Origin of the sequence: Nocardioides cavernae (assembly GCF_016907475.1) — a bacterium.
Lineage (GTDB): Bacteria > Actinomycetota > Actinomycetes > Propionibacteriales > Nocardioidaceae > Nocardioides > Nocardioides cavernae.
This window is the reverse complement of record NZ_JAFBCA010000001.1, coordinates 338,364-566,686: the sequence shown is the minus strand read 5'-3', so window position 1 is coordinate 566,686 and position 228,323 is coordinate 338,364. Positions and strand designations below refer to the sequence as shown.

The window sequence follows — 228,323 nt, the reverse complement described above, 5'->3', positions numbered from 1 at the left end:
ATGCTCGGATACCTGCGCACCACCGAGTGCCGGATGCGCTACCTCCGCGAGCAGCTCGACGACCCCGAGGCGACCGACTGCGGCCGCTGCGACAACTGCGGCGGGCTGACCATCTCGGCGTCGGTCAGCGAGGCGGCCGTCGCCGAGGCAGGTCAGCGTCTGTCCCGCCCCGGCGTGGTGCTCGAGCCGCGACGCATGTGGCCGACGGCGCTGTCCAACCTCGGTCTCGACCTCAAGGGCAAGATCTCCGCCGGCGCCGAGCCCGGCCGGACGGTCGCCCGCCTCACCGACCTCGGCCACGGCCAGGCACTGCGCGCGCTGTTCCGCGAGGACACCCCCGACGGGCCCGTGCCGCCGGGCCTCGCGCAGGCCGTCATGGACGTGATGAAGGACTGGTCGCCGGAGTGGACCTCGCGTCCCGACGTCATCGTCGTCGTCGAGTCGGCCACCCGCCCCACCCTGGTGCGCGACCTGGCCGACGGACTGTCGCGCGTGATGCAGGTCCCGGTCGTCGGCACCTGGGCGATCCGCGACGCCTCCGTCCCGCCGCGCGCCGGCCAGTCCAACTCCGCGCAGCGCGTCGCCGCCGTACGTCGTCGCGGTGGCCTCGACGCCGACGTCCCCGCCGGGGCGACCGTCCTGCTCGTCGACGACCAGGTCGCGACCGGCTGGACCCTCACCGTCGCCGCGACCGCGATCCGCGCGGCCGGCGCGTCCGCCGTGCTGCCCCTCGCCCTCGCCGCCCAGGGTTGAGCCGGCCCCCCCGCGGGGCAGCGATCACAGCCTCCGGCTGTCGCCGCCCACGTCATACGAACCCGCACCCATGGGTCCCGGTTCGTATGACGCAAGCGGCGGCGCGACCCGGCTAGCTGCCGTCCGACAGCGGTCGGCGGTGGAGGCGCGTGGTCAGCAGCCGGCGCTCGGCATCGTTCGCCGTCAGCTCGAGAGCACGCCGGTTGGCCGCCGCAGCCTCGTCGTCGCGCCCGACGGACGTGAGGAGCTCGGCGCGGGTGGCGTGGAAGAGGTGGTACTCCGCGAGCGGCTCGGCGAGCGTCTCGAGGCGGGCGAGGGCGTCGACGGGGCCGACGACCTGGGCGTGCGCGACGACGTGGTTGAGGCGTACGACCGGGGACGGGTCGTGGCGAGAGAGCTCCTCGTAGAGCAGGGAGATCTGGAGCCAGTCGGTCTCGGCCCAGCTGGCGGCGGTCGCGTGCACCGCGGCGATCGCGGCCTGGAGTTGGTAGCGCCCGGGCTGGCGGAGCGAGGCGGCGCGCTCGATGAGCCGCTCGCCCGCGGCGATGGCGTCGTGGTCCCACAGGTCCCGGTCCTGGTCGCGGAGCAGCACCAGGTCACCGTCAGCGAACCGCGCGCGGCCGCGGGCGTGCTGGATGGTGAGCAGGGCGGCGAGGCCCCACGCCTCAGCCTCGTCGGGCAGCGACGTGGCGATGACGTCGGCTAGCCAGACCGCGTCGGCGGCAAGGTCCCGGTCCTGTGCCGGACCGGTCGACGAGACGAAGCCCTCGTTGAACATGACGTAGACGACCGCCAGCACGTCGGTGAGCCGGGACGTGAGGTCCGCCTGCGGCGGGACGGTCAGGGCGATGCCCGCAGAGACGATCTTCCGCTTCGCGCGGACGATGCGCTGGGCGAGGGTCGACTCGTGGACGAGGAACGCGCGCGCGATCTGCGGGGTGGTGAGGCCGACGACCGCACGCAGGGTGAGCGCCAGCCGGGCGTCGGGAGCGAGCGCGGGGTGGCAGCAGGCGAAGAGCAGCGCGAGCCGGTCGTCGGTCCCCTCGCCGGCCTCGTCGGTGGTCGGTACGTCCGCCCGCGCGGCGAGCGCCCGCTGGCGGTCGCGGTGCCGCATGCCGTCCATCGCGTTGCGGGTCGCCGCGACCTGGAGCCAGGCGCCGGGTCGCTGCGGGGGACCGTCGCGACGCCACGACGTCAGTGCCTCGACGACCGCTCCCTGCACCGACTCCTCGGCCAGGTCGAAGTCGCCGAACCGGCGTGAGAGCCGGGCCACCAGCGGGCCGGCCTCCTCGCGCAGGGTCCGCGCGAGGAGGTCGTCCGTGGTGGTCGGCCGCCGGCTCGTCATCCCTCCATGTGGGAGTAGTCCTCGACCATCGGCCGGATCTCCACCGCCACGCCCGGCAGGTCGAGCATCGGCCAGCTCTTCACCACCGCGATCGCGGCGTCCATGTCGGCCACGTCGATGACGCTGAACCCACCGATGACCTCCTTGGCCTCGTTGAACGGGCCGTCGACGACGACCGCGCCGTCAGCGTCGTGCTTGACGGTGGTGGCGGTCTCGACGCCGAGCAGCTCGGCGCCGGAGTCGGCCATCACGCCGGCGTTCTCGCCGAACCACTCGTAGACCCGCTTGTAGATCGCATGCGCGGCCTCGGGGTCGGTCTCCCCGGCCAGGTCGGGGCGGGAGGTGTACATCAGGACGTACTTCATGGTCGTGCCTCTCTGTCTCGGCCCCGCCTCTCGGGGCTCGGTCACCACCTCGTCGCCGCCGACCCCGGGAGATCGACAGCCTGCACGAACTTTCTCGAGACCATTCTGACCCGGTGAGCACGACAGCGGCCCGCCCTCCGAGCAGGAGGACGGGCCGCGGAGACGTACGGCGTCGGGTCAGTGACCCATCATCGCGGTCGGGTCGACCGGGGCGACCTTCTTGCGCGGCAGGAAGGCGGCCGGGATGAGGCAGCAGGCGACCAGGACCGTGGCGACGATGAAGACCGTCGCGAACGCGTCGGCCATGTCGCTGGTGATCAGCGCCTCGATGTTGGCGAGCTGCTCCTGCGACATGCCGAACCTCTCGAGGACCGCGGCCACGGCACCCTGGTCCGCGCCCGCCTCGGCGAGCGCGGCACCGGCGGAGACGAACCGGGAGTCCTTGAGCTCGTTGGTCAGGATCACCGAGAAGAGCGCGGTGCCGATGGAGGCCGCCACCTGCTGGGTGATGTTGAGCAGCGTCGAGCCGCGGGCCACGTTGTGCGCGGTCAGCGTCGCGAGCGCGGCGGTCATGATCGGCATCATCGTGCCGCCCATGCCGAGACCCATGATGAAGAGCGCGCCCAGGATGTAGACGTAGGACGTGTCGGCGCCGATCTGGGTGAACATCGCCATGCCGACGGTGATCACCGTGATGCCGACGAGGACGATCTTGCCGGGGCCGATCTTGTCGGCCAGGATGCCGGCGATCGGCATCGTGATCATCGCGCCGACGCCCTGCGGGGCGAGCAGCCAGCCGGTGGCGAGCGTGCCCTCGCCGCGCACCTGGATGAAGTAGAGCGGGAACAGCAGCGAGGCGCCGAAGAACGCGATCGCGAAGAGCGTCATCGCGATGATCGCGACCGTCAGGTTGCGGTTCTGGAACAGGCGCAGCTCCACGAGCGGGTGGATGTTGCGCTTGGCCAGCGCCCAGGGCACGAACGCGGCGATCAGGACGGCACCCAGGACCATCGGGACCAGCACCTTGGGGGCCATCGCGGTGCCCTCCTCGGGGATGGAGCTCACGCCGAAGAGGAACGCGGCGAGACCCGGGGAGAGCAGCAGCATGCCCAGCCAGTCGAAGGTCTCCGACGGCTCGACGTCGTCCTTGGGCAGCACGATCCAGGCGTAGACGATCGCGGCGATGCCGATGGGCAGGTTGATCAGGAAGATCCAGTGCCACGAGGCGCTCTCGATCAGCGCGCCACCGAGGATGGGGCCGAAGATCGGGCCGAGGAGCATCGGGATGCCGAGCACGGCCATCACGCGACCGACCCGCTCGGGACCGGCGGCCCGGGTCAGGATCGTCATGCCGAGCGGCATCAGCATGCCGCCGCCGAGACCCTGCAGGACCCGGAAGAGGACCAGCATCTCGAGCGAGGTCGCCGCCGCGCAGAGCACGGAGCCGGCGGTGAAGAGCGCGACCGCGAGGAGGTAGAGGCGCTTCGTGCCGAAGCGGTCCGCGGCCCAGCCGGTCAGCGGGATCACGCTGGCCAGGGCGAGCGTGTAGGCGGTCATCGTCCAGGCGACCTCGGCGGCCGTGGCGTTGAACTCTTCCTGGAAGGTGTTGAGGGCGACGGAGACGACGGTGATGTCGAGGATCGACATGATCGCCCCCAGGACGACCACGCCGGCCACCATCAGGACGCCCTTGTCGAGCTTGTCGGAGTGCTCCGGCTGCGTGGCGCCGGGCTGGATCTGGGTGTCGGTCACCGCACAAGGCTATTGGTTGCCTCCGACAACGACCCAATCGTTTTTGCGGTGTGATGGATCACTCCGCGAAGCGCGAACAGACGAAACGGTCGCGTGCCAGACTGCGCCCGCCGGACGGAGGTCATGCCCCGTCGAGGTCCTCGATCCGGGCGGTGCTCGGCTCGCGCTCGGCCTGCAGGTCGAGGGCCACGGACTCGACCTCGCGCATCACGCGCAGGGTGTTGCGGCAGGTGAGCCGACCCAGGTCGTCGCCCGACCAGCCGCGGTCGGCGAGCGCGGAGAGCAGGGCGGGGTACGCCGACACGTCCTCCAGCCCGTCGGGCAGGGTCTCGACCCCGTCGTAGTCGCCGCCGAGACCGACGTGGTCGACGCCGGCCACCTCGCGCACGTGCTCGACGTGGGCCACCACGTCGGCCAGCGTCGCGGTGGGCTGGGGGTGGTCCTCAAGCCAGCGGTCCTCGAACGCCGCGAACCGCAGGCCGTCCGACTCGGGTACGCCGTCTGCTGCCGCGGCCGTCACCAGCTCGCGGTGGTGGTCGGCACAGGCCGCGTTCACGAACTTCGGCACGAAGGTCACCATGCACACGCCGCCGCCGCGCGCCATCGTCTCGAGCACGTCGTCGGGGGCGTTGCGGGGACTGTCGGTGACCGCACGCGCCGAGCTGTGGCTGAAGATCACCGGCGCCTCCGCGACCTCCAGCGCCGCGCGCATCGTGTCGGCCGAGACGTGGGAGAGGTCGACCATCATCCCGATCCGGTTCATCTCGCGGACCACCTCGCGTCCGAAGGCCGTGAGCCCGCCCGCCACCGGCGCGTCCGTCGCGGAGTCCGCCCACGGGGTGTTCGCGTTGTGGGTCAGCGTCAGGTATCGCACGCCCAGCTCGTACATCTGGCGAAGGGTGCCGAGTGAGCTGTTGATCGAGTGCCCGCCCTCGGCGCCCATCAGCGATGCGATCCGGTCGGTCGCCCAGGCGTCCTCGATCTCGTCGGCGGTGGTCGCCCAGGCGAGGTCGTCGTAGTACCGGCTGGTCATCATCCGCGCGGCGTCGACCTGCTCGAGCGTCGCGCTGACGGCCGCGTCGCCGGTGAGACGCGTCGGGACGTAGACCGACCAGAACTGCGCGCCCATCCCACCCGCCCGCATCCGCGGGAGGTCGGTGTGGGTCGGGGTCCCGCCTGCGCCCACGTCGAGCCGGGAGAAGTCGTACGCCACCTGCGCGCGCGCCTCCCACAGCAGGTCGTTGTGGCCGTCGATGACCGGGTGCGCAGCGAGCAGCTCGTGGACGTCCATCGCACCGAGACTATGCCGTCGCGACCGCCCGTCGCCGATGCCGGATCAGCGGACCCGACCCTTGAGCTTGAAGGTGTCGACGTAGGGCGAGAAGCCACGGGCCCTCACCGTGACCTTTACCGACACGCGCTGGCCCCGCATCGCCCGCGTGAGCCGGAGCGACCTCTCGGCGCCCTTGGCACCGCGGACGCGAGGCTTCCCGACGAACCACTGGTACGACGGGGTGGTGGCCACCGACCAGGTCCCGGGCCTGACCCGCACGGTGCGCCCGACGAGGGTGCGGCCGGACGCCTCCGGGCTCGTCAGGGGGGCCAGCCGCGTCCGGGGAGGGCTGGTCAGGCAGACCCATTCGTGGTTGCTGATGACGTCGTAGGGGACCCGGTAGGTGCGTGGCTCGTAGGAGCCGTCGACGGACTCGATGTCCACGTCCACCATCACGACCTGCTCCACGTCGCCGTCGGGGCAGGACACGGGTCCGTTGACCAGGTCCGGCTGCGGCACCCGGACGCTCGGCTGGACGAGGTTGTCGCCGTTCCACGACACCGAGGCATCGGCCTGCGTGAGCGCCGGCTTGGCGCCGCTCTCCCCGGGCAGGGGAACCTGTCGCGTCGTGCCGGGCACCACACGGATGCCCGTCATCCGGAAGCGGTTGCGCACCTCGGATCGGATCGGTTGGGTGCAGATGGAGCACAGGTTCAGGATGCTGCTGGGGTCCCACAGCATCGGCGCGGGCGGCTCGTAGCGCAGCTCCACCCCGCCGTAGGCGAGCTCGCCGGCCGGGGTGCGCAGCAGGTAGCCCGCGCTCGCGGTCCCCGTCGAGGTCATCGGCGAGCTGTCGAGGAGGAGGGCCGCTCCGTCGATCGAGACCGTCAGCTGGGTCTGGCCCGGCACCTGGCCGGCCGCCACGATCCGCGTGCCGGCGGGGTAGCGGTCGTTGGCCATCGCCTCGACCCGGACCTGGCCCCGGGTTCGCACGAGGACGGAGTCCTTCGTGGCGACGAGGTCGGGATTGGTGTGGCCTCCCGACGGCATGTCCTCCACGAGGACCGCGCTGCCCGTGGCTCGCTGTCCGGCATCGTCGCGGACGACGTAGTCGATGCGCACGATGCGTCCGACGCAGGCGGACGGGAGCCCGCTCGGCCACTGGTCGGCGAAGGTCACCGAGACCTGGCCGTCAGCGTTCCACACCACCTCCGGTGCGGGCACCAGCAGGACCGGGACCTGGAAGCAGGTGTTGGCGATGGCGGACTGGGTCACGCGTACGTCGTCGAGCACCAGGCCGCTGCCGTCGTCGTTGGCGAGGACGTTGCCCGAGGCGGTGGTCGGTGACGTGACGTTCTGTCGTGCTGCGGTGAAGACGTCCGGTCGCGGACCCGGGGCGGCGGACGCGGGTGGTGCGACCGAGAGGCCCGAGAGGACCAGTGCCGTCAGGAGCAGGGCATGGCAGAGCAGCTTCTTCACGAATCCCCCGTGGTTCCGTGCGACACGCGTCGCAGCGCGGCGCAGGCTAACAAGGGTTCAGCGACCTCGTGGGCCGAACGAGGGAACTCCGTGTCGGTGCCACGCGTTACCGTCCCTGTTGCCCGTTGTGCGAAAGGTGGCTGCATGAGCTTTGTCCCGGTCACCGGGCCCGCCAGGTTGCTGGTGGGGGAGCCGCCCCGGGAGGGCTCGGTCGAGTTCACCGACGAGCGCCGCACGATCGTGATGCCGATCCGCGGCGCGCTGCCGGTCCTCGGCAAGGTCCGCGACCAGACCGACGTGCATCCCTCGGTCGCGCTGCTCGCCGGGGCGGCGCTGATGGGCCTCCAGCTGGTCGCCTCGGGCCGCTTCGCCCCCGACCCCGAGGGGCGGCACTGGCAGGTCGCAGGCCTCGACGCCGCAGACGAGCGCCGCATCGCCGAGCTGGCGGCCTCCCGGGCCTGGGACGGCTTCGACGAGGCGACCGCCGAGGGCATGGTCCGTGGCCTGCTCGACGCGGTGGTCGACACCATGCCCCGCACCACCCCGGGGCGTTCGCGCCACCGCGGCCCGACGCCCGTCGTCCCCCCGCCGTCGGAGCCGCGCAGCCCCGACGCGTTCAGCGACCAGCTGCAGCAGCGGATCGCCCGCATCCGCGCGCGGGGGCGCGACGACCGCCCGCACCTGGTGTCCATCTCGTTCCGCGTCGAGGCCGACGAGGAGGAGCTGGTCGTCGGCGACGTACGCCTGGTGCTGCAGGTCCACGCCGTCGACAACCCCGCCCACCTCGCCGACGCCTCCGAGCTGTGGGCCGAGTCCGGACCGGAGGCCGCCCACGGCTTCGGCGAACGGGCCCGCACCCACGCCGCCATCGCCCTGCGCTCCGCGGCCGACGCCTGGCCGGTCCTCGACCGGCTGCTCGACCTGCGGGTCCCCGACGAGATCACCCTCGACTCCGACGAGATCCTCTCGCTCCTCGACGGCGGCGCCGCGGCGCTGACCGAGGCGGGCCATCCGGTCATGTGGCCGAAGTACCTCGACCGCGACGTCACCCAGCGGGTCGAGCTGGGCCGACGATCGCCCTCCGGCACCCGCGAGGAGCCCCTGCAGGACGGCCTCTTCGGGCCGCAGGCGCTCTTCGGCTTCGAGTGGCAGCTCTCGTTGCACGGCGAGGAGCTGAGCGACGACGAGATGGACGAGCTGGCCCGCACCACCAGCCCGATCATCAAGCTGCGCGACAACTGGGTCGCGGTCGACTCCGCGGTGATCAAGCGCGCCCGCAAGCGACTGATCCGCACCGTCACCCCGGTCCAGGCGCTGGCAGCGACGCTCACCGGTGTCGTCGACATCGAGGACTCCCCCTACGAGGCGGTCGTCGGGGCGAGCCTCCTCACGGTGCGCGACCGCGTGCGCGAGGCCGCGTCGGGTGAGCTCGTCGAGGTCCCGGCCGCGTTGCAGGCCGAGCTCCGCGACTACCAGCGCCGCGGGCTGTCCTGGCTGGCCGAGCTCACCGGCCTCGGCCTCGGCGCGTGCCTGGCCGACGACATGGGTCTCGGCAAGACGATCACGCTGATCGCGCTGCACCTGCACCGCGGTGGCGGCCCCACCCTGGTCGTCTGCCCGGCCTCGCTGCTCGGCAACTGGGAGGCCGAGATCCGTCGCTTCGCGCCGGGCGTCGCCGTACGCCGTCACCACGGCAGCGCGCGTGACCTCGACGGCGTCACCGGCGGCTTCGTGCTCACGACCTACGGCACGATGCGCAACGACGCCGCCCTCCTCGGCGAGGTCTCGTGGGACCTGGTCGTCGCCGACGAGGCGCAGCACATCAAGAACTCACGCTCGGCCGCCGCCCGGGCGCTGCGCACCATCCCGAGCACCGCGCGCGTCGCGCTGACCGGCACCCCGGTGGAGAACGACCTCACCGAGCTCTGGTCGATCCTCGACTGGGCCGTCCCCGGTCTGCTCGGGAGTCGCAACGCCTTCCGCAAGGTGTGGGCCGGCCCCATCGAGTCGGGCCTCGAGCCCACCAAGGCCCGGCAGTTCGCCGACCTCATCGGCCCGTTCCTGCTGCGGCGCCGCAAGTCCGACCCCGGGGTCGCTCCCGAGCTGCCGCCCAAGACCGAGACCGACCACCTGCTCGGCCTGACCCGCGAGCAGGTCGTCCTCTACGAGACGCTCGTGCGCGAGTCGATGCGCCGCATCGAGGAGGCCGACGAGGAGACCCGCCGCGGTCTGGTGCTCAAGCTGCTCACCGGCCTCAAGCAGATCTGCAACCACCCCGCCCACTTCCTCCGCCAGCCCAACCCCAAGCTCCGCGGCCGCTCGGAGAAGATCGAGCTGCTCGACGAGCTCGTCGGCACGGTCATGGCCGAGGACGGCGCCGTGCTCGTCTTCACCCAGTACGTCGCCATGGCCCGGCTCCTCGAGCGCCACCTCGCCGCCGCGGGGGTCCCGCACCAGTTCCTGCACGGCGGCACCCCAGTGCGCGAGCGCGACGCGATGGTCGCCCGCTTCCAGGCGGGCGAGACCCCGGTCTTCCTGCTCTCGCTCAAGGCCGGCGGCACCGGGCTCAACCTCACCCGCGCCGACCACGTGATCCACCTCGACCGCTGGTGGAACCCCGCCGTCGAGGACCAGGCGACCGACCGGGCCTACCGGATCGGCCAGACCCGGCCGGTGCAGGTCCACCGCTTCATCACCCAGGGGACGATCGAGGAGAAGATCGCCGAGCTGCTCGCCCGCAAGCGCTCGCTGGCCGACTCCGTGCTGTCGCGCGGCGAGACGGCGCTCACCGAGCTGTCCGACGCCGAGCTCCGCGACCTCGTGGAGCTGCGGCGATGATCATCACCCCACGACGTTCTCCTCCCCCGCTCCGCTCCGCCGGACAACGCCGCGGGGAGCCCGAATGAGCACCCCCGAGACAACGGCGACCACCCACCCACGGCTCCCTGCACGCCGGGGCGGCGGGGCCGGCACCTGGTGGAGCAAGGCAGTGCTCCGGGCTGTGGAGGAGGCCGCCTTCGGCGAGAAGGACCTCCGCGTCGGCCGGAGGCTCGCCCGGGCAGGAGCGGTCGGCGCGATCACGGTCAGCGAGGGCGGTGCGGTCGCGGCGGTGAGCGACGGTCAGGACGCCTTCACCGTCCAGGTCACCGTGCCGGTGCTCGACGCGGCCGACGTCGCGGCGTTCGTCGAGCTGGTCGCGGCCGAGTCGGGGCGGATCGGCGCGCTGCTCGCCGGTCAGCTGCCCCACTCCTTCGTCGAGGCGGTGGAGGAGGCCGGCGTCGAGCTGCTGCCCTACGGGGGCGAGCTGGGCTCGGCCTGCTCGTGCGACGCCTGGCTCGACCCGTGCCCGCACGCGCTCGCGGTGCTCACCCAGCTGGCCTGGCTCATCCAGGTCGATCCGTTCGTCCTGATCCACCTGCGCGGTCTCGCGCGCGAGCGGGTGCTGCGCGACCTCCACCGGCTGGTCCGGCAGCCCGGGGTCGGGGCGCCCCCGGACCGTGAGTCTCCGGGAGACTCGACCCCCGGCGGGCCAGACGACGTCGACGACCTGGTCGTCGCCGAGGACGCCGCCGTCCGCGCGGCCCGGCTCCTGCGTCTGGAGAGCCCGTTCGACGCCTGGTGACCGGCGCGGCACGCGGGCGGGCGCGGCTCAGGAGAGCCCGAGGGCTCCGTGGGCCATGTCGCGCAGCACGTCGTGCATCTGCGGGTCGGGCAGCCGGCCGCTGTGCGGCGTGGAGTTGAGCAGGCCGAACAGCACGTGGGCGCGGGTGCGCGAGGCCTCCGGGCTGAGGGTGGCGTCGTGGCGGCGGATCTGCGCGGCCCACTCGTCGACGTAGGCGCGCTGCAGGGCGCGGACCCGCTCGCGTGCCTCGTCGGGCAGGCTGCTCCAGTCGCGGTCCTGGACCACGATCAGCGCGCGGTGCTCGAGGGCGAACTCGATGTGCCACTCGACGAGCGCCTCGAGCGCCTCGCGCGGGTCGCCGGCGGTCGCGACCCGGGAGCGTCCCTCGGACAGGAGCGTCTCGCTGATGGTCACGAGCATCTCGGCGAGCATCGCGTCCTTGGACTGGAAGTGCTTGTAGAGCGCGGGGCCGGAGACGCCGCAGGCCGCGCCGAGCTCGGCGACCGACACGCCGTGGAACCCCCGCGAGGCGAAGAGGTCGGCCGCGATGTCGAGGATCTGCTGGCGGCGGGGAGTCACGACGCCGAGGTTAGTGCCTGCTAACCCGCCCCACGGAGACCGTGGTCCGGGGAGTGGCATGAGGCGCTCGGGCGCCTCCGAGACTGCCAGCGGAATCATTCGTGCCTCCCCGTACGTCTGGTGCTGCAGTGGGCCGCACCCCGGCAGCGGCCCACTGATCCCCCGATCCGTGCACCCGACTTTCATCGTAGATCGTAGGCGCTACACCCTTTGGAGTGAGTGGTGCCAGCACCACCATCCAGCAAAGGAACCGTCGTCAGGGCGTGTCGCGACCACGGATTCATGGGCGAAAGGTGTACGCCGCCACGCGTCGGGTGGTGCCAGCCCTACCGACACCCGGCCGGGCCGTGGTTACAGTGCGCGCATGTCCCGCATCCGCGTCGTCCTCGCCGAGGACGGCGACCTGCTCCGGGCGGGCGTGATGGCGCTGCTCGACGGCTACGACGACATCGAGGTCGTGGCGACGGCGACGAACCTGCCGGAGCTGCTCGCCGCAGTCGGGGAGCACCGCCCCGACGTGGTGCTGACCGACATCCGGATGCCTCCCGACTTCACCGACGAGGGCATCCGGGCAGCCGGCGAGCTGCGGCACACCCACCCCGGGATCGGGGTCGTGGCGCTGACGCAGTACTCCGACGTGGAGTACGCCCTGGACCTGGTGCGTGAGGGCAGCGACGGCCGCGGCTACCTCCTCAAGGAGCGGGTGGCCGACGTCGACGAGCTGGTGGCCGCCCTGCGCACGGTCGCCGCCGGTGGCTCGGTCATCGACCAGATCGTCGTCGACGCGCTCGTCGCGACCGGCACCCGCCGCCACGACTCGGTGCTCGACCGGCTGACCCCGCGCGAGCTCGAGGTGCTGGGCATGGTCGCGCGGGGGATGACGAACGCCGCGATCGCGGGCGAGCTCGTCGTCACCGACCGCGCCGTCGAGAAGCACATCAACTCGATCCTGACCAAGCTCGACCTGCCCTCCGACGCACCGGTGCACCGCCGGGTCGCGGCCACGCTGGTGTTCCTCAGCGAGGCCGGTGTCGGTGGCGGCGTCTCACCCCTCCGATGACGGGCCGACGAGGCGGGGGCGGATGGACGACGCGATGAGCACCGCCCGGTGAGGGGGATCCTGGCGGGCTGGGACAGCCTGGACCCTGCGCTGCGCTGGTTGATGCGGATCAACCTGATCGCGCTGACCACCGCCACGCTGCTGCTCGCATCGGCGTACCTCCTCGGCTTCCGGCACACCTCGGTCGAGATCGACCTCGGCGTGATGGCCGTGTCGATCGTGCTGATGCTCGTCACGCCGCCGCTGTGCCGGCGCTACGGCGCGCCGGCGGCGATCGTCGGTCTCACGCTGTCCGCGCTCATCTTCGCCGTCGGTGGCACCTGGGCCACGCCCAACCTCAGCCCGCTGACGGCGCTGCTGACGATGGTGCCGCTGCTGGTGGGCTTCGCCTACCTGGGGCGGCGGTGGATCCAGGTGCTCAGTGTCGTCGCGGTGGCCGGCAGCGCGGGTGTGGCCGCCCTCGCCGAGTGGCGCCGCACGGAGGCGGTCAGCGAGGAGTGGTGGATCAACGCCGTGGTGATCGCCGCGTCCCTGCCTGCCGGGGTGGCGGTCGTGGTGCTCCTGGTGCGCAGCGCCTACGCCCGCCTCCAGGGCCAGTCGGACGAGCTCGTCGAGTCACGGCGCCGGGTCGTGGAGGTGGCCGACGCCGCCCGGCGGAGCCTGGAGCGCGACCTGCACGACGGGGCGCAGCAGCGGCTGCTGGCCTCGAGCGTGACCATCGAGCGGGCCCGCAAGGAGCTGAGGGCCGGGCGGCACGACTCGGCGGCCGCCCTGCTCGACCAGCTGGCCGCCGACAACCGCGAGATCGTCACCGAGCTGCGCGAGCTGGCCCGCGGCATCTACCCGCCGCTGCTCACCGAGCGCGGCCTCGTCGCCGCCCTGCAGTCGACGGCCCGACGCTCGGCGGTGCCGGTGACCCTGGACGTCGCCGACGTCGAGCGGACGGACCCGCAGGTCGAGGCCGCCGCGTACTTCTGCATCCTCGAGGCGCTGACCAACGCAGCCAAGCACTCCGGGGCCGCCGAGGTGCACGTCACCCTGCGCGGCCGCCCGCACCTGTCCTTCACGGTCTGTGACGACGGCCGCGGGTTCGACCGCGGCGCGGTGGACGCTGGAGGACTCCTGGGGATGGAGGCGCGGGTCGCCGCGGCCGGGGGCAGGCTCACCCTCGACACCGGACCGGGACGCGGGACGGTCGTGCGCGGGGAGTTCGCGCCGTAGTCGTCGATGGACACCACAGGTTAACGATCGCTAACCTGACCGGGTGTCCGAGCACCAGACCCCGACGGCAGGGGCGACCCCCACCATGCGCGAGCTCGTCGACGACCTGCGTTCCCGGCTGGCCCGGGTCCGCCAGGGCGGGTCGGAGAGCGCGCGGAAGAAGCACACCGACCGCGGCAAGCTGCTGGTCCGCGACCGCGTGGACCGGTTGCTCGACCCGGGCAGCCCGTTCCTCGAGCTCGCGCCGCTGGCGGCGTACGGCATGTACGGCAACGACGCGGAGGACGAGCACGCCGTGCCGTCGGCGAGCATCGTCACCGGCATCGGGCTGATCCACGGCCGCCCGGTCATGGTGATCGCCAACGACGCGACGGTGAAGGGCGGCACCTACTACCCGATGACGGTCAAGAAGCACCTGCGGGCGCAGACCGTCGCCGCGGAGAGCAGGCTGCCCTGCATCGCGCTGGTCGACTCCGGCGGAGCGTTTCTACCGATGCAGGACGAGGTGTTCCCCGACCGCGAGCACTTCGGCCGGATCTTCTTCAACCAGGCCAACCTGTCCGCGCAGGGTGTGCCGCAGCTCGCCGCGGTGATGGGCTCGTGCACCGCGGGTGGCGCCTACGTGCCGGCGATGTCGGACGAGACGGTCATCGTGCGCAACCAGGGCACGATCTTCCTCGGCGGCCCGCCGCTGGTGAAGGCCGCGACCGGTGAGGTCGTCAGCGCCGAGGACCTCGGCGGCGGCGACGTGCACGCCCGCACGTCCGGGGTGGTCGACCACCTCGCGGAGGACGACGCCCACGCGCTCGCGATCCTGCGCAGCATCATCGACACCCTCCCGCCGCCGGAGCCCTCGCGCATCGACCACGAGTCGGTGGAGGAGCCGCACGAGCCGCCGGAGTCGCTCTACGACGTCGTGCCCACCGACACCCGCACGCCGTACGACGTGCGCGAGGTGATCCGGCGGATCGTCGACGGGAGCCGCTTCCACGAGTTCAAGAAGCTCTACGGCGACACGCTGGTGTGCGGTTTCGCCCGCATCCACGGCCACGAGGTCGGGATCGTGGCCAACAACGGCATCCTGTTCAGCGAGTCGGCCCTCAAGGGCGCGCACTTCGTCGAGCTGTGCAACCAGCGCAGGATCCCGCTGGTGTTCCTGCAGAACATCACCGGCTTCATGGTCGGTCGCGAGTACGAGAACAAGGGCATCGCCCGCGACGGCGCGAAGCTCGTCACCGCGGTCGCGTGCAGCGTCGTGCCGAAGTTCACCGTGGTCATCGGCGGCTCGTTCGGCGCAGGCAACTACGGCATGAACGGCCGCGCCTACGACCCGCGGTTCCTCTGGATGTGGCCCAACGCGCGGATCTCGGTGATGGGCGGCGAGCAGGCCGCCGGCGTGCTCGCCACCGTGCGCCGCGACGGCCTCGAGAAGTCCGGCCAGGAGTGGTCGGCCGAGGACGAGGAGGCCTTCAAGGCGCCCATCCGCGACCAGTACGAGTCCCAGGGCTCGCCCTACTACTCGACCGCGCGGCTCTGGGACGACGGTGTGATCGACCCCGCCGACACCCGCCGCATCCTCGGCATGGCGCTCTCGGTGACCTCCACGGTGCCAGTGCCCGAGCCCTCCTACGGCGTCTTCAGGATGTGAGGCGCGCAGTGACGAGCGAGGAACGAGCGCGTCGCGTGGGCGCGACCAGGTCGAGCAAGCCCTGCGACCGAGGCACGAGGGCGCAACGGGCGCGTCGAAACCCCTGATGGGAATGAACTGATGAAGACACTCCTGATCGCCAACCGCGGCGAGATCGCGATCCGCGTCATGCGTACGGCGAAGCGCCTGGGCTGGCAGACGGTCGCGATCCACACCGACCTCGACGCGGACGCGCCGCACGTCCGGGCGGCCGACCGGGCGCTCCGGGTCGAGTCCTACCTGGACATCGACGCCGTGGTCGCCGCGGCCCGCGAGGCGGGCGCAGGCCATGTGCACCCGGGCTACGGCTTCCTGTCCGAGCGGTCGCCGTTCGCCCGCGCGCTCGCGGACGCCGGCATCGTCCTGGTCGGGCCGAGCGCCGACGTGATGGACGCGATGGGCCGCAAGGACGCTGCCCGGGAGCTCGCGGTCGCGGCCGGGGTTCCCGTCGTGCCGTCGTACGGACTCGACGAGGACCCCGACACCTTCGCCTACCCGGTGCTGGTCAAGGCCGCCGCGGGTGGCGGTGGCAAGGGCATGCGTGTGGTGCGCAGCGCAGCGGACCTGCCGGAGGCGAAGGCGGCAGCAGCGCGTGAGGCGGCGAGCGCCTTCGGCGACGACACCCTGCTCATCGAGAAGTACGTCGAGTCGGGGCGCCACATCGAGGTGCAGGTCATGGGCGACACCCACGGCGCGGTACTGCACTTCTTCGAGCGCGACTGCTCGACGCAGCGGCGCCACCAGAAGGTGCTCGAGGAGGCGCCCGCGCCGACCCTCTCGGCCGAGCAGCAGAGGGCCATCACGACCGCGGGTGTCGACCTGGCCAGGTCGGTCGGCTACACCAACGCCGGCACCGTGGAGTTCCTGCTCGACAACGCGACCGGCGACTTCTACTTCCTCGAGATGAACACCCGCCTCCAGGTCGAGCACCCCGTCACCGAGGAGGTCGTCCGGGTCCGCCACGAGCGTGTCGACCTCGTCGAGCTCCAGCTCCGCGTCGCCACCGGTGAGCCGCTCGGCATCGACCAGGACGACATCACCCTCGACGGCCATGCGATCGAGGCCCGGGTCTACGCCGAGGACTCCTTCAACGGCTTCCTGCCGCAGGCCGGAACCGCCTCGGACGTGACCTGGCCGGGCGAGATGTACGCGGATGGAGTCGAGGCGTCGCACGACTACGACACGGGTGCCGTCATCGGCCGGCTGCGGGTGGACCACGCCCTGGAGTCCGGACAGGTGGTCTCCACCTCGTTCGACCCGATGCTCGGCAAGGTGATCGCCTGGGGCGCCGACCGGGAGGACGCACGACGCCGGCTCGTCGAGGGCCTGGAGGGAGTCGCGGTCCTCGGCCTCACGACCAACACCGGCTTCCTGGTGGCGCTCGCCGGCAGCGACGAGTTCCGCGACGCCACGATCGACACGGCGTGGCTGGACCACCACGAGGTGCCTGCACCGGACGGGGAGATCGCCCGCCTGCTGGGCGCTCACACCCTCGCGCCCCGTCGGGCCGCGTCGGCCGACCCGTGGCGACACGACGGCTGGCGGTCGGCGGCCGACCCGGCGCCCGTGGTCGTCGACCTCGGCGGGCCCGTGACGGTGACAGACGCGGTGTCGTCGGTGTCGGTCAACCACTCCGTGGCCGGACCGATCACCTGGGTCCATGCCGACATCGACGGGCAGGGTCAGAGCGCCACGGTGCGCGACACGTCGGCGTCGGTCGAGGTCATCCACCGGGGCCAGCGCTTCGTGTTCGACCGCCACGACCCCTTCGCCGACCACGGGCCGGAGGCCGGCGACGGCACGCTGCTCGCGCCGATGCCCGGCACGGTCCTCGCGGTCAACGTCGCCGAGGGCCAGGCCGTGGCCGAGGGTGAGACGCTGGGGGTGATGGAGGCGATGAAGATGGAGCTCGCGCTCAAGGCGCCCTTCGCCGGCACGGTCACCACCGTCGGCGCGGCCACCGGCGACCTCGTCAAGCTCGGCGCGGTGCTGTTCACGGTGGAGGAGTCGGCATGAACGACCTGCCCATGACCGTCCGCGCCGACGGCCTTCCCGAGCGGGTGACGATCTACGAGGTCGGTCCGCGCGACGGCCTGCAGAACGAGCAGGCGATCGTCCCGGTGGCGGTCAAGGCCGAGTTCGTACGACGTCTCGTGGCGGCGGGCCTCCCGATCGTCGAGGCGACCAGCTTCGTGCACCCGCGCTGGGTGCCGCAGCTCGCCGACGCCGGGGAGCTGATGACCGAGCTCGGCGACGAGGGCCGCGACCTCCCGGTGCTGGTGCCCAACGAGCGCGGCCTCGACCGGGCCCTCGAGCTGGGCCTGCGGCACGTGGCGATCTTCGGCAGCGCGACGGAGACCTTCGCCGGCAAGAACCTCAACCGCACCTTCGACGAGCAGTTCACGATGTTCGCGCCGACCGTGGCCCGGGCCCGGGATGCCGGACTCGACGTGCGGGCCTACGTGTCGATGTGCTTCGGCGACCCCTGGGAGGGCGCCGTCCCGATCGAGCAGGTCGTCACCGCCGGCACGCGGCTGCTCGACCTCGGTGCGAGCCAGCTCAGCCTCGGCGACACCATCGGCGTCGCGACCGCGGGCCACGTGAAGGCCCTCGTCGCTGCGTTCGCCGACGCGGGTGTCGGCACCGACCGGCTCGCCATGCACTTCCACGACACCTATGGCCAGGCGCTCGCCAACACCTTCTCGGCGCTGCAGGTGGGCATCACCACCTTCGACGCCAGCGCCGGCGGCCTCGGCGGCTGCCCCTACGCGAAGTCGGCCACCGGCAACCTCGCCACCGAGGACCTGGTGTGGATGCTGACCGGTCTCGGGATCGAGCACGGGGTCGACCTCGACGCCATGGTGGCCACCAGCACGTGGATGGCCGCCCAGCTCGGCCGCCCGAGCCCCAGCGCCGTCGTACGCGCCCTCGGGACCCCCGGGTAGTCCAGTGACGAACGGTCGCCCCGGGTGGTCGTGGGAAGCCAGTTGCCACTGGACCACCCCGACTCGGGCACAATCAGCGGCATGAGCCGCGTCGTCCACCTGCACATCGGCGCCCCGAAGACCGGCACCACCTACATGCAGGACCGGTTGCGGCTCAACACCGCCGCGCTGGGCCGCCACGGGGTCACCGTCCCGGCGACACGCTCGGGACGCTCGGACATGTTCCACTTCCGGGCCGCGCTCGACCTGCTCGACCAGGACTGGGGCGGCCGGCCCGGGCACGCCAAGGGTGCCTGGGACGCGATGGTCCGGAGGGTCGACCGCGCGCAGGACAACGTGGTGATCAGCCACGAGATCCTCGCCGGCGCCCAGCCCGACAAGATCGCCAAGGCGCTCAACGACCTCGCCGGCAACGAGGTGCACATCGTCTACTCCGCGCGCGACCTCGGCCGCCAGCTGCCCGCGGCGTGGCAGGAGTCGATCAAGCAGGGCCGCAAGTGGCCCTTCCGTCGCTTCCTCGACCGCTACGAGTCCGGCACGTCGTTCTTCTTCCGGCGCGCGTTCGACCTGCCTGCCGTGCTGGGCGCCTGGGGCGCGAAGCTCCCGCCCGAGCGGATCCACGTGGTCACCGTGCCGCACGACCGGGGGCCCAACGGCGACGAGCTGTGGCTGCGCTTCTGCCGCGCGTTCCGGATCGACCCGGCGTGGGCGCCGCTCGACTCCGAGCGCGACAACCGGTCGCTGGGGATCGCCGAGACCTCGCTGCTGCGCAAGCTCAACCGGCGCCTCGAGCTGGGGGTGTGGCGCGACCCGGTGTACGACGCCCTGATCCGCGAGCTGCTCGCCCAGGAGGTGCTGGTCGCCCGCGACGCCGTACCCGTCCGGCTCCCGTCCCACCGGTTCGACTTCGCCGAGCAGGAGGGCGAGGTGTGGATCGACTGGATCAAGCGCAGCGGCGTCGACGTGGTCGGTGACGTCGACGACCTCCGCCCGCGCCGGCCCGCCGACGACGAGAAGTGGAAGGACCCGGACCGGGTGCGCGCCAAGCTCGAGCTCGGTGCCGCCCTCGACGCGTTGTGCGAGATGACGCAGGAGGCCGCCAGCCGGGCCTCGACCGACACGGTCGCCGGCCGGCTCCGCGGCACCGCGCGTCGGCTGCGGGACCGGTGACCGCCCCCCGACCGGCGGCATCGGTGCACGGCTGGGTCGCCCACCTCCGGGCGGGCGGTACGACGCCGTGGCTGGAGTGGACCGACCCCGCTGCCGGCAACGATCCGACCGGTCGCGCGCTGCCCGGGGCCCAGCAGCTCGAGCTCCTGCGCCGGATCAACCTGGCCCGCGAGTCGAGTGCGCGGCCCCGCGGCGACCACGACCGCGAGCGCACTCGACTCGCGGACCGGGTGCTCGCCGCGCCCGCCGCCGGTCGCGGCAAGGCCGACCTGCCGCTGGTCGGCGCCGCGGCCGCCGGTTTCGGGGCGCGGCCCGTCGACCCCGCCTCGGTCGACGCCCACGAGCTGCTCCGGGTGGCGAGCACGCTGCTCGCCGACGACCTCGTCGCGCTCGGACCCGACCCGGTCCGCCGGGGGATGCCGAGGCCGTGGCGGCGACGCTTCCGGCTCGTCGGCGACCCCGTCGTCGCCACCGCCGTCCGCGAGCACCTGCTCGGCCGCGGCCGTCCCGAGGGCGGCCCGCGGCCCTTCGTCGTGGCGGTCGGTGGCCCGCTCGACGACCTGCTCGCCCACACCTGGACGCAGCGCTGCTTCGAGCACGGCAGCAGGCCGTGGGGCGACTGGCTGCGCTTCTGGCGCGAGCGCGACCAGCTGCCGGCCCGCGTGGACCTCGACGACTCCGTACGCCGCTGGGGAGGGCGCCGGCCGTTCGTCCGGATCGTCACCGACCTCGACCGCCTGCCCGAGCACCTCGGCGTCCGCCGGCTCCCGTCGGTGCAGGTGCCCGGCGCCGACCAGGCCGAGCTGGCCCGACGGATCTCGGCCGTCGTCGGCATCCGGGTCCCCGTGGCCGAGCGGCCCGCGCTGATGCGGACGCTGCAGACCCGGATGCCCGACAGCGGCGTCCCGCCCGCCGTCGTACCCGCAGCCGAGCACGAGTGGGTCGCGTCGTCCGCGGCCCGCATGGCGCGGCGACTGACCCGCGCTGGCTACCCTGTCGTCGGCGACCTCGCCGACCTCGCGCCGCGCGCCGCGGCGGCCCGGCCCGGCCCGTCCCGGCCGGCCGGGCAGGCGGGGGTGGACGGCCAGCAGGTGCTCGACCTGGCGATCCGGATGATCGTCGACCCGGCCTGGCGCACGGGCCGGGAGAGGAGCACGGAGAGGAGGGTGGAGCGGTGAGCAGGCGAGTGCTGCTGCACGTGGGCTGCCCGAAGACGGGCACGTCCTACCTCCAGGACGTCCTCTTCCGCAACCAGCCGGTGCTGCGCGAGCACGACATCCTCTACCCCGCCGACCGGTTCGACGCCCATTTCCTCGCCGCGCTCGACCTGATGACGCTGCCGTGGGGCGGCATCGAGACCGAGGCCGTCGGCGCCTGGGACCGGCTCGCCGCCGAGGTCCGGGAGTGGCACGGCACCGCGATCGTGAGCCACGAGATCTTCGCGCGGGCCACGCCGACGCAGGTCGAGCGCGCGCTCGCCTCCCTCGGTGACGCCGAGGTGCACCTCGTGCTGTCGGTCCGCGACCTGGTGCGCCAGATCCCCGCGGAGTGGCAGGAGAACGTCAAGCACCGCAGCCACATCACGTACGCCAAGTTCCTCCGCACCATCCGCGACCCGGCCCGCGACTCCCGCATCGGCTCGTGGTTCTGGGCGGTGCAGGAGATCCCCGACATCCTCGAGCGGTGGGGCTCCTCGCTGCCGCCCGAGCGCGTGCACCTGGTGACGCTGCCCCCGCCGGGCGCGGACCGCGGCGAGCTGTGGCGCCGGTTCTCCGGGACCTTCGGCCTCGACGGGCTGCCCCTCGACCTGACCGCCGAGCGCGAGAACCCGTCCCTCGGCGTCCCGGAGACCTCGCTCCTGCGCACCATCAACGAGCGGGTGACCTCGATCATCGCGCCCCCCGACTACCGACCCCTGGTGCGCGAGACGCTGGCCCACCAGACGCTGTCACGCAGCGTGGCGTCGGCGCGGCTCGGCCTCGCGCCCGAGGACCACGCCTGGGCACGCGAGCTGTCGGAGCGCTGGATCGAGGTGCTCGCCGAGCGCGGGTACGACGTCGCCGGCTCGCTCGACGACCTGCTCGGCCCCGACGCCGGCACCTTCGCCGACCCGGACTCCGCGACGGCGGACGAGCTGCTGCCGCCCGCCCTCGACGCGATCAGCGCGCTGCTCGTGGAGGCCGCGCGGCTGCGGGCGGTGGAGGAGCGGCTCCACGGTGAGGTGCGCGAGGCCCGCGAGGAGCTCGACCGGGCGCGCGCGACCCCGGCCTACCGCGCCCGGCGCAAGGTGGTCACCACCCTCGAGAACAGCCCCGCCGGCAGGGGCTCGCTCGACGCCTACAGGCGGCTGCGCGGGCGCAAGGACTGACCCTCCGATGGAGCGGTCACCCGCCGACGTGACGCGTCGACGGCAGGGCTACCGCCGACGCGGCAGCATCTCGCGGTCGGCGTAGCGACCGACGCGCCAGGTCGCGTAGCCATCGGCACCCATGCCGACCACGCCGCCGACCACGGGGATCTTCCGGCCGAGAGTGGTCGCCAGCCGCTTGCCGGCGACCCGCGCGACGATGTCGGTCGCGACGACGGCCGAGATGACGCGGTCGATGGTCGGGTCGTGGACCGGGGCCGTGGCGATCGCCATGGGCGTGCTGGGCAGCTTGCGCTTCTTGACCAGCTCGTGGACCTGCTCCTCGCCCAGCAGGAGGGAGAGGATGGCGTTGCGGACCCGCGGGTCGGCGAGGTCGTGACCGCGGAGGTGGGCGATGCCGGCGACCATCCGGCACTGGATGATGGCGAGCCCGGTGACGTTGGCGGGGATGGTCACCGCCATGGTGATCATGCCGCCGACGTTGGTGGCGAAGCCCTGTGCGCCGGCGATCCGGACGTTGTTCTCGATCACCTCGTGGATCGCGCGCTCCACGTTGCCGCGCTGCTCGCGCAGCTGCTTGTCGGCCGCCTGCGCGGCCGGGGCGAGCGGGCCGACGCCGTCGATCGCACGGTTGAGCGCCTCGCGCACGAAGCCCCCGGTCAGGGTGGGTGCGATCTCGGTGATCCGGGGGGTGAGCTGCCGCTCGACGGTCTCCTTCAGGCCCATGCCACCGATCGTACGGCCGCCCGCGCGAGATCCCCCGCCCGTCGCTCCGAGCCGGCGCCGGACAGGAGACGTGGTCCCCGGACGGTTGGGTTGTTCGCTAGCGTGCGAAGGGTGCCCATCGCCCCCGCTCCGACGCCCTGGGCCTTCCCGGCGTGCTCGTCGTGGGACCCCGACGACGACCTCGTCGCGCTGGGCGCCGACCTGGAGCCGGGCACGCTGGTCACGGCCTATGGGCTGGGCCTCTTCCCGATGCCGGTGACCCTCGACGGCGAGGAGCACCTCGGCTGGTTCTCCCCCGTGGAGCGGGGCGTGCTGCCGCTCGACGGGCTGCGCGTGTCCCGGTCGCTGCGCCGCTCTTCGCGCGAGTACGAGATCCGCATCGACACCGTCTTCGACGAGGTCGTCGCCGCGTGCGGCAGCCCGGACCGGGCCGACGGCTGGATCACGCCGGAGTTCCGGCACGCCTACGGCCGCCTGCACCGCCTCGGGTGGGCCCACTCCGTCGAGGCCTGGCGCGACGACCGGCTCGCGGGCGGGCTCTACGGGGTCAGCGTCGGCGGGCTCTTCGCGGGGGAGTCGATGTTCCACCGCGAGCGGGACGCCTCGAAGGTCGCGCTGCTGGCGCTCGTCGACCTGCTGCACGACCGGTACGCCGACCGGAGGCTGCTGGACGTGCAGTGGCAGACCCCCCACCTCGAGTCGCTGGGCGTCGTACGACGTCCGCGCGCGGACTACCTCGAGTCGCTCAGGCGGAGCCTCGACGTTCCGCTGCCGGATCCCTTCCGGGTGGACGATCAGTGACTGGTCACGGGAGGGTAGGCGCGATCGCGACGTGATCCCGACGGGGGACGCGTCCCACCAGAGGGGGATCCCATGACCATCCGTGCTCGCCTGACCCTGACCAGCGCCGTGCTCCTGGTCGGCACCGTCACCTCGGCCTGCGGAGGAAGCGGCGGTGCCCCGAGCGACGCGAGCAAGGACGGCTTCTGCGAGGCGGCCAACAGCCTGATGTCCGACCTGATGCCCGAGGACCTGAGCACCGCCGAGCTGCCCAGCGACAAGGACATGGCCCAGGCGGTCAAGGACTGGGGGTCGCGGATGGAGGAGGTCGGCACGCCCGAGGACATCTCCGACGACGCTCGCAAGGGCTTCGAGTCGGTCGTCGACCAGGCCAAGGAGATCGACGCCTCGGACTTCTCGATGGACAACCTCCAGGACCTCGAGATGGGCGGCGCCGACGCCTCGGCGGAGGAGAAGAAGCAGGCCGAGGCCTTCGGCACCTACCTCACCGACACCTGCGGCAGCCCGATGGACGACATGGAGATGCCGGAGCTGCCGGAGATCCCCGAGTCGACCAACTGAGCCTCGTCGCGCCTCCTCGTCGCGGCGCCCGTCGGCGTCGTACGATGGCGGGCGGTGCTGCAGAGGGAGGACGCGCCATGGCGATCACGCGCGAGGGCAGGATCTGCTCCTTCTGTGGCGAACCCGGAGGACCGGGCACCGACCTGCGCCTGATCGGCGGCCTGGGCGCCCAGGTGTGCGAGCGGTGCGTGGACGACTTCCACGGCATCCTCCACGACGAGGCCACCTACGCCGAGGCCCGTGGTTCCTTCCCGTGGGAGCGGATGGACGACGCCGAGCTGCTGGCGACGCTGCCGCAGATCCTCGCCTCGGCCGAGCAGAACACCGCGTTCGCGCACGAGTGGGTCGACCTGCTCCGCAGCCGCAACATCTCGTGGGCCGAGATCGGCCGCGCGCTCGGCGTCTCGCGCCAGGCGGCGTGGGAGCGATTTTCCCGCCGGTCGCCAGACAAGGGCGCCACTGCGTGAAACCAGAGGCATTGTCAGGGTAGACTTGACGGACGAGGCGCTGGCCGGGCTGTCACGGGGGTGAGCCCAGCCGGCGCCTCCGCCGTTGTCCGGGCTACTTCAGCAGCCTGGACATGCGCCGGTCGGCCAGCGGCTTCCCGCCCGTCTGGCAGGTCGCGCAGTACTGCAGGCTGGAGTCGGCGAACGACACCTCGCGCACCACGTCGCCGCACACCGGGCACTTCTGGCCGGTGCGCCCGTGGACGGCGAGGTTGCTCTTCTTCTCGCCCTTCAGCTCGCTGGCGGCGAGCCCGCTCGAGCGCTGGACCGCGTCGCCCAGCGTCGTGCGCACGGCGTCGTACAGCGTCTGCAGGTCGGCCTCGTCGAGGCTGTTGGCGGGCTTGAACGGCGACATCCGCGCGGCGTGGAGGATCTCGTCGGAGTACGCGTTGCCGATGCCGGCGACGATCGACTGCATCCGCAGCACGCCCTTGATCTGCTTGCGCCCCTCGCGCTCGAGGATCTGCTGGAGCACCTCGCGCGTGAAGTCGTCGGAGAGCGGGTCGGGGCCGAGCCGGGCGATGCCCTCGACCTCCTGCGGGTCGCGGACGACGTAGATCGCGAGGCCCTTGCGGGTGCCGGCCTCGGTGACGTCGAGGCCGGGTCGGGTCTCGAGGTCGGGGTCGTCGATGACGATACGGGCGGCGAGGGGGTTCTTGGAGCTGGGCTTGGCCGGCAGCGCCGGCACCTCGTCGCGCCACCTGATCCACCCGGCCCGGGCGAGGTGGATGACGAGGTGCACCCCGCTCGCGTCGATGTCGAGGAACTTCCCGTGGCGGGTGACATCGTCGACGAGTGTCCCGTGGAGGGCGTGCAGCGGCGGGTCGAAGGTCTTGAGCGCGCTGAACGCGGCCAGGTCGATGCGGCTGATCGCCCGACCCACCAGGCGACCGCGCAGGTCCTGGGCGAGGGCTTCGACCTCGGGCAGCTCGGGCACGGATCTGAGTCTAGGCAGGAACTTGTGGGGCGGGTCACAATGGGACATGGCCCGTCAGCAGCTTCCTCGCACCGGAGCGGTCTTCCTCGACCCCCGCGGTGAGGACCGGTCGCTGCGTGTGACGTGGCACCAGGAGCAGCAGCTGGTCGTGCTGTCGTTGTGGCGCGACAACGTCTGCGCCGGCACCTTCCGGCTCGGTGCCGACGAGGTGCCCGACCTCATCGCGCTGCTGCGGCGCGGGCTCGACGACGCGTACGACGCCGCCCGCGAGCGCGTCGAGCGGCTCGACCGTCCGAGCGAAGCCGGCTGACTCGCCGACTATCCGGCAATCTAGGGCGCGGCCTAGATTGCTGAATAGGGTTTGATCGTGGACCCGATCCGGAACCCCTATGCCCCCGGCGCCGGGCAGCGCCCGCCCGAGCTCGCCGGCCGCGACGAGCAGCTCGCGGCCTTCGGCGTCGTCCTGGAGCGGGTCGCCAACGGCCGTCCCGAGCGCAGCCTCGTGCTCACCGGGCTGCGCGGCGTCGGCAAGACCGTCCTGCTCAACGCGCTGCGGGGCGCAGCCGTGCGCAAGGGCTGGGGCACCGGCAAGCTCGAGGCCCGACCCGGCCAGGGACTCCGTCGTCCGCTGAGCAGCGCGCTGCACCAGGCGGTGCGCGAGCTCGGGCACCGCGACGAGGACTCGGTCGACCACGTCCTCGGCGTCATCAAGTCGTTCGCGCACCGCGACTCCGGCGCAGGGGCCAAGCTCAAGGACCAGTGGAGCCCCGGCATCGACGCCGCCGCCGTCCGCGGTCGCGCCGACTCCGGCGACATCGAGATCGACCTCGTCGAGCTCTTCACCGACCTCGGCGGACTCGCCGCCGACGTCGGCAAGGGCATCGGCATCTTCATCGACGAGATGCAGGACCTCGGTCCGGACGACGTGTCCGCGCTGTGCGCCGCCTGCCACGAGCTCAGCCAGTCGGGCCTGCCCGTCATCGTCGTCGGTGCCGGCCTCCCGCACCTGCCCGCCGTGCTGAGCGCGAGCAAGTCCTACAGCGAGCGGCTCTTCCGCTACCAGCGCATCGACCGGCTCTCCCGCGAGGCCGCCGACCGCGCGCTGGAGGCGCCCGCCGCGGACGAGGACGCGGCCTACGACCCGGACGCGCTCGCCGCGATGTACGACGCCACCGGCGGCTACCCCTACTTCATCCAGGCCTACGGCAAGGCCGTGTGGGACCTCGCGCCACGCTCGCCGATCACCGCCGCCGACGTCGCCGTCGCCGCGCCCGAGGCCGAGTCCGAGCTCGCCGTCGGCTTCTTCGGCTCACGCTACGAGCGTGCGACGCCGGGGGAGCGGGACTACCTGATGGCGATGGCCGACGTCGCGCTGACCCAGGCCGGTGCCGGCGGCGACGAGGACTCCGTCCCCAGCTCCGACGTCGCCGCGTCCCTCGGCAAGAAGCCCCAGTCGCTCTCCCCGGCCCGCGACTCGCTGCTCAAGAAGGGTCTCGTCTACTCCGGTGAGCGGGGCCGGATCGCCTTCACCGTCCCGCACTTCGGGCGCTACCTCCGCGAGCGCGGCTGAGCGATCACACGCCCGGGGGAGTCCGGAAGGACGGCGGCAGCTCCTCGAGGAGGCGGAGCCAGAGCTCCGAGGCGGTGGGGTACGACGGCACGGCGTGGCGCAGCACGTGCACCGGCACGCCGCCCGTGATCGCCACGGTCGCCGCGTGGAGCATCTCGCCGGCCCCGGTGCCGACGAAGGTGGCACCGAGCAGCAGGCGGGTGTGGGCGTCGACGACCAGCTGGGACTCGCCGGCGACGTGGTCGCGCAGCAGGCTGGTGCCGGCGGCCGAGGCGGTCGGGACCCGGGTCACCACCACCTCGTGACCCTCGTCGCGGGCCTGGGCCTCGGTGAGCCCGACGCTGGCGACCTCGGGCTCGGCGAAGACGACCTGGGGCACCGGCGCCTCGCGGTCGGGCTCCCACGCGACCTCGCCCGCGGCGCGGGCCGCGATCCGGGCCCCGACCACCCGGGCCTGGTGCTTGCCCCAGTGGGTGAGGGGCGGGCCGCCGGTGGCGTCGCCGACGGCGTACAGCCACTCAGGCAGCCGGCCGCCGGTGACGTGGTCGGCCGTCAGGTCCACCGACGACAGGCCGAGGTCGTCGAGCCGCGGGCTCCGGCCGATGGCGAGCAGCACCTCGTCGGCCTCCAGCTCGCCGTGGGTGGTGGTCAGCGTGACGGGCCCGCCGTGGACGCGCCCGGTGCCGGTGGCCTCGGGGTCCGAACGGCGCACGGCCTCGACGGAGGTGCCGAGCAGCACGGTCACGCCGCGCTCGCGCAGCCCGGCGAGCACGGCCTCGCCGGCGAAGGGCTCGGTGCGGCTCAGCAGCCGGTGGCCGCGGACGACCAGGGTCACCGACGACCCGAGCGCGGCCATCCAGGTCGCCGCCTCGCACGCCACCACGCCTCCGCCGACGACGACCAGGCGTTCGGGCACGTCCACCACGCCGGTGGCGTCGCGCGAGTCCCACGGCAGCGCGTCGGCGTACACCTCGGGGACGTGCGCCGCGCTGCCGGTGGCGATCACCACGGCCCGCCGCGCCCGGACGACGACGTCGCCGTCGGCCGACGAGACCCGCACCGTCCGCTCGCCGGCGATCCGGGCGTCGCCGCGCAGGACCGCGAGGCCCGCACCCTTCGCCCAGTCGGCCTGGCCGGAGTCGTCGTAGTTCGAGACCCACGTGTCCCGGCGCTCGAGCAGCGCCTTGGGGGCGACGTGTGCCGTCGAGACACCCGGCAGGTCGGCCGTCACGTCGGCCACCGCGATCGGGCGCAGCAGCGCCTTGCTGGGGATGCAGGCCCAGTAGCTGCACTCGCCGCCGAGCAGCTCACGCTCGATCAGGACCGCCGTCATGCCGGTGCCCTCCACGGCGTACTGCGCCGCGTTCTCCCCGGCGGGGCCGGCACCGATGACCACGACGTCGTACTCGACTGTCTCCATGCCGGGACCCTACGGGTGCCGACGCCGACGCGGGCTCCGCTTGCCTGTTCAACTAAACTCTGGCGCGAGGGGAGTACCCCACCAACCTCCGTCGGTCACTACGGCGCCTCAGCAGGCGCCCCGGCGGGGACCGGCACCCAGCACGCGGAGCCGGCGGGAGAGACCTCAGGAACTGACACCTGAGGAGATCCATGTCGTCCATCGCGTCCCCCACCCTGTGGTTCATCACCATCGGAGTGGTGCTCGCCCTGCTCGTCGTCGACTTCATCGCCACCCGCCGTCCGCACGAGGTCTCGATGAAGGAGGCCGTCGGCTGGTCGGCGTTCTACGTCGCGCTGCCGCTGGCCTTCGGCCTCTACGTCTGGAACGTCCACGGCGGCGACCGTGGGCTGGAGTACTACACCGGCTACCTCGTCGAGAAGACGTTGAGCGTCGACAACCTGTTCGTCTTCATGCTGCTCCTCGCCGCCTTCGCGGTGCCCGAGGTGCTCAAGCAGCGCGTCCTGCTGTACGGCATCATCGGCGCGCTCCTGCTGCGCGGCATCTTCATCGCCCTCGGCGCCGCCGCCCTGTCCCGCTTCGACTGGGTGTTCCTGATCTTCGGCGCGATCCTGCTGCTCACCGGCGTCAAGCTGCTGCGTGACGCGATCCGCGGCCAGGAGCACGACGTCGACGTGGCCGAGATGCGCATCGTGAAGCTGCTGCGCCGCTTCATGCCGGTCAGCGACGAGTACGACGGCGCGAAGCTCACCGTGGTCCGGAAGGGCGTGCGGATGCTGACGCCCTTCGCGCTGGTGACCGCCGCCGTGTTCGCCACCGACATCGTCTTCGCCGTCGACTCGGTGCCGGCGGTCTACGGCATCACCGGCGACCCCTACCTCGTCTTCGTCACCAACGCGTTCGCCCTGCTCGGCCTCCGTGCGCTCTACTTCGTGCTCGAGGGCGCGCTGAGCGCGCTGGTGCACCTGAGCTACGGCCTGGCCGCGATCCTGGGCTTCATCGGGTTCAAGCTGGTGCTGCACTGGGCGCACCTGGTGTGGCCGTCGATCCCCGACGTGCCGACCCTCGCCTCGCTGTTCGTGATCGTCGGCATCCTGGCCGTCACGATCACCACGAGCCTGGTCGCCAGCCGCCGGCAGAAGGCGCGCGAGCTGGCGACCGTGGGCTGACCTCGTCGCGACAGCCAGCAGGTCGCCGCGCTCCCGGCAGGTCGTCGCGAGCCTCGCCCGCTTGGCCGGGGTACCAGACCGCTACTCGACGGCGAGCATGGTCGCGCCGAGGCCGATCATCATCGTGCCGCCGGTGGCGCTGAGGGTGTCGAGCCGGGTGGGACGGCGCGCGAACCAGGTGCGTGCCGTCCCCGCGGCGATCGCCCACGTGCTGTCGGACACGGCGGCCATGACGCCGAAGACGAGGCCGAGCAGCATCGTCTGCAGCGCCACCGGGCCGCTCGGGTCGGTGAACTGCGGGAGGAAGGCCACGAAGAACACGATGGTCTTCGGGTTGGTCGCCCCCACGGTGAAGCCGATCCGCACGGGGTGCCCGCGCCGGGCCGGCGCCTGGGTGGCCATCGCGAGCCGCGCGTCGCTGCGGTGCCGGATGGCCTGCACGCCGAGCCACACGACGTACGCCGCGCCGAGGACCTTCACCGCGGTGTACGCCGTCGCGCTCGCGGCCACGACGGCGCCGAGCCCGACCGCGACGAGGACGACCTGGGCCACCACCCCGAGGGCGTTGCCGACGACCGAGAGCAGCGCCTCGCGCCGGCCGACGGTCAGCGCGCGGCCGATGGTGAAGAGCAGGCTCGGGCCCGGCACCTGGATGAAGAGGATCGAGGCGACGAGGAAGGCGGCCCACTGGCTCGACGACGGCATGGCCACAGTGTGGGGCCGCGGCGGTGCGAGGGGAAAGTGCTTTGCCGTGGCCGCTGAGTCTCTGGGAGACTCACGGCACAGGGCGACGTCCGCCGCCCAGCCCGACGCGCCGGCCCCAGTCCGCGCACACGGCGAAGGGGAGCAGATCCTCGGGCATCCATGAGTCAGGTTCGTCGACGCCCGCTGCAGCGGCGTACTGGGGGCGCAGCGCAGTCGAAGGTGATCGACCCATGACCAGGAACAGTGACTTCAAGCAGGTCGTCCGCGCCCGCATGGCCGCGACCGGCGAGGGCTACACCGCCGCGCGTGCGGCGCTCGAGCAGGAGGCGTACGACGCCGCGCGCGCCGAGCAGGAGCGACTCGTCGGGCGGCTCTTCACCGGCGGGCGCATCGAGCGGGTGCCGGCGAAGCGCAAGGTGCGCACGGCGGTGCTGCTCGAGGTGCTCAGCCGCTTCGAGCCCGGCCGGGACTACTCCGAGCCCGAGGTCAACGAGGTGCTGCTCGGGGTGCACGAGGACTTCGCCTACCTGCGCCGCGAGCTGGTGAACTACCGCTACCTCCAGCGGGCGGACGGTCGCTACCGGACCGTCGCTCAGGCACCGGCGCGATCGGCGATCGAGCGCCAGGAGATCCCGGCGTGGGAGGCGCACTGGCTCCCCGGCTTCCTCGCGGGGGACTTCCGCCGCGACCGGTGACGCGGCAGGCTGGGCCCATGACGGCAGGCATCGATCCCGAAGCAGGCCCCTCCGGCACCGGGTGCAAGGAGTGCGACAACGCGGGTGGCTGGTGGGTGCACCTGCGCCGGTGCGCCCAGTGCGGGCACATCGGGTGCTGCGACTCCAGCCCCGCCCAGCACGCGACCGCGCACTACGAGGCGACCGGCCACCCGGTGGTGCAGAGCTTCGAGCCGGGTGAGGACTGGTTCTGGGACTACAGCCGCTCCGTGGGCGTGCCCGGCCCCCGGCTGGCCGATCCGCAGAGCCGGCCCGACGAGCAGACCGTCCCCGGCCCGGTCGACCGGGTGCCGGACGACTGGCGCGACCACGTCCACTAGGTTTTCCGTCCCCTGAGGTGCCGTGTCGCGCGTCCCGCGCGTGTCAGCATGAGCCCATGCGACGTACGCCGCGCGCCCGCCGCGACCGGACGGCCGTGGACCGGCCGCAGGTCGTGGCCCACCGGGGCAGCAGCCACGAGACGGCCGAGCACACGCTCGCTGCCTACGTGAAGGCGCTCGACGAGGGCGCCGAGGCCCTGGAGTGCGACGTCCGGCTGACCGCCGATGGACACCTCGTGTGCATGCACGACCGCAACCTGCGGCGTACGACGGCCACGCCCGGGATCGTGTCGACGATGAACCTCGCGGAGCTCGACGAGCTCGACTTCGCCTCGTGGAAGAACCCGTGGGCCGAGCTCGACGACGACGCCCCCGCCCGCGACCCGGACGCCGGCAAGGTGCTCACGCTGCGCAAGCTGCTCGAGATGGTGGCCGACTACGACCGCCACGTCGAGCTCGCCGTGGAGACCAAGCACCCCACCCGCTACGGCGGACTGGTCGAGCGGCGCCTGGTCGAGGTGCTCGGCGACTTCGGGTGGGACCGGGCCGGGTCACCGGCGCGGGTGATGAGCTTCTCCCTCAGCGCCATGAACCGGGTGCGCCGGCTCGCGCCCGAGCTCGACGTCGTGATGCTGGTCGAGAAGGCGCACCACTGGCCCGTGCTGCGCCCGGTCATCGGCGATGACTGGATCATCGGCCCCGGGGTCAAGGAGCTGCGCGAGCATCCCGGGCTCGGTCGGCACCTGGTCAAGGCCGGGCGCGAGATCCACGTGTGGACGGTCAACACCGCCGACGACCTCGACCTCTGCCTCGACCTCGGCGTCACCGCGGTCATCAGCGACCGGCCGGGCTACATGCTGGAGCTGCTGGGGAGCTGACCCGCTGTTGGCCGCCCTCCTCGGCCCGAGGGGCGGACAACTAGGGTTCGGCCATGGCCAAGAAGTCCCGCAACCGCACCCAGTCCGCACCCGCCGCCGGCGAGGTCGGCCCCCGCCAGCCCTGTCCGTGCGGCTCGGGCAAGCGCTACAAGGCCTGCCACGGTGCGGCCGGCGGCGCAGCACCCACCTTCGTCGCCCGTCCCTTCGAGGGCATGCCGAGCGAGTGCGACGTCATCGCGCTGCGTGAGCTGGTCCCGGCTGCCACGGCCCCGCTCACGCTGAAGGAGGGCGACCGGACCGTCCGCCTCACCACCCTGCTTCCCGGCGCCGCGCCGGCGATGGTGCGCGAGTCGGGTGACATCTGGCTCGGCCTGCAGGTCCAGCACTCCTACGGCAACCCGGCCCGCGACCTGGGCGCCGTCCTCGAGGCCGCGCTGGCCACCGAGGAGCCCGGCATCGTCGGCCTGATGACCGCGCCCGGCGACGGCCCCAGCATCCAGGACCTGATCAGCGACTCCAGCCTCGACATCACCGTGCACGACGGCTTCGAGTACTGGATCGACGACATCCCCGAGCGCGACGCGACCATGGAGGCGGCGCTCGAGCAGGCCAACGGCGGCGTGATGCCCACCAGCCGGCTGACGTCGGTCGAGGCGGCGTACTGGACCAACGTCGGCACCAAGGAGCACCTGCGCTGGGTCATGCCCCACCCCGAGGACGAGCTGCTCGACGCGCTCGCCCGCCTGCACGCGGCCGGCAAGGATTCCGTGGCCGAGGACTCCCGGTTCGTCGGCATGTTCCGCGCGCACGGTCTCCTCGCGCCGGTCTGGGACCTCCCGGTCGGCACGGGCGCCGAGGTGCTGGAGGAGCCCGCCGCGAGGTTCGCCGCGGACCTGGACGAGGCCCTGAAGGGCGGGGAGCTGAGCGCAGCCGAGCGGTCGGCGCGTGCAGGACTCGCCAACCGTCAGGTCACGATCCGGTAAGTCCCGGTCCACCATCTGACCACGGCTCGAACACAACGGATTCAACGGTTGTGCCCGCCCTTCTGGGCGGAGTAGATTCGTCTCTGCCCGGTCGTTGTTGTTTCCCCCGTCAACAACGACCGGGCTTTCACGTCTTCATGTGCCCGTCACCCGTGGCCTCACGCGCCAGGCCTCGAGGTGGGTGAATCCCTTGGCCGAGATGCGGCGGGCGCGCCGGAACCGCCACGGTGCCTCGCCGTCGTCCTCGCTGCCATCCTCGCCGTCCTTGCTGTCCAGCGCTTCGTGGACGCCCGCGTCGACCAGCACGCTGCCGGGTCGGGCGGCCGAGGTCAGGCGGGAGGCGGCGTTGACCGTCGAGCCGAACACGTCGCCGAGGCGTCGTACGACGGCCCCGTGGGCGATGCCGGCCCGCACCGCCGGGAAGGGGTCGTCCTCGTCGGCTCCCCGGGCGGCCAGCCCGAGCGCGACCGCCACGGCGGCGGCCGGGTCGGCGACGGTGAACAGGACCTCGTCGCCGATCGTCTTGATGACCTGCCCGCCGTGGTCGACGACGAGCGCGGTGGTCTCCTGCTCGAAGCCGTCGACCCACTGCACGAGCGCGGCGCCGTCGAGGCTGCGGCTCTGGGTGGTGTAGCCGACGATGTCGACGAAGCAGACCGACAGCTGCGACTCGGAGGCGGTGAGGGTGCTGGCGTCGTCGAGCAGGTGCTCCGCCGCGCTGGCGAGGTGCCGGCGCCAGACATAGCTCTGCAGCGCCTCGACGCGCGGGAGCACGTCGCCGGCGAGACCGGTGAGGCCGGCCAGCCCGGCTGCCGGGTCGGCCGGGTCGCCGCCGTCGGCGGCCAGCCCCGCGAGCAGGCTGGTCTGCCACTCCGCGAGCCGGGCGTAGCTGCGACCCCAGGTGCGGACGAGCGCGGCCTGCGACTCCGGCGGCAGGATCCCGATCTGGACCAGCTCGGCCGACAGGCGCAGCGCCTCCACGTCGCCCTCGACGAACGCGACGTCGTCGTCGGCACGGTGCGGGAAGCCGAGCTGGTGCCAGAGCGTGACCGCGAGGTCGAGCGGCACGCCGGCGCGCTCGGCGACCTCGACGCGGGTCAGGCTCGGCTCCTCGCCCAGCAGGAATGCGCCGAGCGCTCGAACGGTGTCGGGCCCGGCGTCCGGTTCGGCGTGGCCCACCCGGGTCAGCCTCCCTCGAGGCGCCCCGCCACGGCGGCGCGGAGCGCGGTGCCGAAGGACGGGACCTGCTCGACGAGGTCCTCGATCGTGTCACGGGTGAAGTGGACGACCTTGAGCGGTGTCAGCGCGACGACGGTGGCCGAGCGGAGCGTGCGGTTGACGATCGCGCCCTCGCCCACGACGGACCCGGGGCCGAGGGTGGCGATCTCGACGCCGCCCTTGCGGACCGACACCTCGCCCTCGGTGATGAGGTACGCCTTGTCGGCGGGGGTCTTCTCGGCGATGGGCGACCAGCCCTGCGGGAGCGTCAGCGCGCGACCCGCCGCGAGCACCCGCCGGACGTCGGCGGGGTCGAGGGCGTCCAGGATCGATTCGGTCATGCCCCCTCAACGACCCAGGGGCGGGAACGTGATGCCTCTGCCGAGGATTCGGTCAACGGGTGTGCACCGAGCGGGGCACCCCGGCCCGGGTCAGTCCTCGTGCAGCGGCTCGCGCGAGATCGGGCAGCTCATGCAGCGCGGGCCGCCACGACCCGACCCCAGCTCGGAGCCGGCGATCCGGACGACCTCGATTCCGGCGTCCTCGAGCCGGTCGTTGGTCTCGTCGTTGCGCTCGTAGGCGACCGCCACCCGCGGCGCGAGGGCCAGGGTGTTGTTGCCGTCGTCCCACTGCTCGCGCTCGGCGGTGACCGGGTCGAGGCCGGTGTCGATCTGGTGGAGCGTGTCGATCTGCATCGCCTTGGCCGCGGCGACGAGGAAGGGCTCGGAGTCGCTGACGCTCAGGGTGAGGTCGGACTCGCCCGAGCCCGGGTCGTCGAGCGTCACCGTCACCGCGCGGAGGTTGTCGGCGACGTTGGGGTACATCACGACCTTGTCGACGTCGACCATCGTGCAGACGGTGTCGAGGTGCATCGTCGCCCGCTCCTGGGCGATCGGCACCGCGAGCACGGTGTGGGCGAGGTCGGCGTGGAAGACCTGGCGGGCGAGCCGCTCGACGCCGGCGGGCGTCGTACGCTCCCCGACGCCGACGGCGATCACTCCCGGCGCCAGGAGCAGGACGTCGCCGCCCTCCACGTGCTCGTTGTGCCAGCCGTGGATCTTGCGGGTGCCGGCGAAGCGCGGGTGCTCGGTGTAGATCAGCTCCGTCAGCTGGGTTTCGCGCTTGCGCGCCGGCATCGCGAGGCTGGTGACGGCCACGCGGTCGCGCACCCACACGCTGGAGTCGCGGGTGAAGAGCAGGTTGGGCAGCGGGTCGATGAGGAAGTCGTGCGGGTCGAGCAGGCTGGTGACCAGCCCGTGCCCGCCCTTGACCTCGTCGTTGCGGATGCCCGCGGTCAGCACGTCGGTCAGCTCGGCCGGCGAGAGGTCGCGCAGTGCCTGCGCGAGGTAGCGCCGCATGGTGTCACCGAGGTGCAGCCCCGACAGCGCGCTCGTGATCGCGTGGTTGCGGGCCATCTCGCTCTCGAGCGTCTCGGTGAGCAGCTCGGTCAGGTAGAGCACCTCCACGCCACGGTTGCGCAGCGTGTCCGCGAACGCGTCGTGCTCCTCCTGCGCCCGGCTGACCCACGGGATGCCGTCGAAGAGCAGGCGGTCGTTGTTGCGGGGCGTGAGCCGCTTCAGCTCGTTGCCGGGGCGGTGGAGCATGACGGTGGCCAGGCGGCCGACCTCGCTGTCGGCTCCGTGAGGGGTGGTGACCATAGGCGGGACTCTAGCGCTCGCTCCGGGCGCCACACGTGTCCGCGAAGTTGCCCCAGAATCGACGACGGTGGGGCAACTTCTCGGACATGTGTGGAGGTGTACGCCGTCACGCGGCGTCGGCGTGGCCGGGGAAGTGGGGCCGCCAGTCGTCACTCAGCAGCGCTGGGACACCGGGCATGCCGCGCGCCAGAAGCACACGGTGCACCCGACGCAACGTGCGCAGCGGGTCCTTGTAGATGCCCGACCCGGTCACCACCAAGAGCCGCCAGTCGTCGTCGTCCATGTCCGCGCGCCGCTCGAGGTCGTCCTCCCACCGTGCGACGACCTCCACGTGCAGGCGGCCGTCGTACTCGACCGCCACCCGCACGAGCGGGTAGCAGAGGTCGTACCGGCGAACCACCTCACCCAGCTCGTCGCGGATCAGGAGGTTGACCTCGGGCTCCGGCAGTCCGGCCAGCACGAGCAGCAGGCGCAGACGCGTCTCCATGGGGGAGTCGACGCTGCGGCGTACGAGCCGCGCGGCCGCCAGCGCCTTGCGCGAGTCGCGGTGGCGGCTGGAGCGGCAGGCATCGACGAGTTGCTCGGGCGTCAGGCCACGCCAGCGCACCAACCAGTCACCGACCACGACGAGGTCGACGAGTCCCAGCTGTCCGCCGAGCTCGATGAACATGGGCACGTCGCCGGACACGCGGATCCCGCGCTCGACGACGACTCCGCTGGGGTCTCCGACATGGGCGCGGATGCCGGCGTGGTGCCGACGGAGCTTCTGGTGGGCGACGCTCACGTGCTCGTCGGCGATCGTTGGGATCGGCACGCCCTTCACGCGCGCGGCGGACACGTGGCTGGCCCACGCGTCGGCGCGCTGCAGCGCCATGGCGCCTCGTACGCGCTGGAGTGCGGTCGGCGGGGTCGCCGCCGAGACCAGGACGTTGCGGAAGAGCTGGCGGTAGCCAGGGCCTCGCATGATCTTCTGGGTGAGGCCGTGCTCGAGACCGTCGGCGCGGACGAACGGTTGCTGCGGGTCGAAAGCCATGGGTCCAGCGTCGGCGACCTGGCGCTTCGGCGTCGGTCGTCCTCCACAGCCCGCCCGGAGCGCGTACACGTGTCCGGGTTGTTGCCCTCCCGACGCGGCCCCGGGGGCAACATCTCGGACACGTGTGGCGTCGGGGGCTCGGTCAACCGCCGCACGTGCGGCGGGTCAGGACTGCCCGCGCCACTCCTCGCGGAGAAGGGCGTACTCGTAGGAGTCGGTCCACCGGCCCTTGGACCAGAAGTCGCTGAGCCGGTGCACCTCGCGGCGCATCCCGAGGCGCTCGCAGAGGGCGGCGGAGCGGTCGTTGCGGGCGTCGAGGTTGGCCACGATGCGGCGCAGCCCGTAGTGCTCGAAGCCGAGGCGGAGCACGGCCCGCGCGGCCTCGGTGGCGTAGCCGCGACCGGCGTGCTGGGGGAGGATCGTCCACCCGATCTCGCCCTCGCTGAGGCCGGTGCCCTGGAGGATGAGGACCGAGTCGCCGACGACCTCGCCGCCGTGCTCGACCACCAGCCCGACGAAGTGCCCGTCGCCCGGCTGGGTGCGCCGGCGCACCATCTCCGCGACCTCGGCTTCGTTCATGGTGCCGCTGAGCAGCATGCTGGTGTAAGCCTCGTCGGCCCAGGCCTCGGTGAGAGCGGCCTCGTCGCCGGCCCGGAACGGGCGCAGCAGCAGCCGTTCGGTGCGCAAGGGCCAGCCGGGTGCGACGGGCGTGAGGAACTCCGCGCGCGGTCCGTCGACCCAGGTCTCGCGCACCGTCGGCCCGCCGAAGCGCAGCCGGTCGTACGTCGTCATCGGCAGCAGGAGGGAGTCGAGGCCCGGCACGGCCAGCACGCCGTCGACGGCCTGGCCGAGCAGGCCGCGCCCGATCGGGTCGTGCGGGTCGCGGCACAGGACCTCGACCGCGGCCGACGCCTCGGCGACGCGCGTGGTCTTCATCCGGATCCGGATCGGCGAGACCTCCTTGAGGCAGACGTACCGCCCCGAGAGGTAGTGGCCCCACTCGTCCTCGGCGGTGGCCGGGTCGTCCGGCCAGAAGGCGGCGAACCAGTCGTGCAGCCGGTCGACCCCACCGGCGACCTCGGCGAGCTCGCCGTACGCGGCGGGCACCATCGGCGTGCCGTCGGAGAGGACGTACGACGGCAGCGGGAGGCGACCGGCCAGCATCTGCTCCATCGCCGCGGGCGTGGCCTCGACGAAGTGCTCCCGGACGTAGGCGTCGTCCTCGTCGGTCATCGGGTGGTCGCCGTTGACGGCGACGAAACGGTCCCGGACAGCCGCGACCAGAGGGCCGCTCAGCGCGTCATCTCCCACACCGTCAAGGCTGCCATGAACACGCACACGGCCGCACCCACGTAGTGCAGGACCGAGAGCCTGACCCGCTGGAGCAGCAGCCGGCCGACGATGACCGCCAGGCCGGAGACGGCCAGCAGCGCGCCCCAGGCGCCGAGGAACACGGACACCGGGTCGTCGTACTTGGCGACGAGGGAGATGGTCAGCAGCTGCGACAGGTCGCCCCACTCGGCGGCGAAGAGGACGAGGAAGGAGGTCACGACGACCTTGAAGCCGTGGGCGGCGGAGTCGGCCTTGGCGGCGAACTCGTCCTCCTGGGCGCCCTCGTCGGCGTCGGCGGTGCGCGCGGCGCGGAAGAGGATGATCGCGCCGATCACGAACATCAGCGCGGCGACCGTGTGGATCAGCTGCTCGGGCAGGAACGAGGCGGCCTTGCCGATGCCGACCGCGACGGCCGTCTGGGCCAGGAAGGCCAGCCCGACGCCGATCCAGACGAAGAGCGGCCGCATCTTGGTCGACATCACCAGGGTGGCGATGAAGGTCTTGTCGGGGAGCTCGACGACGAAGATGGCGCCGAAGGCGAGGGCCACGACGAGGGGATCGATCACCGGGTGAGTGTCGCAGTCACCAAAGGCAGCCGCTCAGTCGGCCCGGAAGGGGTCGGCGGGGTAGACGCCGAGGACCTTCACCTCGGTGGTGAAGAACGCCAGCTCCTCCAGCGCGTTGCGCACGGCGGGGTCGTCGGGGTGGCCGTCGACCTCGGCGAGGAACTGGGTGGCGGTGAAGTGCCCGCCGACCATGTAGCTCTCCAGCTTGGTCATGTTGACGCCGTTGGTCGCGAAGCCGCCGAGCGCCTTGTAGAGCGCGGCGGGGAGGTTGCGCACGTTGAAGATGAACGTCGTCACGACGGGGCCGTTGCCCGCGGGAGCCTGCTCGAAGTCGCGGGACAGCACCACGAAGCGGGTGGTGTTGTGGTCCTCGTCCTCGATCTCCTCGCGCAGCACCTGCAGGCCGTAGATCTCGGCGGCCAGCGGCGGGGCGATCGCCGCCTGCGTCGGGTCGCCGGACTCCGCGACCTCGCGGGCGGCCCCCGCGGTGTCGCCCGCCACGACGGGCGTCAGGCCGAGCTCGCGGATCACGCCGCGGCACTGGCCGAGGGCGTGGACGTGGCTGTGCACGGTGCGCAGCGACTCGATGCTCGCCTCCGGCAGCGCCATCAGGGAGAACTGGATGCGCAGGAACCGCTCGCCCACGATGTGCAGGTCGGACGTCGGCAGGAAGTGGTGGATGTCGGCCACCCGCCCGGCGATCGAGTTGTCGATCGGGATCATCGCCAGGTCGGCCTCGCCGCTCTCGACGGCCGCGAAGGCATCCTCGAACGACGCGCACGGCAGCGGCTCCCAGTCTGGGTAGGCCTGCTGGCACACCAGGTGGGAGTTGGCTCCGGGCTCTCCCTGGTAGGCGATGCGTCGGGTCACGTCGGCGAGTGTGTCACCTCCGGCCGTGTCCGACGGGCCGTGACCGCCCCCCGAACATAGGGTCAGCGCATGCTCGCTGTGGTCGCCATCGTCCTCGCTGCCGTCGCCTGCGCGCTCGCCGCGCTCGCCCTCCGTCGTACGACGACACGCACCGGCGGCGAGGGGGTCGACGCGCTCCCGGAGGACGTGCACGGCCTGCGGCAGGAGGTCGCGGCCCTCAAGGCGGAGAGCGCCGACTCGCTGCGGCACCTCTCGGTCGTGCGCTACGACGCGTTCGGCGACGTCGGGGGGCACCTCAGCTGGAGCCTGGCCGTGCTCGACGACGCGGGTCACGGGGTCGTCCTGACGTCGATCCACGGTCGGAGCGAGGCCCGCACCTACGCCAAGTCCATCTCCTCCTGGTCGTGCGAGCAGCAGCTCTCGCCCGAGGAGGACGAGGCCATCGAGCACGCCCGCCCCTGAGGGCGCGCCGCCCGATCCTCGCTGCCTCGGTGCCCGAGGAGGCTCAGACTGGGACCATGCTGCACCTACGGATGACGACCCCGTCCGACCTCACCAGTCGCGTCGTCGAGATGCTCGAGCAGTCCCCGGCGGTCAGCGGAGTGGCCCTCGTCCCGCACGCCTCGATCCAGCCCCCCGGCGACCTGGTCCTGGCCGATGTGGCCCGCGAGGGTGCCAACGAGCTGATCGACGGGCTGCGGGACCTCGGCGTGCAGCACACCGGGAGCGTGCACATCGAACCGGTGGGCACGTGGCTGTCCAGCTCGGGACTCGACGCCGAGCGCCGCACGCCGGGAAGCAGCGCCGACGCCGTGGTCTGGGCGGACGTCACCCAACGCGCCTACGAGGAGTCCGAGCTCAACTGGACCTATCTCTCGTTCATGACCCTCGCCACGTCGCTGGCCAGCATCGCCATCGTGCTCGACTCCCAGATCCTCGTCATCGGAGCGATGATCCTCGGGCCCGAGTTCATCGCCGTCGCCGCACTGGGCCTCGCGCTGGTGCGACGCAGGGGGTACCTCATGGCTCGAGCGACCCGGACGCTGGCTGTCGGGTTCCTGGTCGGGATCCTCCTCACCGCGCTGGCGGCGCTGGCCACACGTGCTCTCGGCTGGGTGGTGGAGGACGACGTCACCGGCCCGCGGCCCGGCACCGCCTTCATCTACACCCCCGACAAGTGGTCCTTCATCGTCGCCGTCATTGCCGGAGCAGCGGGTGTCCTGTCCCTCACCTCCGCCAAGGTCGGAGGCCTCTCGGGCGTCTTCGTCTCCGTCACCACCGTGCCCGCCGCCGGCAACATCGCACTCGGGCTCGCCTTCGGGGTCGCGCACGAGATATGGGGCAGCACCCTGCAGCTCGTGCTCAACCTGTCCGGCATGGCCGTCGCCGGCTGGGCGACCCTCGCCTTCCAGCAGACGGTCTGGGCGCGCGCGTCGGCGCGCCGCGCGCATCTCGCACGACGACTGCGCAAGTCGGCGCGCCCTCCCGTCGCCGAGTAGGCCCGGGCACGACAAGTGGGCATCAAGGACCGCTAAGACGGCGTCAAGACCGGCCACGGGAGCCCGGCGCAGGCTGAGGTTGGAGGCATGTCCCTCTCCAGCAGCCTGCTCGTGGTCGCGGTGGTCCTCATCGCGCTCTACGTCCTCGCGGCCCTGATCTTCCCGGAGCGCTTCGAGTGAGCGACACCGCCTCCGACCTCCTGACCATCGCGGCCCTGGTCGCGCTCCTCGCCGCGGCCTACGTCCCGCTGGGCGACTTCATGGCGCGCGTGTGGACCAGCACCCACCACCTCCGCGTCGAGCGCGCCGTCTACCGACTCACCGGTGTCGACCCCGACGCAGAGCAGGGCGCGCGGTCCTACGCCACCAGCGTGGTCGGTTTCAGCCTCGTGGGAGTCGTGGCACTGATGGCCGTCCAGCTCGGCCAGGCCGCGCTGCCGATGGACCGGGGGTTGCCGGGTGTGCCGTTCTGGATGTCGTTCAACGCGGCCGTCTCGTTCGTCACGAACACCAACTGGCAGTCCTACGCGGGCGAGTCGACGCTCGGCTTCACCACCCAGATGGCCGGCCTCGCCGTGCAGAACTTCCTGTCCGCGGCGGTCGGGATGGCCGTCGCCGTGGCCCTGATCAGGGGGTTCGTCCGCTCGCGCAGCGCGACGCTGGGCAACTTCTGGGTCGACCTGACCCGGGGAACGATCCGGGTCCTGCTGCCGCTGTCGTTCGTCGCGGCGGTCCTGCTGGTCGCCGGCGGGGTGGTGCAGAGCTTCGCCGACTCCACGATGACCACGCTCGCGGGTCACCCGCAGGTGCTCACCGGCGGCCCGGTGGCCAGCCAGGAGGCGATCAAGGAGCTCGGCAACAACGGCGGCGGCTTCTTCAACGCCAACTCCGCCCACCCCTTCGAGAACCCGACCGGGCTCACCAACTTCTTCGAGGTCTTCCTCATCCTCCTGCTCCCGGTCGCACTGACACGCACCCTCGGCACGATGCTCGGCAACCGCCGGCAGGGCGTGGCGGTCCTCAGCGTGATGGGCGTGCTCTGGTCGGTGGCGCTGGCCGTCACGACCTGGGCCGAGGTCGGCGCCCACTCGGCGGCCGCGCAGGCGGCCGGCGCTGCGATGGAGGGCAAGGAGACCCGCTTCGGCGAGTGGGCCTCGGCCCTCTTCGCGGTGGCCACGACGGGCACGTCGACGGGTGCGGTCAACGCGTCCCACGACTCGCTGACCCCGGCCGGCGGCGGCGCGGTGCTGGTCAACATGATGCTCGGCGAGATCGTGCCGGGCGGCGTCGGCGCGGGCATCTACGGGATCCTGGTGATGGCGATCCTGGCCGTGTTCGTCGCCGGCCTCATGGTCGGCCGCACGCCCGAGCTGCTGGGGAAGAAGATCAGCGCGCGGCAGATGACCTACGTCGCCCTCTACACGCTGACCACGCCGGCCCTCGTCCTCGTCGGCACCGGCGCCGCCATCGGCCGCGGCGAGGCCGCCGACGCGATGGGCAACGCGGGCGGCCACGGCTTCAGCGAGGTGCTCTACGCCTACACCTCGGCGGCCAACAACAACGGCAGCGCCTTCGGCGGCATCACGGTGACCTCGGACTTCTTCCAGGTCACCCTCGCCCTGGCGATGCTGCTCGGCCGCCTGCTGCCCATCGTGCTCGTCCTGCTGCTCGCCGGGTCGCTGGCCCGGCAGGGCACGGTGCCCGTCACCGCGGGCACGCTGCCCACCCACACACCCCTCTTCGTCGGGATGCTCGTCGGCGTCATCGTGGTGATGACCGGCCTCACCTACTTCCCGGCGCTCGCCCTCGGACCGATCGCAGAGGCACTTGCATGAGCACGCTTTTCCTCCAGGCCGGGCACCAGCTGCCCGAGGCCGTCCGCAAGCTCGACCCACGTCACCTGTGGCGCTCGCCGGTGATGTTCCTGGTGCTCCTCGGCTCGGTCGCGACGACGGTGGCCGCGGTCGCCGACCCGAGCGTCTTCACCGCCTCGATCGCCGTCTGGCTGTGGCTGACGGTGCTCTTCGGCAACCTCGCCGAGGCCGTCGCCGAGGGCCGCGGCAAGGCCCAGGCCGCCTCGTTGCGGGCCACCCGCACCGACACCGTCGCCCGCCTGCTCGCCGACGACGGCACCGAGACCCGGGTCGCGGCAACCCAGCTGAAGGTCGGTGACCGTGTCGTGATCGAGGCCGGCGAGGTGGTCCCCGGCGACGGTGACGTGGTCGAGGGCATCGCCTCGGTCGACGAGTCGGCGATCACGGGCGAGTCCGCGCCGGTGATCCGCGAGGCCGGTGGCGACCGCAGCGCGGTCACCGGTGGCACCCGTGTGCTGTCCGACCGCATCGTCGTACGCATCACCGCCGCGGCGGGTGACACGTTCCTCGACAAGATGATCGGGCTCGTCGAGGGCACCTCGCGGCGCAAGACCCCCAACGAGATCGCCCTGTCGATCCTGCTCGCCAGCCTCACCCTGGTCTTCCTCGCCGCCGTCGCGACCCTCGCCCCGATGGCGACGTACGCCGGCGCGCCGCAGGACCTCGTCGTCCTGGTCGCCCTGCTCGTCTGCCTGATCCCCACCACGATCGGCGCCCTGCTGTCGGCCATCGGCATCGCCGGGATGGACCGGCTGGTCCGGGTGAACGTGCTCGCCATGTCGGGCCGCGCAGTCGAGGCGGCCGGCGACGTCAGCACGCTCCTGCTCGACAAGACCGGCACCATCACGTACGGCAACCGGCAGGCCAGCCGGTTCGTCGCGGCGCCCGGGGTCGGCGACGAGGAGCTGCGCGACGCGGCCCGGCTCTCCAGCCTCGCCGACCAGACCCCCGAAGGAAGGTCGATCGTCGAGCTGGCCCTCACGCAGGGGGCCGACGACCGCCTCCTCCCGAGCGAGGCGACCTTCGTGGAGTTCACCGCCCAGACCCGGATGTCGGGCGTCGACCTCGCCGACGGCACCCGGATCCGCAAGGGCGCGGGCTCCGCGATCGGCGTCTGGCTCGGCGTCGAGCAACCGCGGGAGGTGCGCGAGACCGTCGACGCGATCGCCCGCGACGGAGGTACGCCGCTCGTCATCGGCCGCAAGGACGCCGGGGGCTGCGGCAGCGTGCTCGGCGTCGTCCACCTCAAGGACGTCGTCAAGGAGGGCATGGCCGAGCGGTTCGCCGAGCTGAGGTCGATGGGCATCCGCACGGTGATGATCACCGGCGACAACGCCCTCACCGCCCAGGCCATCGCCGCGGAGGCAGGGGTCGACGACTTCCTCGCCGAGGCCACGCCCGAGGACAAGATGGCCTACATCCGGCGCGAGCAGGAGGGCGGCCGGCTCGTCGCGATGACCGGCGACGGCACCAACGACGCGCCGGCACTGGCCGCTGCCGACGTCGGCGTCGCGATGAACAGCGGCACCGCCGCCGCCAAGGAGGCCGGAAACATGGTCGACCTCGACTCCGACCCGACGAAGCTCATCGACATCGTCGAGATCGGCAAGCAGCTGCTCATCACCCGCGGCGCCCTGACGACCTTCTCCATCGCCAACGACGTGGCGAAGTACTTCGCGATCATCCCGGCGATGTTCGTCGCGGCCTACCCCTCGCTGGACCGGCTCAACGTGATGGGGCTGGCCTCTCCGCAGTCCGCGATCCTGTCGGCGGTCGTCTTCAACGCCCTGGTGATCGTGGCCCTCATCCCGCTGGCCCTGCGCGGCGTGCGTTTCCGCGCTGCGTCGGCGACGTCGGTGCTGCGCCGCAACATCCTCGTCTTCGGCCTCGGCGGCATCGTCGTGCCGTTCGCCGGCATCAAGCTCATCGACCTGCTCGTCTCGACCGTCCCGGGGCTGAGCTCCTAGAAAGGGGACCGACATGACCCACCTGCTCGCCGACCTCTACCGCCAGTCCCTCGCCGGGCTCCGGCTCCTGCTCGTGATGACCGTCCTGCTCGGCGTCGGCTACCCGGCCGCCGTGTGGGCGGCCGGTCAGTCCTTCGGCGACCGCGCCGACGGGCAGCCCGTGCGGCTCGACGGCAGCGTCGTCGGGTCCCGGCTGATCGGCCAGGACTTCGACGGCGACCAGTGGTTCCACTCCCGGCCCTCTCCCAACGGCTACGACACCCTGGCCTCGGCCCCCAGCAACCTCGGGCCTAGCAGCCCCGACCTCCTGGCGGCCATCGCCGACCGGCGGGCCGAGGTCGCGGCGCGCGAGGGCGTCGACCCCGCCGACGTACCTCCCGACGCGCTCACCGGCTCCGGGTCCGGGCTCGACCCGCACATCTCACCGGCCTACGCCGAGCTGCAGGTGGCCCGCGTCGCGGCGGCCAACGGCCTCTCAGCCGGGGCGGTCGAGCGGCTGGTCGCGGAGCACACCGACGGCCGCAGCCTCGGCTTCCTCGGCGAGCCGGGCGTCGACGTCCTCGAGCTGAACCTCGCGGTCAGGACCGCCGCCTCGGGCCCGGGTGGAGACTGACGCCATGCCCCTGCCCACGGATCGCGGACGGCTGCGCGTCTACCTGGGCGCGGCGCCGGGCGTCGGCAAGACGTTCGCCATGCTCGACGAGGGGCACCGTCGTCTCGAGCGCGGCACCGACCTCGTCGTGGGGTACGTCGAGACGCACGGCCGCGCGAGGACCGAACGGGCCGTCGACGGGCTCGAGGTGGTGCCGCGACGGCTCCTCGGGCACGGCGGGGCGAGCCACGAGGAGATGGATCTCGAGGCGGTCCTGGCGCGCAGGCCCGAGGTGGTGCTGGTCGACGAGCTCGCGCACACCAACGTGCCGGGCAGCACGCACGCGAAGCGGTGGCAGGACGTCGAGGCGCTGCGCGACGCGGGCATCGAGGTCGTCACCACGGTCAACATCCAGCACCTCGAGTCGCTCAACGACGTGACCGAGGCGATCACCGGGGTCCGCCAGCGGGAGACCGTGCCCGACCACGTCGTCCGTTCCGCCGACCAGATCGAGCTGGTCGACATGAGCCCGCAGGCCCTGCGGCGGCGGATGGCGCACGGCAACGTCTACGCCGCCGACAAGATCGACGCGGCACTCTCGCGCTACTTCCGTGAGGGCAACCTCACCGCGCTGCGCGAGCTCGCGCTGCTCTGGCTGGCCGACCGGGTCGACGAGGGGCTCGAGCGCTACCGGGCGCAGCACGACATCGAGGCGACCTGGGCGACGCGCGAGCGGGTCGTCGTGCCCGTCAGCGGTGGCCCGGAGTCGGCGACCCTGATGAGGCGGGCCGCGCGGATCGCGAGCCGGCGGTCCGGCGGCGAGTGGCAGGCGTTGTACGTCACCCGGCAGGACGGGCTGCGCGGCACCTCACCCGACGGCCTGGCGACGATGGCGGCCAAGGCCGAGGAGCTCGGCGGCACCTTCCACACGGTCGTCGGCGACGACCCGGCCGACGCGATCCTCGCCTTCGCGCGTGCCGAGAACGCCAGCCAGGTCGTCATCGGCGCGAGCCGCCGCGGCCGTGTCTCGTCCGTGCTGCGGCCGGGGGTGGGGGAGCGGGTGGTCGCCGGTTCGGGCGACATCGACGTCCACATCGTCTCGCACGAGCACGCGCGCGGGCGGTCGGCGAGCGGTCGGCCCGCCACCCACGACCTCGGCCCGCGACGTCGGCTCGCGGGCTTCGTGGTCGGCCTCGTGGCGCCGACGGTGGTGAGCCTGCTGCTCTACGCGACGCAGGACCTGCACGGCCTGCCCATCGAGGCGATGTCCCTGATGATGGTCGTCGTCGCGACCGCGCTCGTGGGTGGGCTCGCGCCGGCCGTCCTGTCCGCCCTGGCGAGCGCGCTCCTGCTCAACTACCTCTTCACCCCGCCGCTCTACACGCTCACGGTCGCCGAGCCGGAGAACGTCGTCACCATCGCGATCTTCGTGGCCGTGGGCATCGCCGTCGCGTCGGTCGTCGACAACGCGGCCCGCCGCACGGCCGAGGCGCGGGCCGCGCGCGCCGAGGCAGACGCGCTGACGGTGTTGGCGCACAGCCTGCTCACCTCCGGCGACGACCTCGACGGCCTCCTCTCCTCGGCCTGCCGGCTCTTCCGGGCGGACGGCGCGGCCGTGCTCCGGCGCGAGGCGGCGGAGGAGGTCGTGGTGGCGAGCTGCGGCGCCCCGCCCGCGTCGGTCGAGGAGGCCGACATGTCCGCAGCGATCGACGAGCACAGCACGCTGGTCCTGGTCGGCGCGACCCTGCCGGCCACGCAGCGCGGCCTGCTCAACGCGTACGCCGCCTACGCCAAGGTCATGGAGGAGCGCCGCCTCGCCACCGTGGCCGAGCTCGAGCGGCTGCGGCTGACCGAGCTCGACCGCACCCGGACCGCCCTGCTGGCGGCGGTCTCCCACGACCTGCGCAACCCGCTCGCGGCGGTGAAGGTCTCCGTCGACAGCCTGCGCAGCACGGACGTGACCTGGTCGCCCGAGGACGAGGACGAGCTGCTCGCCACCATCGAGGAGTCGACCGACCGGCTCATCGCGCTGGTCACCAACCTGCTCGACATGAGCCGGATCAGCACCGGCTCGGTGCGCGTGGTGCTGCGCGACGTCGGCCTGGCCGACGCCGTCCGCACGAGCATCGCGCCGCTGCCCGGCGGCGAGCGGATCGAGGTCGACGTCGACCCCGAGCTGCTGGTGCGCGCCGATGCCGGGCTGCTCGACCGGGTGCTGGCCAACATCTGCGAGAACGCCCTGAAGTACACGCCCGTCGACGCCCGCGTGCGCATCGACGCGGCCGCGGACGGCGACGGGGTCGTCGTACGCATCGCGGACTCCGGGCCCGGCGTGGCCGACCAGGACCGGGACCGGCTGTTCGCCCCGTTCCAGCGGTTCGGCGACGTGCCGCAGCAGGACGGCGTCGGGCTCGGGCTGGCCGTGGCGCACGGGCTGACCGAGGCGATGAGTGGGACGATCGCCACCGAGGACACCCCCGGCGGTGGGCTCACGTTCGTGCTCGAGCTGCAGCGGGGCAAGGGGGCCTGATGACGTTCGTCCTGGTCGTCGACGACGACCCCGCGATGCGGCGCACGCTCTCGATCAACCTCCGGGCCCGCGACTACGAGGTCGAGACGGCGGGCGACGGCCGGTCGGCGTTGCAGGTCGTCGACGAGCGGATGCCCGACCTGGTCCTGCTCGACCTGGGGCTGCCCGACCTCGACGGGGTCGCGGTGCTCACGCAGCTGCGGTCCTTCACCCAGGTCCCGGTGATCGTGGTCTCGGCCCGCACCGAGTCCGACGACAAGGTCGAGGCGCTCGACCTCGGTGCGGACGACTTCATCACCAAGCCGTTCTCGATCGAGGAGCTGCTTGCGAGGATCCGCGCCACCTCGCGCCGGGCCGGCCGTGAGGAGCCGGACCTGGTCGTCGAGGTCGGTGACCTCCGGCTCGACGTGACCGACTCGCGTGCGACCCGCGGCGGCGAGGAGATCCACCTGACCCCGACCGAGTGGCGGATCGTCGAGGTGCTCGTCCGGCGGCGGGGCCGGCTGGTCCGCCAGGCCGAGCTGCTCACCGCCGTGTGGGGACCGGCGTACGACACCCAGACGAACTACCTCCGGGTGCACATGGCCAGCATCCGGCGCAAGCTCGAGGCCGACCCGGGTCGGCCGGTGCTGTTCGTGACCGAGCCGGGGATGGGCTACCGGTTCGCCCCCTGAGCCGCGCTTCCCATCCGCTGTAACGCCGGGTTGGTGGGGGTACCCCATGTGGTGCTCCACCGTGGGTAGCAGCAGTAACCCGGCGTTACAGCGGGCCTGCCGGCGCCGGGGGAAGGCTCCCTCAGCGCGGGACGCGGACCAGCAGCCGCCCGTGGATGCACTCCATCCGCAGCTCGCGGCCCTCGCCGATGGAGTCGCCGTCGAGCTGGCGGGGAGTGTCGGTGGCGGCCTTGATCCGGACTCGCGACCCGGTGCGCCGGTCGATGAGCTCATCGACGGTCTGGCTCTTGGCCAGCACGCGCACCGCGAGCGGGATCCACGACAGGAACTTGCGCGGGTGCAGGATCACCACGTCGAGGACGCCGTCGTCGATGGTCGCGTCCGGCAGCAGCGGCATGCCGGCCTGGAGGAAGCCGACGTTGCCGACCAGGACGGTGCGGGCCCGGTGGATGGTGGGCTCGTCGTCGTCGATCTGGATCTCGACCCGGACCGCGGGGAACATCAGCGACTTCAGCCCCGAGATGACGTAGGCGACCCAGCCGATCTTCTTCTTGATGTCCTCGTTGACGCCCTCCATGATCGCGGCGTCGAACCCCATGCCAGCCATCACCATGAAGTGGGTGTCCTCGATGCCGTCGCCACCGACCTCGACCATGTCGATGGCGCGGTCCTGGCCGTTGAGGGCGATGTCGATCGCCGAGCGGATGTAGAGCGGGATCCCGAGGTTGCGGGCCAGGAGGTTGCCGGTGCCCGCCGGGATGATGCCCACCGGGATGCCGGTGCCGGCGAGCTCGGCGCACACCTCGCGCACGGTGCCGTCACCACCGCAGACCATGACCAGGTCGGCCCCGGCGACGGCGGCGCGCTCGGCCATGCCGGTGCCGGGGTCCTCCACGGTCGTGTACTGCCACGTCGGCTCGGACCAGCCGGACTCCATGGCCATCGAGGCGACGAGCGAGCGGAACTGGCCGACGTCCTCGACCTTGATCGGGTTGAGGATGACGGCGAGCCGCTTCTCCGAGGCGTACACCTCCGGGAGCGGCTCCGTCTTGGCCGCGATCGATCGTGGGCGCGGGTCGATGAAGGCGAGGGCGAGGAAGAACACCGCCAGGCCCAGCAGTGAGCCGGCGATCACGTCGGTGGGGAAGTGCCGGCCCAGGAGCACCCGGTCCACGCAGACCAGCAGCCACCACGCGACGACGGCCGCGATGCCGAGGCGGCGCAGGCTGGTGCGACGTACGAACAGGACGAGCAGCATGACGAGGAGCGCGGCGAAGGCCGCCGTCGACGACGCGTGGCCCGACGGGAAGCTGAAGTTGGCGTGCAGGCCGAGGGTGTCCTGCCAGTCCGGCCGGTCGCGACCGAGGAAGCGCTTGAGTACCGTCGTCGCGATCGAGGTCACCGACATCACGACGACCACCAGCAGGGCCGCCCAGCGGTGCCGGCGCAGGAGCAGGACGCCCGCCAGGGCGATGGTGAGGACGGTCATCCCGATCGTCCCGAAGGCGGCCTCCACGAACCGCAGGACGTCGACCAGCACGGCGTGGTCGTCCGCCCAGTCCTCCAGCTGCCGGCCCTCCGTGTCGAAGGCGTCGAGAGGCGCCCGGTCGCGGGTCACGAAGAAGGCGAGCACCGCGAAGAGGGCCGCCGAGATGGCTGCCCCGCCGAGGGCGCGGTTGCGGGAGGCGGGAGTCACCTGCGCAGTATGCCCACACCGGAACTGGCCACCCACGCCCGGACGGATAGCCTTGCGCCTGTGATAGATCCGCGCCTCCTCCGTGACGACCCCGACCGCGTGCGCGCCGCCCAGGCGAAGCGCGGCCTGTCCGACGACGTGGTGGACCGGGCGCTGGCGGCTGACTCCGCCCGCCGGCAGGCGATCGCCGACTTCGAGGCCAAGCGGTCCGAGCAGAAGGCCAGCGGTGCGCTCGTCGCGAAGGCGCAGGGCGAGGAGAAGCAGGCCCTGCTGGCGCAGGTCAAGGAGCTGGCCGCCGGCGTGAAGGAGGCCGAGGCCGCCCGCAACGCCGCCGAGGCCGAGTGGGACGAGGCGATCAAGGCCATCCCCAACATCGCCGCCGACGAGGCGCCCGCGGGTGGCGAGGACGACTTCGTCACCCTCGAGCACGTCGGCACCCCGCGCGAGTTCGACTTCGAGCCCCGCGACCACATCGAGCTCGGCAGGATGCTCGGGGCCATCGACCTCGAGCGTGGTGCCAAGGTCAGCGGGTCGCGGTTCTACTTCCTCACCGGCGTCGGCGCTCAGCTCGAGTTCGCGCTGGTCAACCTGGCGATGGACCAGGCCCGCAACGCCGGCTTCACCCAGGTGATCGCCCCGTCGCTGGTCAAGCCGCGCGCCATGGAGGGCACCGGCTTCCTCGGCCAGGCCGCCGACGACGTCTACCGGATCGAGGGCGAGGACCTCTACCTCGTCGGCACGAGCGAGGTCGCGATGGCGGCCTACCACTCCGACGAGATCCTCGACGCCGGCACCCTGCCGCGCCGCTACGCCGCCTTCAGCCCGTGCTTCCGCAAGGAGGCCGGCAGCCACGGTAAGGACACCAAGGGCATCATCCGCGTGCACTGGTTCGACAAGGTCGAGATGTTCGTCCACACGACCGTCGAGGAGTCGTACGCCGAGCACGAGCGGTTGCTGGCGTGGGAGAAGGAGTTCCTCGACAAGCTCGAGCTCGCCTACCGCGTGATCGACACCGCCGCGGGCGACCTCGGCCTCAGCGCGCAGCGCAAGTTCGACTGCGAGGCGTGGATCCCGACGCAGGGCAAGTACCGCGAGCTCACCTCGACCTCCAACTGCACCGACTTCCAGGCGCGCCGCCTCGACATCCGCACCCGCGACGGGAAGGGCCAGACCGTGCCGGTCGCGACCCTCAACGGCACGCTCACGGCGATCCCGCGGGCCATCGTCGCGATCCTCGAGACCCACCAGAACGAGGACGGCTCGGTCACCGTGCCGCAGGCGCTCCGCCCGTACATGGGTGGCCTGGAAGTGCTGAAGCCCGTTGGCTGAGCCGTTGGTCGAGGCGGGCGCCCGGCGCCCGTCACGAGACCCCTCTCCCGACTGGCGTCCCCAGGTCGTCGCGCTGGACATCGACGGCACGCTGCTCAAGTGGGTCGACGGGCAGACCGAGCACTACGAGACCATCACCGAGCCGGTGCACGACGCCGTGCACCGGGCGCTCGACGCCGGCGCCCACGTGGTGCTGGCGAGCGGTCGCTCGCCGCACGGCATGACGACCATCGCCGACCTCCTCCACATCCCGCGCGAGGACGCCGACCGGCTCTGGGTGGTCGCGTCCAACGGGGCCGTGGTCTTCCGCTACCCGCCGATGGAGGTCGTCCACGAGGAGACCTTCGACGCCGCCCCGGCGGTCGCCGCGGTGCTGGAGCACCACCCGCGCGCGCTCGTCGCGGTCGAGGAGCGCGAGGTCGGCGGCTACCGCGTGAACCGCGTCTTCCCCGAGGGCGAGCTCTCCGGCGATCAGCTGATCACCCACGTCGACGACATCGTCGGCGAGCCGGTGAGCCGCGTCATCGTCCGCGACCCCGAGGCCACCGCCGACGACTTCATCGAGCTCGCGGCCAACCTCGGCCTGCACGGCACCGACTACGTCGTCGGGTGGACCGCCTGGCTCGACCTCTCCCCGGTGGGCGTCTCGAAGGCGTCGGGCCTCCAGCACGTCTGCGACGCGCTCGGGCTCGCCGCCGCAGACGTGCTCGCGATCGGCGACGGCCGCAACGACATCGAGATGCTCCGCTGGGCCGGGCGCGGCGTGGCGATGGGGCAGGCCGTCGAGGAGGTCATCGCCGCCGCCGACGACGTGACCGCCACCGTCCACGACGAGGGCGCCGCCGTCGAGATCTCGCGCTGGTTCCCGCAGGGCTCCTGACCGTGGACGAGGGCGTCACCTTCACCGCGGAGCTGTGGCGCTGGACGGCGCGCAAGGAGTCGGCCGACTCCGGGGCGCGGTGCTTCGTGACCCTGCCGGTCGACCTCGCGGACGAGCTGCGTGAGCGGGCGGGGGAGCCGAGGGGCTTCGGCTCGGTGCGCGTCCGCGCCCGGGTCGGCGCAACCGCCTGGGACACCAGCGTGTTCCCGGACGCCGCCTCCGGGAGCTTCGCGCTGCCGGTCAAGAAGTCGGTCCGCACGGCCGCCGGCGTGGCCGAAGGGGACATGCTGACCGTCACGGTGTCCGTCCGGGACGGAGCGTGAGCGCGCCCCGCCTCGTGGCGACCGACCTCGACGGCACGCTGCTCGACTCGGAGGGGCGGGTCTCGGTGCGCACCCGTGCGGTGCTCGACGAGCTCGACGCCGCCGGCGTACCTGTCGTCTTCACCACCGGCCGCCCGATCCGCTGGATGGAGGAGCTGTGGGAGGCGGTCGGCGGCCACGGTCTCGCGATCTGCAGCAACGGGGGGATCGTGTACGACGTCGCGCGCCGGGAGGTGCGCACCGCGCGGACCATCCCGGCCGACGTGCTCCTCGAGGTCGCGGCGCGGCTGCGCGCGGACGTGCCCGGCACCGTCTTCGCGCTGGAGAAGACCACGGGCTTCGCCAAGGAGCCCGACTTCATGCCCCGCCTGGCGGTCAACCTCGCCCCCGACGTGCCGACGGCCCCCCTCGAGGAGCTCGTCGACGACGACGTCGTCAAGCTGCTCGCCCGCCACGAGGACCACGAGCCCGAGCCCTACTGGGAGCTCGTGGCCGGACTCCTCGGCGAGCAGGTCGTCACCACCTGGTCGTCGGTCGGCACGCTCGTGGAGATCAGCGCGGCAGGCGTCACCAAGGCGTCGACGCTGGCCACCGTCGCGGCCGGGATGGGGCTCGGCCCGGACGACGTCGTGGCGTTCGGCGACATGCCCAACGACCTGCCGATGCTCGAGTGGGCCGGCACGTCCTACGCCATGGCCAACGCCCACCCCACCGTGCGCGAGCTCGCCGACCACCTCGCGCCCCACCACGACGAGGACGGGGTGGCCACGGTGCTCACCGAGCTCTTCGACCTCTCTCGCTAGGCTCCCGCCATGATCCGCGCCGTCCAGCTCGCTGCCGCCCTGCTCCTCGGGTGCCTCGGCCTCGTGATGACGGTCCAGGCCCCGGCCGCCGCCGCCGACTGCACCTGCAAGCGGAGCAGCCAGCTCGAGCAGCAGGTGAAGCGCGCCGACGCCGTCTTCATCGGGACGGTCGACAACGTGGAGGTCGCCGGCAACGACCACACCTACGACGTGACCGCCTCCCGGGCCTACCAGGGCACACCAGAGCGCTCCACCCAGGTCTTCTCGGCCGGCGGCAAGAACGCCTGCGGCCTCGGCGAGCTGGCCGTCGGCACCTCCTACCTCTTCCTCGCCACCGGCACCGAGGCGCCCTTCGAGGCCGACAGCTGCGGTGGCACCGACGTGGCCAACCCGACCAAGGTCGCCAAGGTCGAGGGCCTGCTCGGCGAGGGCACCTCCGTCGAGCCGCCCCCGCCCCCGACCGCCCAGCGCACGCTGGTCGAGGAGTCGCCGCCGGCCGGCTTCGCCCGCGCGGCGGCCCCCGGTGCGGCCGTCGCGATCATCAGCCTCCTCGGCCTCGTCGTCGTACGACGCCTCGCGCGCTGACGTGGTGGTCGCCCGCCTGCTCGCCGTCCCGGCGGTGCTGGCGGTGCTGGCCGGGGGCCTGGTGCTCGGGTCGGTGGCCCCGGCCGCGGCCTGCAGCTGCGTGAGCAACGACCCCGTCGAGCTCGCCGAGCACGCCGACTTCGCCTTCGTGGGCGTGCTGACCAGCCAGCGCTCGGACGACGACGTCGTCGCCCATCTCTTCACGGTCGTGGACGTGCTCGCCGGTGACGTACGCCGCGGCCAGGACGTCGTCACGCCCAACGCCGGCGAGGCGTCCTGCGGCGTCGAGTGGGCGACCGGGACGACCATGGTGGTGCTGGGGCGGCTCGACGAGCGCGGCCGGGTCGCCTCCGACCTGTGCAGCGGCTCGGTGCCTGTCGGCGCTGCGGCGTACGACGCCACGGTGCAGGCGCTGGGCGACCCCCGGGACCCCCTGCCCGGACGGTCGATGGTCGCCCTCGACCCGACGGACGCTCAGGAGGTGTTGTGGGCGGCCGCGCTGGTCGGTGTCGTCGGCGCGCTCGGGATGGTCGTCGTACGACGCCTCACGCGCCGCGCCGACTGACGCGTCAGAGGTACATGCCGCCGCGGCTGCCGGCCGGGTCGTCCTCGCCGCCACCGGGGGTCGGCATGTTGGGCATGCCGGTCGGCGGCTGCGGGGCGTGGCCGGCGTGGCCGGCGTGGCCGGCCGGGAGCGCGCGTCGCATCTGCTCGAGCTGGGCGCGCGAGGCCATCTGCTGGGCGTAGATCGCGGTCTGGATGCCGTGGAAGAGGCCCTCGAGCCAGCCCACGAGCTGGGCCTGCGCGATCCGCAGCTCGCCCTCCGACGGCGTGCCCTCCTCGGTGAACGGCAGCGACAGCCGCTCGAGCTCCTCGACCAGCTCGGGAGCGAGACCGGTCTCGAGCTCCTTGATCGAGGCGGCGTGGATGTCCTTGAGGCGGTTGCGGCTGGCCTCGTCGAGGGGCGCGGCCTTCACCTCCTCGAGGAGCTGGCGGATCATGCTGCCGATCCGCATCACCTTGGCCGGCTGCTCGACGAGCTCGGTGATGTGGCGCTCGCCGTCGCCGTCCTCATCGTCCTCGTCGCCCGCGGCCTGCGTCATGGCCGGCAGCGCGCTCGCCGGGATGGTGCCGATGGGCTGGCCGTCGGGACCGACGACCACGACCTGGTCCTCGACCTCCCCCTGGCCGCTGGGGCCGCCGATGGGCTCGGGCTGCTGCTGGTCGGTCATGGGCCCAACCCTATGACGTTCCCGGTGGGGGTCCTGTCGCGAGCGGTGGCTGAGCCACATTGCGAGCGGGCGGAATGTGGGTGACGCACCGCCCGCGGGCGTGTCGGCGGGGACTCGCCGTACGAGCGGTGCCTGAGGTGGGTTCCCGGCTCGCGAAGTGCCCCTCACGCACCGCTGCCGAGCCGAGCGGTGGCTGAGCCACATTCCGGGCGGCCCGAATGTGGGTGACGCACCGCCCACGGGCGTGTCGGCGAGGACGCGCCGTACGAGCGGTGCCTGAGGGGGGTTCCCGGCTCGCGAAGTGCCCCTCACGCACCGCTGCCGAGCCGAGCAGTGGCTGGGTGGGACACCGCTCGGCGAGATTCAGAAGGTCAGAGGGTGAGGACGATCTTCCCCGCGCGCCCGCCGTCGTCCATCAGCTGGTGGGCGCGGGCGACGTCCTCGAGCGGGAGGGTGGTCTCGACGGTCGGGCGGACCTGGCCGGAGGCGACGAGGGGCCAGACGTTCTCGACGACCCCGCAGCAGATCTGGGCCTTCTCGGCGAGGGGCCGCGCGCGGAGCGAGGTCGCCGTCACGGACGACCGCTTGCGCAGGAGCGCGTTGATGTCGAGCTCGCCCTTGGAGCCGCCCTGCATCCCGATGATGACGAGGCGCCCGGCGGTGGCCAGGGCGGAGACGTTGCGGCCGAGGTAGCTCGCGCCCATGTTGTCGAGGATCACGTCGGCGCCGCCTGCCTCCTTGAGGACCTCGACGAAGTCCTCGTCGCGATAGCTGATCGCCCGCGCCGCGCCGAGCGAGCGGCACAGCTCGAGGGTCTCCGGGGAACCCGCGGTCGTGTAGACCTCGGCCCCGCGGGCGGCCGCGAGCTGGATCGCCATCGTGCCGATGCCGCCACCGCCGCCGTGCACCAGGAACCGCTCGCCCTTGTCGAGGTGGGCCGTCATGAAGACGTTGGACCAGACCGTCGCCGCGACCTCGGGCAGGGAGGCGGCCTCGATGAGGGAGACGCCGGACGGGACCGGCATGACCTGCCCGACCGGCACGGCCACGCGGGCGGCGTACCCCCCACCGGCCAGCAGCGCGCAGACCTCGTCGCCGACCTTCCAGCCCTCGACGCCCTCGCCGAGCTCGGCGATCCGGCCGCTGCACTCCAGTCCGAGGATCTCGGAGGCGCCGGGCGGGGGCGGGTAGAAGCCCTGCCGCTGCAGGGTGTCGGCCCGGTTGACGGCCGTGGCGACGACGTCGAGCAGTACCTCCCCGGCAGCCGGGCGCGGGTCGTCGACCTCGCCGACGGACAGGACGTCAGGTCCACCGGACCCGGTGGTGACGGCAGCGCGCACGTGATCAGTCCTCGTAGAGGTCGCTGGAGTGGTCGACCGACGAGTCGTCGGGCACCTCATCGTCCACGTCGTCGGGGTCCTTCGCGTCGGCGGGCCGGTCCCAGCTCTCGGCGAGCTGCTGGGCGCGCGCGGCGAGCCGCTCGACCTGCTCGGGGTTCGCGTCTCCCGCGCCGACCGCGACACCGAGCAGGTAGGTGGTGATGGGCGCCGCGGTCTTCTGCACGTTCTGAGCGGCCACGCGGGCGAGGTCGAGGAGCAGGCCCTCGTCGACCTCGGTCTCGACGTCGAGCACGTCCGCGAGCTCGTCGATCCAGTCGTGGAGGTTCACAGAACCAATGTCTCGCACCCCACCCGGGTGCGGCAAGAGAGCCGACGTCAGGGGCGCAGGTCCCGCAGGTCGGCCCACGAGTCGACGTCGACGGCCTCCTCACCGGTCGCCGGCACCCCGGCGAGGTCGAGCGGTGCGAGCAGGCGGTGCAGCGCCATCCCGTGCTGCCCCTCCAGGTCGGGTCGTACGACGTCGAGGCGGGCCGCGTCGAGCACCCCGGCCAGCTGCCGCCGGCCGTCGTCGTCGACCAGGAACGCCCCGTCCCGGCCCACCGCTGCGTCGCGCAGGCGCCGCATCGTCGACGCGGTCACCCGCGGCATGTCCACCGCCAGCACGCCGACGAGGAGCGGTGCGCGCAGGAGCGCGTCGACCCCCGTGAGCAGCCCGGCCACCGGTCCGCCGCGAGGCGGGTCCTCGACCACGAAGGTCACCGGCCGCGCGGTCCGCACGGTGTCCGGTCCGACGACCACGACCTCGTCGGCGTCGAGGAACGCGTCGACGGCGTACTCCAGCAGCGTCCGGCCGGCCAGCTCGACGGACGCCTTGTCGACCCCGTCCATCCGAGCGGCCGTGCCGCCGGCGAGGACCACTCCGCAGAAGCCGCCGGCGGTCAGGTCGAGGTCCATGCCGGCATCCTCGCAGCCGCGCTCGTGCCGGACCGCGGCCGCCGGGTGGCCGCTCTACGCTGGTGGCATGGACTCCACCCCACGGCGGACCGACCGGCTGCGTGTGCGCGTCCACCAGTGGGCCAGCGGGCTCGATCCCGACGACAACCGCGCCCGCCTCGCCGAGGTGGCGCCGGGGGCCGACCTGGTCGTCCTGCCGGAGGCCTTCGCCCGCGACTTCGGCCAGGCGGGGTCCGACGTCAGCCCCTTCGCCGAGCCGGTCGACGGCCCCTTCGCCCGGGAGGTGGCGCGCGTGGCCGACGCGACCTCGTCCACCGTGGTGGCGGGGATGTTCGAGGTCGCCGACGACCCGGACCGGCCCTTCAACACCCTCGTCGCCGGCGGCCCCAGCTCCGCGACGTACCGCAAGATCCACCTCTACGACTCCTTCGGCTACCGCGAGTCCGACCGTCTGACCGGTGGCCCGGTCGAGCCGGTGGTCGTCGACGTGGCGGGCTGGCAGGTGGGGCTGATGACCTGCTACGACCTGCGGTTCCCCGAGCTCGCGCGGCGCCTGGTCGACGCCGGCGCCGAGGTCCTGGTCGTGCCGGCGGCGTGGCTGCCCGGTGACCGCAAGGTCGCGCACTGGCGCACCCTGCTCGCCGCGCGGGCCATCGAGAACACCTGCTTCGTCGTCGGTGCCGGGCAGCCCGAGCCGCGCTACGTCGGGCACTCCGCGGTGATCGGCCCGCTCGGTGACGTCCTCGCCGAGGCCGACGGCGCCGAGCAGGTCATCGACGCCGTCCTGGACCGCGCCGACCTCGACGAGGCCCGCCGCACCAATCCGTCGCTGGCCAACCGTCGGCTGTAATCTCCTCCGTCGTGCCTTCTCCCTCCTCCGACAGCCCCCGCGGGTCCTCCCGCGGCAAGCGGGCTGCCGAGCGCCCGCCCTCGCGGCTGAGGCTGAAGCGGAAGGCACATGCACCCGAGGCGGCCCCGCTGCCGGAGCCGGACGACACCGCTGCCCCGACGTCGGCCGCCCCGGCCGGTCCCGCGCTGCCCGCCACGACGCGTGCGCCGGTCACGGAGCCGATCTCCGAGCCGACTCCCGAGCCGACAGCCGAGCCCCGCGCCGCATCCGCGGCGTCCCCCCGTCCCACCGAAGAGCCCGATCAGACCGAGCAGGTCGCGCGCACCGAGCGCACCGCGCCGGACGAGACCGCCCCCGACGGCCCGCGCCGGTCGCTGCTGGCCTTCTGGGCCGGTGTCCTGCTCCTCGGCGCGGCAGCCCTGGGTTGGTCGGCCCTGAGCGGCGCGTTGAGCGACGTCCAGGCCGTGGGCGACACCGGCACCGCGCCCGCGTGGCTCGACGGAGTCGGCGCGGCCGCAGTGGTCACCGCGCTCTCCTGGTTCCTGGCGACGCGGACCGCCGGTCGGGCACTCGTCTCCGCCGGCCTCGCGCTGGTGCTGGCCGTGGCGAGCCTCCTGGTGGGCGGCCGCGTGCTCCCGACGGGCGCGGCGGTGATGACGTGCGTGGTCGGCAGCGTCTACGCCGTGATGGTGACCGTGCCGGCGGTCACCGGCTGGAAGGCGATGCGCGAGGCGCTGATCGCCGTGCTGGTCGCCGCGGTCACCGCCTTCGCTGCCGTGGGATTCGAGCCCACGGTCGCGATCGAGCGCTTCGAGATCGTCACGCTGCTCCTCGCTCTCGGCCTCGTGCTCGCGATCGTCTACCGCCTCGGCGCCGGCCTGCACGGCCTCGGGCGCCGCGGGATGATCGTCGTCGCCATCGGCCTCGGCGTCCTCTTCGCGACGCTGGCGTACGCCGAGCTGCTGCGGCGCTACGGCGCGCAGAGCTTCGTGTCGTCGGTCCTCGACTTCGCCGACTGGACCTCGGCCCGCATCGGCGCGTTCCCGCGGCCGCTCGTGGTCCTGCTCGGCATCCCGGCACTGGTGTGGGGCACCCACGTGCGCGCCCGCCGGCGCCAGGGGTGGTGGTTCTGCGCCTTCGGCGTCGCCGCCACCGTGCCGCTGGCGACGGGGCTCGTCTCGCCGGGCACCTCCTACCTCGAGGCCGGCCTGCGGGCGGCGTACTCCCTCGTCCTGGGCCTGCTCATCGGGTGGCTGGTGATCCGCGCCGACATTGCCCTGACCGGGCCGAAGGGGCGCGGCGGCCGCCGAGCCGAGGAGGCCGGACCGCACCGGCCCGAGCCGCGCCGCTTCGCCGAGCTCTGAGGCGGCTGTCGGGTCGGCGTCGCGATCAGCGGCTACGCCCGGGTAACCGCTAGCGTCGGGGCCATGGCCCGCCCCACCTCCCTCGAGATCGTCTCCGAGCTGGTCGCCAACGTCCTCACCATCGAGGTCGCCGAGGGCGACCGCGTCGAGGCCGGCGACACCGTCGTCCTGCTCGAGTCGATGAAGATGGAGATCCCGATGCTCGCCGAGCGGGCCGGCACCGTCACCGCGATCAAGGTGACCGAGGGTGACGTCGTGCAGGACGGCGACGTCCTCGTCGTGCTCGACTGACCACCCCCCGGGGCGGCGGGAGCCCTACGCTCCTGCCATGACTCGCGAGCGCGCCCGAGCGGTGCACCTGGTCGTCGCCGTCGTCGCGTGGTTCGCGCTGGTCTTCCAGCTGGCGCTCGTGGTCTCCGGCGAGGCGATCCTGGTCGACGAGGACCCGCCGGGCCTGGTGGCGCGAACCTATCGCTACTTCGCCTACTTCACGATCCAGAGCAACTTCCTGGTCGCGATCACGTCGACGGTGCTCGCCCGCAACCCGGTCGAGGACCGGTTCGGTTGGCGGGCCGCCCGGCTGGCCGGGATCGTCGGCATCACCGTCACCGCACTCGTCTACGTCACGCTGCTGCGCGGGCTGCTGGAGCTCGACGGGGCCAACTGGCTGGCCGACCTGCTGCTGCACCAGGTGGTGCCGGTGCTCGCCCTCGCCGCCTGGGCCGTCGCCGGCCCGCGCCCCAGGATCGGTCGACGGGAGACGGCGTACGCCCTCGCCTGGCCGGTGGCATGGCTGTGCTGGACGCTCGTGGTCGGCCAGGTCGACGGTTGGGTGCCGTACCCGTTCCTCGACGCCGACGAGGAGGGCTGGGGAGCGGTCGGGATCGCCTGTGCCGGGATCACTTTTCTCTTCCTCCTGCTCTTCGCGCTCTACGCGTGGCTCGACCGGAGGCTGCGCGCGGCTCCTCGCTAGCACGCCTCGCTAGTGTCGGAGGAATGGAATTCCGATACCTCGGCAACAGCGGACTGAAGATCTCCGAGATCACCTACGGCAACTGGCTCACCCACGGCTCCCAGGTCGAGAACGACGTCGCGACGAAGTGCGTGCGCGCCGCGCTCGACGAGGGGATCTCGACGTTCGACACCGCGGACGTCTACGCCAACACCGCGGCGGAGACCGTGCTGGGCGAGGCGCTCAAGGGCGAGCGGCGGGAGTCGCTGGAGATCTTCACGAAGGTCTACTGGCCGACCGGCCCGAAGGGCAAGAACGACACCGGCCTGTCCCGCAAGCACATCATGGAGTCGATCAACGGCTCGTTGCAGCGGCTGCAGACCGACTACGTCGACCTCTACCAGGCGCACCGCTACGACGTGGAGACCCCGCTCGAGGAGACGATGCAGGCCTTCGCCGACATCGTCCGACAGGGCAAGGCGCTCTACATCGGCGTCAGCGAGTGGACCGCCGACCAGATCCGCGACGGCGTCGAGCTGTCGAGGGAGCTCGGCTTCCAGCTGATCTCCAGCCAACCGCAGTACTCCATGCTCTGGCGCGTCATCGAGGACGAGGTCGTGCCGACGTCGAGGGAGCTCGGCGTCTCGCAGATCGTGTGGAGCCCGATCGCGCAGGGCGTGCTGTCCGGCAAGTACAAGCCCGGCCAGGCCCCGCCCGAGGGCTCGCGCGCCACCGACACCAAGGGCGGCGCCGACATGATCTCGCGCTTCATGCGCGACGAGGTGCTCACCGCCGTGCAGGACCTCGAGCCGATCGCCAAGGACTGCGGCCTCACGATGGCCCAGCTCGCCATCGCCTGGGTGCTGCAGAACGACAACGTGGCCGCCGCCCTCGTCGGCGCCTCCCGCCCCGAGCAGGTCGCCGACAACGTCAAGGCCGCCGGCGTGAAGCTCGACGCGGACGTGATGTCCCGCATCGACGACGTGCTCGGCTCCGTCGTCGTACGCGACCCGGCGAAGACCGCCGAGGGGACGCCGAAGACCCGCGCCGTCTGAGGGGCTCGCCCCGACCGCCGCACGTGCGGCGGATGGTGCCCCGGATCCGCCGATTCGAGGGCCAACTCTGCCGCACGTGCGCGGGTCAGGTCGTGTGCCGCGCCGGGTCAGACCGCGACCCGGGTCACCCGGTAGCGCACGAAGGCGGGCACGGCGAGAGCGGCGAGGACGGTGCCGATGATCACGAGCACGCCGCCACCGGCGGCCGCGACGGCGGCGCCGGTCACCGCAGCCGTCGCGCCGTGGAGGACGTCGGCGACGCGCGGGCCGCCGGCGACCACGACGATGAAGATCCCCTGCAGCCGCCCGCGCACGGAGTCGTCGGCCGCGGCCTGGAGCATCGACGTGCGGAAGGCGGCGGACGCCATGTCGGCGGCGCCGCCGATCGCGAGCATCAACACCGCGATGCCGAGGAAGAGGGCGGGGGCGAGCGGCGCGAGCATGGCGGCGACCCCGAAGCCGACCATCGCCACCCCCCACACGAGGATCGACACGATCACCGCCAGGCCCTGCCGCTCGACCCGCGACACCCAGCCGGACAGGACGCCACCCACCACGGCGCCGGCCGGGATCGCCGCGAAGAGCAGCGCGAAGGCGACGCCGCCCTCGTTGGGCCCGCTGAAGGCGACGTCCGCGAGCTCGGGGAACAGCGCCCGCGGCATGCCGAAGACCATGGCGATAATGTCGACGACGAACGACATCATCAGCACCGGTTGCGTGCGCAGGTAGCGGAAGCCGTCGATGACCGCCCCGATCCCCGGCGTCACGGTGACGCCCAGGATCGGCAGCGGTGGGAGGCGTACGACGGCGCCGAGGGTCGCGAAGAGCGTGATCGTGTCGAGCAGGTAGAGCCACGAGAAGCCCATGAGCGGGATGAGCGCGCCGCCCACCAGCGGTCCTGCGATGCCGCCGGCCTGCATCACGGTCATGTTGAGCGAGTTCGCGGCGGGCAGGAGCTCCTCGTCAAGGATGCGGGGCAGCAGCGCCGACCGGGTGGGCTGGTTGACCGCGAAGAACGCCTGCTGGACCGCGAACAGGGACAGCAGCAGCCACACGTCCTCGGCGCCGAGCGCCGCCTGGAGCCAGAAGCCGGCGCTCGTCGCGATGAGGCCGCACGTGGTGATCATCAGCAGGGTGCGGCGGTCGAAGACGTCGGCCAGCGCGCCGCCCCACAGCCCGAAGACCACCAGCGGGACGAGGCCGAAGATGCCGGTCAGACCGACGTACGCCGACGAGCCGGTCATCGCGTAGATCTGGGCGGGCACCGCCACGACGGTCAGCTGCGCTCCGACGACCGTCACGATGTTGGCGCGCCACAGCCGCTTGAAGTGCGGGTTGGCGAGGGGGCGGGTGTCCGCCAGCAGTCGCCTGTCCACCCGCGCAGGCTAGGTCAGGCGGGTCGCCCTCCGGGTGGGTCCGTCAGTCGGACGAAGGGTGCGGCCAGGTCAGTCAGGACGGGGCAGGGGGCAGGTACGGCGATCGGCTCAGGAGCCGCGTGACGATGACGCCGGTGACGGTCATCGCCAGCGCGATGCCGGCGAGCACGACGAGCTGGAACTGCGCTGCGACCGCGGGACTGGCGCCGCCGAACAGGGCGCCGACGAAGGCGCCGGGCAGCGTGACGAGACCGGTCGAGCGGGTCTGGTCGAGGTTCGGCAGCAGCGACTCGCGCACGGCCTCCTGTCCGATCTCGAGGTGCGCGCGGGACGGCGACGCGCCCAGTGACAGCCACGCCTCGACCTCGTCGCGGCGGTGCCGCACACCTCGCAGGAAGTTGCGCCCCGACAGCGTCGCCGCGCTCATGGCGTTGCCGATGATGATGCCGGCCACCGCCACGAGGTAGCGCGGCTCGAGGGCGACCAGCCGCAGGACGAACACCAGCGTCAGGGCGACGCACGCGCCCACCACCACGCCGATGACCGCCGCCCGGCGGCCGTGCCAGAGCTCGCTGAGCCGACCGGACGCGGTGACGGACGCCGTCGTGAGCATCAGGGCGAGGAAGGCGACCACCGTCCAGGGGACGGCCAGGATCCCGCGGAGCAGGAGGGCGACGATGCTGAGCTGGACGACCGCGCGGGCCAGCGACGTCAACGGCGTCCAGCCGAGGCCGATCCCGGACCGCCAGGCGAGCAGCACCGTCGCGAGCACGACGACCAGCAGGCCGGCGCCGAACCGGGCGTAGTCGAGGACGTCGTGCACCACGCGGCCGACGGTAGCCGCCCGGGGACCGCGTCCGGCTAGCATCGTCGGGTGGCGATGAGATCGGAGGCGACCGGCCTGGCGGCCGAGGCGGCCCTGTTCCACGCCCTGTCCGACCCGTCGCGGCTGCTGATCGTGCGGCACCTGTCGCTGGGCGAGCACCGCGTGGTCGACCTCACCGCGCACCTCGGGCTGGCACAGAGCACGGTGTCGAAGCACCTCGCCTGCCTCAAGGACTGCGGCCTGGTGGCGTCGCGTCCCGAGGGCCGGGCGTCGGTGTGGTCGTTGACCCGCCGCGAGGAGCTGCTCGAGGTGGTCGCGACCGCCGAGCGCCTGCTCGCGCTCACGGGGGTCGGCCCGGAGCACCAATACGAGGAGCGGCACCCCTGAGCCTCAGAGCAGCGACGACCAGTAGGACCAGAAGCGCTCGAGGATCAGCAGCACCACCACCAGGTAGGTGCCGAACACCAGCGGCCCCCGCCAGTCGCGCAGGCTGTCCGCGAGCCGTCCGTCCGGAGCGGCCCCGAGCGCACCCGCGGCGACGTTGCGCGCCGTGACGTACCAGAAGAGCGGGATGACGACCGCCCACACGACCATGCAGTAGGGGCACAGGGCCCCGATGCGGTAGAGGCTCTGGAAGACCAGCCAGCAGATGAACACGAAGGCCGTGGTCACCCCGGCCTGCAGCCCGAGCCAGTACCACCGCGCCAGCCGGCCGCCGGCGAGCAGCGCCGCGCCCGTCGCGACGACCACCGGGAAGGCCGCGACACCGATGATCGGGTTGGGGAAGCCGAGCAGGGCCGCCTGCGCCGACTCCATCACGTTGCCGCAGCTGAGGACCGGGTTGATGCTGCAGGTCGGCACGTAGTCGCTGTCCTCGGCGAGCCGGATCCGCTCGATGAGCAGCACGGCCGAGGCCACGAAGCCGATGAGCCCGCCCACCAGCAGTCCGATCGCGAGCGGACGCTCCTGCGGCTCGTCGACGACGGCAGGGTCGTCGACGGTGGAAGGGGTGCTCATGGCGGGCGTCTCCTGAGGGACGGGGCAGGGGCAGGGCGGGTCGGCCCCATCCTCCGGCATCACCCAACCGCTCGGGGCGACCGGGTTTGACCCGGCATCGCCGATTGGCGATGATGTGGGCGGACGACGATGGAGGTACGCGATGGGTGCGGGACACGGGCACGGCCACGCGGGCGCCCGGCACAGGTGGCGGCTCGCCGTCGCCTTCGGCCTCGTCGCCGGCTTCTTCGGCGTCGAGCTCGCGGTCGGCCTGGCGACCGGGTCGCTCGCGCTGATCTCCGATGCGGGGCACATGGCCGCGGACGTGGTCGCGCTCGGCGCCGCGCTCGTCGCCACGAAGATCGCCACCCGCCCTGACGGCACGGGTCGGCGCACCTACGGCTCCTACCGTGCCGAGGTGTTCGCCTCCGGCCTGACCGTCCTGATCATGCTGGGGGTCTCGGTCTACGTCGTCGTCGAGGCGGTACGCCGGATCGGCGACGACGTCGAGGTCTCCTCGGGCCCGCTCCTGGTGGTCGGCGCGATCGGGCTGGTCGTCAACCTGGTCTGCCTGGTCCTGCTGCGCGGCGGCGCGTCGGAGTCGATCAACGTCAAGGGCGCCTACCTCGAGGTGATGGCCGACGCGGCCGGCAGCGTCGGCGTCCTGGCGGCCGGGCTGCTCGTCCACCTCACGGGCGACGGATGGTGGGACACCGTCGTCGCCGTCGCGATCGGCGCCTTCGTGGCCGTCCGGGCACTCGTGCTCGGCCGCGAGGTGCTGGCCGTGCTCGGCCAGCACGCGCCCCACGACGTCGACCTCGAGGCCGTCGTCCGCGACCTGGAAGCGGTGTCCGGCGTGGCCGAGGTCCACGACCTGCACGCCTGGACGCTGACCTCGGGGATGAACGTCGCCACCGCGCACCTCGTGCTGCGGGTGGGTGCCGACGCGCAGGTCGTGCTGGCCGCGGCCGGCGCCGCGCTCCGTGAGGGCCACGGCATCGAGCACGCCACCCTGCAGGTCGAGGCGCTGCCGGCGCAGGAGTGCCACGCGGCCACCTGGTGAGCGTGCCGGGTGCTGCTGACACACTGGGGCCCGGCCCCCCGACCGTCGTGGCGCCAGGACGGGGTACCGGGTGACCGAGGCAGCAACGATCGAGCACCCGGTGACGCCCACGTTGGCGAAGACGGCCAACGTCCTGGCGAAGGGCGCGCTGGTCCTGCTGCTGGTCTTCGCCGTCCTCCACCCCGACCAGGCCAACCTGCGCGACAAGGCCGCCGGCATGCGCGCCGTGGGCTACCCGCTGATCTCGTTCACCGTGCCGGTCCTGTGGTGGGCGCTGTGGCGCGACCGCATCTCGTTCCCGTGGCTGCCCGACCTGCTCATCACCATCACCTGCTTCACCGACATCCTCGGCAACCGGATGGACCTCTACGACACGGTCGTGTGGTTCGACGACTGGATGCACTTCATGAACACGGGCCTCCTCGCGGCGGCGTTCATCCTGCTCACCCTGCCGCGCGACGTCGGGTTCGGGCGCGTCCTGGAGCGGGCGCTCGCCTTCGGCGCGAGCGCTGCGATCGCGTGGGAGGTCGCGGAGTACTTCGCCTTCATCAGCCGCTCGACCGAGCGCGAGTTCGCGTACGCCGACACGCTGGGCGACCTGTCGCTCGGCACCGCCGGCGCCGTCCTCGCGGCCGTCGTCCTCCACAGCGCGTGGCGGCGCGGGCACCTCGTGCACCCGCGGCCACTCACCTCCGAAGGTCGTCCGGCGGCGGCTGCGACCGTCTGAGGCATAGTCGAGCGCCCAGCTTGACCTAGGGCCCTGCGACGGGGTTCGGTGCTGCCATGTCCGCCCCCACCGGGACTTCGCGCGACGTCATCCCGCTCCGCGAGGCCGCCAAGGCCTGGTTTGCCATCTCGCTGCAGACCTTCGGCGGGCCGGCGGGCCAGATCGCCGTCATGCAGCGCACCCTCGTGGAGGAGAAGCGCTGGATCGGCCAGCAGCGATTCCTGTTCGCGCTGTCCTACTGCACGCTGCTGCCCGGGCCGGAGGCCCAGCAGCTGGCGACGTACGTCGGCTGGCTCCTCAACGGTGTCAGGGGCGCGCTCGTCGCGGGCATCCTGTTCGTCCTGCCCGGCGTCGCCGCCCTCCTCGTCCTGTCGGCGGTCTACGTCGCCTACGGCGACACCACCCTCGTCGAGTCGCTGTTCCTCGGCCTCGCCCCCGCGGTCATCGCGATCGTGGTCCAGGCGGTGGTCCGCGTGGGCCGGAAGGGGCTGGGTCATCCAGCGCTGGTCGCGCTGGCGGTGGCGTCGTTCGTCGCCCTGACCTTCTTCGGCGCCCCGTTCCCGGCCGTCGTGCTCGTCGCGGCGCTCGTGGGGTGGGTGCTCGGCCGGCACATCCCCGGCCTGACCAGGCCGCCGAGGTCAGTCGTCGACGAGGGACCGCCGCCGCTCATCAGCGACGACCAGCTCCACACCGAACGACCGTCCGGCCGCCGGGCCGCGCTCACGCTCGTCGTCGGCCTGGTCGTGTGGTTCGCCCCGGTGGCCGGCGCGGCGCTCCTGTTCGGCCGGTCGAGCACGTTCGTCGACCAGGGCCTGTTCTTCTCGAGCGCCGCGGTCGTCACCTTCGGCGGCGCCTACGCCGTCCTGGCCTACGTCGCCCAGCAGGCCGTGGAGGTCTACCACTGGCTGCTGCCGGGCGAGATGGTCCGCGGCCTCGCGCTCGCCGAGACCACCCCCGGGCCGCTGATCATGGTCGTCCAGTTCGTCGCCTTCGTCGGTGCCTACCGGGCTCCGGGCGAGCTCGACCCGTGGGTCGCCGCCGTGGTCGCCGCGCTGCTGACGACGTGGGTGACGTTCGTCCCCTGCTTCCTCTTCATTCTCCTCGGAGCGCCGTACGTCGAGCGCCTCCGCGGCAACCGCGACCTCGCCGCCGCACTGGCCGGGATCACCGCCGCGGTCGTCGGGGTCATCGCGAGCCTTGCGGTGTTCTTCACGCTGCACACGCTCTTCGGCGAGACCGCAAGGCTCACGGCCGGGCCGCTCGACGTCGAGTACCCCCTGCCCGGGTCCCTCGACCTCGCGGCACTGGCCATCACCGGGCTCGGCTTCGCCCTCGTCTTCTGGCGCGGGTGGTCGGTGCTCCGCACCCTCGGCGCCTGCGCCCTCGCCGGCGTCGTGATCGGGCTCGCGACGTCGCTCTGAGCCGGCCTACGTGTCCTCGGGCAGGCACTTCTGGGCGACGTAGGGCACGACGTCGGCGATCGAGTCGACGACCTTCGTCGGTCGGTAGGGGAAGTCCTGCACCTGGTGGCGCTCGGTGGCGCCGGTCGCCACAAGGACGGTGCGCATGCCGGCCTCGAGGCCGCTGATGATGTCGGTGTCCATCCGGTCGCCGATCATCACGGTGGTCTCGGAGTGGGCGTCGATCCGGTTGAGCGCGCTGCGCATCATCAGCGGGTTGGGCTTGCCGATGAAGTAGGGCTGGCGTCCCGTCGCGGTGCTGATCAGGGCCGCGACGGACCCGGTCGCCGGCAGCATGCCCTGGGCGCTCGGCCCGCTGGGGTCGGGGTTGGTGGCGATGAAGCGCGCGCCGGCGTTGATCAGCCGGATCGCGCGCGTGATCGCCTCGAACGAGTAGGTGCGGGTCTCGCCGAGCACGACGTAGTCGGGGTCCTGGTCGGTCATGACGTAGCCGATGTCGTGCACCGCCGCGGTCAGCCCCGTCTCGCCGACGACGTACGCCGAACCGCCCGGGCGCTGGTCGTCGAGGAACTGCGCGGTCGCGAGGGCCGACGTCCAGATCGACTCCTCCGGCACGTCGATCCCGCTGCTGCGGAGCAGGCGCACCCGCAGGTCGCGCGGGGTGAAGATCGAGTTGTTGGTGAGCACCAGGAACGGGACGCCTTGCTCGCGCAGCGCGCCGATGAACTCCTTCGCGCCGGGGATCGGGTCCTCCTCGCGCACGAGGACGCCGTCCATGTCGGTGAGCCAGGTGTGGACGGCGCGGGGTTCGGTCACAGGACCATTGTGGTGCACGCCGGCGACGTCATGGGTCCTCAGGCCCGGACCGGAGGACCCATGACGGCCGCGTCACCGTGCGGCGGGGGCGCTGGCGCGCTCGTCGACCTGCTCCTCGTGGACCGGGTGGCTGCGCTCGAGCTTGGCGCCCTCGACGTCGACGTCGGGCAGGATCCGGTCCAGCCAGCGCGGCAGCCACCACGCCTTCTCGCCGAGGAGGTGCATCGCCGCCGGGATCAGCAGCATCCGTACGACGAAGGCGTCGAGCAGCACGCCGAAGGCCAGGCCGAAGCCGATCGGCTTGATGGTCGCGTCGTGGCTGAAGATGAAGCCGGCGAACACGGAGATCATGATGATCGCCGCAGCCGTCACGACCGAGCGCCCGGCGTGCAGGCCGTGCTGCACCGCGACCCGTGCCGGGGCGCCGTGGGCGTACGCCTCACGCATCCCGGACACCAGGAACAGCTGGTAGTCCATCGCCAGGCCGAAGAGGATGCCGGTCGCGATGATCGGCAGGAAGCTGAGCACCGGTCCCGGCGCGTGGACGCCGAACAGGTCGGAGAGGAAGCCGATCTGGAAGATCGCGGTGATGCCGCCGAAGGCCGCCAGCAGCGACAGCACGAACCCGAGCGTCGCCGTGAGCGGCACCAGGATCGAGCGGAACACCAGCACCAGGATCAGCAGGGAGAGCCCGACGACCAGCGCGAGGTAGGTCGGCAGCACGTCGGAGAGCTTGTCGGAGATGTCGATCCCTGCACTGGCGTTCCCGGCCACGCCGAGGGTGGCGTCAGCTCCGGAGGCCGTCTCCGGGGTCAAGGTCCGAAGGTTCTGCACCAGCTCAGCGGTTGCCGCGCTCGACGGTGCTCCCTTGGGGATGACCTGAAAGGCCAGTGCGGACCGGTCCTTCGACGCACCGATCGGCACGACCGCCTCGACGTTCCAGACGTTGCCGATCTGCTCGCCGAGGGCGGCCTGCTCGGCGACGACGTCGTCCTTGCCGATCGCTGAGGGCAGGTCGGCGACGACCAGCAGCGGACCGTTGGACCCCTCGCCGAACTTCTTCGCCTGCACCTCGTGGGCCAGGTAGCCGGCCGAGTCCGGCGGCTGGGTCGAGCCGTCCGGGAGGCCGAGGCGCATCTGCGTGGCCGGGGCGGCCACGACGAGCAGTGCGGCGACGCCCAGCCCGAGGACGGTCCACGCCCGGGTGGAGCTCATCGGCCGGTCGCGGTCGGTGATCTCGTCGTCGTGCGCGCGCTCGCCTGTCTCCAGGCGCTCACGTTCGCGGCGCCGCAGGATGCGCATGCCGGCCAGCGACAGGATCGCGGGGGTGAGCGTGATCGCCATCAGGATGGCCACGAGCACGGCCACGCCACCGACCGTGCCCATGAGGCCGAGGAACCCGACACCCGTGACGTTGAGCGCCAGCAGCGCCACGATGACGGTGACGCCGGCGAACACGACGGCGTTGCCCGAGGTGCCGTTGGCGAGGCCGATCGACTCGTGCAGCGTGGCGCCCTGCATCAGCTGGCGACGGTGGCGGTTGATGATGAAGAGCGAGTAGTCGATGCCGACCGCGAGCCCGAGCATTACTCCGAGCACCGGCGTGACGGACACGAACTCGACCATCCCCGAGAACGACAGCGACGCCAGCGACGCGACCCCGACCCCGAGCAGGGCGGTGACGAGCGGCAGGGCGGCACCGAGCACGGTCCCGAGCATGACGAAGAGCACGATCGCGGCGACGACCACGCCGGCGATCTCACCGGGACCGAGGATGGACGGGACGGTCTGCGCGATGTCCTGCGAGGGGTGGACGGCGACCCCCTCGATGCCGGCGCCGGCGACGATGTCCTCGATCTCGGTCTTCACCTCGGCGGTGACCTCGTTGGTCGAGACGTCGAAGGTGACGTTGGCGACTGCGGCGCTGCCGTCCTCGGACACGGTGCGGAAGCCGGACGACAGCTCGGTCAGGGTGGCGCCCTGCTCGAGCTGGGGCACCTGCTCGTCGACCTTCGCGCGCTGCCGGTCGATCTCGGCCTGCCCGTCGTCGAGCTGCTGCTCCGCGGCGCGCAGCTGCGGACGTACGGCCGCGAGCGTGCCGGCCTCGCGGGCCAGCTGCCGCTGCTCGGCCAGGGCGGTGCGGCCGGCGTCAAGCTGCGCCTGCCCCGCCTTCAGCTTGGCGAGGCCGTCGTCGAGCTGCTGGCGCCCGTCGGCCACCTGCTTCGCCGACGCGTCCAGCTGCTCCTGGGTGGCGAACGGGTCGGACACGTCGGCGACGGACTCGACCTCCGCGACCCGGTCGAACAGGGCGGCCAGCTCGCGCTGCTGTGCAGTGGTCAACGCGGTGCCGTCGGTGGTCTCGGCGACGATCGAGCCGTTGCCGCCCCCGGCGCCCTCGAAGTCGCGCTCGAGCTGCTGGGAGACCCGTGTCGTGGGGGTGTCCGGAAGCGTGATGTTCGACGACAGGGCGCCGGCGAAGGACAGGTAGGTCACCACGGTGATGCCCAGGACCGCCAGCCACGCGCCGACGACGGCCCAGTGGCGGCGGGCCGCGAAGCGACCGATGCGGTAGAGGAGCTCAGCCATGGCGGCGGCGTGCCTTTCGTTGCAGTGAGGAAGTCGGTGAGGACGTCAGGAGGGTCATTCGGCGTGGCCGATGCGGAGCCGCAGCAGGACGCGGTCGAGCAGCGCGTCCCAGTCGGCGCGCGCCTCGGGTGGCACGTCCGGAGCCAGGTCGGGGTGTTGCTCCAGCCAGAGACCGGCGATGGTCACGATGCCGCTGAAGAGCAGCGCGAGGCCGATCTCCAGGTCGACCGGGTCGAGGCCCGGTGCGCGGTGGACGAGCTGCTCGCGCAGGCGCCCGCCGACGTGGTCGAAGGCGGTCCGGGAGATGCCCTGCGCCCGCTCGTCCCCGATCTCGGGGGAGCCGAGGACCCGGTGGATCGTCGCGATCGCGGTGGGTAGGTCGACGCCGCGGGTGGCCTCTGCCACCGCGTCGAGCGCGGCCCGGCCGCCGGCCCGGCCCGCGGGGAGGTCGGACGTACGCCGCTCGACCTCGCCGAGCAGGTCCACCGTGGCCTCGGCGAGGATCTGCTCGCAGACCGCCACCAGCAGCTGGTCGAGCCCGGCGACGTGGTTGAAGACCGTCCGCCTCGACACCCCCGCACGCGAGGCGACCTGCTCGACGGTGAACCCGTCGGCGCCGTGCTCGGTTGCCAGCGTCCGGGCGGCCTCGAGGATGGCGCGTCGCCGCTCCTCGCGCAGCGCGCTGCGGCCGTCGGTGCGCGGGGTCGTGGTCACCCATCCATTGTTGCACTCAGTGCAAGTAGTGTCCGCATCGGTGACGTGTGCCGTGGAAAGACAAACGGCACGGCCCCTGCGAGGGCCGTGCCGCAGTCGCGCTGGTGATGCGTGGTTCCACCGCCGCTGGGGGGACCGGATGTCGGCGGGAGGACGACGTCCGGGGACGGTGACGAGCGCGACGGAACGCGACCGTCGTGCCCAACCGGTGATGGGACGGGCATGGTCACGCCCCATGACGCGGCTCTGGCAGAAAAATTCCTGCCGAGTCGTCAGCCGGCCTCGGCGACCGTGGCCGGCTGGGTGGAGCTGCGGACGCGGTCCACCAGGTCGGCGAGCCCGAACGGCTTGCCCAGGACCTCGTCGGCGCCCGCGCCCAGGCAGGCAGCGACGTGCTCGGGTCCGGCGTGGCCGGAGGTCACCACGACCGCGCCGAGGAACCCGTCCTCGCGCAACGACGCCGTGGCCTCGAGGCCGTCCATGTCGGGCAGGCCGCGATCCATCACGACGACGTCGACAGCGCTGCGGCTGACGGTCGCTCGGGCGTCGGCCCCGGTGTCGACGGTGAGGACGTCGAAGCCGGCGCGTCCGATCGCGAGGGCCATCACCTGTGCGAGGTCGGGCTCGTCCTCGACGATCAGCACGGTGGGCACGGCCCTACGGTACAAGCGAAATACACGGCACACCCACAGAACGGTGAACTTTTCCTCATCGAGCCGCGCACACGCGGTGCGGCGGACGTCAGCCGGCGGCAGACCCGATCGCGGGCGCCGTCGCGGGCGCCGTCGCGGACGCCGTGTCGTAGAGGCGTTCGAGCATCAGGTCGGCCGACACCGTTCCGCTCTTGGAAGGCGTGCGGTCACTGGTCGCAGCATCGACCAGCACGCGCGCGATGTCGCGGACCTTGCGGTTGGTGTCCGCGGAGAAGGCCCGCAGCAGCGCCCATGCCGTGTCGGCGTCGACGCTGTAGAGCTGCACCAGCACGCCTTTCGCCTGTTCGATACCGGCGCGGTGCTCGACGAAGTCCCCGACCGCAGAGTCGACCTCGGTGTGGACGGCGTCCTGCCGCAGGTCGGTGATGTCGACGAGGTGCCCGTGCACGACCGGCGTACCGCCCTCGTCCTCGAGGTGACCCGCCGCGAGGACCACGCGCAGATCGCCCTGCGCGGTGTGGATGCGATGGAGGAAGGAGAAGGGTTCGTGGCGCTCCACCAAGGCGTCCCGCGACTCCCACGCCGCCGCGACGTCCTCCGGGTGGATGTGCCGCATCACGAGCGCCGTCGTCGGCACCACGGTGCCCGGCTCGAAGCCGTGGATCGAGAACATCGTGTCCGACCAGGTCCACTCGTCGTCGTCGGGCCGGTAGGTGTACCGACCGACGAGGGCAGCGCCGGATGCCGTGAAACCATCTCCCGTCGACCGTTGCATGGACGCATCCTGCACAACCGGGTGCCGGACGTTCAAGAGTCGTTCCTAGGGATTTCAGGCGGGGTCGGTGACGTCCGCGACCTGTGCGTCCAGATGGGTGATGACGTCGTCCGCGGCGAGCGTCGCGGCGACTCCGTGGGCGCCCGCGCCGAGAGAGACGGTCCGGCCCACGAGGCGCTCGTCGGCGACGACGGGCAGCGCGGTCCGCGACCCGAACGGCGTGATGGTGCCGCGCTCGTAGCCGGTCACCTCGCGCGCGGCGTCGGCAGCCGGCATCGACATGCGGTTGATGCCGAGGAGTGCGCGGAGCTTGGGCCACGAGATCTCGCGGTCGCCCGGCACCAGGACGAACAGGTGGTCGCCCTCCCCTCGGCGCACGACCATCGTCTTCACGATCGCCGACGGCTCGACCCCGCGCGCAGCGGCTGCCTCGGCGAGCGAGCCCACCCGGCCGTGCCGGGTGACCTCGTGCGCGATGCCCGACGCGGCCAGGGCCCGGATCGCGGGGTGGTCGTCGTCCACGCGACGAGCGTACGACGAAGCGCGCGGCCCCCGGGGCGACGATCGGGCCGGAGCGGCGCGTGCTGCGCTACCCGACCGGCAGGACCGGGAGCACCATCCGGAAGTGCGCGCCGGCCGGTCCGTCGACGAGGTCGAGCCGCCCGCCCGCGCGCTCCGTGGCGGTGCGGGCGATGGACAGGCCGAGTCCGCTGCCCGACACGCCGCCCTGGCGTGACGGGTCTCCCCGGTGGAACCGGTCGAAGATGCGTTCCCGCTCGTCGGGAGGGACCCCGGGGCCGTCGTCCAGCACGTCGAGCACCACCTCCTCCCCGATGGTCGTCACGGCGAGCTCGACGGTGGAGGCGGCGTAGGCGACCGCGTTGTCGACGAGGTTGCGCACCGCGCGCCTGATCTCCGAGGGGTTGGCGCGGACGGGGCCCGCCGAGACGCGGGCGGTGTCGATGCGCACGTGGCTGTTGCTGCGGGCGCGCTCCGCCTCCTCGAGGACGAGGGCGTCGAGGTCGACGCTGGTCACGGTGGCAAGTGCGTGCTCGTCGGCTGCCGCGAGGACGAGGAGGTCGTCGACGAGCCGTTCCATCGCCTGCGCCGGGCCGAGGACCCCGGACCGGAGCTCGTCGGCATCGACGGCGCCCGGGTCACGCAGGGCGACCTCGAGGGAGAGCCGCTGGGTCGCCAAGGGGCTCTGCAGGTCGTGGGAGACGTCGGCGACGAGCTGGCGTTGCCTGGTCACCGCTGCCTCGACCCGGGCCAGCATGCGGTTCATGGTGGCCGCGAGCCGGCCGACCTCGTCGCGCGGCCCGGTCGCGACCACCCTCCGGTCGAGCTGGCGGGGGTCGATGGCGTCCACGTCGGAGCGGATCCGGTCGAGCCGGCCCAGCGCGCGCCCGACCAGCACCCACACCACACCGCCGAGCACGAGCACGGCCAGGGGTACGCCGATCAGCAGGAGCGCGCGAAGCCGTCTGGAAGCCTCGTGCACGGCCTCGAGGCTGTTCCCCACGACGACGGTGACCTGGCCACGAGGGGAGGCGCCCGCCACGGTCCACGCCCGGTAGGTCTCGGTCTCCTGGTCGTCCGGGCCGTCGAACGTGCGCAGTCGCGCCTCGGGCGACTCCGCCGGCCCCGTGATGGGGCCGCGACCGGTGATGTTGGCGGAGGCCGCGAGCACCGTGCCGTCCGCGGCGAACACCTGGGCGACCCCGTCGTCGCCCACCTGGGTCAGGACGTCCGGAAGGCGGTCCGTCCGGACCATCTCGACCAGGTCGCGCGCCGTGGCCCGGGAGGTCAGGTCGGTGGCGGCGACCAGCTGCCGGTCGAGCGTCGTCAGGAGCACCCAGGCTCCCGCGCCCAGCACCACCGCGACCAGTGCGACCGCCGTGAACGTCGTACGGCTTCGCAGGGAGAGCGCGTCGAGCCTGCTCATCGGTCGTCGACCACCCGGTAGCCCACGAGCCGCACCGTCTGCAGGCTGGCCCTGCCGAAGGGGTGGTCGATGCGCTGGCGCAGCTGACGCGCGTAGACCTCGACGATGTTGGGGTCTCCCTCGAAGGCGAAGTCCCACACGTGGTCGAGGATCGTGGCCTTGGACACGACCTCGTCGGATCGCCGCATCAGGAACTCGAGCATGGAGAACTGGCGTGGGGTGAGGTCGATGGCGGTCCCGGCCCGCGAGACCCGGTGTCCGGCCGGGTCGAGCTCGAGGTCGCCGACTGTCAGCACCGTCGGGCGCTCGCTGCTGCCCCGGCGCACGAGCGCCCGGAGCCGCGCGAGGAGGACCGACAGCGAGAACGGCTTCGCGAGGAAGTCGTCCGCCCCGGCGTCCAGCGCCCGCACCTCCTGCTCCGGTCCGGCGCGCGCGGTGAGCATCAGGATCGGGGTCCAGTCGCCCTGCTCGCGTCGACGCGCACAGATCTCGTCACCCGACACGTGCGGCACCATGACGTCGAGCACGAGCGCGTCGTAGGCGTTCTCGCCGGCGAGCCAGGCACCCTCCCGCCCGTCGAGAGCGGTGTCGACCGCATACCCCTCCGCCTCCAGCCCCCGACGGAGGGCTGCGGCCAGCTGTTTGTCGTCCTCGACGACCAGCACGCGCACCGTGCGAGAGTCCCACACGCCACCTGTACGCCGGCTGAAGGCGGGCTGAAGAACCCGTTCAGCGCCGCTTCAGCAGTGAGGGCGCACAGTGGGAGCACGGAACGACGAACGATGGAGGAGTCGAGATGCGCAAGCGGACCTGGGCAGCGGGCATGGCGCTGGGAACAGCGGGAGCCGCCGTCGTCGGCGGCGTGGCAGTGGCCGGCAACGGTGGTGACGACGGCCCCATCAGCCGGCAGTACACCCAGGAGCAGGCCGATGCCGCCACGAAGGCCGCCCTCGAGGCCACGGGCGGGGGCACGGCCAACAGCGTCGAGACGGACGACGAGGACGGCGCCACCTATGAGGTCGAGGTGACCAGGCCCGACGGCACGACCGTCGACGTACGCCTCGACGAGAACTACGGGGTCGTCGTGATCGAGGACGACTCGGAGGAGTCCGGCTCCGAGTGAGATCGCGCCTCCGTCGTCCAGACTCGCAGCGACTGCCTCGCGAATGCCGAAATCCCGCCCGGGATCTCTCCTGGGCGGGATTCGGTCACTCCTGGGCCCTGCGCTCGTCAGGACCCGGCTGGCGGTGGCGGTGGGATTTGAACCCACGGTGGGTTTGACCCCACACATCATTTCGAGTGATGCACCTTCGGCCGCTCGGACACGCCACCGCGCCGAACGTTACTAGAGGGCACGCGTCAGTCGGAAACCGGCGACGGTGCACCAGTCGTCCACCCGTCACTGGACCAGTCGTCGAGCAGCCATGGCCAGCGGCGGCGTACGACGGTAACTTCGGCGCACGCCCGTGCTCGCGCCGAGCCGGGGCGGGAAGGAGGGACCGTGACCGCCGTCCGTCGTGTCCGGGACCTCGCCCGTGCCGCCCTGCCCCGGAGCGTGGGGGAGCGCCTCCCCGCCGCGCCGCCGCAGGAGGTCACCGAGCTGCTCCACGACAAGCGCTTCCAGCGCGCCGTCGCCGCCGCGGCCGAGGAGCAGGGACGCGACGAGGAGGAGGTCTGGTCGGAGGTCAAGGGCTACCTCCACGAGATGGCCGCCGCCCACGACGACCGGACCGCCCAGGGGTGGGCGCGTCTCGGCGACTGGTTCCTGAGGGCGTACGACGTCCTGGTGGACGAGGACGACATGCAGGAGCTGCGGCGCCTCGACCGCTCGCACAGCCTGGCGCTGGCGTTCAGCCACCGGTCCTACCTCGACGGCATGGTCATCCCCAACGCCCTGTCGTCGCGACGCTTCTCGCCGACCTACACCTTCGGCGGCGCCAACCTGAACCTGCCGGTGATCGGCACCGTGGCCAGTCGCACCGGCCTGATCTTCATCCGGCGGGCGACCCAGGAGATCCCGGTCTACCGCCTCGCGCTGCGGTCCTACATCCGGCAGATGGTCACCAACAAGCGCAACCTGGCCTGGTCGATCGAGGGCGGCCGCACCCGCACGGGCAAGCTGCGCCCGCCGGTCCACGGGATCCTGAAGTACCTCACCGACACGGTGCAGGGCGACGGTGACGGCGACCCCTTCGGCCAGGACGCCCCCGACGTGCAGGTGGTGCCGCTGTCGGTTGTCTACGACCAGCTGCACGAGGTGTCGCTGATGACCGAGGAGGCGCGCGGGGCCAACAAGACGCCGGAGGACTGGCGCTGGCTGGTGCGCTTCGCGCGGCTGCAGCGCAACCGGCTCGGCCGGGCCTACCTGACCGTCGGCGAGCCGTTCTCGCTGCGGGAGCGGATGGCGGAGCTGGCCGCCGAGGGCGTCACCGGCCACCAGGCCGTCGAGCGGGTCGCCCTCGACATCTCCCACCGGCTCAACCGGGCCACCCCGGTCACCACCACCGCGATCATCTCGCTCGCCCTCCTCGGTGCCGACCGCGCGCTGACGGTCGACGAGGTCCTCGACACCGTCGAGCCGCTCGCCGCCTACGTCGACGCGCGCCAGTGGCCCGTCGCGGGTGCCGCCGACCTCCGCGACCGCTCGACCATCCGTCGGGCGCTCGCCGACCTGACCCGCAGCGGCGTGCTGACGGCGTACGACCGGGGCACCGAGCCGGTCTGGAAGATCGGCGACGACCAGCACCTGGTCGCCGCGTTCTACCGCAACACCGTCATCCACATCCTCGTCGAGCGAGCCATCGGCGAGCTCGCGCTGCTCACCGTCAGCGAGCTCGAGCCAGGTGCGGAGCTGCCGCCCGGCGGCGAGCTGCAGGTGGGCTGGGAGGAGGCGAAGCGGATGCGCGACCTGTTGAAGTTCGAGTTCTTCTTCCCCTCCCGCGCCGGCTTCGAGGACGACCTCCGCACCGAGCTGAGGCTGCTGGTCGGCGAGGGGGTCACCGAGATGACGCCGGCCAAGGCGCGCGAGCTGCTCGTCGGTGCCCGCCCCCACCTCGCCCACCTGGTGCTGCGGCCCTTCCTCGACGCCTACCTCGTCGTCGCGGACCGGCTCGCCGACCGCGGGGACGGCCCGGTCGACGAGGCCGACCTGCTCGCCGACTCCCTGGCCGTCGGCCAGCAGTGGGCCCTGCAGCGGCGGGTGGCCAGCGAGGAGTCCATCTCGCTCGAGCTGTTCCGCACCGCCCTGGCGCTCGCCCGCCACAAGGGCCTCCTCGAGGGCGGCGAGGGCGTCGGGTCGGCGCGCGAGGCGTTCGCCGTCGAGCTGCGCGACTCCGTGCGCCGGGTCAACATCATCGGCGAGATCGCCGGTGAGACGACCCCCGTGGGTCATCCCGAGCCCCAGCGCCGCCCGGTGCCCGATCCGCGGCAGGAGCGCACGTGAGCGGGTTGTCCACCGCGGTCAGCGACGCCATCGCGGCCATCGAGGCAGGACCCCAGGGGCCGTCGGTCGGGGCGTTCTTCGACCTCGACGGCACGCTCGTCGCCGGCTACACCGCCGCCACCTTCTACGGCGACCGGCTCAAGGGGCGCGACGTCTCGCCGGCGGAGTTCCTGCGCACCGTCGTCACCGCCGTGGACGGCGAGCTCGGCGGCGACCCGACCCGCATCGCCCACGTCGCCTTCTCGGCCATGCGCGGGGAGTCGGAGGAGGCCTTCGCCGACCTCGGAGAGCGGCTCTTCCGATCCAAGATCGCCGGCACCATCCGACGCGAGTCCCGCGCGCTCGTGCTGGCGCACCAGCGGGCCGGCCACACCGTCGCCGTCGCGTCGGCGGCCACGAAGTACCAGATCGCCCCCGTCGCCCGCGACCTCGGCGTCGAGCACCTCGTGTGCACCCAGCTGGTCGTCGAGGACGGCCAGTTCACCGGCGCCACCGACGGCCCCATGCTGTGGGGGCGCCACAAGGCCAGCGGCGTCCGGGCCTTCGCCCGCGAGCACGCGGTGGACCTCGCCCAGTCCTACGGCTACGGCAACGGCTACGAGGACGTCGCCTTCCTGTCCTCCGTCGGCCACCCCACTGCGCTCAACCCGCACCGCGACCTGCGCGCCGCGGCCGCGCGCCTCGGCTGGCCCGCGCTCGACCTCAGCGACCCCGTCGGCGGCTCGCTGCTCGCAGCAGGTCGTACGGCGGTGGCGCTCGCCGGCATGAACGCGGGTGTCGGCCTCGGCCTGGCCTACGGGCTCGCGCGTGGCGACATGCACGAGGGCCGAAACGCCGCGATCCGCCTCGCCACCCACCTGCCGATGGCGCTGGCGGGCGTGTCGATGAACGTGCTCCACCAGGAGCGGCTCTGGACCCACCGCCCCGCGATCTTCGTCGCCAACCACCAGAGCTCGCTCGACATCCCGGTCCTCGGCCGGCTGCTCGAGCGGGACTTCACGATCGTCGCCAAGAAGGAGGCCCGCTGGGACCCGCGGGCGGTGGTCGGCTCGGTCGTCATCGACCCCGCGTACATCGACCGCTCCGACTCGGAGTCCGCCCGCGCGACGCTCGACGGCGTCGTCGAGCGGATCCGCTCCGGCACGTCGCTGATGATCTTCCCGGAGGGCACCCGCTCGGCGACGCCGGTGCTCGGCCCGTTCCGCAAGGGCGCCTTCCACCTCGCGGCGCAGGCCGGCGTACCCGTCGTGCCGGTCGTGCTGCGCAACACCGGCGAGCTGATGCGGCGCAGCTCGCTGGTGCTCAACCCCGGCGTCGTGGACGTGTGCGTGCTGGAGCCCGAGACCGACTGGAGCGTGGACGACATGAGCGAGCGCATCGCGGCGCTGCGCACGAAGTTCGAGGAGACCCTCGCGAGGTGGCCCCTATGAGCGACGTCAGCGACGAGGACGTCGAGCGCTGGTCCGGCGCGGCGGGGTGGGCTGCCGCGCCCGAGCTGACGTCGATGCAGACGCTGCTGTGGCGTGCGGAGCGCCACCCGGTGCAGTCCTCGACCTCGACCGTCGTGATCGACCTGGACCGGGCGCCCGACTGGGACCGTTTCGTCGCCGCCACCGAGTGGGGCACCCGGCTCGTACGCCGCCTGCGACAGCGCGTCGTCGAGCCGGTCGTGCCGACCGCCGCACCGACGTGGGCCGACGACCCGACCTTCGACCTCGCCTACCACCTGCGCCGCGAGCACGTCGCGAGCCGCGAGGAGATGCTCGTGCACGCCGCCCAGATCGCGCTGCGACCCTTCGACCGCACCCGCCCGCTCTGGGAGGGCGTGCTCTTCGAGGGGATGCCGGGCGGGGCGGCGTACGTCCTCAAGATCCACCACGCGCTCGCCGACCCCTTGGGCACGGTCCAGCTGCTGTCGATGCTCCAGTCGGGGCAGCGCGCCCACACGCCGCGCAAGCCGCTGGGCGACGAGGTCGTGGCGCCGGTGGAGCCCGACCCGGTCGACCTCGCCGTCACCGGGTTCCGCACCGGCGTCGCGTCGCTGCCCGGGACCGCGCGGGCGACCGCCCGCCGCGTCGGGCTCGCCGCGACGAGGCCGCAGGTCGTGGTGGGCTCGGCCCTGCGCTACGGCGCGTCCGTGCGGCGGCTGCTCACCCAGGCCGCACCGCCCTCGCCCGAGCTGACGCCCCGCACCGGGCGCATGTGGTCGTTCCTCACCCTCGACGCACCCCTCGAGTCGCTCCGCTCGGTCGCCAGGCTCGGAGGCGGCACCCTCGACGACGCAGCCGTGGCGCTGGTCCTCGGCGGGCTGCGGCGCTACCACGCCCGCCGCGACAGCACGGTCGCCGAGATCCCCGTCGGGGTCCGCGTCTCGCTCGACCGCGCCGACGACCTCGGCAACCGCTTCGCCGGCGCGCTGATCTCCGGTCCCCTCGCCATCGAGGACCCCGTGGACCGGGTCGCCGCCGTGCGGGGCGAGGTGCTGTCGCTGCACACCGAGCGTGCCCTCGAGGTGCTCGACGCCGCCGCGCCCCTGCTGAACCGGATGCCGTCCTTCGTGGGGGCCTCCGCGCTACGCACCGCCGAGGCGCCCGACGCCTTCGTCCTCACGCTGCCCGGGCCGCCGCGCCGGCGCTACATGGCCGGCGCCGAGGTGCAGGGGATGTACGTCCTCGGGCCGCTGCCCGGCGCCGCGCTCACCGTCTGCCTGGTGACCTGCGGCGACACCGCCTGCATCGGCGTCAACGTCGACGCGAGCGCGGTCGCCGACCTGGCCGGGCTCGCCGAGTGCCTCGCGGAGGAAGTCGCCGCCTTCGCCGGGTGACGCGTCAGTTCGTCGGGCCGATGTAGCAGAGCATCCGGTAGTCGACCCCGTCCTCGATGTTGACGAAGCCGTGCCGCTCGTAGAAGCGGCGGGTGTCGACGTCGACCTCGTCGACGTTGATGTGCATCTCGGGCGACCCCAGGTCCTGGACGAGCCGGCGGCACAGGGCGAGGACCTGCGTGCCGATGCCGCCGGAGCGGAGGGCGGGCACGACGTAGAGCTCCTCGAGCTGGGAGACGGGGCCGTCGAACCAGATGGCCGGCCGCAGGCTCACCAGGGCGAACCCCACCGCCTCGCCGTCTTCCTCGGCGAGGACGGCCACGATCTCGGGCAGCGCGAGGATCCGCGCGAACCGACCGGCCAGCACGTCGGCGTCGTCGGTCTCGGTCTCGAACTCGGTGTTGAAGTCCCACAGCAACCGGCCCAGGACGGCCGCGTCCTCGGTCGTGGCGCGGCGGACGGTGCTCACCGGAGGCCCGCCGAGCGGTGCCGGGCGAAGAAGCCGTCGAGGAGGGCGGTGGACTCGTCGGCCAGCACCCCGGCGACCACCTCGGGACGGTGGTTGAGCCGACGGTCGCGCACGACGTCCCACAGCGAGCCCACCGCGCCCAGCTTGTCGTCGTACGCCCCGAAGACGAGGCGGTCGACCCGGGCGAGCACGACGGCGCCGGCGCACATCGTGCACGGCTCGAGCGTGACGACGAGCGTGCAGCCGGAGAGCCGCCACTCGCCGCGGGCGGCCGCGGCGGCACGGAGGGCGACGACCTCCGCGTGGCCGGTGGGGTCGTGGTGGGACTCGCGGGTGTTGTGGCCCGTGCCGACGACCGCGCCCGAGGCGTCGAGGACGACGGCACCGACAGGTACGTCGTCGGCTGCCTGCGCAGCCTGCGCCTCGGTCAGGGCCAGGCGCATCGCGTCGTCCCAGGGGCCGGTCTGCGTCATGCGGAGGTGAGGCCGACCGCGTCGTCGAAGAGCTCGCCGAAGCCGAGGCGGCGGGCGATCTCGGAGAGCATCTCGTCAGGGTAGAGCTCGACGTCGTCGAGGAGCGCGCCGAGGTCGATGGCGTGGAGGCCGAGGTCGTCGAGCAGGCCGAGGTCGCCGGCCGGCACCTCGACGTCGTCGTCCTCCGGCGGCGGCAGGCCGAGGAAGTCGATCACCGACTGGGCGATCTCCCACTCGTCGGCGGCGGTGACGTCGGAGAGCAGCGCGCGCGTGCTCGCACCCGTCACGCGGACGAGCACGAAGAAGTCCTCGTCGACGGCGACCATGCCCACCGCGCCTTCGTCTCGCGCGACCTGGCGGAGCGCGTGGCTGAGGGAGTCGACGGAGTCGAAGGCGGGTGAGGCGATCTCCTGCACCTGCCACGCCCCGTCCTCGCGGAACGCAGCCAGCGCGAAGTCGACCTCGCCAGACTGCTCGGACATCCCCACACCTCCCTCGTCCAGTCCCTCGTCCAATGTCGCAGAAAGGAGGGGGACCGCCAACCCTCTCCGGCGTCTCGATCGGTGAGCTGCTTCCCCACTAGGGTGACCCCCATGCGCCTGCACGTGGTGAACCACCCGCTCGTCTCCCACAAGCTCACCGTCCTGCGTGACGAGGACACCGACTCGCCGACGTTCCGTCGGCTGACCGACGAGCTGGTGACCCTGCTGGCCTACGAGGCGACCCGCGAGGTACGCGTCGACCCTCGGCCGATCACCACGCCCGTCGGCCCGACGACCGGGGTCTACCTCGCCCAGCCGAAGCCGATGGTGGTCCCGATCCTGCGCGCCGGGCTCGGCATGCTCGACGGCATGATGCGGCTGCTGCCGACGGCCGAGGTGGGCTTCCTCGGCATGGTCCGCAACGAGGAGACCCTCGAGGCCTCGACCTACGCCGAGCGCCTCCCCGAGGACCTCTCGGGCCGCCAGTGCTACGTGCTCGACCCGATGCTCGCGACGGGCGGCACGCTCGCCGCGGCCATCCGCTTCCTCACCGACCGGGGCGCCGACGACATCACCGCGATCTGCCTGCTGGCCGCGCCCGAGGGCGTCGACAACCTCGAGAAGGCCCTCGACGGGCTCGAGGTGCCGGTCACCGTCGTGACCGCGGCGCTCGACGAGAAGCTCAACGACAAGGGCTACATCGTCCCCGGCCTCGGCGACGCCGGCGACAGGCTGTACGGCGTCGCGCACTGACGCTCGCGTCGAGTCGGCGCATCCTGACGCCGGATCGGTGTCGAGTCGGCGCATCCTGATTCGAGGACGGGCAGGACGGGCCGGCTCGACCTCTCTGGGCTGGCAGGACGCGCCGTCTCGACCTGCCCGGGTGTGACGCGCGTCGCCTGAGACAGCGGTGACGCGGGTCACCTGTTCGGTACGTTGTGCCCGGCCACACCCCCGCAGGTCAGCCCCAGACATCGAGCGTCCTCCCAGGAGGCAGCAGTGCGCATCGGCATCCCCCGTGAGTCCAGGCCCGGCGAGACGCTGGTCGCCGCGACGGCGAAGACCGCGTCCCAGCTCGCCGCGCTCGGGTACGACGTCGTGGTCGAGCAGGGCGCGGGCGCAGCGGCCGACCAGCCCGACGTCGCCTTCACCGACGCCGGCGTGCGCGTCGTACCGGCCGACGAGGTGTGGTCGAGCGACGTCGTGGTCAAGGTCAACGCCCCGACGGACGACGAGGTCGGCCGGCTACGCCCGGGCGCGACGGTCATCAGCCTGATGGCGCCCGCCCGCAGCCCGGAGCTGGTTGAGCGGCTCAGCACCGCCGGCGTGACCGCGCTGGCGATGGACGCCGTGCCGCGCATCTCGCGCGCCCAGTCGATGGACGTGCTGTCGTCGATGGCCAACGTCGCCGGCTACCGCGCGGTGATCGAGTCGGCCCACGAGTTCGGTCGTCTCTTCACCGGCCAGGTCACCGCTGCGGGCAAGGTGCCCCCGGCCCGCGTCTTCGTCGTGGGGGCCGGCGTCGCCGGGCTGGCCGCCATCGGTGCGGCCGGATCGCTGGGCGCGATCGTGCGGGCCTTCGACGTACGCCCAGAGGTCGCCGAGCAGGTCGAGTCGATGGGCGCGGAGTTCGTCACCGTCGACATGGAGCAGGAGGTCTCCTCCGACGGCTACGCCAAGGAGATGACCGCCGAGCAGGAGGCCGCCACCGCCGCGATGTACGACGAGGAGGCGCGCGCCGCCGACATCGTCATCACCACCGCGCTGATCCCCGGCCGCCCCGCCCCGCTGCTCGTCACCGCGGAGACGGTCGCGGCGATGCGTCCCGGCTCGGTCGTGGTCGACATGGCCGCCGCCAACGGCGGCAACGTCGCCGCCACCGTCAAGGACGAGCGCGTCGTCACCGCCAACGGCGTGACCGTGCTCGGCTACACCGACCTCGCCGGCCGGCTGGCCGCGCAGACCAGCCAGCTCTACGGCACCAACGTCGTCAACCTCCTCAAGCTGCTCACCCCCGGGAAGGACGGCGTCCTCACCCTCGACATGGACGACGTCGTCCAGCGCGGCATCACGGTCACGCGCAGTGTGGAAGGGGGTGGCGCGACTGCTGAGGTGATGTGGCCGCCGCCGCCCGTCCAGGTCTCGGCCGCGCCCGCAGAGTCGACCCAGGTGATGCCCGCGGCGGAGGTGCCGCACGCGCCGCCCGACCCGCGCCGCAGGCTGTACGCCGCCGGGCTGGGCGCCGTGGTCTTCCTCGCGCTCGCGACCCTCGCGCCGCCCAGCTTCCTGCCCAGCCTCACCGTGTTCGTGCTCGCGGTGGTGATCGGCTTCTACGTCATCGGCAACGTGCACCACGCGCTGCACACGCCGCTCATGAGCGTCACCAACGCGATCAGCGGGATCATCGTGGTCGGCGCGATCCTGCAGGCACCGATCGACAACCTCGCGGTCCAGGTGATCGCCGGGGTGGCCATCCTGCTCGCCAGCATCAACGTCTTCGGTGGCTTCCTCGTCACCCGGCGGATGCTCAACATGTTCCAGAAGGGCTGAGCCAGTGGTCTCGTTCGTCACGGGCGCCTACATCCTCGCGGCGCTCCTGTTCATCCTCGCGCTCGCCGGCCTGAGCAAGCACGAGACGGCCCGCCGCGGCAATGCGTTCGGCATGGCCGGCATGGCGCTCGCCGTGGTCGCGACGCTGCTGCTCGTCCTCGACTACCTCACCGACGACCTCATCGTCGACAAGACCCCGATCGTGGTCGGGCTCGTCATCATCCTGGTCGCCGGCACGGTGGGCGCCGTGATCGGCATCCGGCTGGCTCGGGGCGTCGAGATGACCGGCATGCCCGAGCTGATCGCGATGATGCACAGCTTCGTCGGCCTCGCCGCCGTGCTCGTCGGCTACAACACGTTCATCGAGGTCGCCTCCGCCCACAGCAACGTGGGCCTGGAGTCCGACGCGGTCCACAACGCCGAGGTGTTCATCGGCGTCTTCATCGGCGCGGTGACCTTCACCGGCTCGATCGTCGCCAACCTCAAGCTGAGCGCGCGGATGAGGTCCGCGCCCATCGCGCTGCCCGGGCGCCACCTGCTCAACCTGGGCATCCTCGTGGTGTCGGCCGTGCTGTTGGTGTGGTTCATGCTCACCGACGGCTGGGTCGGCATGGCGCCACTGGCGGTCATGACCGTCCTCGCGCTCGTACTCGGCTTCCACCTCGTCGCCGCCATCGGCGGCGGCGACATGCCCGTCGTCGTGTCGATGCTCAACAGCTACTCCGGCTGGGCGGCGGCCGCCGCGGGCTTCATGCTGGGCAACGACCTGCTGATCATCACCGGCGCGCTCGTCGGCTCGTCGGGTGCGATCCTCAGCTACATCATGTGCAAGGCGATGAACCGCTCGTTCGTGAGCGTCATCGCCGGCGGCTTCGGCTCCGACGGCGCCGTCTCCGGAGAGGCCCGCGACTACGGCGAGCACCGGGAGATCCAGGCCGACGACGTGGCCGACCTGCTCGCCCACGCGTCCTCGGTCGTGATCACCCCCGGCTACGGGATGGCCGTGGCGCAGGCGCAGTACCCTGTGGCGGAGATGACGAAGAAGCTGCGCGACAAGGGCGTCGACGTCCGCTTCGGCATCCACCCCGTCGCTGGCCGGCTGCCCGGCCACATGAACGTGCTGCTCGCCGAGGCCAGGGTGCCGTACGACATCGTGCTGGAGATGGACGAGGTCAACGACGACTTCCCGGACACCGACGTCGTCCTCGTGATCGGGGCCAACGACACGGTCAACCCGGCCGCGCTCGAGGAGCCCGGCTCGCCGATCGCCGGGATGCCCGTGCTCGAGGTCTGGAACGCCCGCGAGGTCATCGTCTTCAAGCGGTCGATGGCCACGGGCTACGCCGGCGTGCAGAACCCGCTGTTCTTCAAGGACAACACCCAGATGCTCTTCGGCGACGCCAAGGACAAGGTCAACGAGATCGTCGCCGCGCTTGGTTGATCATCCCCGGCGACCCCTCGACCGGCGACGGACCGGTCAGCCGAGCGTGGTGCCGGCGAGCGTGCCGATGAGGTAGGTGACCCCCATGGCGAGCAGACCGCCGGACACGTTGCGAAGGACAGCAGGCAGGCGCGGGCTGTAGCCGATGCGCGCGCTGACGAACCCGGTGAGAGCCAGCGCCGCGACGACGCTGAGGACGGTCACCAGCACCCGGACGCTGTCGGGGACGAACGCCACGATCAGCAGCGGCAGCAGCGCCCCGACCGTGAAGGCGAGCATGGACGCCCAGGCGGCGTGCCACGGGTTGGTCAGGTTGTCGGGGTCGATGCCGAACTCGATGTCGGCGTGCGCGCGGAGTGCGTCGTGCTCGGTCAGCTCGCGGGCGACCTTCTCGGCCGTCTCCGGCGACAGGCCCTTCTCGACGTACATCGCGGCGAGCTCGCGCTCCTCGGTCTTCGGCATCTGCCGCAGCTCCGCGGCCTCGAGGCCGAGGATCGACCTCTCGGAGTCGCGCTGGGTGCTGACCGAGACGTACTCGCCGGCTCCCATGCTGAGGGCGCCGGCGGTCAGGGCCGCGATGCCGGCGATCACGATCGCGCCGCTGTCGTCGGTGGCACCGGCCACACCCATCACGACGCCGGCGGTGGAGACTATGCCGTCGTTGGCGCCGAGCACCGCGGCCCGCAGCCAGTTGAGCCGCGTGCCGACGTTGTCACCCAGCTCCTCGTGGAAGTGCCGGGGATCCTCGTCGGTTCCGATCTCAAAACTCATGCACGTACTCGCTTCGCTCCGTGCACGCATGAGGCACCCGGGCACTGTGTCGAATGGCTCGCTCGCGTCGCTCACTCACGCCTTGATCGTCGCTCGCAGTGGTGCACCGCGCAACGAAGGTGAGGCTTGGCTGCGTGGCGTACGACGTCAGCCGAGCGCGTACGTCCGGACGACCTCGTGCCGCGGTCGGCGGCGGGCGCCCTCACCGAGGTACGACGCCACGAGCGCGACCTCGTCGACCTGCCAGCGGGGGCCTTCGTAGGCGTCGAGCAGCCGCACCCACGACGTGACGTTGGCCGGCCGACCGAGCCGGCCGAGGGTCAGGTGCGGGTGGAACCGCTGGCCGTCGACGCGGGCGCCCGCACGGGACATCGCGGCCCGGCACGACGCGGCGAGCCCGTCGAGGCCCGCCTCGTCGTCGACCTCCAGACCGGACCACAGGACGCGCGCCGCGTCGGGGTGCGGGAAGGCGCCGCCGCCGGTGACGCGCATCCCGAACGACGTGCGCCGTTCCGCCGCCAGTGCCAGCAGCTCGTCGAGCCCGTCGAGCGCCCGCTCCGGCACCGACCCGGCGAAGGCCAGCGTCACGTGCCACTGCTCCGTGGCGGACCAGCGGAACGACGCCGCCTCGCGCCGCGCCGACAGGAACGCCTCGAGGTCCTCCACGACCTCCTCGGGCGGCACGACCGCCACGAACATCCGCGTCATGGCTTGTCTCGACACGGCCCGACGCGACTACGTGCCTCAGTCGCGGGCCCACTCGACCTGGCCGAGCCCACGCGGCGTCCTCGTGCCTCGGACGGCACCGCTCGTCTCACAGCCCGAGGTCGCGGCCGATCAGCATCTTCATGATCTCGTTGGAGCCCGCCCAGATCTTGGTCACGCGGGCGTCGCGCCAGGCGCGGGCCACGCGGTACTCGTTCATGTAGCCGTAGCCACCGTGCACCTGCACGCAGTGGTCGAGCACGTCGTTCTGCACCTGCGAGGTCCACCACTTGGCCTTGGCGGCGTCGACGGGTGTCAGCTCCTTCTTGGTGTGCGCGACGACGCACTGGTCGACGAACGCCTGGGTGACGTCGACGCGGGTCACGAGGTCGGCGAGCAGGAACTGGGTGTTCTGGAACGAGCCGATGGCCTGGCCGAACGCCTGCCGGTCCTTGGCGTACTGGATCGTCTCCTCGAGGATCTGCTTGGCGTGGGCGAGGTTGGTGATCGCCGAGCCGAGGCGCTCCTGCGGGAGGAACTGCATCATCGAGATGAAGCCGGTGTCCAGCGGGCCGACGAGGTCGTCGTTGCTGACGCGCACGTCCTCGAAGGACAGCTCGGCGGTGTCGGAGTCGTCCTGGCCGACCTTGTCGAGCACGCGGCCGACGCTGAAGCCGTCCAGCGTGGTGTCGACGGCGAAGAGCGAGATGCCCTTGGCCTTCTTCTCCGGGCTGGTGCGGGCCGCGACGAGCACGAGGTCGGCCGAGCCGCCGTTGGTGATGAAGGTCTTGGACCCGTTGATCACCCAGTCGTCCCCGTCACGGACGGCGGTGGTCCGGAGGCTGGCGAGGTCGGAGCCGCCGCCGGGCTCGGTCATGCCGATGGCCGTGACGAGCTCGCCGGTCGCGGCCCGCGGCAGCCAGCGTGCCCGCTGCTCGTCGTTGGTGAGGTGGACGAGGTAGGGGACCGTGATGTCGGCGTGGATGCCGACACAGCTCGGGAGGGTCATGTTGACCTTGGCGAGCTCCTCGGTGAGGACGGCGTTGAACCGGTAGTCGCCGGCCTCGGAGCCGCCGTGCTCCTCCGGGATCTCGAGGCCGAGGAAGCCCTGCTTGCCGGCGGCGAGCCAGAAGTCGCGGTCGAGCCCGTGGTTGCCGGCGTACGTCTCGAGCTGGGGGGTGACCTCGCGGTCCAGGAACTGCTTGACCGAGGCGCGGAAGGCCTCGTGGTCCTCGTCGTAGATCTCACGCTTCATGCCGCTATGTTACCCGCGAGTCACCAAGCCGTGCCCATCACCCGGAAGAGGGTCCGGGACGACCGGATTCAGCGTAACGTCGCGGTCGTCGGGCTCGGGACGGGCGGTGGGAACGGTGATGGACGACGACGGGCTGTGGGTACGCCCGCGGGGACGCGCATGGGGGAACGAGGCCCAGCGCGCGGTGCTGCACGCCATCGCCGAGGACCTCGCCAAGCGCACCCACCACAAGGTGGTGGCGATCGAGGCGCTGCGCTCCGACGGCTACCTGGAGTTCGTGGCGATCGCCGGTGACGACGCCGCCCGCGACAAGATGCTCGGCCAGGCCTCGCCGCTCGCCCTCGACCACATCCGCGAGCTCGGTGTGGAGCTGGCCGGCTGGAGGCACATCCCGAGCGAGCGGCTCGACGACGAGACGCGCGCCTGGCTCGACGAGTACGGCCACAAGCCGGACGTGCCGGCCTCGGGCCTCCCCAACGGCTGGGACCCCGACGACCAGATGGTGCGCCTGCTGGAGAACGAGGACGGCGAGCTGCGCGGGCTGCTCTACCTCGACGAGCCGTGGTCCGGGCTGCGTCCCACTCCGGAGGGCGCGGCGGCGATCAACGCCGAGGCCGGGGTGTTGTTCGAGGCGGTCATCAGCATCGTCGAGCGCGAGCTCTACGGCGAGCAGGTGCGGATGGTCACCCAGGCGCGGCGCGCGATCGAGAGCGTACGACCGGGGCTGGGCGTGCAGGACCTGTCGAGGGAGCTGTCACGAGCCATGGTCGAGGCGATGGACGTCGCGACCGTCGACGTGATCGTGGCGGGCTCCGACGTGCCCGGCATCGAAGCGGACCGGCTCCACGTGACGGAGCTGATGCGCGGGCAGTGGGCGCGGCGCGGCCACGTGGTCGTCGAGCGACAGCACACGTGGAGCATGAAGGAGGAGTCGATCGAGACCCCACCCTCGCTCACGCGCCTGCTCGACACGTACGCCCTCGGGTCGGGCCTGCTGGTGCCGATCGGCGCCGGCGAGGAGTACCTCGGCACGCTGTCGATGGGTCGGGCGCCCGACGCACCGAGCTGGAACGCCTCCGAGATCAACGCCGCCACGACCGTCGCCTCCGACCTGGCCCGGCTGCTGCTGGAGGGGCGGCTGATGGAGCGTCAGCGCGCGCTCAACGTGGAGCTCCGCGACGTCAACGACTACCGCCGCGACATGGTCCTGACCCTCGCCCACGAGCTGCGCAACCCCGTCAGCGTGCTGTTCTCCCACCTCGAGCTGCTGGGCCTCGAGACGCACTCCGAGGAGTCGAGCCACTCGCTCGAGGCGCTCGACCGGGCGGCGCGGCGCATCGAGGACATGGTGGCGGACCTGATGACCCTCGCCTCGGTCAGCGATCCCGACCGGGGCGCCCCGATGGGCGAGGTCGACCTGTCCGACCTGGTGCGGGAGACGAGCGACTTCCTCGCCCCCATGGCGGCGAGGGCCGGCGTGGCGATGCGGACGGTCGTCGCGGACGACCTCGTGGTGACCGGCGAGTCGGCGGGGCTGCAGCGGATGGTCTCCAACCTCCTGTCCAACGGGGTCAAGTACACCCCCGAGGGTGGGCGGGTCGCGATGGACGTCTCGCGCCGCGCGGTGGACGGGGTCGCGGGGGTGCTGATCACCTGCACCGACACCGGCATCGGCATCTCCGCCGCCGAGGTCGACAAGGTGTTCGCTCCCTTCTTCCGTTCGAGCAGCCCCGAGGCGCGCAAGCGCCCGGGCACCGGCCTCGGACTCGCGATCATCGAGCGTGTCGTGACCGGCCACGACGGGACGGTCGAGGTTGAGTCGGTGCTCGGCGAGGGGACGACGTTCACCGTGTGGTTGCCGGTCGGCCGCCCGCGCGCGGCGCGCTGACGCGTCGTCCACCCGGCAACGGCTCGTCCACAGTGCAGGCCGCAACCTGCGGAAAACGGTCCGGTGTCCACCTTCGCCCGCCTACGATCCACGTGGCGGTGGGAGGGCGAGACGCCATGGAGCAGGTGCGGACAGGGGAGCGCAGGACGCGCGACCTCAGCTGGGGTGACGCGCGGGCGCGCGCGCTCATGCACGCCCTGGCCGGCGACGCCGCCGCCCGCACGGGCTTCCGCGTGTGTGCGATCGAGGTGGTGCGGCCCAAGGGCCTGCTCGAGTTCGTCGCGATCCACGGCGACCCGGCCAGCGCCGAGGAGCGCCTAGGCACGGCGTCGCGCCTGTCCGACATGCAGCTCGTCTTCGCCCAGGGCGAGGAGCACGGCCACTTCCTCTGGATCCCGTTCGAGAACCTCTCCGAGGAGATCCGCGAGCGCATCGACGGCGTGATCGTCGTCCCCGACCTCCCGACCGACGGCGAGCAGGGCGACTGGCACCCCATGGACATGCTCGTCGCCCGGATCGACGACGAGCGCGGCGACCTGCGCGCGCTGCTCTACCTCGACGTGCCGCACGACCTCGCACGACCCGACGGCGCGCGACTCCTCGACGTCAGCGACGAGCTCGCCACGATCCTGCGCTCGATCCTCACGGTGGTCGAGCGCGAGGAGTACGCCGACCACATGCGGGTCATCCGGGCCACCCGCCGACTCGCGCGGTCCAACCCCGCCCGCCACGACGTCAACCACCTGCTGCGTGAGGCCCGATCGACCCTGCTCGGGGCGCTGTACGTCGACGAGCTGGAGATCCGGGTCTTCATCGACGAGGACACCGGCAGCCCCGACAGCCTGGGGCTCAAGATGGCGCCCGAGGTGCGGCGAGCGCTCGACGGGGCAGCGGCGCGTGCGTGGACCCACCAGCGGGTGCTCATCATCGAGCCCGGGCACGTCTGGGGCGACCCCGAGCTCGCGGCGTACGCCGACTGGTTCACCACCGCGCTCGACAAGGCCGGATTCGAGGCGGTCGTCGTCGCTCCCGTCGGCGTAGACGACACGGTGCTCGGCATGCTGATGTGCGCGCGGCGCACGGGCTCGCGCCGCTGGACCGACGGCGAGGGCGTCGCCGCGCTGGAGCTCGGACACGACCTCGGACGCGCCATCGCCAACGCGCAGGCCACCCAGCGCGAGCGCCGCCTGCTCGAGGAGCTGCGCGAGCTCGAGGTGGCGCGGCACTGGTTCCTCCGCGAGCTGACCCACGAGATCAACAACCCGATGACGGTCATCGCCGCCAACGCCGAGTTCCTCGCGTCGAGCGAGACCATCGACGAGCGCGACCAGCGGCGTGCCCAGGCCATCCTGCGGGCCAGCGAGCGGCTGGGCGACCTGCTCCAGGGGCTGTCGATGCTGTCGCAGGTCAGCGACCCGCAGCAGCCGCCTGCCATGCAGCAGGTCGACCTGGTCCCGGTCGTCGAGGAGACGCTCGCGGCGATGACCGCCGTCGCCGAGCGCTCCGGAATCACGCTCCACCTCGTCGGCGACCTCGGCGAGGCTGTCGTCCTGGGCGACCCGCGCGAGATCGCCAGCGCGGTGTCCAACCTCGTCGACAACGCGGTGAAGTACTCCGACGCCGGCCACGAGGTGTGGATCGGCGTCGAGCACCGGCCGGACGGCGGGCTGTCCTTCGTCTGCAACGACGAGGGACTCGGCATCTCCGAGGCCGACCAGGCCAACCTCTTCGCCCCGCTGTTCCGCTCGACCAACGAGGCGGCGCTGATGCGGCCCGGCACGGGTCTCGGCCTCGGCATCGTGCGGGAGATCATGCAGCGCCACGGCGGCGGCATCGAGGTCGAGTCGACGCTCGGTCGCGGCACCCGCGTCCGCCTGAACTTCCGGCCGCTCGTGCCTCGAGCCGGCTCAGGTTCCTGACGGCGTCAGGGGCGCAGGACGTCCTTCGGGGCCGGCGCCTCCACCTCGACGTCCTCGTCGAACTCGGAGAAGGCGATGGTGCCGCCGTCCTGGGTGGCCGTGGACTCGATCCTCACGACGTGGTGGGGCGCCTCGCTCCGAACCCAGACCATCTCGTCGTGCGCACCGCCGGGTGAGGCACTGAGCTGGACCACCGTCTGCCCGTCGACGCTGCTCTCCTCGCCCACGGTGGCCGGGATGTCCTCCCGGTCGCCGCCCTTCTCGTCGAAGTCGACGACCTCGAAGGTCTTCAGCAGCTTGTCGAAGTCGCAGAGCGACGCGGCCGCCTTGCCCTCGAGCGGGAGCCACGAGGTGCTCAGGCGCTGGAGCGCGCTCCGGGGGATCGAACCGCCGCCGAGGCGGTTGAACGCGCCGGCCTCGCCCTTGACCCATGCCCGGTCGCCGAGCCGGCGGACGTCGAGGTGGCTGCCGCCGATCCGGAGGGTCCCGGTGCACCGGTCGTCCCGGTCCACGCTGAGGTCGACGAAGTACTGCTCGCCCGCCTCCCTGACCTGACCGGTCAGGCGCAGGCTCGTCACGTCCTGCATCGCCTCGCCGGCGGCAGCGACGATCGCCTCGCCGTCCTGCTTGGCGAAGTCGCTGGTGGTGAGGTCGTCGTACACGCTGCAGCCGCTGACGGCTACGGCCAGCGTGACGGCCGTTGCCACGCCCCGGATCGTTCGCATGGTGTCCCCTCGTCCTGAGCCGGACGATCACACCACGGCCCGCGGCGGGGCGCAGGCGAACGGGGAAGTCAGGCGAGCAGCTCGTCGACCCAGGCGGGCACGAGGCGGGTGGCCGGACCCTGCCGGGACTCGGCGAAGTCGGTGGCGCCGGCGCTGGGCTCGAGGTTGAGCTCGAGGGTGGCGCCGCGCGCCCAGTGCACGAACGCCGCGGCCGGGTAGACGACTCCCGACGTGCCGATCGAGACGAAGAGGTCGCACTCCTCCAGCGCCTGCTCGACGAGGTCCATGCCGTAGGGGATCTCGCCGAACCACACGATGTCGGGGCGCAGGTCGGCCACGCCGCACGAGGGGCAGGCGGGTCCGTCCGCCAGTGCGCCGTACCACTCGTGGCGCTCGCCGCAGCGCGTGCACCAGGCCGATTGCAGCCGTCCGTGGATGTGGTGCACCCGTCGGGAGCCGGCACGCTCGTGCAGGTCGTCGACGTTCTGGGTCACGACGAGCAGGTCGTCGCCGAGGGCGTCCTCGAGGCGTACGAGCGCGTGGTGCGCAGCGTTGGGCTCGACCCGCGACAGCGCCGCCCGCCGGGCGTCGTAGAACCGCTGGACGAGGCCCGGGTCGTCGGCGTACGCCTCCGGGGTGGCGACCTGCATCGGGTCGTGGCCCTCCCAGAGGCCGCCGGAGTCGCGGAACGTGGTGAGGCCGCTCTCGGCGGAGATCCCGGCACCGGTCAGGACGACGATCCGCATGCTCCAGTCCTACCCCAGTCCGGCCAGCCGACCACCCATAGGGGTGCGCGTCAGGTGGAGGTGGCGTGCCCACTCGGGTAGACAGGCCGCCATGACTGACGTGGGAGGGACGTCGGACGCTGTTGCGTTCGTCGGTGAATGGGACGGGCCCGTCGTGGCGACCTCAGTGCACGCGGGGCACGACCTGCGGCCCGAGATCGCCGAGGCGATGGTGCTCGACCGGGCGGAACGCTTCCGCGAGGAGGACCCGTTCACCGACCGGCTCGCTGCTGTGGTCCCCGACCACGTCATCACGTCGCGCTCCCGCTTCGAGGCCGACCTCAACCGGCCCCGCCGCGAGGCGGTCTACCGCAAGCCCGACGACTGCTGGGGGCTCGAGGTGTGGCGCGACGGCGAGCTGTCCGACGAGCTCTTCGAGGGCAGCCTGGCGACGTACGACGCCTTCTACGACGCCCTCGCACCGCGGCTCGACGCCTTGGCCGAGCGCGGCCCCTTCGTGCTGCTCGACGTGCACTCCTACAACCACCGGCGCGACGGCGCCGACGAGCCGCCGGCCCCGGCCTCGGAGAACCCCGAGGTCAACGTCGGCACCGGCACCGTGGAGGACGACGTCTTCGGCCCGCTCGTGGAGCGGTTCATGGGTGACCTGCGCGACGCCTCGCTGGGCTGCGGCCCGATCGACGCGCGGGAGAACGTCGCCTTCGAGGGCCGCAACCTCGCCTGGTGGGTCCACGACCGCTACCCGCGGGTGGGCTGCGTGCTGGCTCTCGAGTTCAAGAAGACCTTCATGGACGAGTGGACCGGCAAGCTGCACAACGACCGCCTCCGCTCCGCGCAGCAGGGCCTCGCCGCGGCACTGCCCGGCCTGCACATCGAGCTCGAGAAGCTGCGGTGACCGACGGCGGCCCAGTGGAGCCGGGTGTGGAGCTCAGCGCCACCGACCTGGCCGTGGACCACCGTCTGTCCCTGCTCGCCCAGAGCTTCCGCTTCCTGCTCGACATCACGCCGGTCGACGCCGACGACCTGCGCGACGACTTCCTGGAGGGTCGCGAGCCCGATCCGCCGTTCACCTACCGCGCGCTCGAGACGGACCCCGCCGTCGTACGCGCCGAGCTCGACGACATCGACCTCACGACCGTCGAGGACCCCGTCCTCGGGCAGCTGCTGCGCGCCAAGCACCGCGAGATGGAGCTCCAGCTCGACATGCTGGAGGCGCGTGGCACCGAGGACTTCCTGCCGCTGAGCGTGGAGCTGTACGGCGGGGTGTCGCCGGCGCTGCGCAAGCAGGCCGAGGCGCTGCTGTCCGGCATCACCCGCACCGAGCCGACCGACGAGCCGCTCGACGCCGAGGCGTTCCTCGAGCTGGCCGAGGCCGAGATCGCGCGCTACCACGACGAGGACCCCGACCTCGACATGCACGCTGAGATCCGCCCGGACGTCAACGGCGTCATGGTCTCGGGCGACGTGCTGCTGATCGGCCCCGAGACCAAGGTCCAGCAGGCGCGCGCCCAGGCGCTGCTCCACCACGAGGTGGGCACGCACCTCGTCACCCAGGCCAACGGCAGCCACCAGCCGATCAAGGTCCTCGGCGTCGGGCTCGCGGGCTACGACGAGACGCAGGAGGGCCTTGCCGTCCTCGCCGAGATCGCGTGCGGCGGGCTGACCGCCTTCCGCCTCCGCCAGCTCGCCAGCCGGGTCGTCACCGTCCACCGCCTCGTCGCGGGGGCGACGTTCGCCGAGGCCCACGAGGCGCTGGTCGCCGACGACTTCCCGAGCGGCAGCGCGTGGACCACCGTGATGCGGGTCTACCGGTCCGGCGGGATGACCAAGGACGCGATCTACCTGCGCGGGCTCGTCGAGCTGCTCGAGCACCTCGGCGCGGGCGGCCCGCTCGACCAGCTGTGGCTCGGCAAGTTCTCCCTGCGCGACCTGCCGCTCATCGGTGACCTCGAGTCCCGAGGCCTGCTGCGACCGCCCCGCGTCCTGCCCCGATACCTGCACGACCCGTCCGCGCACGACAACCTCGCCCGCGCGGCCGGCACCGAAGACCTCAGCACACTCTTGGAGGGACACGCATGAAGATCGGATTCGTCGTCAACGACATCGAGACGGAGAAGGCGGAGTACACCACCAACCGCCTCGCCCTGGCCGCGAAGGAGATGGGGCACGAGGCCTGGTACATGGGCATCGGCGACTTCGCCTACGAGCCCGACGGCTCGTTGAGCACCAAGGCCCGCGCCGGCCACGCCAAGACCTACCGCTCCCTCGAGCGGCACATGGCCGACGTCCAGAAGCCCGACGTCGAGCAGGCCATCGGCCTGGACGAGTTCGACGTGGTGATGCTGCGCAACGACCCCGCCGACGACGCCGAGACCGACCCGTGGCGCAACAACGCCGGCGTCGCCTTCGGCCAGCTGATCGCCTCCAGCGGTGTGCTGGTGGTCAACGACCCGACCAGCCTCGCCAACGCGCTGTCGAAGGCCTACTTCCAGCACTTCCCCGAGATCGTCCGCCCGCGCACGCTCATCTCGCGCGACGAGGACAGCATCGAGGAGTTCATCAAGGACCTCGGCGGCAAGGCGGTCCTCAAGCCGCTCCAGGGCTCGGGCGGCGCGGGCGTCTTCCTGGTCGACCGCAAGGAGGCGCCGAACCTCAAGCAGATCATCGAGGCGATCTCGCGCGACGGCTACGTGGTGGCGCAGGAGTACCTCCCCGAGGCGGCCAAGGGCGACGTCCGGATGTTCGTGATGAACGGCCAGCCGCTGGTCGTCGACGGCGAGTACGCCGCCTTCCGGCGTACGCCGTCCACGAAGGACATCCGCAGCAACATGTCCGCCGGGGGCAAGGCCGAGAAGGTCAAGATCACCGACGAGATGCTGCAGATGGTCGAGGTCGTCCGGCCCAAGCTGGTCGCCGACGGGATGTTCCTCGTGGGCCTCGACATCGTCGGCGACAAGCTGATGGAGATCAACGTCTTCAGCCCCGGCGGCCTCGGCAGCGCCCACAGCCTCTACGAGGTCAACTTCGCGCCCGCGATCATCGCCGAGCTCGAGCGCAAGGTGAACATCCGCAGGCACTACCCGGAGATCGACAACCACACCCTCGCGACCAGCTGACCCCTCCAGCACGTGCCTGAGGACGTGGTGGACGGATCCGGAGCCGGATCCCGTACGCCGCGTCCTCAGGTGTCGGCTCAGTAGTACCAGGGGTAGGGCGACCAGTCGGGCTCGCGCTTCTCGAGGAACTGGTCGCGCCCCTCCTGCGCCTCGTCGGTCATGTAGGCCAGGCGGGTGGTCTCGCCGGCGAAGAGCTGTTGGCCGACCAGGCCGTCGTCGAGCAGGTTGAAGGAGTACTTCAGCATCCGCTGGGCGGTCGGCGACTTGCCGTTGATCTTCCGGCCCCAGTCGAGGGCGACCTTCTCGAGGTCGGCGTGCTCGACGACGCGGTTGACCGCGCCCATCCGGTGCATCTCCTCGGCGTCGTACTCGTCGGCGAGGAAGAAGATCTCGCGGGCGAACTTCTGCCCGACCTGGCGGGCGAGGTACGCCGAGCCGTAGCCGCCGTCGAAGGAGCCGACGTCGGCGTCGGTCTGCTTGAAGCGGGCGTGCTCGCGGCTGGCGAGGGTGAGGTCCGCGATGACGTGCAGGCTGTGCCCGCCGCCGGCCGCCCAGCCGGGGACGACGCAGATGACGATCTTGGGCATGAAGCGGATCAGCCGCTGGCACTCGAGGATGTGGAGGCGGGCGAGCCTCGCCTTGTCGATGGGGCTCGGCTCCTCGGCCCCGGTGTCGGCGGCGCCGGCCGACGTGTCCTCGTACTGGTAGCCGGCCCTGCCGCGGATCCGCTGGTCGCCGCCCGTGCAGAAGGCCCACTTGCCGTTCTTGGCGCTCGGGCCGTTGCCGGTGAGGATCACGCAGCCGACGTCGGCCGCCGTACGCGCGTGCTCGAGCGTGCGCAGCAGCTCGTCGACCGTGTGGGGGCGGAACGCGTTGAGCACATCGGGCCGGTCGAAGGCGATCCGGACCGTTCCGTGCTCGCGGGCGCGGTGGTAGGTCAGGTCGGAGAGGTCGTCGAAGCCGGGCACCACGTCCCAGGCCTCGGGGTCGAAGATCTCGCTGACGCCCTCGATCGCACTCATGGTCCGGAGGCTATCCGTGCGGGTGTGGAAGAGGACTGCCGGCCGTGGTGTTGTGGCAGGCATGGCACTGACTGGAACCTATGTCCCGAGCAAGGCCGAGTGGGTACGCAAGCAGGTGGAGCAGTACGAGGGCAGCGGCGGCGAGAAGGCCAACACGCTGCCGGGCACGAAGTACCCGATCGTCGTCGTCACGTCCGTCGGTGCGAAGTCGGGCAACCTCCGCAAGAACCCGGTGATGCGCGTCGAGCGAGACGGCGCCTACCTCGCGGTTGCGTCCAAGGGCGGCGCGCCGGACAACCCGGAGTGGTACTACAACTTCGTCGCCCACCCCGAGGTCGAGGTGCAGGACGGCGCGGAGCCGCACCTCTACAAGGCCCGGATCCTGGACGGCGACGAGCGCGCCGACTGGTGGGAGCACGCCGTCGCCACGTGGCCGACGTACGCCTCCTACCAGGAGAAGACCGACCGGGAGATCCCGCTCTTCCTCCTCGAACGCGCCTGACCCGGCTCGGCCCTTGCGGGCCGGGTCGCCCCCGAGCTCCATGCACCGGTCCGAACCTTTGCTGTCACGCGGGCCCGGTTGGCCCCACAATGACGCCGTGACGACCACGCTGCCGACCCGTTCGGCCTTCGACGAGCCCGTCGAGAACCCGCCGGCGCGCTGGGTCGGCGCACTGGTGCTGCTCAACCTCGGCGTGATGGCCGGGTGGTTCGGACCGATCCAGGTCCTGCTCGCCCAGCAGGCGGACCGGGTCGCCGCCGCCGAGCCCGGCGGGATGAGCAAGGAGGCGCTGCTCGCGGTCGTGCTGTTCAGCGGCGCCGCGGTGTCGATGTTCGCCAACCCGGTGTGGGGCGCCTTCAGCGACCGTACGCGCTCGCGCCTGGGACGACGGGTGCCGTGGGTGCTCGGCGGGGTGGTCCTCGGCGCCGCGTCACTGCTGCTGCTGTCCGTCGCCGACAGCGCCGCGTCGATGATCATCGCCTGGAGCCTCGTGCAGCTCGCGCTCAACGCTGCGTGGGCCGGCGGGGTCGCGGCCGTGCCCGACCAGGTGCCCGTCGAGCGCCGGGGGCTGATCGGCGGCCTCGTCGCCATCGCCGGCACCGTCGGCGTGCTGGTCGGCATCAAGATCGCGGAGGTCACCGGCTCGATCGCCCAGGGCTACCTGGTGACCGCGGTCGTGATGCTGGTGCTGTCTGTGCCCTACCTCGTCGGCTCCCGCGACCTCGCGCTGCCGGCCGACCACCCGCTCGAGCCGATGGACTGGAAGCGGCTGGTCCGCTCGTTCTGGGTCTCGCCGCGCGAGCACCCCGACTTCGCGTGGGCATGGCTGACGCGCCTGCTGGTCAACCTCGGCAACTGGATCGCGCTCAACTACCTCTACTACTTCCTCACCGACGGCCTCGGGTTCGGCGACGACGACGCCACTGCGAAGCTCGGCACGCTCGTCCTGATCTACGGTGTGTGCACGGTCGCCACCACCGTCGTCGTCGGTCACTGGAGCGACCGCGTGGGGCGGCGCAAGATCTTCGTCATCTGGTCCGGGGTGCTCATCGGGGCCAGCTCGCTCGTGCTCGGCCTGTGGCAGGACTGGCCGGGTGCGCTGCTGGCGGCCGTCGTGCTGGGCGCCGGGTTCGGCGTCTACCAGGCCGTCGACTTCGCGCTCATCACCCAGGTGCTCCCCGGCGCCGGCGACCGGGCCAAGGACCTCGGCATCATCAACATCGCCTCCGCGCTGCCGCAGGTGCTCGCCCCCGCCATCGCCGGCCTCATCCTGGTCGTCGTACGCGAGCTCGGCGGCTCCGTCGCCACCCACGGCGACGGCTGGTCGCTCGGCTACGGCGTGGTCTACCTCGTCGGCTTCGTGCTCTGCGTCCTCGGCTCGGTCTTCGTGACCCGCATCCGCTCGGTCGCCTGACCGGGCACTTCAGCGTGTCTCAGCGCGAGGAAGTGCCCGCTCAGTGGCTGATGGTCATCGCGAGCCCGACGAGGTGCTCGAGGCGGGCGAGCTCGGAGTCGAGGAACTCCGGACCGCCGCGGCGGCCCAGGAGGACGAGGTCGTCACCGAAGGGTGCGGCGCACTCGACGTAGACCTCGTCGCCGGGCAGGCGGGTCGGCACGGGTACGCGGTCGCGGTCGATGTCGTACGCCGACGGGGCGGCGTCGGTGGCGTGGACGACCTTGGCGCCCACACCGTCGGTGCCCGGGGTGACGCGGGCGGCCCAGTCGACTCGGAAGGCGATGGGCAGCAGGTCGATCAGGCGGTCGCGCGCGGACGCGGGGTCCTCGGTGAGGGCCTCGACGACCTCGAGGTCGAGGAAGAGGTTGCCCCCGGCGGCGTAGCGGTTGATCCAGAGCACGCTGACGCCGTCGAGCGTGCCGCAGGCCGAGACCACGGAGTCGGGCATGGTGCCGGGCGACATCTCGAGGAGCACGTCGTCGACGGCGAAGCCGTCGCGCTTCTCGACGATCTCGATCGCGTCGATGTCGCCCCCGGCCTCACCGATCGCGCTCGCGACGCGACCCAGCGACCCGGGGACGTCCGGGAGCTCGACTCGCATCAGGTAGGGCATGCGAGGAGGCTAGCGGGGATCTGTGTCGTCGGCGTTTCGCTCGCGCGTCGGTGGAACGGCGTCGGACCGTGGGGCCGCCGCGAGACGTACGGCGAGCCCGCTCGCGCGCTGCGCACGTCGGCCTATCGCCGCCCGGATCGCCGCCTCCGATCCCACGACCCGCACCTGCGAGCGCGCGCGCGTGACGGCGGTGTAGAAGAGCTCGCGCGACAGCAGCCGGGAGTCCTCGTCGGGCAGCAGCACGGTGACGACGTCGGCCTGCGAGCCCTGCGACTTGTGGATGGTCATCGCGTGCATCGTCTCGACGTCGCCGAGCCGCGAGGGCGCGAGGTCGCGGGGGCCGTCGCTGGCCGCGATCACCGCGCGCGGGCCGGCCGGCGTCAGCACGATCACCCCGCTGTCGCCGTTGTAGACGCCGAGCTGGTGGTCGTTGGCGGTCACCAGCAGCGGCCGGCCGACGTAGGCGCGCTCGTGGAGGGGGTCGCCGGTGACGGCGGTGAGCCAGTGCTCGATGCGACGGTTCCAGTGGCGTACGCCGTAGGGGCCGTCGCGGTGCGCGCAGAGCAGGCGGTGGCGGTCGAGCGCCGCGAGGGCGCCGGTGACGTCGCCCCGCTCGGCCGCGTCACGGACACCGAGGGCAGCGTCGAGCGCGGTCGTGCGGACGCGGGACGCGGGGTCGGCCTCGTCGACCCACTCCACCTCGTCGTGACCTGCCGAGAGGACCGCCAGGGCGCCGTCGGCGTCACCCGTGCGAAGCGCCTCGGCGAGCGCGCGGATCTCCGGCCCGAAGCGGTGCGTGGACTGCAGCGCCGCGACCGGCGAGTCGGCGCGGCCCTGGAAGCCGCGGACCACGTCGCTCAGCACGGCACCGGCCTCGACCGACGACAGCTGGTGGGGGTCGCCCACCAGCACGAGCCGCGCGTCGGGGCGCACCGCCTCGAGCAGGCGGGCCATCTGGGTCAGCGACACCATCGACGACTCGTCCACGACGACCACGTCATGGGGGAGCCGGTTGCCGCGGTGGTGGCGGAAGCGGGTGGAGTTGCCCGGATCGGGTCGCAGCAGCCGGTGCAGCGTCGAGGCGGTCACCCCCGCGAGGCGGACGCGGTCGGCCTCCTCGAAGGCCTCGGCCTCCTGGTGCACCGCCTGCTGAATGCGGGCGGCGGCCTTGCCGGTCGGGGCGGCCAGCGCGATGCGCAGCCCGCCCGGGTGCTGGTCGAGCAGCCCGACGAGCAGCGAGGCGACCGCGGTGGTCTTGCCGGTGCCCGGGCCGCCGGTGAGCACGGTCGTCCACTGGCCGGCCGCGGCGAGGCACGCCGCGACCTGCTCGTCGTACGACGGACGCGGACGGCCGTCGGCGACGGCCGCCGCCTGCATGGCCGTGACCACGCGGTCCAGCGAGGCCCGCATCAGCGCGGGGTCGTGGTCGGGAGCGGTGGCGGCGCGCGACAGCAGGTCGTCGACGACCTGGGTCTCCTGCTCGTGGTAGCGGTCGAGATAGAGCAGGTCGTTGTCCCAGCGGACCAGGCCCGCCGTCACCAGGGGGCTGGCCGCCACGGCGCTCGACCAGTCGTCGGCCTCGGGCCAGGGAAGGTCGGGCGGGTCCGCGACGGTCGCCAGGTCGACGCAGACCGACCCGCCGCGCACCGCGCGCACGGCGAGGGCGACCGCGAGCAGCACCCGCTCGTCGCTCTCGCGGCCCAGCCGGCCGAGGGCGCTCGCGACGTGGACGTCGGCGCTCGTCAGCACTCCCGCGGCGTTGAAGGCGCCGAGCAGCCCGGTGGCGCCCAGCGCGAGGCGGGCGTCGGTGGCGTCGATCGGTTCGAAGAGGTCGGTCACTGGGCGACTCCGTCCAGCAGGTCGGAGAGGGCCGTCACCAGCGCGACCGGCGGCTCCCACGAGAACACCCCGCACGGCCGGCCGTCGACCATTGGCGTCGCGGGCCCGCACATGCCGCGCAGGTAGAGGTAGAGCACGCCGCCGAGGTGCAGGTGAGGGTCGTAGCCCGGCAGCCGCCAACGCAGGTAGCGGTGGAGCACGACCGTGTAGAGCAGCGCCTGGAGCGGGTAGTCGGAGTGGCCCATCGCCTCGTCGAGGACGGCCGGTCGGTAGTCCCACGCCGTCGCCGGCGCGGCGCGGTCGCCGAGCCAGTTGGTCTTGTAGTCGATGGTCAGGTAGCGGGTGCGACCCTCGACCGGCACCCGGACCACGACGTCGATCGACCCGGTGAGGTAGCCGAGCAGCCGCTGGCCGGCGAGGTCGGGGTCGCCCTCGAGGGTGACGGCGAACGCCAGGAGCGGGTCGCCGTCGGGCAGGTGCTCGCGGAGCAGGGGGGCGAGGTCGCCCAGCACGACCGACGCCGCGTCGCGCGCCGCCGCCAGGTCGCCACCGGCCAGGGGCACCTCGAAGTCGAGCTCGCGCAGCCGGTCGGGGAGGAGGATCTCGCGCAGGGTCAGGCCGCCCGCCAGCGGACCCAGCGGGGAGTCGCAGACCGCCACGAGGGCGTCGGCCAGCTCCTCGGCGTCGACCTCGACCGCCCACCAGGCGCGGTGCTCCTCGACCTGCGCGAGCAGCTCGGCGCGGAGGTCGGGCGCAGCCGGGTCGGTGTGCTCGAGGACCTCGTGGACGAGGGAGCCGAACTCGGCGCCCACGGGCAGGTCGGCCATCGGCGACGGCACCGCCGCCAGTTCGAGGTCGGGCTCGGGCGCGGTCGCGTCGTCGAGCGGCTCGAGGTCGGCGTCGTCGAGGTCGGGTGCGTCGTCGGGCTCGGACAGCACCCGGTCGGGCGCGCCGGCATGGGGCGCGCCGGCGGCGGACAGGGCGGAGTAGGAGGTGCGACGCCAGTCGGTGTCGACGTCGCGGTCGAAGGTCCGCACCGCCAGGGGCGGCAGGTCGCGCTGGATGGGTGTCGTGTCGACCGGCACGAGCGCCGCCACCTCGGGCTGCGGCCCGCCGGCCGACTTCCAGCGGCCCAGGATGTCGACGAGCTCCTCGTCACCGACGACCGGCTGCTCGTCGTGGACGCGGGCATGTCCCGGGGCACGCCCGAACAGCATGCGGTGGAGCGGCGCGGACGCGGTGTTGTTGGCGGTCGGGCAGTACCACGCGACGACCTGCGACTGCGCCCGGGTGAGGGCGACGTAGAGCAGTCGGAGCGACTCTCCGGCGTCCTCGTGGCGGCTCGCGGCGACGGCGGCGTCGCGCCACCGGCTCGGTCCTCCCACGTCGCGGCAGCGCTCGCCGTCGGTGTCGTGGAAGAGGGGGACGTCCTCGTCGCGCACCCACCGGTCCCACAGGGTCGGGAGGTAGACGACGGGGTACTCCAGACCCTTGCTGCCGTGGATCGTCACCAGCTGGACCGCGGCCGCGTCGGAGTCGAGCCGGCGGGTCCGCTCGGAGGCGACCTCGATCTTGTCGTCGGCCACCTGCGTCCGCAGCCAGCCGAGCAGCCCGACCACTCCGAAGCGCTCGCTGACGGCGACCTTGTGCAGGGCCTCGCCGACGTGGCGGAGGTCGGTGAGCGTGCGCTCGCCACCGACCCGCCCCAGCACCCGGGCGATCAGCCCGTCGAGCACGGCGCTCTCCAGCACGGCCGCGACCCCGCGGGCCGCGAAGACGTCGGCGAGGCGGCGTACGTGCTCGCTCAGCCCGTCGGTCGGGTCGGGCTCGGCCTGGAGGTCCTCCGCGGTGCGTCCGAAGAAGTCGGTCAGCGCGGCCGCGCGCACCCGGTCGGCGCGGTGGGGCTGCTCGAGCGCCTCCAGGAGCGTCAGCCACTGGGTGGCCGCAGCAGTCTTGAAGACCGACCCGCCGGCGTTGAGCACGGCAGGTACGCCGACCGCGGCCAGGGCGTCCTGCGCGGCGAGCAGGTCGGCCCTGCGGGCGGCGAGCACCGCGACGTCCTTGGGCTCGACCGGTCGCGCGTCGTCGCCCGCCCCGACGGTCGCGCCGCTCGTCAGCAGGCGCTTGACGTCGGCGGCGAGGTCGGTGAGGACGTGCTGGCGCCAGTCGCCGATGCGTGGCCGTCGGCGGCCGAGCTCCTCGTGGCGCACCACCCGCAACCGGAACGGAGGACCGGCTCCCTCGAGCCGGGACGCAGCGTGGTGGGCGCTCACCGGGTGGACGGCGATGCGCTGGTCGCCGAGGGCGGCACCCTCGACGAGCACCTGCAGGGAGTCGAGGAGCGGCTGGTCGGCGCGCCAGTTGACGCCGAGCGTCTGCCGGGTCGTGGCCTGCTCCGCCGCGTCGAGGTAGGTGACGATGTCGCCGCCGCGGAAGGCGTAGATCGCCTGCTTGGGGTCACCGATCAGGACCAGCGTGGCGACGCCGTGGAAGGCGCGCTCGAAGACCTGCCACTGCACGGGGTCGGTGTCCTGGAACTCGTCGATCAGCGCGACCTTCCACCGCTGGCGCATCCGGGCGCGGGCCGGGGCGTCGTCGTCGGCGAGCGCGTCGGCGAGCTGGCCGAGGAGGTCGTCGTAGGAGAGGACGCCGAGCCGCCGCTTGCGCCGGTCGATCTCGTCCAGCACGCCGCACGCGAAGCGCACCCGTGCGGCGGCCTGGCCGTCGGGGTCCTCGGCGAGCGCCTCCTGCGGGGCCACCCGCGCACGCGGATCGCCGACGACCGCGCGGGCGATGCCGAGGGCGTCCTCGCGGCTCCACGCGGCCTGCTGCTCGCGGGCGAAGAGGCCGAGGTAGCGGTCGTCGGTGACCTCGGTGGTCAGCTGCTCGAGGTCCTCCACCAGGACGGCGCCGGTGTCGGTGTCCCCGGCGACGCCGAGGCTGCGCAGGACGAGCTGGCAGAACTGGTGGATGGTCGCGATCGTGGCGGCGTCGAACGACGTCAGCGCGTCGGTGAGCCGTGCGAGCCGGACGGCCCGCTCCTCGTCGTCTGCGTCGAGCAGCCAGTCGTGCAGGCGGTTGGCGGGGTCGGCGGTCGCGGGGTCGGCCAGCACGGCCGCGGCGTCGTCGAGCTGGCGGCGTACGCGGTCACGCAGCTCCTGGCTGGCCGCGCGCGTGAAGGTGACGACGAGCATCTCCTCCAGGGTGGCGACGCCCTCGACGAGGTAGCGCGTCACCAACGCGGCGATCGTCCAGGTCTTGCCGGTGCCGGCGCTCGCCTCGAGCAACGTCGTCCCGGTGGGCAGCGGACCGCAGATGTCGAAGGTGTCCATGACGGGCAGGTCGACGGGGAGGTGGCTGGGCAGCTCGGTCACGTCAGATCCCCCGCACCAGCTCGGTCGCGAGCAGCGGCGACCAGACGCGCAGCGCGTAGTGGCCCAGGCGGTGCGGCGCCGGAGCGTCGCCCACTTCGTCGTCGGCCAGCAGCGGCGCGGCGAGGAGGTCGTAGGGGGCCTGCTCCCCCCAGGCGCGGACGTGCCACTGGTCGCCGTCCTCCTTGGGGAACCCGGTCTCGTTGAACCGCGGGGTCACCCACTCGGCGCTGGCCTTGACGTCGGGGTCGGCCTGTCCCTGCGCGCCGATCTTGAACTCCTCCGCGTAGGCCAGGCTGGTCTTGATCGGCAGGGGCAGCGGCTCGCGGTGGCCGCGCTCCATGATGGCGACCAGGTCGCGCAGGTGGGTGCGGGCGTCGACGTCGGGCATCGGCGACAGGAGCGCGCGCCGGCCGGACCGGCCCCAGCGCCCGATGGTGTGGGCGGTCCAGTTCTCGTCGGGGTGGCCAGCGGCGAGTGCGAGCGCGTCGAGCCACGCGGCCAGCCGGTGCTTGGCCCCCAGGCTGGAGTAGCTCACCGAGACGAGGTTGTTGCCGAAGACGTTGCCGACGGTGCCGGTCAGCCGGCGGTCACCGAGGTCGATGTCGACGTCGAGGGTGCGCGCGGGCCCGGTGCGCAGGGGGACCGCGGCCTCGACGAGGGGCTTCACGTTGGTGACGATGCTCGTGAGCATCGCCGAGCCCAGGTCGAGCGGGGGCAGCAGCCCGCGCAGCTGCTCGGCAGTCATCGCGGACTGCGGGTCGCCGCCGCTGAGCACGTCGCGCACCAGCCGGTCGCCGACGTCCCACTTCTCCAGGCCGTCGAGGGTGATCGGGATGGCGTCCTTGGTCTCGTCGACGTCGTAGGGCGTGGTGACGCGCAGCTGCTGGCGCAGGAAGCTGCGTACGGGGTGGGCGAAGAAGTCGTGGAGGTCGGCGAGCGTCACCTCCTGGACGGGCTCGGGTGGCGGCAGGGGCCTGGGCACGAGCGAGCGCGGCGCCGGCTGCGGGGCCCGCGCGGCCAGGGCGCCGGCGAGCGCGGTGCGATCGAAGGAGAACGGGCGGTCGAGCGCGCCCACCAGCGCGCCGGCGGTCAGGTTGGCCTCGTCGAAGGGCTGGAGCGGGTGGTGCACCAGCACGTCGTCGCGCACGGGCGCGCTGCTCGTGCGGTCGAGCGCGTCGAGGAGCTCGCCGAGCGGGACCGCGGGCGGCTTGTCGTCGTTGGTGTGCTCGCCGCGGCCGGCGTAGGTCACGACCAGCGTCTCGGTCGCCGCACCGATCGCGTCGAGGAGCAGCTGCCGGTCCTCGGAGCGGACGTCGCGCTCGCCGGTCATCGGCCGCCGGGCCAGGACGTCGTCGCCGTCGACGGCCTCGAGGCGGGGGAACACGCCGTCGTCGAGCCCGACGAGGCACACCACGCGGTGGGGGACCGAGCGCATCGGCACCATCGTGCACACGGTGAGGGTGCCGGTGCGGAAGTTGCTCCGCGTCGGCCGCCCGCGCAGCCGGTGGCGCAGCAGGGCGCGTACGTCGGCGTGGCGCAGGCGGGTCTCGTGGTCGCCGACGCCGGCCGAGATGCGGGCCAGCTCGCGGTCGAACTGCGCCACGCGCCACGCGTCGTCGGACCCGCTGAGGGTGAGCCCGTGCACCGCGCGGCCGAGGGCGGTCGTCCAGTCGGCGACGGAGGTGGCGGACGCGGCCGCGCGCACGAAGGTGTGGAGGCGGTCGACCATCTCCGCGAAGCTGCCGACGAGGTCGAGGTGGCCGTCGCCGACGTCGTCGAGCGGGAGCGTGCTGCCCACGAACCGGTGTCCCTCGCCGGACATCGCCGCACCGAGGAGGACGCGCTGCAGGCCCGAGAGCCAGGTGTTGGCATCGAGGTCGAGGCCGAACGCCGCCCGGTGGTCGCGGTCGTAGCCCCAGCGGATGGCCGCCTGGTCGACCCACCGCGCCATCCGCTCGAGGTGGTCGTCGGTGAAGCCGAAGCGGGCGCGCACCGGCTCGGTCGCCGCGAGGTCGAGGACGGAGGTGGCGGTCATCCGGCCGGCCGCCAGCTCCACGAGGTCGGCCGCGACGCCGAGGAGCGGGTTGGTGGCACCGGGCGACCGGTCGGCGAGGCGGACGCGGAGCCGGTGGGCCGGGTGCCCGACGTCCTCACGGGCCACGTCGGCGAGGCCGAAGCCGGCCGAGATGAGCGGCGCGTAGGTCTCGATGTCGGGGCACATCACGAGGATGTCGCGCGGCTCCAGCGTCGGGTCGTCCTCGAGGAGCCCGACCAGCACCTCGCGGAGCACGTCGACCTGTCGTGCGGTCCCGTGGCAGGCGTGGACCTGCACCGACAGGTCGGCGCCCGCGCGCACGCGGGTGGTGGCCTCGGCAGGGTCGGGCACCCGGTTGGCGCGGAGGTCGGCCTGCAGCCAGCCGAGCAGGGTGGCCGGGTCGGCGTGACCCGCGGGGTGCTGCTCGGCAGCCAGGTCGCCGAGCGTGCGGCGCAGCTCGCGGGAGTCGCGACCGAGGGAGGCGAGCAGGGGGTGTCCGACCACGTCGGCGGACCGGTCGTCGGCGCGCGCCACCGGCCCCACGGCGGCCGTCGGCGCCAGCGCCTCCCACAGCGCGGGGGACGGCTGCGGCAGCCACAGGTGGACGTCACGGTGCTCACCGAGCGCACGCAGCAGCTCGACCTCGGTCACGGGCAGGCGGGTGTGGCCGAACAGGGAGAGCCGGGCGGGCAGGTCGAGGCCGTCGCCACCGTCGCGCAGCCGGGCGACGGTGTCCGCGTGGCGCAGGTCGGGTGCGGGCGCCTCGACGCGGACGACGAGCCGTCGCCACAGCTCGGCCTGCCACCGCAGGTCGGGGTCGAGCGTGCCGCCTCCCCCGTCGGTGTCGTCGCCCGCCCGCCAGTCGCGGACGAGCTGCGGCCGCTGGACGGCGTAGGACGAGAAGAGCCCCGCCAGCCGCCGTGCCACGGCGTAGCGACGGGCGGACCGCTCGTCGGCCGGGTCACCGCCGCCGAGGTGGGTGGTGAGGTCCTCGAAGCCCGGCACGCCCATCGCCTCGTCGACCACCTCGAGCAGCGGCCACGCCAGCCGGTCGGGGCTCCAGGGGTCCTCGGCGTCGCGGTCGAGCAGCATCGACACCAGCGAGTGGGGCGTCCCGAAGTCGACGCCGGCGCACACGCCGTCACCGCCTCGGGCGCCCACGCCCAGTCGGTGCGAGAGCCGCTGGGTGAGCCACCGCTCCACGCCGCGCGCGGGCACGACGACGACCTCACGCGCGAACGGGTCGGGGAGCGGGGTGACCAGCAGGTCCGCGAGGCCGTCGGCGAGCGCGTCGGTGCGCTCGGCGGCGTGGAGGTGCAGGGTCACGGCGCCACCCTATGAGCGGCGACCGACACCCGCGCGGGCGGCGCGGCCGGCTGTGGACGGGAACCGGTCAGCGGGCGATGCGCCATGATCGGTGCGTGCGCAGCCTGGCCCTCGTCGTGGTGGCGCTGGTCGGCGCCCTGCCCCTCGTCGCCTGCGAGGACGAGCCGCCCCCGCCAGAGCGCCTGGAGATGACCTGGGTGGAGCACCCGCTGCCCGCGCACCCGGGCCCGCCCGGTCGTACGGTCGTGCGCGACGCCGTCGAGTGCGGCGAGGGGTGGTGGGTCGCCGGGGCGGTGTTCCTCGACCGGCCGACCGAGACCCGCGACACCCGTCCGGCGCTGTGGTTCTCCCCCGACCGCGAGCGGTGGGAGCCGGTGCCGATCGAGGCCGGCACCTACTGGGGCCGCCGGGCGATCCTCAACTCGATCGCCTGCTCGCGCGACCGGATCGCCGTGGTGGGGGCCCGCTCCGGCGGGGCCCACGGCAACCCGCGGGTGACGACCTTCTGGCTGGACGGCGACACGCTGGTTGACGTACGCACGGTGTTCACGCAGTACGGCGGCGTCAGCGCGACCAACGTCGGTCCGATCGCGGGCGGGCCGGCCGGCTGGCTGATCACGGGCAACCGGCTCTCGGGGCCCGGGGTGTGGGTCACCGACGACCCGCGCGAGTTCACCCTGGTCGAGGCCGAGCCCGGCCTGACCGACGACGGCGACCTGGAGTCGCTCGCGCAGGGCGCGGGCTGGACCGGTGAGGAGTGGCTCGTGGTCGGTGCGGGCGCCCGAACGGGCCGCCACCTCGACCCGGACCCGCTCGCCTGGACCTCGCCCGACGGCCTGTCGTGGACGCCGGAGGAGATGCCGGCGACCCCCGGGGCGCAGGACGCGCACCGCGTGACACGGCTCGACGACGGACGCGTGCTGGCCGTGGGCCGCAGCGACGACGCGTACGCCGCCTGGGTGCGCGACGACGACGGCTGGCAGGACCCGGCGGAGTTCGGCCGGATCGCGGACTCGTGGCGTGGGGCGCCGTACGTCGCCTCGCTGGCGACCACGCCGGTCGGGGTGCTGGCGAGCGTCAGCACCGGCGACCACTACGAGCTGTGGCACACCGTCGACGGTCGGGAGTGGCAGCGGGTCGAGGTCCCCCTCGAACCACAGACCGCCGGCGACCACACGTTGATGGTGGCCGCCGGCGGCGAGGTGCTGGTCGTCGCCGATGCGGGCGACGGAGGGCACGTGTGGGCAGGATCGCCCGTCAGCTCTTGAAGGCGTCCTTGATCTTCTCGCCGGCCTGCTTGACGTTGGCGCCGGCCTGGTCGCTCCGGCCCTCGGCCTCGAGCTTCTCGTCGTCGGTCGCCTTGCCGGTGGCTTCCTTCGCCTTGCCCTTGAGCTCGTCGGTCTTGTTGTCGAACTTGTCGTCCAGACCCATCGTCGTTCCTCCTGGTGTGTCGTCGGGGCGGACCAGGTGGTCCTGTCATCCAACCTGCCACGGGGGTGGGTGCACGCCACACCCGTGCGGGTGGACCGGGCCTCCGAGAGGAACCGGCCCACCCGGGGTCGTCAGCCGCGATCGCGGAAGGGTCAGGACGATCGCGGTGACGCGGGGAGGGAGCCGTTCGGCCCCCCGGGCTGCTTGGGCTCCGGGGGCGGGGTGTGCTCGATCTCGTCCGCCCGGAGCGCGTCCATCCGCCAGATGACGGCGCAGCCGACGATCGCGACGAGGAGGGCGGCGGTGCTGATGAGGATCACGCTGACCATGGGAGTCTCCTGACGTCCGGTGGTTCCACTGGAGAGATGCGACAAAACCTCTACATACTTGTATAAGTTATGCGCGCAGGTCTGACAAGGTCGGGCCCTGCACTTTCTGAGGAGGGCACGTGGCGGACGGGGTCGCGGAAGGGTTCAGCATCGGTGTGCTGGCGGCGCGCGCGGGCGTGACGCCGGGGGTGCTGCGCACCTGGGAGAACAGGTTCGGGTTTCCCCGCGGAGAGCGCTCGGCCTCCGGTCACCGTCGCTTCTCCGACGTCGACGTGGCGCTGGTGCGACAGGTCCTCGAGGTGCGTGACTCGGGCCTCCCGCTCCAGGTGGCGATCGACTCCGTGGTGCGGGCGCAGGAGGCGGGCGAGCAGCGGTCGGCGTTCGCCGCCGCCGCGGAAGCCGTCGCCGGCGTACGTCCGCTCCGCCTGCACCGGCGCGCGCTGATCGCCGCCTCCCACGCGGTCGAGGACGAGTGCCTGGCGCGTGGCGACCGGGCGGTGGTGCTGGGCGCCTTCCAGCTCGGTCACCGCTACGCGTCCTCGCGGCAGCGCTGGGAGGAGCTCGGCCGCACCGCGTCCTGGGCCGCGGTCGTGGCGGACTTCGACGCCGGCACCGACCTCGACGCCGACCTCGCCGCCTCCCCGGTGCGCTGCCAGCTTCCGGGTGACTCGCCGCTCAGGCGGGAGTGGGCCGTGGTCTGCCTCAGCGAGTCGTACGCCGCCCTGGTGGTCGCGTGGGAGGTGCCGGCGGCGACGGGCCCGCCGACCTACGAAGCAGTCATCAGCACCCACCGCGGTGCCACGACGGCGGCCGGCCGGGTGCTCGCCGGCGTCGTGCGCGCGGCCGGGGGTGATGTACCCCCGGTGGCGGCGCGGCTCCTCGACGTGGCCGCTCCGGTGCGGGCGACGTCCGCGGTCGACGCCGACCGCACCTGGCTGCGCGCGCTCGCCGAGCTCGACCCCCGCTGACGGAGGTCGCACGGTGGCCCTCCAGCGGCTTCATCGGCTGGGGGGCGCGTCGGCCAGCTCGCCCACCGCGACTCCCGGGGCTGCTCACCCGTCAGGGGGTGGGCGCGCGCCGCGCCGGGAGTAGCGTCGAGAGGTGGCTGACCAGGCACGTGACGAGACCCCACAGGAGCGGGCGGACCGCAACTGGAACGAGCTGCTGCAGGAGCTCCGGGTGAGCCAGACCGGCGTCCAGGTGCTCGCCGGCTTCCTGGTCACGCTCCCGTTCCAGTCGCGGTTCGAGGAGCTCGACTCCTTCCAGCGGGTCTGGTACGTCTGCCTGCTGGCACTCGCGTTGAGCACCGTCGGCGTGATGCTCGCGCCCGTGGCCATCCACCGGCGCGTGTTCCAGTCCGACGCCAAGCCGGAGCTCGTCCAGGCCGGTCACCGGCTGACCAGCGTGGCCCTCGGGATGATCGCCGTGCTGATGGGCGGGATCTTCTTCCTCGTCGTCGACATGGTCTTCGACCGCAAGGCTGCCGCCGCGGGAGCCGTGGGCGCCGTGGTCGTGCTCGCGGGCCTGCTGGTCGTGCTGCCGAGGCGGGTCGCGAGCCGCAGCTGACGGGCGCTGTTCGGTGGGTCCTCATCGCGGTTGAGACAGCGGTGTCTCATGTGAGACACTGATGTCTCAATCGAAGGAGAGTGTCATGCCGAACCGCGACGACGTGCTGGGCGCGGCCCAGCGCATGCTCAACGCCGACCCGGGGGCGTCGATGGCCGGGATCGCCGAGGCGGTCGGCATCAGCCGCGCCACGATGCACCGGCACTTCGAGTCCCGTGAGGCGCTCCTCGTCGAGCTCGGCACGCGATCGCTCGACCGGTGGGAGCAGCGCCTCGACGAGGCCGACGTCGAGGCGCTCGCGGCCGAGGGCGACGCGACTCGCCTGCGCGCGGCGCTCGAGACGCTCGTGCTCGCCTACGTCGACGACTCCGACACGTTCGGCTTCGCGCTGACCGACCACGTCATCCTCGCGAACGCGGCGCTCGAGGAGCGGACGCAGGTCCTCGCCGACCGCGAGGCGGTGCTGGTCGCCGCCGCGCAGGAGGCCGGGGTGCTGCGCCGCGACCTGCCCCTGCGCTGGTTCGGCCACATGGCGTACGGCCTCCTGGTCGCGGCCCGCGAGGCAGTCCGCATCGGCGACATCGCCCGGCGCGACGCCGGGCATCTCGTGCTGTCGTCCCTGCTCGCCGGCGTGGCCACGCCATGACCACGCACCGGCACGCGCGCCTCGACCCGCCACGGGTGGCGCTCGACCCCCGACGCTGGTGGGCACTCGCCGTCCTGGCCGCCAGCCTGCTGGTGGTCGTGATGGACATGACCATCCTCAACGTCGCCCTGCCCGAGATGGCCGCCGAGCTGCACCTCACCTCGGTCTCCCAGCTGTGGGTCGTCGACGCGTACGCCCTCGCGCTGGCCGGCCTGCTCATCCCGGTCACCGCGCTCGGCGACCGCTGGGGACGCAAGCGGATGCTGCTGACCGGCTACGCCGCCTTCGCCGTCGGCTCGATCGCCATCCTCTGGGCGGACAGCGCCGCCGCCGTCATCGCGATCCGTGCCCTGCTCGGCATCGGCGGCGCGATGGTGATGCCCTCGACACTGTCGCTGATCCGTGCCGTCTTCACCGACGCCCGCGAGCGCACCCTCGCCCTCAGCATCTGGGGCGCCACGGCCGCGCTCGGTGCGGCCGTCGGACCCGTGGTCGGCGGTGCCCTGCTGGAGCGGTTCAGCTGGCACGCCGCCTTCCTGGTCAACGTGCCGCTCATGGTGGTCGCGATCGCGGCCGCCGCATGGCTTCTGCGGGAGAACCGGTCGGCCCGCCCCGGCCGCATCGACCTCGTCGGGGTGCTTCTGTCGGCCGGCGGCATGACGGCGTTCGTCTACGCCGCCAAGCTGCTGGGCAAGCACGGCCCCGAGCTCCCCACCCTCGCGCTGCTGGCGCTGGGCGTCGGGATGCTGGCCGCCTTCGCCCGCACGGCGCTCACCTCCGACCGTCCGATGCTCGACGTCCGCCTGTTCGCCCAGCCCGTGCTCCGCGCCGGCGTCGTGGCCGCGCTGGCCAGCAGTGCCGCGATGGCCGCGGTGCTCTTCGTGGGCAGCCAGTGGCTGCAGCTCGTCGAGGGGTGGAGCCCGCTGGAGGCGGGCCTCGCGCTGCTGCCGCTCGCGGTCGGCGCGATGGTCGCGTCGCCCTTCGCGCCCGCGCTGGCAGAGCGGACCAGTCCGCGCATCGTGCTGTCCGGCGGCCTGCTCGTGCTCGCGATCGGGCTCGGGCTGCTCGCCGTCGTGCCGACGACGTACGTCTGGGTCGCGGTGGCCTTCGGCGTCGTCGGGCTCGGCACCTCGTCCCTGGGTCTCGGCTCCGCCCTCATCATGGGCGCGGCCACCGACGACCAGGCCGGCTCCGCGGCGGCGGTCGAGGAGATCACCTACGAGCTCGGCGCCGTCCTGGGCATCACCTTCTTGGGCAGCCTGGTCGGTGCGGTCTACCGAGCCGGGCTCCCTGCCGGCGCGGACGGCGCCGCGCGCGAGTCCGTCGCGGGCGCCGTCGGCGGACCGTGGTTCGCCGAGGCCGCCGACGCGTTCGTCATCGCCTTCGCCTCGGTCGGAGCGGTCGGGGCCGTGCTCGCGGGCGTGTCGGCGTACGCCGTCTGGCGGCTGGTGCCGGCCGACCTCACCCTGGACGACGCCCACCACTGACGGCTTGGCTCTCCTAACCTAATGATCTAAGGTTAAATCCTCAGATCATCAGGAGGGAGTCGCCGTGCCACGTGCAGGACTCACGAGCGCCCGGGTGGCGGAGGCCGCCGCCGACCTCGCCGACGACGTCGGGCTCGACGGGGTGACGCTGACGGCGCTCGCCAAGCACTTCGGGGTCGCGACCCCCAGCCTCTACACGCACGTGCGCAGCGGCGCCGACGTCCGCACCCGGGTGGCGCTGCTGGCCCTCGACGAGACCGCCGACCTGGTCTCCGACGCCCTGGCCGGGGTCAGCGGCCGCTCCGCGCTGGCGGCCGTCGGCGGCGTCTGGCGCGGCTACGCCCGCCGGCACCCCGGCCGCTACGCCGCCACCCGGCTGCCGCTCGACGCGTCGACCGCCGCCGCCAGCGCCGGCCCGCGCCACGCTGAGCTGTCGCGCGCGGCGCTCCGGGGCTACGCCCTGTCCGGCGACGACGAGACGCACGCCGTGCGCCTGCTCGGCGCCACCTTCCACGGCTACGCCGCGCTCGACGCGGCCGGCGCCTTCAGCCACGGCGGGCCGTCCGTGCCCGCGTCCGACGACACGTGGGAGCGCGTGATCGACGGCCTCGACACCCTGCTCCGCTCCTGGGAGACCCGATGACCGACCTGTCCCTCGACGCCCTGGCTGCCCTCGTGAAGGGGTCCCTCGAGCTCGAGCGCACCGGTCGCGGCCTGCTGCCCCACCGGCTGCCCGCGTGGGCGCGGCGCCAGTCCGACGACCCGCAGCTGCACCTCGTCGAGGCCCAGCCTGCCGGCGTACGCCTCGCGCTGCGCACCACTGCCACCCGCCTCGAGCTGGACGTGCTTCCCACCAAGCGGCGCTACATCGGGGCGCCGGCGCGGCCCGACGGCTGGTACGACGTGCTGGTCGGGGGCGAGCTCGTCGAGCGGCACCAGGCGCCCGGCGGCAACGTGCTCGACGTCGACATGATGACCGGCGCCAGCACCTTCACGGCCGGTGAGCCGACGACCCTCGTCATCGCGCTGCCGCCGGGTGGGGCTGACGTCGAGGTCTGGCTGCCCCATGACGAGCAGACCGAGCTGATCGCCCTCCGGGCGGACGCCCCGGTGGTCCCGGTCGAGGACGACCGCCGCCGCTGGGTGCACCACGGCAGCTCGGTCAGCCACGGCTCCGTCGCGGTCCACCCGACCGAGCCGTGGCCGGTCGTCGCCGCCCGGCTGGCGGGGCTCGACCTGGTCAACCTCGGCCTCGGTGGCAGCGCCCTGCTGGACCCGTTCGTCGCGCGCACCGTCCGCGACGCCCCGGCCGACGTGATCAGCCTCAAGATCGGGATCAACCTGGTCAACCAGGACCTGCTGCGTCGTCGCGCCCTCGGACCCGCCGTCCACGGCTGGCTCGACACGATCCGCGACGGCCACCCGACCACGCCGATCCGCCTCGTCTCGTCCGTCTTCTGCGGCATCCACGAGAGCGTCCCAGGACCGACCGGACCCGACATGCAGGCGCTCGCCGAGGGCCGCGTCGCCTTCGTCGCCGCCGGCGACCCGGAGGCCGTGGCCCGCGGCGCGCTGACCCTCGAGGTGGTGCGCGAGGTCCTCGCCGAGGTCGTCGACCGGCGCGACGACCCCCACCTGTCGTACGTCGACGGGCTCGAGCTCTACGGCCGGGCGGACGCCGAGCGGCTGCCGCTTCCCGACAACCTCCACCCCGACTCGGCCACCCACCGGCTCATCGGCGAGCGGTTCGCGGCGCTCGGCGACTGGTAGCCGGGGTCGCCGTCGGTGGTGGCGGCACATCGCACCGGAGGTGCCGTCGGACCTGCGATCTGCCGCCACCCCCCGAAGGGCAGCACAGGTACACGCGGTCAGGCGTCGTTGGCGCAGCGGAAGCCGATGTTGCCCGAGGAGGACTCGGCGGTGTTCGAGGAGCGCGCCGCGACGCGATAGCGGTTGCAGTAGCTGTCGTGGCAGAGGTAGGACCCGCCGCGCATGACCCGGCTGACGAGGCCGTCGGCGGTGTCGTCCGGCTCCGCCGCGAGCGGGTCGGCGACCGGGTCCTCGCCGGCGCGGTCGGCGTACTCCGTCGGGCGGAACGCGTCCTGGCACCACTCCCACACGTTGCCGACGGTGTTGTGCAGCCCGTAGCCGTTGGGCTGGAACGCGGTCGCGGGCGCGGTGGTGAGGTGGCCGTCCTCGAGCGTGTTGTGCCGGGGGAAGTCGCCCTGCCAGATGTTGCAGCGCCAGCGGCCGCCGTGGGTGAGCTCGTCGCCCCAGGGGTAGCGCGCGCGGTCGAGGCCGCCGCGGGCGGCGTGCTCCCACTCGGCCTCGGTGGGCAGACGCTTGCCGGCCCAGCGGCAGTAGGCCTGGGCGTCGCGCCAGGAGACGTGCACGACCGGATGGTTCTGCAGGTCGCCGATGTCCGACCGCGGCCCGGCCGGGTGGCGCCAGTCGGCACCACGCACGGCCAGCCACCACGGCACGCCGGCGGCCCGCTGGAGGACGTCGGCCGGTGCGGCCTGCACGGCGAGGTGGAACACCGCGGACACGCCGTCGCGCTCCGCCTCGGTCACGTGGCCCGTGGCCTTCACGAAGGTGGCGAACTGCGCGTTGGTCACCGCCTTGGTGTCGATGAGGTACGGCGACACGCGGACCGCGTGCACGGGGCCCTCCCCGTCGGTGACGTAGCCGTCACCGTGACTGTCGCCCATCCAGAACGTCGCTCCCGGGATCCGGACCTGGCCGCGGGTGCTCCGCTCGCCCGGTGGGAAGGTGGCTGCCGCCGGCTCGACCTCGGGCCGTCCGGCCGTGGGGGCGCAGCAGGAGTCGCCGTGCGTCGTGCCGGGACCGTGTGCGCCCTCCACCAGGGGGAGCAGCGGGCGGCGCTCACCGGCGTCGTTCGGCGTGGTCACGAAACCACAGTAGGTCAGTCGAGTTGAACGGGCGTAGTGGGTCGCGCCGGTCACCCACTCCTCGGACGGGTGACGACCGACGGGGCCTAAGGCATTAAGTTGACTGGAAAACACGTATTAACCTCACGTCGACAGAAGGAAACCCCCGATGCCCTCTCGGAAGCTGCTCACGGCGATCGCCGCGCCAGCCGTCCTGACCCTGGCCAGCGTCGCCCCCGCCCTCGGCGGCACGCAGGCCGGCACCGCCAGCGCCGCGCCCGCCAAGGCCGCCTCGTCGCAGGCGCCGCGCCCCAACCTCGTCTTCGTCATGGCCGACGACCTCGGCTGGGCCGACCTCAGCAGCGGCCTGCCCAACGGCGGCTACGCCAACGACTACAACGAGACCCCGCAGCTCGACCGGCTCGCGGCGGAGGGACAGAGCTTCACCGAGGCGTACGCCTCCGTGCAGTGCAGCCCCACCCGCACCGCGCTCCACACCGGCCAGTACGCCACCCGCCCGACCAACAACACGTACGCGGTGAGCGGGATCGCCGGCCTGCCCAGCGATCCCCTGCTCGGGGCGCCGCACGGTCGGCCCGAGGACGGCCGCTCGGCGGTCCCGGTCGGCTACCCGACCGTCGGCGAGACCCTGCAGGGCGCCGGCTACGCCACCGGCTACTCGGGCAAGTTCCACGTCGCCGGGTCCGCTGCCGAGATCGTCGCCAGCCACGGCTTCGACGAGAACTGGGGCGGCAGCCAGAACTCGCACGCGACCTACTACTTCGCGACGAACGACCAGTTCAACGACTCGGTCTCGCCGAGCCTCGACCAGTTCGCGGCGGACTACACCCAGGACTACGTCGACGAGAACATCGCGCCCTACAGCCACGGTGTGAGCGACGCCCAGCTCGACGCCCTCGTCGGCACCGACAAGCACGTGACCGACGCCCAGACCGATGCGGCCATCGACTTCATCGACCGCAGCAAGGACGAGCCGTTCTTCGCCTTCGTCAGCGAGTTCGCGCCGCACTTCCCGGTCAACGACGCCCAGGCCCGCTCGGACCTGCTCGCGAAGTACCGCGCGAAGGCGCCGGGCTCAGCCCCCGCGAAGCCGTCGTACGCCGCGCTCACCGAGGCCGTCGACCAGTCGGTGGCCCGCATCGTCGACTACCTCGAGACCACGCCCGACCCGCGCAACGGCGGCAAGCCGCTCGCCGACAACACCCTCGTCATCTTCACCTCCGACAACGGCGGCGAGGAGGACCCGATCGATGCGGGCGCCTACAACGGCCCGCTCCGTGAGGACAAGGGCTTCATGTACGAGGGCGGCGTGCGCGTCCCGTGGATCGTGTGGAGCGGTGGCTCCGACCTCGTCCGCGGTGGCGGGCGCACCAACGAGACGATCGTCAACAGCACCGACCTCTACACGACCCTCGCGTCCTACGCGCAGGCCGAGCTGCCCGCCGGCGTCCCGCTCGACGGCGTCGACCTGAAGCCGGCGTTCAGCAAGGGCACGACGATCAACCGCGACCACTTCCACCACGTCCCCGGCTACGTCCGGTTCGGCGGACAGGTGCAGTCGCGACCGTTCTCCAGCGTCCGCGACGGCCGCTGGAAGCTCTACTACGAGTACACCGACGGCTCCTTCGAGCTCTACGACCTCAAGGCCGACCTCGGCGAGACCACCGACCTCGCGGCCGACCGGCCCGGCCAGGTGCACCGCCTCGGCCAGAAGCTGATCGCCTGGCTCGACGAGACCGACGCGCCGCTCGCGACGCTGCGCCAGGGGCAGCCGCCCCGCGTGATCGAGGACGTCAGCGGCGAGACGTACGCCAACGGCACGATCACCCGACGTCGCGGCGAGACGATCACCGTCACCGCGGGCCAGCCGGTCCCGTTCGTGCTGCCCCGCCCGTAGCGGCCCCACCTCGACGGGCCCGGACGCGTGTGTCCGGGCCCGTCGTGCGCGTCAGCCCGCCACCGCCCCCGCGATCGCCTGTTCCAGCCGGTCGACGCCTTCGTGGAGCTCGGCCTCCGAGATGGTGAGCGGTGGTGCCATCCGGATCACCCCGCCCAGCCCGGGCAGCTGCACGATGTTGATGTGCAGCCCCAGCTCGAGCGCGGCCGCGGTGACGGCACGCCCGAGCTCGTCCGCCGGGGTCCGGCTCTCCTTGTCGGTGACCAGCTCGACGCCCTGCAGCAGCCCGCGGCCGCGGACGTCGCCGACCACCTCGTAGCGCTCGCGCAGGTCGAGGAGCCGGTCGCCGAGCTCCTTGCCGAGCACCTTGGCGCGGTGCGCGAGCCCGTCGCGCTCGACCACGTCGAGCACCGTCAGTGCCACCGCGGCCGCGAGCGGGTCGGAGGAGTGGGTGGTGAAGAAGAGGTGCCCGCGCTCGTGACAGCGCTCCTCGATCTCCGGCGAGGTCACCACCACGGCGACCGGCAGCCCCCCGCCGAGGGTCTTGGACAGGGTGATGATGTCGGGCACCACCCCGTCGCGCTCGATGGCGTACATCGTGCCGGTGCGGCCCAGTCCGGTCTGCGCCTCGTCGACGACCAGCAGCATCCCGCGCTCGCGGCACCTGTCCTGCAGGCGCGCCAGGTAGCCCTCGGGCAGCTCGAGGATCCCGCCGGAGGACAGGATCGGCTCGACGAGGCAGGCGGCGAGGCTGCCGGTGGACTGCCGGTCGAGGGTGGCGAAGCCGTAGTCCATCTCGGTCTCCCAGTCATGGCTGCCGTCCGGGCGCCGGAAGGGCGAGCGATACGCGTCGGGCGCAGGGAGGGTGAGGTTGCCGACCGGCGGCGGGCCGTAGCCGTGTCGGCCGGCGGAGAACGTCGCGCCCGCCGCTCCGGTCGTCATGCCGTGCCACGACCGGTCCAGGGCGACGACCTCGTAGCGGCCCGTCGAGAGCTTGGCCATCTTGATCGCCGCCTCGTTGGCCTCGCCGCCCGTGCTCAGCAGCTGCATGCGGCTCAACGGCTCCGGCAGGCTCGCGGCCAGACGACGCGCCAGCTCGACCACCGGACGGCTCAGCATCCCGGAGTAGAGGTGGTCCAGGGTCGAGATCGACTCGGTGACCGTGCGCACCACCTCGGGGTGCGAGTGGCCCAGGACGGCGCTCATCTGGCCGGAGGTGAAGTCGAGGATCGCGCGGTCCTGCTCGTCGTAGACGTAGCAGCCCGCCGCCCGCGCGATGATGCGTGGCGTGAACCCGCCGCCGTACCGGATCAGGTGCTGCTCGGCGTCCTGCCAGAAGGTGTCGGCTCCCATGTCGGCTCCCGTTCTCGGTGGATGCGCACAGACTCGCAAAGGACGCCTCCCCGCGCGAGACCCTAGAGTCGGCCCATGGCTCGCTACGGCGCTCAGTTCGGCCCCGACATCACCTTCCTCGGCGTCCCGGCGTGCGACCTCGACGACGAGGCGACCTACGCCGACGCGGACGTCGTGGTCGTCGGCGCCCCCTTCGACGGTGGTACGTCGCACCGGCCGGGCACGCGCTTCGGCCTGCAGGCCATCCGGATGACCGACTACCTGCCGCACGACGGCTCGCGGCCCTCGCTGGCGCTGCGCACCGACGCGCTGCAGGACCTGAAGGTCGTCGACGCCGGCGACGTCGAGCTGCCGCCCGGCGACATCGAGACCACCCTCGGCCGGCTCGAGGCGGCCGTCGAGAAGGTGACCCGTGCAGGTGCGATCCCGGTCGTGCTCGGCGGCGACCACTCGATCGCCTACCCCGACGCCAAGGGCGTGGCCAACGTGCTCGGCCACGGCCGCGTGTCGATGATCCACTTCGACGCGCACGCCGACACCGGCGACATCGAGTTCGGCTCGCTGTGGGGGCACGGCCAGCCGATGCGCCGGCTCATCGAGTCGGGAGCGTTGCGCGGCGACCGGTTCCTCCAGGTCGGGCTCCGCGGCTACTGGCCCGGTCCCGAGACCCTCGACTGGATGGCCGCGGAGCGCATGCGCTCCTACGAGATGACCGAGATCGTGCACCGCGGGCTCACGGCCTGCCTGACCGAGGCCTTCGGCATCGCGACCGACGAGTGCGAGGGGGTCTTCCTCTCCGTCGACATCGACGTCTGCGACCCCGGCCACGCGCCCGGCACCGGCACGCCGGAACCCGGAGGGTTGACCGCGCGCGAGCTGCTCGACTCCGTACGCCGCATCTGCCTCGAGCTGCCCGTCGTCGGCATCGACGTGGTGGAGGTCAGTCCGCCCTACGACCACGCCGACATCACCGCCGCCCTCGCCAACCGCGTGGTCCTCGAGGCCCTCTCGGCGATCGCCCGGAAGCGGCGCGACGAGCGCGACGGCACGACCTGGGACCCGGGCCGTCCGCTGCTCGACCGCTAGGGATGCCCGGGTCGTCCGGCCCGGGCGGGCCAGGTCCTTCGGGCCTGACGTCGACAGCAAGAGCGGAGCACGCTGGAGGCTCCGACGAGTCCGGGAGGTCCCGATGCCGATCGTCCAGTACACCCAGCACGACTGGCCACCGGGCTCCTACGCGCTCGTGTTCTTCGCCGCGGCGGCGCTCTTCCTGGTCGGCATGGGCATCTTCCTGATCGGGGCGAACCGCGAGCAGCGCGGCACCACCGCCCGCCACGCGCGGGGCGACAAGCACGGCCCCGTCCTCCACTGACGATCGACCGCTCGCCCTGACGTCGGGCGGGACGTCATGGCCGGTGGTCGTCGGAGCAGCCGCTCGCCATGACGTCCCGGCCGGACGGACGACGTCACGCGGCCGGGGCCTCGGTGGCGTAGGCGTGGCTGGCAGCCACGATGCCGAGGACGACGGCGAGCTCGGCGTCGTCGCGCGGGCCGAACACCATCACGAAGCCGGGGGAGAGGCGCGATCCCGCCCACATGTGCGGCCGGCCCCAGCCCTGGGTGACGAGGTCCGCTGCCAGGTCGGGCGGCAGGACGAGGTGCATCGACCCGTCGTGCTCCGGGTGCAGGTGGGCGAACTCGCCGACCTGCGGCACGAGCCACGCCCGCGGGTCGGGCGAGCCCTCGCTGAGGGTGAGGCCCCGCGCACCGGGCACGGAGATGCGGGACGGCCCGACCTCCACGCCGGCCAGGGTGCGAAGCTCGTCGAAGAGACGCTCCTGCAGGTGCGCGGAGGCGTTCTGGGACTCCTGCTGCTGCGGGATGGTCCAGCTCACCTCGGGGCGGTCGCCCGCCCGCTGCGGCAGCTCGCCGTCGGGCAGCGTGACCCAGCGGACGTCCGACCGGAGGCCGGCCGGTGTGGCACCGAGCTCGGTCACGTGGGTCAGGCGGTGGGAGATCCAGTCGCCGAGCTGGTGGACGGCGTCGGCCGTGAGCTGGTGGCCGCCGCGCCCGCGGTGGGCGACGGTCGGGGCACCGGACTCGGACAACAGGTAGTGCCAGGTGCGGTCCAGCAGCTCGCGCGGGATGACGTGGTCCCCCTCGCCCTGGGCGACGAAGACCGGCAGGTGGGCCAGTCGCCCGGGGTCGGTCGCGAGGCCCGCCCCGAAGGGGAGGGTGCCGTAGAGGATCGCGGCCCCGGCGAACCGGGCCGGGTCGTCGAGCACGAGGCCGCCGGCGAAGGCCGCGCCCCCGCTGAAGCCCACGAGGAGCACGGGACGTCCCACGGGCGCGACCTCGTCGAGCCACGAGCGGAACCAGTCCATCGTGCTGCGCAGCGACTCCTGGACCGGGCGCCCGATGCCGCGGTTGGCGAACCACGCGTAGCCGCCGCCCTCGGCGATCGGCGCCCGCACCGCGGCGTACGCCGGCCCGGCCGGCAGGTGCGCGGCGAGGCCGAGGATCTGGGCCTCGTCGGAGCCGCGGCCGTGCAGCAGCACGACCAGCGGCGCTGCCGGGTCGGTGGAGCCGTGCACGGCGACCACCGGACGGGCGAAGACGGTCGTGCTCATCGCACGTCCTCCTCGGCCAGCGGGACCAGCTCACCGGCGGTGCGGACCCCACCCCAGCGGCGTACGTCGCCGGGGAGGTCGAGGCGCTCGACGGGCGCAGCGTCGGCGTAGGCGCCCCACTCGGCGCGGGGCAGCATCCACATCACCTCGAACTCGTTGCCGTCCGGGTCCTTGCCGTAGACGCTCTTGGTGGCGCCGTGGCTCGACTCGCCGGTGTAGGAGTCGAGCTCGGCCAGCGTGACGCGGGCCTGCTCGAGCTCGTCGATCGTGTCGACCTGCCAGGCGAGGTGGTAGAGCCCCAGGCCGCCGCGGGGCCGCGGCGGCTGGGCGCCGACCCCGAACAGGCCGAGGTCGTGGTGGTTGCCCGAGCGGGGGAGCCGCAGGAAGGCAGCGTTCGCGCGGGGCTCGCGCGCCATCACCGACATGCCGAACGCCCGGGAGTAGAACGAGATGCTCTGCTCCAGGTCCGACACGTACAGGACGGCGTGGTTGAGGCGGACGGCGTTGACGGTCATGGGTGCGCTTCCTCTGGTGGTGCTGTGGGTTCTCGGTGGGGGATGGGGCCTGGCGGTCAGGCGACGGCGCCGAAGCCGCCGGTCCAGGAGATCTTCTCGCTGGCGGCGAGGGTGAGCTGGAGGAAGCCGAGGGCCTCGAGCTCGCGGGCGCGCTTGAGGGAGCCGGCGTCGACGGCCTGGACGCCACCGGAGGTGACGATTGCGGCGAGGGTCGACTTGGCGTCGGCGTCGTCTCCGGCGATCAGGACCGTGGTGGTCAGGGGGCCGACGGTGCCGGCGGCGAGGGTGCCCGCGAAGGTGGTGTTGAAGGCCTTGAGGACCTTGGAGTCCGGCAGGGCGGCGGCGATCTCGGCGGCGGCGGAGCCGTCGGCCGGGACGACGAGGGAGTCGAAGGTCTCGAAGTCGAGGGGGTTCGTGATGTCGACGACGACCTTGCCGGCGAGCTGCTCGCCGCGCTTGGCGATGACGTCGCCGACGGCGGGGTAGGGGACGGCGAGGACGACGACGTCACCCGAGATGGCGGTGTCGACGTCGCTCTGGCCGAGCTGCTGGACGCTGTGGCCGCCCTTGGCCGCGATCGAGGCGATGGCCTGGCTCATGTTGCCGGTGCCGATGATGCTGAGGTTCGTCATGGTGCGCTCCTTGAGGGGTGGTGGTGCGGCAACCATTTGGTTGTCACTTCAAGTAACACCCTACAGGCTTTGGTTGTTCCGTCAAGTAAACGCTATCCTTGTGCCATGGAGACCCAATGGCTCGACCAGACCGAGCGGGAGGCCTGGCTGCGCCTGATCGCAGTGGTCGAGCTGCTCCCGGGGGTGCTCGACACCCAGCTGCGCAGCTCGTCGGGGGTGACCCACTTCGAGTACCTCGTGCTCGCGATGCTCTCGGAGGCTCCCGACCGGACCCTGCGCATGACGGCCCTGGCCCAGCGCACCAACGCCACGCTGCCGCGTCTCTCCCACGTCGTACGACGCCTCGAGGACCGCGCGCTCGTCGAGCGGTTCCCCTGCCCGGAGGACGGCCGCGCCACCAACGCCCGCCTCACCGGGCCCGGCTGGGAGGCGGTGGTCGCCGCCGCGCCGGGGCACGTCGACACCGTGCGACACCACGTCCTCGACCCGCTCACCCGCGAGCAGCTCGGCCAGCTCAAGGAGATCGGCGACGCGCTCCTGTCCCGGCTCGACCCCGACGGGCGGATGACCGCGCTCTACGACCCGGAGCGGGCCGGCTGAGCTGCGCCTGACCGGCTAGATGCCGAGCCCGAGCAGCCCCAACGGCTCGGACATCTCGGTCTCCTCGTACGCGAAGTGCGACTCGAGGTCGGCCCGGAGGTCCGCGACGGCGGCCACCAGCTCGCCGATCCGTCCGGCGTCGGTCCGCACGGCCACCGCCAGGTCGTCGACCCGCTCGAGGTGGGCATGGACGACCAGGTGCTCCTCGGCCAGGCGTGCCGCGACGGGCGCGTAGGCCTGGATCGTCGCGACCGCGGGGAACATGTTCTGGTCCTCGATGGTGTGGTGCATCGTCAGGAAGCGGCAGACCTGCCCGCACAGCCCGGCGACCTGCTGGGTCGTCAGCGACGGCGCCAGCCCGTGGATCCCGGCGCGGACGGCCTCCACCTCGCTCGCCCCGTCGGCTGCGCCGTCACCTGCCGCGTCCTGCAGGGTCTCGACGGCCCGGGTCAGGGTCTCCAGCTGGCGGCGGAAGTGGTCGTGGACCATCCGCAGGTGGTCGCCGGCCGCGCGCTGGCGCGGCTCCAGCTCGACCGAGCCCGCGACGCGTGGTCGGGTGGCGTCATCGATGGGCGGCACGCGGCCGAGCCTACGGGCGGCCCCGCGCCGAGTTGCCCCACCTTGCCTCGCGTTGCCCCAAGTTGCCTCAACGAGGGGATACCGCGCGTCCGCGGGCCGTCACTAGGTTCAGGAGGTTGGCAGCCGACCGCTTTCGGCATCGGGTCGAACGTGGGTGCCGGCCGCCCGAGAGGGAGCGATGAAGACTGCGTCCAAGCTGTTGATCGCGAGCACGACCTCCGTCCTGCTCGCCACCGCGGCTGCCTCGTCCGGATCCGGGGCCGTCCAGACCGTCACCACCAAGGCACACCCGGGCCACTCGGCCCACAGTGTCACCCCGAGCAACCCGCAGGCCAAGAAGTTCGTGAAGGGTGTCTCCGTCCCGGAGATCACCGAGCACCAGGTCGCCCTGCAGCAGATCGCGTCCCTCAACAACGACACCCGCGAGGTGTTCTCGAACGGCTACCAGGAGTCGCTCGACTACGTCGTGTCGACGCTGCGCGCCGCCGGCTACCAACCCGAGGTCGACCAGTTCAACTTCCCGTTCTGGGAGGAGACGCAACCACCGGTCCTCAACATGGTCGCGCCGACGCCCAAGACGTACGTCCCGGGCGATGCCGAGGACAACGACCTGCCCACGGCCGACTTCATCACCATGGCCAACTCGCCGACCGTGGAGCTCACCAACGCTCCCGTGTTCCCCGTCGGCGGCATCGTCGACCCGCCCACGGGCGGCTCGGCCAGCGGCTGCGCGGCGGGTGATTACGCCGGCGTCTCCGGCAAGGTCGCGCTCGTCCAGCGCGGCACGTGTTCCTTCGTCGCGAAGTGGGGGTTGGCCCAGGCGGCCGGCGCCACGGGCGTGATCATCTACAACGAGGGCAACACGCCCGCCCGGCAGAACCCGCTCTTCGTGGACAACCAGCCGGACGTCCCCGCGACGATCGCGGCAGTGATCACGAGCTACACCCTCGGCAACGAGCTGCTGCAGGCCTACAAGCTGGGCCAGAACCCGACCGTCGACTTCAAGGTCTACGGGGACTTCACGGACCGCTTCCTGCCGCAGGTGATCGCCGAGACACGTGGCGGCGACCCCAACCACGTCGTCGTGGTCGGCGCGCACCTCGACTCCGTGCCGGCGGGTCCGGGCATCAACGACGACGGCTCCGGCACGGCGACGCTGCTCGCCCAGGCCGAGGAGGTCGCGCAGGGCCACTACAAGCTCCGCAACAAGATCCGGTTCATGTGGTTCGGCGCCGAGGAGAACGGGCTGGTCGGCTCGTCCTACTACGCCCACAACCTCAGCCAGAGCGAGGTGGACAAGATCGACGTGATGCTCGACTACGACATGCTCGCTTCCGCCAACTACATCCGCGGGGTCTACGACGGTGACGGCAACGCCGCCCCCGGCAACCCCACCGGACCGGAGGGCTCGGGGAAGGTCGAGCAGGTCTTCGACGACTGGTTCAGCGCGCAGGGGCTCGAGAGCACCCGGCGGGCGTTCGACGGTCGGTCCGACTACGTGGGCTTCACCGAGCGCGGGATCCCGTCGGGAGGCATCTTCGCCGGCGCCGAGGGAGTCAAGACGGCCGAGGAGGCTGCCATCTACGGCGGGGCAGCAGGCTCGTGGTTCGACCCGTGCTACCACCAGCTCTGCGACAACCTGATCACGGTGCTGACCGGAGTCCCGGCGCTCGACGCCGACGGTCTGGCACCCGGTGGGACAGAGGCCGAGAAGCGCGCTGCGCAGCGGGCGATGGCAGGGGGAGCGATCAAGAGCCTCACCGAGCTCTCGGCCGCGGCCAGCTACGCCGTCTACTACTTCGCTGCCTCGAAGGACCCCTTCAGCGCGAAGGTCCACAAGGCCCGCAAGGCGGCCAGGGCGGCCAAGGCCGGCAGGTCCGGTCCTGACTACAAGTGGCGCGGCCACGGGAACCCGGTCCGCCGCTAGCGAGTCCTGTCCCGTGCGCTGCCCCGTCCCGGGCGGCGCACGGGACACCCATGTCCCGGACCACCCGACTGTGGGAGTCGTGTAGGACCGGCGTGGGTGGGATGGATGGCGGTGGTGTCGAAGGCTGGTCGACGACAGCATCCGAGCCGAGAGGGCCAGCCATGACCACCACCTTCAGCACCACTCCGACCGCCGACCGCCCATGGGTGCACGAGATGGTCATCGTCCATCGCGTCTTCCGGCGTGAGCTCACGATCCTGCCGCGGCTCGTCCGCGAGGTCAGCGACGACGACACGAAGCGCGCGGCGACGCTCGCCGGCGCGGTGCGGCTCGTCCTCGGCGGTCTGCACCACCACCACACCGGTGAGGACGTGATCCTGTGGCCGGCTCTCCTCGAGCGGGCGGCGCCGTCCACCGGGCTCGTCGAGACGATGCAGGCACAGCACGAGGTCGTCGAGGGCCACATGGCACGCGTCGAGCCTCTCCTCCAGGCGTGGGAGAAGTCGCCGACGACAGCCCGCGGAGCCGAGCTCGCCGACCTCCTCGACCGCCTGGCCACTGCCCTCGTCGAGCACCTCGACCTCGAGGAGCGCGAGATCCTCCCGCTCGCGGAGCGCCACGTCACCGTCGCGGAGTGGAACAGCCTCGGCGAGCAGGGCATCGACGAGATGGACCAGAAGCAGCTGCCCATCATCTTCGGCGCGATCCTCGAGGAGTGCGCCCCCGAGGAGCGTCGCGCGATGCTCGCGAAGCTCCCGCTGCCGGTCCGCCTCGTCGTCCGGACCGTCGGTGCGTGGCAGTACCGGCGCTACGTCACCCGCGTCCGCGGTCGGTGATCTCGGCGACGACCGTCCCCGCGAGCTCCGCCACCTGGACGGCCGTCATCGACCGGCCGACCTCCCACGAAGCGAGGAAGGCGCGCTCGCCCAGTGCGTCCCGCGCCGTCACCAGGCCGGCGTCGGCGGTCTCGCGGGACGGCGGGAAGTGCGGGTCGACCGCGGTGGCGGCACCGAGGGTCGCCGCGGCGCCGAACAGCGTGGCAGCGGCCTCGTGGTCGCCGGACCGTGCCGCCACGCCCGCCAGCGCCGGCACCGCGTACCCGATCGTCCAGGTGAGCCGCAGTGGCCAGGCGGTGCGGAGGGACTCCCCGAGGAGCATCGCCGCGCCGCGGTCGTCGCCGAGCACCTCACGCAGCGTCGCCACGGTGTTGAGGGTGGTCGCCAGGGCGAACTCGTTCCCGAGCTCTCGAGCGGCGGCGAGCGCATCTCGGAGCAGCGACTGGGCCGTGTCGACGTCGCCGCCGACGAGCGCCCGCTGGCCGAGCCCGATGAGGAAGTGGAGGGAGATCCAGCGCCCGGCGTCACCCCCCGGCAGCTGCAGGTCCGGTCGCAGCAGCTCCGCCGCCGCGGCGAGGTCACCCGCGAACACCGCGGCCAGGCCGGCGAGCACCCTCGCCTCGCCCTCGATCGTCGGGTCACCGACCCGGTGCGCGAGTGGCAGGGCCACGGCGGCTTCGCGCCTCATGCCGGCGACGTCACCGACGACGAGCATGAGCCCCATGCGGGCGACCGCAGCGCGGACGACCGCGGCGTCCGTCCCGGCACCGGCGAGGCCGTCGAGCCACCCCAGGCCCTCGCGCGCGTACCCCCGCAGGCCGAGGTGCAGCCACAACGAATGGGTGAGGTCGGCCGCGTCGGCGTGGCGGTCGAGCTCGAGCAGCCGGAGGTAGGCCGAGCGCAGGTTCGCATGGTCGGCGTCGAGGCGGTCGAGGACGTGCCCGATACCGCTGGACAGCAGCCGGCCGTGGGCCTCGCCCGCCAGCTCGCGGAAGTGCGCGGCGTGGGCCTCGGCCGTCGGGAGGGCGACGCCCGCCGCCTGCGCCCGCACGGCTGCGTACTGCCGCACCGGCTCGAGCAGCCGGAAACGCGGGATCCGGTCCGGTGCGGCCACGGGCACCACGAGTGACTGCTCGACCAGCGACGTCAGCGCCGGGAGGACGTCGTCCGAGCCCTGCGCGCCGCCGGCACTGCCGACGACAGCGTCGACCGAGTCGAGCGAGAAGCCGCCCGAGAAGACCGACAGGCGCATGAGGAGGTCCCACTCCTCGGGCTCGAGGAGGTCCGCACTCCAGTCGAGGACGGTCGTCATCGTCCGCTGGCGGTCCGGGAGGTCGCGAGGTCCGTCACCGAGACCGGGGTCGAGCCCCCGATGCTCGAGTCGGGCCAGCAAGGCCTCCGGCGGCAGGACGCGAGCACCGGCCGCGGCGAGCTCGAGCGCCAGGGGGAGGCCGTCGAGGCGCCGTACGATCCCGGCGAGGGTGGCCGCGGTCTCCGGGGTCACTGCCCACTGGACGCCCGTCGCCGCGGCGCGGTCGAGGAACACCGAGATCGCGGGCGACGCGGAGACGGAGGCGGGCTCGTCGTCCTCGGGCAGTGCGAGCGGGCCGACCGGGACCTCGCGCTCGGCGCGGACGCGCAACGGGGCGCGACTGGTCGCGACCACGGTCAGCCCGGGGGCGCGTGCCAGGAGGTCGGCGACCGCCGGAGCGGCGGCCAGGACCTGCTCGAGGTTGTCGAGGACCACCAGGACGCGTCGCCCCGCGAGGTGCGCGGCCAGGTGGTCGGCGAGCCCGGCGGCGTGGGCACCCTCCACGACGCCCAGTGCCGTCGCGATGCGGGGCAGGACGACGGCGGGGTCGCGCACGGGCGACAGGTCGACGAACGTGGTGCCGTCGGGGAAGGACCCCCCGGCCCGCGTCAGCACCTCGGTCGCCAGCCGGGTCTTGCCCACGCCGCCCGGCCCGGTCAGCGTGACGAGCCGTTCGGCGGTCCCTGCGGTCCCTGTGGTCCCAGCGACGAGGTCGAGGATCCGGCGGAGCTCGTCGCTGCGCCCGAACGTGGGTCCGGTCGGTGACGGCACGGCAGTGGCGGACGGCTCCGGCGCGGGTGGCGGGGCGTCGACCTCGGGCGGCGACGACATCGGCGAGCGGGACGGGACCGCCGCGAGAAGGCCGGCGCGCTCGTCGTCCTCGAGACGGAGCCCGTCGGCGAGCGAGCGAACCGTGTGGGGATAGGGGCGCCGCCGCTCGCCGCGCTCGAGGGCGCTGATGGCCTTGGCCGTGACGCCGGACCGCTCGGCGAGCTCCTCCTGGGTCAGCGACCGCGACTCGCGCAGGCGCCGGAGCGCAACGGCGAACCCGCCCGGTCCTGTGTCGGCCTCCACGGTGCAGACGCTAGTGGCTCGAACGGCACCGCCGGCAGGGTCAGCTCCGGCACCCCGGTGGTGTGGGAGCGGTGTGGGTGCCGTGTGGGTGGGGTGGCGCCCGGTGGCCGTCGCAGGGTGGGACCTGGCGGCACGAGGCCGTCCACGAGGGAAGGAAACCCCATGACCACGACGCAATCGACGGCGGCTCCGTCGGGCACCTCGAGGGAGCGGACCGCGACGTACGGCCGGCAGATGTCCGGGGTGATGCTCGCCGCGTTCGCGCTGTCCGTCGTCCACACGGTGTACGCGGCCGTCCAGGGCATCGAGGACCCCACCTTCACGGTGACCACGCCGCTGGCGTGGGGCTTCTACGCCGTGGCGTTCGCGATGTCGGCGCTGGCACGGAGACCGGGGCGGGCCGCGCAGGCGACCGTGCTCGTCTACCTCGCAGTCATCCTCGTCATCGCGGTGTTCTACTACCCGACGACGTTCGGGCTCGAGAAGCAGACCGTGTTCGGGTGGTTCGAGAACGACGTCTACGTCGGACTGCTCGCCGTGGCGACCTACCTCGGGGTCGCGCGCTGGCGCGGGACGGTCCTCCGGCCCTCGTGAGGGCCATCCGATCGCTCGGCACGCTCGTGGTGGTCGGCGGCGGGCACGCGCTGGTCCGCGGAGCGCCGGTGGTGCTGCCGGAGTCCGCGGCCGATCTGCACGACGCTGTAGGCGATGAGGCCGAACGCGAACCAGTTCACGAGCTGTCCGAGCGGTCCGGTGGCCATCCAGACCGAGACGTAGCCGACGAGGGGCACCGAGTACCACACCTCGCCCTGGACCTGGGCCGGTCGCACCGGGTCGGGGTCGGGAGCGTCGTTGGCGTCACCCTGCGTGATGTAGCGCGTGCCCTCGGAGCCGTAGGTCACCCCGATCACCCGGTGGGTGGTGAGCCGGGGGTCGTCGGAGGTCGGCTGGAAGGTGATGACCTGGCCGACCTCGAGGTGCCGCGTGTCGGCGTCGCGGACGATCACCACGTCGCCGGGGTCGTAGGTCGGGACCATCGATCCGCTCAGCACCGTCAACGGCTTGCCCCCCGTGGCCTTCGGCACCACGATCAGCGCCAGGCCCGCGCCGACCACGATCGCGAGCAGCGCCCAGCTGATGGTCTTGGCGGCGAGGCGCCCGACGCCGCTCACGAGGCGTACTCCGTGCAGGTGGGAGCGCCGTTGCCGCGCTGCAGCCGGATGGCGTTGCTGCGGGCGCTCTCGGTGCCGCCGACGACGGCGGTGACGCGGACGAAGCCCGACTCGCCTCGGTCGAGGGTGGTCGAGACCTGCGTCTGGCTGCCGGGCACGGTGCCGGCGAGGCTGTAGGTGCCGTTCTGCGTGGTGGCCCGGTAGAACCGGTAGGCGGTGGCGCCGGTGATCGCGGACCACGAGAAGGTGTAGCTGCCCTGCCCGTTCGCGTTGCCGGGGCTGCAGTCGAGGACCGGTTCGGTGACGACGATCGTCACCGGCACCGTCACGGTCTGCGCGGCGGTGGTCCAGCCGGCGACCGTGGTCCCGCGCACCTGGGCGCCCGAGTAGCTGAGCCGGACGGTGGCGCTCGTCGCGGTCGTCGAGGCGGACGCGGAGACGGTCACGCACGTCGTGAAGGAGCCGCCCGGTGCCAGGTCGACCGCTCCCTGGGCGGTGGCGGTGCACCCGTTCGCCGTGGCGGTGGTGAGGCTCGCGGTGATGCCGGTGGGCAGGGACCCCGTGAGGGTGGGCGTGGCCCGCTGCCGCAGGTTCCTCGCCGCGGTGCTCGAGGTGTCGGTCACCGTCACCCGCGTCGACTCGGTCGAGCCACGCTCGACCTCGAGGGTGGTCGGGGACGCCGTCGCTCCCAGCCCCATGGTCGCCGAGGAGACGCCGGCGGTCTGGAGGTTCGCCCGGCTCACCCACGAGGCGTGCGTCCCTCCCGTGGTGGCGCCCCCGATGAGGAGGACGCCGACCACGGCGGCGAGGAGCAGGGTCCGAGGCGACATGAGCAGGTGAGGGGTGCGGGTCAGCCCTGGCTGATGGTGAACGCGGCGGCCGGCAGCGTGGCGGCCTTGTTCTGGTCGACCTGGTTGGCCGTGCCGGCCGGCAGGGTGTAGGTCACCTTGGCGGTCAGCGTCGCGGTGCCGAAGGGCTGGGCGAAGGTGAAGGTGCCCGCCGTGCTCCCCGCCGTGATGTCGGTGGTGCTGGAGGTGATGTCGACGGTCTGGGTCAGCCCGGTGAAGGTGGTGGCCAGCGCCGGCTTGACGTAGGCGATCGTGCCCTTGAGGTTCTTGCCGGAGCCCTTGACGGTGAAGGTCTGGGTGTAGGTGACCTTGTCGCCCGGCACCATCTTGTCCGTGGCGGTCCAGTCGTTGGCCGCCGCCGAGTTGGCGTCGTCGTAGACCCCGGCAGAGGTGGCGATGTCGAGCTCGCCGGACTGGACGCCGTGGGCGGCCAGGTCCTCGCTGTCGCTCCACAGCGCGTAGGTGCCGAAGCCGCCCATCAGCAGCGCGATGCCGGTCGCGCCGGCGATGGAGCCCTTGATCATGGTGTTCATGCCGATATCCCGCTTCATGTCAGCAGCTCCTCCGAATGGGAGCCGATGAGAGGACGCTAGGGACGGCGATCAGGTCGGTACGGGCGTTTTCAACCACCGTGGCCGCACCGTGGACGGTTCTTTACTTTGCCGAAGATTTTACCCACGGGTGCTTGCTTGCTCTGTGTCGATCTGATCTGCGCGCCTGGTCCCGCTCGCTGCGCTCGCGAGCAGGCGCTTGCTCGGCGTCAACGAGAAAAGACCCACCGGGATGATGCGTTCCGGTGGGTCTTTCTCGCTGAACCTCGCTGCGCGCCTGTAGGGATTCGAACCCCAAACCTTCTGATCCGTAGTCAGATGGTCCAGTCCTGGTCGTGAGCGTAGAACCGCTGAGATGAGCGTGATGCATGTGATTCCTCCGAGCCGATCGAGGTAGATCGAGGTAGATCGAGGTAGGCGTGTGGCCCCAATGCGGCCCCAAGATGAGTCTGCGCGAGGAGACGGACAGGACGTCTGGCGGTTCCGCGGCTACCGGCCGAACGGACGTCGGAGGCCCCAAGACGCGTCGCGATCGCACAGCGGTCGTGAGTCGATGCTTGGTTGAGCGTCTAAAGCGGTCAGGAGGCAGCCTGGAGGTAGTCCTTCAACGAGGCCATCGACTGCTCCACGGCGTCGACGATGTCGGCGTCGGGATCGTCCAGCCATCGCTCGTAGGCAGTCAGAGCGAGTGCTAGCGAGACATGTCCGGCCGCGAGCGGCAGCCAGCCTCCCGGGTCCTGGCCCAGCCGCAACGCTACGTAGTCAGCGATGACGATGCGCCATTCGGCGTACTTCAAGACCGAGTGCGCTTGGAGCTCGGGAGTCCTCAGTATGAGCCGCATGCGATCGCGGTGAGATGGCTGAGAGTCAGCAGGGAACCTGTTGAACTCCACAACCGCCCGGTGCACTGCTTCGTGGACTGGTATCACCTCGGACTGCGACGTCAGAAGGCGTCGGAAGTGGATCAGCGTCTGGTCGAACTGGCCCCAGGGGATGTCGTTCTTCGACGGGTAGTACCGGAACAAGGTGCGCGTTCCCACGCCGACCTCGCGCGCGATGTCGGCCATGGTCGTTCCGGCGAAGCCACGTTCGCCGAAGAGCTCGAAAGCGCGGCGCTCGATCTCTGCGTGCGACGTGACAATGGGCCTCCCGCGGCCCGCAGGACGCGTCGTCGACTTCGTCACGACTACGCAACCTATCGCGGCGGCTACAGCCGCCTACCTGCATGCGACGAAGAAGGTCTTGAATAAAGGCAGTCAATGCCATTATTGTGTCGCGAACCACAACGTTGAAGACAGGAGCGAGACAGTGAACAAGCAGCAGCTCGAGCAGACCGACCGTCAGGACGAACTCGTCGCCGAGGACCTCATCGAAGAGGTATCCATCGACGGCATGTGCGGCGTCTACTAAACCGCGGGGCGGACAAGTGGACTCGATGCTGGACGAGCCGTGGGCCCTGTCGCCCTCGGTCGCACTACGGCCGGAGCCGTTTGGCGCTCTGGCCTACCACTTCGGGAACCGGAAGCTGACGTTCCTGAAGCGGCCAGAACTGGTGGCGGTGGTCCGGGCCCTGGACACGGAGCCCAACGTTCGCTCGGCTCTCGTCGCATCGGGCGTTCCTGAAGCCCAGCACGCGGCCTACGCCCAGGCACTCGCGGGCCTCGCGAGAACCGACATGATCCGCCCCCGCGCCGAGGAGATGTCCGAATGACCATCACCCCCATTCGGCCGGCCACCCCGGCCCCGCGCCCCAGCGGCGGCTCGCTCGTCGAGCAGTTCGAGCTGGGCCTCGACGCCCCGATCTGCCTGACCTGGGAGCTCACCTACGCCTGCAACCTCGAGTGCGCGCACTGCTTGTCCAGCAGCGGCCGCCGCGACCCCCGCGAGCTCACCACCGAGCAGTGTGAGGCCGTCATCGACGAGCTCCAGCGGATGCAAGTCTTCTACGTCAATATCGGCGGCGGCGAGCCGACGATCCGCCCCGACTTCTGGCATCTGCTGCAGTACGCGGTCGACCACCAGGTCGGCGTGAAGTTCTCCACCAACGGCGTGCGACTGACCCCCGAGCGCGCGGCGTTCCTCGCCTCTCCGGCCTGCAACGGCTACGTCGACGTGCAGATTTCCCTCGACGGCGCCACCGCCGAGGTCAACGACTACGTACGCGGCCCCGGGTCCTACGACACCGCGCTCACCGCCCTGCAGAACCTCCAGGACGCTGGCTTCACCGACGCCAAGATTTCGGTGGTCTGCACGCGGCAGAACATCGGGCAGCTCGACGACTTTCAGGCCCTCGCGGACCGCTTCGGGGCCACCCTGCGGCTGACCCGCCTTCGCCCGAGCGGCCGCGGTGCTGACGTCTGGGACGAGCTGCACCCGCTGCCGCACCAGCAGCGCGAGCTCTACGACTGGCTGATGGCCAAGGGCGACGGCGTGCTGACCGGCGACTCCTTCTTCCACCTCGCCGCTTTCGGCGAGGCACTCCCGGGCCTCAACCTCTGCGGGGCCGGCCGCGTGGTCTGCCTGATCGACCCGATCGGCGACGTCTACGCCTGCCCATTCGCGATCCACGACCAGTTCCACGCCGGCAACCTGCTGGCCGACGGCGGCTTCAAGGCGGTCTGGCAGACCTCACCGCTGTTCCAGGAGCTCCGCTCGCCGCAGACCGGTGGCGCCTGCGCGAAGTGCACGTTCTACGACTCGTGCCGCGGCGGGTGCATGGCCGCCAAGTTCTTCACCGGCCTGCCACTCGACGGCCCCGACCCCGAGTGCGTGCAGGGCTACGGCGAGCAGGCGCTCGCCGGCGAGCGCACGATCCCTCCTGCCAGCCAGGACCACTCCAAGGCCGCCCCCACCCGCAACCAGCCCGTGATGCTCACGCTGATGACGCGCCCTCCGGTGAGCGCCTGCGCCGAAAGTCCGCTGGCGGGCTTCAACCCTGACATCGATCAGTCCTCCTCCACATCCCACTCCACGAACGGCTGTTGCTCATGAAGCTCGAGAACCCCTGGAGGCAGAATCCTTGGTTCGAGTCGGTCGCCGTAGCGCAGGCGCGGGCACGGAAGCGCCTTCCGGCGCCCGTCTATGGGGCCCTCGTGGCTGGATCCGAGCGAGGCCAGAGCGTTGAGGACAACGAGGCGGCATTCGCGGAGCTCGGACTCGCGCCGCACGTCGTTGGTCAGCAGCCAGTTCGGACGATGGACACGACTGTCTTCGGTCAGCACATCGGCTTGCCGGTCATCTTCAGCCCCACCGGCGTCCAAGCCGTACATCCGGATGGGGAGGTGGCGGTCGCGCGCGCCGCGGCGGCACGCAACACCATCATGGGCTTGTCGAACTTCGCCTCCAAGTCGGTCGAGGATGTCACCGCCACCGGGGCGACGACGTTCTTCCAGATGTACTGGACCGGCGACCAGGACACGATGGTGCAACGAATGCAGCGGGCTCACGAAGCCGGCTCGAAGGGCCTCATTGCCACGCTCGACTGGTCCTTCTCCATGGGGCGCGACTGGGGTAGCCCAGAGATCCCGGAGAAGGTGGATCTGAAGGCGATGGTGCGCTTGGCTCCGAAGGTGGTGACCAAGCCGAGATGGATGTGGCAGTTCGGCCAGCAGTACCGCCAGACTGGCAAGCTTCCCGATCTCTCGGCCCCGAATCTCGCGCCTCCCGGTGGCGAGGCTCCTACCTTCTTCGGTGCCTACTACGAGTGGATGACGACCCCGCCCCCCACGTGGGACGACGTGGCATGGATGCGGGACACATGGAAGCAGATCTCTGGGACGCCCTTCGTCCTGAAGGGTGTCTGCCGGATTGACGATGCACGCCGCGCCGTCGATGTGGGCGTTGACGGAATCTCGGTGTCCAACCACGGGGGCAACAACTTGGACGGCACTCCCGCGGCCATTCGCATGGTGCGCCCGATCGCCCAGACCGTCGGACATCAGATCGACGTGGTCATGGACGGTGGCGTTCGCCGCGGGTCCGACGTGGTGAAGGCACTCGCGCTTGGCGCGAAGGCAGTGCTGATCGGCCGTGCCTACTTGTGGGGACTGGCCGCCAACGGTCAGGCCGGCGTTGAGAACGTCCTCGACGTCATGTCCGGCGGAATCGACAGTGCGCTGCGCGGGCTGGCCTTGAGCTCGACAACCGAGCTGCGTCACGCGCACCTGCTCGTACCGGCGGACTTCGATCGTGCCCTCGGCGCGGTCGCGGATGCCAGCGTCGCACCCTAGGTATCGGACTGATGTACCGCTTTCAGCTGAGCAGCGCCGCGACCACGACCGTCCCGGCCAATGCGGTCGTACTGGTGCCCGTGGGATCGATCGAACAGCATGGCCCGCACCTCCCGCTCGACACGGACACCGTGATCGCCACCAGTGTCGCAACTGGTGCGGCTCAGCGGCTGCGCGACGCGGGCCACACGGTGATGGTGGCTCCCGCCGTTTGCTACGGGGCGAGCGGTGAGCACCAGAGCTTCGCGGGCACGAGCTCGATCGGAATCAACGTGCTGCGGCACGTGTTGATCGAGCTCGGCAGGTCAATGAGCAACTGGGCCGACCAAGTCGTCTTCATCAACGCTCACGGAGGCAACGTGGGGTCCGTCGGTCCTGCGGTGGACCAGTTGACGGAGGAAGGCCACACCGTCTCCTGGATGCCGTGCCGGACCGAGGCGTTCGATCTTCACGCCGGGCGCACGGAGACCTCGCTGATGCTGCATCTGAAACCGTGGGATGTGCGGATCGAACACGCCGCAGTTGGCAACACGGGAACGCTGCACGAGCTGATGCCGTTGATGCGGTCAGGCGGAGTCCGGGCGGTCTCCCCCAACGGGGTTCTCGGAGATCCTGCCGGAGCCACCGCCGAAGAGGGACACGCCATTCTGAACGGCATGGTGGATGAAATCAGCCGAGCCTTGATTCGGTCGCTGGACAAGACTGGCGCGAGTTGATGGCCCCGAGGGTCATCCTGGTCACTGGCGCTGCTCGTGGGATCGGCGCCGCCACCGTGCGCCGTCTGGTCGCAGAGGGTCACCGGGTGGTCGCTGTCGACTCATGCGCTGGCGAGAACAGTGAGGTGTCGTATGCACTCGCTTCGCGAGACGACCTCGACCGTGTGATCTCGGACAGCAGCGGTGCGGCGGTGGCCTTCGTTGCGGACGTCCGTGATCTCGCCGCTCTTTCACGGGCAGTAGAGGTCGCCGTCGAGCGGTGGGGACGACTCGATGCCGCCGTCGCCGCGGCAGGCGTGATTGCCGGTGGTGCCCCGTTGTGGGAGACCGATGATCGCGTGGTGCGTCACCTGTGGGACGTGAACGTGCAAGGCGTGTGGAATACGGCGCGGGCGGCGGTTCCCGTGATGTTGGACGGCCCGAGCGCGGGGACGGCGAGGTTCGTCGCTGTCGCCTCCGCCGCGGGCACCTTCGGACTTCACCGACTGGCCGCCTACAGCGCGTCCAAGCACGCCGTTGTCGGGTTGGTGAAGGGGTTGGCAGCTGACCTCGTTGGCACCGGTGCCACGGCCTGCGTGGTCTCGCCCGGCTCCACGGCAACCGAGATGCTTGCAGCCACCGCTCGCCTGTACGGCATGACCGACGTTCAAGCTTTCGCGGCCAACCAGCTGTTGGGGCGAGTTCTTGACCCTGAGGAGGTAGCGTCCGCGGTGGCTTACTGCTGCGGCCGCGATTCAGTCGTCAACGGCTCGGTGATCCACGCAGATGGAGGCTTTGCGCCGTGACGGAGCTGCCCGTCGGTTTCAGGGTGGAGCTGCGCACCGACGTCAGGCGTGTGGACGGCGGCCGTGTGCTTCTCGGCGGATCGCCCGTACGCGTTGTGCGCATGACCCCTCGCGCCGTGGCGCTGCTGTCACAGGGCGTGCTCGAGGTTGTGGACACGGCGACCGGGCGGCTCGCTCGTCAGCTGCTTGATGGAAATGTCGCCGATCCCGTGCTGCCGCGGCAGCCGGTCGCGGCGTCAGACATCACAGTCGTCATCCCGGTGCGAGACCGTTCTGCTCAGCTCGAGCGATGCTTGGAAGCATTGCGGCCCCTGAAGGCCATCGTCGTTGACGACGCCTCGCTCGATGCCGCAGCAATCCGGACCGTCGCCGATCGGTTCGAGGCGAAGTACGTGCGCCTGGACGTGAACGTGGGTCCCGCAGGTGCGCGGAACGTCGGGCTCAAGCAGGTCACGACTCAACTGGTCGCGTTCGTGGACTCGGACGTGACTGTCACGGCGCTAGCGTTGCAGATGCTGGCCCGCCACTGCACGGACCCCCGGCTGGCACTGGTCGGACCGGCGGTCCGAGGATCCTGCGGGTCTGAGCGACCGCGCTGGTTCGAGCGGTACGACGTGGCCGCATCGTCACTCGATCTTGGGTCGCGCGGCGCTCAAGTGCGCCCGGGGGCGGCAGTCGGATGGTTGCCCTCGGCGTGCCTGGTGGGTCGGACCTCCCTTCTGGGCCGCGGGTTTGACGCGCACATGCGCGTGGGCGAGGACGTCGATCTGGTCTGGCGTCTCCATGATCGCGGTCAGGTCGTTCGGTACGACCCCACAGTCGTTGCACGGCACGACGTACGACCGACGGTGCGCGGATGGCTCGGACGCAAGTTCGTCTACGGCACCGGTGGCGGCGACCTCGCGCGCCGACATGGCGATCGCGTAGCCCCAGCAGCCCTCTCGCCCGTGATGGCGGTTGGCGCATTCGCTTTGCTGGTCCGCCGCAAGTGGTCCCTGCCGGTTGCCGCTATGTCGGTGGCGGTGAGCGCTCGGCTCCTGCACCGGACTCTTCCGCTGGACCGGGACCAGGACCGCCGCGCCTTCGCCTTCCGACTGTCGCTGCGCGGCCTGGGATGGGCGGTGCAGCAGGAGTCCGCTCTGATCCTCCGGCACTGGTGGCCTGGGACGCTGCTGGCGCTACTCGTCAGCAGGTCTGTTCGGCGAGCATTCGTTGCGGCGCTCCTGGTGGATATCGCCCTTTTCATGCGCGAGCGACCGGGAGTAGGTGCGGTCACCGTGCTCGCGGCGAGGCGTGCCGATGACCTGGCTTACGGCGCCGGGCTTTGGTGGGGTGCTCTGCGAGCCGGCAGTGCGAGGTGCTTGATGGTCCGGCGTCCGGGTTCATAGCCAGCTCGATTGGTGAGCAGATGTTCGCATAGTGACCTAGGTCGCGTTATCGTCTGGATAGCACCGAGCCTCAATCCCAGGAGCGAGATGAACATTGTTGTCTGTGTGAAGTACGTGCCGGACGCCACGGCCGATCGCAAGTTCGAGGACGACAACACCGTCGACCGCGTCGGCGTCGAAGGCCTGCTGTCCGAGCTCGACGAGTACGCCGTCGAGCAGGCCCTCCAGTTCCGGGAGAAGCGTGAGAGCGAGGAGATCACCGTCACCGCGCTCACCGTCGGGCCCGAGAAGGCCGTCGACGCGGTGCGCAAGTCGCTCCAGATGGGTGCCGACTCCGGCGTCCACGTCGTCGACGACGCGATCGCGGGCTCCGACTACATCGCCACCTCGCTGGTGCTGGCCAAGGCCATCGAGAAGATCAAGGCCGACACCGGCGCCGACCTCGTGATCTGCGGCATGGCCTCGACCGACGCCTCCGGCTCCGTCGTCCCCGCCATGCTGGCCGAGCGCCTCAGCCTCCCGCAGGTCACCCTCGCCTCCGTGGTGGAGTCGCAGGGCGACCAGGTGCGCATCAAGCGCGACAACGAGGGATCCACCGAGGTCATCGGCGCGACCCTGCCGATCGTGCTGTCGGTGACCGACCAGTCGGGCGAGGCCCGCTACCCGTCCTTCAAGGGCATCATGGCCGCCAAGAAGAAGCCGATCGAGACCTGGTCCCTGTCCGACCTGGGAGTCGACGCCGGCGATGTCGGCCTCGATGTCGCCTGGTCACAGGTGGAGGACACCGAGGCCCGCCCGCCGCGCACCGCCGGCGAGATCGTCACCGACGAGGACGGGTCGGGCGCCACTGCGCTGGTCGAGTTCCTCGCGTCCAAGAAGTTCATCTGAAGACAGGCGCGCACCACAGCCGTCCCATGAGCCGCCCGGCGCCACTGTTGAAATCGTCGTTCTCGTATGCCGTGCGGGCCGAATGAATGACGTACACACAGCGGTGGCGACCGGCTTACCAACACCACACAGCAAACAACGCCAACGCCACCCATGAGGGATCTGATGTCCATGTCTGAGGTTCTTGTTGTAGTCGACCACGCCGACGGCGAGGTCAAGAAGCCCACCTACGAGCTGCTCACGATCGCCCGCCGCCTCGGCGAGCCGTCCGCGGTGTTCTTCGGCTCGCCCGAGCAGGGCGACGCCGTGGCGGAGAAGGTCAAGAAGTACGGCGCCGCGAAGGTCTACGTCGTCGACGACGCCCAGATCAAGGGCTACCTCGTCGCGCCGAAGGCCGAGGCGCTGCAGCAGCTGGCCGAGAAGAGCTCGCCGGCCGCGATCCTGCTGCCGTCGACGTTCGAGAACAAGGAGGTCGCCGGTCGCCTGGCGATCAAGCTGGGCTCGGGCCTGATCACCGACGCCGTCGACGTCGCCGACTCGGGCGTGACCACGCAGAGCGTGTTCGCGGGCAACTACACCGTGCAGGCGAAGGTCACCCAGGGCACGCCGATCATCACCGTCAAGCCCAACTCGGCCGCCCCCGAGGAGGCTGACGGCGCTGCCGCGGTCGAGGCGTTCGCTGCGACCGTGTCCGACGCGGCGAAGGGTGCGCAGATCGTCGCCACCCAGCCGCGGCAGTCGACCGGGCGTCCCGAGCTCACCGAGGCCGCGATCGTGGTCTCCGGTGGCCGTGGCACCGGCGGCAACTTCGAGCCGGTCGAGGGCTTCGCGGACTCGCTCGGCGCGGCCGTGGGCGCCTCGCGTGCCGCGGTCGACTCCGGCTGGATGCCGCACGCCTTCCAGGTCGGTCAGACCGGCAAGACGGTCTCGCCGCAGCTCTACGTCGCCAACGGCATCTCGGGTGCGATCCAGCACCGCGCCGGCATGCAGACGTCGAAGACCATCGTCGCGGTCAACAAGGACCCCGAGGCGCCGATCTTCGAGCTCGTCGACTTCGGCGTCGTGGGCGACCTCCACACGGTCCTGCCCGCCGCGACGGAGAGGATCACCGCCCGCAAGGGCTGATCAGTACGACTGTGTGCTGCCCGTCTTGATGGCGACGATCTCGAAGTTGATGAGTGCGTCGTGGATGTTCTGTGCGACAACGATGGACACGCGCGCCGGAGGATCTGTGGGGAAGAATCGCTGGAACACAGGCTCGTAGCGGTGGTAGTCGTTCGCGTCCGTCAGGTATGTACGGACGTGCACGACATCACTGAGCGAAGCTCCTGCGCGCTCGAGCAACTCTTCGACGTTCTGAAGCGCCAACTCCGCCTGAGCCTCGATGCCCTCCGCGAAAACGCCAGTCGTCTTGTCCCAACCGAGCTGCCCGGCGGCGTAGATCATCGGGCCTGTGACAACCGCGTCGCTCCACTCGCTTTCGGCCTCGATGGCTGTCAACAGCTCGGAGGGCACCGTCACAGTCTTGCGCTGCCAGCTCATGGGGTTCTCCTCAGAAATCGACGGGTGGCGTCAATCGGAAGCACGTTCGTCCGATGGGTTGAACGAAGTTGATTGATGGTCTCGACGGAGACCGTGCCGGTACGGTGAAAGTTACGCGAGATCAGTCAGTGATACGAGATGTCGTCTCGGCGTATGGTCCGTACACCTCGGAAAGCTTCTGCGAGAGCAGGCGCGCGATGTCAGCGCATAGACGCTGCGAGATGTGAACGCTGTCTAGCCAACGAAGGATGGATGAGACATGGACGAGGGCGCAGGACTCATCAGTGAAGCTGCTCGACGGGCTGCCCACATCTTGCTGGACTCCATCGAGGTGTGGGGACGCTCTGAAGCCGAAGGTTTGGCGGAGTCCGAACTGGTGGTTCAGCGATTACTCGCGGCGGACGCGGTCACCATCGCGCAGGATCCGTCGTCCGACCAGGTCACTGTGGATGTCAGCGGGCTCCTCCAAGGGGCGACGAATGCGATCGTGATGCTCGTCTCGGCAGTGGCCGCCTCAACGCCGGGCGGCACGAGTCAGGACGTCATCGACGCACTCCGCACTCAGGTCGACGCGATCTCGCCGTCTGGGGAGTGAGATTGCAGGAACCCGCCAATCGGACGCGTCCCGCGAAGCAGCTCGGTGTGTGCACCTGGAGACGCCAGCCCCGGCACTACCTACTCCGCCTCGGCGAGCACTCGCCGAAGTACAGAGGCGTCCACCAGTGCCGAGTTGATCGCCTCATCCGGCAGTTCCGGCCGCCATACAGGCGGCCGCGAACTGAGTGTGTCCTCGATAACGGGGAAGTCGAACTCGGTGGGTTCCCACCACACGGCTTCCAGGATGGCGGCGACACCCCTTCGCAACGCAACGCGAACTACCCATGTCCGTGACGACGTGGTCATGAGCTGGAAGCGCGGCTCGTTCTCGCGGCACTCGTACCAAAGGCGAGCAAGACCGTTCATGTCCTGGGTCGCGCATGGAACCAGGGGGTGGCCCACTCGCCGGAACTCCCGAAGGGCTGCCAAGGCGACTGCCGAGTCCTCCGAGACGATCCCAACGACTCGCCGATAAGTCTTCAGCGATTCTCGTGCTGCAACCGTCCCCTCCTTCGCGGACCAGTCTGTCGAAACGGGGTCAGTGACTGCGATTGAGGAGCCTTTGCGCAGGCCGGCGTTAACGAGCTCGCTGTATGCGTTTTCGCGGGTGCCGCCGAGGTGGAGGATGACCCCGTCTGCAGGCGCCGTCCCGTGTGCCATCGTCGCGGCCTGGCTAACCCAACTCCCGTAGCGCCGACCATGCCGGACAACGGTTTCGCCGCCGCCGACATTGACGGATGCCAAGAAGTCGGATCCCGGATGACCGCCCACCACACCGCCGAAGATCACGACGTACACCCCTCGCCGCGTGGCGCGTTGGATGGCGGGAAGCAGAGTGGAGCCCGAGTCTGCGTACACCAGGAGCACATCGACAACTTCGGCCAGTTCGTCGATGTGAGCCGAAGCACGCACTGGATCCCCCTCCGCGTCCCGGAATGCAAGTGGCGTGAAGAACGACGAGCCAGACATCTCGTCCTCGAGCTCAGCCCTGACCGTTCGTCGCCAGGCGTTGCGACCCGCGCCGTCGGCCAGTCCGACCCTCACTTCGCGGTCGAGATTGAGTTCGGCCAAGGACGCGAGCTGTTCGTGGCTGCCGTGGACGGGCACGGTCACAGCGGCGGGCGATCTGAGCTTGTCCATGACTCCATCCACTATGCGGGCGACGGCTCGCAGTGTGATCAGTGCCGGCGACCGACGTCAACCCCGCGCGTCGCTGAGCGACACGACTCCTTGACCAAGGGACAACGGGGTGTTTACATAGCGAGCATTCGCTCGCATCGTGGATTGATTCTCGAAGGAGAAGGATTTGCCGAACGTCGTCATGACCGCAACAGGCCCGATTGCCGCGGAAGATCTCGGCTTCACGCTCACCCACGAGCACCTGTTCTTCGACACCACCGCGTGGATGGCCGAACCTCGCGACGAGCGCAAGCGCAAGATCGCCCACGAGCCCGTCCACATCGAGATCCTGGAGGACCTGCGCCGGGATCCGGTGATCAGCAGGGACAACCTCACCTTCGGCGACGCTGCCGACGACGAGAACATCGTTGTCTCCGAGCTGGAGTACTACACCGCCGTTGGCGGACGCACGATCGTGGACCAGACCCCGGTCGAGATGCGGCGCCGTCCCGAGGCGATCAAGCGCGTCGCGGAGCGCAGTGGTGTGAACATCGTTGTAGGGACCGGCCACTACGCCGCCGCGGCTATGGCGCCCGGCGTCGCGGACCTGACCATTGACGAGCTCGCCGAGTGGATGATTGGAGAAGTGCGCGACGGAGTCGACGGCACCGACGTGAAGGCAGGCATCATCGGCGAGATCGGGACGTCCGACGACATCCATGACGTCGAGTGGCGCATGCTCCGCGCCGGCGTGATCGCTCAGCAGGAGACCGGCCTCGCGCTGAGCGTGCACACCCCCGTGCCCTACGGCAAGGAGGGCGTGCGGATCTTGGAGAAGCTGCAAGCGTGGGGCGCCGACCTCGAGCGCGTCGTGATGGCACACGTCTACCACAGCATCTCCGACCCCGACTATGCCCGCGCGATGGCCGACTTCGGTGCCACCATTTCCTACGACCGGTTCGGGTGCGAGTTCTACTGGGAGTCTTGGCCGAAGGGCACCTTCGGCACACCCGAGCGCTCGGGCGGCTACCGCGAGCCCCGCGACATCGAGGTCGTCAAGGCGATTGCCGAGCTCGTCGATGACGGCTACGCCGACCGCATCACGATCTCCCACGACGTCGCATACAAGATCCAGCTGCACCACTGGGGCGGCCATGGCTTCGACCACATCATCAATCACGTCCTCCACTACATGCAGGACTACGGCGTCTCCGCCGAAGACATTGACCGCATCACGCGCGACAACCCCCGGCGCCTGCTGACCATCAAGCAGTAGCCCCACCGCGGCCCGGCCGCGCCGCCGACTCTCGGACCACCCCCTAGAAAGGCTCGATCGATGGCACCACGCTCGCTGAAGACCGTACGGACCGCCGGCCTCTTCGCCACCGCCCTCGTGCTCGCCGCCTGCGGCAGCTCCAGCAACGGGTCCGGAGGAGGCGGCGGAGGCTCCAGTCAGGCCGACAACCCGGCCAACGTGGCCGACGAGGTCGTCGGCTCGCAGGACCAGCTCGTCGACGTGACGTCGCTATGCCCGGACTCCCCGGTGACTCTGGGCTACGCCGATAGCAACGGGGGCAACTCGTGGCGCAAGATCGTCAAGGCCGAGTTCGAGGACGAGGTCGCCAAGTGTGGTGACTCCATCGACGTCATCTACACCGATGCCCAGGGTGACCCGGAGAAGCTCAAGTCCGATCTCAACGGCATGATCGCGAAGGGTGTCGACGGCATCGCCCTCTACAACGACCCAGGACCCGTCACCCTCCCGACGGTCAAGCAGGCGATGCAGCGCGGCATCCCGGTCGTTCTCTTCGGTGGCGAGCTCGGCGGGAACCCCGGCGTCGACTACACCGCGGACGTCACCGGCTACCAGTCCGCCCCGTATGTCGCCGGGCAGGACTGGGCAACTTGGATGGCCGAGCAGCTGGGTGGCAAGGGCAACGTCGCCTTCCTGGGCGGCCCTCCCGGAAACGGTTTCAGCGAGAAGGTCGCCGACGGCATCCTCGACGTCTTCAAGGATCACCCCGAGATGACCCTCCTCGAGGGCGGCTCGATCGACACTGGTTGGGATCCCGCAGAGACCCAGAAGGTGACTGCCGGACTGCTCAGCAAGTACGACGAAGTCGACGGGATCATCTCCGACTACGGCCTCGGCTCGATCGGCGCGATGCGAGCCTTCCAGGCCGCTGGCAGGCCGCTCGTGCCCTGGGCAGTGCAGGACGGCAACGACGTGGCTTGTACGTGGAAGGACTTGTCGAAGGACAACCCGGACTTCGCGCTGATGACCGAGTCCTCTCGCACCTGGATCTCGCGTCTGGCCAGCCACCGTCTCCTCGCTGCGGTCAATCGCACCGAGCTCGACGAGCCAACCGCGATGGGCTACACCGTCGTGGAGGACTCCACGAAGGGTGGCGACCTCGAGCCCAAGTGCAATCCGGATCTCCCGCCGGACGCGATTCTGTCCACCACGCTGTCGCCCGATCAGCTCGCCGCCCTCTTCAGCTGAGGAGCCACCCGCGTGAACGACCTCTCGGTCCTCGAGCCCTCCGCCGCCGGCCCGCCGCCGGGGGCGGAGGGGAGTGTCAGCATTCGCTCGACACAGACCTTCCGCGAGGCACTGATGTCAGCGCGGGCGCTGCCGATCGCTGTCGCGACCATGCTGCTGTTCCTCGTCAGCCCGGCGGTCGCGAGCGGCTCGCTCTCGGAAAGCAGCCTGCTCTCCACGCTGCCATTCGCGGCGATCCTCGCCGTGGCGGCGATCGGGCAAACACTGGTGGTCCAGCAGGGCGGGTTCGATCTGTCCGTTGCTGGGGCGATATCGCTCTCGGCGGCGATCGTCACGCAGGTACCCAACGGGCAGGACGACCGGCTATTGATGGCGTTGGCCGTCGCCGTCGGAGTGATCACCTTGGCCGGGACGGTGGTCGGCCTGTGCATCCGCTACCTCGACGTCTCGCCAATCGTCGCCACGCTCGCGCTCAACGCCCTCTTCCTCGGTGCTGTTCAGCAGCTCACTCAGGGATCACCTCAGAACGCCCCACAATCCCTCACGTCCTTCGCCCTGGGCAGAACGCTCGGGGTGCCCAACACGGCCCTGGTCGCGGTGGTAGTCGTTGCCGGCGTGGCTTTCGTCGGCAGCCGCACGATCGCCGGCCGGCGGTTCAACGCTGTTGGCTCCTCGGCGCGCGCTGCGAGGATCGCGGGTATCCGGCAGGACCGCTACCTCGTGGCGACGTACGCCCTCGCGGCCTTCACCTACGCCGTCGCCGGCCTGCTCGTGGCAGGCTTCCTCAAGACCCCCAACCTTTACGTCGGCAACCCCTACCTACTCACCACGGTGGCGGCAGTGGTGATCGGCGGAACCGCACTGACCGGAGGCACCGGCACCGTGGTCGGAACCGCGGTTGGTGCGCTGTTCCTGTGCCAACTTGAGGCACTCCTCTTCGCGAGCGGCTCCGGCACGGCGATCCGGTACGTCATCGAGGGTGCCATCGTGGCCCTGGGTGTGGGATTGCGCCTCCTGCCCTGGCGACAAGTCGTCAAGCTCCTCCCCGCTCCGTCGGAGCGACGAGCTAAGGAAGGTGACACCGAGTGACGTCGGCGACCGAAGAGCAGCCTGAGACCGAGGCGCGCAATGCCACTGTCCTCACCCTGACGGGAGTCACTAAGACCTACCCGGGCGTGAAGGCGCTGACCGACGTTTCGCTGGACGTGCGCAGCGGCGAGGTCCACGCGATCGTCGGGGAGAACGGTGCTGGAAAGTCCACACTGATCGGAGTGGCCGCCGGGTCAGTAGCGGCCGACGCAGGCAAGGTCGAGGTGAACGGCAACTTGCTGTCGGGTGCGGACGCCAAGGAGGCGCAGAGCGCCGGACTCGCGGTCGTCTACCAGCACCCCGCCCTGCTCCCCGACCTCACCGTCGCGGAGAACCTGCTCCTCGTCGTGCCGCGAGACGAGCGTCCGTCCCGCCGCAACCTCCGCGAGTGGGTCGACCAGAAGTTGTCGAGGATCGGCGCGCGCCTGGACCCGCTGCAACGTGTCGGTGAACTGACAGTGGAGGAGCGCCACCTACTCGAGATCGCCAAGGCGCTGGCGCTGCGTCCCAGCGTGCTGGTCCTAGACGAGCCGACCGAGCCCCTCGTCAGCGACGAAGTCGAGCGACTCTTCACCGTCATCTCCGAGCTCACTGCTACCGGGACCGCGGTCATCTACATCTCCCACCGCATCCCCGACGTGATGCGCATCGCCGACCGCATCACCGTGCTGCGGGACGGCGTGATGCGTGGGACGTTCGAGGCCGGCGCCGTCACCGAGCACGAGATCCTCGAGCGGATCGTCGGACGGGCGCTCGAATCGACGTTCCCCGCCAAGCCCGCCGCTGCATCGCTGGGACCCGACGTCCTCGACGTGCAGGCGCTTAGCGGGGACGGCTTCTCCCATGTCGACCTGCAGGTGAGGCGCGGTGAGATCGTCGGACTGGCCGGTGTGTCGGGCAACGGCCAGCGTGAGTTCCTTCGCGGGCTCGCTGGGCTCGCGCGCGTGGAAGGCGACGTACGCCTGAATGGCACGTCGACCCGACTGGACAGCGTGCCCGCCGCGGCCGCAGCTGGCATTGCGTACTGCCCCGGGGACCGGCACGACGACGGTATGTTCACGTCGCTCTCAGTGCGCGAGAATCTACTCGTTCGGGCTCTGTCGAGCGTCTCGTTCGGCGGCGTCGTGCGACGACGCATGGAGGGCGAGGCCGCCGTTGAGGAGATCCGGCGGCTCCGAATCAAGACGCCCTCCACCGAAACGCCCATCGCGTCGCTCAGTGGGGGCAACCAGCAGAAGATCATGATTGCGCGGACCTTGCTCGCGCACCCGCGATTGTTGCTGATCGAAGAGCCCACCCAGGGTGTGGACGTCGGCGCCCGCGCGGAGATCTACAAGATTCTGCGTGAGGCCGCCGAGTCAGGCGTCGCCGTGGTCGTCCTCTCAAGCGACGCCAAGGAGCTTGAGGGACTCTGCGATCGCGTCGCGGTGTTCGCGCGCGGGCAGGTGACCGCCCTCCTCGCCGGTGACGAGGTCACCGAGTCAACCATTACAGGCGCCGCGGTCATGGCCGAGACCGAGCTCGAGCGGAAGTCCGCGTTGGGCAAAACGTCCGGACGCGGGCGCCGCTTCCTCACCGGTGACTTCTTTCCAGTGTCGATGGTCGTGCTGGCCCTGCTCGCTCTGGCCGCCTACACCGCGAGCGTGGACTCGCTCTTCCTGTCGTCGTTCAACATCAGTTCCCTGCTCCTGCTCGCCACCACGCTCGTGCTTGCGGCGGCCGGGCAGCAGGTCGTCATGCTGACCGGCGGTATCGACGTCTCAATTGGCGCTGCACTCGGGTTCCTCGTCGTGGTGGGGTCGTTCGTCCTGACCGGCAACGGCATCGGGTCGGTCCTGCTCGGGGTGGGGGTGGTGCTCGTGGCGAGCTGTTGCATCGGGCTCGTGCACGGAGTCGCCGTCTGCTTCGGTGGCTTCACGCCTATCGTGGCGACCCTGGCGACATTGTTTCTCTTGCAGGGCCTGGCACTACTCATGCGGCCCAACCCCGAGGGATTCGTCAGCGCCGACCTTGCCCTCTGGGTCGGGCGGTCCTACGGGCCCGTGCCGATGGTGTTCATCATCGCCGTCGCACTAGTACTCGCCACCGAGTACATGTTGCGACGCAGCCGATTCGGAATGTCCCTGCGGGCTGTTGGTTCCGATGAGCAATCGGCCCAACGCATCGGTATCGATGTGAGGCGGATTCGCATGACCGCCTACCTGTTGTGTGCGCTGTTCGTCGGAGCCGCCGGCGTCGTCTTCTTCGTGCAGTCGGGAATCGGCGACGCAACCGCGGGGGCGTCATACACGCTCACCAGTATCACTGCCGTTGTGATAGGCGGGGCAAGCGCCTTCGGCGCCCGGGGTTCCTTCCTCGGGGCTCTTGCGGGTGCGCTGCTAATCCAGACGATCGTCAACTCGACGCTCTTTCTTGGCCTCGAGCCCGCATGGCAGCAGTACTTCATCGGCGGCATCACCATCGTGGCTGCCGGCGTCTATTCGAAGGTGAGGCGAGCGGCAGGCGGATGAGTCGGACGGGGGCGAGCGTGGGCCCGGCGCCGGCTCATGCGGTGGATACCAGGTCCACTACCAGGCCGCGAGTGCGAAGCACCGCCGCGCTGCGCTCCCCGCGTCTGGAAGCCAGCACTAGATCGACGGTCTCGTCCTCATCGAGATCGAGATACGCCACTCCGTCCAGCTTCAAGCTTGTTACGGGCGCGGGTACAAGGGAGACGCCGATGCCCGCCGCGACGAACAGCATGAGCGCCGCAGTGCCTGGCGCGGTCAGGGCGATCTGTGGGACGAAGCCGGCGCGCGCGCATGCGGCCAGCATGATCGGCTGGTACGCGGAGAGTCCGTCCGCAGGATGGGAGACAAACGGATCGAGCGCGAGCTCGGCGAGCGAGACGTGCCGACGAGAGGCCAAAGGATGACTCGTGGCGACGGCGGCGATGAGGCGTTCTGTGCGCAGGTGCTCGACGACGATGTCGAGCCGAGGATCTAGAGGTGCATCTAGAAACGTGTCGAGGCGCTCATCGGTATCACGCGATGCGCGGTCGGGCGAGGGCTCCGTTCGGCCGTGGACATCCATCGTCTGCCGAACCAGCACGAGGTCGAACTCGCGAGCGACGAGCCCGGTCAGGAGCTCCGAAGTGAGAAGCTCGCCCTTGACCTCAAGGTCGACGTCGGGCAACTCGGCTCGCATCCGACGAGCGAGGAGCGGCAGGATGTCGTAGGTCGCCGTGCCGACACATCCGACACGCACCCGTCCCGTGCGTCCGTCGGCAAACAAGGACATGTGCTCTCGAAGGCTTCCGAGCTCGCGGCGGATGACGCCTACGTGGTCCCACAGGTGCTGCCCAGCCTCTGTGAGCGAGACGCGCCGGGTGGTCCGCGACATCAACGTGACGCCGAGCTCGCGTTCAAGTTGCTTGATGTGCACCGACAACGCCGGCTGGGTGATGTGTAGTTCCTCGGCTGCGCGCGTGAAGTGCCGATGCCGGGCGACTGCCTCAAACGCGTCCAAGTGTCTGATCTCCACCTGGCAATCATATCCCCAGATTGTCAATCGGCATGGAAACGCTATTGGACGCTATGAATCGGGAACCCTAGCGTTCGTCGTGTGACAGATCCCTTCCTGTTCTCGTACGTTCGTACACCCTTCGGCCGTTTCGGGGGTGCGCTCGCCGGTCAGCGTCCGGACGACCTTGGCGCACACGTATTGCGCCAGCTGCTCGAGCGCAGTCCCGAGATGGATCCCGGCGCGATCGAAGAGATCGTCTGGGGCTGCGCCAACCAAGCGGGGGATCTCGGTGCATCGGGCGATCTCGGTGCATCGGGCGATCGCGTGCTCGCGACGCTTGCCCACCGGATGCGGTTGGAGAATACGCGCTGGGGGGTCGCAGCCATCTGCATCGGCGTGGGGCAGGGGCTCGCAGTCGTGCTCGAGAACATCGCCCTGGAGCCGGCATGAGTGCTCGCATTTTTCACGAGGTCGACGAGGCGGTCGACATCGTCAAGGACGGCGACACTGTCCTTGTCGGCGGATTCGGTATGGCCGGAATGCCGGTGGAGCTCATTGATGCCCTCATCCGAAGCGGCGCGTCCGATCTGACAATCGTGTCCAACAACGCGGGTAACGGCGACACTGGTCTCGCGGCGCTGCTCGCCAAGGGCCGGGTTCGCAAGGTCGTCTGCTCGTTCCCGCGACAGGTGGATTCGTGGGTCTTCGATGGCCTATACCGAGCGGGGCGTGTCGAGCTGGAGCTCGTCCCCCAAGGAAATCTCGCCGAGCGGCTGCGCGCCGCTGGTGCCGGCATTGGCGGGTTCTTCACGCCCACTGGCATGGGGACTCTCTTGTCCGAGGGGCGCGAAGTCCGCACCATCGAAGGTCGCGACTACATGCTCGAGTACCCGCTCAAGGGCGACGTCGCGCTCGTCGCCGCGCACCTCTCCGACCGCATGGGCAATCTCGTCTATCGCAAGACCGCGCGCAACTTCGGTCCGGTCATGTGCACCGCGGCCACGCACGTCGTCGCGCAGGTCTCGCGCGTCGTCGACACCGGCGCGTTGGACCCCGAGTCGATCGTGACACCCAGCATCTACGTGGATCGGGTGGTTCAGCTGTGACCGCGCCCATGAGCAAGAGCCAGATCGCGCGCATGGTTGCCGATGACATCCCGGACGGCTCGTACGTCAACCTTGGGATCGGACTACCCACCCTCGTTGCGGATCATCTCGGGTCGGAACGTGGCGTGGTGCTGCACACCGAGAACGGACTCCTGAACATGGGACCGACTCCTCATCCGGGCGAGGAGGACGCGGACCTCACCAATGCAGGCAAGCAACCGGTCACTGCCCTGCCCGGTGCCTCCTACTTCGACAGCGCCACCTCTTTCGCAATGATGCGCGGCGGACATCTCGATGTATGCGTCCTCGGCGCGTTCCAGGTATCGGCGCGGGGTGATCTCGCGAACTGGCACACCGGCGCGATCGATGCCATCCCCGCTGTGGGTGGTGCAATGGACTTGGCGACCGGGGCGAAGCAGGTCTTCGTGATGATGACCCTCTTCGGTAAGGACGGTCGTCCGAAGTTGGTCCCCGAGTGCACCTATCCGCTCACCGGTGCGAGGTGCGTGACCCGGGTTTTCACCGAGTGGGGTGCTATCGACGTCACCGATGCCGGTCTGGTCGCGACACGGCTGGTCGGAATCACTGAGGCCGAGCTCGCCGATCGTCTTTGCGTTGACTTCGTGACGCCGGGTTCGCCGTCCTGATCAACATGAGCGAGCTCTCCAATCCTGCTGGTACGCAGCTTCTTGCAGCCTCGGCGACCGAACCGCCGACCCGTCGCACGTTGATGACGTGGTCGGTCCTCGCGGGTGTCGCCGTCGGCAACCTGTACTGGTCTCAGCCGATGCTCGACCGCATCGCGAAGGATCTGGATGTAGCCCTGGCAGACGCCGGACTGCTGGTGACGGCGGTGCAGCTCGGATACGCCATAGGGATCCTGCTGGTGGTGCCCCTTGGCGACGTGCGTGATCGCCGAGATCTCATCGTGCCAGCCGCGATCGTCAGTGCGATAGCGCTCTTTGCGAGTGCCTTCGCTGGTGAGTTTGCTGTGCTATTGGCAGCCTCCTTCGCGGCAGGAGTCGGCGCCGTGTCGACACAGTTGCTCACGACGCTCGCTGTGGCCCGAGGCCCTGCTGACGAGCGTGGGCGCGTTGTCGGGGTCATGCTTGCTGGCATCCTGGGCGGCATCGTCACAGCTCGGGTGCTTGGAGGCTGGGGCGCAACCCTCGTCGGATGGCGCGGCGTGTTCGCCGTTGCGGGTGTGCTCAACGTAGGCCTTGCCATCTGCGCGCGGCGCCTCATCCCTGCCGAGCCGACCGCTACGCCGGTGCCCTATCGGCGCCTGCTAGCTTCCACGGTCGGCCTGCTCGCCCGGCCCCGCCTTCGTCACCAAGTCGCGACCGCAGCCACTACCTTCGGATGCTGCTCGCTCGCGTGGACCGCCGTCACGTTCCAGCTGTCCGAAGAGCCCTATGAGTACACGCCGGCACGGATCGGAGTGCTGGGATTGGTCGGATTGCTCGGCATCGCCACCGCCGCACTGGCGGGGCGTTGGCACGACCGTGGGCGTGGTGCTGCCGTCACCGGTGTGGCTTGGGTGGCTCTCTTCAGCAGTTTCGTCCCGGGTGCATCGGGAGTGGGCACGCCCCTGGCCGTGGTCGTAGGCGCCCTGCTGCTCATGGACATGTCGACCCAGGTCAACAGCGCCGTCACGCAGGCCCGCATGCTCGACGCCGTGCCCGCAACGCTCACGAGCCGCGCGAACACCCTCCTCGTCGTGGGGATCTTCGTCGGCGGGGCAGCCGGATCAGCCGCGGCCTCGATCGCTTGGCGCCATGGCGGGATCGAGGCATCGTCGCTGGTGGGGGCCTCCGGCGCGGTACTGGGCCTCTGCCTCTGGTTGAGGATGCGCGGTCAGCGGCTCGGAGCCGAGGAACCATCTGAATGATCACGCCGGCAAGACCGCGAGCTCGTATTGGTGAGAGAGGAAGCACTGCAATGTCCTTAGCCGCTCGACAGGTGGTCCCACTGTCCAGGAGTCGTCATGACTGGTACATCACTGCGTCGCACGGAAAGCTCTTCTGGGACGGCCCAGAGCTTCGATGGCGGCCGCTGTCGGTGACGCACGCGAAGCGGTTCGGCACCAACTTCACTGCCTGCGGGGAGCGCGCGTACTCGTGGCACAAGGAGTGGGCTCGGCCCTTCGCGAGCACGGACGTCGCCTGTGCCGCTTGCCTCGACGCCCTACGCCCGGCGGACATGTAGGACGACTGACCCGACCATGCGCGACGTACTCGATCAGCTAGAGGCACGGTGGCGGTCGGGCGACGAGGTCGCCCTTGCCACGGTGGTGGCGACCTTCCGGTCAGCGCCACGACCCCCAGGCGCCTGCATGCTCGTCGACTCCAGCGGGGAAGTGCTCGGTTCTGTCTCGGGGGGTTGTGTTGAGGCTGCGGTCTACGACCTGGCAACGACTGTCGCATCGACGGGCACTCCCGAACTGGTCCGCTATGGGGTCAGCGACGACGACGCGTTCCAGGTCGGACTGACGTGCGGCGGAGTCCTTGATGTGTGGGTCGAGCGAGTGAGCCGCACGAGCTTCCCCGAGCTCGGCAGCGTCATCGAGGACATCAGACATGACCGTCCGGTGGCGGTGGCGACTCTCATAGAGCATGACGACCCCAGCCGAGTGGGCCGCCGGTTCGTAGTGCGACCGGACACCTCGGGACAAGATGTAGGGCGAGGGTCCTTAGGGTCAGCCGAGCTCGACTCCTTGGTTCACGACCGGGCGCTGGAGATGCTCGAGTCGGGAACCAGTGGACTCGTGGGCGACGGCCTGATCGGCGACTCATCCACGCGGTCGGTTGCGGTCTTCGTGTCGACGTTCCCGACCAAGCCGCGCATGATCGTTTTCGGTGCCATCGACTTCGCGGCTGCGCTAGTGACACTTGCCGACTTCCTCGGTTTTCGCGTCACGGTGTGCGACGCCCGCCCGGTGTTTGCCACACAGAGCCGATTCCCCGACGCGGACGAAGTGATCGTCCAGTGGCCACACCTCTACCTGGCTATCGAACGGGATGCGTGTCGCATCGACTCCCGGACTGTCCTTGCCGTGCTCACGCACGATCCAAAGTTCGACGTGCCGCTTCTCGAAGTCGCCCTGCGCCTCGACCACGTCGCGTATGTCGGAGCTATGGGCTCAAGACAGACTCATGAGGATCGTGCCGCCCGCCTCGTAGCGGCGGGCGTGACCGACGTCGAGCTCCAACGGCTGGCGAGTCCAATCGGTCTCGATCTCGGTGCGCGGTCCCCCGCCGAGACGGCCATCAGCATCGCAGCGGAGATCATCGCGCGTCGTCACGGTGCCAGCGGTCAACGACTCTGCGCAATGTCCGGACCCATCCATACCGTCGAACGCGCAGCCATCACCCGAGGAGCATGACAATGTCGACCGAGCCCCTTCTCCATCTCGACCTGCAACTCGTCGATCTCGACCCCCGCGCGCTCAGGTTGGGCGAGTCGTGGCTGGACGAGGACTACCTTCCCGAGGCGCTGACCGCGGGAGGTTGGGGTCGAGCCCGTCGCTTCACCTGCTCGGCGGAACCGCACCTCCAGCTCGTAGTGTTGGACCGCCCCGATGTCGGAGGTGCAACGCGTCCACGACCAGTGATCAGGTCAAACCTCGGGCGCCGCTGGGTTCGCAGCTTCCTGGGACAAGGCTTCACCCAGACCTACGAATCCTCTGGCAACACGGACGTGCCGGAGGTGGTCAACGCGATCATCACCGTCGTCCGGCCAGAAGGGGTGTCCGAGTTCGACGCGTGGTACAGCCAGGTGCACGTACCAGACATCTTGGCGTGCCCGGGTTGGGAGGCAGCCCGGCGATTCCGGGCAGTCGACGGCACGCCGATGTTCCTCGCCCTCTATGAGCTCGCCGACGCCACCATGCCGTTCCAGAGCCCAGAGTACGAGCGGGCCGTGGGATGGGATGAGGTGGAGCACCACATCGCCGGCTATCACGGCTTCAGGACCTACGAACTGAGTACCGAGGTCTCCAGCAGTCCCTGAGGGCGTTGCGGCGAGGTCACGGGCCGGCAAACATCAAGGACGGTGTCGTCCCCGCCACTGCGATCACACGTCGACGGGCGGCGTCTCCAGCCGCTGACGCAGCGTGCCGAGGTAGCGCGCCGCGTCAGCGCCGTCGATGAGACGGTGGTCGTAGGTGAGTGACATGTAGGCCATGTGTCGCACGGCGATGGTCTCGCCCAGACGTGGGTCGTCCATGACGACTGCTCTCTTCACGACCGCACCCGCGCCGAGGATGGCCACCTGTGGCTGGTTGATGATCGGGGTATCAGCCAAAACGCCCCTGCTGCCTGTGTTGGTGAGAGTGAACGTCCCGCCCTGCATCTCATCCGGGCTGAGCTTGTTGGTGCGCGCCCGCGCGCCCACGTCGCTGATCTTCCGAGCCAGACCGGCAATCGACAGGTCCCCTGCAGACCTGATGACAGGCGTCACCAGGCCCGCCTCGGTGTCCACGGCGATCGCCAGGTGCTCCTCAGCGAAGTACGAGACCTGATTCCGGTCGAGGTCGAGCTGAGCGTTGAACGACGGGTGCTCCTTGAGAGCGTCCAGGGCGGCCCTGGCGATGTAGGGGCTAAAGGTCAGGCGGACGCCCTCCCGAGCGCTGAACTCCTCGCGGAGCGAGGCGATCTGGCGAGCGACGAGGGTCAGGTCGACCTCGACGAAGGAGGTCAACTGGGCGCTCTGCTGCAAGGATGCGACCATCCGCTCAGCGATGATGCGACGACGGCGGGTCAAGGGCTCAGTGCGAACCGCGCCGACCGGTGACATCGGCCGTTCGGGCGGGACCACGGTTGCGGAGGGCCCTGCCTGCCGGATCGGCTGAGCGGGCGGGGGAGTCGGGACAGCAGCCGGGGCAACGGGGGACGAGGGGGTTTGCGAAAGGGTCGCCGCTGTCGAATTACGGTCGACTACCGCGAGCACGTCTCCGAGTCGTACGCGTCCATCGCGCCCGGTCCCTTCCAACGTCGACGGGTCGATGCCTCTGGTCTCGGCCGTCCTGCGCACGGGCTGGGAAAGGAAGCTGCCGACGCTGCGCGAGGCCGCCGCCGATGGCACGGCTGGCGTTGCGACCGTTAAACGGGCGGCGGCAGGTGCAGGGGAAGCATGCGGCACGGACGCAGCCGAGGGCTTCGGGCCATCCTGGGAAACTGCCGAAACGGTGGTGGAAGTCTCGATAAGGCAGATGGCTGAGCCCACCCCCACGACGTCTCCCTCTGCGGCTAGGAGCGAGCTCACCGTGCCTGCGAAAGGAGCAGGAATCTCGGTGTCAACCTTGTCCGTCGACACTTCGAGCAGCGGCTCGTCAACCTCGACACGGTCACCGGGCTGCTTCAGCCAAGCGTTGATGGTGCCTTCCGACACCGACTCGCCGAGTGCGGGCATCACAACCTCTGCCATGGCGGCCTCCAGACCTCGTCATCGGTTCTAGCAGCATGCGAACCGTCGCTCGTATGATGAATGTGCCGCCGACAACAGTTGACGGGGCTCGACCGCTATGTTGCACTATCCGAGCATAAGCCCGCAATACGAGCAAAGGTGGCCTGAATGTCATCGTCTACTAGTCCGGAGCAGCACCTGGAGCTCTACCGCTCCATGGTCTTGACCCGGGGAGTTGAAACGGCCATCGAGCGATCGCACCGCGCGGGGCGTATCGCAGGGTCGTTCCACTCGTCCCTGGGACAGGAGAGCGCTGCGGCCGGTGTGTGCCTCGCACTCCGTCCTTCGGATGCCGTCACCAGCAACCATCGTGGGCATGGACACGCGCTGGCCAAGGGCGTGACAGCTGACGCAGTCATCGCCGAGCTGTACAAGAAGACGCACGGTACGAGCGGCGGTCGCGGCGCCTCAATGCACCTGCACGACAGGTCGGTCGGCTTCTACGGCGAGACCGCCATCGTCGGCGGCGGGGTGCCATGGGCGGCCGGGGTCGGGTGGGCGAAGCGGCGTCGTGGAACTGACGACATCGCGGTCACCTTCGGCGGTGACGGCGCGGCCGCCAACGGTGTCGTTCCTGAGACGCTCCGGATGGCGAAGTTCTGGGAGTCGCCGTGCCTGTTCGTGTGCGAAAACAACGGCTGGGCACACTCCATGCCGGTCGAGCGGATCTTCGGTCCTCCGGGATCGATCGCCGCCATGGCGCGTGGCATGGGCATCCGGTCGGAGTTTGTCGACGGGCGTGACGTGACCGCCGTCTTCGAGGTCGCCACGGAACTCATCGCGCATGCCCGCACCGGGCAACCGGCTTTCCTCGAGATCGCCGTCTACCGCGTGCGCGCCCACAGCATCAATGACGCTGACTACCTCTACCGATCGAAGACAGACGGTCAGGACTGGCTCGACGAGAACGATCCCATCGCGGCCTCGAGACAGCAGTTGATGGCCGAGATGCCCGAGCGCGTCGAGGAGGTCGAGCGAGAGGTGGCGGAAATTGTGCGCCTGGCCGTGGAGCGCGCCGAAGCCGGCGTTCACCCCGAGCCCGCCGACGCATTCACAACCGTATACGCAACAGAAGGGCTGGAGTGGAATGGCTACGCTGAAGTTCGCTGAGGCGATCCGTGCGGCGATCGACCACGAACTGGAGGCCGACCCGTCAGTCGTGGTGATGGGCGAAGAGGTCGGTCCACTGGGCGGCGTCTTCACCGTCACTCGTGGACTGATCGACAAGTACGGCCCCGACCGGATCATGGACTCGCCGATCTCAGAGGGAGCGCTCGCCGGGTTCGCCGCCGGGGCTGCGACCGAGGGCATGCGACCAGTCGTCGAGATCATGTTCTCCGACTTCGTCATGCTCGCCATGGACCAGCTGATCAACTTCGCGGCGAAGATCCACTACATGAGCAACGGCCAGTTCTCAGTCCCGATGGTCGTGCGGCTGCCCGGTGGCGCCGGCACCAATCACGGGCCGCAACACTCGCAATCTCTCGAATCATGGTTCGCCCAGACCCCTGGCCTCGTGGTCGCGATGCCGAGCACGCCCTCGGACGCCTACTGGATGATGCGCGAGTCGATCCGCATGGACGACCCGGTGATGTTCTTCGAGAACAAGAGCCTCTACTTCAGGATCAACGAGGAGATCGACTTCGACGAAGGCCTGCGCGGAGTGCGCGCTGCTGTACGCCGGGAGGGCACCGACCTCACGGTGGTCTCTGCCGGCCGCATGGTCCACTCCTGCCTGGAGGCAGCGGACATGCTGGCCGAGTCGGGCTACTCCGTCGATGTCATCGACATGCGCTACCTGTGGCCCCTCGATCTCGAGACAGTCGCTGCCTCGGTGAAGAAGACCTCCAAGTTGGCAGTCGTCTACGAAGCCGTCGAGTACGGCGGATGGGGCTCTGAGATCGCGAGCTGGGCAGCGAAGGACCTCTTTATCCACCTGGACGGCCCGGTTCACCGGGTCGGGACCCATCGCGTGCCGATTCCTGTCGGCGTCCCTTTGGAAGAGGCGATCGTCCCGACACCCGCCGTCATCCACCAGTCGCTCCTCGAACTCGCCAAGTTCTGAACCCGAAAGGCCCCTTCATGTCTGCCGAAATCGCTCCCGAGACTCTCACCTTCGACTCCGACGGGATCACGCTCGAGGCCCTCTACTACCGCCCCGAGGGCGACGGGCCGTTCCCGTGCGTGGTGATGGCCGGTGGCTGGTGCTACGTCAAGGAGCTTGCGCAGCCGACGTACGCCGCTGCGCTGGCCGCCCAAGGCATCGCCGCCCTCATCTTCGACTACCGGAACTTTGGTGGCAGTCAGGGCGAGCCCCGCCAGCACATCGACCCGGCCCAGCAGCTTGCTGACTATCGAAACGCCATCGATTTTGTCGAGGCTCGCGACGAGGTGGACGGCGACCGTATCGGCGTCTGGGGCATCTCCTACAGTGGCGGCCACGTGATGATCCTTGGTGCGATCGACCCGCGCGTGCGCGCGCTGTGCGGCATCGTCCCGGTGACTGACGGCTACAACAACATGCGCATGGCCCACGGGACTCTCGGCTTCCGCCGCTTCCAGTCCGCGATCCTCGAGTCCCGCCGCAAGCGGCGCGACACCGGTGAGACCACCTACTTCCCGCACCAGCCGGCGGAGGAGGGTGACCTCGCGACCTGGCCGTTCCCCAAGTCGAAGAAGACCTTCGCCGCGCTTAAGGAGCGGGAGGCCCCGTCGTACGTCGGCGAGGCCACCGCTGAGTCCGCTGACCTGCTGCTCGGCTACAGCGTCTTCCCCTACCTGCCGCGGCTGATCCACAAGCCGTCGCTCTTGATCATCGCCGAGGGTGACGACCACACCCACTGGGACCTCGCGGTCAAGGCACACGACCAGATCCCGGGGGACGCCAAGGAGCTGATGATCATCTCCAACGCAGACCACCTGACCCTCTACGCCGACCGCGACCGCCAGAACGTCGTCGCGGCGAAGGTCGCGGACTTCTTCACCAAGAACCTCGCGGCCCGCTGAGACCCTGACAGCTAGGAGACCCACCATGACCGAGAACACCAAGATTGCCATCTGCGGCCTCGGCAGCATCGGCAAGGCTGCCGCCCGACTGCTCATCGACCACCGCAGCGGCTACGACCTCGTCGCGGCTATCACGAAGGACGCCAAGGACCAGGGCCGACCGCTCGGCGAGGTCGCGGGGTCGCGCACCGCCCATGACCTCGTAGTCGGCTCGGAGACCGAGGAGGTCCTCGCCGCCCAGCCGGACGTCGTCCTGGTGATGACTGGCTCCTTCCTCCGCGACACCGCCGACCTGGTCCAGCAGTTCGCCGAGGCGGGGGTCAGCGTGATCAGCCCGTGCGAGGAGCTCGCCTTCCCGTTCACCCGCGACGCCGACCTCGCAGCCCAGCTCGACAAGGTCGCCTCGGCCAGCGGCGCGACAGTGCTCGGCACCGGTGTCAACCCGGGCTTCATCTTCGACACCTTCCTCGCCACCGCGTCGGGCTGTAGCTGGGACGTCGCCTCGATCCGTGGCCGCCGCGTCGTCGACGTGATCGGCTTCGGCGAGAACATCCACCGCCGCTTGGGCATCGGCTACACCCCCGAGGAGTTCGACGCCGGACACGCCGATGGTTCGATCGCCGGGCATGTGGGGTTCCCCGAGTCGATCCAGATCGTCGCCGAGCGCCTGGGCATCACCCTCGACGGTCCCGTCGAGGAGACCTTCGAGGCGATGGTTGCCGAGACGAACGCGCCCAGCGGCTACGGCGGCGTGCCGGCCGGGCGCACCGAAGGCTTCGTCCAGCGCGCAACGGGCCGTGTCGGCGGCGAGCCGAAGATCGAGTTCGAGCTGATCCTGCACCTGCGTCCGCAGGCATCGGGGCTGGAGCCTGCCGACACCTTCGAGATCGAGGGCGAGCACCCCGTGCGCGTCCAGCTGAGCCCGGGGATGGACGCCATTCCGGCCACCTCGGCGCAGATCGTCAACTCCATCCCAGGGGTACTCGGGGCCGGCCCCGGCGTGAAGACCGTCAAGGACATCCCCGCTGCCACCGCGTGGTCAGACCTCAACACCCTGATGCTGCGCTGACGCGCACCGGACATCACTCGCGACAAGGAACAGACCATGAGATTCGCAGTCGACACAGGCGGAACGTTCACCGACTTGGTGATCGAGGATGCCGAAGGGCACCTCAACATCTACAAGAGCCCGACCACCCCGTCCGATCCAGTACAGGGCATCCTCGACGCGTTTGCTGTGGCGGCCGAGGAACGAGGTGTCTTGCGCGAGGACCTTCTCGCGTCTGGGTCGATGCTGTTCCACGGTACGACTCGAGGTCTCAATGCTGTGCTGACCGGCAACGTCGCCCGGACGGCACTCGTGGCGACCGAGGGTCACCCCGACATGCTGCTACTTCGCGAGGGTGGTCGCACCGACATCTTCAATCAGCGCCGGGCCTACCCGGAGCCCTATGTGCCCAGGTCCCTGACCTTCGAGGTTGCGGAGCGTGTAGATGCCCAGGGCGCCGTCGTGACGCGATTGACGGAGGATTCGGTCCGGGCCTTGGCCGACCAGCTGCGCGCGGCCGGCGCTGAGGCCGTCGCCGTATGCCTGCTGTGGTCCATCGTCAACCCCGAGCACGAGCTCCTCGTCGGACGCATCCTCCATGAAGAGCTGCCCGACGTGCCCGTCACGCTGTCACATCAGCTCAACCCGGCGCTGCGCGAATACCGCCGGGCGTCATCGGCAGCCATCGATGCCTCGCTCAAGCCGCTCATGACGACCTACATCGCGGGCTGCCGAGCCCGTCTCGCCGAGGCCGGCTTCGACGGACGGCTCCTGATGATGACCTCCTCGGGTGGAGCGCTCGATGCGGCCGCCGTCGCAGAGGCCCCGATCCACTCGCTCAACTCCGGTCCGTCCATGGCTCCCGTGGCGGGGCGATTCTTCTCGAGCCAGGACGCCGAGTCGGACATGGCCATCGTGGCCGATACCGGCGGCACCAGCTACGACGTGTCTGTCGTGCGTGACGGACGGATTCCGTGGACGCGCGAGTCCTGGATCGGTCAGCCGTTCATCGGCAACATGACCGGCTTTCCCAGCGTCGACGTTCGTAGCGTCGGCGCCGGAGGCGGCTCGCTCGCGTACGTGGACGCGGGCGGCATGCTCCACGTCGGCCCGGAGAGTGCCAGTGCAGTTCCGGGGCCGGCCTGCTACGGCCGCGGCGGCGACCGCCCGACAATGACGGACGCCTGCCTCGTCCTCGGGTATCTCGACCCCGACTACTTCCTGGGAGGACGGTCCCGGCTCGACCTCGACGCGGCGACGACAGCCATCGAGGTACATGTGGCCGAGCCTCTCGGCATCTCTGTCCACGAGGCCGCGGCCGCCATCTGGGAACTGGCGACCGAGCACATGGTCGGTGCGATTGAGGAGATCACCAGCCACCAAGGCATCGACGCCTCCCGCGCCGTCCTGGTCGGGGGTGGCGGCGCTGCCGGCTTCAACACGGTCGCGATCGGCCGGCGTCTGTCGTGCCCCGAGGTCATAGTCCCGCTCATGGGGCCTGCTCTGAGCGCATCAGGCGCTCTCATCTCCGAGCTCGCCCGCGGGTTCGAGGTCAACGGCAAGACGAGCTCGGATGCCTTTGACCACGCCAAGGTCGAAGCCGTGGTCGAGGACCTCACGGCCCGATGTCGAGAGTTCATCGACGATGCTGGCGATGACACCCTGGCGAGCAGCGTCGAGTTCGCGATGGAAGCGCGCTATCCCAGCCAGGTGTGGACGCTCCAGGTTCCGGTCGACGTCGAGGACACGCGCACCGAGGACGGTGTCGCTCGACTGGTCGAAGCCTTCCACGCTGCCCACCGCGAGACCTTCGCCGTGGCTGACGACAACTCGCCGATCGAGATCGAGAGTTGGCACGCTCGGGCGTCCTGCCGACTGAGCGACCCGGAGACCCCGGACCTTCCTCCGGGCGATGGCAAGGCTCGTACACGACAGGTCTTCCTCGCGGGATCTGGGTGGGCAACCGCCGCGGTCTGGCGTCTGGACGACGTGCCGATCAACGAACCGCAGCCGGGTCCGGCACTTGTCGAGACTGCCACCACCGCGATCCTGGTCGACGACGGCGCAACCTTCATGCGTCGACCCACGGGCACCCTGCACGTCGTGCCGGGTTTGCCCCCCGAGCGATCCCCCAAGAACGGAGAGAACTGACATGGACGGCGTGCGCATGGCGGTCTTGAGCAGCCGCATGAACGTGATTGTCGAGGGAATGATGAACACCATCTTCCGCTCCAGCCGATCGGGCGTGCTGAACGCGGCGCACGACTTCTCGTGCTGCATCGTGAGCGCAGACCATCAGTTGGTGATTGGTGCGGAGAGCCTCCCGATCCACATGATGAGCGGTCCTGACCTCATCTCGCGTGCCATCGTTGAGGCCTACCCGGAGCCCAAGCGCGGCGACGCCTACCTCCACAACTCGCCCTACAACGGGAACTCGCACGCCGCCGACCACTGCATGGTGGTCCCGGTAGTCGACGAGCAGGGGGTGCACCGTTTCACCATCCTGGCCAAGGCCCACCAGGCCGACTGTGGCAACTCCCAGCCGACGACGTACATGTCCAACGCCCGCGACGTCTACGAGGAGGGCGCGCTCATCTTCGATGCTTGCCGCGTCCAGAACGACTACAAGGACGCAGACGACATCTTGAGGATGCTCAAGCTGCGCATTCGAGTCCCTGACCAGTGGTGGGGCGACTACCTGGCGCTGCTCGGTTCTGTCAGGCTGGGGGAACGTCGCATGCTCGAGCTCGGCGAGGAGATCGGTTGGGACGTGCTCGACGAGTTCGTGGTCGAGTGGCTCAACTACAGCGAGAACATGATGTCGGAGGCCATCGCCAAGCTCCCCGCCGGTTCTTTCTCGGCGAGCACCACGCACGACCCCTACCCAGGAGCACCGGACGGCGTGCCCATCAAGGTGGACGTCGTAGTCGACCCGCTCGCGAAAAGGATCGATCTCGATCTCCGGGAGAACGTTGACTGCCTGCCTAATGGCCTCAACCTCACCGAGTCGACAGCCCGCACAGCCGCAATGATCGGGGTCTTCAACTCCATCGGCGAGGGGGTGCCCCCGAACGCCGGCAGCCTCCGGCGGCTCGACGTGGCCCTGCGCGACAACTGCGCGGTAGGCATTCCGCGTCACCCGCACAGCTGCTCGGCCGCCACCACCAACCTCGCGGACCGAGTGTCCAACATGGTGCAGGCCGCGTTCGCGGAGTACGCGGAGGGCGTCGGCATGGCGGAGTGCGGAGCGGTCATCCCGGCAGCTGCGGCCGTGGTTTCCGGACGCGACCCACGCTCGGACCACGACTTCGTCAACCAGATCTTCCTGGCTGTGACTGGCGGAGCGGGAACCCCCTGGACCGACGCGTGGCTCACCATCTTCCATGTCGGTTGCGGCGGAATGCTGAGGCGCGACAGCATTGAGGGCGCCGAGATGGCCCACCCGATCCTCGTGCGCTCGCAGAAGCTGGTCCAGGACACCGAGGGCGCGGGACGGTATCGCGGTGCCCCGTCGGCATACGTCGAGTACGGCCCCGTGGGCACCACGTTGTCCGTCGCCTACGGCACGGACGGTGCCATCAACCCCGCGAAGGGCGTGCGCGGTGGCGCGGCCGGTGGGCCGAGCCAGCACTACCGCCGGTTGCGCGATGGCAGCCTCGAGGAGCTGAGCCAGCAGGGACTCATCGAGCTGGGAGATGGCGAGACCATCGTCTCGATCACTGCCGGCGGTGGCGGCTACGGCGACCCAGCAGATCGGCCCGCTGACGTCGTGCAGCGAGACGTGCACGAGCGATGGATCTCCGCAGATCGCGCGATGAGCGTCTACGGCGTGGCCCTCGACGAGGCCGGAGCCGTGGACGAGAAGCGGACGCGAGAGTTGCGGTCGGAGCCGCTCGTCGACGCGTGACCCTGCCGAGCATGACGAGAACGCCCCCGGGAGCGCGAATCCGGGGGCGTTCTCGTGCCTACGCCGCAAGCGATCGCGAACGAATAGTTCACACCCCAAGGTGCCTTTCGACGCTGGCACGGTCCGATATGCTCGCCGCGTGGTCCACGATGCGAACCAAAGCCCAAAGAGCAACACAGAGGGCGGTATCCAGTCCGTCGCACGCGCGCTGTCCATTCTCGAGCTCTTCGATGATCGGCGTCCGCTGATCACGACGAACGAGATCGCCTCATTGACGGGGCTCAATCGGGGCACGGCCTATCGATTCTGCCAAACGCTGCGCAAGCTCGGCTATCTCGAGGAGGTGCGACAGAGCACCTTCCGCCCGGGGCTGAAAGTGTTGTCGCTAGCGCAGGCAGCTCTCGGCGGGCGCGGGTTGGTCGACCTGGCGACCCCGCGCCTGCAGCAACTGCGTCACGACACCGGGGAGACGGTCAACCTCGCCCAGCCTGATGGCAACGAAGTGGTCTACGTGGCCCGCCTGCTCAACGACGACCTGCTCGCCCTTCGCCTGGTCGTGGGCAGTCGTCTGCCCATGGTGTCCTCTTCTCTCGGTCGGGCCATCCTCGCGTTCATGCCCCCCGACGCACGCGACGCGGTGCTCGACTCGAGTGACTTCCCCAAGCTCACGACGCACACCCTCACTGACCGGGCCAGACTCATGGATCGGCTCAAAGAGATCCGGGAGCGCGGCTACGCACTCAACGATCAAGAGGTCGCCGTCGGCGTACGAGGAGTCGCAGCCCCGGTGCTTGGGGCGGGTGGCGTGCCCATCGCGTCCATCAACCTGTCAATCGCACGGCCTCTCTCAACCGAAGACCTCGAGAAGCTCACGCCGATGCTCCTCGATGCAGCGCGCGACATCGGTCGGCGTGTGGAGTCGATCGACAAGTTCGGTGAGCAAGTGAGCTGACACTCCGGGGGCCTGGGACCCCATTGCGATGCCTGCGCCCCTTGACTTTGTATCCTGCTACTTGTCACTCTACGAGCAGAAGTTCGTAATGCGAGCAAGCCGGGTTCCTTGAGGTGCCCACGAGAGGATCTCCCATGTCGCGTCCCTCCCGGTACGACATCCTGTTCGAGCCGATCGAAATCGGCCCGCGGACCATGAAGAACCGCTTCTACCAGACCCCACACTGCACAGGCTTCGGGGACGTGTTCCCCGGCGGCAACGCGCACCACCGCGCAATGAAGGCTGAGGGCGGCTGGGCGGTCGTCAACACGGAGGCGACGACGATCGCCCCCGAGTACGACTGGGCCGGGCAGATGACGAATTCGCGCATCTGGGATGACGACGACGTGCGCAACTGGTCGCTCCTGGTGGAGAAGGCCCACGAGCACGGGGCGCTCGCGGGGATCCAGCTGCACGCTGGCGGCGGCTTTCTGACGGCGTTCGACAGCCGGATGCCTGGCCGCCACGTGTCGGACCGGCTCGAGGAGGGCGGCTGGCTCGGCTCAGTCATCAAGATGGACAAGCGCGACATCCGCGAAGTTCAGCGTCAGTATGTCGCCGCCGCCCAGCGCGCCAAGCGTGCCGGCTTCGACATCATCAACGTCTGGGGAGGTGAGTCTGCCCCGCTCCCGGTCCAGTTCCTCATGAACCTCCACAACGACCGCACTGACGAGTACGGCGGGCCCCTGGAGAATCGAGCCCGCTTCTGGCTCGAGACGCTGGAGCAGGTCAAGGAGGAGGTCGACGACATTGTGCTGGCGGCCCGCTTCTGCATTGACTCCCTGCACGGCGACGACCGTGGCATCCGGGTCGACGAGGAGGGCGTGGGCTTCATCGAGCTGGCCGACCACCTTGTCGACTTCTGGGACGTCCAGGTCGGCGGCGAGCACGCCGAGCTGTGGATCAAGGATGCCGGCCCATCTCGCTTCTACCCGGAAAACTTCCAGGCCGAGTACGTCAAGAAGATCCGGCCCCACACCAAGAAGCCCATCATCGGAGTCGGCCGCTTCACCAGTCCCGACGTGATGGTCGAGGTCATCAAGAGCGGACAGCAGGACATCATCGGTGCCGCGCGGCCGTCGATCGCCGACCCGTTCATCCCGCGCAAGATCGAGGAGGGGCGCTTCGACGACATTCGCGAGTGCATCGGCTGCAACGTATGCGTCAGCCGTGTGAATGCCAACTGGCACCTCATCTGCACTCAGAACTCGGCTGCGGGAGAGGAGTACCGCCGCGGCTGGAACCCCGAGGTCATCCCGCTGTCACGCAAGCAGGACCGCAACGTCCTGGTGATCGGTGCCGGTCCGGCAGGTATGGAGTGCGCCACGGTCCTCGGCAAGCGTGGCCTGGAGAACGTCCACCTGGTCGATTCCGCGGACGACATCGGCGGCCATGTGCGCTGGATCTCGGGCCTTCCCGGTATGGGCGCCTGGGGTCGCGTGACCGATTGGCGCAAGACCCAGCTGGCCAAACTCGACAATGTCCAGGTCATCACCAACACGACGCTCACGCCGCAGGAGGCGTATGAGTACGGCGCGGACGTCGTCGTCGTCGCGATCGGCGCGGAGTGGCTAGGGACCGGCATCAACGGCGTCACCCACACAGAGATCCCGGGAGTCGACTCCTCGCGTCCCGACGTGCTTACCCCCGAGCAGCTGCTGCGTGACGGCAAGCCGGTTCCGGGTCGCACGGTGACGGTTTACGACATGGAGGGCTACTTCATGGGCCCAAGCATCGCCGAGAAGCTGCAGCGTGAGGGCCACGAGGTCACCCTGCTCACCCGCTTCGGGCACCCCGGTCCGTACATGGACCTCACGGGCGAAAACGTGCACATGCGCCCGCTGCTCGAGGAACTCGGCGTCACCGTCGTCGCCGAGCACGTGCTGGCGACCTACGAGGGTGGCAAGGTGGTGGCCGACGACCACGTCGCCGAGGGGCGCACCAGGTCGTGGGACGCCGACGCGATCGTGCTCTGTACGCAGCGCCGCGCGCGCACCGACTACTTCAAGTCGCTGCGCGACCTTCACGAAGAGGCCGGTGACTCCTCCGAGATTCAGGCGGTGTACCAGATCGGTGACTGCGTAGCACCTCGCATGCTGCTCGCCGACGCGGTCTTCGACGGAGCCAGGCTCGCTCGTGAGATCGACGAGGAGAACCCCGCGGTGCCCCTGCCCTGGATTCGCGAGCGCCGTCTGATGGGCGCGACCGACGAGACCTATGCCGCCGTCCTCAACCGGCCCGAGGGGCGTTGATCCGCATGGGTGACCAAGCACTCGGCGTGCGGATGCGTGTCAACGGACGAGGCGTCGAGGTCGACTGTGAGCCGGACGCCCTGCTCGTCGACTCGCTGCGGACCGACCTCCGCCTCTACGGAACCAAGCTGGGATGCGGAACCGGGGACTGCGGTGCCTGCACGGTTCTGATGGATGGGGAGGCCGTGTGCTCCTGCTTGGTCTTCACTCGGCAGTGCGAGGGTCGTGAAATCGAGACCGTCGAGGGTGTTGCCGCTACGGAGACTGGTGCGCGAGTGGCGTCTGCGATCGCCGAGAAGGGTGGTGTCCAGTGCGGCATCTGCACCCCGGGCTTCACCGTGGCCGCGTGCGGGGCGCTCCAGCGGCTTGGATCGCTGAGCCGCGAGCAGGCCGCTGCTGAGCTGGCGGGAAACATCTGCCGATGCACGGGATACATCGCGATCCTCGACGCCGTCTGCTCGGTGCACCCAGGCGAGGCGTCACCTGCCGCCGTGATCGGAGGCGACGATGCCTGAGCGCCTCGGTACCGAGTTCGGTCGGCGGGACGGCGTCGACAAGGCAAGCGGCCGGTCCCGCTACACCGATGATCTCGCGAGCGTGCCCGGCACCCTTCACGCCGCCATCGCCAGGTCCGAAGTGAGCGCGGGACGTCTCCTCGCGGTGGACGTCGATGCGGCGCGTGCCTTTCCAGGAGTCGTCGACGTCGTGACCGCATCCGACGCGCCTGCCACCCTTCAGGGACTCTTCGTTGCCGACGAGCCGCTGCTCGCCGTCGATCGCGTGCGGTACCGCGGGGAACCGATCGCCCTCGTCGTGGCGGAGACGCGGCGTGCCGCTCGCGCCGCGGCTCTGCTCGTGAGTCCGACGATCGAAGCTGAGCCCGCCGTCCTCACGCTCGAAGCCGCGATGGCCCCCGATGCCGTGGAGGTCCACGCCGGCCAGCCCAACTACACAGAGTCGAGCAGCATCACGCGCGGCGACGTCGACGCTGTCTTCGCGGACGCTGCGCACGTCGTGTGCACGATCGTGGACTCACACCGTGTCCACCAGACCTTCATCGAGCCGCGGGCGGCTGTCGCCGAGTTCAGCGAAGGTAGATTGCAGGTCACCTGCACCACTCAGGCGCCTTTCGAGGTCCGGAGCGGTCTGAGCAGCCTCTTTGGGCTGCCGATGAGCCAGGTCGGAGTACGGGTCCCGACGTTGGGCGGGGGATTCGGCGGCAAGCTGCACCTGGGCATGGCCGCCTTCGCGTCGCTTCTCGCCATGCGTACGGAGCAACGCGTTTCGCTGCTGTGCAGCAGAGAGGAAGAGTTCCTGTCGCCGGCACCCCGGGAGAACTCACACATCGAGCTCGAATCCGCAGTCGGTTTCGACGGCTCGGTTCTCGCCCGGAGGGCCAGAGTGGTGCTCGACAGCGGCGCGTACGCATATGACACGCCGCCCATCGGCTCGGTCGCCGCTCTGCAGGCCTGTGGCCCGTACCGAGCGGACCACGTCCGGATCGAGGCCGGCTACGTGCATACCCATACGGTGCCGACCGGCTCCTACCGCGGGCCATCCGGACCACAGATGTCGTACGCGGTCGAGAAGCACATGAACGACATCGCCGAGCGAGTGGGTATCAGCTTCGAGGCCGTGCGTGAGATCAACGCCCTCCGCGATGGTGATCTCGGCCCGACGGGCCACGAGATGCGCGACCCCGCCATGGCGACGGTGCTGGCTCGTGCTCGGGCGTACCTCGAACAGTGGCGGGCAGAAGCAGGGCCGACTGATGCCGGCAGACTTCGCGGATTCGGACTGGGGTGTGCCATCTGGACTGTCTCGCCCATCGGTGGCTCGGTCGCTGTCACGATGAACGAGGATGCGACGGCAACTGTGCTGACCGGTGCGACCGAGATCGGCACCGGTGCGGTATCGGAGACCCTGGCCGCGATCGTGGCCGACGGTCTGGGCATCGAGCCGGCAGCTGTCCACATCTCCTCGGGGGACACCGATCGCGGATCCTACGACCACGGCTCGCAAGGAAGTCGCACGCTGTACGGCGTCGGCACCGCGCTCGTCTCGGCAGTCGACCAGGTGCGCGACATCCTCGTGCAGCGCTTCGCCGATGACGCCGAAGCAGCTGTGGAGGACTGCGAGGTGGTGGATGGCAAGATCGCCATCCGTGGCGTCACAGGATCCGAGAAGGCACTGCGCGAGGTCATCGGTTCGGCGATGGGCGTGTCCGGCCCTGTGGCGGCCAATGGTCGCTTCCAGCCGGCGGCCGTCCCGCACGACCCCGGTTGCGTCTCCGGCTGGGTCGGCGCCTTTAACGAACCGACCTTCCACGCCCACGTCGCCCAGGTCGAGGTCGACCTCGCCACGGGCGTGATCGAGGTCCAGCGCTACGCAGCGATCCACGACACCGGTCCGGTCCTCAACCCTCAAGGAGCGCGGGGACAGGTGCATGGGGGAGTGGTCCAAGGCTTGGGCTACGCCTTGACGGAGGAGATCAGTGCGGATGGCGACGGCCGCATCTTGAACCCCAACTTGCACGACTACCGGGTCCCTACGATCCTTGACGTTCCCGACCAGATCGACGTGTCCTTCGTGACTGAGCACCCCGGGAGCCATGGGTATCGGGGTATCAAGGGCATAGGCGAGGCCCCCGCCGTCCCGGGGGCCGCTGCCATCGGCACCGCCCTGCGCGACGCGGTCGGCCGCCAGCCCGCCACCTGCTCGCTGAGTGCAGAGCGAGTGCTGAGGATGCTTGAGCATGAAGGGGAAACCGATGTTGCGTGACCTCCAGTGCGCCCAGACCCTTGACGACGCGGTGCGCCTCGTCGGCTCCGGTGGAGCCGTCCTCGCCGGCGGTACCGACTTCGTCTCGCTCTACGCCGCCGGAGTCGTCGGCAACGACGTGGCAGTCGACATCTCGCGTGTCCGCGAGCTAGCCGCGGTCACGCAGGGCGACGACAAGATCAGGATCGGGGCCGGAGTCACCCTGCAGCGCATCGAGGACCTTGGGGACGACTCGAGCAGTCTGGGTGCCATCCGTGACGGTGCCGCACTGGTCGGTTCGCCTCAGACCAGGAGGCGCGCGACCCTTGGCGGAAACGCCTGCCGGTCGTCTCCCTCAGGCGACACGCTTCCCGGCCTTCTCGCGGCCGGGGCCGAGATGGTCGCCCTTTCGGCACGGGGTCAACGAGCTGTTCCTGCATCGGAGTTCTTCCGCGGCCCGGGCATCAATGCTCTCCGCGACGACGAGCTTCTTGGCTGGATAGACGTGCCGCGACGAGCGTCCGTGAGCGCCTACGTTCGTCACACGTTCCGTCGCTCGATGGACCTTGCCACGGTTGGCATCGCCACTGCCCTCGAAGAGTCGGCAGATGGACCTCGGCTGCTCGCCGCCGTCGGCGGCGCCGGTCCGACCCCCGTCGCCACGCCTGCAGTCTGGATCTCCGGCGTCGACGTGCCACTCGCGGACCTGGTTGACCTGCTCCACGACCAGATCCAGGACATCATCACGCCCATCTCGGACGTGAGGGGGAGCGAGTGGTATCGGCGCAAGTTGATCCGACCGCTGCTCGAGAGGTCGCTCGCGCGATGCCTTGCGCGTCGCTGACCTCACGCCCTAGGCGGCTGGGGTCACAGGGTTTCGACGCTTCCTGCGTCCCTACAGTGTGAGATCCGGATGGTCTGGCTCCCATGACGTTCCCTCCGCCGGGCACGTAGCGCGCGGTCATCCGGGCTGGCATGGGTTCACGTGGATGTCACGTCGACTCAGCCTTGACCGTGACGACGGGCTGACGGGCGTTGCTGAGAATCTCGAGGGCCGCGCTACCCATCAACAGCTTCCCGACCGTCGACCTGCCCCGCGATCCAATCACGATCAGCGAAGCAGAGACACGGTCCGCTGCTGCAAGCAACTGGCTGGCAGGTGACTCAGCGCCGATAACGCGTTCGATCCCGACGACGACGCCGAGCCGCTCTGCCTCGGTTCGGATGCGAGCGTCGTCGTCCGGCGACATCGCGTGATCGCTGGCGAGGGCGTCGCCTCGACTCGCGTTGACGACCACGACGTCTTCGCCGCGGGTCGCAGCTTCGTTGAGGGCGAATGTGAGCGCTGCTCTTCCGGCGCTGCTGGGGACATACGCGGCAAGAATGGTCATGGGTTGCTCCTTCGATCGATTCGGGATCTGCTGGCTAGACGTATTGGGGGAGTGGGTCACGGCGCTGGGGCTGCTGGACCTCCTCGCAGTGACCGCCGGGTGTTGAGCGCCGAGACGAACAGGGCGGTGCCGATGACGACGAACACGGACGAGACGCCGGCGGCGCTGCTGAGTCCACCGGCGGCGAGGGGAACGGCGACTTGCCCGACCCGGTTTCCGGTGATCCGTAGGGAGAGGGCGGAGGCGCGATTGGCCGGCGTGACGAGACTCGCGACCCAGGTCATCGACAGTGGTTGTGCGAGCCCCCATGCGAAGCCAGCGACGACCATGCAGGCGCCGACGATCCACGGATTGCCGACGATCGCGAGTGCGAGAACCGTTGGCGCCGAGATGAGGGTGCTCGTGACCATGACCTGCTCGCGAGAGAACCGGGCGCGGATGGGCGTCATCAAGACGCGCGCAATCAGTGCTGAGCCTGATCGTGCGGTGAGTATCAGGGTTACGGCAAGGACGCCGAAGCCTCTCTCGACCCCTAGGAGGGGGAGGTATGCCATCAGGAGATCGATCGAGACGAGGACGATGACGCTGGCGAGCATCGCGCTGCGCATGCCCGGGGTGGTCAACATCTGACTAGTGGGTTGGGGATCGCGTCCAGCGATGTTCCGCGCGAACGGCTCGAACCTCAGCGCGGGTACCAGGGTTGCTGCGCTGGCCGCGACGCTTGCCACGGCGAAGCCCAGGAGCGCCCAACCCACACCGATGTCGCGACTCGGCGCCACATGGACCACAAGTCCTGCCAAGGGAACTCCGAGGGTCTGGCCCAAGGAGGTAGCGACGCTCCACGCTCCAAACCGTCGGTCGAGTTCATCGTCCGTGCTGAGGCGGGGGATGAGCCCTTGTGCTGAGACCATCGAGCACATCTGCCCGCAGCCGATGAGGATGTTGGCGGCGCCCAATGCAATGAGGTTGGGGCCGGCCGCGACCAGAACGACGCCGGCGATCGTGAGGACTCCGCCGGAGCGCATGACGATCGACACGTGACCTCGGTCTACGGCGCGCCCCAAAGGCAGCGCGGCGACCAAGGGGACCACGGCGTACAAGGCCACGAGAACGCCGATCTCGCTGGCCGATCCTCCGAGTTCGATGGCGCGGTAGATGATGAGGACCTTGGTCGCGGCGAAGGTTGACTGCAGGAGCGCGGTGACCACGAAGAGCCAGCGGAACGCCGTCACGGGTCGTTGACTCCTTGGGATCGGGTGAAGGTGCGTGGACGCGGAGTGGAGGTGCAGTCATGCGGCCGGGTCCGGCTCAGAGCCGAACTCGGCCGCATGTAGTCAGTCAGTGAGCTGCCAGGTCATCCCGCCGGGGTCGACCCCGTTGGTGACGGTCCTCCCGGTGGCGGGCACAAAGTGCTTGGCCTTGGTGAAGGGGACACCTGCGCCAGCGAGGGTGTCGACGTCGTCGAGCCCCTCCAGTCCGAAGGCGACGTGGTGGACGTATGCCTTCTCGGCCGCCGGTTCGGGCCGGACCTCGAACACGACCTGGTTCTCACCGGGAAGCGCCATCTCGACCGAGCCGCGCTCGGGGTCGAGTCGTCGGACTTCGCGCAGGCCGAGGGACTCGAGGTAGGCGACGGTGCCGTCGAAGTCCGGTGTCCTGAGGTCGATGTGGTCGACTCCGGTCAGCATGGGTACTCCTCCGTGGTGGGGGTGTGCGGGCGGGTGTGGGCTTGGTGGCTCATTCGGCGGCCTCGATGATGGGTCCTGCCTCGGTCTCGCGCTCGTCCCAGAGGTCCCCGTAGTCGCCGGCGGAGACGTAGCTGGCGTTGAAGCCGAGTGGCTCGACGGCTTCAGCGAAGGCAGGGTCGTCGACGACGTCCGAGAGTGCGTCGCTGTAGGCCTCGACGATGTTGTCGGGAGTTCCAGCCGGCAGCGCGAAACCATTGACGGTGTCGTAGGTGATGTCGTAGCCGAGCTCTTGGGCGGTGGAGACGTCGGGGAAGCTGACGCTTCGTTCGCTGCCCATCGTCGCAAGGACTCGGAACTCGCCGGACTCGACGTTGGCGACAACGGCGCTGGGAGCGGCGACGATGACGTCGACCTTGTCACCAAGAAGGGCGGTGACCTTGTCTGCGCTACCGCCCTCGAACGGGATCAGGTTGAACTCGGCGTCGAAAGCGTCCTCGAGCTGGGTGATGGGGATGAGATCGTCGACGGCTCCCCCGGCCAGGTCGAGGGCCTTGGGTTCGGCGCTCGCCGCTGCCGCGAGGTCGTCGAGTGTCTTCAAGCCGCTGTCCTCGCGGACAACGACGACCGAACCGAACGTGGTGACAGCGCCAGCGGTCTGGAAGCTGTCGCGGTCGTAGTCGACGTCGGTGTTCGGGTCGAGGTAGGTGGTGAAGATCGAGGGCAGGTTCGCGCTGCCGATGACGGACCCGTCCTTGGGGGAGTCGGCGATCTGCTTCAGGCCGGTCTGGCCGCCGCTCTCCTCGCGGTTGATGACCTGCACCGGAACCCCGAGGCTCTCCTCGAGGCGGGGGGCGACAAGCCGTGCGATCGTGTCGGTGCTTCCTCCGGCGCTGAACGGCACGATCATCTGGATGCTGTCGAGGCCTTCGGGAAAGCTCGCGGTGTCGGTGTCCCCACCGCTGTTGGTGTTGGCGCATCCGGTGAGGATGAGCGGGGCGGCCAGGAGGACGCACATGCTGCGGCGGAGTTTCATCGTGCTCTTCTTTCGGGATGGGTGGGTGCGGGTGACGGAACTGGAGTCATGGCAGGACAGGATCAGAACAGGCTCGGGTGGAACAGCTCGTCGACGCGCATACGCCGTGCGAGCAGGCCTTGGTGGTGTGCGTAGGTCAGGAGCTGGTCGCAACTGGAGTGGTTGGCAGCCACCCCAAAGGGGTTGGGGTCCCCTGAGACGATGCCGCCGAGAGCCAGCGTGTGTCGGTCCTGCGGGGTCACCGGGCCGTCGGCAGCGAGCCTGGCGTCGTACGTCTGCTTGCTCTGCAGGAACAGGTCGTACAGCTGGCCTGGCAGGTCGGGGATCTCCTCGACTGTCGCGGTGTCGACCGCGAGGACGTGATTGACGGGGAAGATGGCGTCGCGCTCGTGGGACGAGCGCGCTCGCTGGTTGGCGTCGGGGAACAGTGGAGTGGCGATCGCGGGATCTACCTGCGGGTCCATGATCACGGCGGCGTCGATGGAACTGGCGGCGAGCATGTCGAGGATGGTGGCGCCAGCCGGGGCGCGTTCGACGTGCTTGGGGTCGTCGTACTCGGCCACGTGGGCGCCCTCGAAGGTCACCCAGGTGATCTCTCGGTGGTCGATGCCAAACTCGGATTCGAGGAGTCCCCGCGCCCAGACACCGGTGGTCTGCGAGTAGGCCCGGACTCCGACTCGTCGGCCGACCAGGTCGGCAGGCGACGTTATCCCGGCGCCGGTGCGGACGACGATCGAGCGGTAGTGGAAGTCACGGTTCAGCACCGCGGGGATGCCGATCAGGGGTCGTCCGCGCTCGATGGCCATGGCGAGCGTGGTCAGGGCCATCTCGCTCACGTGGAAGGAGCGCTCGTTGACCATGGCACGGAAGGCGCGAGGGAGAGGCTTCACGTCGTGGAACTCAAGCTCCCATCCGGGGGTGGGCAGGCCGGCCAAGATGGCTTGGGTGACGCCCCGGTTGCCGATGGCGGTGCTCAGGCGGATGGAGCCGTCAGCCTGGGTGGCCGGCTGGTAGTCGGCAGGGCTGGACTTGGAGGGCTTGTTCTCGGCTGCTGGTGGTGATTGTTGGTCGTGCGTCATCGGCCCTCCTCGTCGATCACGGTCTGGGCGACTCCCTCGGCGTCGGTCCACTCGGCGCTGAACTTCTCGGGGTCGATGAACCCACCTTCGTACCCGAGGGCCTCGACCTTCTTGACGAACTCGGGCGAGGCGGCGATCTTGTCCATGGCGTCGACGAGGGCTGACTGGGTCTCCTCGTCGGTGCCGGCGGAGAGCGAGAGCCCGATGCGCGAGAGCATCTCGAGGTCCACGCCTTGCTCGATGGCGGTCGGCGAGTCGGGCAGCGCGGCGATGCGCTCGGGGCCGAAGACGGCGATGACGCGGAAGTCGCCGGACTCGACGTTGGGGATCATCGCGACGGGAGCGCCGATGATCGCGTCGACCTTCTTGCCGAGCAGCGCGGTGACCTCGCCCGAGGACCCGCCCTCGAAGGGGATCTTGTTGAACTCGGCGCCCGTCGCTTCCTCGATCTGGTGGACCTGGATGCTGTCGTCGAGCGCGCCGGCGGCGAGGGTCACGTCTCCGGGGGCGGCAAGGGCGGCGTCGACGAGGTCGGTGAAGTCGTCGATGTCGCTGTCCTCGTGGACGGCGATCACGGTGCTCAGGGACGTGACTGCGCCGAGCGGGGCGAACGAGTCCTTGTCGTACCCGGCTTCGGTTCCGAGGTAGGAGGTGACGGCGGATGGCAGGTTGGTGAACCCGACCATCGCGCCGTTGGGGTCGGACTCGGCGAGGGCCTCGAAGCCGGCCTGCCCGTCGCGCTCCGACATGTTCACGACCTGGACGGGGACGTCGAGCTCCTCCTCCAGCATCGGTGCCATCAGCCGCGCGATGGTGTCGGTGGTGCCGCCGGCGTCGAACGGGACCTCAAACGTCAGCGAGGAGAGGTTGTCGGGGAAGGCGGCGTCGCTGCCGTTGGTCGTATCGGAGGACGCGCAGCCGGCGAGGGCAGCGGCGGACAGGGTGATCGCGGTGGCGATGGCAGTCTTCATGGTCGGCTCCTTGGGGCGGGTGGGCGCAGTCAATCCGCACGACGCGGAGAACCAGGTCGGTGGAGGTAGTGCGGTGCGAGCGGTGCGGTGTGGGGTGGGGTGGCGGGATGGTGTGACGGTCGTCGGGGCTAGACGGGAGTCATCCGGCGGTCAGGGGTGTCCGAGACGCGCCGGTCGCGGCGGGCCTTGAGGTTGCGTCCGATCGGGATGCTGGCAAGGGCGATGGCCGTGATGGCGTAGATGACGATGGCCGTGGTGCTGGAGACGAAGCCAGACATGCTTCCCTGCGAGAGGGCGAGGGTCTGGCGGAATGACGTCTCCATCAGGTCGCCGAGGACGAGGGTCAGGGCGATGGGTGAGGCGGGGACGTCGATCTTCTCGAGGAGGTACCCGAAGAGGCCGGACCCGATGAGAACGATGATGTCGAAGGTGCTGTTGCGCAGGCTGTAGGCGCCGATGACGAGGAACACCACGACGATGGCGTAGAGCACGGGGTACGGCGTCTTGAGGACGAGCACCCAGATCCGCACCAGCGGGACGTTGAGGATCAGCAGGATGACGTTGCCGACCACGATGCTGGCCAGGATGGTCCAGGGCACTTCGGGGGTCTCGGTGAAGAGCGTGGGTCCGGGGATCAGGCCGTTGGAGGTAAAGACCCCGAACATGATGGCCATGGTCGCCGAGGACGGGATCCCGAGGGTGAAGAGGGGGATCATGCCGGCGACGCTCAGGGCGTTGTTGGCCGATTCAGGGCCGGCCACGCCCTGGATGGCGCCCTTGCCGAACTGCTCGGGGTGCTTGGAGAGCTTCTTCTCCAGGGTGTAGGAGGCGAAGGCAGTGGTGGCTCCCGGTGAGCCGGGGACGAGGCCGAGGAAGAACCCGATGATCGTGCCGCGGGCAACGGGGCCGGCGGAGTCCTTGAAGTCTTGGCGGGAGGGCATGATCCGGCCGACCTTGATGGCTTGTTGCTCGCGGTGTCGGCGCTCGACGGTGCTGAAGAGCTCGGTGAGTCCGAACAGGCCCATGATGACGGGGATGATGTCGAGGCCGTCGATGAGGCCGTTGGCGCCTCCGGTGAAGCGCTCCATGCCCGACAGCGGGTCGCGGCCGACGGTGGCGAGGAGAAGGCCGAACGCGACGGCGACCATGCCCTTGGTGACGGAGCGGCCGACGAGGCCGGCGGCGATGAGCAGGGCCAGGATGGTGAGGGCGAACATCTCGACGGGGCCGAGGGTCACTGCGAAGCGGGTGAGCGGGGTGGCTGCGACGAAGCCGAACGTCGCGACGACGCAGGCGATGAAGCCGCCGACGGCGGCGATGACGAGGGCGGGGCCGGCGCGGCCGGCCTTGGCCATCGCGTGGCCGTCGATCGTGGTGGCGACTGAGCTAGCCTCGCCTGGAACCTTCAGCAGGACGGCGGTGATGGAGCCGCCGTAGGTGGCCCCGTAAAGCACGGCGGCCATCATCACCAGGGACTCGGTGGCACCCAAGGAAAACGTCAGCGGGAAGAGCAGCGCGGTGGCGGCTGCCGGTCCGAAGCCGGGGAGGATGCCGACGACCATGCCGACGAGACAGCCGATGAGGGCGTAGATCAGCATCTCGGGTGCGAGGACGTTCTGCATCCCTTGGGCGAACTGGTTGAGTGAATCCACGGTGAGGCCTGATTTCTGGGTCGAGGCGGCGTTGGCGTCTGGTGTCTGCTGAAGGGCTCAGAAGCTGAGCGGGAGGACCATCCCCAGCCCGAGTGCGAGGCCGAAGTAGCAGATGGCCGAGAGCGCGGCGGAGACGGTGGCGGCGAGGACCAAGGGGCTGCCGAAGACGAAGCGCATGACGGCGAACGACATGGCGAAGACGGTCAGGCGGAAGTCGACGAGGTTGAACACGAGCGCCGGCACGAGCATGGCGGCCACGGTGATGGCGATGCGTGCCACACCGCCGCGGTCGGGGAGCTCGATCGGCTCCTCGGGCTGCGGGACCGTCTTGCGCCAGGTCTGCAGCGCCCAGAGGAGTCCAAGCAGCAGCAGGGCTGCGGACACGATGGCCGGGAACATGCCGGGGCCCACGACCTGCGTGTGTCCCTCGATGCCGTAGGAGACGGAGCGTTGCAGGGCCACCGCGGCGATGACCACCGTGACGGCGCTTCCCCACACATCCCTGGGGTGGCGAATGTCCTGCTCGCTCACCTCGGGGTGCGGACGAGCCCCGGCGTCGAGGCTCATGCCTGCCCCACGGCGAGCTCGAGCGGTGCGGTGTAACCCTGGGCGGCGAGCCGCCGGTCGATCCAGGAGTCGTCGCGCTCGCCGGAGGCCGCCTTCTGCAGCGACACCGTCTCCTTGGCGAGCTTGGCCTTGGCGGCGGCGTAGACCTCGGCCAGGTTGTCCAGCGGCACCGCGACGACGCCGTCCGCGTCGCCGACGACTAGGTCGCCGGGGTGGATGACCATGCCGCCGAGGTTGACCGGGACGTTGATCTCACCCGGTCCGTCCTTGTAGGGGCCACGGTGAGTGACGCCGCAGGCGAAGACAGGGAGTGCTCCTGCGCGAAGGGTCTCGGCGTCGCGGATGGCGCCGTGGACGACGAGTCCGCCGAGGCCCTTGGCGATGGCGGCGGTGACCATGATCTCGCCGATGATGGCGTTGGTGAGGTCGCCGGCAGCGTCGATGACAAGGACGTCGCCGGGCCGGATCATCGTGAGGGCCTTGTGGACCATGAGGTTGTCGCCGGGGCGGGTTCGCACGGTGAGGGCGGCGCCGCTCATCTTTGTGCTGAGGTCGGTGTTCATGAGCACCAGGTCGGCGCTGCTGGCCGAGAGGCGGTTCATGGTGTCGCTGATGTTCGCGACGGGGAGTTCGCGCCAGCGCTGTGCCTCGTCGCTCGGAACGGCATCGGTGCGCTGGAGGATCTGGAATCCGAGGGTCATGTCTGCTCCTGGTAGGTATGCGGGTCGGCTGCCGGATGACGTGGTCGTCAGAGGGCGGCGCGGCTGTAGAGGCGGCGGGCGTTCCCGACGAAGATCTTGTCCTTGTCCTCGTCGCTGAGCCATGAGATGTCGTCGACGAAGGAGACGGTGTCGTCGAACAGACGGCCGGTCTCGGGGTCGGTGGCCTTCGCGGTGCCGAAGGGCTCGGCGGCGTAGAGGATGTTGTCGGCCCCGACCTTGCGGATCAGCATCTCCATGGAGTCACGGTCGTAGAGCGCGGTGTCGAAGTACACGTTCTTGATGCGCTCCTCGAAGGGCGGCTTGTTCTGCAGCGTGTGGAGGGCGCGGTGCCGGTTCCAGTTGAACGGCAGCGAGCCGCCGCCATGGGGCACGATCAGCTTCAGGGCTGGGTAGTGGTCGTACAGGTTGCTCCAGCACAGCTCGAACGTGACGGCCGCGTCCGAACTGGTGTAGTGCGATCCGTTGAGGTGTAGAGCGGGGTTGACCGTGCTGGAGGCGTGGACCAGGCCGGGGACGTCGAGGTCGACCATGACGTCCCACAGCGGGTACCACCACTCGTCGCTGATCGCGGGGGTGAAGGGCTGACCGCCGCCGGCGACGTCGGGGTTGACGTTGCAGCCGACGAAGCCGAGCTCCTCGACGCAGCGGGTGAGCTCGCCGACGCACTCGGCGGGGCTGACGCCCGGGGACTGGGGCAGCTGTGCGGCCGGGATGAAGCGGTCGGGAACGAGGTCGCACACGCGCTTGATGAGGTCGTTGTTGACCTTCGTCCAGTACAGGCTCACCCGGGCGTCGCCGATCTCGTGCCCCATGCCGGATGCGCGCGGGGAGAAGATCATCCGGTCGATGCCCAGGGTGTCCATGCGCTTGAGGTGGCCTTCGAGGGAGACCAGGATCTCGTCGTCGGAGATCTTGAGCGGCTTGCCCGCCGACGGCCGGTTCATGGAGCCCAGCTGACGAGCTCGGTAGGCGTCGAGCTGCGGCGGTGCGGTCGTGTAGTGGGCGTGAGTGTCGACGATCAACGGTCTCTCCTGATGTGTGCAGGCGGCTCCGATGGCTGGGAGTCGATGTGACTCACCCCACCAACGGGATGTGACGACAGACACTAGACAGCAAACTTGCAGGGCGTCAAGGATTCTGCAGGTTTTCTTGCAGAAATGCTGTGTTCGTCCGCGCCGAGCCCTTACGATGTGCGCGTGAGCTTCCACCAAGCACTCGAGGATTCGACTCGGAACCTGACCGCATCGGAGCGGAAGATCGGCAGCATCCTCCTCGCCGACTCCCGCTCAGCGCCCTTCATGCGGATCGCCGAACTGGCCAAGAAGGCCGGCGTCCACGAGTCGACAGTCGTGCGCTTCGCGCAGAAGCTCGGCTACGCCGGGTTCATCGACATGCGGGAGGCCCTGGTCGCCGACAGCCTCAGCACCATGGACCGCACCATCGCCATGCGAGAGGAGGGCGAGAAGTACTCCCTCGCCATGGTTATCAGCTCGCAGGTGCAGGTGCTGCAGTCCCTGCCGGAGAAGATCTCGCAAGAGCGCCTTGACGTCGTCGTCCAGCACATGCTGTCTGCACGCCGCGTGCACATCCTTGGCAGCGGGCTCGTGCTGCCCCTGGTGGAGTTCATGCGCGCCAAACTGGTCTCCAGCGGCCTGCACGTCGACACGATCACGCACTCCGGACACGAACGCTCCCAACGCCTGGCACAGATCCAGCCGGACGACGCACTGGTCGTGTTTGCTTTCTCGGAGGACTACACCTCGATCGCCGACCAGATCAGGCTGGTGGCCAAGCGGGGCACCGAAGTCATCCTGCTGACCGATGAGCAGACCTTGATGAACGCCGGCCTCCCCGAGACCGTGATCGCCATCCCGCGCGACCAAGCACGCCACGGCGTCATCGTGTCCATGACCGCCCTCTGCTACGCGATCCACTACGACCTCCTGCAGTACCGCAACGAGGAATGGCGCGCGGTGCGTGACCGCGTCGCGGAGTTCGACAACCTGTGAAACTGGGCGAAGGCCATGCTCGCCCGGTCTGAAGTCGCAGGACGTCACGGGCGACGACACGCCCTGGCGACGGTGCCATTGCCATTGCCATTGCCATTGCCATAGACCTCGAGCGTCTGGCGGACCCTTCGTGACCAGCGAACGACCTGGGAGAGCTCACCGGACCTTGAGGACTGCTCAGGACCCGGTCCTTCTTGGGTAGGCAATTGGTCGCACCGGCATCCCGGTCGTCCCCGCGATCTTTAGTGGCGCGGCCGTGAAAACGAGATCGTGCACCCCTGCTGCCGACAACTCCTCGAGGTAAAGGTTCTCGAACATCGGTGTGCCTGCAGTGGCGAACATGTAGCAGTGCACGGGGAGAAAGGTGCCGGGTTCACTTGGAGGCAAGACCTCGCCGCCACAATCAACGCCCACGCACATCGCGCCGACTTCTTCGCACAGGTAGCGAGCCGCAGCCATGCCGAGCCCTGGGGGGGATGGAAGGAATGCGGCGGGGTCCGGCCACTGCCGCATCCGGCCCGTTCGAATGAGCACGATGTCGCCGCTACGAGGCGTCGTCTGCTGGGCGTCGATTGTGAGCGTCAGGTCCTCGACGGTGATCTCGTGGCTAGCGGCGAGCTCCTCGACGCCCCGTGCCGCGGCTACGTCCAACAGCACGGCCCGCACGGCAATCGGGGGCGTCACCCCACCCAGCGTCCAGGAGCGACTGGCCAGGTGGTCGAACTCGTTGACCCCATTCCAGAACATGCCGTTGTGACCGAAGTGGGTCAGGCTGCACAGGTGTGTTCCGGCGTGTGAGTACATCGAGATCGCCGCGCCGGCGTAGGGGTAGCGATCATGCACACCCGGGTCTGCGCCGGAGAGCCGGTCGATAGCCGTTCCTCGCGGCGTATGTGTCATGTAGATGTCGAACTTGGGATCGCCAGCCTCCACCCAGCAAGGCATGCCAACCTCATAGGTGACCCCGAGGTCGAAGACAGACGATCCATCCGCCTCGGCGAGCGCCGCGGCGCGCGTACTGTCGGTCATCCAGTTCAAGCGGCCGAGCACGTCGTTCTCACCCCAAGGGCTGCGAGAGACCTGAAGGCCGTCGCGCACGTCAAGAGCGTCGTATGTCAGCTGAAAATTGGACATGAAGCCTCCGTATCGCAATGCGAGCAGTTGATCGTATGATGAGCAGGAGGAGGACGCAATGGCGCCCTCCCGACTGCGGCGACGCAACGGCATCGGAGGCGACTATGTCGAACCTGTTCTCACCCATCACACTGCGCGGCGGCGTCCGGCTGGCCAATAGGATTGTCATGGCTCCAATGACGAGGTCGCGTGCGACCGAGGCCGACGAGCTTCAGACGCCGTTCGCCCCGGAGTACTACGCACAACGCGCGACCGCCGGTCTGGTGATCACCGAGGCAACGAACATCTCCCGCGAGGGCAAGGGCTACTCCAAGACCCCTGGTGTCCACACCGACGCCCACCAGGAAGCTTGGTCCGCTGTCGCCAGCGCGGTGCATGAGGCGGTCAAGGGCAGTGTGGTTTTCATGCAGATGTGGCACGTTGGACGCGTGTCGGTGCAGGAGGTCTCCGGCCTTCAACCAGTCGCCCCCTCCGCGGTGACCGCCGAGGGTAGCGTCTGGGTTGAGCGCGCCGACGGATGGTCCGGACTCGTTGACTGCGATGCTCCCCGCGAGCTCAGTGTCGAGGACATCGACCGAATCGTGGGCGATTTTGCAGATGCCGCCGACCGAGCCGTCGCTGCCGGCATGGACGGAGTGGAGCTCCACGGTGCGAACGGCTACCTGATTGACCAGTTCATGCGTCGAGGCACCAACAAGCGCACCGATGAGTTCGGTGGCTCGCTGGAGAACCGGTTGCGCTTCCTCGGTCGCGTGACCGAGGCCGTTGCCGAGCGGATTGGCGCCGACAAGGTGGGCGTCCGGCTCTCGCCGATCGTCTCCTTCCCCGACGGAGGCGACGACGACATCGAAGACACGATCGTCGCGGCAGCTCGACTGCTCGACGGCCACGGCATCGCCTACCTCCACATCGCCGAGTACGACTATTCGTGGCCCGAGCCGATCCCGGTCGACCCGGAGTTCCGCAAGCAGCTGCGCTCGGCATTCGCTGGGCCGATCGTCGTTGCGGGCAACTACGACCGTCGGCGCGCCGACGAAGTCCTCGAGACAGGGCTGGTCGACCTCGTGGCCTTCGGGCGCCCCTTCATCGGCAACCCCGACCTGCCCGCTCGGCTGCGCGACGGCATCGCGCTGGCCGAGTCTGACCGCTCAACCTGGTACGGCGGCGGGGCAGAGGGCTACACGGACTACCCCGCGGTCTAGGAGCGACACGGCTGTTGCACGATGCGGGCTAATGCCCATATCGTGAGCACCATGGGGTATGGACGACTCAAGGACCGCGTCGCACTGATCACTGGTGCTGCGCGAGGACAGGGCCGAGCCATCGCCGAGAAGTTCGCGCGCGAGGGAGCACACCTCGTCCTCGTGGACCACTGCGAGGACGTGAAAGGAATTCGGGCCGAGCAGGCGCGCGTAGAAGACCTCGAGCAGACCCGAGCCATGTGTGCTGAACTCGGAGTCTCGGTCCTCGATCGCCGATGTGACGTCCGCGATCAGCAGGGCCTGGACGGGATCGTGGGGGAGGCGGTCGAACGACTCGGCGCTGTCGACATCCTTGTCGCGCAGGCAGGCGTCGTGCAGTACAACGACTGCTGGGACATCACCGAGGACGAATGGGAAGCCCAGGTGAGCGTGTGCCTCACCGGGGCGTACCGCTCGCTCAAGGCTGTTTCGCTGCACATGATGGACCGGCAGCGCGGTGCCGTGGTCTTCAGCAGCTCGGTCGCCGCCGCTGAGACCCTCCCGAAGCTTGTTGCCTACTCTGCAGCCAAGCACGGAGTCATCGGCGTCATGCAAGGAGCTGCGCTCGAACTGGCGCCCTACGGCATCCGCGTCAACGCGGTCCTGCCCGGGGCGATCGACACGGCGATGAACGACAACCCCGAGTCCCGGGAGATCATCGCGGGCAAGCCCGGGGCCTCTCGGGAGGACTATCTCGAGGCGACCCGGTCCTGGTTCGCGATGCGGGGTCGCGTCTCTCTACCAGCCAGCGCGGTCGCCGACGCGGTGGCGTGGTTGGTCTCTGACGAGGCTGCGCACGTGACGGGCATCCAAGTGCCAGTTGAGGCGGGACACCTCCTGCTGCCGCGCTACAACCACAACCCGGTCCGCGATGGGTCGCACCCGTGAGTGGCCGCGGCGCGGCTCCGCGGCCGGGGCTACTCGCTGGCAAGGTCGCCTTCATTACCGGTGCCGGTAGGGGTCAGGGCCGGGACCTGGCGGTGCGCTTTGCGCAAGAGGGTGCCGACCTCGTCCTCTCCGATGCCTGCCGCGACGTCGACACTGTCCGATATCCCATGGCCACTTCGAGCGAGCTCGACGAAACCGTCCGGCTCGTGGAAGAGGCCGGCGCCCGATGCGTGTGGGGTCAGGCAGATGTCCGATCGCAGAGTGACCTTGACGACCTGACGCGCCGCGCAGTCGAGCACTTCGGTCGGGTTGATGTCCTGCTCCCCAATGCCGGAGTGTTCAGCTTCGCCCCGTTGTGGGAGATGTCAGACGAAACGTGGCAGGACATGCTCGACATCACTCTCACTGGTGTGTGGCGGACCCTGAAGTCGGTCGCCCCGATCATGCTCGAGAACCTCGGCGGCTCGGTGGTCTTCACGTCCTCGGTCAACGGGGTCGAGGCTACGGCGCAGGCGGCGCACTACGTCGCGGCCAAGCACGGCGTGATCGGGTTGATGCGCAACGCCGCCGTCGAGATGGGTCCGTACGGCGTCCGATCGAATGCGCTGCTGCCGGGGCCGGTCGACACCCCCATGATCGTCAACCCTGCGAGCCGCGCATGGGTCTTCGGCCGGGACGACGCTACGCCCGAGGACTATGACCGGGCCATGCGCAATTGGCCAGCGCTGCGCGGCAGAGGCATGTTGCCCACGTCCGCCGTCGTTGACGCCGCGACATTCCTGGCCTCCGACGCCGCTCGGCACATCTCGGGTGCATGCATCCCAGTCGATGCCGGACACCTCGTCCTTCCCGGGTTCAACCACAATCCGGTCCTGGTCGACGTGACATGACGCCAGTGGCCCGTCACGCCCACCCTTCGACGAGAGGCAATGCTGTGGCAGAGAACGTCTTCGACGCCTTCATGCGTCAGCACCCACCGCTGGCGGACTTCGTCCAGCACGCGAACCGTGTCCTCTGGGACGAGTCAGCACTGCACGTGGTGGTCAAGGAGCGCATGCGAATTGCGGCTGCCGAGGCGATCGGGTGCTCGTACTGCGCCCGCTTTCGCTACTCCACGGAGGAGGGCGCGGTACTGGAGGGGGAGTCCCATCTCAGCAGCCACCAGCGCGATCAGGTCGCGGCAGCAATTGCGTACGTCGAAGCCGTGGTTGCCGAAAGGGGCGGAGTCGACGACGAACTGACTGTTCGGACGCAGGAGGCTTTCACAGCTGCGGAGTTCGCCGACCTTGTGCTGTCGATCGGCTGGTTCGTCGGGATGCAGCACGTCGGCCGTGCCATGCACTGGGACAACGCCTGCCCGGTCGCCCCCATCCGTCAGGCCGTAGAGGCGGGCCAGCTCGCTTAACTCGGGGACGGCGTGGTCATTGCAGGTCACGCGGTCAACCTCCCGACCACCATCGCGGCTGCCGCGATGGGAATGGCCCTCGTCCTCACGTTCCTCGGTCGCCCCGACGGATTGGTGGGGCACCGGGAGCTCAACTCTGGGTCGGTGAATCGCCGTCTAGACCGGCGGGGACTCGAGGGGGACTTCTCGCGAGAACCGGTCAATTCGGCCGCGAAGGTATTGACTGCGAATGCAAAATGGCACACGATGCGAGCAGCGGCTCGTATTGTGATCGAGCCGAGGCGAGCGGAAGCATAAGTCCTCCACTCGGACGACGAGCCCCGCCGCGATTCCCAGACACGGCGAAAGAGAGCACGAGATGGCGGAATCGATTTCGGCGAACGCAGCAGGAGCTGCCGAACCGACACGACGGGGGGACACCGAGCCGACACGACGGGGGGACACCGAACTGCGCGGCAGCATGGGCACCATCAAGTTGGTGCTTACGGTGCTGGCGCTGGCTGCCCCCCTGGGCGCCATCGCGGGCTTCGTGCCCGTGATCATCTACGCCGGCAACGGCGTGGGCACCCCAATGACCTTCTTGACCGTCGGAGTAATCCTCACCGTCTTCGCGGTCGGCTTCACCACCATGACCCGGCACCACAAGATCGGTGGCGCCTTCTACGCCTACATCACCGCAGGCCTCGGACGCCCGCTCGGGCTCGGCGCCTCCTTCGTGGCCCTGGTGGGATACATGACCCTCATGCTCGGCGCCTACGGTCTGCTCGGGGTGTCGATCGACGCACTCCTCGTGACTCTCTTCGGCGTCCCGTCGGTCACGTGGTGGGTCTACAGCCTGCTCGGTTGGGTCGCAGTCACGGCACTCGCGCACTTCAACGTCGAGCTGTCTGGCCGAGTGCTCTCGACGCTTATGGTCCTCGAGGTCCTCATCGTGATGGCGCTCAACATCCCAGCGCTGGTCGGCGGCGGCGATGAGGGCCACAGCGTGGCTTCTTTCACCCCGACTGAGTTCCTCTCCGGCGCGCCCGGGCTCGGCATCCTGTTCGCGTCCGCCTGCTTCCTGGGCTTCGAGGCGACGGCGATCTACCGCGCCGAGGTCAAGGATCCCGACCGCACCGTGCCGCGCGCGACCTACCTCGCGGTCACGCTGATCACGGCCTTCTACGTCATCAGCTCTTGGGCGCTCATCACCGCAGTTGGCCCCGACAAGGTCGTCGCCGAGGCCGAGGCCAACGCGACCTTCATGTTCGCCGACGCTCTGGGCTCCTACTACGGCAACGTCGCGAAGGACATCGCGCAGATCCTGCTGGTGACGAGCGTCTTCGCCTCGGTGCTGTCGTCGCACAACCCGATCGCCCGCTACATCTTCTCGCTCGGCAAGGACGGCGTGTTCCCTTCGACCCTTGGTCAGGCGCACCACAGCCATGGCTCGCCGGCCAAGGCCTCTTTTGCCGCATCGGTCGCGGGACTCCTGATCACCCTTCCCTTCGTCGTCGCTGGCACCGACGTCGTCCGGTTCTACTCGTGGATGTTCGGCTTCGGGGCGTTCGCTCTGCTCCTGCTGATGGCCTGCACGTCGGTGGCGGTGATCGCGTTCTTCCGTAAGCACCACACCGGCGAGCGGATGTGGAACACGACGATCGCGCCAGTGCTCGCGCTCATCGGGCTCGGTGGCGTGTTGGTCATCGTCAGCCTCAACTTCGATGCTCTGACCGGTGCCGGGGCGGCCCTGTCGTTCGTCTTCCAGGGCATCGTCTACGCGGCAGGTGTGCTGGGCATCGTCCTCGCCCTGCTGTGGCGCAAATCGCGGCCTTCGGTCTACCAGCGTATCGGTGGCCAGGCCGAGCAGGAGCTCGAAGCGGTCTGATGCGGTCCCATGGTCCCGGCGGTAGGTCCACTGCCGTCGGGACCAACGCGTCGCGATCAATCCGCGGGACGCCGTTGACGCTTGCAGGCACAACGGATGCCCCGACACGGTGACGAGAGTCGTCGGTCCGCGGCCCTGCAGGGCGGGCGCGCCGCTGCAGGACTGGGCGGTGGTTCCAGAGCACCTTCGCAGGCGCCCGTTGCGTCTAGGCCGGGAGGGTCCTGCCCGGCACTGGGGGCTCGATCGGCAGCGCCCTGCCCGGCTCGACGTGCCCGCCGTGCGGCGGGCGGAACGTTATGCGGGCCGTCTCCTTTGGGATCGGAGCGCATAAGAGTGGGGTCTCAGGTACAGCTCACGACGTATCGGCTACTTCACGAGGAAGCCCGCATCTACTGGCAACGTTATGCCCGTGACGTAGCGGGCCTCGTCCGAGACGAGCCACGCGACTGCGCTGCTGATGTCCTCGGGCTGAACCACCTCGACCGGCAGGAGGTTGGTCAGGGATGCCGCGCTGGCGGGATACTTCGCGAAGAAGGCGGGGAGGGCGTCGTTGACGACCATCGGGGTTTCAACCCCGCATGGCTGCACGGAGTTGACTCGGATTCCGTGCGGGGCGAGCCAGTTGGCCCAGGTCCGCATGAGACCGACTACCCCGTGCTTCGAGGCGACGTATGCGTCGCCTGCGGCTGTGCCGGTGCCGCCACGACCGGACAACCCCTGCACCGAGCTGATGACGACGATGGACCCGCCCTCCCCTCGCTCGATCATCGATGGCAGCGCAGCGTGGGCCGTGTTCCACACGCCCTTGAGGTTGATGTCGATGACGTCGTCCCACGTCGCGAACGGGTCGTGGTCCTCGGGCTTCTCCGGCGAGATACCGGCATTGGCGATGACGATGTCGATCTTCCCGAATCGCTCCAGTCCTTGGGCAACCACGCGTTCGACGGCCGAGCGGTCGCGGACGTCCGCCTGTTCCGCGATGATCGCGCGGCCGAGAGCCTGTACCGAGGTCGCAGTCTCCGCGAGGTCCTCGGTGCCTGGCATCGGGTACGGCACCGTTGCCAGCGGTGCCGCCAGGTCCAGGGCCACAATGTCGCAGCCCTCGCTTGCGAGCCGGAGGGCATGGCTGCGCCCTTGACCTCGCGCCGCCCCGGTGATGAATGCGACCTTGCCCTCGAGACGTCTGTTCATCTGCTGTTCCTCCGAATCGATTGGTGGCTGTGTCGACCTCTAGTTCTTCACGTTGTATCCGGCATCCACTGGGAGCTCCACTCCGGTGATGTAGCGGCCGGACTCGCCGGCGAGGTAGAGGACGGCGTTGCTGACATCGATGGGCTCCACCATTGGCAGAGGCATGAGGTTCTCGAGGTCGATGTCGACCTTCTTTAGCCAGTCGTCAGTAGCCGGGTTGACGATCATGGGCGTGTTGACGCCGGTTGGATGGAGGGAGTTGACCCGGATCATGTGGGGCGCGAGGACGTTGGCGTAGCTGCGCATGAGGCCGATGACCGCGTGCTTGGAAACGCTGTATGACAATCCGCCGGGGCTGTCGCCGCAGTCGCCCTTCAGCCCGGACGTCGAACTGGTGATGATGATGCACCCGCCGCCATTGTCAATGAGCGATTGCTTCGCTACCTCGATCGTGTGCCATACGCCGGTGAGGTTGACGTCGAGGACGTGCTGCCACTGCTCACGCCGCTGGTCGCCGATGGTCAGCGGGCAGATGCCGGCGTTCGCCAGGACGATGGTGCAGTCGCCCAGATCGGCGACTCCACGCTCGAAGGCGTCCGCGAGCGCGTCTCGGTCGCGGACGTCGGCTTGGGCGATGAACATGCGCCGACCCAGTGCCTCGACCTCGCGTTGCGTTTCGACGAGCTCGTCCATCGTACCTAGCGGATAGTCGAGGTAGGGAAGGTCCTCGCACAGGTCCACGCCGATGATGTCAGCGCCCGCTCGCGCCAGTTCGATGGCGTGACTACGTCCCTGGCCGCGGGCTGCGCCAGTGATGAAAGCAACGGATCCAGAGGTCAGCATCAGGTGCTCCTTGGGGAGGGACGAGCGAAGTTCTGCCCACTATACGGTCTTGTGCTCACATAGTGAACACGGCATCGTCGTGCTCCAGAGCGATCTGGCGCAGGGCAAGTGTCAGTGTTCGGCGATCGGCCTTGAGTGCGTAACGATCAACGATACGAGAGATTGACAAGCGACATGTTGGCCACTTCGATGCGACCAATCGGCGAACGCAGCGTCGTGCGTCGCATGACCGACGAAAGTGAGAAGACCGCATGAGCACAGAATCTTCCTCAGACTCCGTCGGACAGCACGCTTCAGCATCCGACGGAACGGAGCCCCGCCTCTCGGGTGGCATCGGGACCTTCGCCCTGATCCTGATCGTTCTGTCCTTCGCAGCGCCCCTGATCACGCTGAACGGGACGATTCCCGTCATCATTGGGATCGGCAACGGCCTCGGTACTCCGCTGTCATTCGTAGCGTCCGGCATCATGCTGATGTTGTTCGCCGTCGGCTTCGTCGCCATGGCCCGTCGCTTGCCGCGGCCAGGTGGCTTCTACGCATACATCAGCGCAAGCCTCGGGAAGCCCCTCGGTCTGGGTGCGTCGTACGTGGCAGTGCTCGGGTACCTCGGCCTCCTGCTCGGCACCTATCTGCTGGGCGGTGCCGCCGCCGACGCCCTCGTGCACGGGAAGTTCGGCGGTCCTGAGCTGCCATGGGCTTTCTGGGCGTTCTTCATGTGGCTCTTCGTGTCCGCACTGGGCCACTTCAGAATCGATCTCTCGGCGAAGGTGCTCGGCGTCCTGCTGTGCGCCGAGCTCGTCGTGGTCGTCGTCTTCGACGTTGTCGTTCTGGCCCGAGGAGGAGGGCCGGAGGGGATCAGTGCCGAGCCCCTGACCATTGACGCCTTCTTCTCCGGGTCGGTCCCGATCGCGATCATGTTCGCGATCCTGACCTACACCGGCTTCGAGTCGACGGCCATCTACCGCGAGGAGGTGCGGGACCCCGACCGCACGATCACCCGAGCCACCTATGGATCGATCCTGCTCCTGGGAGGCCTCTACACCGTGTCCTCCTTCATGCTCATCAACGGTTACGGCGTGAGTAACGCCGTTGCCGTCGCGACCAACAACAGCGGCGTGATGATGGTCGACGCGGTCGAAGAGTACGTCGGCGTGATCATGGCTGACCTCACGAATGTCCTGCTCGTGACCAGCTCGCTGGCAGCGCTGCTCGCCATCCACAACACGGCGACCCGGTATGTGTACTCGCTAGCGACCGACAAGGCGGCACCGCCGATCTTTGGCCGGGTGCACCCCGTCCACGGTTCGCCGTACCTGGCATCCGCGGGCGTCGCGGTCCTGGCAATCGTGTGCACTGTCCCGTTCGCGGTCTCCAACCTGTCGTTCCTTGAGCAGTACTCATGGATGCTCGGGATCGGCACCCTGGCGCTCATCGTGCTCTACACGCTCATGAGCCTCGCGGTGCTCGTCTTCTTCATCCGCGAACCCGGCGATGAAGGTGTCGCGCGCACGCGCGTGGCACCCGCGCTGGCTCTCGTCATGCTCACCGCGACGTTGTGGCTCATCACCAAGAACTTGACCCTGCTGACCGGTGGCTCGACCACGTTGTCCTTCGTCTTCAGTGCCGCCGTGTACGGGCTCCTGCTCCTGGGCGTCGTCGTGGCGCTGTACTACAAGTCGCGCAAGCCGGAGGTATACGAGGCGCTCGGCCGGAGTCTCGGATGATCAGGCGTCGTTCGCCTGGGGTAGCCCGTGCCGCGTAGCTTCCACGGGCGTCTGGCCCTCGTGACCGGGGCGGGCTCCGGGATCGGGCGAGCGACGGCGCAGCAAATCGCCGCTGAGGGAGCCGCGCTCGCCTGCACTGACATCGACCTCGACGCCGCACAGGAGACCGCCAGCCTCATCGAGGCCGAGGGAGGGGTGTCCCGCGCATTCGCGCTCGACGTCACTCTGGAGGAGCAGGTCGCTGGCACGATGGACGAAGCGCAGCAATGGTCAGGCTTGCCGCTGACGGTGCTCGTGGCCAACGCCGGAGTTGCGGGCCCCGTCGGCGACGTGAGCGATCTGAATGCCGAGGCCTGGGACGTCCTGGTGAACGTCAACCTGAGTGGCCCGCTCTACTGCGCCAAGCACGCAGTGAGGCGCATGCGGGCCGCCGGCGGTGGTGCCATTGTGTTCACGGCGTCGCACGCCGCTTTCGCCAACGTCCCGAACTGGACGCCCTACGCCGCGACCAAGGGGGGCGTTGTCTCCTTGGCGCGGGGGCTGGCGGTCGACCATGCGCCGGACGGCATCCGGGTCAACTGCGTGTGCCCGGGCCCGATCGAGACCCCGCTGTTGAAGGGCGGGTGGCAGCAGGCGACGGACGACCCCGAGCACAAGGCGCGCACTCGGGGGAGGACCGGGACACCTGAGGAGCTCGCGCGGGTCGTCGCGTTCCTCGCTTCCGACGAAGCGGCGCTCGTGAACGGGGCGGCGCTCGTCGCCGACGCTGGCGCGCTCGCCCACATGGGCACGAGCTGGCCCAGCAGCAGCTACTGGGACTGACGACCTGCCCGGCGCGTACGCGGCTAGGCACTTCATTCCGGGAAGGAATCACGATTGTGATCAAGACCGTCACCGTCCTCCACCGCCGTACCGACCTGACCAGCGAGCAGTTCCACGACCATTGGCGCGACCAACACGCCCCACTGGTCCTGGCGATCCCTGGAGTACGTCGTTACGTGCAGGGCCGGCCCACGGCCCTCGACCAGGTGCCCTCCACGTGCGACGGCATCGCAGAGGTCTGGTACGACGACGAGGAGTCGATGCGAGAGGCATTCGCGACTCCCGAGTACGCGGCGCTGATCGATGACGAGAAGAACTTCATGGCGTCCTCGACCTTCGAGATGGAGTTCGTCTGCGTTCGCGAGGACGAGCTTTCTGACCGGCGCTAGGCTGTATCGCTCAACGATACTGTGTATTGACATGCGTTACCGCCGAACCTACCTTCACCGTCCATCGACGCTGCGACGTGGGAGAAGCCACACCTTCCACTGTGAGGAGATTCCCCATGCGTGATGGCACGCAAGCCACCGCCTCCCGTGCCTGGGAAGAGACCGGAGCGACGCGCGGCGACGCGCGGCGGTCGCTGCAGGAGTACCTGCTCCGCGCTCACGTCGACCCGCTGCTGCTCGACCAACAGAGTCGCGAGGAGCTGGTACGGGAACACAAAGAGAGGCCGCTCCTGCCGCCGAGCCAGCCAGGCGCCCGCCCGCAGCTGCACAGCAGGGCGCTGTCGCGGATTCTCGACCATTTCCATGCGGCGTCGGTCGACGGAAAGTTTGCGCTCTACCGCTCCCGCGACTACGGCGCTTGGGGGATCGCACGCCTGACCGGAGTGCGCGGCGACGCTCCCGTCCACGTGGACCCGGGGCCGTATCACTCCCGCGACGAGGCCGAGCACGCGGTCTTCCTGCTGCGGGTCGCGGAATACGTCGAGTCTCGTGGCGAGGCGCGTGAGGCAGGTGTACCCGGTGCTTGAAGTCATCGGCTACCCCGACAAGTTCTCCGTCGCCCCGGGTGAGGAGATCAGCTTCCATGTCGACGCACCGGACGGCACGGCCTACTCCGCCGATCTGGTGCGGCTCATCCACGGCGACGTCGCGCCAGAGGGCCCAGGCTTCAAGATCGAAGAAGTCTCCTCGGTGGAGCCACTCGAGCTGCGCGGTCGTCGGCAGGTCACCGACGCCGGCTCGTATGTCGTCGCCGACCGCGCCGGCGAGGTGCTCGACGGTCCGGTCACCCTCTCAGCTCGCGTGTGGCTCACCGCGCCCGGCGGCCGTCGCCAAGTCGTGCTTGGGTCCATGCACGGTGCCGCCTCGGCCGACGGCGCTCTGACCGGAGTGGAGCTGGCGATCGAGGTCGACGGCGACGTGTCGTTCAGCGTCGGCGATGCAGACGGACGGGTTGCAAGCGTGCGCACCGGCGAGCTCGTCGAGCCAAACGTGTGGCACCTGCTGGCTGGCGTCCACGACCCCTCCGACGGGACCCTACGGATCCTGCAGCGCCGCATCGCGACCTCGACCAACGGCTCTCACGGTCCCTCACGCTCACCCCTCGGCGCGGAGCGGGAGGTCGTCCGCGAGATCTCGACCGGAGTCGTGGCGCACGTACCCGCGGACTGGCCGGTACTGGCCGGCGCCGGCATCGCCCAGCTCACCGGCGGGGGCCTGCTGCGCCCAGCCGGTCGCTACGGTTCTCTGCCGGGAACCATGGAGCTCCCAATCACTCGGGACAACCTCAACGGCAAGATCGAGGCACCCGCGGTGCACGGCATGGCCCTCGGTGCCGACGACCTCGCTGCCCTGACGAGCGAGGTCGACGAAAGAGGTCTCACCCTGTGGTGGGACTTCGCCGACGGCATCTCGGTCGACGCGTCCAGCATGCGCGTTACCGACCGTGCTGCACGGGAGCGTCACGGCTGGCTTGTCAACGCGCCTAACCGCGCTGTCACCGGGTCGGCGTGGAACGGCGATTCCGTGGTCTACACCGCGAAGCCTGATCATTACGCGGCGGTCCACTTTCACGACGACGACCTTGACGACTGCCGCTGGGACGTCGCTGCGGTGCTGACTGTGCCGCTCGGCCTACGCAGCGGTGCGTACGCCCTGCGGCTGCGGGTGCCAGAGACCGGCGCCTACGACCACGTCCCATTCTTCGTCCGGCCCCCCCGGGACCGGGCCACGTCGCGCGTGGCAGTCGTGATGCCGACTGCTACCTACATGGCCTACGCCAACTTCGTCGGCCCGATCGACTACCCGCTGGCACAGGTATCGGCCGCCAAGGTCCCCCACATCGAGCCCGAGGACACCTACCTCGCCGAGCACCGCGAGCTCGGTCTGTCGGTCTACGACGGCCACAACGACGGGTCGGGCGTGTCTATCTCGTCGCGGCTGCGACCGATCCTGTCGATGCGGCCGGAGTACCGCTACTGGATCACCTCGACATGGGCCTTCAACTCAGACCTCTATCTCACCGACTGGCTCGAGCACCTCGGTCACGACTACGACGTGCTGACCGACGAGGACGTGCACAGCGAGGGCGCCGACCTCTTGGCCCGATACGCGACGGTGCTGACCGGGTCGCACCCGGAGTACTCGACGCGGCGCATGCTGGACGCCTACGAGACCTATCAGGCCCGTGGCGGCCACTTCATCTACTTCGGTGCCAACGGCTTCTACTGGGTGACCAACTACCACCCCGACGACCTGTCCCTTATCGAGGTCCGCAAGGGCGAGGCGGCCGTCCGGGCCTGGAACTGTCTGCCCGGGGAGGTGCACAACGCCTTCGACGGGCTCCAAGGCGGCACATGGCGTCACCGCGGCCGAAACAGCACGCATCTCACGGGGCTCTCGTTCACTGGGTTCACCTTCGATTCCTCGACGTACTACCGGCGACTGCCAGACAGCTACGGCCCGTGCGCTTGGATCTTCTCCGGCATCCGCGGTGACACTTTCGGTGACTACGGTCTGCTCGGCGGCGGGGCTGCGGGCCTGGAGCTGGACCGTGCCGATGTCGCGCTGGGCACTCCGCGGCGCGCCTACGTTCTTGCCACGTCCGAGGGCTTCACGGACCAGGCCATGCCGGTCAACGAGGACGTCCTCAATATCGCGCGGGGCATCTTCGGCGGTGATCAGAACCCCGATGTCCGGTCCGACCTCGTCTATTACGACACTGAGTCCGGGGGCAGCGTCTTCTCAACGGGCTCCATTGCCTGGCTCGGTGCGCTGTCGCACGATTCCTACGACAACGACGTCTCGCGAATCACTCGCAACGTCCTCGAACGTCAGTTGGAGCGAAGTTCGATCCGGGCTCCTCGGGGCGTGGGGAACGAGGCCGACGTGTCGAAACCCAGCCGCCCTTGGTTGCGTGCGTCCGTGCTGGACCACCGGACGTGCCACGTTCCGGCAGACGAGCTGTGGGAACGGATCGGTGACTTCGGGGACTACGACTGGCTCACGATCATCGATCATGTGGAGCTCGTCGGGGACGATCTGCGTCGCCTGAGCATCTCCAACGGCACCACAGTCGTCGAGCGACTGCTCGACCGTACCGACCGTTCCTACACCTACCGCATCGACGAGAGCGTCCTCCCCTTCAGCGACTACGTCTCGACCCTGGCCGTCGAGCCGGGCGCTGATCCACGGGTCAGCGTCGTCACGTGGACGGCGGAGTACGTCCCAACCGAACCGGAGGCTGACCCGGCGACAGTGATCGTCGACAACTTCCGTTCCGGCCTCGCTCAGCTGTGAGGCCGCACCTGCTCCACCACACCGCCCATCTCGGATCCCCATCCCCAGCACCACCCAACCAACTCCTGGAGGAGAAGTGAGGCATCTTCGTGCAGCCGTCGCGGTGACGGTCCTGTCACTGTTCGGAGCCGCATGCGCAGCCGACACCACGTCGTCGGATGATTCGGACTCGGGCTCGGCTTCCGGCAGCGGCAACACCGCCGACGTCGAGACCGTGTCGGTCTCACGCGACGTGGATCCCAGCACCTGGTGCGGGGACAAGGAACTCAAGGTCGGTCTGGCAGATGGTGTCGGAGGCAATCCGTGGCGCCAGATCACCAAGAAGGTCGTCGAGCTGGAGGTCGCCAAGTGTCCGGCGCTCGACCAGGAGCTCCTCTACACCAACGCCAACGGCGATCCCCAGAAGGCTTCGAGTGATATCGCGAGCCAGGTAAGCCAGGGCGTGGATGTGCTCCTGGTCTACGCCGACTTCGGAGCCGCCGAGTTGCCCGCGCTGCGCGCTGCCACTGCCGCGGGCGTGACGGTCGTGCCCTACTCGGCGGACCCGGGTGGGAAGGTCGGCCAGGACTACAGCGCCAAGATCGTCGGGGCCTACGGAGACCTCGGAGCAGACCTCGGCAATTGGCTTACGGAGACCCTGAGCGGTAAGGGCAACGTGGTGTTCCTCGGCGGCATCCCCGGCGCCCCGTCGAGCGGGTCGATCATGGAGGGCATCACTTCCTCCTTGGAGGACCAGCCGGACATGAAGCTCCTGCAGGACGAGCCGGTCACGACCAACTGGAACAAGGTGGACACGCAGAAGGCGATCAACGGTCTCTTGGCCAAGTACCCCGAGATCGACGGGATCATGACCGACTACGGGGTCACCGCCGTCGCTGCGATCGACGCCTTCCAGGCGGCTGGCAAGCCAGTCCCGCCGATCGCGACGTTCGCCTCCAACAACGAGCTCGGCTGCAAGTGGGTCGATGCGAAGACGGGCGGAGACGCATTCCCGATCTTCTCGCTCGACTCGAGCAACGACGTGTCCATGATGGCCCTCCGGTTGGCGGTCCCGCTTGCCAACGGTGAGGACGGCGCGACCCTGCAGCAATTCCGCTTCCCACCGTTCCTCGACTCCGAGGCCGGGCAGGACCCGAAGTGCGACCGCAACCTGCCGCCGGACGCCGACCTCTCCTCTTCGCTCACCCCCGAGCAGTTGAGCGAGGTCTTCAACTAACCCGACCGGAATCGACGATCCCGGTCGCACCTCCAGATCCTGAGGGGATCCCCATGTCCAACGACGTCACGGCCCAGCCACCCGCGGTCATCGACCCCCCGCACGATGCGACGGAGCCGCTGAGCGCGCTGAGCTTGCGCGGGGTCACCAAGACCTTCCCCGGTGTGGTGGCACTCGACAGCGTGGACCTGGACGTGCGGCCGGGTGAGGTCCATGCCCTCGTCGGCGAAAACGGCGCCGGCAAGAGCACGCTGATGGGCGTCGCTTGTGGCTCCCTCGTCCCGGACAGTGGTATCGCGTCCGTGTGCGGGCACGTGCTCGCCGGCGGTGCGCAGGAGGCAACCGCGGCCGGCCTCGCGATAGTTCGTCAACAGCCGGCGCTGCTCCCCGACCTGACCCTCGCCGAGAACATGGTGCTCGGTGACCACCCGGGAGTGCCCATCTCCGAGGCGACGGAGTGGACCAGCGCGGCGCTGAACGCGTGGGACGAACACTCCGGCATCGACCCTCGGGCCCGGGCCAACACCCTGCCCGCGGAGACGAGGTTCGTCGCCGAGATCGCGAAGGCGCTCGCGCTCAAACCGGCGGTGCTCGTGCTCGACGAACCGACCGAGCACCTCCGCAAGGCCAATGTCGAGCGGCTCTTCGAGGTGATTCGAGAGATGACGCGCGAGGGGACCGCTGTCGTCTACATCTCCCACCGCATCCACGAGGTCCTCGCAGTCGCGGACCGGGTCACCGTGCTGCGCGACGGTCGGAGCCAGGGCACCTTCGAGCGCAGCGACCTCCAACCCTCTGATGTTGTGGCGCTGATCGCCGGTCGTCCCCTGGAGTTCATCTTCCCCGACAAGGCGCGGACCTTCGGCGAGGTCGGGTTCGCCGTCAAAGCGTTCTCCGCGGCCGGCTTCGAGCCACTCGACCTCGAAATTCGTCGCGGCGAGATCATCGGCCTGGCCGGTATCGAGGGAAACGGCCAGCGCGATTTCGTGCGGGCCCTGGCCGGGCTCGAGACCTCGCGGGGCGATGTGGAAGTGGGCGGTCGCCGCGTGCGCGTGACGAGCCCGCGAAGGGCATTGAGTGCCGGGATCGCCTTCATTCCCGAGGACCGGCCGCACGAGGGTGTGATCCCTGATTACACGATCCGGACCAACATCACACTCCGCAGCACTCGGCAGTACACCAAGGCGGGGCTGCGGATGGCCTCGGTCCAGGAGCGGCTTGCCCAGGACGCCTCGAAGCGCTTCGCCATCAAGGCGCCTGATCTCGACACCCGGGTCGGAGCGCTGTCCGGCGGCAACCAGCAGAAGGTAGTCCTGTCCGATGTCCTCAACTCGCAGCCACGCGTAGTTCTCGCGGACGAGCCAACGCAGGGCGTGGACGTGGGCACGCGGGCCGAGATCTATCGACATCTACGCGAAACCGCGGAGGCGGGCACCGCGGTGGTGATCCTGTCCTCGGACGCCCTCGAGCTCTCGGGCCTCTGCGACCGGGTCCTAGTCTTTTCGAGGGGCGTGGTCGTCGGCGAGCTGACGGGCGAGGATCTCACCGAGCCCCAGATCGCCCGAGCAATCGTGACCTCAACCGCCGAGCGCAAGGTCCAAGAGTCCAGCGGTCGCAGCCGGGTCCTCGACGTCCTCGCCGGGCATTGGGCCCCGCTCGCCCTGATCGCTCTCGCCTCCGTGGTGCTTGGCGCGTACACCGCGTCAGTCAACGATCGCTACCTGTCGGCGGTCAGCATGACAAGCCTGCTGTCGCTGACCGCGACCCTGGCCTTGGTGGCTATGGCACAGCAGGTAGTGATGCTGGTCGGCGGCATCGACCTCTCCGTTGGGCCACTGATGGCGCTCATGGTTGTCCTGGAGTCCTTCTACCTGGTCGACAACGCGACGGTCGCCAACCAAGCCTCGGGCTGGTTGTTGTTCCTCGTGGTGCCACTCCTCGTCGGAACGGTCAACTGGGCCTTGGTGGACCTGGTCGGCTTGTCCGCGATCATCGCCACGCTCGCCATGTACATGGCGCTCCAAGCGGTAGCGCTGATTCTGCGTCCGGTGCCCGACGGCTTCTTCTCGGACCCCATCCTGGAGGCCATCGGCCTCTCGTGGAGCGGTGTACCCCTCATGTTCGTGGTCGCCGCCTGCCTTGCGGTCGGCCTGGAGGTGTTCCTCCTCCGCAGCCGCCCCGGTGCCCGCCTCAGAGCCGTGGGCTCCGAACGGGCGCTAGCCCGGACCCTCGGGCTGCGCGACCTCCGCTACCGCTGGGGAGCCTACGCGGGCTGCTCCCTTTTGGCCGGTCTGGCCGGGATCCCGCTGATGGCTCAGGTCGGCTCGGGTAACCCGACGGCGGGCAACAGCTACATGCTGACGAGCATCGCCGCCGTCGCAGTGGGCGGCGCAAGTCTCTTCGGGGGCCGAGGCTCCTTCATCGGAGCATTCCTCGGGGCGCTGCTTCTCCTGCAGGTCAACTCGGTGACCGCGTTCATCGGCCTCGACGTGGCGTGGAACTGGTTCATCCTGGGCGCGGTCCTGGTCCTAGCCGTCGCCCTGTACAGCAAGAGCCGAGAGATGGTGATGAGACGGTGAGCATCGACACCGATCCGCGTCCGGCGATGACGCCACGCACCCGCGGGCGTGGGTCGCTGCTCGTTCGGGTGCTGCGCCACCCCTCGGGCGGCGTGTTGGTCGCCCTTGTGGTGCTGTGCGCGGTCTGCCTGCTCGTGGCCCCCGGCACCCTGCGTTTGTCCAGTCTGCACGCGATGCTGCCCCTCGCAGGCGCGCTGGCAATCGCCGCCGCGGGGCAGACGCTCGTTATCCAGCAGCGCGGCTTCGACATCTCGGTGCCCGCCACGATGACCCTGTCGGCTTACGTGTGCTTCCGCAGCATCGGGGAGGGCAGGTCGGTCCTGATGACAGTCTTCCTGTGCCTGGCAACCGTTGTAGTGATCGGGTTCGTCAACGCCCTGCTGATCACTCGCCTGGCGATCACTCCGCTAATCGCCACACTCGCAACCAACGCGCTGGTCACGGGCGCGGTGTGGGTGTTGTCGGACGGATCTACGACCGAGTCGCCAGCGGGACTGGTCGAGTTCATCCGGCTCCGTCCGTTGGGTATCCCGGCGGTCGCCGCAATCGCCGTGGTCGTGGTGCTGGCCCTGCAGTTCTTCCTTTCACGCACCACCGCAGGCCAGTCGTTCCTGGTGGCAGGCGCCTCCCCGTCCGCCGCCCGAGTGGTGGGCATCGACCCTCGCTGGACAGCTACGACCGCCTACCTCGTCTCCGCGGGTTGCGCCGGCCTGTCGGGCATCCTGCTCGGCGCCTACGCCACGTCCGCAAACAACACTCTCGGCGACTCCTACCTGCTCCCGGCTGTCGCGGCCGTCATCGTCGGTGGCACCCCCCTGAAGGGCGGCGCCGGCTCAGTATTGGCCAGCGGCCTTGCTGCACTGTTCCTCACTCAACTTGTGCAGCTGACCTTGTCGGTTGGGGCGCCCACCTCTTCGCAGCTACTAGTCCAGAGCGGTGCCATCGTGGCGGCGGTGTGCCTGCGTGCTCTCGTTCGGGACCGCAGCCAGCCGCTCGAATAGCCGGGCGCGACATCGGCCGTTGGGGCTAGGCGCGTGGGTCGCTGGCACTACCGGTCGCATACCGAGATCGCGGCACGAGTTGACAAAGTGTCTGCCGACGATCTCTCTATGGAGTGCACTTAGATGGATCGCTTTGCCTGCGGTGGTTCGGTTGCCCGCGTAACCCCAAGGGTGCGGCATGCGTCCCTGTCTATGACTGGTTCCACACCGTCGACCCCGACAACCCCATCGGCTCGCTGGACTCCCGGTCGAGCTTTCAACCACCACCTCGTTGCATGAGCGCCGATTGAACCGACGATCTTAGGAGAGCTGGCATAGGACCCGTCTTCAAAGCCAACCGGTTTGGGCGCTCAGCGGCAGGTCAATCTTCGGGTGGCGACCAGCTTGGTAGTCGGGCATCGCTCCCACGGCGCACCGGGCAAGCCAAACCTCCAACGAACGCCTACGCCCGCCATAGGAACTGGTGGGCCGTAGACGCCAGCTGGCCGCACACCTAGCCGGCAGAGGAGGACGTCAACGCTCTGAGGTCGAGCCAGGACATGGAGTCCTGCGCCTCAGAGATGATGGCCCGGCTACTCGTGCGACGGAGTTCCCCACCCTCGAGGAGCACCTGACCCTCGACCATCACCGTGTCGACGATCTGCGGTGTTCCGTGGAACACGACGGCATCCATCACGGATTGCGCATCCGTCGGGCTGAACGGAGCCATGGTCGGTTGGTCCGTCCTCAGCAGCTGAATATCTGCCCGCTTGCCGACCGTTAGTGTGCCGATCTCATCCTCGAGGCCGTGAAATCGCGCACCTCCGACCGTTACAGCCTCGACTAGTTCTCGGACCGTGAACGGAGCCTTCCCGCCCGCCTCGGCACTGACTGAAGAGCTGAGCATCGCCCGCATTGCGTTGAACATGTCGGCGGTCTGGGTTGCAGCCGAGTCCACAGACACGGCTACCGTGCCTAGGAGCCGCTGGACGTTGACAGCATTCGAGTAGTAGGCGGCGCCGAGCATGCTCTCCACAGTTGCCGATGTACTAAAGCGTGCTCCATTCGCTCCAGCGGATGCAATATCTGCATCGGTGATGCGGTACGAGTGCGCTACTCGGACGTCGGGCCCCACTAGGCCGGCCTGCAACAAGCCGCGCACGCCGTGAACGATTATTGGGAGCCCGTTGCGCCGCGCCATTGCGGCGTCATCAGCAAGCATCTGACCGGGACACACGCCGAGGCCGTATACAACGGAGGTGTCCGATGTCGATCCGAACCACCGATCTCGGACAGCGAGGACATCCGCCTCGGAAACGATCTCGCCGCCGCGCCCCTCGGGAGTGCCGTAGCCGAACAGGGTACGTACACCCATCTCATGGTGCGCGCGGAGTTCAGCGTCTGCGTGGTCTCGCGAGACAACATTGTGGTTGAAGTTGAGAACCGTGGTGATCCCGCAGGCTAGCGCCTCCGCGAGCGAGAGTCGCACGCTTCGATAGGAGTCCAAGGGACGATAGAGAGGGCCGTACAACGCCTTCATCGGCGTGTAGTTGCCGAAATTGGAAGCGCCGAAGACCCCTGTCACCCGAGGTCGCAGGAGTGTGTTCCAGAGGTGCCAGTGGGTGTCGACGAAGCCAGGCATTACTATGCGGTCGCGCGCGTCGATGACGGTCGCCCCACGAGCGGACAGATTCTTGCGGATCTCGATGATCCTTCCGTCGCGCACGAGCAGGTCACTGACCTCCGCTGCTTCCATGCCCTCCTCCATCGTGAGGATTCGACCTCCACGGATGAGGTAGCTGCGGGCTCGGTCCTTGCCTGGACTACTGCCGCGTGCGTTTGCGTCCACGCCTCCGCGTGCTGCCTCTGCAGCGACTCCGGTGAGGGCCGCGGCCCCTACGCCACCTACGACTGCGCGACGCGTGATTCCGCCCGTCAAGTAAGACATGAGTAGTGCCCCTTGCTGACTGGTAGAGGGAGGACCCTCCCTCTGGGTGCCCAGAAACTAGGGCTGGGCCTTCCGCAAGGCAACACGGATGTTCGCTCAGTGACATGCGGGGCTGCGACGCACCCACGGCTGCAGTAGGCCAACCGTGGAACTGTAACGCTGACCGATACTGAGTATTGACTTACGAAACGCGCACATATTGCATGATTGCTTCAGTGTTTCGCGGCGCAATGCAGGAGGCGTAGTGAGAGTGGGCGCGATCCTGCCAAACAGCGGGCCGATTCCCCTGAGTGTAGGCGTCGACAAAATGGCGTCTGCGTTGATCGCGGCCGGAGCGTCTGGTCTTTGGATCAGTGACCACCTCGTGCTGGAGGACGGCCCGTCGAAGGACTACCCCTACGCGCCCGACGGCAGGATCACCTGGAGCTCGCGCGACGACTACCTCGAATGCCTCACTACCTGTGCGTTCATCGCCGCCCTTCTCGACGGCGACTGCACGGTCGGGACGGCGATCTTGGTGCTTCCTCAACGCAACGTGCTCCAAACGGCGAAGGAGCTCGCAACGCTGGATCGTCTGAGCGGGGGGCGTCTTCGAATCGGCTTGGGTGCAGGGTGGAACAGGGAGGAGATGGAGGCGCTGGGCTACGCGTTTGCATCACGCGGCAAGCGCTTTGACGAGATGCTTGACGTGCTTCGGGATGCCTGGTCCGGGCGCACCACCGGATTTTCCGGGTCCGAGGTGACGGTCCCGCGAGGCTTGATCCTCAGTCCCAGGCCAAGCCGCCCCGAAGGTCCTCCGCTCCTGGTGGGAGGAATGAGCGTTCCGGCCATCCGGCGAGCAGCTCGACTGGGTGACGGATGGTTGGCGCTGGCCTTTGTGGACCGATGGGACTCAGATGCACTAGCGGCCGCTGCAGGGAGTTTCCGGAGGCAGTGGCGCGAGCACCGCCAAGACACCCCACCGTACATGGTACTTAAGCTTCACTGCCCGGCCGAAAGGTGCGCCGACTTGCTCGATCACGTGCAGGAGGCGGCAACTCTCGGCTTTGACGAAGTGGCCATCGAGCTGCCGTGGGCGCTTGGGATCGAGAAGGCGCTGGGAGTCTTCACCACAGTGGCTGGCGCGCATGGTTAGCGCCGCCGCTGGATGCCTACACCTCGACCTGCGAACCCAGGCTCGCGCTGACGCGTTGCGCTGTGGGCAGAAGCACTTTCTCGGCCATGGTGCGCAGGTCGGCCAAGGTGACACGAGCTGTCGGTACGGAGATGCTTATTGCGGCCACAGCATGCCCAGCGTGGTCCACCACAGGGGCTGCTGCGGCTCGGTGTCCGGGCGCGAGCTCCTGGTCTATCAGGGCGTAACCCCTTCGCCGCACCCCTTCCAGTCGCCTTTGCAGCACGTCCAACGACGACACGGAGCGCGCCGTCGGCGGGCTGAAGACGTGGCCCGCGAACAGGGCCGTGACCGCGTCCGGGGACAGACAGGACAAGATTGCGTGACCGCTCGATGCGAGGTACGCCGGAAGGCGGCTTCCCAGCCGAGCTCTGGTGACCAAGAGGTGGTCTGTCTCGAGGTAGTCCATATAGACGATGTCCGTTCCGTCGAGGACGGTGAGGATGACGGATTCGCCAGTCTGCTCATGGATGCGTTGCAGTGCCGGGCGTACAACCTCCACCAGTCGCACCGACTGGAGTGCGGCATATCCCAACGAGATCATCGTGGGCCCGAGGCTGTAGCCGTCGTCAGCCTGACGCAACGCCCCGCAGGCGTGCAGCGTACGCACCAGCCGATAGACCCGGGGTTTGGTCCACCCCAGATCGCTAGTCAGGCCCGCCAGAGTCACCGTGCCGCGCTGGGCCACTGCCTTCAGCAGCGTGATCGTGTGGGCCGCGGTCTCGACGTAGTAGCGCGGATCTATCTCAACCCCGCCCTCAGTCCGCGCGGTGGCCGCCTTGGCCTCTTGGTCCGGGCTGTCCAGCGAGGCCATGTGGCCACCTCTCTCGTCATGACGTTCAACACATCTCGGGTTCGCCCAACGATACGACAGGAAGCATTGACTGATGGCCATCGAGACCTCACCTGATCGCGCCGCCCCAGGCGCTGCCGACCGGTACCAGAGCGTGACGGGCAGTAGCCGTGCGCTGTGGGAGCGCTCGGCCCGCATCTTCCCGCAGGGTGTGAGCGGCCAGGCCAAGTACTTCGCCCCCTACCCGGTGTTCGTGGAGTCGGCGTCGGGCGCCACGATCACGGACGTCGACGGCCGCACCTACGTCGACCTGTTGATGGGTGCCGGGCCGCTCCTCCTGGGCCACAGTCACCCCGCCGTCGTTGAGGCGGTGCGCGACCAGGCCGGGCGGATGTTCAACCCCATGATGCCCAACAAGGGGTCGATCGACTTCGCTGAGAGGCTTCAGGCCCACATGCCTCACCTCGAGCGACTCCGCTTCGTCAACACGGGCTCGGAGGCCACACGCTCGGCGGTCCGCGTCGCCCGCGCCGTGACGGGGCGCACCAAGATCGCCAAGTTCGAGGGCAACTACCACGGCTCCGACGACTTGTTCCTCATCTCCACCCACACTCGCACTCCGGCAGGCACGCCGGAGCGGCCCGAGGGCGTCCTCGACTACGCGGGGATGAGCCCGCGGCTGCTGGACGAGACGATCGTGCTGCCGTACAACGACATCGAGAACACGGTCGCGCGGCTCAACGAGCACGGCCATGAGCTGGCGGCCGTAATCATGGAGCCGGTGAGCTTCTCCAGCGGAGGCGGCATACCGGCTACCCGCGAGTTCGCTGCTGCCGTGCGCGCCGCCACTGAGGCACACGGCATCGTGATGATCTTCGACGAAGTCCTCTGCGCCCTGCGGCTCGGGCTGGCCGGAGCACCTGCTTACCTTGGCGTCACGCCCGACCTCGTCACTATCGGCAAGGCGGTCGGCGGTGGCATGCCGTTGGCAGCGTTCGGCGGTCGGGCCGACCTGATGGAAGCCGCCCTTGGGGCCGACGCAGGCCCGCGAAAGATCTTCCAGTCCGGGACCTTCACCGAGAATCCGATCTCCATCGCCGCGGGCGCCGCCGCCCTGACGGTTCTGGAGACCGAGGACGGGCTTGCGCGGGCTGATGGCGCCGGCGGGCGCCTCCGGGCGGGCCTCGACGAAGTCCTAACCCGGCACGGCGTGCCGCACGTCGTCACGGGTATGGGCTCGATCGTCCAGATCCACACCGGAGTCAACGAGGTGCGCAATCGCCGCGACACGCTCGCCGGCAACGCCGCACTGACCGCCGAGATCATGCTCGGCTGCACCGCCGAGGGCGTGCTCTGGCCGCCGGTGCACCCCGCAGTGACCTCTACGGAGCACACCGACACCCACGTGGACGCGGTCCTCGACGCCGTCGACTCGGTCCTCACTCGAGTCCTTCCGCAGTTCAGTTTCTGAGTCAGACACCTAGGAGCAGACCCATGCGCGACTCCCGCTACGACCTCCTGTTCGAGCCCATCAAAATCGGGCCGAAGACCCTGCGCAACCGGTTCGTCCAGGTGCCGCACTGCACCAACTTCGGCACCGATCTGCCGTACAGCCAAGCTGCACTGCGCGCAGTCAAGGCCGAGGGCGGCTGGGCGATGATCAACACCGAGTACTGCTCAATCAGTCCCGAAAGCGACGACTACCCGCGCAACTTCGCGCGCTTGTGGGACGAGGACGACGTCGCGAACCTCTCGGTGACCACCCGTGAGGTCCACAAGCACGAATCCCTGGCCGGCGTCGAGCTCTGGTACGGCTCGATCGAGGCAGGCAACTGGGAGACCCGCATGGCCGGGCGCGGGGTGTCGGGCGGATTCGACGATGACATCTTCACGCAAGGCGTCTACGAGATGACGGTGGAGGAGATCCTTGAGCTCCAGCAGCTCTACGTCGACGCCGCCGATCGGGCGATGCGCGCTGGGTTCGACGTCATCAACGTCTACGCGGGCCACTTCCACTCGATCGCACACCAGTTCATGACGCCGTACTACAACAAGCGCACCGATCAGTACGGCGGCTCGCTTGAGAACCGCTGTCGCTTTCTGCAGGAAGTCCTCGTCAAGGTGCGCGACACGGTTGGCGACAACTGCGCCGTGGGAGTCCGCTTCGGGTTCGAAAGTCAGCGCGGCGACGCCGGCATCACGGCGAGCGAGGAGGGCTATCTGATCATCCAGCACCTCGACGACCTAGTGGACTTCTGGGACCTTCAGGTCGGTACCCACAGCAACTGGAACATTGACAGCGCGCCGAGCCGCACCCACGCGGAGGGCTTCAACGGCACCTGGATGAAGCAGGTCAAGCCATTCACCTCCAAGCCGGTGATCGGCGTGGGCCGCTACGTCAGCCCCGACGCCATGCTTGCAGCCGTCCGGGATGGCGAGATGGACATCATCGGCGCAGCTCGCCCGTCGATCGCCGACCCGTTCCTCCCGAAGAAGATCGAAGAGGGGCGCTTCGAAGACATCAGGGAGTGCATCGGCTGCAACATGTGCATCGGGTCAGTGTGGGGCGTGGGGTCACGATTGATCTGCACGCAGAACGCGACCGCCGGCGAGGAGTACCGCCGCGGTTGGCACCCCGAGTCCTTCAGCACCGCGGGCAATTCTGACCTCAACGTCCTCGTGGTCGGCGCGGGCCCGGCCGGCCTGGAGTGCGCCAGAGTGCTGGGGGAGCGAGGCATGTCGGCCGTTCACGTCGCCGACGCGGCGTCGTCCATCGGCGGGTCACTCGACTGGATCGCCGGCCTTCCGGGGCTCTCCGAGTGGCGCCGGGTACTCGACTGGCGCAGTACACAGATCGACAAGCTCGCCAACGTCGAGCTCGTCCTAGGGCGCCGGCTCTCCGCACAGGACATCCTGGAGTACGGGGCCGACCTGGTCGTGTGCGCCAATGGCTCGAGCTGGGACGCGACCGGCCACAACCCCCTCACTCGGGCACCTCTCACAGGAGTGGCGGAGCAAGTCATCCCCACCTTTACTCCCGAGCAGCTGGTGCGCGACGGCGCCAACCTGCCCGGACAGTCCGTCCTGATCTACGACTTCGACGGCTACTTCATGGCAGTCTCCATCGCCGAGCTGCTGGCTGCCGCGGGCAAGCAGGTCACGATCGTCACACCAGAGGCCGAGGCAGGCGGGTTCCTGCACCACACCGGAGAGTTCGAGCCTGTGCACCGGCGCCTGCACGAACTGAAGGTGCAGGTCCGGACCTCCAGCACCATCGAGGAGCTCACGTCAGGGGGTGCAGTCGTGGTGCACGGTCTCACCGGGGACCGTGAGATCGTGGGCACGGACAGCGTCGTGCTCACCACCCAGCGCAACCCGAACGACGACCTCTATCGCGACCTCACGAGCGACAGTGAACGTCTTGAGGCCGCCGGCATCACGGGCGTCTACCGGGCTGGCGACTGCGTCGTCCCGCGCCGGATCGTCGATGCCGTCTTCGACGGTCATCGGCTCGCCCGCGAGATCGACTCGCCCGACCCCCGTACACCGCTGCCCTTCCACCGCGAGCGCATCGTCGCGCCTCCCGGCGCGGCACTCCCGCTCATCGGGACCTGGCAGTGAAGTTCGTTCGACCCGCGTCGGTCGAGGAGGCGGTGCAGGTGCTCGCCTCGGCACCCGGTCGCGCCCGCGTCCTGGCTGGAGGTACCGACCTTGTGACGCTGCTGGCAGACCGGGGCGCCGACGTGGTCGTGGACGTCAAGCGCATCCCCGGGCTGGGCGACTTGGTCGCCGACCACGGTGGCGTGACCATCGGCGCCACGGTCACGATGAGGGATCTGGAGCCCCTCGCCGGACACCGTCGGCTCGCAGCGGTCGTCGACGGCGCTCGAGTGGTCGGCGCGCCGCAGACCCGGCGGCGAGCGACGGCGGTGGGCAACGTGTGCCGTGCATCGCCCGCGGGGGACACCCTGCCCGCCCTGCTCACGCTGTCGGCGACCGCCACGGTCGTGGGGACCGGCGGCATGCGAGCCATCGGCTTGTCGGAGTTCTTTCGCTCGCCAGGTGTCACGGCGCTGGCCGATTCTGAGCTCGTGACCAGTCTCAACATCCCCGCCGCTGGAGGCGCTGCCGCGTATCAACGACTCACCTACCGGACCTCCCTCGACCTCGCGGTCGTCGGCGTCGCCGTCGCCGTCGAGGTGGCTGACGGGATCATCGTCGACGCTCGCGTCGGGCTCGGAGGTGTCGGCCCCACGCCGTTGCTCGCGCATCAGACGGCAGATGTGCTCGTGGGCACGGACACCGAGGACCCCGACGCGCTCGCGGACGTCCTGGTGGAGGCGGGTCGGGTCGCCGCCCACGAGTGCACCCCTCGCGACGACGTTCGTGGAACGGCTGCATACCGCACGCGCGCGGTCTCAGTGCTGGTGGGGCGCGTCGCTCGGACCGCCCTGGCCAGAACGGACACCCATGATGTCGCCTAACGACCTGTCCGCGACCGAGGTGTCGGTGTCGGTCGACGGGCACGCCGCGGCCTCGCGCGTGCCAAGCACACGATTGCTGCTCGACTACCTGCGGGAGGACCGCGGTGCGACCGCCCCCAAGTGGGGATGTGGAACCGGCGATTGTGGTGCGTGCACCGTGGTGCTCGATGGCGTAGCCCTCGACTCATGCTTGGTCTACGCGGCTGAGTGCGACGGCTCGAGTGTCATGACGTCGGCCGGGTTGGAGACCACCCCGGTTGGGATCGCGGCGACCGAGGAGCTGCTTGCCGCCGGTGCCGTCCAGTGCGGCATCTGTACGCCCGGATTCTTGGTGACGATAGTCAGCGGAGTGGGGGACCTTGGCCCGTCGCCCACCCGTGAACAGATCGTCGAGCTTCTCAGCGGCAACGTGTGCCGCTGCACCGGATATCTCCCCATCATTGAGGCGGTCCAGCGCCTCGCCGCACGAGTCAACGGAGGCTAGCGGTGGACCTGCCCCGCTCCGATGCCCGGGCCAAGATCACCGGCCGGGCGCTTTACACTCAGGACCACTACCCGCAGGGCATGCTGCACGGAGTGGTGGTCCGCTCCGCCATCGCTCGCGGGTGCGTTGTTGCGTTACGCCTCGAGAAGGCTCGCTCTGCGCCCGGGGTGCTGGCGGTGCTCGGCCCTGATGACGTGCCAGACCGCCTGTTCGGCGATGTTGAGCCGGACGAGCCGATGCTCGCTAGCGACGATGTGAGGTTCGCGGGCCAACCGATCGCGCTGGTGGCTGCTAACAGCCGTGAGCAGGCGCTAGCGGCGGCAGCACTTGTCGAGGTGACATACGACGAACTGGAGCCGGTTGTGACCCTGGTCGCCGCCATCGCCCCTGACGCCCCTCAGGTTCGCCGAGGACAGTCGAACGTGCTGGCGCCATCGCGTGTCGTCCGCGGGGACGCCGCCGCGGCGTTCGAGCGTTCGGATGTCACGGTGATCGAGACCTCGATCACGAGCCAGCGTGCCCATCAGGGCTACATCGAGCTGCGCTCCGCCCTCGCCGAGATCGACCAGGACGGCCACCTGGTCGTCACCATGACCTCCCAGGCGCCCTACCAAGTGCGGGCCAGCCTCGCGTCCATCTTCGACCTACCGCTGACCGATGTCGTCGTGCGAGTGCCGACGTTCGGTGGCGGATTCGGCGGCAAGCTGCACCAGGGCATGGCGCCGTACGCTGCAGCACTCGCGCTTGCCACCCGCCGGCCGGTGCAGGTGGTCTGCCCGCGAGGGGAGGACATGCAGGCGAGCAACCCGCGGGAGTCGTCCCTCGTGACGGTCGCCTCGGCCGTCACCAAGGATGGGACGATCGTGGGCCGCCGGGTCAAGGGCTACTTCGACTCGGGGGCGTATGTCGTGGACACGCCGTACATCACCGCCATGGGCGCGATGCAGGCCGTTGGCCCCTATGCGGTGGACGCAGTCGTCAGCGAGGTGCATGCCGTCAGCACGAACCTACAACCCACCGGCTCCTTCAGGTCCCCGTCAGGCCCGCAGATGGCCTTCGCGCTGGAGCGGCATATGGACACGATTGCCCGTGATCTCGGCTTGGATCCGGTGGAGCTGCGCAGGCGCAACCTCGTGCGGGACGGTTCGCTTGGTCCTACCGGCCAGATCCTTTCGAACCCGCCCATCGCGGAGTGCATCGACGCCGTGGAGCGGCAGTTGGCGCAGTGGCGGAAGGAGGCGGACGCGACTCCTGCGCGCGACCACCATCGACATGGGTTCGGACTGGCGGCGGCCTGGTGGTTCACAGCCCCGGGCGCGTCTGCTGTCCACGTCCGGATGGAGGACGACGGAGGAGTGACGGTCCACTCCGGCGCAGTCGAGATCGGGACCGGCGCCGTCGTCTCGGGCGTCCGGGCGCTAGTGGCCCAAGCGCTGTCGGTCGACCCGTCTGTGGTGCGGGTGGTCAACGGTGGCACGCGGGCAGCCCCGGCGGACTTCGGGTCCGAGGGCAGCAGGACGCTCTACGGCGCGGGAAGTGCGGCCATAGCTGCCATCGCCGACGTGAAGGCGGCGCTCGCGGCCCACCTTGAGGTCGACGTGAGCGACGTCGACCTCGACGCCGGCATGGTGGGCATCCGTGGCGTCCCGACCTCGATGCGTCCGTTGGGTGACGTCGTACGCGAGGCGGGGGCCGCCGCCGGGCCGGTCGTGGGTCGCGGACGCTTCCAGGCGCAGTCCGTCGCCTTCGACGCCAGCACGGCTGAAGGCATGTTGATCCCTGCCTTCCACGAACCGACGTTCCACTGCCAAGGCGCCTGGGTCGAGGTCGACGATGAGCTGGGGCTGGTACGGGTCAGGAAGTACGTCGCGGCCCACGACGTGGGCCACGTCATCGACTGGCAAGGCCTCAAGGGACAGGTAGAGGGCGGGATTGTGCAGGGACTGGGGTACGCACTGCTCGAGGAGATCCACGCCGACTCCAAGGGGCGCGTCATCAACCCCAACCTCGTGGACTACCGCCTCCCGACCGCGGGCGACGTACCGGACGAGATCGTCATCCACGCCGTGGTCACCGTGCCGAGCACCGAGGGGCCGCTCGGCGCCAAGGGCATTGGCGAGGCCCCGATCATCCTTCCCGGAGCCGTCATCGCGGCCGCAGTAGAAGATGCAATCGACCGGCACGTGACACGTCTACCTATAGACCCCGCAGCGCTGTGTTTGGAACGCTGAGCGAAACATCGTATTGACCTTCGAACCGTCTCTACAGAGACTGAGGCACCCGCAGGGAAGGACCACACGTTGAAGCGAATCGGGATCGATGTCGGCGGCACGTTCACGGACGTTGTCGTGCTCGACGAGGAGACTGGGCTCACCCGAGCCTTCAAGGCGCCGACGAACTACGACCAGCCGGCAGACGGCATCATGGAGGCATTCGACGCCGCCGGGGTAAGCGGCGTCGACGTCAGCCACGTCAAGCTCGGAACCACGCTGACGCTCAACGCGATCCTCACCCGTCGGGGGGCCCCCACCGGGCTGCTTACCACCGCTGGCTTCCGCGACGTGCTGGAGATCCGGCGCACGCACCGCGATCGGCTGTTCGACCTCAACGAGACGGTGCCGCCGGCGCTGGTCCCGCGCCGGTGGCGCAAGGAGGTCACAGAACGGGTCGACGCGTCCGGCCACGTGGTGACTCCGCTCGACGAAGAAGGCGTCAGAGCCGCGTGGCGCGAGCTGCGCGACGAAGGCGTGACCTCGGTCGCCATCGCATACCTCTTCTCCTTCCGGAATGCCGCGCACGAGCAGCGCACTTTGGAGATCATCGAGGACGAGGGCGGCGCCGAGTTCGTCTTCCTCAGCAGTGACGTGCTGCCGGTGCTACGCGAGTACGAGCGCACATCGACGACAGTGACCGCTGCCTACGTAGCGCCGGTGGTCCGAAACTTCGTGCAAGAGCTTGCCGACCGACTGCGCGAGCGCGGGGTCGATCCGAGCCGCCTGTCGGTCATGACGAACTCTGGCGGCTCCCTGGCAGCCGCCGCGGCAGTCGGCTCGCCGATCCCCACCCTGCTCTCCGGCCCCGCCGGTGGCGTGTCCGGTGCCCGCTGGCTGGCCAGCCAGGTCGGCACCGAGGACGTGCTGACCCTCGACATGGGCGGCACAAGCTGCGACGTCTCCGGCATCCAGGGCGGAGTTCCCGACGAGCGACTGGACCTGGTTGTCGGCGGCCTCGACATCGCCTACCCGACGTTCGACCTCAACACCATTGGCGCGGGCGGCGGATCGATCGCCTGGATCGACACAGGCGGTGCACTCCGAGTCGGACCTGCCTCGGCCGGAAGCACACCCGGACCAGCCTGCTATGGCCGAGGAGGCACGGACCCGACGGTCACCGACGCCAACCTGGTCCTCGGCCGCTACTCGCCGACCTACCTCCTCGGCGGCTCGCTGAGCCTCGATGTCGAGGCCGCTCGGGAGGCGATCGGTCGTGTCATCGCGGAGCCGCTGGGCATCAGCGTCGAGCGTGCGGCCGCCGGCATTCTCCGGCTGGTCAACGCCTCGATGGTCAACGCAGTGCGCACGATCAGCGTCGAGCGCGGGCGCGACCCACGCGGCTACGCGCTCGTGCCGTTCGGCGGTGGCGGCCCGGTCCACGCGCTCGACATCGCTGGAGAGCTCGGCATGAGCTCGGTCATCGTGCCGCCGTTCCCCGGTTGCACATCGGCGTTCGGCGCCACACTTGCACAGCCGCGCCGTGATGCTCTCCGTTCGGTCAGCAAGCCGATCGGTGACCTCGACCCGGCCGAGGTCGACTCAGTCATCCGGAGCCTGCTCGACGATGTGACTTCGCTGTTGGGGGAGGAGGGCTTCGCCAAGGACTCCATCACCTATGAGGTCTGGGCCAACCTGCACTACCGGGGTCAGGCCCACGAGCTGAGTGTTCAACACGACGGCGTGCGGGTGAGCGCTGAGTCGCTCGGCCTGCTCGCCAAGTCGTTCAGCGAGATGCACGCACGTCAATACGGCCATTCCTTCACCGACGTGCCAGTCGAGCTCGTGACGGTCCGCGTGACCGGCTTCGGTCAGCAGCACAACCCCACCGTCTCGTGGAACTGGCCACCGACCTCCTCGGACTCGCTCGAGGCGACCAGGAAGGTCTATTTCGAGAGCCTCGACGACTTCGTCGACGCCACCATCCATGACCGCAGCGCCCTCGACGTTGGGACTGACGTTCGCGGCCCAGCAGTGATCCACCAAGAGGACGCAACCACCGTCGTCCCACCGCAGTGGCGCGCCGTGCGTGATGCCAGCGGAAACCTCATCGTCACCAAGGAAGGAGCTACCTCATGACCGAGATCGACCAGATCACCCTGCAGGTCATCGGCCACGCACTGACCTCGATCTCGCGCGAGATGGGCGTGACCTTGTCCCGGACCAGCTGCTCGCCGATCTTCAACGAGGGAAACGACTACTCGTGCGCGGTGTTCGACGCCAAGGGTCAGATGGTGAGCCACGGCGAATTCCTCCCTATCCACCTCGGATCGATGGCCTTCGCAACCGATGCCGTAGTGCGCGCCTTTGCCGAGGAGGGACTCGAGCCGGGTGACATGGTCATCCTCAACGACCCATACATCGGTGGCACCCACCTGCCCGATGTGACGCTCGTAGCACCCATCTTCTTCAAGGACGACCTCCTCGGCTTCGCCGTTAACCGAGCCCACCACCTCGACATCGGAGGAACTGTCCCCGGGAGCTTCTTCTCGGCTGCACAGGAGAACTATCAGGAGGGCCTGCGCATCGCGCCGATCAAGCTCGTGCGTCGCGGCGAGGTCGATCCGCACCTGCTCGAGCTCATCGTGGGCAACACACGGTTGCCGGCGCAGCTCAAGGTCGACCTGGCGGCCCAGATGTCGGCCAACCGCACCGCGATCAGGCGCCTGACCGACCTCGCCGACAGGTACGGCCCGGACGAGGTCCAATCCGCTATGTCACTGATCCTCGACCAGTCCGAGCGGCGCACCCGCGAAGCGATTCGGCTGCTGCCAGACGGCGATTACGAGGCCACGGACTACATCGACAACGACGGGATCACGGACGTCCCTCGTGCCGTCCACGTCACCGTTCGCATCCGCGATGACCGCGTGGAGGTCGACTTCACCGGCTCCTCGGAGCAGGCAGAAGGCCCTCTCAACAGCGTGTTGGGCTACACCTACGCCGGCGTGTACATGGTGTTCCAGGCGGCGATGGACCCCGACATCACACCCAACGCGGGTTGCTACCGAGCCATCGACATCATCGCCCCCAAGGGCACCATCGTTAACCCCCACTTCCCAGCAGCCTGCACTGGCGGCAACGAGGTCACCTGCATCATCCACAACACGGTGTTCCGTGCGCTCGCGCAGATCCCGGCCTCCGATGAGGGTGGGCCGCACGTCATGGCCTGCGATCACGGCTCCTCGAACAACATGATCATCAGCGGACGGGACCCGCGGACGGACGAGCGCTATGTCATCTACGAGTACCCCGAGGGTGGGTGGGGCGGCAACCGCGACCGCGACGGGCTGAGCGCCATCTGGTCGATCGTCGGCAACACCTGGAACGTTCCCGTTGAAGTAGTCGAGGAACGGTTCCCGGTGCGGGTCGAGTGCTACGAGCTCCGTCCAGACAGCGGGGGTCCCGGCGCTCACCGTGGGGGCCTCGGAATCCGCCGAGACCACCGCGTCCTGGACCACGACGCCACGCTCTCCATTGTGGCCAATCGGGTGCGGATCGCACCGTGGGGACTGGATGAGGGCCTCCCTGGCGACAACGCTCGCTTCGTGATCAATCCGGGGACAGATCGTGAGCGGCCAGCAGCCCCGGAGTTCGGCAGCAAGGCGCACGGCGTGGTCCTCGAGGCGGGAGAGGTCATCTCGCAATGGACCGCCGGCGGCGGCGGCTGGGGTGACCCCGGCCTGCGTGACCCCGAGTCGGTGCGCCACGACGCGAGCGAGGGCTACGTCACCTCGGAGACTGCCCGCGACGTCTACCTCGTCCAGCTCGATGGCTCCGGTCAGGTCGACCACGACGCGACGTCCGAGCTGCGAGCGCAGCGCGGCGAGCGAGCTCGGCAGCCGCAGTGAACGTGACGACATCCGTGGCCCGACCGACGGTCGACCTCGAGCTGGCGACCGACCTGTACGGCAAGATGACGCTGATCCGGCGCTTCGAGACCGCGGCCTATCGCGGCTACGAGAGCGGTGATGTGTTCGGCACCGTCCATGTCGCCATCGGTCAGGAGGCAACGGCGGTCGGGGTCATCAGCACGCTTGGGCCTGAAGACCAGGTGCTCAGCCACCACAGGGGCCACGGTCACGCCCTCGCCAAGGGAGTGGCCGCACCCCGACTGATGGCCGAGCTCTACGGTCGCCTGGACGGCGTCTCGCGAGGTAAGGGTGGCTCGATGCACGCCACCGACACCAGTAGCGGCTTCCTAGGCACTATGGCCATCGTTGGCAGTTCGATTCCGCTCGCCGGCGGGGTGGCGCTCGCCAACAAGCTGCGCGGCACCGGTCAGGTGTGCGTAGCGTTCTTCGGCGACGGCGCCATCAACCAGGGCGTACTTTACGAGACCCTCAACCTGGCCGCGCTCTGGTCGCTGCCCTTGGTTCTCGTCTGCGAGAACAACTCCTACGCCATCACCACGGCCGCATCGGACTCCACGGCCGGTCCCGGCCTGGTCTCGCGCGCCGAGTCCTTCGGCGTTCGCGCGGAATCCGTCGACGGCCAGGACGTGCTCGCGGTTCGTGACCTCGCCGGCTCATTCGTCGAGGGTGCCCGTGCCGGCCAGCCTGCTGTCATCGAGGCGCTGACCTACCGGTTCATGGGGCACTCCCGCGGCGACCCGGCCCACGGCGTCTACCGTACGAAGGACGAGGTGGCGGGCTGGAAGGCGCGCGACCCCCTGACGATCCTCGCCGGGGCTGCAGGACTGGACGAGTCGACCACGAACCGCCTCGACGAGGATGCCCGCAACGTCGTGGACGCCGCGGTGGCCTTCGCACGCGAGAGTGAGCACAGCAGCCCCGCCGACCTGACGGATGGAGTGCTTGCATGACCGCGGACACCACGACCGAGACGGTTGCGGGCAACTTCGGTGATGCGCTCGCCGCCGCACAACAGGACGCGATGAGGCTCGACCCCTCCATCGTCCTCATGGGGCAGGACATCGAGGCCGGATTCCCGTTCGGGGCCACAAAGGCTCTCGTGGACGAGTTCGGCGCCGAGCGCGTGCGCAACACGCCGATCTCCGAGGCGGCCACCATGGGCTTCGGCGTCGGGGCCGCGCTCGCCGGCGCCCGTCCCGTCGTCGAGGTGGATTTCTCGGGCTTTCTCCTGCTGGGGATGGACCAACTGATCAACAACGCCGCGAAACTCCGCTACATGAGTGGAAACCAGGTCTCGGTGCCGCTCGTGGTTCGCGTCGGCCAGGGGCCGCTCGGGTCGTTTGCGGCGCAGCACTCCCAGACCCAGCACGCATACCTGTCATCGATTCCGGGCCTTGTGGTCTTGGTTCCGTCGTCGCCCCAGGCCGCGTACGACGCGATGCGCTGGGCGCTGACGCAGTCCGACACGGTTGTGCTGCTCGAGGACATGCGGCTCTACCGGCGAACGGGCACTTTCACCCGCGGCGAGGTTCCCGACGATGTGCAGCCGGTGGTCATCCGGTCCGGAACGACGTTGAGCGTCATCACCTACGGCTACGGCGTCACGCTCGCAACGCAGGCAGCCTCAGTGCTGGCGGAAGAGGGCATCGACCTGGACATCGTGTCGCTGGAGCGGATGAGTCCGCTGGATTCATCCGTCATGGTGCAGTCGGCCCGCAGGACCGGACGTGTGCTGTGCCTGACCGACGATCCACCAGCCTTCGGCGTCGGCTCGACCCTCTCCGCAGTCATCACCGCCCAGGCCAATGACGCGTTGGAGCTTCCTCCTGTGATCTTGGGGAGCAAGCCGGTGCCGACCCCGTACACCCCTGACCTCGAAGCCCTGGTCTTCCCGAGCGTCGAGAGCGTCTGCGAGGCGGCGCGACGCCTGGCCGCATGGAATGGAGAGGCATAGCCCGTGCAAGAACTGGTGATGCCCAAGGTCTCGCTCGGTGACGACGACGAGCCGATGGTGCTCCTCTCGTGGCTGGTGACGGCGGGCGAGAGCTTCGACGAGGGCGATCCCGTTGTGGAGGTCGAGACCTCCAAGGCCAACATGGAGGTCGAGGCGCCGTTCGGAGGTGTCATGACCGACGTTGCGCGTGAAGTCGGGAGCAGCGTGGTGCCGGGGGACGTGCTCGCGTTTATTGCCGGTCCCGGCGAGGCCCCGTCGCCCGACGAACTGGCGAGCCTGCGCGCACGTATCGGCACAGCGCCTGCCGGAGCAACCCCGGCCGTCGGATCTGCCCCGGCAGCGGATTCACCTGGCCCCGCGGCAGACGGCGAGTCCGCCGAGCCGACCGAGCTAGGGGACCCCGTCGAACCGGTGCCGTCCGTCGAGCCCGTCGCCGTGCGTGATGACACGGCGACCTCGGCTCCGGCTGCGGCGCTGATCTCCGATGACTTCGACGGCCCAGGAGCTTTCAGCGGTCTGCCTCCTGCGGTGCGGCGAGGCCTCGTGCGGCGCCGTGCCGACGATGAGGGCGGCGTGCCCGCGCAGGAGAGCGGAGAGCGACTCCCGCTGTCCCGGCACCGTAGAGCGCTGGCGTCCTTGATGACGAAGTCTGCCTCGATCCCTCAGTTCTCCGTGCACCGCGACCTCGCGATGGGAGCCGCGCTCCGCACGGTCGAGGAGCTGCGCGCACGAGGCCTCCCCACAACGCTGACCGATGTCCTCCTGCGCGCCACCGCGGAGGCATTGGATGTGCACCCAGAACTGAACTGCCACTTCAACGAGGGTGACATCGTTCGATTCAAGCACCCGGCGATCGCCCTTGCCGCCGACAGCCCCGCGGGGGTGGTCGCTCCGGTGATCCGCATCAGCGCCACCACCAGCTGGGCCAGTGTCGCCCGCGAGCGTCGCCGGGTGGTTGAGGGGGCTCGGAACGGGCGATTGATGCCGGCCGACCTGACCGGAGGCACGTTCTCGATCTCGAACGTCGGACCGCTGGGCGGCGACCTCGTTGTCCCGATGGTCACTCCCCCCCAGGTCGCCATCCTCGGACTCGGTCGGGTCCGGCCGGGGGCGGGCAACATGGTGGCCACGGGTGTCCTCTCGGCTGACCACCGCGTGCTGGACGGGGCCGATGCCGCCCGGTTCCTGCGCACACTCGACGAGGTGCTGGCTCGCAGCAGTGCAACGACGGAAGAACCCCGTCACGCGGCGGCCGAGGAGGAGGGCGCATGAGCACGCCGATCAGGCGAGCGGTTGTCACCGGCGTCAGTCGGGGGCTCGGGCTGGCGATCGCCGCCCGCTTCCTCGACGACGGGTACGCCGTCGTCGGCATCAGCCGTGGGGCTTCGCCGTTGGCGGGTCGTGACGGTTTTAGCGCGCTGCGCGCTGACCTGTCCGACCACGACGTCTGCGCCACAGTGATCGATTCGGTCCGGTCCGATCACGGCCCCATCGACGTCTTGGTCAACAATGCCGCGACGATGGTCTACACGAGTGTCGCCGACATCACCGCGGACCAGCTCCAGACGATCGTGGATCTCAACCTGACCACTCCGTTCATCTTGAGCAGGGACGTCGTCCGCAACTGGCTTGCGGAGGGCGCCACGGGCAACATCGTCAACATCTCCTCGGTCGAGTCCGACGTCGCCTGGCCCAACCCGCTGCAAGCGGCGTACGCAACTACCAAGGGCGGTCTCGTTGGCCTCACGCGTGCCATGGCGCTCGAGCTCGCCGGCAGCGGCATCCGGGTCAACGCGGTGGCGCCAGGCGCCCTTGCGACGGAGATGTCCTCGCCAGACCCCAATGTGCTCGACCTGATCCCGCAGGGTCGGCTCGGTACGCCCGAGGAGATCGCGGCATCAGTCGCCCACGTGGCTGGCCCCGACGCGTCCTACATGACCGGAGAAGTCCTCTACATCGACGGGGGATACCGACTTCAATGAGTAGATTCGACGGAAAGATCGCGCTCGTCACCGGCGCCGGCTCGGGTATCGCCGCTGCCACGTGCGAGCGCCTGCACTCCGAGGGAGCGACGGTCTTCGGGCTCGACCGGTCCGACATGGCTGACCACTCGCTCGCGGGGTCCGACAGGTTCCATCCCATCGTCCACGACCTCATCGATCCTGTGCCCGGCGACCTCTTCGACGGGGTCGGCCCGGTGGATGTCCTGGTCAACGCTGCCGGGATCCTCCACCGCAGCGACGTCGCTGACCACGACCTGGGGGAGTGGAAGCGGACCCTCGCGGTCAACGTCCATGCTCCGTACCTGCTCACCTCCCAGTTCGTCAGGCACCGGACAGGGCTGGGCGGAGGTGGCGCGGTGGTCAACGTGTGCTCCATCGAGTCGTTCGTTGCGCTGCCCCGGCATGCGGCGTACACGGCGTCCAAGTCCGCGATGCTGATGTTCACCCGGGCGTCGGCGTTTGAGCTCGCCGCTCACGGCATCCGCGTGAATGCGATCGCACCGGGGGTCACTGCGACCGCCATGAACCGATCTCTGCGCGAGGACGCGGACGCGTCGAGCGCCCTCATCCAGCGGATCCCGCTACGTCGCTTCGGCGAGCCACGTGACCAGGCCGCTGCCATCGCCTTCCTCGCCTCCGAGGACGCCGCCTACGTCACTGGGGCTGTGCTTCCGGTCGACGGCGGCTGGCTCACCTGCTGACACATCTTCACCATCCCAAAGGAGCGTTCGTGTTCGAGACTGTCTACTTCACCAGTGAGGGCGTCCAGCTGGAGGCCCAGTTGCACCTGCCGGAGGGCGACGGCCCTTTCCCCGTCGTGGTCATGGCCGGCGGCTGGTGCTACGTCAAGGAGCTCGTGCAGCCGAGGTACGCCGAGATCTTCGCCGCAGCGGGCTACGCCTCCCTGATTTTCGACTATCGCGGGTTCGGAGGCAGCGAGGGCGCGCCTCGCCAGCACCTCGACCCGCACGGTCAGGTCGAGGACTACCGAAACGCCATCAGCTACGTGGAGACCCTCGACGCGATCGACTCCACGCGCATCGCGGTGTGGGGCATCTCCTACAGCGGTGGCCATTCGATGATCGTGGGCGCGATCGACAGCCGCGCCAAGGTCGTCATCTCGATCGTCCCGGTGGTCGACGGTCTGGAGACCATGAGGCGCGCCCACGGCACGATGGGCTTCCGGCGTCTGCGCTCGGCCATCGTCGAGAGCCGGCGGAAGCGGTTCGCGACCGGTGAGCACGAGTACATGAAGCACTCGTCCACCACCCCCGAGTCCGAGCTCTGCACCTGGCCGTTCCCCGGCAGCCCGCCGCTCTTCCAGATGCTCAAGGAGACCGAGGCGCCCAACTACGAGAACCGCAACACGGTCGCCTCCACCGAGATGCTCATGGAGTACTCCGTCGAGCCCCACGTGCGTGAACTGGTGGACACCCCGACCCTCCTCGTGCTGGCAGACAACGACGACTTCACCTGGTCGGACCTTGAGACCCGCACGTACAACGCCATCCCGACGCCCGACAAGGCCCTGCACGTCGTGAAGGGGACAGACCACCACGGGCTCTACCGCGACCCGGAGAAGACCAAGCTCGCGGCGCGCGTCTGCCTCGACTGGCTGCAGAAGTACCTGTGAGCAAAGCGGTGGCGGCAACAGAGAGTGCCGAGCGGCTTCTGCTGAAGCCGTACACCTTGCGTGGTGGCATTGAACTTGAGAACCGCGTGGTGATGGCTCCGATGACGAGGGCACGCGCCAGCGAGCCGGACGGGATTCCCTCGCCGGAAGCGGCGACCTACTACAGCCAACGAGCTGGTGCAGGGCTCGTTGTCACCGAGGCGACCAACATCTCGCTACATGGCAAGGGCTTCGGACAGACGCCAGGGTGCTACACCGATCAGCAGGAGGCGGCTTGGGCCGACGTGGCCGACGCCGTCCACAGCCGCGGCGGGTGCATCTTCATGCAGCACTGGCATGTCGGTCGGTTGGCCAGCCGCGAGACATGTGGCGACGTACCACTCGCGCCAAGCCAGCAGACTGCGCCGGCTCGCGTCTGGGCCGTCCGCTCCGACGGGTGGAAGGGCGCGGTGCCGTGTGACGAGGCCCGCGAGATGACGGTGAGCGACATCCGGCAGGTCGTCAACGAACACCGGGATGCGGCCGTGCGCGCGGTACGTGCGGGGTTCGACGGCGTCGAGCTGCACGGCGCAAATGGCTACCTCATCGACCAGTTCCTGCGCAGCACGACCAACAAGCGGCAGGACGACTACGGCGGCTCGCCCACGGCGCGGTGCCGATTCCTGTCCGAGGTGGTCGACGCAGTCGTCGACGCGATCGGGGCCAAGCGGGTCGGGGTGAGACTGAGCCCGCGGATCGGCTACGCCGACGGAGCGGATCCCGAGATGGAGACGACCACGTTGTTGGCGGCCTCTGTGTTGGAAGGCAAGGGCATCGCTTACCTCCACGTTGCCGAGGCCGACAGCCTGGCCGACGACCTCGAGCCGCTGTCAGAGGAGTTCCGCGCAGACCTGCGCGAGCGCTTCACCGGCCCCCTCATCGTCGCTCATCAGTACGACGTTAATCGCGGTGAGGCCGCCTTGGCTTCTGGACTTGCCGATCTGGTCGCGTTCGGTCGGCCGTTCCTGGCCAACCCCGACTTGGTCGATCGGATCGCGCACGGGGTCCCGTGGGCGCCGACGCCGGAGAAGAAGTTTTGGTACAGCGGCGAGGACTCCGGCTACATCGACTGGCCCACTTCGGAGCTCCCCGACGGTCTTAACGGGCGCATCCTTGACGAAGCGTCCATAGCCGAGGTGCAAGCCTCGTCGAGGACGATGGGCAGTTGAACATCGTGGGGCCTGCTGCGAGCAGACATATCCACGACTTGTTCTCGGTCGATGGCCGAGTAGCGGTCGTCACAGGAGCGTCGTCTGGCATCGGAGCGAGGTATGCAGCCGTCCTCGCTGACGCGGGTGCACGTGTGGTCGTGGCAGCCCGCCGCCAGGATCGTCTGGAGAGCCTGGCCGTCGAGTTGAGCCAACGTGGGGGCGACGTCATCGCCATGCCATGCGACGTGTCCGAACCACAGGAGGTCGAGCGACTCCTGAGCGACGTGGTCAAGCATCACGGTCGGATCGACGTGATGATCAACAACGCCGGAGTAGCTCCACCGGATGAAGGGGACCTCGAGACAGTCGCCGGCTTCCAAGATGTCGTGGCCGTTAATCTCATTGGCGTCTACGCGGGCGCTCGCGCCGCTGCCGTGCAGATGCTGAAACAGGGCCGCGGGGCCATCATCAACATGTCTTCGATCAGTGGCCTCGTCGCGGGCGAAGGCATCGACACCCCGTCCTACATCGCAACGAAGGGTGCAGTCGTAAGCCTGACCCGGGAGCTGGCCGTGAGGTGGGCACCGGACGGTGTGCGAGTGAATGCAATCGCTCCCGGCTGGATCAGGACCGAGATGAACGCCTGGTACTTGGACACTGACGACGGTCGGTCCTGGGTCGAGGCGCGGACGCCGATGGGACGCGCGGGTTCTGTGTCCGAGCTCGACGGCGCGATGTTGTTTCTGGCTTCCGACGCTTCCAGCTACGTCACGGGGCACACGCTGGTTGTCGACGGGGGGTGGGTGGCCCGATGAGAACCTGGTGGCGGGTCGAGCCCGTGGTCAGTTGCGCGCCAAACTTGACGATCTCCAGGCAGGGAGCCGGGGTCCGCGCGCACGTGGATCCGGACCTCCTCGACGTACGCGAGCGTGACGCGGGCCCGGTCAGGCGCCCTTGGTCGAGGGCGACAGGATGGCGGTGCCCGTCGTCCTAACCAGCTAGGCGCGCCGTGCTCGCCCACGGGGCGAGATGTGCGTTGTGGGTCGATACATGATGACGACCTGCATGAAGCGGCTTCATCCCCGAGCTCGCGCTGACCCCAGGCTCGCTTGCCCCCACGCAGTTGCACACGGCTCGTCGTAGCAGAGGTTCGAAGGACCCCAGTGCCCGGGCATCTGGCGGTGGATGACGTGTACGGCGGCGGCAAAGCCATCCTCGTAGGCGTCGTCCAACTCCAGGTCTGTCGAGCCCTGACACGAGCAATCAGTCACGTCCTGATCCGGCTCGATGTACTCCAACGGTCCCTGACCGCTGTAGTCATCGACAGCGACGTGGATCGTCCCGGCCTCTAGGGTCACTTCGATCCGTGCCCTAGCGCTGTCGATCGTGTGGATCTCACGATGCGTGTACGTGGCAGTGCTGCCGGATCGGGACTGCATGGAGCCTCCTGCGCGGATCGTCGTGGGCCGGATGCCCATCGCTCACTCGAGGTATCGGTATGTGCAAGGCGCCTGCACACCTGGGCCTGGTGGGGAGTCAAGTCGCGGCGTTGGTCCGCCGATGACGTCTCCAACCATGAACCCAGGAGGTTGGATGTC

At 70.1% G+C, this 228,323-nt stretch carries 211 protein-coding genes and 2 tRNA genes (1 of these 213 only partly in view); 133 read left to right on the top strand and 80 right to left on the bottom strand.

Annotated features, from left to right (window positions below; all coding sequences use genetic code 11):
* Window positions 1-753 carry the 3' portion of a RecQ family ATP-dependent DNA helicase gene (locus tag JOD65_RS02700; protein ID WP_191193869.1) on the top strand. 1,398 nt of this gene lie to the left of the window's left edge, so the window shows 753 of its 2,151 coding nt (coding positions 1,399-2,151); the start codon falls outside the window, past its left edge; its stop codon occupies window positions 751-753.
* 112 nt (window positions 754-865) lie between these two features.
* Here JOD65_RS02700 and JOD65_RS02695 read toward each other — a convergent pair whose 3' ends face one another.
* The 5 genes from JOD65_RS02695 to JOD65_RS02675 form a co-directional block, all read right to left on the bottom strand.
* The gene (locus JOD65_RS02695; RefSeq protein WP_191193870.1) at window positions 866-2,098 is read right to left on the bottom strand and encodes an RNA polymerase sigma factor; all 1,233 of its coding nucleotides are present in this window, start codon (window positions 2,096-2,098) and stop codon (window positions 866-868) included.
* Window positions 2,095-2,463 carry a YciI family protein gene (locus JOD65_RS02690; RefSeq protein ID WP_191193871.1) on the bottom strand — a complete coding sequence of 123 codons (369 nt, stop codon included), beginning with the start codon at window positions 2,461-2,463 and terminating at the stop codon, window positions 2,095-2,097. The genes JOD65_RS02695 and JOD65_RS02690 overlap by 4 nt, the downstream gene beginning before the upstream one ends.
* Window positions 2,464-2,640: 177 nt before the next feature.
* Window positions 2,641-4,143, bottom strand: coding sequence for a DHA2 family efflux MFS transporter permease subunit (locus JOD65_RS02685; RefSeq protein ID WP_191195385.1), 1,503 nt, complete (start codon window positions 4,141-4,143; stop codon window positions 2,641-2,643).
* Between the two features lie 193 nt (window positions 4,144-4,336).
* Complete coding sequence (locus JOD65_RS02680; RefSeq protein WP_191193872.1) at window positions 4,337-5,506, bottom strand: dipeptidase; 1,170 nt, start codon at window positions 5,504-5,506, stop codon at window positions 4,337-4,339.
* Between the two features lie 45 nt (window positions 5,507-5,551).
* Window positions 5,552-6,967 (bottom strand): hypothetical protein, encoded by a 1,416-nt coding sequence (locus JOD65_RS02675; protein ID WP_191193873.1) that lies wholly within the window; start codon window positions 6,965-6,967, stop codon window positions 5,552-5,554.
* Between the two features lie 144 nt (window positions 6,968-7,111).
* Between JOD65_RS02675 and JOD65_RS02670 the strand changes: the two genes are divergently transcribed.
* Together JOD65_RS02670 and JOD65_RS02665 are read left to right on the top strand one after the other, a co-directional pair.
* Window positions 7,112-9,805: a DEAD/DEAH box helicase gene (locus tag JOD65_RS02670; RefSeq protein WP_191193874.1), complete on the top strand. Its 2,694-nt coding sequence runs from the start codon at window positions 7,112-7,114 to the stop codon at window positions 9,803-9,805.
* 64 nt (window positions 9,806-9,869) lie between these two features.
* The gene (locus JOD65_RS02665) at window positions 9,870-10,589 is read left to right on the top strand and encodes an SWIM zinc finger family protein (RefSeq protein ID WP_191193875.1); all 720 of its coding nucleotides are present in this window, start codon (window positions 9,870-9,872) and stop codon (window positions 10,587-10,589) included.
* A 27-nt stretch (window positions 10,590-10,616) separates the two neighbouring features.
* Here the strand turns inward: JOD65_RS02665 and JOD65_RS02660 are convergent, their stop codons facing one another.
* Complete coding sequence (locus JOD65_RS02660) at window positions 10,617-11,168, bottom strand: SACE_7040 family transcriptional regulator (protein ID WP_307820889.1); 552 nt, start codon at window positions 11,166-11,168, stop codon at window positions 10,617-10,619.
* 364 nt (window positions 11,169-11,532) lie between these two features.
* Here JOD65_RS02660 and JOD65_RS02655 point away from each other — a divergent pair, with 364 nt between their 5' ends.
* The 8 genes from JOD65_RS02655 (at window position 11,533) to JOD65_RS02620 (ending at window position 21,619) form a co-directional block, all read left to right on the top strand.
* Entirely contained in the window at window positions 11,533-12,228 is a 696-nt protein-coding gene (locus JOD65_RS02655; protein WP_191193876.1) for a response regulator transcription factor, read from the top strand.
* A 48-nt stretch (window positions 12,229-12,276) separates the two neighbouring features.
* Window positions 12,277-13,449, top strand: a complete 1,173-nt coding sequence (locus JOD65_RS02650) for a sensor histidine kinase (protein ID WP_191193877.1) — start codon at window positions 12,277-12,279, stop codon at window positions 13,447-13,449.
* Between the two features lie 43 nt (window positions 13,450-13,492).
* Entirely contained in the window at window positions 13,493-15,097 is a 1,605-nt protein-coding gene (locus JOD65_RS02645) for a carboxyl transferase domain-containing protein (protein WP_443678551.1), read from the top strand.
* Between the two features lie 120 nt (window positions 15,098-15,217).
* The gene (locus JOD65_RS02640; RefSeq protein ID WP_191193878.1) at window positions 15,218-17,152 is read left to right on the top strand and encodes an acetyl/propionyl/methylcrotonyl-CoA carboxylase subunit alpha; all 1,935 of its coding nucleotides are present in this window, start codon (window positions 15,218-15,220) and stop codon (window positions 17,150-17,152) included.
* Window positions 17,149-18,081: a hydroxymethylglutaryl-CoA lyase gene (locus JOD65_RS02635; protein ID WP_191193879.1), complete on the top strand. Its 933-nt coding sequence runs from the start codon at window positions 17,149-17,151 to the stop codon at window positions 18,079-18,081. The genes JOD65_RS02640 and JOD65_RS02635 overlap by 4 nt, the downstream gene beginning before the upstream one ends.
* Window positions 18,082-18,162: 81 nt before the next feature.
* Complete coding sequence (locus JOD65_RS02630; protein ID WP_191193880.1) at window positions 18,163-19,251, top strand: hypothetical protein; 1,089 nt, start codon at window positions 18,163-18,165, stop codon at window positions 19,249-19,251.
* Window positions 19,248-20,429 carry a hypothetical protein gene (locus tag JOD65_RS02625; protein ID WP_191193881.1) on the top strand — a complete coding sequence of 394 codons (1,182 nt, stop codon included), beginning with the start codon at window positions 19,248-19,250 and terminating at the stop codon, window positions 20,427-20,429. The genes JOD65_RS02630 and JOD65_RS02625 overlap by 4 nt, the downstream gene beginning before the upstream one ends.
* Window positions 20,426-21,619: a hypothetical protein gene (locus JOD65_RS02620; protein ID WP_191193882.1), complete on the top strand. Its 1,194-nt coding sequence runs from the start codon at window positions 20,426-20,428 to the stop codon at window positions 21,617-21,619. The genes JOD65_RS02625 and JOD65_RS02620 overlap by 4 nt, the downstream gene beginning before the upstream one ends.
* A 48-nt stretch (window positions 21,620-21,667) precedes the next feature.
* Here the strand turns inward: JOD65_RS02620 and JOD65_RS02615 are convergent, their stop codons facing one another.
* Window positions 21,668-22,345, bottom strand: a complete 678-nt coding sequence (locus JOD65_RS02615; RefSeq protein ID WP_191193883.1) for an EcsC family protein — start codon at window positions 22,343-22,345, stop codon at window positions 21,668-21,670.
* Between the two features lie 111 nt (window positions 22,346-22,456).
* Here JOD65_RS02615 and aat point away from each other — a divergent pair, with 111 nt between their 5' ends.
* From aat to JOD65_RS02600, 3 genes are all read left to right on the top strand, one after another.
* Complete coding sequence (aat, locus tag JOD65_RS02610; RefSeq protein ID WP_191193884.1) at window positions 22,457-23,146, top strand: leucyl/phenylalanyl-tRNA--protein transferase; 690 nt, start codon at window positions 22,457-22,459, stop codon at window positions 23,144-23,146.
* Between the two features lie 72 nt (window positions 23,147-23,218).
* Window positions 23,219-23,707 (top strand): hypothetical protein, encoded by a 489-nt coding sequence (locus JOD65_RS02605; protein ID WP_191193885.1) that lies wholly within the window; start codon window positions 23,219-23,221, stop codon window positions 23,705-23,707.
* Between the two features lie 77 nt (window positions 23,708-23,784).
* Window positions 23,785-24,174: a ClpX C4-type zinc finger protein gene (locus JOD65_RS02600; protein ID WP_191193886.1), complete on the top strand. Its 390-nt coding sequence runs from the start codon at window positions 23,785-23,787 to the stop codon at window positions 24,172-24,174.
* A gap of 94 nt (window positions 24,175-24,268) precedes the next feature.
* Here the strand turns inward: JOD65_RS02600 and JOD65_RS02595 are convergent, their stop codons facing one another.
* Window positions 24,269-25,150: an Fpg/Nei family DNA glycosylase gene (locus JOD65_RS02595; protein ID WP_191193887.1), complete on the bottom strand. Its 882-nt coding sequence runs from the start codon at window positions 25,148-25,150 to the stop codon at window positions 24,269-24,271.
* Between the two features lie 46 nt (window positions 25,151-25,196).
* Here JOD65_RS02595 and JOD65_RS02590 point away from each other — a divergent pair, with 46 nt between their 5' ends.
* Together JOD65_RS02590 and JOD65_RS02585 are read left to right on the top strand one after the other, a co-directional pair.
* On the top strand, window positions 25,197-25,460 hold the full coding sequence (locus tag JOD65_RS02590) for a hypothetical protein (RefSeq protein WP_191193888.1): 264 nt from the start codon (window positions 25,197-25,199) through the stop codon (window positions 25,458-25,460).
* A gap of 57 nt (window positions 25,461-25,517) precedes the next feature.
* The gene (locus tag JOD65_RS02585; RefSeq protein WP_191193889.1) at window positions 25,518-26,720 is read left to right on the top strand and encodes an ATP-binding protein; all 1,203 of its coding nucleotides are present in this window, start codon (window positions 25,518-25,520) and stop codon (window positions 26,718-26,720) included.
* Window positions 26,721-26,724: 4 nt separating this feature from the next.
* On the opposite strand, the gene JOD65_RS02580 is transcribed toward JOD65_RS02585, so the two are convergent.
* Complete coding sequence (locus tag JOD65_RS02580; RefSeq protein ID WP_191193890.1) at window positions 26,725-28,140, bottom strand: dihydrolipoyl dehydrogenase family protein; 1,416 nt, start codon at window positions 28,138-28,140, stop codon at window positions 26,725-26,727.
* A 191-nt stretch (window positions 28,141-28,331) separates the two neighbouring features.
* Here JOD65_RS02580 and JOD65_RS02575 point away from each other — a divergent pair, with 191 nt between their 5' ends.
* Window positions 28,332-29,309: a TerC family protein gene (locus tag JOD65_RS02575; protein WP_191193891.1), complete on the top strand. Its 978-nt coding sequence runs from the start codon at window positions 28,332-28,334 to the stop codon at window positions 29,307-29,309.
* Between the two features lie 81 nt (window positions 29,310-29,390).
* Here the strand turns inward: JOD65_RS02575 and JOD65_RS02570 are convergent, their stop codons facing one another.
* Complete coding sequence (locus JOD65_RS02570) at window positions 29,391-30,014, bottom strand: LysE family translocator (protein WP_191193892.1); 624 nt, start codon at window positions 30,012-30,014, stop codon at window positions 29,391-29,393.
* Window positions 30,015-30,244: 230 nt separating this feature from the next.
* Between JOD65_RS02570 and JOD65_RS02565 the strand changes: the two genes are divergently transcribed.
* The 4 genes from JOD65_RS02565 to JOD65_RS02550 are packed head-to-tail and all read left to right on the top strand — an operon-like array spanning window position 30,245 to window position 32,929.
* The gene (locus JOD65_RS02565) at window positions 30,245-30,709 is read left to right on the top strand and encodes a DUF2087 domain-containing protein (RefSeq protein ID WP_191193893.1); all 465 of its coding nucleotides are present in this window, start codon (window positions 30,245-30,247) and stop codon (window positions 30,707-30,709) included.
* A gap of 17 nt (window positions 30,710-30,726) precedes the next feature.
* Window positions 30,727-31,068: a UBP-type zinc finger domain-containing protein gene (locus JOD65_RS02560; RefSeq protein ID WP_191193894.1), complete on the top strand. Its 342-nt coding sequence runs from the start codon at window positions 30,727-30,729 to the stop codon at window positions 31,066-31,068.
* 56 nt (window positions 31,069-31,124) lie between these two features.
* On the top strand, window positions 31,125-31,946 hold the full coding sequence (locus JOD65_RS02555) for a glycerophosphodiester phosphodiesterase family protein (RefSeq protein ID WP_191193895.1): 822 nt from the start codon (window positions 31,125-31,127) through the stop codon (window positions 31,944-31,946).
* A 53-nt stretch (window positions 31,947-31,999) separates the two neighbouring features.
* The gene (locus tag JOD65_RS02550) at window positions 32,000-32,929 is read left to right on the top strand and encodes a DUF5926 family protein (protein WP_191193896.1); all 930 of its coding nucleotides are present in this window, start codon (window positions 32,000-32,002) and stop codon (window positions 32,927-32,929) included.
* Between the two features lie 135 nt (window positions 32,930-33,064).
* Here the strand turns inward: JOD65_RS02550 and JOD65_RS02545 are convergent, their stop codons facing one another.
* The 7 genes from JOD65_RS02545 to JOD65_RS02515 form a co-directional block, all read right to left on the bottom strand.
* The gene (locus tag JOD65_RS02545; RefSeq protein ID WP_191193897.1) at window positions 33,065-34,108 is read right to left on the bottom strand and encodes an adenylate/guanylate cyclase domain-containing protein; all 1,044 of its coding nucleotides are present in this window, start codon (window positions 34,106-34,108) and stop codon (window positions 33,065-33,067) included.
* Between the two features lie 5 nt (window positions 34,109-34,113).
* The gene (locus JOD65_RS02540; RefSeq protein ID WP_191193898.1) at window positions 34,114-34,488 is read right to left on the bottom strand and encodes a cyclic nucleotide-binding domain-containing protein; all 375 of its coding nucleotides are present in this window, start codon (window positions 34,486-34,488) and stop codon (window positions 34,114-34,116) included.
* Window positions 34,489-34,578: 90 nt separating this feature from the next.
* A complete protein-coding gene (locus tag JOD65_RS02535) occupies window positions 34,579-35,805 on the bottom strand; it encodes an arginine deiminase (RefSeq protein WP_191193899.1) in 1,227 nt (408 codons plus the stop codon).
* 106 nt (window positions 35,806-35,911) lie between these two features.
* Window positions 35,912-36,838 (bottom strand): putative endonuclease domain-containing protein, encoded by a 927-nt coding sequence (locus JOD65_RS02530; RefSeq protein ID WP_191193900.1) that lies wholly within the window; start codon window positions 36,836-36,838, stop codon window positions 35,912-35,914.
* A 165-nt stretch (window positions 36,839-37,003) separates the two neighbouring features.
* A complete protein-coding gene (locus JOD65_RS02525) occupies window positions 37,004-38,149 on the bottom strand; it encodes a GNAT family N-acetyltransferase (RefSeq protein ID WP_204810913.1) in 1,146 nt (381 codons plus the stop codon).
* Entirely contained in the window at window positions 38,131-38,736 is a 606-nt protein-coding gene (locus JOD65_RS23895) for a TMEM165/GDT1 family protein (protein WP_307820886.1), read from the bottom strand. The genes JOD65_RS02525 and JOD65_RS23895 overlap by 19 nt, the downstream gene beginning before the upstream one ends.
* A 33-nt stretch (window positions 38,737-38,769) precedes the next feature.
* Window positions 38,770-39,606, bottom strand: a complete 837-nt coding sequence (locus JOD65_RS02515; RefSeq protein WP_191193901.1) for a prephenate dehydratase — start codon at window positions 39,604-39,606, stop codon at window positions 38,770-38,772.
* 69 nt (window positions 39,607-39,675) lie between these two features.
* On the opposite strand from JOD65_RS02515, the gene JOD65_RS02510 reads away from it, so the two are divergent.
* The 8 genes from JOD65_RS02510 to JOD65_RS02475 all read left to right on the top strand — a co-directional run bounded on the left by JOD65_RS02510 (window position 39,676) and on the right by JOD65_RS02475 (window position 48,742).
* Window positions 39,676-40,068, top strand: coding sequence for a DUF4446 family protein (locus JOD65_RS02510; RefSeq protein WP_191193902.1), 393 nt, complete (start codon window positions 39,676-39,678; stop codon window positions 40,066-40,068).
* Between the two features lie 56 nt (window positions 40,069-40,124).
* Window positions 40,125-41,105 carry a DUF389 domain-containing protein gene (locus JOD65_RS02505; protein ID WP_191193903.1) on the top strand — a complete coding sequence of 327 codons (981 nt, stop codon included), beginning with the start codon at window positions 40,125-40,127 and terminating at the stop codon, window positions 41,103-41,105.
* A gap of 87 nt (window positions 41,106-41,192) precedes the next feature.
* Window positions 41,193-41,285 carry a potassium-transporting ATPase subunit F gene (locus tag JOD65_RS02500; protein ID WP_191193904.1) on the top strand — a complete coding sequence of 31 codons (93 nt, stop codon included), beginning with the start codon at window positions 41,193-41,195 and terminating at the stop codon, window positions 41,283-41,285.
* The gene (kdpA, locus tag JOD65_RS02495) at window positions 41,282-42,940 is read left to right on the top strand and encodes a potassium-transporting ATPase subunit KdpA (protein ID WP_191193905.1); all 1,659 of its coding nucleotides are present in this window, start codon (window positions 41,282-41,284) and stop codon (window positions 42,938-42,940) included. The genes JOD65_RS02500 and kdpA overlap by 4 nt, the downstream gene beginning before the upstream one ends.
* Complete coding sequence (kdpB, locus tag JOD65_RS02490; protein ID WP_191193906.1) at window positions 42,937-44,946, top strand: potassium-transporting ATPase subunit KdpB; 2,010 nt, start codon at window positions 42,937-42,939, stop codon at window positions 44,944-44,946. The genes kdpA and kdpB overlap by 4 nt, the downstream gene beginning before the upstream one ends.
* A 13-nt stretch (window positions 44,947-44,959) precedes the next feature.
* Entirely contained in the window at window positions 44,960-45,559 is a 600-nt protein-coding gene (gene kdpC, locus JOD65_RS02485; RefSeq protein ID WP_191193907.1) for a potassium-transporting ATPase subunit KdpC, read from the top strand.
* Window positions 45,560-45,563: 4 nt separating this feature from the next.
* Window positions 45,564-48,068 (top strand): DUF4118 domain-containing protein, encoded by a 2,505-nt coding sequence (locus tag JOD65_RS02480; RefSeq protein ID WP_191193908.1) that lies wholly within the window; start codon window positions 45,564-45,566, stop codon window positions 48,066-48,068.
* A complete protein-coding gene (locus JOD65_RS02475) occupies window positions 48,068-48,742 on the top strand; it encodes a response regulator (RefSeq protein ID WP_191193909.1) in 675 nt (224 codons plus the stop codon). The genes JOD65_RS02480 and JOD65_RS02475 overlap by 1 nt, the downstream gene beginning before the upstream one ends.
* A 121-nt stretch (window positions 48,743-48,863) precedes the next feature.
* On the opposite strand, the gene JOD65_RS02470 is transcribed toward JOD65_RS02475, so the two are convergent.
* Entirely contained in the window at window positions 48,864-50,438 is a 1,575-nt protein-coding gene (locus tag JOD65_RS02470; RefSeq protein WP_191193910.1) for a bifunctional phosphatase PAP2/diacylglycerol kinase family protein, read from the bottom strand.
* Window positions 50,439-50,498: 60 nt separating this feature from the next.
* Between JOD65_RS02470 and serS the strand changes: the two genes are divergently transcribed.
* Genes serS through JOD65_RS02440 form a run of 6 tightly spaced genes read left to right on the top strand, consistent with a single transcriptional unit; the run spans window position 50,499 to window position 54,923 of the window.
* Window positions 50,499-51,767 (top strand): serine--tRNA ligase, encoded by a 1,269-nt coding sequence (serS, locus tag JOD65_RS02465; protein ID WP_191193911.1) that lies wholly within the window; start codon window positions 50,499-50,501, stop codon window positions 51,765-51,767.
* Window positions 51,760-52,647, top strand: a complete 888-nt coding sequence (locus tag JOD65_RS02460) for an HAD family hydrolase (RefSeq protein WP_224747141.1) — start codon at window positions 51,760-51,762, stop codon at window positions 52,645-52,647. The genes serS and JOD65_RS02460 overlap by 8 nt, the downstream gene beginning before the upstream one ends.
* Window positions 52,648-52,649: 2 nt before the next feature.
* The gene (locus JOD65_RS02455) at window positions 52,650-52,970 is read left to right on the top strand and encodes a DUF1905 domain-containing protein (RefSeq protein WP_191193912.1); all 321 of its coding nucleotides are present in this window, start codon (window positions 52,650-52,652) and stop codon (window positions 52,968-52,970) included.
* Complete coding sequence (locus JOD65_RS02450; RefSeq protein WP_191193913.1) at window positions 52,967-53,773, top strand: HAD family hydrolase; 807 nt, start codon at window positions 52,967-52,969, stop codon at window positions 53,771-53,773. Before JOD65_RS02455 ends, JOD65_RS02450 begins: the two co-directional genes overlap by 4 nt.
* A gap of 9 nt (window positions 53,774-53,782) precedes the next feature.
* A complete protein-coding gene (locus JOD65_RS02445) occupies window positions 53,783-54,358 on the top strand; it encodes a hypothetical protein (RefSeq protein ID WP_191193914.1) in 576 nt (191 codons plus the stop codon).
* A 4-nt stretch (window positions 54,359-54,362) separates the two neighbouring features.
* On the top strand, window positions 54,363-54,923 hold the full coding sequence (locus tag JOD65_RS02440; RefSeq protein WP_191193915.1) for a hypothetical protein: 561 nt from the start codon (window positions 54,363-54,365) through the stop codon (window positions 54,921-54,923).
* Window positions 54,924-54,927: 4 nt separating this feature from the next.
* On the opposite strand, the gene JOD65_RS02435 is transcribed toward JOD65_RS02440, so the two are convergent.
* The 4 genes from JOD65_RS02435 to mobA all read right to left on the bottom strand — a co-directional run bounded on the left by JOD65_RS02435 (window position 54,928) and on the right by mobA (window position 57,884).
* The gene (locus JOD65_RS02435; protein WP_263575287.1) at window positions 54,928-55,590 is read right to left on the bottom strand and encodes a bacterial proteasome activator family protein; all 663 of its coding nucleotides are present in this window, start codon (window positions 55,588-55,590) and stop codon (window positions 54,928-54,930) included.
* A 371-nt stretch (window positions 55,591-55,961) separates the two neighbouring features.
* Entirely contained in the window at window positions 55,962-56,930 is a 969-nt protein-coding gene (locus tag JOD65_RS02430) for an NAD(P)H-quinone oxidoreductase (protein WP_307820885.1), read from the bottom strand.
* Window positions 56,931-56,934: 4 nt separating this feature from the next.
* Window positions 56,935-57,258 carry a DUF6457 domain-containing protein gene (locus tag JOD65_RS02425; RefSeq protein WP_191193917.1) on the bottom strand — a complete coding sequence of 108 codons (324 nt, stop codon included), beginning with the start codon at window positions 57,256-57,258 and terminating at the stop codon, window positions 56,935-56,937.
* Between the two features lie 47 nt (window positions 57,259-57,305).
* A complete protein-coding gene (mobA, locus tag JOD65_RS02420; RefSeq protein WP_191193918.1) occupies window positions 57,306-57,884 on the bottom strand; it encodes a molybdenum cofactor guanylyltransferase in 579 nt (192 codons plus the stop codon).
* A 67-nt stretch (window positions 57,885-57,951) separates the two neighbouring features.
* On the opposite strand from mobA, the gene JOD65_RS02415 reads away from it, so the two are divergent.
* The 5 genes from JOD65_RS02415 to JOD65_RS02395 all read left to right on the top strand — a co-directional run bounded on the left by JOD65_RS02415 (window position 57,952) and on the right by JOD65_RS02395 (window position 62,105).
* The gene (locus tag JOD65_RS02415; protein WP_191193919.1) at window positions 57,952-58,734 is read left to right on the top strand and encodes a carbon-nitrogen hydrolase family protein; all 783 of its coding nucleotides are present in this window, start codon (window positions 57,952-57,954) and stop codon (window positions 58,732-58,734) included.
* A gap of 11 nt (window positions 58,735-58,745) precedes the next feature.
* Window positions 58,746-60,098, top strand: a complete 1,353-nt coding sequence (locus JOD65_RS02410; protein WP_191193920.1) for a hypothetical protein — start codon at window positions 58,746-58,748, stop codon at window positions 60,096-60,098.
* A gap of 63 nt (window positions 60,099-60,161) precedes the next feature.
* Window positions 60,162-60,389 (top strand): biotin/lipoyl-binding carrier protein, encoded by a 228-nt coding sequence (locus tag JOD65_RS02405; RefSeq protein ID WP_191193921.1) that lies wholly within the window; start codon window positions 60,162-60,164, stop codon window positions 60,387-60,389.
* A gap of 37 nt (window positions 60,390-60,426) precedes the next feature.
* On the top strand, window positions 60,427-61,071 hold the full coding sequence (locus JOD65_RS02400) for a Pr6Pr family membrane protein (RefSeq protein ID WP_191193922.1): 645 nt from the start codon (window positions 60,427-60,429) through the stop codon (window positions 61,069-61,071).
* A 23-nt stretch (window positions 61,072-61,094) separates the two neighbouring features.
* A complete protein-coding gene (locus tag JOD65_RS02395) occupies window positions 61,095-62,105 on the top strand; it encodes an aldo/keto reductase family protein (protein WP_191193923.1) in 1,011 nt (336 codons plus the stop codon).
* A 107-nt stretch (window positions 62,106-62,212) separates the two neighbouring features.
* On the opposite strand, the gene JOD65_RS02390 is transcribed toward JOD65_RS02395, so the two are convergent.
* Together JOD65_RS02390 and JOD65_RS02385 are read right to left on the bottom strand one after the other, a co-directional pair.
* Window positions 62,213-63,481: an MFS transporter gene (locus JOD65_RS02390; protein WP_191193924.1), complete on the bottom strand. Its 1,269-nt coding sequence runs from the start codon at window positions 63,479-63,481 to the stop codon at window positions 62,213-62,215.
* Between the two features lie 73 nt (window positions 63,482-63,554).
* Complete coding sequence (locus JOD65_RS02385; RefSeq protein ID WP_307820884.1) at window positions 63,555-64,307, bottom strand: ABC transporter permease; 753 nt, start codon at window positions 64,305-64,307, stop codon at window positions 63,555-63,557.
* A gap of 54 nt (window positions 64,308-64,361) precedes the next feature.
* Here JOD65_RS02385 and JOD65_RS02380 point away from each other — a divergent pair, with 54 nt between their 5' ends.
* Window positions 64,362-64,694: an ArsR/SmtB family transcription factor gene (locus JOD65_RS02380; RefSeq protein WP_191195392.1), complete on the top strand. Its 333-nt coding sequence runs from the start codon at window positions 64,362-64,364 to the stop codon at window positions 64,692-64,694.
* A gap of 3 nt (window positions 64,695-64,697) precedes the next feature.
* Here the strand turns inward: JOD65_RS02380 and JOD65_RS02375 are convergent, their stop codons facing one another.
* Window positions 64,698-65,324 carry a vitamin K epoxide reductase family protein gene (locus JOD65_RS02375; RefSeq protein ID WP_191193926.1) on the bottom strand — a complete coding sequence of 209 codons (627 nt, stop codon included), beginning with the start codon at window positions 65,322-65,324 and terminating at the stop codon, window positions 64,698-64,700.
* Between the two features lie 142 nt (window positions 65,325-65,466).
* Here JOD65_RS02375 and JOD65_RS02370 point away from each other — a divergent pair, with 142 nt between their 5' ends.
* From JOD65_RS02370 to chrA, 3 genes are all read left to right on the top strand, one after another.
* Window positions 65,467-66,366 carry a cation diffusion facilitator family transporter gene (locus JOD65_RS02370; RefSeq protein WP_191193927.1) on the top strand — a complete coding sequence of 300 codons (900 nt, stop codon included), beginning with the start codon at window positions 65,467-65,469 and terminating at the stop codon, window positions 66,364-66,366.
* Window positions 66,367-66,436: 70 nt separating this feature from the next.
* Window positions 66,437-67,093 (top strand): DUF2238 domain-containing protein, encoded by a 657-nt coding sequence (locus JOD65_RS02365; protein ID WP_191193928.1) that lies wholly within the window; start codon window positions 66,437-66,439, stop codon window positions 67,091-67,093.
* Between the two features lie 56 nt (window positions 67,094-67,149).
* Window positions 67,150-68,514 carry a chromate efflux transporter gene (gene chrA, locus JOD65_RS02360; protein ID WP_191193929.1) on the top strand — a complete coding sequence of 455 codons (1,365 nt, stop codon included), beginning with the start codon at window positions 67,150-67,152 and terminating at the stop codon, window positions 68,512-68,514.
* Window positions 68,515-68,520: 6 nt separating this feature from the next.
* Here the strand turns inward: chrA and JOD65_RS02355 are convergent, their stop codons facing one another.
* The 8 genes from JOD65_RS02355 to JOD65_RS02320 form a co-directional block, all read right to left on the bottom strand.
* Window positions 68,521-69,291, bottom strand: coding sequence for an HAD-IIA family hydrolase (locus tag JOD65_RS02355; RefSeq protein WP_204811397.1), 771 nt, complete (start codon window positions 69,289-69,291; stop codon window positions 68,521-68,523).
* Between the two features lie 111 nt (window positions 69,292-69,402).
* On the bottom strand, window positions 69,403-71,916 hold the full coding sequence (locus JOD65_RS02350) for an MMPL family transporter (RefSeq protein WP_191193931.1): 2,514 nt from the start codon (window positions 71,914-71,916) through the stop codon (window positions 69,403-69,405).
* Window positions 71,917-71,970: 54 nt separating this feature from the next.
* Window positions 71,971-72,594: a TetR/AcrR family transcriptional regulator gene (locus tag JOD65_RS02345; protein WP_372440146.1), complete on the bottom strand. Its 624-nt coding sequence runs from the start codon at window positions 72,592-72,594 to the stop codon at window positions 71,971-71,973.
* A 308-nt stretch (window positions 72,595-72,902) separates the two neighbouring features.
* Complete coding sequence (locus tag JOD65_RS02340) at window positions 72,903-73,283, bottom strand: response regulator transcription factor (RefSeq protein WP_191193933.1); 381 nt, start codon at window positions 73,281-73,283, stop codon at window positions 72,903-72,905.
* Between the two features lie 88 nt (window positions 73,284-73,371).
* On the bottom strand, window positions 73,372-74,058 hold the full coding sequence (locus JOD65_RS02335) for a PAS and ANTAR domain-containing protein (protein ID WP_191193934.1): 687 nt from the start codon (window positions 74,056-74,058) through the stop codon (window positions 73,372-73,374).
* Window positions 74,059-74,112: 54 nt separating this feature from the next.
* Window positions 74,113-74,580, bottom strand: a complete 468-nt coding sequence (locus JOD65_RS02330; RefSeq protein ID WP_191193935.1) for an aminoacyl-tRNA deacylase — start codon at window positions 74,578-74,580, stop codon at window positions 74,113-74,115.
* A gap of 67 nt (window positions 74,581-74,647) precedes the next feature.
* Window positions 74,648-76,003, bottom strand: coding sequence for an ATP-binding protein (locus JOD65_RS02325; RefSeq protein ID WP_191193936.1), 1,356 nt, complete (start codon window positions 76,001-76,003; stop codon window positions 74,648-74,650).
* The gene (locus tag JOD65_RS02320) at window positions 76,000-76,674 is read right to left on the bottom strand and encodes a response regulator transcription factor (RefSeq protein ID WP_191193937.1); all 675 of its coding nucleotides are present in this window, start codon (window positions 76,672-76,674) and stop codon (window positions 76,000-76,002) included. The genes JOD65_RS02325 and JOD65_RS02320 overlap by 4 nt, the downstream gene beginning before the upstream one ends.
* A 125-nt stretch (window positions 76,675-76,799) precedes the next feature.
* On the opposite strand from JOD65_RS02320, the gene JOD65_RS02315 reads away from it, so the two are divergent.
* A complete protein-coding gene (locus tag JOD65_RS02315) occupies window positions 76,800-77,126 on the top strand; it encodes a PepSY domain-containing protein (protein ID WP_191193938.1) in 327 nt (108 codons plus the stop codon).
* A gap of 119 nt (window positions 77,127-77,245) precedes the next feature.
* Here the strand turns inward: JOD65_RS02315 and JOD65_RS02310 are convergent.
* Window positions 77,246-77,335, bottom strand: a tRNA-Ser gene (locus JOD65_RS02310).
* 169 nt (window positions 77,336-77,504) lie between these two features.
* Between JOD65_RS02310 and JOD65_RS02305 the strand changes: the two genes are divergently transcribed.
* The 3 genes from JOD65_RS02305 to JOD65_RS02295 are packed head-to-tail and all read left to right on the top strand — an operon-like array spanning window position 77,505 to window position 82,269.
* Complete coding sequence (locus JOD65_RS02305) at window positions 77,505-79,445, top strand: lysophospholipid acyltransferase (RefSeq protein ID WP_191193939.1); 1,941 nt, start codon at window positions 77,505-77,507, stop codon at window positions 79,443-79,445.
* Complete coding sequence (locus JOD65_RS02300; RefSeq protein ID WP_191193940.1) at window positions 79,442-80,875, top strand: HAD-IB family hydrolase; 1,434 nt, start codon at window positions 79,442-79,444, stop codon at window positions 80,873-80,875. Before JOD65_RS02305 ends, JOD65_RS02300 begins: the two co-directional genes overlap by 4 nt.
* Entirely contained in the window at window positions 80,872-82,269 is a 1,398-nt protein-coding gene (locus JOD65_RS02295; RefSeq protein ID WP_191193941.1) for a wax ester/triacylglycerol synthase domain-containing protein, read from the top strand. The genes JOD65_RS02300 and JOD65_RS02295 overlap by 4 nt, the downstream gene beginning before the upstream one ends.
* 4 nt (window positions 82,270-82,273) lie before the next feature.
* On the opposite strand, the gene JOD65_RS02290 is transcribed toward JOD65_RS02295, so the two are convergent.
* From JOD65_RS02290 to JOD65_RS02280, 3 genes are read right to left on the bottom strand one after another with little or no spacing between them, the layout of a single operon-like run.
* Complete coding sequence (locus JOD65_RS02290; protein ID WP_204810911.1) at window positions 82,274-82,738, bottom strand: GNAT family N-acetyltransferase; 465 nt, start codon at window positions 82,736-82,738, stop codon at window positions 82,274-82,276.
* Window positions 82,735-83,181: a tRNA adenosine(34) deaminase TadA gene (gene tadA / locus JOD65_RS02285; protein ID WP_191195394.1), complete on the bottom strand. Its 447-nt coding sequence runs from the start codon at window positions 83,179-83,181 to the stop codon at window positions 82,735-82,737. Before tadA ends, JOD65_RS02290 begins: the two co-directional genes overlap by 4 nt.
* 26 nt (window positions 83,182-83,207) lie before the next feature.
* Window positions 83,208-83,693: a tRNA adenosine deaminase-associated protein gene (locus JOD65_RS02280; protein ID WP_191193942.1), complete on the bottom strand. Its 486-nt coding sequence runs from the start codon at window positions 83,691-83,693 to the stop codon at window positions 83,208-83,210.
* A gap of 111 nt (window positions 83,694-83,804) precedes the next feature.
* Here JOD65_RS02280 and upp point away from each other — a divergent pair, with 111 nt between their 5' ends.
* From upp to pntB, 3 genes are all read left to right on the top strand, one after another.
* Window positions 83,805-84,446, top strand: coding sequence for a uracil phosphoribosyltransferase (upp, locus tag JOD65_RS02275; protein ID WP_191193943.1), 642 nt, complete (start codon window positions 83,805-83,807; stop codon window positions 84,444-84,446).
* 246 nt (window positions 84,447-84,692) lie between these two features.
* A complete protein-coding gene (locus JOD65_RS02270) occupies window positions 84,693-86,243 on the top strand; it encodes a Re/Si-specific NAD(P)(+) transhydrogenase subunit alpha (RefSeq protein ID WP_191193944.1) in 1,551 nt (516 codons plus the stop codon).
* Window positions 86,194-87,684, top strand: a complete 1,491-nt coding sequence (gene pntB / locus JOD65_RS02265) for a Re/Si-specific NAD(P)(+) transhydrogenase subunit beta (protein WP_372440093.1) — start codon at window positions 86,194-86,196, stop codon at window positions 87,682-87,684. Before JOD65_RS02270 ends, pntB begins: the two co-directional genes overlap by 50 nt.
* Window positions 87,685-87,720: 36 nt before the next feature.
* Here pntB and JOD65_RS02260 read toward each other — a convergent pair whose 3' ends face one another.
* From JOD65_RS02260 to JOD65_RS02250, 3 genes are all read right to left on the bottom strand, one after another.
* A complete protein-coding gene (locus JOD65_RS02260; RefSeq protein ID WP_191193946.1) occupies window positions 87,721-88,455 on the bottom strand; it encodes a VIT1/CCC1 transporter family protein in 735 nt (244 codons plus the stop codon).
* Between the two features lie 147 nt (window positions 88,456-88,602).
* Window positions 88,603-89,178 (bottom strand): RNA 2',3'-cyclic phosphodiesterase, encoded by a 576-nt coding sequence (thpR, locus tag JOD65_RS02255; protein ID WP_307820882.1) that lies wholly within the window; start codon window positions 89,176-89,178, stop codon window positions 88,603-88,605.
* Window positions 89,179-89,269: 91 nt separating this feature from the next.
* Complete coding sequence (locus JOD65_RS02250; RefSeq protein WP_191193947.1) at window positions 89,270-90,415, bottom strand: acyl-CoA dehydrogenase family protein; 1,146 nt, start codon at window positions 90,413-90,415, stop codon at window positions 89,270-89,272.
* Between the two features lie 118 nt (window positions 90,416-90,533).
* Between JOD65_RS02250 and JOD65_RS02245 the strand changes: the two genes are divergently transcribed.
* Entirely contained in the window at window positions 90,534-92,303 is a 1,770-nt protein-coding gene (locus tag JOD65_RS02245) for a sensor histidine kinase (protein ID WP_191193948.1), read from the top strand.
* 98 nt (window positions 92,304-92,401) lie between these two features.
* Complete coding sequence (locus JOD65_RS23890; protein WP_191193949.1) at window positions 92,402-94,222, top strand: sensor histidine kinase; 1,821 nt, start codon at window positions 92,402-92,404, stop codon at window positions 94,220-94,222.
* Between the two features lie 5 nt (window positions 94,223-94,227).
* Here JOD65_RS23890 and JOD65_RS02235 read toward each other — a convergent pair whose 3' ends face one another.
* Together JOD65_RS02235 and JOD65_RS02230 are read right to left on the bottom strand one after the other, a co-directional pair.
* The gene (locus JOD65_RS02235; RefSeq protein ID WP_191193950.1) at window positions 94,228-94,929 is read right to left on the bottom strand and encodes a hypothetical protein; all 702 of its coding nucleotides are present in this window, start codon (window positions 94,927-94,929) and stop codon (window positions 94,228-94,230) included.
* Between the two features lie 86 nt (window positions 94,930-95,015).
* Window positions 95,016-95,693: an NAD-dependent deacylase gene (locus JOD65_RS02230; protein ID WP_191193951.1), complete on the bottom strand. Its 678-nt coding sequence runs from the start codon at window positions 95,691-95,693 to the stop codon at window positions 95,016-95,018.
* Between the two features lie 91 nt (window positions 95,694-95,784).
* Here JOD65_RS02230 and JOD65_RS02225 point away from each other — a divergent pair, with 91 nt between their 5' ends.
* From JOD65_RS02225 to JOD65_RS02215, 3 genes are read left to right on the top strand one after another with little or no spacing between them, the layout of a single operon-like run.
* Complete coding sequence (locus JOD65_RS02225; RefSeq protein WP_204810909.1) at window positions 95,785-96,588, top strand: N-formylglutamate amidohydrolase; 804 nt, start codon at window positions 95,785-95,787, stop codon at window positions 96,586-96,588.
* Window positions 96,585-97,772: a peptidase MATCAP family protein gene (locus tag JOD65_RS02220; protein WP_191193952.1), complete on the top strand. Its 1,188-nt coding sequence runs from the start codon at window positions 96,585-96,587 to the stop codon at window positions 97,770-97,772. The genes JOD65_RS02225 and JOD65_RS02220 overlap by 4 nt, the downstream gene beginning before the upstream one ends.
* On the top strand, window positions 97,769-98,809 hold the full coding sequence (locus JOD65_RS02215) for a glutathione synthetase (RefSeq protein ID WP_191193953.1): 1,041 nt from the start codon (window positions 97,769-97,771) through the stop codon (window positions 98,807-98,809). The genes JOD65_RS02220 and JOD65_RS02215 overlap by 4 nt, the downstream gene beginning before the upstream one ends.
* A 77-nt stretch (window positions 98,810-98,886) precedes the next feature.
* Here the strand turns inward: JOD65_RS02215 and JOD65_RS02210 are convergent, their stop codons facing one another.
* The gene (locus JOD65_RS02210) at window positions 98,887-99,831 is read right to left on the bottom strand and encodes a 1,4-dihydroxy-2-naphthoyl-CoA synthase (RefSeq protein ID WP_191193954.1); all 945 of its coding nucleotides are present in this window, start codon (window positions 99,829-99,831) and stop codon (window positions 98,887-98,889) included.
* A 61-nt stretch (window positions 99,832-99,892) separates the two neighbouring features.
* Here JOD65_RS02210 and JOD65_RS02205 point away from each other — a divergent pair, with 61 nt between their 5' ends.
* Complete coding sequence (locus tag JOD65_RS02205; protein ID WP_191193955.1) at window positions 99,893-100,333, top strand: nitroreductase family deazaflavin-dependent oxidoreductase; 441 nt, start codon at window positions 99,893-99,895, stop codon at window positions 100,331-100,333.
* Window positions 100,334-100,430: 97 nt separating this feature from the next.
* Window positions 100,431-101,747 carry an MFS transporter gene (locus tag JOD65_RS02200; protein ID WP_307820881.1) on the top strand — a complete coding sequence of 439 codons (1,317 nt, stop codon included), beginning with the start codon at window positions 100,431-100,433 and terminating at the stop codon, window positions 101,745-101,747.
* A 40-nt stretch (window positions 101,748-101,787) separates the two neighbouring features.
* Here JOD65_RS02200 and JOD65_RS02195 read toward each other — a convergent pair whose 3' ends face one another.
* Genes JOD65_RS02195 through recC form a run of 4 tightly spaced genes read right to left on the bottom strand, consistent with a single transcriptional unit; the run spans window position 101,788 to window position 110,976 of the window.
* Entirely contained in the window at window positions 101,788-102,402 is a 615-nt protein-coding gene (locus JOD65_RS02195; protein WP_191193957.1) for an ACT domain-containing protein, read from the bottom strand.
* Window positions 102,403-102,411: 9 nt separating this feature from the next.
* The gene (recD, locus tag JOD65_RS02190) at window positions 102,412-104,241 is read right to left on the bottom strand and encodes an exodeoxyribonuclease V subunit alpha (protein ID WP_204810907.1); all 1,830 of its coding nucleotides are present in this window, start codon (window positions 104,239-104,241) and stop codon (window positions 102,412-102,414) included.
* Window positions 104,238-107,615: a UvrD-helicase domain-containing protein gene (locus JOD65_RS02185; protein ID WP_307820880.1), complete on the bottom strand. Its 3,378-nt coding sequence runs from the start codon at window positions 107,613-107,615 to the stop codon at window positions 104,238-104,240. The genes recD and JOD65_RS02185 overlap by 4 nt, the downstream gene beginning before the upstream one ends.
* A 1-nt stretch (window position 107,616) precedes the next feature.
* Window positions 107,617-110,976, bottom strand: coding sequence for an exodeoxyribonuclease V subunit gamma (gene recC, locus JOD65_RS02180; protein WP_191193958.1), 3,360 nt, complete (start codon window positions 110,974-110,976; stop codon window positions 107,617-107,619).
* A gap of 95 nt (window positions 110,977-111,071) precedes the next feature.
* On the opposite strand from recC, the gene JOD65_RS02175 reads away from it, so the two are divergent.
* The gene (locus JOD65_RS02175) at window positions 111,072-112,244 is read left to right on the top strand and encodes a hypothetical protein (protein ID WP_191193959.1); all 1,173 of its coding nucleotides are present in this window, start codon (window positions 111,072-111,074) and stop codon (window positions 112,242-112,244) included.
* Here the strand turns inward: JOD65_RS02175 and JOD65_RS02170 are convergent.
* The gene (locus JOD65_RS02170) at window positions 112,234-112,407 is read right to left on the bottom strand and encodes a CsbD family protein (RefSeq protein ID WP_191193960.1); all 174 of its coding nucleotides are present in this window, start codon (window positions 112,405-112,407) and stop codon (window positions 112,234-112,236) included. The genes JOD65_RS02175 and JOD65_RS02170 overlap by 11 nt on opposite strands.
* Window positions 112,408-112,559: 152 nt before the next feature.
* Complete coding sequence (locus JOD65_RS02165; protein WP_191193961.1) at window positions 112,560-112,736, bottom strand: hypothetical protein; 177 nt, start codon at window positions 112,734-112,736, stop codon at window positions 112,560-112,562.
* A 119-nt stretch (window positions 112,737-112,855) separates the two neighbouring features.
* Here JOD65_RS02165 and JOD65_RS02160 point away from each other — a divergent pair, with 119 nt between their 5' ends.
* The 6 genes from JOD65_RS02160 (at window position 112,856) to JOD65_RS02135 (ending at window position 118,205) form a co-directional block, all read left to right on the top strand.
* The gene (locus JOD65_RS02160; protein ID WP_191193962.1) at window positions 112,856-113,704 is read left to right on the top strand and encodes a DICT sensory domain-containing protein; all 849 of its coding nucleotides are present in this window, start codon (window positions 112,856-112,858) and stop codon (window positions 113,702-113,704) included.
* A gap of 133 nt (window positions 113,705-113,837) precedes the next feature.
* A complete protein-coding gene (locus JOD65_RS02155) occupies window positions 113,838-114,302 on the top strand; it encodes a DUF6328 family protein (protein WP_191193963.1) in 465 nt (154 codons plus the stop codon).
* An 85-nt stretch (window positions 114,303-114,387) separates the two neighbouring features.
* The gene (locus tag JOD65_RS02150) at window positions 114,388-114,948 is read left to right on the top strand and encodes a TetR/AcrR family transcriptional regulator (protein WP_191193964.1); all 561 of its coding nucleotides are present in this window, start codon (window positions 114,388-114,390) and stop codon (window positions 114,946-114,948) included.
* The gene (locus JOD65_RS02145) at window positions 114,945-116,435 is read left to right on the top strand and encodes an MFS transporter (protein ID WP_191193965.1); all 1,491 of its coding nucleotides are present in this window, start codon (window positions 114,945-114,947) and stop codon (window positions 116,433-116,435) included. The genes JOD65_RS02150 and JOD65_RS02145 overlap by 4 nt, the downstream gene beginning before the upstream one ends.
* Before the next feature lie 64 nt (window positions 116,436-116,499).
* Window positions 116,500-117,078 carry a TetR-like C-terminal domain-containing protein gene (locus tag JOD65_RS23885; RefSeq protein ID WP_191193966.1) on the top strand — a complete coding sequence of 193 codons (579 nt, stop codon included), beginning with the start codon at window positions 116,500-116,502 and terminating at the stop codon, window positions 117,076-117,078.
* Window positions 117,075-118,205, top strand: coding sequence for an SGNH/GDSL hydrolase family protein (locus JOD65_RS02135; RefSeq protein ID WP_191193967.1), 1,131 nt, complete (start codon window positions 117,075-117,077; stop codon window positions 118,203-118,205). The genes JOD65_RS23885 and JOD65_RS02135 overlap by 4 nt, the downstream gene beginning before the upstream one ends.
* Window positions 118,206-118,303: 98 nt before the next feature.
* Here JOD65_RS02135 and JOD65_RS02130 read toward each other — a convergent pair whose 3' ends face one another.
* Entirely contained in the window at window positions 118,304-119,299 is a 996-nt protein-coding gene (locus JOD65_RS02130) for a formylglycine-generating enzyme family protein (protein WP_504739244.1), read from the bottom strand.
* A 196-nt stretch (window positions 119,300-119,495) separates the two neighbouring features.
* Here JOD65_RS02130 and JOD65_RS02125 point away from each other — a divergent pair, with 196 nt between their 5' ends.
* Entirely contained in the window at window positions 119,496-121,244 is a 1,749-nt protein-coding gene (locus tag JOD65_RS02125) for a sulfatase (RefSeq protein WP_191193968.1), read from the top strand.
* A 51-nt stretch (window positions 121,245-121,295) separates the two neighbouring features.
* Here the strand turns inward: JOD65_RS02125 and JOD65_RS02120 are convergent, their stop codons facing one another.
* Window positions 121,296-122,597, bottom strand: a complete 1,302-nt coding sequence (locus JOD65_RS02120) for an aspartate aminotransferase family protein (RefSeq protein WP_191193969.1) — start codon at window positions 122,595-122,597, stop codon at window positions 121,296-121,298.
* A 75-nt stretch (window positions 122,598-122,672) separates the two neighbouring features.
* Here JOD65_RS02120 and speB point away from each other — a divergent pair, with 75 nt between their 5' ends.
* Window positions 122,673-123,683 carry an agmatinase gene (speB, locus tag JOD65_RS02115; RefSeq protein ID WP_191193970.1) on the top strand — a complete coding sequence of 337 codons (1,011 nt, stop codon included), beginning with the start codon at window positions 122,673-122,675 and terminating at the stop codon, window positions 123,681-123,683.
* Between the two features lie 103 nt (window positions 123,684-123,786).
* Entirely contained in the window at window positions 123,787-123,969 is a 183-nt protein-coding gene (locus JOD65_RS02110; protein WP_191193971.1) for a hypothetical protein, read from the top strand.
* Between the two features lie 94 nt (window positions 123,970-124,063).
* Here the strand turns inward: JOD65_RS02110 and JOD65_RS02105 are convergent, their stop codons facing one another.
* The 3 genes from JOD65_RS02105 to JOD65_RS02095 are packed head-to-tail and all read right to left on the bottom strand — an operon-like array spanning window position 124,064 to window position 126,374.
* Complete coding sequence (locus JOD65_RS02105) at window positions 124,064-125,227, bottom strand: luciferase domain-containing protein (RefSeq protein WP_191193972.1); 1,164 nt, start codon at window positions 125,225-125,227, stop codon at window positions 124,064-124,066.
* Window positions 125,224-125,742: a VOC family protein gene (locus JOD65_RS02100; protein ID WP_191193973.1), complete on the bottom strand. Its 519-nt coding sequence runs from the start codon at window positions 125,740-125,742 to the stop codon at window positions 125,224-125,226. The genes JOD65_RS02105 and JOD65_RS02100 overlap by 4 nt, the downstream gene beginning before the upstream one ends.
* A gap of 56 nt (window positions 125,743-125,798) precedes the next feature.
* Window positions 125,799-126,374 (bottom strand): NADPH-dependent F420 reductase, encoded by a 576-nt coding sequence (locus JOD65_RS02095; protein WP_191193974.1) that lies wholly within the window; start codon window positions 126,372-126,374, stop codon window positions 125,799-125,801.
* Between the two features lie 105 nt (window positions 126,375-126,479).
* Here JOD65_RS02095 and JOD65_RS02090 point away from each other — a divergent pair, with 105 nt between their 5' ends.
* Window positions 126,480-126,974: a MarR family winged helix-turn-helix transcriptional regulator gene (locus JOD65_RS02090; protein ID WP_191193975.1), complete on the top strand. Its 495-nt coding sequence runs from the start codon at window positions 126,480-126,482 to the stop codon at window positions 126,972-126,974.
* Window positions 126,975-126,989: 15 nt separating this feature from the next.
* On the opposite strand, the gene JOD65_RS02085 is transcribed toward JOD65_RS02090, so the two are convergent.
* Window positions 126,990-127,553, bottom strand: a complete 564-nt coding sequence (locus tag JOD65_RS02085; protein WP_191193976.1) for a hemerythrin domain-containing protein — start codon at window positions 127,551-127,553, stop codon at window positions 126,990-126,992.
* 178 nt (window positions 127,554-127,731) lie between these two features.
* Between JOD65_RS02085 and JOD65_RS02080 the strand changes: the two genes are divergently transcribed.
* Both JOD65_RS02080 and JOD65_RS02075 read left to right on the top strand, forming a co-directional pair.
* Window positions 127,732-129,480: a M28 family metallopeptidase gene (locus JOD65_RS02080; protein WP_191193977.1), complete on the top strand. Its 1,749-nt coding sequence runs from the start codon at window positions 127,732-127,734 to the stop codon at window positions 129,478-129,480.
* Between the two features lie 161 nt (window positions 129,481-129,641).
* The gene (locus JOD65_RS02075; protein ID WP_191193978.1) at window positions 129,642-130,316 is read left to right on the top strand and encodes a hemerythrin domain-containing protein; all 675 of its coding nucleotides are present in this window, start codon (window positions 129,642-129,644) and stop codon (window positions 130,314-130,316) included.
* On the opposite strand, the gene JOD65_RS02070 is transcribed toward JOD65_RS02075, so the two are convergent.
* Complete coding sequence (locus JOD65_RS02070; protein ID WP_191193979.1) at window positions 130,294-132,702, bottom strand: ATP-binding protein; 2,409 nt, start codon at window positions 132,700-132,702, stop codon at window positions 130,294-130,296. The genes JOD65_RS02075 and JOD65_RS02070 overlap by 23 nt on opposite strands.
* 162 nt (window positions 132,703-132,864) lie before the next feature.
* Between JOD65_RS02070 and JOD65_RS02065 the strand changes: the two genes are divergently transcribed.
* Window positions 132,865-133,296 carry a hypothetical protein gene (locus tag JOD65_RS02065; protein ID WP_191193980.1) on the top strand — a complete coding sequence of 144 codons (432 nt, stop codon included), beginning with the start codon at window positions 132,865-132,867 and terminating at the stop codon, window positions 133,294-133,296.
* On the opposite strand, the gene JOD65_RS02060 is transcribed toward JOD65_RS02065, so the two are convergent.
* The 5 genes from JOD65_RS02060 to mftR form a co-directional block, all read right to left on the bottom strand.
* Window positions 133,248-133,874, bottom strand: coding sequence for a signal peptidase I (locus JOD65_RS02060; protein ID WP_191193981.1), 627 nt, complete (start codon window positions 133,872-133,874; stop codon window positions 133,248-133,250). The two genes, JOD65_RS02065 and JOD65_RS02060, sit on opposite strands and share 49 nt — an antisense overlap.
* Window positions 133,871-134,704 carry a hypothetical protein gene (locus JOD65_RS02055; protein WP_191193982.1) on the bottom strand — a complete coding sequence of 278 codons (834 nt, stop codon included), beginning with the start codon at window positions 134,702-134,704 and terminating at the stop codon, window positions 133,871-133,873. The genes JOD65_RS02060 and JOD65_RS02055 overlap by 4 nt, the downstream gene beginning before the upstream one ends.
* A gap of 20 nt (window positions 134,705-134,724) precedes the next feature.
* Window positions 134,725-135,273, bottom strand: coding sequence for an alternate-type signal peptide domain-containing protein (locus JOD65_RS02050; protein WP_191193983.1), 549 nt, complete (start codon window positions 135,271-135,273; stop codon window positions 134,725-134,727).
* Between the two features lie 272 nt (window positions 135,274-135,545).
* Window positions 135,546-135,624: transfer RNA gene (locus JOD65_RS02045), tRNA-Arg, on the bottom strand.
* Window positions 135,625-135,851: 227 nt separating this feature from the next.
* The gene (mftR, locus tag JOD65_RS02040) at window positions 135,852-136,457 is read right to left on the bottom strand and encodes a mycofactocin system transcriptional regulator MftR (RefSeq protein WP_191193984.1); all 606 of its coding nucleotides are present in this window, start codon (window positions 136,455-136,457) and stop codon (window positions 135,852-135,854) included.
* A 124-nt stretch (window positions 136,458-136,581) separates the two neighbouring features.
* On the opposite strand from mftR, the gene mftA reads away from it, so the two are divergent.
* The 9 genes from mftA (at window position 136,582) to JOD65_RS01995 (ending at window position 144,404) form a co-directional block, all read left to right on the top strand.
* Window positions 136,582-136,683, top strand: coding sequence for a mycofactocin precursor MftA (gene mftA, locus JOD65_RS23880; protein ID WP_191193985.1), 102 nt, complete (start codon window positions 136,582-136,584; stop codon window positions 136,681-136,683).
* Between the two features lie 25 nt (window positions 136,684-136,708).
* Entirely contained in the window at window positions 136,709-136,984 is a 276-nt protein-coding gene (gene mftB / locus JOD65_RS02030; RefSeq protein ID WP_191193986.1) for a mycofactocin biosynthesis chaperone MftB, read from the top strand.
* Window positions 136,981-138,264: a mycofactocin radical SAM maturase gene (gene mftC, locus JOD65_RS02025; RefSeq protein ID WP_191193987.1), complete on the top strand. Its 1,284-nt coding sequence runs from the start codon at window positions 136,981-136,983 to the stop codon at window positions 138,262-138,264. Before mftB ends, mftC begins: the two co-directional genes overlap by 4 nt.
* Window positions 138,261-139,502, top strand: coding sequence for a pre-mycofactocin synthase MftD (gene mftD / locus JOD65_RS02020; protein ID WP_191193988.1), 1,242 nt, complete (start codon window positions 138,261-138,263; stop codon window positions 139,500-139,502). Before mftC ends, mftD begins: the two co-directional genes overlap by 4 nt.
* An 11-nt stretch (window positions 139,503-139,513) precedes the next feature.
* A complete protein-coding gene (gene mftE, locus JOD65_RS02015; RefSeq protein ID WP_191193989.1) occupies window positions 139,514-140,218 on the top strand; it encodes a mycofactocin biosynthesis peptidyl-dipeptidase MftE in 705 nt (234 codons plus the stop codon).
* On the top strand, window positions 140,218-141,003 hold the full coding sequence (locus tag JOD65_RS02010; protein WP_191193990.1) for a mycofactocin-coupled SDR family oxidoreductase: 786 nt from the start codon (window positions 140,218-140,220) through the stop codon (window positions 141,001-141,003). Before mftE ends, JOD65_RS02010 begins: the two co-directional genes overlap by 1 nt.
* The gene (gene mftF, locus JOD65_RS02005; RefSeq protein WP_191193991.1) at window positions 141,000-142,391 is read left to right on the top strand and encodes a mycofactocin biosynthesis glycosyltransferase MftF; all 1,392 of its coding nucleotides are present in this window, start codon (window positions 141,000-141,002) and stop codon (window positions 142,389-142,391) included. The genes JOD65_RS02010 and mftF overlap by 4 nt, the downstream gene beginning before the upstream one ends.
* 87 nt (window positions 142,392-142,478) lie before the next feature.
* The gene (locus JOD65_RS02000) at window positions 142,479-143,279 is read left to right on the top strand and encodes an electron transfer flavoprotein subunit beta/FixA family protein (protein ID WP_191193992.1); all 801 of its coding nucleotides are present in this window, start codon (window positions 142,479-142,481) and stop codon (window positions 143,277-143,279) included.
* Window positions 143,280-143,450: 171 nt separating this feature from the next.
* Window positions 143,451-144,404, top strand: coding sequence for an electron transfer flavoprotein subunit alpha/FixB family protein (locus tag JOD65_RS01995; protein WP_191195400.1), 954 nt, complete (start codon window positions 143,451-143,453; stop codon window positions 144,402-144,404).
* Here the strand turns inward: JOD65_RS01995 and JOD65_RS01990 are convergent, their stop codons facing one another.
* Window positions 144,405-144,821, bottom strand: coding sequence for a RidA family protein (locus tag JOD65_RS01990; RefSeq protein ID WP_191193993.1), 417 nt, complete (start codon window positions 144,819-144,821; stop codon window positions 144,405-144,407). It lies immediately after the preceding gene.
* Window positions 144,822-145,080: 259 nt separating this feature from the next.
* On the opposite strand from JOD65_RS01990, the gene JOD65_RS01985 reads away from it, so the two are divergent.
* On the top strand, window positions 145,081-145,416 hold the full coding sequence (locus JOD65_RS01985; protein ID WP_191193994.1) for a hypothetical protein: 336 nt from the start codon (window positions 145,081-145,083) through the stop codon (window positions 145,414-145,416).
* A gap of 80 nt (window positions 145,417-145,496) precedes the next feature.
* Here the strand turns inward: JOD65_RS01985 and JOD65_RS01980 are convergent, their stop codons facing one another.
* Window positions 145,497-146,558: a substrate-binding domain-containing protein gene (locus JOD65_RS01980; protein WP_191193995.1), complete on the bottom strand. Its 1,062-nt coding sequence runs from the start codon at window positions 146,556-146,558 to the stop codon at window positions 145,497-145,499.
* A gap of 181 nt (window positions 146,559-146,739) precedes the next feature.
* Here JOD65_RS01980 and JOD65_RS01975 point away from each other — a divergent pair, with 181 nt between their 5' ends.
* The 4 genes from JOD65_RS01975 to JOD65_RS01960 are packed head-to-tail and all read left to right on the top strand — an operon-like array spanning window position 146,740 to window position 152,639.
* Window positions 146,740-147,813 (top strand): phosphotriesterase family protein, encoded by a 1,074-nt coding sequence (locus JOD65_RS01975; RefSeq protein ID WP_191193996.1) that lies wholly within the window; start codon window positions 146,740-146,742, stop codon window positions 147,811-147,813.
* A 60-nt stretch (window positions 147,814-147,873) separates the two neighbouring features.
* Entirely contained in the window at window positions 147,874-149,040 is a 1,167-nt protein-coding gene (locus tag JOD65_RS01970; RefSeq protein WP_191193997.1) for a substrate-binding domain-containing protein, read from the top strand.
* Between the two features lie 12 nt (window positions 149,041-149,052).
* The gene (locus tag JOD65_RS01965; protein WP_191193998.1) at window positions 149,053-150,129 is read left to right on the top strand and encodes an ABC transporter permease; all 1,077 of its coding nucleotides are present in this window, start codon (window positions 149,053-149,055) and stop codon (window positions 150,127-150,129) included.
* The gene (locus JOD65_RS01960; RefSeq protein ID WP_191193999.1) at window positions 150,126-152,639 is read left to right on the top strand and encodes an ATP-binding cassette domain-containing protein; all 2,514 of its coding nucleotides are present in this window, start codon (window positions 150,126-150,128) and stop codon (window positions 152,637-152,639) included. The genes JOD65_RS01965 and JOD65_RS01960 overlap by 4 nt, the downstream gene beginning before the upstream one ends.
* Window positions 152,640-152,673: 34 nt before the next feature.
* Here JOD65_RS01960 and JOD65_RS01955 read toward each other — a convergent pair whose 3' ends face one another.
* Complete coding sequence (locus JOD65_RS01955) at window positions 152,674-153,651, bottom strand: LysR family transcriptional regulator (protein WP_191194000.1); 978 nt, start codon at window positions 153,649-153,651, stop codon at window positions 152,674-152,676.
* Window positions 153,652-153,732: 81 nt separating this feature from the next.
* Here JOD65_RS01955 and JOD65_RS01950 point away from each other — a divergent pair, with 81 nt between their 5' ends.
* The 6 genes from JOD65_RS01950 to JOD65_RS01925 all read left to right on the top strand — a co-directional run bounded on the left by JOD65_RS01950 (window position 153,733) and on the right by JOD65_RS01925 (window position 158,750).
* On the top strand, window positions 153,733-154,083 hold the full coding sequence (locus JOD65_RS01950; protein ID WP_191194001.1) for a thiolase family protein: 351 nt from the start codon (window positions 153,733-153,735) through the stop codon (window positions 154,081-154,083).
* Window positions 154,080-154,739 (top strand): 3-oxoacid CoA-transferase subunit A, encoded by a 660-nt coding sequence (locus tag JOD65_RS01945; protein ID WP_191194002.1) that lies wholly within the window; start codon window positions 154,080-154,082, stop codon window positions 154,737-154,739. The genes JOD65_RS01950 and JOD65_RS01945 overlap by 4 nt, the downstream gene beginning before the upstream one ends.
* A gap of 8 nt (window positions 154,740-154,747) precedes the next feature.
* Complete coding sequence (locus JOD65_RS01940; RefSeq protein WP_191194003.1) at window positions 154,748-155,386, top strand: 3-oxoacid CoA-transferase subunit B; 639 nt, start codon at window positions 154,748-154,750, stop codon at window positions 155,384-155,386.
* A gap of 5 nt (window positions 155,387-155,391) precedes the next feature.
* The gene (locus JOD65_RS01935; RefSeq protein WP_191194004.1) at window positions 155,392-156,630 is read left to right on the top strand and encodes an MFS transporter; all 1,239 of its coding nucleotides are present in this window, start codon (window positions 155,392-155,394) and stop codon (window positions 156,628-156,630) included.
* 333 nt (window positions 156,631-156,963) lie between these two features.
* The gene (locus tag JOD65_RS01930) at window positions 156,964-158,124 is read left to right on the top strand and encodes an XdhC family protein (RefSeq protein WP_191194005.1); all 1,161 of its coding nucleotides are present in this window, start codon (window positions 156,964-156,966) and stop codon (window positions 158,122-158,124) included.
* Between the two features lie 2 nt (window positions 158,125-158,126).
* Window positions 158,127-158,750, top strand: a complete 624-nt coding sequence (locus JOD65_RS01925; protein WP_191194006.1) for a DUF4286 family protein — start codon at window positions 158,127-158,129, stop codon at window positions 158,748-158,750.
* Between the two features lie 63 nt (window positions 158,751-158,813).
* On the opposite strand, the gene sucB is transcribed toward JOD65_RS01925, so the two are convergent.
* Window positions 158,814-160,166 (bottom strand): 2-oxoglutarate dehydrogenase, E2 component, dihydrolipoamide succinyltransferase, encoded by a 1,353-nt coding sequence (gene sucB / locus JOD65_RS01920; RefSeq protein WP_191194007.1) that lies wholly within the window; start codon window positions 160,164-160,166, stop codon window positions 158,814-158,816.
* A gap of 147 nt (window positions 160,167-160,313) precedes the next feature.
* Here sucB and JOD65_RS01915 point away from each other — a divergent pair, with 147 nt between their 5' ends.
* The 11 genes from JOD65_RS01915 to JOD65_RS01865 all read left to right on the top strand — a co-directional run bounded on the left by JOD65_RS01915 (window position 160,314) and on the right by JOD65_RS01865 (window position 175,013).
* Window positions 160,314-161,315, top strand: a complete 1,002-nt coding sequence (locus JOD65_RS01915) for a thiamine pyrophosphate-dependent dehydrogenase E1 component subunit alpha (RefSeq protein ID WP_191194008.1) — start codon at window positions 160,314-160,316, stop codon at window positions 161,313-161,315.
* Complete coding sequence (locus JOD65_RS01910; protein ID WP_191194009.1) at window positions 161,197-162,270, top strand: alpha-ketoacid dehydrogenase subunit beta; 1,074 nt, start codon at window positions 161,197-161,199, stop codon at window positions 162,268-162,270. The genes JOD65_RS01915 and JOD65_RS01910 overlap by 119 nt, the downstream gene beginning before the upstream one ends.
* A gap of 17 nt (window positions 162,271-162,287) precedes the next feature.
* On the top strand, window positions 162,288-163,211 hold the full coding sequence (locus JOD65_RS01905) for an alpha/beta hydrolase (protein WP_191194010.1): 924 nt from the start codon (window positions 162,288-162,290) through the stop codon (window positions 163,209-163,211).
* 25 nt (window positions 163,212-163,236) lie between these two features.
* Window positions 163,237-164,280, top strand: coding sequence for an NAD(P)H-dependent amine dehydrogenase family protein (locus JOD65_RS01900; protein ID WP_191194011.1), 1,044 nt, complete (start codon window positions 163,237-163,239; stop codon window positions 164,278-164,280).
* A 36-nt stretch (window positions 164,281-164,316) separates the two neighbouring features.
* Window positions 164,317-166,410: a hydantoinase/oxoprolinase family protein gene (locus JOD65_RS01895; protein ID WP_191194012.1), complete on the top strand. Its 2,094-nt coding sequence runs from the start codon at window positions 164,317-164,319 to the stop codon at window positions 166,408-166,410.
* 1 nt (window position 166,411) lies between these two features.
* Window positions 166,412-168,166, top strand: coding sequence for a hydantoinase B/oxoprolinase family protein (locus JOD65_RS01890; RefSeq protein WP_191194013.1), 1,755 nt, complete (start codon window positions 166,412-166,414; stop codon window positions 168,164-168,166).
* Window positions 168,167-168,305: 139 nt separating this feature from the next.
* The gene (locus tag JOD65_RS01885) at window positions 168,306-169,118 is read left to right on the top strand and encodes an IclR family transcriptional regulator (protein ID WP_191194014.1); all 813 of its coding nucleotides are present in this window, start codon (window positions 168,306-168,308) and stop codon (window positions 169,116-169,118) included.
* Window positions 169,119-169,252: 134 nt separating this feature from the next.
* The gene (locus JOD65_RS01880) at window positions 169,253-171,409 is read left to right on the top strand and encodes an oxidoreductase (protein WP_191194015.1); all 2,157 of its coding nucleotides are present in this window, start codon (window positions 169,253-169,255) and stop codon (window positions 171,407-171,409) included.
* Window positions 171,410-171,414: 5 nt separating this feature from the next.
* Window positions 171,415-171,924: a (2Fe-2S)-binding protein gene (locus JOD65_RS01875; RefSeq protein WP_204810904.1), complete on the top strand. Its 510-nt coding sequence runs from the start codon at window positions 171,415-171,417 to the stop codon at window positions 171,922-171,924.
* Window positions 171,917-174,190, top strand: a complete 2,274-nt coding sequence (locus JOD65_RS01870; RefSeq protein ID WP_191194016.1) for a xanthine dehydrogenase family protein molybdopterin-binding subunit — start codon at window positions 171,917-171,919, stop codon at window positions 174,188-174,190. The genes JOD65_RS01875 and JOD65_RS01870 overlap by 8 nt, the downstream gene beginning before the upstream one ends.
* Window positions 174,165-175,013, top strand: a complete 849-nt coding sequence (locus JOD65_RS01865; RefSeq protein WP_191194017.1) for an FAD binding domain-containing protein — start codon at window positions 174,165-174,167, stop codon at window positions 175,011-175,013. The genes JOD65_RS01870 and JOD65_RS01865 overlap by 26 nt, the downstream gene beginning before the upstream one ends.
* A 148-nt stretch (window positions 175,014-175,161) precedes the next feature.
* Here the strand turns inward: JOD65_RS01865 and JOD65_RS01860 are convergent, their stop codons facing one another.
* From JOD65_RS01860 to JOD65_RS01815, 10 genes are all read right to left on the bottom strand, one after another.
* A complete protein-coding gene (locus JOD65_RS01860) occupies window positions 175,162-175,560 on the bottom strand; it encodes a universal stress protein (protein ID WP_191194018.1) in 399 nt (132 codons plus the stop codon).
* Window positions 175,561-175,616: 56 nt separating this feature from the next.
* Window positions 175,617-176,792: an MFS transporter gene (locus JOD65_RS01855; protein ID WP_191194019.1), complete on the bottom strand. Its 1,176-nt coding sequence runs from the start codon at window positions 176,790-176,792 to the stop codon at window positions 175,617-175,619.
* A gap of 102 nt (window positions 176,793-176,894) precedes the next feature.
* Window positions 176,895-177,248 (bottom strand): VOC family protein, encoded by a 354-nt coding sequence (locus JOD65_RS01850; protein ID WP_191194020.1) that lies wholly within the window; start codon window positions 177,246-177,248, stop codon window positions 176,895-176,897.
* Between the two features lie 49 nt (window positions 177,249-177,297).
* Complete coding sequence (locus JOD65_RS01845; protein WP_191194021.1) at window positions 177,298-178,281, bottom strand: Bug family tripartite tricarboxylate transporter substrate binding protein; 984 nt, start codon at window positions 178,279-178,281, stop codon at window positions 177,298-177,300.
* Between the two features lie 62 nt (window positions 178,282-178,343).
* A complete protein-coding gene (locus tag JOD65_RS01840) occupies window positions 178,344-179,360 on the bottom strand; it encodes an ABC transporter substrate-binding protein (RefSeq protein WP_191194022.1) in 1,017 nt (338 codons plus the stop codon).
* Complete coding sequence (locus JOD65_RS01835) at window positions 179,357-180,331, bottom strand: tripartite tricarboxylate transporter substrate binding protein (protein ID WP_191194023.1); 975 nt, start codon at window positions 180,329-180,331, stop codon at window positions 179,357-179,359. Before JOD65_RS01835 ends, JOD65_RS01840 begins: the two co-directional genes overlap by 4 nt.
* 128 nt (window positions 180,332-180,459) lie before the next feature.
* The gene (locus JOD65_RS01830; RefSeq protein WP_191194024.1) at window positions 180,460-181,983 is read right to left on the bottom strand and encodes a tripartite tricarboxylate transporter permease; all 1,524 of its coding nucleotides are present in this window, start codon (window positions 181,981-181,983) and stop codon (window positions 180,460-180,462) included.
* A 57-nt stretch (window positions 181,984-182,040) separates the two neighbouring features.
* Window positions 182,041-182,550, bottom strand: coding sequence for a tripartite tricarboxylate transporter TctB family protein (locus tag JOD65_RS01825; protein WP_191194025.1), 510 nt, complete (start codon window positions 182,548-182,550; stop codon window positions 182,041-182,043).
* Window positions 182,547-183,251 carry an RraA family protein gene (locus tag JOD65_RS01820; protein ID WP_191194026.1) on the bottom strand — a complete coding sequence of 235 codons (705 nt, stop codon included), beginning with the start codon at window positions 183,249-183,251 and terminating at the stop codon, window positions 182,547-182,549. Before JOD65_RS01820 ends, JOD65_RS01825 begins: the two co-directional genes overlap by 4 nt.
* 47 nt (window positions 183,252-183,298) lie before the next feature.
* Entirely contained in the window at window positions 183,299-184,294 is a 996-nt protein-coding gene (locus JOD65_RS01815) for an amidohydrolase family protein (RefSeq protein ID WP_191194027.1), read from the bottom strand.
* Between the two features lie 174 nt (window positions 184,295-184,468).
* Here JOD65_RS01815 and JOD65_RS01810 point away from each other — a divergent pair, with 174 nt between their 5' ends.
* The gene (locus JOD65_RS01810; protein ID WP_191194028.1) at window positions 184,469-185,281 is read left to right on the top strand and encodes a MurR/RpiR family transcriptional regulator; all 813 of its coding nucleotides are present in this window, start codon (window positions 184,469-184,471) and stop codon (window positions 185,279-185,281) included.
* A gap of 177 nt (window positions 185,282-185,458) precedes the next feature.
* Here the strand turns inward: JOD65_RS01810 and JOD65_RS01805 are convergent, their stop codons facing one another.
* A complete protein-coding gene (locus tag JOD65_RS01805) occupies window positions 185,459-186,415 on the bottom strand; it encodes a cyclase family protein (RefSeq protein ID WP_191194029.1) in 957 nt (318 codons plus the stop codon).
* A gap of 104 nt (window positions 186,416-186,519) precedes the next feature.
* On the opposite strand from JOD65_RS01805, the gene JOD65_RS01800 reads away from it, so the two are divergent.
* The 5 genes from JOD65_RS01800 to JOD65_RS01780 all read left to right on the top strand — a co-directional run bounded on the left by JOD65_RS01800 (window position 186,520) and on the right by JOD65_RS01780 (window position 191,816).
* The gene (locus JOD65_RS01800; RefSeq protein ID WP_191194030.1) at window positions 186,520-187,617 is read left to right on the top strand and encodes an alkene reductase; all 1,098 of its coding nucleotides are present in this window, start codon (window positions 186,520-186,522) and stop codon (window positions 187,615-187,617) included.
* 51 nt (window positions 187,618-187,668) lie between these two features.
* Complete coding sequence (locus JOD65_RS01795) at window positions 187,669-188,544, top strand: SDR family NAD(P)-dependent oxidoreductase (protein WP_224747449.1); 876 nt, start codon at window positions 187,669-187,671, stop codon at window positions 188,542-188,544.
* Window positions 188,541-189,434 carry a mycofactocin-coupled SDR family oxidoreductase gene (locus JOD65_RS01790; protein WP_191194032.1) on the top strand — a complete coding sequence of 298 codons (894 nt, stop codon included), beginning with the start codon at window positions 188,541-188,543 and terminating at the stop codon, window positions 189,432-189,434. The genes JOD65_RS01795 and JOD65_RS01790 overlap by 4 nt, the downstream gene beginning before the upstream one ends.
* A 44-nt stretch (window positions 189,435-189,478) precedes the next feature.
* The gene (locus JOD65_RS01785; RefSeq protein WP_191194033.1) at window positions 189,479-189,949 is read left to right on the top strand and encodes a carboxymuconolactone decarboxylase family protein; all 471 of its coding nucleotides are present in this window, start codon (window positions 189,479-189,481) and stop codon (window positions 189,947-189,949) included.
* Window positions 189,950-190,427: 478 nt separating this feature from the next.
* Window positions 190,428-191,816 (top strand): APC family permease, encoded by a 1,389-nt coding sequence (locus tag JOD65_RS01780; RefSeq protein ID WP_191194034.1) that lies wholly within the window; start codon window positions 190,428-190,430, stop codon window positions 191,814-191,816.
* A gap of 366 nt (window positions 191,817-192,182) precedes the next feature.
* Here JOD65_RS01780 and JOD65_RS01775 read toward each other — a convergent pair whose 3' ends face one another.
* Both JOD65_RS01775 and JOD65_RS01770 read right to left on the bottom strand, forming a co-directional pair.
* Entirely contained in the window at window positions 192,183-193,007 is an 825-nt protein-coding gene (locus JOD65_RS01775) for a mycofactocin-coupled SDR family oxidoreductase (protein WP_191194035.1), read from the bottom strand.
* Window positions 193,008-193,046: 39 nt separating this feature from the next.
* Window positions 193,047-193,850 (bottom strand): mycofactocin-coupled SDR family oxidoreductase, encoded by an 804-nt coding sequence (locus JOD65_RS01770; protein WP_191194036.1) that lies wholly within the window; start codon window positions 193,848-193,850, stop codon window positions 193,047-193,049.
* Window positions 193,851-194,101: 251 nt separating this feature from the next.
* On the opposite strand from JOD65_RS01770, the gene JOD65_RS01765 reads away from it, so the two are divergent.
* From JOD65_RS01765 to JOD65_RS01730, 8 genes are all read left to right on the top strand, one after another.
* The gene (locus JOD65_RS01765) at window positions 194,102-195,574 is read left to right on the top strand and encodes an APC family permease (protein WP_191194037.1); all 1,473 of its coding nucleotides are present in this window, start codon (window positions 194,102-194,104) and stop codon (window positions 195,572-195,574) included.
* A 27-nt stretch (window positions 195,575-195,601) separates the two neighbouring features.
* Window positions 195,602-196,396, top strand: a complete 795-nt coding sequence (locus JOD65_RS01760) for an SDR family NAD(P)-dependent oxidoreductase (RefSeq protein WP_191194038.1) — start codon at window positions 195,602-195,604, stop codon at window positions 196,394-196,396.
* 56 nt (window positions 196,397-196,452) lie between these two features.
* Window positions 196,453-196,785 carry an EthD domain-containing protein gene (locus tag JOD65_RS01755; protein ID WP_191194039.1) on the top strand — a complete coding sequence of 111 codons (333 nt, stop codon included), beginning with the start codon at window positions 196,453-196,455 and terminating at the stop codon, window positions 196,783-196,785.
* A gap of 116 nt (window positions 196,786-196,901) precedes the next feature.
* Window positions 196,902-197,372, top strand: a complete 471-nt coding sequence (locus tag JOD65_RS01750; protein WP_191194040.1) for a N,N-dimethylformamidase alpha subunit family protein — start codon at window positions 196,902-196,904, stop codon at window positions 197,370-197,372.
* Window positions 197,365-200,142: a N,N-dimethylformamidase beta subunit family domain-containing protein gene (locus JOD65_RS01745; protein ID WP_191194041.1), complete on the top strand. Its 2,778-nt coding sequence runs from the start codon at window positions 197,365-197,367 to the stop codon at window positions 200,140-200,142. The genes JOD65_RS01750 and JOD65_RS01745 overlap by 8 nt, the downstream gene beginning before the upstream one ends.
* A gap of 214 nt (window positions 200,143-200,356) precedes the next feature.
* Complete coding sequence (locus JOD65_RS01740) at window positions 200,357-201,358, top strand: substrate-binding domain-containing protein (protein ID WP_191194042.1); 1,002 nt, start codon at window positions 200,357-200,359, stop codon at window positions 201,356-201,358.
* Between the two features lie 53 nt (window positions 201,359-201,411).
* Complete coding sequence (locus JOD65_RS01735) at window positions 201,412-203,937, top strand: ATP-binding cassette domain-containing protein (protein WP_191194043.1); 2,526 nt, start codon at window positions 201,412-201,414, stop codon at window positions 203,935-203,937.
* Window positions 203,934-204,938 carry an ABC transporter permease gene (locus JOD65_RS01730; RefSeq protein ID WP_191194044.1) on the top strand — a complete coding sequence of 335 codons (1,005 nt, stop codon included), beginning with the start codon at window positions 203,934-203,936 and terminating at the stop codon, window positions 204,936-204,938. Before JOD65_RS01735 ends, JOD65_RS01730 begins: the two co-directional genes overlap by 4 nt.
* Before the next feature lie 493 nt (window positions 204,939-205,431).
* On the opposite strand, the gene JOD65_RS01725 is transcribed toward JOD65_RS01730, so the two are convergent.
* Window positions 205,432-206,685, bottom strand: coding sequence for an amidohydrolase family protein (locus JOD65_RS01725; protein WP_191194045.1), 1,254 nt, complete (start codon window positions 206,683-206,685; stop codon window positions 205,432-205,434).
* Window positions 206,686-207,115: 430 nt separating this feature from the next.
* Here JOD65_RS01725 and JOD65_RS01720 point away from each other — a divergent pair, with 430 nt between their 5' ends.
* Window positions 207,116-208,000, top strand: a complete 885-nt coding sequence (locus JOD65_RS01720) for a TIGR03619 family F420-dependent LLM class oxidoreductase (RefSeq protein ID WP_191194046.1) — start codon at window positions 207,116-207,118, stop codon at window positions 207,998-208,000.
* Between the two features lie 16 nt (window positions 208,001-208,016).
* Here JOD65_RS01720 and JOD65_RS01715 read toward each other — a convergent pair whose 3' ends face one another.
* Entirely contained in the window at window positions 208,017-208,853 is an 837-nt protein-coding gene (locus tag JOD65_RS01715) for an IclR family transcriptional regulator (RefSeq protein ID WP_191194047.1), read from the bottom strand.
* Window positions 208,854-208,926: 73 nt separating this feature from the next.
* On the opposite strand from JOD65_RS01715, the gene JOD65_RS01710 reads away from it, so the two are divergent.
* From JOD65_RS01710 to JOD65_RS01640, 15 genes are all read left to right on the top strand, one after another.
* Window positions 208,927-210,303, top strand: a complete 1,377-nt coding sequence (locus JOD65_RS01710; RefSeq protein ID WP_191194048.1) for an aspartate aminotransferase family protein — start codon at window positions 208,927-208,929, stop codon at window positions 210,301-210,303.
* A gap of 23 nt (window positions 210,304-210,326) precedes the next feature.
* Entirely contained in the window at window positions 210,327-212,453 is a 2,127-nt protein-coding gene (locus tag JOD65_RS01705) for an oxidoreductase (protein WP_191194049.1), read from the top strand.
* Entirely contained in the window at window positions 212,450-213,316 is an 867-nt protein-coding gene (locus JOD65_RS01700; RefSeq protein WP_191194050.1) for an FAD binding domain-containing protein, read from the top strand. The genes JOD65_RS01705 and JOD65_RS01700 overlap by 4 nt, the downstream gene beginning before the upstream one ends.
* Window positions 213,303-213,800 (top strand): (2Fe-2S)-binding protein, encoded by a 498-nt coding sequence (locus tag JOD65_RS01695; RefSeq protein WP_191194051.1) that lies wholly within the window; start codon window positions 213,303-213,305, stop codon window positions 213,798-213,800. Before JOD65_RS01700 ends, JOD65_RS01695 begins: the two co-directional genes overlap by 14 nt.
* Before the next feature lie 2 nt (window positions 213,801-213,802).
* Entirely contained in the window at window positions 213,803-216,031 is a 2,229-nt protein-coding gene (locus JOD65_RS01690; RefSeq protein WP_191194052.1) for a xanthine dehydrogenase family protein molybdopterin-binding subunit, read from the top strand.
* 69 nt (window positions 216,032-216,100) lie between these two features.
* Complete coding sequence (locus JOD65_RS01685; RefSeq protein WP_191194053.1) at window positions 216,101-218,149, top strand: hydantoinase/oxoprolinase family protein; 2,049 nt, start codon at window positions 216,101-216,103, stop codon at window positions 218,147-218,149.
* Entirely contained in the window at window positions 218,146-219,921 is a 1,776-nt protein-coding gene (locus JOD65_RS01680) for a hydantoinase B/oxoprolinase family protein (protein WP_191194054.1), read from the top strand. Before JOD65_RS01685 ends, JOD65_RS01680 begins: the two co-directional genes overlap by 4 nt.
* A 65-nt stretch (window positions 219,922-219,986) precedes the next feature.
* The gene (locus JOD65_RS01675) at window positions 219,987-220,895 is read left to right on the top strand and encodes a thiamine pyrophosphate-dependent dehydrogenase E1 component subunit alpha (protein WP_191194055.1); all 909 of its coding nucleotides are present in this window, start codon (window positions 219,987-219,989) and stop codon (window positions 220,893-220,895) included.
* Window positions 220,892-221,899 carry an alpha-ketoacid dehydrogenase subunit beta gene (locus JOD65_RS01670; RefSeq protein WP_191194056.1) on the top strand — a complete coding sequence of 336 codons (1,008 nt, stop codon included), beginning with the start codon at window positions 220,892-220,894 and terminating at the stop codon, window positions 221,897-221,899. Before JOD65_RS01675 ends, JOD65_RS01670 begins: the two co-directional genes overlap by 4 nt.
* A gap of 3 nt (window positions 221,900-221,902) precedes the next feature.
* Window positions 221,903-223,171, top strand: coding sequence for a 2-oxo acid dehydrogenase subunit E2 (locus JOD65_RS01665; protein WP_191194057.1), 1,269 nt, complete (start codon window positions 221,903-221,905; stop codon window positions 223,169-223,171).
* Entirely contained in the window at window positions 223,168-223,881 is a 714-nt protein-coding gene (locus JOD65_RS01660; protein WP_191194058.1) for an SDR family NAD(P)-dependent oxidoreductase, read from the top strand. The genes JOD65_RS01665 and JOD65_RS01660 overlap by 4 nt, the downstream gene beginning before the upstream one ends.
* On the top strand, window positions 223,878-224,603 hold the full coding sequence (locus JOD65_RS01655; RefSeq protein WP_191194059.1) for an SDR family NAD(P)-dependent oxidoreductase: 726 nt from the start codon (window positions 223,878-223,880) through the stop codon (window positions 224,601-224,603). The genes JOD65_RS01660 and JOD65_RS01655 overlap by 4 nt, the downstream gene beginning before the upstream one ends.
* A 29-nt stretch (window positions 224,604-224,632) precedes the next feature.
* Window positions 224,633-225,535: an alpha/beta hydrolase gene (locus tag JOD65_RS01650; RefSeq protein ID WP_191194060.1), complete on the top strand. Its 903-nt coding sequence runs from the start codon at window positions 224,633-224,635 to the stop codon at window positions 225,533-225,535.
* The gene (locus tag JOD65_RS01645) at window positions 225,532-226,743 is read left to right on the top strand and encodes an alkene reductase (RefSeq protein WP_204810902.1); all 1,212 of its coding nucleotides are present in this window, start codon (window positions 225,532-225,534) and stop codon (window positions 226,741-226,743) included. The genes JOD65_RS01650 and JOD65_RS01645 overlap by 4 nt, the downstream gene beginning before the upstream one ends.
* A 5-nt stretch (window positions 226,744-226,748) precedes the next feature.
* Window positions 226,749-227,540 (top strand): SDR family NAD(P)-dependent oxidoreductase, encoded by a 792-nt coding sequence (locus JOD65_RS01640; RefSeq protein ID WP_307821361.1) that lies wholly within the window; start codon window positions 226,749-226,751, stop codon window positions 227,538-227,540.
* Window positions 227,541-228,323: the final 783 nt, after the last annotated feature.

Bases quoted from the DNA above. Each gene is read 5' to 3' on its own strand.
- JOD65_RS02405 (WP_191193921.1), top strand. From the start codon at position 60,162: ATGGCCCGCCCCACCTCCCTCGAGATCGTCTCCGAGCTGGTCGCCAAC.
- JOD65_RS02230 (WP_191193951.1), bottom strand. From the start codon at position 95,693: ATGCGGATCGTCGTCCTGACCGGTGCCGGGATCTCCGCCGAGAGCGGC.
- JOD65_RS02225 (WP_204810909.1), top strand. From the start codon at position 95,785: ATGACTGACGTGGGAGGGACGTCGGACGCTGTTGCGTTCGTCGGTGAA.
- JOD65_RS02550 (WP_191193896.1), top strand. From the start codon at position 32,000: ATGGCCAAGAAGTCCCGCAACCGCACCCAGTCCGCACCCGCCGCCGGC.
- JOD65_RS02105 (WP_191193972.1), bottom strand. From the start codon at position 125,227: ATGAGCACGACCGTCTTCGCCCGTCCGGTGGTCGCCGTGCACGGCTCC.
- JOD65_RS02505 (WP_191193903.1), top strand. From the start codon at position 40,125: ATGCTGCACCTACGGATGACGACCCCGTCCGACCTCACCAGTCGCGTC.
- JOD65_RS02590 (WP_191193888.1), top strand. From the start codon at position 25,197: ATGGCCCGTCAGCAGCTTCCTCGCACCGGAGCGGTCTTCCTCGACCCC.
- JOD65_RS01775 (WP_191194035.1), bottom strand. From the start codon at position 193,007: ATGAACAGACGTCTCGAGGGCAAGGTCGCATTCATCACCGGGGCGGCG.
- JOD65_RS01935 (WP_191194004.1), top strand. From the start codon at position 155,392: ATGAGCGAGCTCTCCAATCCTGCTGGTACGCAGCTTCTTGCAGCCTCG.
- JOD65_RS01705 (WP_191194049.1), top strand. From the start codon at position 210,327: ATGCGCGACTCCCGCTACGACCTCCTGTTCGAGCCCATCAAAATCGGG.
- mobA (WP_191193918.1), bottom strand. From the start codon at position 57,884: ATGGACCTCGACCTGACCGCCGGCGGCTTCTGCGGAGTGGTCCTCGCC.
- JOD65_RS01990 (WP_191193993.1), bottom strand. From the start codon at position 144,821: ATGAGCTGGCAGCGCAAGACTGTGACGGTGCCCTCCGAGCTGTTGACA.
- JOD65_RS01795 (WP_224747449.1), top strand. From the start codon at position 187,669: ATGGGGTATGGACGACTCAAGGACCGCGTCGCACTGATCACTGGTGCT.
- JOD65_RS01840 (WP_191194022.1), bottom strand. From the start codon at position 179,360: ATGACGCACGACCAACAATCACCACCAGCAGCCGAGAACAAGCCCTCC.
- JOD65_RS02670 (WP_191193874.1), top strand. From the start codon at position 7,112: ATGAGCTTTGTCCCGGTCACCGGGCCCGCCAGGTTGCTGGTGGGGGAG.
- JOD65_RS02145 (WP_191193965.1), top strand. From the start codon at position 114,945: ATGACCACGCACCGGCACGCGCGCCTCGACCCGCCACGGGTGGCGCTC.
- JOD65_RS02075 (WP_191193978.1), top strand. From the start codon at position 129,642: ATGACCACCACCTTCAGCACCACTCCGACCGCCGACCGCCCATGGGTG.
- JOD65_RS02395 (WP_191193923.1), top strand. From the start codon at position 61,095: ATGGAATTCCGATACCTCGGCAACAGCGGACTGAAGATCTCCGAGATC.
- JOD65_RS02665 (WP_191193875.1), top strand. From the start codon at position 9,870: ATGAGCACCCCCGAGACAACGGCGACCACCCACCCACGGCTCCCTGCA.
- JOD65_RS01670 (WP_191194056.1), top strand. From the start codon at position 220,892: ATGACCGCGGACACCACGACCGAGACGGTTGCGGGCAACTTCGGTGAT.
- JOD65_RS02445 (WP_191193914.1), top strand. From the start codon at position 53,783: ATGATCCGCGCCGTCCAGCTCGCTGCCGCCCTGCTCCTCGGGTGCCTC.
- JOD65_RS02120 (WP_191193969.1), bottom strand. From the start codon at position 122,597: ATGGGAGCCGACACCTTCTGGCAGGACGCCGAGCAGCACCTGATCCGG.
- JOD65_RS01870 (WP_191194016.1), top strand. From the start codon at position 171,917: ATGCCTGAGCGCCTCGGTACCGAGTTCGGTCGGCGGGACGGCGTCGAC.
- JOD65_RS01860 (WP_191194018.1), bottom strand. From the start codon at position 175,560: ATGACCATTCTTGCCGCGTATGTCCCCAGCAGCGCCGGAAGAGCAGCG.
- JOD65_RS02475 (WP_191193909.1), top strand. From the start codon at position 48,068: ATGACGTTCGTCCTGGTCGTCGACGACGACCCCGCGATGCGGCGCACG.
- speB (WP_191193970.1), top strand. From the start codon at position 122,673: ATGGCTCGCTACGGCGCTCAGTTCGGCCCCGACATCACCTTCCTCGGC.
- JOD65_RS01980 (WP_191193995.1), bottom strand. From the start codon at position 146,558: ATGGACAAGCTCAGATCGCCCGCCGCTGTGACCGTGCCCGTCCACGGC.
- JOD65_RS02065 (WP_191193980.1), top strand. From the start codon at position 132,865: ATGACCACGACGCAATCGACGGCGGCTCCGTCGGGCACCTCGAGGGAG.
- JOD65_RS02400 (WP_191193922.1), top strand. From the start codon at position 60,427: ATGACTCGCGAGCGCGCCCGAGCGGTGCACCTGGTCGTCGCCGTCGTC.
- JOD65_RS02205 (WP_191193955.1), top strand. From the start codon at position 99,893: ATGGCACTGACTGGAACCTATGTCCCGAGCAAGGCCGAGTGGGTACGC.
- JOD65_RS02635 (WP_191193879.1), top strand. From the start codon at position 17,149: ATGAACGACCTGCCCATGACCGTCCGCGCCGACGGCCTTCCCGAGCGG.
- JOD65_RS02295 (WP_191193941.1), top strand. From the start codon at position 80,872: ATGAGCGACGTCAGCGACGAGGACGTCGAGCGCTGGTCCGGCGCGGCG.
- JOD65_RS02695 (WP_191193870.1), bottom strand. From the start codon at position 2,098: ATGACGAGCCGGCGGCCGACCACCACGGACGACCTCCTCGCGCGGACC.
- JOD65_RS02690 (WP_191193871.1), bottom strand. From the start codon at position 2,463: ATGAAGTACGTCCTGATGTACACCTCCCGCCCCGACCTGGCCGGGGAG.
- JOD65_RS01660 (WP_191194058.1), top strand. From the start codon at position 223,168: ATGAGCACGCCGATCAGGCGAGCGGTTGTCACCGGCGTCAGTCGGGGG.
- JOD65_RS01970 (WP_191193997.1), top strand. From the start codon at position 147,874: ATGGCACCACGCTCGCTGAAGACCGTACGGACCGCCGGCCTCTTCGCC.
- JOD65_RS01800 (WP_191194030.1), top strand. From the start codon at position 186,520: ATGTCGAACCTGTTCTCACCCATCACACTGCGCGGCGGCGTCCGGCTG.
- JOD65_RS02580 (WP_191193890.1), bottom strand. From the start codon at position 28,140: ATGGAGACAGTCGAGTACGACGTCGTGGTCATCGGTGCCGGCCCCGCC.
- JOD65_RS01805 (WP_191194029.1), bottom strand. From the start codon at position 186,415: ATGTCCAATTTTCAGCTGACATACGACGCTCTTGACGTGCGCGACGGC.
- JOD65_RS02080 (WP_191193977.1), top strand. From the start codon at position 127,732: ATGAAGACTGCGTCCAAGCTGTTGATCGCGAGCACGACCTCCGTCCTG.
- JOD65_RS02055 (WP_191193982.1), bottom strand. From the start codon at position 134,704: ATGTCGCCTCGGACCCTGCTCCTCGCCGCCGTGGTCGGCGTCCTCCTC.
- JOD65_RS02500 (WP_191193904.1), top strand. From the start codon at position 41,193: ATGTCCCTCTCCAGCAGCCTGCTCGTGGTCGCGGTGGTCCTCATCGCG.
- JOD65_RS02655 (WP_191193876.1), top strand. From the start codon at position 11,533: ATGTCCCGCATCCGCGTCGTCCTCGCCGAGGACGGCGACCTGCTCCGG.
- JOD65_RS01675 (WP_191194055.1), top strand. From the start codon at position 219,987: ATGACGCTGATCCGGCGCTTCGAGACCGCGGCCTATCGCGGCTACGAG.
- sucB (WP_191194007.1), bottom strand. From the start codon at position 160,166: ATGGCAGAGGTTGTGATGCCCGCACTCGGCGAGTCGGTGTCGGAAGGC.
- JOD65_RS02170 (WP_191193960.1), bottom strand. From the start codon at position 112,407: ATGGGTCTGGACGACAAGTTCGACAACAAGACCGACGAGCTCAAGGGC.
- JOD65_RS01835 (WP_191194023.1), bottom strand. From the start codon at position 180,331: ATGAAGACTGCCATCGCCACCGCGATCACCCTGTCCGCCGCTGCCCTC.
- JOD65_RS02195 (WP_191193957.1), bottom strand. From the start codon at position 102,402: ATGCCCTACCTGATGCGAGTCGAGCTCCCGGACGTCCCCGGGTCGCTG.
- JOD65_RS02600 (WP_191193886.1), top strand. From the start codon at position 23,785: ATGGCGATCACGCGCGAGGGCAGGATCTGCTCCTTCTGTGGCGAACCC.
- JOD65_RS02375 (WP_191193926.1), bottom strand. From the start codon at position 65,324: ATGAGCACCCCTTCCACCGTCGACGACCCTGCCGTCGTCGACGAGCCG.
- tadA (WP_191195394.1), bottom strand. From the start codon at position 83,181: ATGCGCCTGGCCCTGACCGAGGCGCAGGCTGCGCAGGCAGCCGACGAC.
- kdpB (WP_191193906.1), top strand. From the start codon at position 42,937: ATGAGCACGCTTTTCCTCCAGGCCGGGCACCAGCTGCCCGAGGCCGTC.
- JOD65_RS01655 (WP_191194059.1), top strand. From the start codon at position 223,878: ATGAGTAGATTCGACGGAAAGATCGCGCTCGTCACCGGCGCCGGCTCG.
- JOD65_RS01865 (WP_191194017.1), top strand. From the start codon at position 174,165: ATGAAGGGGAAACCGATGTTGCGTGACCTCCAGTGCGCCCAGACCCTT.
- JOD65_RS02435 (WP_263575287.1), bottom strand. From the start codon at position 55,590: ATGACCGACCAGCAGCAGCCCGAGCCCATCGGCGGCCCCAGCGGCCAG.
- JOD65_RS01825 (WP_191194025.1), bottom strand. From the start codon at position 182,550: ATGAGCCTCGACGCCGGGGCTCGTCCGCACCCCGAGGTGAGCGAGCAG.
- JOD65_RS02570 (WP_191193892.1), bottom strand. From the start codon at position 30,014: ATGCCGTCGTCGAGCCAGTGGGCCGCCTTCCTCGTCGCCTCGATCCTC.
- JOD65_RS01725 (WP_191194045.1), bottom strand. From the start codon at position 206,685: ATGGAGGAGGGCATGGAAGCAGCGGAGGTCAGTGACCTGCTCGTGCGC.
- JOD65_RS01875 (WP_204810904.1), top strand. From the start codon at position 171,415: ATGGGTGACCAAGCACTCGGCGTGCGGATGCGTGTCAACGGACGAGGC.
- JOD65_RS02480 (WP_191193908.1), top strand. From the start codon at position 45,564: ATGCCCCTGCCCACGGATCGCGGACGGCTGCGCGTCTACCTGGGCGCG.
- JOD65_RS02560 (WP_191193894.1), top strand. From the start codon at position 30,727: ATGACGGCAGGCATCGATCCCGAAGCAGGCCCCTCCGGCACCGGGTGC.
- mftC (WP_191193987.1), top strand. From the start codon at position 136,981: ATGACCATCACCCCCATTCGGCCGGCCACCCCGGCCCCGCGCCCCAGC.
- JOD65_RS02315 (WP_191193938.1), top strand. From the start codon at position 76,800: ATGCGCAAGCGGACCTGGGCAGCGGGCATGGCGCTGGGAACAGCGGGA.
- JOD65_RS02250 (WP_191193947.1), bottom strand. From the start codon at position 90,415: ATGAAGCGTGAGATCTACGACGAGGACCACGAGGCCTTCCGCGCCTCG.
- chrA (WP_191193929.1), top strand. From the start codon at position 67,150: ATGTCCGCCCCCACCGGGACTTCGCGCGACGTCATCCCGCTCCGCGAG.
- mftB (WP_191193986.1), top strand. From the start codon at position 136,709: ATGCTGGACGAGCCGTGGGCCCTGTCGCCCTCGGTCGCACTACGGCCG.
- JOD65_RS01995 (WP_191195400.1), top strand. From the start codon at position 143,451: ATGTCTGAGGTTCTTGTTGTAGTCGACCACGCCGACGGCGAGGTCAAG.
- JOD65_RS01985 (WP_191193994.1), top strand. From the start codon at position 145,081: ATGGACGAGGGCGCAGGACTCATCAGTGAAGCTGCTCGACGGGCTGCC.
- JOD65_RS02370 (WP_191193927.1), top strand. From the start codon at position 65,467: ATGGGTGCGGGACACGGGCACGGCCACGCGGGCGCCCGGCACAGGTGG.
- JOD65_RS01750 (WP_191194040.1), top strand. From the start codon at position 196,902: ATGCGTGATGGCACGCAAGCCACCGCCTCCCGTGCCTGGGAAGAGACC.
- JOD65_RS02215 (WP_191193953.1), top strand. From the start codon at position 97,769: ATGAAGATCGGATTCGTCGTCAACGACATCGAGACGGAGAAGGCGGAG.
- JOD65_RS02325 (WP_191193936.1), bottom strand. From the start codon at position 76,003: ATGAGCAGGCTCGACGCGCTCTCCCTGCGAAGCCGTACGACGTTCACG.
- JOD65_RS01710 (WP_191194048.1), top strand. From the start codon at position 208,927: ATGGCCATCGAGACCTCACCTGATCGCGCCGCCCCAGGCGCTGCCGAC.
- JOD65_RS01820 (WP_191194026.1), bottom strand. From the start codon at position 183,251: ATGACCCTCGGATTCCAGATCCTCCAGCGCACCGATGCCGTTCCGAGC.
- JOD65_RS02510 (WP_191193902.1), top strand. From the start codon at position 39,676: ATGCTCGCTGTGGTCGCCATCGTCCTCGCTGCCGTCGCCTGCGCGCTC.
- JOD65_RS02100 (WP_191193973.1), bottom strand. From the start codon at position 125,742: ATGACCGTCAACGCCGTCCGCCTCAACCACGCCGTCCTGTACGTGTCG.
- JOD65_RS02680 (WP_191193872.1), bottom strand. From the start codon at position 5,506: ATGGACGTCCACGAGCTGCTCGCTGCGCACCCGGTCATCGACGGCCAC.
- JOD65_RS01915 (WP_191194008.1), top strand. From the start codon at position 160,314: ATGTCATCGTCTACTAGTCCGGAGCAGCACCTGGAGCTCTACCGCTCC.
- JOD65_RS01890 (WP_191194013.1), top strand. From the start codon at position 166,412: ATGGACGGCGTGCGCATGGCGGTCTTGAGCAGCCGCATGAACGTGATT.
- JOD65_RS02575 (WP_191193891.1), top strand. From the start codon at position 28,332: ATGTCGTCCATCGCGTCCCCCACCCTGTGGTTCATCACCATCGGAGTG.
- JOD65_RS01715 (WP_191194047.1), bottom strand. From the start codon at position 208,853: ATGGCCTCGCTGGACAGCCCGGACCAAGAGGCCAAGGCGGCCACCGCG.
- JOD65_RS01945 (WP_191194002.1), top strand. From the start codon at position 154,080: ATGAGTGCTCGCATTTTTCACGAGGTCGACGAGGCGGTCGACATCGTC.
- JOD65_RS01680 (WP_191194054.1), top strand. From the start codon at position 218,146: ATGACCGAGATCGACCAGATCACCCTGCAGGTCATCGGCCACGCACTG.
- JOD65_RS02565 (WP_191193893.1), top strand. From the start codon at position 30,245: ATGACCAGGAACAGTGACTTCAAGCAGGTCGTCCGCGCCCGCATGGCC.
- JOD65_RS01900 (WP_191194011.1), top strand. From the start codon at position 163,237: ATGACCGAGAACACCAAGATTGCCATCTGCGGCCTCGGCAGCATCGGC.
- JOD65_RS02090 (WP_191193975.1), top strand. From the start codon at position 126,480: ATGGAGACCCAATGGCTCGACCAGACCGAGCGGGAGGCCTGGCTGCGC.
- JOD65_RS01925 (WP_191194006.1), top strand. From the start codon at position 158,127: ATGTCGACCGAGCCCCTTCTCCATCTCGACCTGCAACTCGTCGATCTC.
- JOD65_RS02110 (WP_191193971.1), top strand. From the start codon at position 123,787: ATGCCGATCGTCCAGTACACCCAGCACGACTGGCCACCGGGCTCCTAC.
- JOD65_RS02540 (WP_191193898.1), bottom strand. From the start codon at position 34,488: ATGACCGAATCGATCCTGGACGCCCTCGACCCCGCCGACGTCCGGCGG.
- JOD65_RS02165 (WP_191193961.1), bottom strand. From the start codon at position 112,736: ATGGTCAGCGTGATCCTCATCAGCACCGCCGCCCTCCTCGTCGCGATC.
- JOD65_RS01770 (WP_191194036.1), bottom strand. From the start codon at position 193,850: ATGCTGACCTCTGGATCCGTTGCTTTCATCACTGGCGCAGCCCGCGGC.
- JOD65_RS01845 (WP_191194021.1), bottom strand. From the start codon at position 178,281: ATGAAACTCCGCCGCAGCATGTGCGTCCTCCTGGCCGCCCCGCTCATC.
- JOD65_RS02380 (WP_191195392.1), top strand. From the start codon at position 64,362: ATGAGATCGGAGGCGACCGGCCTGGCGGCCGAGGCGGCCCTGTTCCAC.
- JOD65_RS02615 (WP_191193883.1), bottom strand. From the start codon at position 22,345: ATGGGCCTGAAGGAGACCGTCGAGCGGCAGCTCACCCCCCGGATCACC.
- JOD65_RS02335 (WP_191193934.1), bottom strand. From the start codon at position 74,058: ATGCAACGGTCGACGGGAGATGGTTTCACGGCATCCGGCGCTGCCCTC.
- JOD65_RS02150 (WP_191193964.1), top strand. From the start codon at position 114,388: ATGCCGAACCGCGACGACGTGCTGGGCGCGGCCCAGCGCATGCTCAAC.
- JOD65_RS02530 (WP_191193900.1), bottom strand. From the start codon at position 36,838: ATGGCTTTCGACCCGCAGCAACCGTTCGTCCGCGCCGACGGTCTCGAG.
- mftE (WP_191193989.1), top strand. From the start codon at position 139,514: ATGTACCGCTTTCAGCTGAGCAGCGCCGCGACCACGACCGTCCCGGCC.
- JOD65_RS01850 (WP_191194020.1), bottom strand. From the start codon at position 177,248: ATGCTGACCGGAGTCGACCACATCGACCTCAGGACACCGGACTTCGAC.
- JOD65_RS02280 (WP_191193942.1), bottom strand. From the start codon at position 83,693: ATGTCCGAGCAGTCTGGCGAGGTCGACTTCGCGCTGGCTGCGTTCCGC.
- JOD65_RS02640 (WP_191193878.1), top strand. From the start codon at position 15,218: ATGAAGACACTCCTGATCGCCAACCGCGGCGAGATCGCGATCCGCGTC.
- JOD65_RS02125 (WP_191193968.1), top strand. From the start codon at position 119,496: ATGCCCTCTCGGAAGCTGCTCACGGCGATCGCCGCGCCAGCCGTCCTG.
- JOD65_RS01765 (WP_191194037.1), top strand. From the start codon at position 194,102: ATGAGCACAGAATCTTCCTCAGACTCCGTCGGACAGCACGCTTCAGCA.
- kdpC (WP_191193907.1), top strand. From the start codon at position 44,960: ATGACCCACCTGCTCGCCGACCTCTACCGCCAGTCCCTCGCCGGGCTC.
- JOD65_RS01880 (WP_191194015.1), top strand. From the start codon at position 169,253: ATGTCGCGTCCCTCCCGGTACGACATCCTGTTCGAGCCGATCGAAATC.
- JOD65_RS02685 (WP_191195385.1), bottom strand. From the start codon at position 4,143: ATGGTGGCCGGCGTGGTCGTCCTGGGGGCGATCATGTCGATCCTCGAC.
- JOD65_RS02000 (WP_191193992.1), top strand. From the start codon at position 142,479: ATGAACATTGTTGTCTGTGTGAAGTACGTGCCGGACGCCACGGCCGAT.
- JOD65_RS02355 (WP_204811397.1), bottom strand. From the start codon at position 69,291: ATGGACGGCGTCCTCGTGCGCGAGGAGGACCCGATCCCCGGCGCGAAG.
- JOD65_RS01975 (WP_191193996.1), top strand. From the start codon at position 146,740: ATGACCGCAACAGGCCCGATTGCCGCGGAAGATCTCGGCTTCACGCTC.
- JOD65_RS02415 (WP_191193919.1), top strand. From the start codon at position 57,952: ATGGACTCCACCCCACGGCGGACCGACCGGCTGCGTGTGCGCGTCCAC.
- JOD65_RS01940 (WP_191194003.1), top strand. From the start codon at position 154,748: ATGAGCAAGAGCCAGATCGCGCGCATGGTTGCCGATGACATCCCGGAC.
- JOD65_RS02210 (WP_191193954.1), bottom strand. From the start codon at position 99,831: ATGAGTGCGATCGAGGGCGTCAGCGAGATCTTCGACCCCGAGGCCTGG.
- JOD65_RS01735 (WP_191194043.1), top strand. From the start codon at position 201,412: ATGTCCAACGACGTCACGGCCCAGCCACCCGCGGTCATCGACCCCCCG.
- JOD65_RS02260 (WP_191193946.1), bottom strand. From the start codon at position 88,455: ATGAGTTTTGAGATCGGAACCGACGAGGATCCCCGGCACTTCCACGAG.
- mftD (WP_191193988.1), top strand. From the start codon at position 138,261: ATGAAGCTCGAGAACCCCTGGAGGCAGAATCCTTGGTTCGAGTCGGTC.
- upp (WP_191193943.1), top strand. From the start codon at position 83,805: ATGCGCCTGCACGTGGTGAACCACCCGCTCGTCTCCCACAAGCTCACC.
- JOD65_RS02245 (WP_191193948.1), top strand. From the start codon at position 90,534: ATGGACGACGACGGGCTGTGGGTACGCCCGCGGGGACGCGCATGGGGG.
- JOD65_RS02535 (WP_191193899.1), bottom strand. From the start codon at position 35,805: ATGGTCACCACCCCTCACGGAGCCGACAGCGAGGTCGGCCGCCTGGCC.
- JOD65_RS01930 (WP_191194005.1), top strand. From the start codon at position 156,964: ATGCGCGACGTACTCGATCAGCTAGAGGCACGGTGGCGGTCGGGCGAC.
- JOD65_RS02135 (WP_191193967.1), top strand. From the start codon at position 117,075: ATGACCGACCTGTCCCTCGACGCCCTGGCTGCCCTCGTGAAGGGGTCC.
- JOD65_RS01905 (WP_191194010.1), top strand. From the start codon at position 162,288: ATGTCTGCCGAAATCGCTCCCGAGACTCTCACCTTCGACTCCGACGGG.
- JOD65_RS02095 (WP_191193974.1), bottom strand. From the start codon at position 126,374: ATGACGAACCTCAGCATCATCGGCACCGGCAACATGAGCCAGGCCATC.
- JOD65_RS02555 (WP_191193895.1), top strand. From the start codon at position 31,125: ATGCGACGTACGCCGCGCGCCCGCCGCGACCGGACGGCCGTGGACCGG.
- JOD65_RS02010 (WP_191193990.1), top strand. From the start codon at position 140,218: ATGGCCCCGAGGGTCATCCTGGTCACTGGCGCTGCTCGTGGGATCGGC.
- JOD65_RS01695 (WP_191194051.1), top strand. From the start codon at position 213,303: ATGATGTCGCCTAACGACCTGTCCGCGACCGAGGTGTCGGTGTCGGTC.
- JOD65_RS02050 (WP_191193983.1), bottom strand. From the start codon at position 135,273: ATGAAGCGGGATATCGGCATGAACACCATGATCAAGGGCTCCATCGCC.
- JOD65_RS02605 (WP_191193885.1), top strand. From the start codon at position 23,219: ATGACCATCCGTGCTCGCCTGACCCTGACCAGCGCCGTGCTCCTGGTC.
- JOD65_RS02630 (WP_191193880.1), top strand. From the start codon at position 18,163: ATGAGCCGCGTCGTCCACCTGCACATCGGCGCCCCGAAGACCGGCACC.
- JOD65_RS02350 (WP_191193931.1), bottom strand. From the start codon at position 71,916: ATGGCTGAGCTCCTCTACCGCATCGGTCGCTTCGCGGCCCGCCGCCAC.
- JOD65_RS01895 (WP_191194012.1), top strand. From the start codon at position 164,317: ATGAGATTCGCAGTCGACACAGGCGGAACGTTCACCGACTTGGTGATC.